The 230686-nt window shown below is 30.2% G+C and carries 208 protein-coding genes and 3 tRNA genes (2 of these 211 cut by a window edge); 132 read left to right on the top strand and 79 right to left on the bottom strand.

Going from position 1 to position 230686, the window contains the following annotated elements:
- The 3 genes in view from ACFQ5N_RS02735 to ACFQ5N_RS02725 are tightly spaced (at most 19 nt apart) and all read right to left on the bottom strand, a layout consistent with a single transcriptional unit that may run on beyond the window.
- Positions 1–57: the beginning of a Ni/Fe hydrogenase subunit alpha gene (locus tag ACFQ5N_RS02735; RefSeq protein WP_386807529.1), read on the bottom strand. Its footprint begins 1395 nt before the window's first position; 57 of the gene's 1452 nt are visible here — the first part of the coding sequence; its start codon is at positions 55–57; its stop codon lies off the left edge, out of view.
- Positions 58–74: 17 nt separating this feature from the next.
- Positions 75–1337 carry an NADH-quinone oxidoreductase subunit B family protein gene (locus ACFQ5N_RS02730; RefSeq protein ID WP_386807528.1) on the bottom strand — a complete coding sequence of 421 codons (1263 nt, stop codon included), beginning with the start codon at positions 1335–1337 and terminating at the stop codon, positions 75–77.
- A 19-nt stretch (positions 1338–1356) separates the two neighbouring features.
- Positions 1357–3078 (bottom strand): NAD(P)H-dependent oxidoreductase subunit E, encoded by a 1722-nt coding sequence (locus tag ACFQ5N_RS02725; protein ID WP_386807527.1) that lies wholly within the window; start codon positions 3076–3078, stop codon positions 1357–1359.
- Positions 3079–3228: 150 nt separating this feature from the next.
- Between ACFQ5N_RS02725 and ACFQ5N_RS02720 the strand changes: the two genes are divergently transcribed.
- The 5 genes from ACFQ5N_RS02720 to ACFQ5N_RS02700 all read left to right on the top strand — a co-directional run bounded on the left by ACFQ5N_RS02720 (position 3229) and on the right by ACFQ5N_RS02700 (position 9247).
- Complete coding sequence (locus ACFQ5N_RS02720; protein ID WP_386807526.1) at positions 3229–3423, top strand: hypothetical protein; 195 nt, start codon at positions 3229–3231, stop codon at positions 3421–3423.
- 12 nt (positions 3424–3435) lie between these two features.
- On the top strand, positions 3436–4731 hold the full coding sequence (locus ACFQ5N_RS02715) for an NCS2 family permease (protein WP_386807525.1): 1296 nt from the start codon (positions 3436–3438) through the stop codon (positions 4729–4731).
- An 852-nt stretch (positions 4732–5583) separates the two neighbouring features.
- A complete protein-coding gene (locus tag ACFQ5N_RS02710; RefSeq protein WP_386807524.1) occupies positions 5584–7140 on the top strand; it encodes an acyl-CoA carboxylase subunit beta in 1557 nt (518 codons plus the stop codon).
- 10 nt (positions 7141–7150) lie between these two features.
- The gene (locus tag ACFQ5N_RS02705) at positions 7151–7336 is read left to right on the top strand and encodes a hypothetical protein (RefSeq protein WP_386807523.1); all 186 of its coding nucleotides are present in this window, start codon (positions 7151–7153) and stop codon (positions 7334–7336) included.
- Positions 7337–7354: 18 nt separating this feature from the next.
- Positions 7355–9247 carry a pyruvate carboxylase subunit B gene (locus ACFQ5N_RS02700; protein ID WP_386807522.1) on the top strand — a complete coding sequence of 631 codons (1893 nt, stop codon included), beginning with the start codon at positions 7355–7357 and terminating at the stop codon, positions 9245–9247.
- A 78-nt stretch (positions 9248–9325) separates the two neighbouring features.
- On the opposite strand, the gene ACFQ5N_RS02695 is transcribed toward ACFQ5N_RS02700, so the two are convergent.
- From ACFQ5N_RS02695 to ACFQ5N_RS02645, 11 genes are all read right to left on the bottom strand, one after another.
- The gene (locus ACFQ5N_RS02695; RefSeq protein WP_386807520.1) at positions 9326–11590 is read right to left on the bottom strand and encodes a TonB-dependent receptor; all 2265 of its coding nucleotides are present in this window, start codon (positions 11588–11590) and stop codon (positions 9326–9328) included.
- Positions 11591–11990: 400 nt separating this feature from the next.
- Entirely contained in the window at positions 11991–12176 is a 186-nt protein-coding gene (locus tag ACFQ5N_RS02690; protein ID WP_386807519.1) for a YgaP family membrane protein, read from the bottom strand.
- A gap of 11 nt (positions 12177–12187) precedes the next feature.
- On the bottom strand, positions 12188–12496 hold the full coding sequence (locus ACFQ5N_RS02685) for a hypothetical protein (protein ID WP_386807518.1): 309 nt from the start codon (positions 12494–12496) through the stop codon (positions 12188–12190).
- A gap of 95 nt (positions 12497–12591) precedes the next feature.
- Positions 12592–15789, bottom strand: coding sequence for an efflux RND transporter permease subunit (locus ACFQ5N_RS02680; protein WP_386807516.1), 3198 nt, complete (start codon positions 15787–15789; stop codon positions 12592–12594).
- Between the two features lie 2 nt (positions 15790–15791).
- Positions 15792–16862: an efflux RND transporter periplasmic adaptor subunit gene (locus tag ACFQ5N_RS02675; RefSeq protein WP_386807515.1), complete on the bottom strand. Its 1071-nt coding sequence runs from the start codon at positions 16860–16862 to the stop codon at positions 15792–15794.
- A 22-nt stretch (positions 16863–16884) separates the two neighbouring features.
- On the bottom strand, positions 16885–18207 hold the full coding sequence (locus ACFQ5N_RS02670) for a TolC family protein (RefSeq protein ID WP_386807514.1): 1323 nt from the start codon (positions 18205–18207) through the stop codon (positions 16885–16887).
- A gap of 137 nt (positions 18208–18344) precedes the next feature.
- Positions 18345–19388 (bottom strand): AI-2E family transporter, encoded by a 1044-nt coding sequence (locus tag ACFQ5N_RS02665; RefSeq protein ID WP_386807513.1) that lies wholly within the window; start codon positions 19386–19388, stop codon positions 18345–18347.
- A gap of 35 nt (positions 19389–19423) precedes the next feature.
- Entirely contained in the window at positions 19424–20278 is an 855-nt protein-coding gene (locus tag ACFQ5N_RS02660; RefSeq protein ID WP_386807512.1) for a TerC family protein, read from the bottom strand.
- 2 nt (positions 20279–20280) lie between these two features.
- On the bottom strand, positions 20281–20652 hold the full coding sequence (locus ACFQ5N_RS02655; protein ID WP_386807510.1) for a hypothetical protein: 372 nt from the start codon (positions 20650–20652) through the stop codon (positions 20281–20283).
- 10 nt (positions 20653–20662) lie between these two features.
- Positions 20663–22006: an adenylosuccinate lyase gene (purB, locus tag ACFQ5N_RS02650; RefSeq protein WP_386807508.1), complete on the bottom strand. Its 1344-nt coding sequence runs from the start codon at positions 22004–22006 to the stop codon at positions 20663–20665.
- A 50-nt stretch (positions 22007–22056) separates the two neighbouring features.
- Positions 22057–22635: an adenylosuccinate lyase gene (locus ACFQ5N_RS02645; protein ID WP_386807506.1), complete on the bottom strand. Its 579-nt coding sequence runs from the start codon at positions 22633–22635 to the stop codon at positions 22057–22059.
- Between the two features lie 180 nt (positions 22636–22815).
- Between ACFQ5N_RS02645 and ACFQ5N_RS02640 the strand changes: the two genes are divergently transcribed.
- The 7 genes from ACFQ5N_RS02640 (at position 22816) to ACFQ5N_RS02610 (ending at position 29721) form a co-directional block, all read left to right on the top strand.
- Positions 22816–23802 carry a DUF1028 domain-containing protein gene (locus ACFQ5N_RS02640; protein ID WP_386807504.1) on the top strand — a complete coding sequence of 329 codons (987 nt, stop codon included), beginning with the start codon at positions 22816–22818 and terminating at the stop codon, positions 23800–23802.
- A gap of 4 nt (positions 23803–23806) precedes the next feature.
- Positions 23807–24241: a heme-binding domain-containing protein gene (locus ACFQ5N_RS02635; RefSeq protein WP_386807502.1), complete on the top strand. Its 435-nt coding sequence runs from the start codon at positions 23807–23809 to the stop codon at positions 24239–24241.
- Between the two features lie 6 nt (positions 24242–24247).
- Positions 24248–24919, top strand: coding sequence for a toxin-antitoxin system YwqK family antitoxin (locus ACFQ5N_RS02630; protein ID WP_386807500.1), 672 nt, complete (start codon positions 24248–24250; stop codon positions 24917–24919).
- An 11-nt stretch (positions 24920–24930) separates the two neighbouring features.
- On the top strand, positions 24931–25767 hold the full coding sequence (locus ACFQ5N_RS02625; protein WP_386807498.1) for a sulfurtransferase: 837 nt from the start codon (positions 24931–24933) through the stop codon (positions 25765–25767).
- A 121-nt stretch (positions 25768–25888) separates the two neighbouring features.
- Positions 25889–27076, top strand: coding sequence for a tRNA 2-thiouridine(34) synthase MnmA (mnmA, locus tag ACFQ5N_RS02620; RefSeq protein ID WP_386807496.1), 1188 nt, complete (start codon positions 25889–25891; stop codon positions 27074–27076).
- Positions 27077–27149: 73 nt separating this feature from the next.
- The gene (locus ACFQ5N_RS02615; RefSeq protein ID WP_386807494.1) at positions 27150–28784 is read left to right on the top strand and encodes a S8 family serine peptidase; all 1635 of its coding nucleotides are present in this window, start codon (positions 27150–27152) and stop codon (positions 28782–28784) included.
- A gap of 1 nt (position 28785) precedes the next feature.
- Positions 28786–29721: an NAD(P)H-dependent flavin oxidoreductase gene (locus tag ACFQ5N_RS02610; protein ID WP_386807491.1), complete on the top strand. Its 936-nt coding sequence runs from the start codon at positions 28786–28788 to the stop codon at positions 29719–29721.
- 6 nt (positions 29722–29727) lie between these two features.
- On the opposite strand, the gene ACFQ5N_RS02605 is transcribed toward ACFQ5N_RS02610, so the two are convergent.
- From ACFQ5N_RS02605 to mtaB, 6 genes are all read right to left on the bottom strand, one after another.
- On the bottom strand, positions 29728–29973 hold the full coding sequence (locus tag ACFQ5N_RS02605) for a DUF1456 family protein (protein WP_386807489.1): 246 nt from the start codon (positions 29971–29973) through the stop codon (positions 29728–29730).
- 43 nt (positions 29974–30016) lie between these two features.
- Positions 30017–30400 (bottom strand): TSUP family transporter, encoded by a 384-nt coding sequence (locus ACFQ5N_RS02600; RefSeq protein WP_386807487.1) that lies wholly within the window; start codon positions 30398–30400, stop codon positions 30017–30019.
- Between the two features lie 5 nt (positions 30401–30405).
- Positions 30406–31326, bottom strand: a complete 921-nt coding sequence (locus tag ACFQ5N_RS02595) for a lytic transglycosylase domain-containing protein (RefSeq protein ID WP_386807485.1) — start codon at positions 31324–31326, stop codon at positions 30406–30408.
- 78 nt (positions 31327–31404) lie between these two features.
- Positions 31405–32064, bottom strand: a complete 660-nt coding sequence (locus ACFQ5N_RS02590) for an alpha/beta hydrolase (RefSeq protein WP_386807483.1) — start codon at positions 32062–32064, stop codon at positions 31405–31407.
- Complete coding sequence (locus ACFQ5N_RS02585; protein ID WP_386807481.1) at positions 32064–32705, bottom strand: MarC family protein; 642 nt, start codon at positions 32703–32705, stop codon at positions 32064–32066. The genes ACFQ5N_RS02590 and ACFQ5N_RS02585 overlap by 1 nt, the downstream gene beginning before the upstream one ends.
- Positions 32706–32717: 12 nt before the next feature.
- Positions 32718–34052, bottom strand: coding sequence for a tRNA (N(6)-L-threonylcarbamoyladenosine(37)-C(2))-methylthiotransferase MtaB (mtaB, locus tag ACFQ5N_RS02580; protein WP_386807479.1), 1335 nt, complete (start codon positions 34050–34052; stop codon positions 32718–32720).
- Positions 34053–34091: 39 nt separating this feature from the next.
- Here mtaB and ACFQ5N_RS02575 point away from each other — a divergent pair, with 39 nt between their 5' ends.
- Genes ACFQ5N_RS02575 through ACFQ5N_RS02565 form a run of 3 tightly spaced genes read left to right on the top strand, consistent with a single transcriptional unit; the run spans position 34092 to position 36551 of the window.
- Positions 34092–34577 carry a GNAT family N-acetyltransferase gene (locus tag ACFQ5N_RS02575; protein ID WP_386807477.1) on the top strand — a complete coding sequence of 162 codons (486 nt, stop codon included), beginning with the start codon at positions 34092–34094 and terminating at the stop codon, positions 34575–34577.
- The gene (locus ACFQ5N_RS02570; RefSeq protein ID WP_386807475.1) at positions 34574–34891 is read left to right on the top strand and encodes an antibiotic biosynthesis monooxygenase family protein; all 318 of its coding nucleotides are present in this window, start codon (positions 34574–34576) and stop codon (positions 34889–34891) included. Before ACFQ5N_RS02575 ends, ACFQ5N_RS02570 begins: the two co-directional genes overlap by 4 nt.
- Positions 34892–34928: 37 nt before the next feature.
- The gene (locus tag ACFQ5N_RS02565; RefSeq protein WP_386807473.1) at positions 34929–36551 is read left to right on the top strand and encodes an ABC transporter substrate-binding protein; all 1623 of its coding nucleotides are present in this window, start codon (positions 34929–34931) and stop codon (positions 36549–36551) included.
- Positions 36552–36741: 190 nt separating this feature from the next.
- Here ACFQ5N_RS02565 and ACFQ5N_RS02560 read toward each other — a convergent pair whose 3' ends face one another.
- The 12 genes from ACFQ5N_RS02560 to ACFQ5N_RS02505 all read right to left on the bottom strand — a co-directional run bounded on the left by ACFQ5N_RS02560 (position 36742) and on the right by ACFQ5N_RS02505 (position 51122).
- Entirely contained in the window at positions 36742–37716 is a 975-nt protein-coding gene (locus ACFQ5N_RS02560) for a glycosyltransferase family 2 protein (protein WP_386807471.1), read from the bottom strand.
- Between the two features lie 20 nt (positions 37717–37736).
- Positions 37737–39236 (bottom strand): hypothetical protein, encoded by a 1500-nt coding sequence (locus ACFQ5N_RS02555; RefSeq protein ID WP_386807469.1) that lies wholly within the window; start codon positions 39234–39236, stop codon positions 37737–37739.
- Positions 39229–41640, bottom strand: coding sequence for a tetratricopeptide repeat protein (locus tag ACFQ5N_RS02550; protein ID WP_386807467.1), 2412 nt, complete (start codon positions 41638–41640; stop codon positions 39229–39231). Before ACFQ5N_RS02550 ends, ACFQ5N_RS02555 begins: the two co-directional genes overlap by 8 nt.
- 443 nt (positions 41641–42083) lie before the next feature.
- Positions 42084–42881, bottom strand: a complete 798-nt coding sequence (locus ACFQ5N_RS02545; protein ID WP_386807465.1) for an aldose epimerase family protein — start codon at positions 42879–42881, stop codon at positions 42084–42086.
- Between the two features lie 7 nt (positions 42882–42888).
- The gene (locus tag ACFQ5N_RS02540; protein WP_386807462.1) at positions 42889–45015 is read right to left on the bottom strand and encodes a S9 family peptidase; all 2127 of its coding nucleotides are present in this window, start codon (positions 45013–45015) and stop codon (positions 42889–42891) included.
- Positions 45016–45068: 53 nt separating this feature from the next.
- A complete protein-coding gene (locus tag ACFQ5N_RS02535; protein ID WP_386807460.1) occupies positions 45069–46079 on the bottom strand; it encodes an endonuclease/exonuclease/phosphatase family protein in 1011 nt (336 codons plus the stop codon).
- A gap of 3 nt (positions 46080–46082) precedes the next feature.
- A complete protein-coding gene (locus ACFQ5N_RS02530) occupies positions 46083–46916 on the bottom strand; it encodes a rhomboid family intramembrane serine protease (protein WP_386807458.1) in 834 nt (277 codons plus the stop codon).
- Between the two features lie 3 nt (positions 46917–46919).
- Positions 46920–47666, bottom strand: a complete 747-nt coding sequence (locus ACFQ5N_RS02525; RefSeq protein ID WP_386807563.1) for a rhomboid family intramembrane serine protease — start codon at positions 47664–47666, stop codon at positions 46920–46922.
- 18 nt (positions 47667–47684) lie between these two features.
- The gene (mutL, locus tag ACFQ5N_RS02520) at positions 47685–49502 is read right to left on the bottom strand and encodes a DNA mismatch repair endonuclease MutL (protein WP_386807455.1); all 1818 of its coding nucleotides are present in this window, start codon (positions 49500–49502) and stop codon (positions 47685–47687) included.
- On the bottom strand, positions 49502–49792 hold the full coding sequence (locus ACFQ5N_RS02515; protein WP_386807453.1) for a hypothetical protein: 291 nt from the start codon (positions 49790–49792) through the stop codon (positions 49502–49504). The genes mutL and ACFQ5N_RS02515 overlap by 1 nt, the downstream gene beginning before the upstream one ends.
- A 76-nt stretch (positions 49793–49868) precedes the next feature.
- Complete coding sequence (gene ribH, locus ACFQ5N_RS02510; protein ID WP_386807451.1) at positions 49869–50348, bottom strand: 6,7-dimethyl-8-ribityllumazine synthase; 480 nt, start codon at positions 50346–50348, stop codon at positions 49869–49871.
- A 9-nt stretch (positions 50349–50357) separates the two neighbouring features.
- Positions 50358–51122 carry a tetratricopeptide repeat protein gene (locus ACFQ5N_RS02505; RefSeq protein ID WP_386807449.1) on the bottom strand — a complete coding sequence of 255 codons (765 nt, stop codon included), beginning with the start codon at positions 51120–51122 and terminating at the stop codon, positions 50358–50360.
- 112 nt (positions 51123–51234) lie between these two features.
- On the opposite strand from ACFQ5N_RS02505, the gene recF reads away from it, so the two are divergent.
- Positions 51235–52314 (top strand): DNA replication/repair protein RecF, encoded by a 1080-nt coding sequence (gene recF, locus ACFQ5N_RS02500; RefSeq protein WP_386807447.1) that lies wholly within the window; start codon positions 51235–51237, stop codon positions 52312–52314.
- Positions 52314–52610 carry a DUF721 domain-containing protein gene (locus ACFQ5N_RS02495; RefSeq protein ID WP_386807445.1) on the top strand — a complete coding sequence of 99 codons (297 nt, stop codon included), beginning with the start codon at positions 52314–52316 and terminating at the stop codon, positions 52608–52610. Before recF ends, ACFQ5N_RS02495 begins: the two co-directional genes overlap by 1 nt.
- Positions 52611–52661: 51 nt before the next feature.
- Here the strand turns inward: ACFQ5N_RS02495 and ACFQ5N_RS02490 are convergent, their stop codons facing one another.
- Positions 52662–53093 carry a nucleoside-diphosphate kinase gene (locus ACFQ5N_RS02490; protein WP_386807443.1) on the bottom strand — a complete coding sequence of 144 codons (432 nt, stop codon included), beginning with the start codon at positions 53091–53093 and terminating at the stop codon, positions 52662–52664.
- A gap of 64 nt (positions 53094–53157) precedes the next feature.
- On the bottom strand, positions 53158–54171 hold the full coding sequence (locus ACFQ5N_RS02485) for an alkaline phosphatase D family protein (RefSeq protein WP_386807441.1): 1014 nt from the start codon (positions 54169–54171) through the stop codon (positions 53158–53160).
- A gap of 84 nt (positions 54172–54255) precedes the next feature.
- Here ACFQ5N_RS02485 and ACFQ5N_RS02480 point away from each other — a divergent pair, with 84 nt between their 5' ends.
- Genes ACFQ5N_RS02480 through ACFQ5N_RS02460 form a run of 5 tightly spaced genes read left to right on the top strand, consistent with a single transcriptional unit; the run spans position 54256 to position 58245 of the window.
- On the top strand, positions 54256–55287 hold the full coding sequence (locus tag ACFQ5N_RS02480) for a DHH family phosphoesterase (protein WP_386807439.1): 1032 nt from the start codon (positions 54256–54258) through the stop codon (positions 55285–55287).
- On the top strand, positions 55277–55822 hold the full coding sequence (gene gldI, locus ACFQ5N_RS02475) for a gliding motility-associated peptidyl-prolyl isomerase GldI (protein ID WP_386807437.1): 546 nt from the start codon (positions 55277–55279) through the stop codon (positions 55820–55822). Before ACFQ5N_RS02480 ends, gldI begins: the two co-directional genes overlap by 11 nt.
- Positions 55809–56540, top strand: coding sequence for an FKBP-type peptidyl-prolyl cis-trans isomerase (locus ACFQ5N_RS02470; protein WP_386807435.1), 732 nt, complete (start codon positions 55809–55811; stop codon positions 56538–56540). The genes gldI and ACFQ5N_RS02470 overlap by 14 nt, the downstream gene beginning before the upstream one ends.
- 6 nt (positions 56541–56546) lie before the next feature.
- Positions 56547–57653, top strand: a complete 1107-nt coding sequence (locus ACFQ5N_RS02465) for a peptidylprolyl isomerase (RefSeq protein WP_386807433.1) — start codon at positions 56547–56549, stop codon at positions 57651–57653.
- Positions 57654–57672: 19 nt separating this feature from the next.
- Positions 57673–58245 carry a phosphatase PAP2 family protein gene (locus ACFQ5N_RS02460; protein ID WP_386807431.1) on the top strand — a complete coding sequence of 191 codons (573 nt, stop codon included), beginning with the start codon at positions 57673–57675 and terminating at the stop codon, positions 58243–58245.
- Here the strand turns inward: ACFQ5N_RS02460 and ACFQ5N_RS02455 are convergent.
- The 5 genes from ACFQ5N_RS02455 to ACFQ5N_RS02435 form a co-directional block, all read right to left on the bottom strand.
- Positions 58235–58906: a hypothetical protein gene (locus tag ACFQ5N_RS02455; RefSeq protein ID WP_386807429.1), complete on the bottom strand. Its 672-nt coding sequence runs from the start codon at positions 58904–58906 to the stop codon at positions 58235–58237. The two genes, ACFQ5N_RS02460 and ACFQ5N_RS02455, sit on opposite strands and share 11 nt — an antisense overlap.
- 12 nt (positions 58907–58918) lie before the next feature.
- The gene (locus tag ACFQ5N_RS02450; RefSeq protein ID WP_386807427.1) at positions 58919–60487 is read right to left on the bottom strand and encodes an ArnT family glycosyltransferase; all 1569 of its coding nucleotides are present in this window, start codon (positions 60485–60487) and stop codon (positions 58919–58921) included.
- Between the two features lie 63 nt (positions 60488–60550).
- The gene (locus tag ACFQ5N_RS02445) at positions 60551–62128 is read right to left on the bottom strand and encodes an ArnT family glycosyltransferase (RefSeq protein WP_386807426.1); all 1578 of its coding nucleotides are present in this window, start codon (positions 62126–62128) and stop codon (positions 60551–60553) included.
- A gap of 63 nt (positions 62129–62191) precedes the next feature.
- Positions 62192–62815, bottom strand: coding sequence for a lipid-A-disaccharide synthase N-terminal domain-containing protein (locus ACFQ5N_RS02440; RefSeq protein ID WP_386807425.1), 624 nt, complete (start codon positions 62813–62815; stop codon positions 62192–62194).
- Entirely contained in the window at positions 62815–63528 is a 714-nt protein-coding gene (locus ACFQ5N_RS02435) for a glycosyltransferase family 2 protein (protein WP_386807424.1), read from the bottom strand. Before ACFQ5N_RS02435 ends, ACFQ5N_RS02440 begins: the two co-directional genes overlap by 1 nt.
- Before the next feature lie 317 nt (positions 63529–63845).
- Here ACFQ5N_RS02435 and cysS point away from each other — a divergent pair, with 317 nt between their 5' ends.
- From cysS to lgt, 3 genes are read left to right on the top strand one after another with little or no spacing between them, the layout of a single operon-like run.
- Positions 63846–65318: a cysteine--tRNA ligase gene (gene cysS / locus ACFQ5N_RS02430; protein WP_386807423.1), complete on the top strand. Its 1473-nt coding sequence runs from the start codon at positions 63846–63848 to the stop codon at positions 65316–65318.
- Between the two features lie 9 nt (positions 65319–65327).
- Positions 65328–65570 (top strand): membrane protein insertion efficiency factor YidD, encoded by a 243-nt coding sequence (gene yidD, locus ACFQ5N_RS02425; RefSeq protein ID WP_386807560.1) that lies wholly within the window; start codon positions 65328–65330, stop codon positions 65568–65570.
- 56 nt (positions 65571–65626) lie between these two features.
- Positions 65627–66436: a prolipoprotein diacylglyceryl transferase gene (gene lgt / locus ACFQ5N_RS02420; RefSeq protein ID WP_386807422.1), complete on the top strand. Its 810-nt coding sequence runs from the start codon at positions 65627–65629 to the stop codon at positions 66434–66436.
- Between the two features lie 52 nt (positions 66437–66488).
- Here lgt and ACFQ5N_RS02415 read toward each other — a convergent pair whose 3' ends face one another.
- Together ACFQ5N_RS02415 and ACFQ5N_RS02410 are read right to left on the bottom strand one after the other, a co-directional pair.
- On the bottom strand, positions 66489–67259 hold the full coding sequence (locus ACFQ5N_RS02415; protein ID WP_386807420.1) for a C40 family peptidase: 771 nt from the start codon (positions 67257–67259) through the stop codon (positions 66489–66491).
- Positions 67260–67268: 9 nt separating this feature from the next.
- Positions 67269–68444, bottom strand: coding sequence for an acetyl-CoA C-acyltransferase (locus ACFQ5N_RS02410; RefSeq protein WP_386807418.1), 1176 nt, complete (start codon positions 68442–68444; stop codon positions 67269–67271).
- Positions 68445–68646: 202 nt separating this feature from the next.
- On the opposite strand from ACFQ5N_RS02410, the gene ACFQ5N_RS02405 reads away from it, so the two are divergent.
- From ACFQ5N_RS02405 to ACFQ5N_RS02380, 6 genes are all read left to right on the top strand, one after another.
- Positions 68647–70698 carry an HD family phosphohydrolase gene (locus ACFQ5N_RS02405; protein WP_386807416.1) on the top strand — a complete coding sequence of 684 codons (2052 nt, stop codon included), beginning with the start codon at positions 68647–68649 and terminating at the stop codon, positions 70696–70698.
- A 102-nt stretch (positions 70699–70800) separates the two neighbouring features.
- Positions 70801–70884, top strand: a tRNA-Ser gene (locus ACFQ5N_RS02400).
- Positions 70885–70905: 21 nt separating this feature from the next.
- Positions 70906–70980: transfer RNA gene (locus tag ACFQ5N_RS02395), tRNA-Pro, on the top strand.
- Positions 70981–71009: 29 nt separating this feature from the next.
- Positions 71010–71083, top strand: a tRNA-Arg gene (locus ACFQ5N_RS02390).
- 141 nt (positions 71084–71224) lie between these two features.
- Positions 71225–72412 (top strand): phage integrase SAM-like domain-containing protein, encoded by a 1188-nt coding sequence (locus ACFQ5N_RS02385; RefSeq protein ID WP_386807414.1) that lies wholly within the window; start codon positions 71225–71227, stop codon positions 72410–72412.
- A gap of 139 nt (positions 72413–72551) precedes the next feature.
- Positions 72552–72875, top strand: coding sequence for a hypothetical protein (locus ACFQ5N_RS02380; protein ID WP_386807412.1), 324 nt, complete (start codon positions 72552–72554; stop codon positions 72873–72875).
- On the opposite strand, the gene ACFQ5N_RS02375 is transcribed toward ACFQ5N_RS02380, so the two are convergent.
- Positions 72858–73268, bottom strand: a complete 411-nt coding sequence (locus tag ACFQ5N_RS02375) for a helix-turn-helix domain-containing protein (RefSeq protein ID WP_386807410.1) — start codon at positions 73266–73268, stop codon at positions 72858–72860. The two genes, ACFQ5N_RS02380 and ACFQ5N_RS02375, sit on opposite strands and share 18 nt — an antisense overlap.
- 184 nt (positions 73269–73452) lie before the next feature.
- Between ACFQ5N_RS02375 and ACFQ5N_RS02370 the strand changes: the two genes are divergently transcribed.
- From ACFQ5N_RS02370 to ACFQ5N_RS02045, 66 genes are all read left to right on the top strand, one after another.
- Complete coding sequence (locus tag ACFQ5N_RS02370; RefSeq protein WP_386807408.1) at positions 73453–73692, top strand: helix-turn-helix transcriptional regulator; 240 nt, start codon at positions 73453–73455, stop codon at positions 73690–73692.
- Entirely contained in the window at positions 73682–73993 is a 312-nt protein-coding gene (locus tag ACFQ5N_RS02365; protein ID WP_386807406.1) for a hypothetical protein, read from the top strand. The genes ACFQ5N_RS02370 and ACFQ5N_RS02365 overlap by 11 nt, the downstream gene beginning before the upstream one ends.
- A gap of 194 nt (positions 73994–74187) precedes the next feature.
- Complete coding sequence (locus ACFQ5N_RS02360) at positions 74188–74322, top strand: hypothetical protein (RefSeq protein WP_386807405.1); 135 nt, start codon at positions 74188–74190, stop codon at positions 74320–74322.
- 9 nt (positions 74323–74331) lie between these two features.
- On the top strand, positions 74332–74520 hold the full coding sequence (locus ACFQ5N_RS02355; protein ID WP_386807403.1) for a hypothetical protein: 189 nt from the start codon (positions 74332–74334) through the stop codon (positions 74518–74520).
- Between the two features lie 11 nt (positions 74521–74531).
- On the top strand, positions 74532–74873 hold the full coding sequence (locus tag ACFQ5N_RS02350) for a hypothetical protein (RefSeq protein ID WP_386807401.1): 342 nt from the start codon (positions 74532–74534) through the stop codon (positions 74871–74873).
- Between the two features lie 13 nt (positions 74874–74886).
- On the top strand, positions 74887–75090 hold the full coding sequence (locus ACFQ5N_RS02345) for a hypothetical protein (protein ID WP_386807399.1): 204 nt from the start codon (positions 74887–74889) through the stop codon (positions 75088–75090).
- 12 nt (positions 75091–75102) lie between these two features.
- Entirely contained in the window at positions 75103–75435 is a 333-nt protein-coding gene (locus tag ACFQ5N_RS02340; RefSeq protein ID WP_386807397.1) for a hypothetical protein, read from the top strand.
- 274 nt (positions 75436–75709) lie between these two features.
- A complete protein-coding gene (locus tag ACFQ5N_RS02335; RefSeq protein ID WP_386807395.1) occupies positions 75710–76075 on the top strand; it encodes a DUF3127 domain-containing protein in 366 nt (121 codons plus the stop codon).
- Positions 76076–76085: 10 nt separating this feature from the next.
- On the top strand, positions 76086–76940 hold the full coding sequence (locus tag ACFQ5N_RS02330; protein WP_386807393.1) for a helix-turn-helix domain-containing protein: 855 nt from the start codon (positions 76086–76088) through the stop codon (positions 76938–76940).
- Entirely contained in the window at positions 76941–77459 is a 519-nt protein-coding gene (locus ACFQ5N_RS02325) for a hypothetical protein (RefSeq protein WP_386807391.1), read from the top strand.
- Positions 77450–78265 (top strand): AAA family ATPase, encoded by an 816-nt coding sequence (locus ACFQ5N_RS02320; RefSeq protein ID WP_386807389.1) that lies wholly within the window; start codon positions 77450–77452, stop codon positions 78263–78265. Before ACFQ5N_RS02325 ends, ACFQ5N_RS02320 begins: the two co-directional genes overlap by 10 nt.
- Positions 78266–78517, top strand: a complete 252-nt coding sequence (locus tag ACFQ5N_RS02315; protein ID WP_386807387.1) for a hypothetical protein — start codon at positions 78266–78268, stop codon at positions 78515–78517.
- Positions 78492–78821, top strand: a complete 330-nt coding sequence (locus ACFQ5N_RS02310; RefSeq protein ID WP_386807385.1) for an HNH endonuclease signature motif containing protein — start codon at positions 78492–78494, stop codon at positions 78819–78821. The genes ACFQ5N_RS02315 and ACFQ5N_RS02310 overlap by 26 nt, the downstream gene beginning before the upstream one ends.
- Positions 78822–78951: 130 nt before the next feature.
- Complete coding sequence (locus ACFQ5N_RS02305; RefSeq protein ID WP_386807383.1) at positions 78952–79449, top strand: hypothetical protein; 498 nt, start codon at positions 78952–78954, stop codon at positions 79447–79449.
- A 3-nt stretch (positions 79450–79452) separates the two neighbouring features.
- Positions 79453–81189 (top strand): terminase large subunit, encoded by a 1737-nt coding sequence (locus tag ACFQ5N_RS02300; protein ID WP_386807381.1) that lies wholly within the window; start codon positions 79453–79455, stop codon positions 81187–81189.
- 178 nt (positions 81190–81367) lie between these two features.
- A complete protein-coding gene (locus tag ACFQ5N_RS02295; protein ID WP_386807379.1) occupies positions 81368–81673 on the top strand; it encodes a DUF1145 domain-containing protein in 306 nt (101 codons plus the stop codon).
- A 177-nt stretch (positions 81674–81850) separates the two neighbouring features.
- Positions 81851–82729: a hypothetical protein gene (locus ACFQ5N_RS02290; protein WP_386807377.1), complete on the top strand. Its 879-nt coding sequence runs from the start codon at positions 81851–81853 to the stop codon at positions 82727–82729.
- A gap of 255 nt (positions 82730–82984) precedes the next feature.
- A complete protein-coding gene (locus ACFQ5N_RS02285) occupies positions 82985–83299 on the top strand; it encodes a hypothetical protein (protein WP_386807375.1) in 315 nt (104 codons plus the stop codon).
- A 10-nt stretch (positions 83300–83309) separates the two neighbouring features.
- Positions 83310–83552, top strand: coding sequence for a hypothetical protein (locus tag ACFQ5N_RS02280; RefSeq protein WP_386807373.1), 243 nt, complete (start codon positions 83310–83312; stop codon positions 83550–83552).
- Positions 83553–83747: 195 nt separating this feature from the next.
- Positions 83748–84353 carry a hypothetical protein gene (locus ACFQ5N_RS02275; RefSeq protein WP_386807371.1) on the top strand — a complete coding sequence of 202 codons (606 nt, stop codon included), beginning with the start codon at positions 83748–83750 and terminating at the stop codon, positions 84351–84353.
- Positions 84354–84366: 13 nt separating this feature from the next.
- A complete protein-coding gene (locus tag ACFQ5N_RS02270; RefSeq protein WP_386807369.1) occupies positions 84367–84633 on the top strand; it encodes a hypothetical protein in 267 nt (88 codons plus the stop codon).
- A gap of 336 nt (positions 84634–84969) precedes the next feature.
- On the top strand, positions 84970–85146 hold the full coding sequence (locus ACFQ5N_RS02265; protein WP_386807367.1) for a hypothetical protein: 177 nt from the start codon (positions 84970–84972) through the stop codon (positions 85144–85146).
- Between the two features lie 32 nt (positions 85147–85178).
- On the top strand, positions 85179–85337 hold the full coding sequence (locus tag ACFQ5N_RS02260) for a hypothetical protein (protein ID WP_386807366.1): 159 nt from the start codon (positions 85179–85181) through the stop codon (positions 85335–85337).
- Between the two features lie 35 nt (positions 85338–85372).
- Complete coding sequence (locus ACFQ5N_RS02255) at positions 85373–85528, top strand: hypothetical protein (protein ID WP_386807365.1); 156 nt, start codon at positions 85373–85375, stop codon at positions 85526–85528.
- A gap of 238 nt (positions 85529–85766) precedes the next feature.
- Complete coding sequence (locus tag ACFQ5N_RS02250; RefSeq protein ID WP_386807364.1) at positions 85767–85982, top strand: hypothetical protein; 216 nt, start codon at positions 85767–85769, stop codon at positions 85980–85982.
- A 134-nt stretch (positions 85983–86116) separates the two neighbouring features.
- A complete protein-coding gene (locus ACFQ5N_RS02245) occupies positions 86117–86419 on the top strand; it encodes a hypothetical protein (protein WP_386807363.1) in 303 nt (100 codons plus the stop codon).
- 61 nt (positions 86420–86480) lie between these two features.
- Positions 86481–86771: a hypothetical protein gene (locus ACFQ5N_RS02240; protein WP_386807361.1), complete on the top strand. Its 291-nt coding sequence runs from the start codon at positions 86481–86483 to the stop codon at positions 86769–86771.
- A gap of 304 nt (positions 86772–87075) precedes the next feature.
- Complete coding sequence (locus ACFQ5N_RS02235; RefSeq protein WP_386807360.1) at positions 87076–87375, top strand: hypothetical protein; 300 nt, start codon at positions 87076–87078, stop codon at positions 87373–87375.
- Positions 87376–87391: 16 nt separating this feature from the next.
- Positions 87392–87661: a hypothetical protein gene (locus ACFQ5N_RS02230; RefSeq protein WP_386807358.1), complete on the top strand. Its 270-nt coding sequence runs from the start codon at positions 87392–87394 to the stop codon at positions 87659–87661.
- Positions 87662–88064: 403 nt separating this feature from the next.
- On the top strand, positions 88065–89306 hold the full coding sequence (locus ACFQ5N_RS02225; RefSeq protein WP_386807356.1) for a phage portal protein: 1242 nt from the start codon (positions 88065–88067) through the stop codon (positions 89304–89306).
- A complete protein-coding gene (locus ACFQ5N_RS02220; protein WP_386807354.1) occupies positions 89299–89937 on the top strand; it encodes an HK97 family phage prohead protease in 639 nt (212 codons plus the stop codon). The genes ACFQ5N_RS02225 and ACFQ5N_RS02220 overlap by 8 nt, the downstream gene beginning before the upstream one ends.
- Positions 89938–89943: 6 nt before the next feature.
- On the top strand, positions 89944–91191 hold the full coding sequence (locus ACFQ5N_RS02215) for a phage major capsid protein (RefSeq protein ID WP_386807352.1): 1248 nt from the start codon (positions 89944–89946) through the stop codon (positions 91189–91191).
- 89 nt (positions 91192–91280) lie between these two features.
- Positions 91281–91442, top strand: coding sequence for a hypothetical protein (locus ACFQ5N_RS02210; protein WP_386807350.1), 162 nt, complete (start codon positions 91281–91283; stop codon positions 91440–91442).
- Between the two features lie 7 nt (positions 91443–91449).
- Positions 91450–92019: a head-tail connector protein gene (locus ACFQ5N_RS02205; RefSeq protein WP_386807348.1), complete on the top strand. Its 570-nt coding sequence runs from the start codon at positions 91450–91452 to the stop codon at positions 92017–92019.
- A complete protein-coding gene (locus ACFQ5N_RS02200) occupies positions 92019–92354 on the top strand; it encodes a phage head completion protein (RefSeq protein ID WP_386807346.1) in 336 nt (111 codons plus the stop codon). Before ACFQ5N_RS02205 ends, ACFQ5N_RS02200 begins: the two co-directional genes overlap by 1 nt.
- Positions 92355–92412: 58 nt before the next feature.
- Entirely contained in the window at positions 92413–92892 is a 480-nt protein-coding gene (locus ACFQ5N_RS02195) for an HK97-gp10 family putative phage morphogenesis protein (RefSeq protein ID WP_386807344.1), read from the top strand.
- The gene (locus tag ACFQ5N_RS02190; RefSeq protein WP_386807342.1) at positions 92893–93243 is read left to right on the top strand and encodes a hypothetical protein; all 351 of its coding nucleotides are present in this window, start codon (positions 92893–92895) and stop codon (positions 93241–93243) included.
- A 5-nt stretch (positions 93244–93248) separates the two neighbouring features.
- A complete protein-coding gene (locus ACFQ5N_RS02185; protein ID WP_386807340.1) occupies positions 93249–93656 on the top strand; it encodes a phage tail tube protein in 408 nt (135 codons plus the stop codon).
- A 17-nt stretch (positions 93657–93673) separates the two neighbouring features.
- Entirely contained in the window at positions 93674–94039 is a 366-nt protein-coding gene (locus ACFQ5N_RS02180; RefSeq protein ID WP_386807338.1) for a hypothetical protein, read from the top strand.
- A gap of 333 nt (positions 94040–94372) precedes the next feature.
- On the top strand, positions 94373–96328 hold the full coding sequence (locus ACFQ5N_RS02175; RefSeq protein WP_386807337.1) for a phage tail length tape measure family protein: 1956 nt from the start codon (positions 94373–94375) through the stop codon (positions 96326–96328).
- Positions 96328–98574 carry a hypothetical protein gene (locus tag ACFQ5N_RS02170; RefSeq protein ID WP_386807336.1) on the top strand — a complete coding sequence of 749 codons (2247 nt, stop codon included), beginning with the start codon at positions 96328–96330 and terminating at the stop codon, positions 98572–98574. The genes ACFQ5N_RS02175 and ACFQ5N_RS02170 overlap by 1 nt, the downstream gene beginning before the upstream one ends.
- 132 nt (positions 98575–98706) lie before the next feature.
- Positions 98707–100242 carry an SGNH/GDSL hydrolase family protein gene (locus tag ACFQ5N_RS02165; RefSeq protein WP_386807334.1) on the top strand — a complete coding sequence of 512 codons (1536 nt, stop codon included), beginning with the start codon at positions 98707–98709 and terminating at the stop codon, positions 100240–100242.
- Between the two features lie 65 nt (positions 100243–100307).
- On the top strand, positions 100308–100640 hold the full coding sequence (locus tag ACFQ5N_RS02160) for a hypothetical protein (RefSeq protein ID WP_386807333.1): 333 nt from the start codon (positions 100308–100310) through the stop codon (positions 100638–100640).
- Positions 100637–100993 (top strand): M15 family metallopeptidase, encoded by a 357-nt coding sequence (locus tag ACFQ5N_RS02155; protein WP_386807331.1) that lies wholly within the window; start codon positions 100637–100639, stop codon positions 100991–100993. Before ACFQ5N_RS02160 ends, ACFQ5N_RS02155 begins: the two co-directional genes overlap by 4 nt.
- Before the next feature lie 11 nt (positions 100994–101004).
- Positions 101005–101331: a hypothetical protein gene (locus ACFQ5N_RS02150; RefSeq protein WP_386807329.1), complete on the top strand. Its 327-nt coding sequence runs from the start codon at positions 101005–101007 to the stop codon at positions 101329–101331.
- A 2-nt stretch (positions 101332–101333) separates the two neighbouring features.
- Positions 101334–102104, top strand: coding sequence for a hypothetical protein (locus tag ACFQ5N_RS02145; RefSeq protein ID WP_386807327.1), 771 nt, complete (start codon positions 101334–101336; stop codon positions 102102–102104).
- A 2-nt stretch (positions 102105–102106) separates the two neighbouring features.
- Positions 102107–102325 (top strand): hypothetical protein, encoded by a 219-nt coding sequence (locus tag ACFQ5N_RS02140; RefSeq protein ID WP_386807325.1) that lies wholly within the window; start codon positions 102107–102109, stop codon positions 102323–102325.
- Positions 102326–102329: 4 nt separating this feature from the next.
- Positions 102330–102782 (top strand): hypothetical protein, encoded by a 453-nt coding sequence (locus tag ACFQ5N_RS02135; RefSeq protein WP_386807323.1) that lies wholly within the window; start codon positions 102330–102332, stop codon positions 102780–102782.
- Between the two features lie 9 nt (positions 102783–102791).
- Positions 102792–104126 carry a hypothetical protein gene (locus tag ACFQ5N_RS02130; protein ID WP_386807322.1) on the top strand — a complete coding sequence of 445 codons (1335 nt, stop codon included), beginning with the start codon at positions 102792–102794 and terminating at the stop codon, positions 104124–104126.
- Positions 104127–104786: 660 nt separating this feature from the next.
- Positions 104787–106058 (top strand): hypothetical protein, encoded by a 1272-nt coding sequence (locus ACFQ5N_RS02125; protein WP_386807321.1) that lies wholly within the window; start codon positions 104787–104789, stop codon positions 106056–106058.
- A 151-nt stretch (positions 106059–106209) separates the two neighbouring features.
- Complete coding sequence (locus ACFQ5N_RS02120) at positions 106210–107004, top strand: hypothetical protein (protein ID WP_386807320.1); 795 nt, start codon at positions 106210–106212, stop codon at positions 107002–107004.
- Positions 107005–107168: 164 nt separating this feature from the next.
- The gene (locus ACFQ5N_RS02115; protein ID WP_386807319.1) at positions 107169–108398 is read left to right on the top strand and encodes a PDDEXK-like family protein; all 1230 of its coding nucleotides are present in this window, start codon (positions 107169–107171) and stop codon (positions 108396–108398) included.
- Between the two features lie 268 nt (positions 108399–108666).
- Positions 108667–109341 (top strand): vWA domain-containing protein, encoded by a 675-nt coding sequence (locus ACFQ5N_RS02110; protein WP_386807318.1) that lies wholly within the window; start codon positions 108667–108669, stop codon positions 109339–109341.
- Positions 109342–109344: 3 nt separating this feature from the next.
- Positions 109345–110040: a protein phosphatase 2C domain-containing protein gene (locus ACFQ5N_RS02105; RefSeq protein ID WP_386807317.1), complete on the top strand. Its 696-nt coding sequence runs from the start codon at positions 109345–109347 to the stop codon at positions 110038–110040.
- A complete protein-coding gene (locus ACFQ5N_RS02100; protein WP_386807316.1) occupies positions 110022–111419 on the top strand; it encodes a protein kinase domain-containing protein in 1398 nt (465 codons plus the stop codon). Before ACFQ5N_RS02105 ends, ACFQ5N_RS02100 begins: the two co-directional genes overlap by 19 nt.
- Entirely contained in the window at positions 111416–114634 is a 3219-nt protein-coding gene (locus ACFQ5N_RS02095) for a DEAD/DEAH box helicase (RefSeq protein WP_386807315.1), read from the top strand. The genes ACFQ5N_RS02100 and ACFQ5N_RS02095 overlap by 4 nt, the downstream gene beginning before the upstream one ends.
- Positions 114618–116147 carry a hypothetical protein gene (locus ACFQ5N_RS02090; protein WP_386807314.1) on the top strand — a complete coding sequence of 510 codons (1530 nt, stop codon included), beginning with the start codon at positions 114618–114620 and terminating at the stop codon, positions 116145–116147. The genes ACFQ5N_RS02095 and ACFQ5N_RS02090 overlap by 17 nt, the downstream gene beginning before the upstream one ends.
- 65 nt (positions 116148–116212) lie before the next feature.
- Positions 116213–118582 carry an AAA family ATPase gene (locus ACFQ5N_RS02085; RefSeq protein WP_386807313.1) on the top strand — a complete coding sequence of 790 codons (2370 nt, stop codon included), beginning with the start codon at positions 116213–116215 and terminating at the stop codon, positions 118580–118582.
- Between the two features lies 1 nt (position 118583).
- The gene (locus ACFQ5N_RS02080; protein ID WP_386807312.1) at positions 118584–120548 is read left to right on the top strand and encodes a hypothetical protein; all 1965 of its coding nucleotides are present in this window, start codon (positions 118584–118586) and stop codon (positions 120546–120548) included.
- A 1-nt stretch (position 120549) separates the two neighbouring features.
- Positions 120550–121542, top strand: coding sequence for a helix-turn-helix transcriptional regulator (locus tag ACFQ5N_RS02075; RefSeq protein ID WP_386807311.1), 993 nt, complete (start codon positions 120550–120552; stop codon positions 121540–121542).
- A 280-nt stretch (positions 121543–121822) separates the two neighbouring features.
- A complete protein-coding gene (locus ACFQ5N_RS02070; protein WP_386807310.1) occupies positions 121823–122038 on the top strand; it encodes a helix-turn-helix domain-containing protein in 216 nt (71 codons plus the stop codon).
- Positions 122039–122063: 25 nt separating this feature from the next.
- Complete coding sequence (dptF, locus tag ACFQ5N_RS02065; RefSeq protein ID WP_386807309.1) at positions 122064–123827, top strand: DNA phosphorothioation-dependent restriction protein DptF; 1764 nt, start codon at positions 122064–122066, stop codon at positions 123825–123827.
- Positions 123824–125305 carry a DNA phosphorothioation-dependent restriction protein DptG gene (gene dptG / locus ACFQ5N_RS02060; protein WP_386807308.1) on the top strand — a complete coding sequence of 494 codons (1482 nt, stop codon included), beginning with the start codon at positions 123824–123826 and terminating at the stop codon, positions 125303–125305. The genes dptF and dptG overlap by 4 nt, the downstream gene beginning before the upstream one ends.
- The gene (gene dptH / locus ACFQ5N_RS02055) at positions 125286–130454 is read left to right on the top strand and encodes a DNA phosphorothioation-dependent restriction protein DptH (RefSeq protein ID WP_386807306.1); all 5169 of its coding nucleotides are present in this window, start codon (positions 125286–125288) and stop codon (positions 130452–130454) included. The genes dptG and dptH overlap by 20 nt, the downstream gene beginning before the upstream one ends.
- Before the next feature lie 24 nt (positions 130455–130478).
- Positions 130479–130799, top strand: a complete 321-nt coding sequence (locus tag ACFQ5N_RS02050; protein WP_386807305.1) for a hypothetical protein — start codon at positions 130479–130481, stop codon at positions 130797–130799.
- Between the two features lie 16 nt (positions 130800–130815).
- Positions 130816–131535, top strand: coding sequence for an HNH endonuclease domain-containing protein (locus ACFQ5N_RS02045; RefSeq protein WP_386807304.1), 720 nt, complete (start codon positions 130816–130818; stop codon positions 131533–131535).
- Here ACFQ5N_RS02045 and ACFQ5N_RS02040 read toward each other — a convergent pair.
- From ACFQ5N_RS02040 to ACFQ5N_RS02010, 7 genes are all read right to left on the bottom strand, one after another.
- Positions 131527–131922 (bottom strand): DndE family protein, encoded by a 396-nt coding sequence (locus tag ACFQ5N_RS02040; RefSeq protein ID WP_386807302.1) that lies wholly within the window; start codon positions 131920–131922, stop codon positions 131527–131529. The genes ACFQ5N_RS02045 and ACFQ5N_RS02040 overlap by 9 nt on opposite strands.
- On the bottom strand, positions 131906–133999 hold the full coding sequence (gene dndD, locus ACFQ5N_RS02035; protein ID WP_386807301.1) for a DNA sulfur modification protein DndD: 2094 nt from the start codon (positions 133997–133999) through the stop codon (positions 131906–131908). The genes ACFQ5N_RS02040 and dndD overlap by 17 nt, the downstream gene beginning before the upstream one ends.
- Entirely contained in the window at positions 133996–135360 is a 1365-nt protein-coding gene (gene dndC / locus ACFQ5N_RS02030; RefSeq protein ID WP_386807299.1) for a DNA phosphorothioation system sulfurtransferase DndC, read from the bottom strand. Before dndC ends, dndD begins: the two co-directional genes overlap by 4 nt.
- Positions 135361–135632: 272 nt before the next feature.
- The gene (locus ACFQ5N_RS02025; protein ID WP_386807297.1) at positions 135633–136130 is read right to left on the bottom strand and encodes a hypothetical protein; all 498 of its coding nucleotides are present in this window, start codon (positions 136128–136130) and stop codon (positions 135633–135635) included.
- A 51-nt stretch (positions 136131–136181) separates the two neighbouring features.
- Positions 136182–136988 carry a helix-turn-helix domain-containing protein gene (locus tag ACFQ5N_RS02020; RefSeq protein ID WP_386807295.1) on the bottom strand — a complete coding sequence of 269 codons (807 nt, stop codon included), beginning with the start codon at positions 136986–136988 and terminating at the stop codon, positions 136182–136184.
- Positions 136989–137129: 141 nt separating this feature from the next.
- Positions 137130–138428, bottom strand: a complete 1299-nt coding sequence (locus tag ACFQ5N_RS02015; RefSeq protein WP_386807293.1) for a tyrosine-type recombinase/integrase — start codon at positions 138426–138428, stop codon at positions 137130–137132.
- Positions 138429–139065: 637 nt separating this feature from the next.
- Positions 139066–139422: a winged helix-turn-helix transcriptional regulator gene (locus ACFQ5N_RS02010; RefSeq protein ID WP_386807291.1), complete on the bottom strand. Its 357-nt coding sequence runs from the start codon at positions 139420–139422 to the stop codon at positions 139066–139068.
- Between the two features lie 97 nt (positions 139423–139519).
- Here ACFQ5N_RS02010 and ACFQ5N_RS02005 point away from each other — a divergent pair, with 97 nt between their 5' ends.
- The 8 genes from ACFQ5N_RS02005 (at position 139520) to ACFQ5N_RS01970 (ending at position 145869) form a co-directional block, all read left to right on the top strand.
- Positions 139520–140506: a zinc-dependent alcohol dehydrogenase family protein gene (locus ACFQ5N_RS02005; RefSeq protein ID WP_386807289.1), complete on the top strand. Its 987-nt coding sequence runs from the start codon at positions 139520–139522 to the stop codon at positions 140504–140506.
- 14 nt (positions 140507–140520) lie between these two features.
- Positions 140521–141327: an SDR family NAD(P)-dependent oxidoreductase gene (locus ACFQ5N_RS02000; RefSeq protein WP_386807287.1), complete on the top strand. Its 807-nt coding sequence runs from the start codon at positions 140521–140523 to the stop codon at positions 141325–141327.
- The gene (locus ACFQ5N_RS01995) at positions 141311–142234 is read left to right on the top strand and encodes an LLM class oxidoreductase (RefSeq protein ID WP_386807285.1); all 924 of its coding nucleotides are present in this window, start codon (positions 141311–141313) and stop codon (positions 142232–142234) included. Before ACFQ5N_RS02000 ends, ACFQ5N_RS01995 begins: the two co-directional genes overlap by 17 nt.
- A 333-nt stretch (positions 142235–142567) precedes the next feature.
- The gene (locus ACFQ5N_RS01990; RefSeq protein ID WP_386807284.1) at positions 142568–143374 is read left to right on the top strand and encodes a tetratricopeptide repeat protein; all 807 of its coding nucleotides are present in this window, start codon (positions 142568–142570) and stop codon (positions 143372–143374) included.
- 255 nt (positions 143375–143629) lie between these two features.
- Positions 143630–144160 carry a GNAT family N-acetyltransferase gene (locus ACFQ5N_RS01985; protein WP_386807283.1) on the top strand — a complete coding sequence of 177 codons (531 nt, stop codon included), beginning with the start codon at positions 143630–143632 and terminating at the stop codon, positions 144158–144160.
- 14 nt (positions 144161–144174) lie between these two features.
- Positions 144175–144714 carry a dihydrofolate reductase family protein gene (locus ACFQ5N_RS01980; RefSeq protein WP_386807281.1) on the top strand — a complete coding sequence of 180 codons (540 nt, stop codon included), beginning with the start codon at positions 144175–144177 and terminating at the stop codon, positions 144712–144714.
- 86 nt (positions 144715–144800) lie between these two features.
- The gene (locus tag ACFQ5N_RS01975) at positions 144801–145163 is read left to right on the top strand and encodes a hypothetical protein (protein ID WP_386807279.1); all 363 of its coding nucleotides are present in this window, start codon (positions 144801–144803) and stop codon (positions 145161–145163) included.
- Positions 145164–145236: 73 nt separating this feature from the next.
- Positions 145237–145869 (top strand): cyclase family protein, encoded by a 633-nt coding sequence (locus ACFQ5N_RS01970; protein ID WP_386807277.1) that lies wholly within the window; start codon positions 145237–145239, stop codon positions 145867–145869.
- A 44-nt stretch (positions 145870–145913) separates the two neighbouring features.
- Here ACFQ5N_RS01970 and ACFQ5N_RS01965 read toward each other — a convergent pair whose 3' ends face one another.
- Together ACFQ5N_RS01965 and ACFQ5N_RS01960 are read right to left on the bottom strand one after the other, a co-directional pair.
- A complete protein-coding gene (locus ACFQ5N_RS01965) occupies positions 145914–146909 on the bottom strand; it encodes a PorP/SprF family type IX secretion system membrane protein (RefSeq protein WP_386807275.1) in 996 nt (331 codons plus the stop codon).
- A gap of 8 nt (positions 146910–146917) precedes the next feature.
- A complete protein-coding gene (locus ACFQ5N_RS01960) occupies positions 146918–155611 on the bottom strand; it encodes a PKD domain-containing protein (protein WP_386807273.1) in 8694 nt (2897 codons plus the stop codon).
- Between the two features lie 281 nt (positions 155612–155892).
- On the opposite strand from ACFQ5N_RS01960, the gene ACFQ5N_RS01955 reads away from it, so the two are divergent.
- From ACFQ5N_RS01955 to ACFQ5N_RS01930, 6 genes are all read left to right on the top strand, one after another.
- Entirely contained in the window at positions 155893–156840 is a 948-nt protein-coding gene (locus ACFQ5N_RS01955) for an oxidoreductase family protein (protein WP_386807271.1), read from the top strand.
- A 2-nt stretch (positions 156841–156842) separates the two neighbouring features.
- A complete protein-coding gene (locus ACFQ5N_RS01950; protein ID WP_386807269.1) occupies positions 156843–157667 on the top strand; it encodes a 3'(2'),5'-bisphosphate nucleotidase CysQ family protein in 825 nt (274 codons plus the stop codon).
- 352 nt (positions 157668–158019) lie between these two features.
- Positions 158020–159897, top strand: a complete 1878-nt coding sequence (locus tag ACFQ5N_RS01945; RefSeq protein WP_386807267.1) for a tetratricopeptide repeat protein — start codon at positions 158020–158022, stop codon at positions 159895–159897.
- A 4-nt stretch (positions 159898–159901) separates the two neighbouring features.
- Complete coding sequence (locus tag ACFQ5N_RS01940) at positions 159902–160483, top strand: hypothetical protein (RefSeq protein WP_386807265.1); 582 nt, start codon at positions 159902–159904, stop codon at positions 160481–160483.
- A gap of 402 nt (positions 160484–160885) precedes the next feature.
- Entirely contained in the window at positions 160886–161320 is a 435-nt protein-coding gene (locus tag ACFQ5N_RS01935; protein ID WP_386807263.1) for a hypothetical protein, read from the top strand.
- A 211-nt stretch (positions 161321–161531) separates the two neighbouring features.
- Positions 161532–162155: a class I SAM-dependent DNA methyltransferase gene (locus ACFQ5N_RS01930; RefSeq protein WP_386807261.1), complete on the top strand. Its 624-nt coding sequence runs from the start codon at positions 161532–161534 to the stop codon at positions 162153–162155.
- A gap of 48 nt (positions 162156–162203) precedes the next feature.
- Here the strand turns inward: ACFQ5N_RS01930 and ACFQ5N_RS01925 are convergent, their stop codons facing one another.
- A complete protein-coding gene (locus ACFQ5N_RS01925) occupies positions 162204–162590 on the bottom strand; it encodes a hypothetical protein (protein ID WP_386807259.1) in 387 nt (128 codons plus the stop codon).
- Positions 162591–162712: 122 nt separating this feature from the next.
- On the opposite strand from ACFQ5N_RS01925, the gene ACFQ5N_RS01920 reads away from it, so the two are divergent.
- The 3 genes from ACFQ5N_RS01920 (at position 162713) to ACFQ5N_RS01910 (ending at position 166467) form a co-directional block, all read left to right on the top strand.
- Positions 162713–163753 carry a serine hydrolase domain-containing protein gene (locus tag ACFQ5N_RS01920; protein ID WP_386807258.1) on the top strand — a complete coding sequence of 347 codons (1041 nt, stop codon included), beginning with the start codon at positions 162713–162715 and terminating at the stop codon, positions 163751–163753.
- Between the two features lie 200 nt (positions 163754–163953).
- Positions 163954–165132, top strand: coding sequence for a serine hydrolase domain-containing protein (locus ACFQ5N_RS01915; protein ID WP_386807256.1), 1179 nt, complete (start codon positions 163954–163956; stop codon positions 165130–165132).
- 456 nt (positions 165133–165588) lie between these two features.
- Entirely contained in the window at positions 165589–166467 is an 879-nt protein-coding gene (locus ACFQ5N_RS01910; RefSeq protein WP_386807255.1) for a zinc-dependent peptidase, read from the top strand.
- Positions 166468–166562: 95 nt separating this feature from the next.
- On the opposite strand, the gene ACFQ5N_RS01905 is transcribed toward ACFQ5N_RS01910, so the two are convergent.
- From ACFQ5N_RS01905 to ACFQ5N_RS01895, 3 genes are all read right to left on the bottom strand, one after another.
- Positions 166563–170756 (bottom strand): phosphodiester glycosidase family protein, encoded by a 4194-nt coding sequence (locus ACFQ5N_RS01905; RefSeq protein WP_386807254.1) that lies wholly within the window; start codon positions 170754–170756, stop codon positions 166563–166565.
- Positions 170757–170764: 8 nt separating this feature from the next.
- Positions 170765–172009 carry a glycosyltransferase gene (locus tag ACFQ5N_RS01900; protein WP_386807252.1) on the bottom strand — a complete coding sequence of 415 codons (1245 nt, stop codon included), beginning with the start codon at positions 172007–172009 and terminating at the stop codon, positions 170765–170767.
- A gap of 298 nt (positions 172010–172307) precedes the next feature.
- On the bottom strand, positions 172308–172745 hold the full coding sequence (locus tag ACFQ5N_RS01895) for a hypothetical protein (protein WP_386807250.1): 438 nt from the start codon (positions 172743–172745) through the stop codon (positions 172308–172310).
- A gap of 213 nt (positions 172746–172958) precedes the next feature.
- Between ACFQ5N_RS01895 and ACFQ5N_RS01890 the strand changes: the two genes are divergently transcribed.
- Complete coding sequence (locus tag ACFQ5N_RS01890; RefSeq protein WP_386807248.1) at positions 172959–173561, top strand: WG repeat-containing protein; 603 nt, start codon at positions 172959–172961, stop codon at positions 173559–173561.
- 12 nt (positions 173562–173573) lie between these two features.
- Positions 173574–174017 carry a DUF2267 domain-containing protein gene (locus tag ACFQ5N_RS01885; RefSeq protein ID WP_386807246.1) on the top strand — a complete coding sequence of 148 codons (444 nt, stop codon included), beginning with the start codon at positions 173574–173576 and terminating at the stop codon, positions 174015–174017.
- Between the two features lie 72 nt (positions 174018–174089).
- Here ACFQ5N_RS01885 and ACFQ5N_RS01880 read toward each other — a convergent pair whose 3' ends face one another.
- From ACFQ5N_RS01880 to ACFQ5N_RS01835, 10 genes are all read right to left on the bottom strand, one after another.
- The gene (locus ACFQ5N_RS01880; RefSeq protein ID WP_386807244.1) at positions 174090–174479 is read right to left on the bottom strand and encodes a hypothetical protein; all 390 of its coding nucleotides are present in this window, start codon (positions 174477–174479) and stop codon (positions 174090–174092) included.
- A gap of 17 nt (positions 174480–174496) precedes the next feature.
- A complete protein-coding gene (locus ACFQ5N_RS01875; protein WP_386807242.1) occupies positions 174497–175339 on the bottom strand; it encodes a universal stress protein in 843 nt (280 codons plus the stop codon).
- Positions 175340–175404: 65 nt separating this feature from the next.
- Positions 175405–176451: a response regulator gene (locus tag ACFQ5N_RS01870; protein WP_386807240.1), complete on the bottom strand. Its 1047-nt coding sequence runs from the start codon at positions 176449–176451 to the stop codon at positions 175405–175407.
- Positions 176448–177692 carry a PAS domain-containing sensor histidine kinase gene (locus tag ACFQ5N_RS01865; protein WP_386807238.1) on the bottom strand — a complete coding sequence of 415 codons (1245 nt, stop codon included), beginning with the start codon at positions 177690–177692 and terminating at the stop codon, positions 176448–176450. The genes ACFQ5N_RS01870 and ACFQ5N_RS01865 overlap by 4 nt, the downstream gene beginning before the upstream one ends.
- Positions 177693–177830: 138 nt before the next feature.
- On the bottom strand, positions 177831–178325 hold the full coding sequence (locus ACFQ5N_RS01860) for a hypothetical protein (RefSeq protein ID WP_386807236.1): 495 nt from the start codon (positions 178323–178325) through the stop codon (positions 177831–177833).
- Between the two features lie 23 nt (positions 178326–178348).
- Entirely contained in the window at positions 178349–179329 is a 981-nt protein-coding gene (locus ACFQ5N_RS01855; RefSeq protein ID WP_386807235.1) for an MlaD family protein, read from the bottom strand.
- A gap of 8 nt (positions 179330–179337) precedes the next feature.
- The gene (locus ACFQ5N_RS01850; RefSeq protein WP_386807233.1) at positions 179338–180078 is read right to left on the bottom strand and encodes an ABC transporter ATP-binding protein; all 741 of its coding nucleotides are present in this window, start codon (positions 180076–180078) and stop codon (positions 179338–179340) included.
- A gap of 2 nt (positions 180079–180080) precedes the next feature.
- The gene (locus tag ACFQ5N_RS01845; protein WP_386807232.1) at positions 180081–180863 is read right to left on the bottom strand and encodes an MlaE family ABC transporter permease; all 783 of its coding nucleotides are present in this window, start codon (positions 180861–180863) and stop codon (positions 180081–180083) included.
- A gap of 212 nt (positions 180864–181075) precedes the next feature.
- A complete protein-coding gene (locus tag ACFQ5N_RS01840; protein ID WP_386807231.1) occupies positions 181076–181582 on the bottom strand; it encodes a nicotinate-nucleotide adenylyltransferase in 507 nt (168 codons plus the stop codon).
- A gap of 113 nt (positions 181583–181695) precedes the next feature.
- Positions 181696–182640 carry a tRNA dihydrouridine synthase gene (locus tag ACFQ5N_RS01835; protein WP_386807229.1) on the bottom strand — a complete coding sequence of 315 codons (945 nt, stop codon included), beginning with the start codon at positions 182638–182640 and terminating at the stop codon, positions 181696–181698.
- A 129-nt stretch (positions 182641–182769) separates the two neighbouring features.
- On the opposite strand from ACFQ5N_RS01835, the gene ACFQ5N_RS01830 reads away from it, so the two are divergent.
- Positions 182770–184209, top strand: a complete 1440-nt coding sequence (locus ACFQ5N_RS01830) for a M20/M25/M40 family metallo-hydrolase (protein WP_386807228.1) — start codon at positions 182770–182772, stop codon at positions 184207–184209.
- Here the strand turns inward: ACFQ5N_RS01830 and uvrB are convergent.
- Positions 184204–186192 carry an excinuclease ABC subunit UvrB gene (gene uvrB / locus ACFQ5N_RS01825; protein WP_386807226.1) on the bottom strand — a complete coding sequence of 663 codons (1989 nt, stop codon included), beginning with the start codon at positions 186190–186192 and terminating at the stop codon, positions 184204–184206. The genes ACFQ5N_RS01830 and uvrB overlap by 6 nt on opposite strands.
- 156 nt (positions 186193–186348) lie before the next feature.
- Between uvrB and ACFQ5N_RS01820 the strand changes: the two genes are divergently transcribed.
- Together ACFQ5N_RS01820 and ACFQ5N_RS01815 are read left to right on the top strand one after the other, a co-directional pair.
- Positions 186349–189093: a TonB-dependent receptor gene (locus tag ACFQ5N_RS01820; protein WP_386807224.1), complete on the top strand. Its 2745-nt coding sequence runs from the start codon at positions 186349–186351 to the stop codon at positions 189091–189093.
- Between the two features lie 57 nt (positions 189094–189150).
- Positions 189151–190218 carry a phytase gene (locus ACFQ5N_RS01815; RefSeq protein ID WP_386807222.1) on the top strand — a complete coding sequence of 356 codons (1068 nt, stop codon included), beginning with the start codon at positions 189151–189153 and terminating at the stop codon, positions 190216–190218.
- A 79-nt stretch (positions 190219–190297) separates the two neighbouring features.
- On the opposite strand, the gene ACFQ5N_RS01810 is transcribed toward ACFQ5N_RS01815, so the two are convergent.
- From ACFQ5N_RS01810 to ACFQ5N_RS01785, 6 genes are all read right to left on the bottom strand, one after another.
- Positions 190298–194650: a T9SS type B sorting domain-containing protein gene (locus ACFQ5N_RS01810; protein WP_386807220.1), complete on the bottom strand. Its 4353-nt coding sequence runs from the start codon at positions 194648–194650 to the stop codon at positions 190298–190300.
- 92 nt (positions 194651–194742) lie between these two features.
- Positions 194743–197469, bottom strand: a complete 2727-nt coding sequence (locus ACFQ5N_RS01805) for a T9SS type B sorting domain-containing protein (protein WP_386807218.1) — start codon at positions 197467–197469, stop codon at positions 194743–194745.
- Positions 197470–197581: 112 nt separating this feature from the next.
- Complete coding sequence (locus ACFQ5N_RS01800) at positions 197582–200953, bottom strand: T9SS type B sorting domain-containing protein (RefSeq protein ID WP_386807217.1); 3372 nt, start codon at positions 200951–200953, stop codon at positions 197582–197584.
- Positions 200954–201033: 80 nt separating this feature from the next.
- Positions 201034–207090 carry a T9SS type B sorting domain-containing protein gene (locus ACFQ5N_RS01795; RefSeq protein ID WP_386807215.1) on the bottom strand — a complete coding sequence of 2019 codons (6057 nt, stop codon included), beginning with the start codon at positions 207088–207090 and terminating at the stop codon, positions 201034–201036.
- A gap of 86 nt (positions 207091–207176) precedes the next feature.
- Positions 207177–208004, bottom strand: a complete 828-nt coding sequence (locus ACFQ5N_RS01790) for an ABC transporter permease (protein ID WP_386807213.1) — start codon at positions 208002–208004, stop codon at positions 207177–207179.
- Between the two features lies 1 nt (position 208005).
- Positions 208006–208908, bottom strand: coding sequence for an ABC transporter ATP-binding protein (locus ACFQ5N_RS01785; protein ID WP_386807211.1), 903 nt, complete (start codon positions 208906–208908; stop codon positions 208006–208008).
- A gap of 90 nt (positions 208909–208998) precedes the next feature.
- Here ACFQ5N_RS01785 and ACFQ5N_RS01780 point away from each other — a divergent pair, with 90 nt between their 5' ends.
- A complete protein-coding gene (locus ACFQ5N_RS01780; protein WP_386807558.1) occupies positions 208999–210063 on the top strand; it encodes a hypothetical protein in 1065 nt (354 codons plus the stop codon).
- 70 nt (positions 210064–210133) lie between these two features.
- Here ACFQ5N_RS01780 and ACFQ5N_RS01775 read toward each other — a convergent pair whose 3' ends face one another.
- Positions 210134–210643 carry an IS1096 element passenger TnpR family protein gene (locus tag ACFQ5N_RS01775; RefSeq protein ID WP_386807210.1) on the bottom strand — a complete coding sequence of 170 codons (510 nt, stop codon included), beginning with the start codon at positions 210641–210643 and terminating at the stop codon, positions 210134–210136.
- A gap of 70 nt (positions 210644–210713) precedes the next feature.
- Between ACFQ5N_RS01775 and ACFQ5N_RS01770 the strand changes: the two genes are divergently transcribed.
- The 4 genes from ACFQ5N_RS01770 to ACFQ5N_RS01755 all read left to right on the top strand — a co-directional run bounded on the left by ACFQ5N_RS01770 (position 210714) and on the right by ACFQ5N_RS01755 (position 214579).
- Positions 210714–211133, top strand: coding sequence for a PaaI family thioesterase (locus tag ACFQ5N_RS01770; RefSeq protein WP_386807209.1), 420 nt, complete (start codon positions 210714–210716; stop codon positions 211131–211133).
- A gap of 27 nt (positions 211134–211160) precedes the next feature.
- Entirely contained in the window at positions 211161–212234 is a 1074-nt protein-coding gene (locus ACFQ5N_RS01765; RefSeq protein ID WP_386807208.1) for an isochorismate synthase, read from the top strand.
- Positions 212235–212493: 259 nt separating this feature from the next.
- Positions 212494–214158 carry a 2-succinyl-5-enolpyruvyl-6-hydroxy-3-cyclohexene-1-carboxylic-acid synthase gene (gene menD / locus ACFQ5N_RS01760; protein ID WP_386807206.1) on the top strand — a complete coding sequence of 555 codons (1665 nt, stop codon included), beginning with the start codon at positions 212494–212496 and terminating at the stop codon, positions 214156–214158.
- A gap of 4 nt (positions 214159–214162) precedes the next feature.
- Entirely contained in the window at positions 214163–214579 is a 417-nt protein-coding gene (locus ACFQ5N_RS01755) for a DNA-binding protein (RefSeq protein ID WP_386807205.1), read from the top strand.
- Between the two features lie 69 nt (positions 214580–214648).
- On the opposite strand, the gene ACFQ5N_RS01750 is transcribed toward ACFQ5N_RS01755, so the two are convergent.
- Genes ACFQ5N_RS01750 through ACFQ5N_RS01740 form a run of 3 tightly spaced genes read right to left on the bottom strand, consistent with a single transcriptional unit; the run spans position 214649 to position 220711 of the window.
- The gene (locus tag ACFQ5N_RS01750) at positions 214649–215794 is read right to left on the bottom strand and encodes a C1 family peptidase (RefSeq protein WP_386807204.1); all 1146 of its coding nucleotides are present in this window, start codon (positions 215792–215794) and stop codon (positions 214649–214651) included.
- 9 nt (positions 215795–215803) lie between these two features.
- A complete protein-coding gene (locus ACFQ5N_RS01745; protein WP_386807202.1) occupies positions 215804–216988 on the bottom strand; it encodes an alpha/beta hydrolase in 1185 nt (394 codons plus the stop codon).
- Between the two features lie 21 nt (positions 216989–217009).
- Entirely contained in the window at positions 217010–220711 is a 3702-nt protein-coding gene (locus ACFQ5N_RS01740) for a metallophosphoesterase (RefSeq protein WP_386807201.1), read from the bottom strand.
- Positions 220712–220785: 74 nt separating this feature from the next.
- Between ACFQ5N_RS01740 and ACFQ5N_RS01735 the strand changes: the two genes are divergently transcribed.
- Positions 220786–221985 (top strand): Pycsar system effector family protein, encoded by a 1200-nt coding sequence (locus ACFQ5N_RS01735; RefSeq protein ID WP_386807200.1) that lies wholly within the window; start codon positions 220786–220788, stop codon positions 221983–221985.
- 1 nt (position 221986) lies between these two features.
- Here the strand turns inward: ACFQ5N_RS01735 and ACFQ5N_RS01730 are convergent, their stop codons facing one another.
- Positions 221987–224359: a GAF domain-containing protein gene (locus ACFQ5N_RS01730; protein WP_386807199.1), complete on the bottom strand. Its 2373-nt coding sequence runs from the start codon at positions 224357–224359 to the stop codon at positions 221987–221989.
- Positions 224360–224539: 180 nt separating this feature from the next.
- On the opposite strand from ACFQ5N_RS01730, the gene ACFQ5N_RS01725 reads away from it, so the two are divergent.
- A complete protein-coding gene (locus ACFQ5N_RS01725; RefSeq protein ID WP_386807198.1) occupies positions 224540–225379 on the top strand; it encodes a 1,4-dihydroxy-2-naphthoyl-CoA synthase in 840 nt (279 codons plus the stop codon).
- Between the two features lie 65 nt (positions 225380–225444).
- Positions 225445–226056, top strand: coding sequence for a fumarylacetoacetate hydrolase family protein (locus ACFQ5N_RS01720; RefSeq protein ID WP_386807197.1), 612 nt, complete (start codon positions 225445–225447; stop codon positions 226054–226056).
- 17 nt (positions 226057–226073) lie between these two features.
- Here ACFQ5N_RS01720 and ACFQ5N_RS01715 read toward each other — a convergent pair whose 3' ends face one another.
- The gene (locus ACFQ5N_RS01715) at positions 226074–226490 is read right to left on the bottom strand and encodes a hypothetical protein (RefSeq protein WP_386807195.1); all 417 of its coding nucleotides are present in this window, start codon (positions 226488–226490) and stop codon (positions 226074–226076) included.
- Between the two features lie 99 nt (positions 226491–226589).
- Between ACFQ5N_RS01715 and ACFQ5N_RS01710 the strand changes: the two genes are divergently transcribed.
- The 5 genes from ACFQ5N_RS01710 (at position 226590) to ftsY (ending at position 229555) form a co-directional block, all read left to right on the top strand.
- Entirely contained in the window at positions 226590–227834 is a 1245-nt protein-coding gene (locus ACFQ5N_RS01710) for a competence/damage-inducible protein A (protein ID WP_386807193.1), read from the top strand.
- Positions 227835–227914: 80 nt separating this feature from the next.
- On the top strand, positions 227915–228154 hold the full coding sequence (gene rpmB, locus ACFQ5N_RS01705) for a 50S ribosomal protein L28 (RefSeq protein ID WP_386807192.1): 240 nt from the start codon (positions 227915–227917) through the stop codon (positions 228152–228154).
- A gap of 12 nt (positions 228155–228166) precedes the next feature.
- Positions 228167–228352, top strand: a complete 186-nt coding sequence (gene rpmG / locus ACFQ5N_RS01700) for a 50S ribosomal protein L33 (RefSeq protein WP_089381855.1) — start codon at positions 228167–228169, stop codon at positions 228350–228352.
- Between the two features lie 9 nt (positions 228353–228361).
- A complete protein-coding gene (locus ACFQ5N_RS01695; RefSeq protein ID WP_386807190.1) occupies positions 228362–228514 on the top strand; it encodes a DUF4295 domain-containing protein in 153 nt (50 codons plus the stop codon).
- Positions 228515–228601: 87 nt separating this feature from the next.
- On the top strand, positions 228602–229555 hold the full coding sequence (gene ftsY, locus ACFQ5N_RS01690; protein ID WP_386807189.1) for a signal recognition particle-docking protein FtsY: 954 nt from the start codon (positions 228602–228604) through the stop codon (positions 229553–229555).
- A gap of 85 nt (positions 229556–229640) precedes the next feature.
- On the opposite strand, the gene ACFQ5N_RS01685 is transcribed toward ftsY, so the two are convergent.
- Positions 229641–230686, bottom strand: partial view of a serine hydrolase domain-containing protein gene (locus ACFQ5N_RS01685; RefSeq protein WP_386807188.1) — the 3' portion only. Its footprint extends 16 nt past the window's final position; only the last 1046 of its 1062 coding nucleotides appear in the window; its start codon lies off the right edge, out of view; it ends in the stop codon at positions 229641–229643.

Genomic DNA, 230686 nt, shown 5'->3' with positions numbered 1-230686 from the left:
TTTACCGTGACCTTCAACTCGTGTAACAGGTTCTATAATTATTTTTTTCGTATTCATGACGGCTAGTTTATTAGTTAGTCATATTTAAAATCTGCAAAAGCAATGGAATATTCTTCTTCAAATAACACGTGTTTTAATACGCTCCAAATATGGTTGGCGCTAGGCGGACAACCTGGAATATGGTAATCAATTTTAACCACATCGTGGTTTGCGTATACTTTGTTTAAAATTTTTGGAATGTCTTGGTGATTTGGAATTGTTGTTGCGCCTTCTTCACTTGTCATGGAATTTAAATAGGCTTCATTTAAACAAGCTTCAAGCGGAATCGTATTTCTCATTGCAGGTAAACCTCCCCAAACAGCACATTCACCAACTGATATTAAAATATCACAATTTTTTCTAAACTCGCGTAAAACTTCAATATTTTCGGTATTGCAGCAACCACCTTCAATTAAGCCAATATCACAACGCTTGTTAAATTTTTTAATATCAGTTAAAGGAGATTTATGAATTTCAACCAATTCAACCATATCTAAAATATCTAAATCTATATCTAATAAAGACATATGACAACCAAAGCAACCAGCTAATGATGTTGTTGCAATACGTTTTTTAGTACCATTTGTAGGTTGTTTTTTAAGTTTGTTTGCCGAGATATTTTTAAGTCCTAATTTGTTATCATAAGCTCTATCTCCAAAAGGCTTGCTAAATGTTTTTCCTTTTACCAAAATGGCACCTGTTGGGCAAATTTCCATGGCGTGGTTAGCTTGTGCTGCTGAAAGTTTTGCTTCTTGCTCATAATCTATTGCTACGCGTGTTTTATTTCCTCTGTTTATTAATTGAAATACTTTGTAACCATCCTTTGTTTTAACTTCTTCAATACAACGTTGGCATTTAATGCATCTATTTTGATTTACAACTATACGTTCTGGACGGGCATCAACAATTTTATCTTCAAATAAATGAGGAAAACGAGCGTAGCGTATACCTGTTTCATAGGCTAAATTTTGCATATCACAATCGCCACTTTTTTCACAAGAAGGGCAAAAGTGGTTTCCTTCAACAAACATCATTTCTAAAATAGCTTTTCTAGCATCTATTAATTCAGGCGTTTGAACTTCAATATCCATTCCTTCAGCAACTTTAACTATGCAACCAGCAACAGATTTACCGTTGTTTTTTACCGTGCAAACTCTGCAGCTTCCCAAAGGATTTAGGTGCTTAAAATGGCATAAAGTTGGAATAATTATTCCGTTTTGTTTGGCTGCTTCAATAAGGTTTTGGCCGTTTTTAGCAGTACAATTTCTTCCGTCTATTTTAAATGTTATTGTTTCCATAGTTCATAAGCTTAAACTATTACTGTGTGTTTTTGATTAATTCATCATAATCAGAAACAGCTTGCTCCATATCAAATGCTACCTTACAATCATTATTGCAGGTTGTTACTTTTAAGTTGAAATAATCATCAAACTTATCAATGGCCATACTAAATGTTTTTCCTGAAAACTGACCCAATCCACAACGGCTTGTTAACTTCATGATTTGTGCCCATTGTTGTACATCTTTTAAATCGTTGGAAGTGCAAATGCCTTGTTTTATTTTCTTTATTTTTTCAAATAAAATTTGATTTCCAGCTCTACAAGGTGTACAATTTCCGCAGGATTCATTTTTAAAGAATTGAATGAAATTTTCTATTATTTGTAATATGCTTCGGGATCTATTAAATATCATGACAGAACCACCACAAGCCAAATCTTCTTGAGAGAATTTACGGTTGAATTCTGTTTCATTAATACATTCACCTGAAGGTCCACTAATTTGAACGTAATAAGGAGCGGTTGCTTGGCAAAGTTCTAAAAGTTCTTGTACGCTAGTTCCCCATTCAATTTCGTAAATGCCAGGTTTTGCAACATCTCCAGATACACTTAATAATTTAGTTCCCTTACTTTGCAAAGTGCCAATTTTAGAAATAAAATCACTTTCTAATTCAATAATTCTTGCTGCCATTGCAAAAGTTTCAACATTGTTTACAATGGTAGATTTGTTGTTGTATCCAATATCGGTTGGAAAACTATTTCTAATTCTTGGCTCGCCACGCTTACCTTCTAAAGATTCTATTAAAGCGGTTTCAGCACCACAAACATATGCACCAGCACCCAATTGAATCTCAATGTCAAAATTAAAATTTGGTATGTTTAAAATAGTTTCTCCAAGGAGATGCTGTTCTCTAAATTCAGCTAATGTGTCTTTTAATTTGTTTAGTAAATATTGATATTCGGCTCTTAAATAAATAAATCCTTTTTGAGCGCCGCTAGCATATGCTGAAATAATCATACCTTCAATAATTAATCCGGGTAAATTATTTATTAGCGCCTTGTCTTTAAAAGTTCCAGGTTCACCTTCATCGGCATTGCAAATAATGTATTTTAATTTACTTGTATTGTTTTTGCAATACGTCCATTTTTCAGCAACAGGAAAAAACGCACCACCACGTCCATTGAGCTGAGCTTTTGAAATAATTTCTAACACTTCGCTATTGTGAAGATATTTTAGGTTGTTTATTGCTTTTCCTGTTTCATAATCTCTAAAAAAAATGGTTTTTTCTTCAGTAGGAGTGTATTGAATTTTACTTTTAGAATTGTTGGCTAATGTTGCCACTGCAATTCCATTTTTTAAATCTTTTATAATTGAGACAACCTTTTTTGGTGTTAAATTGGTAAAAGGATAAAAGTTAATGAGTGCTGCCGGTTCTTGATCACTTAAACCAATACAAGAAGTTTCAAAAAGAGAAAACAAAGAATTTTTACTATACTCATTAAAAGTACATCCTGTTTCTTTTTCAAATGCAGCTTTCACTTCATGAAAACCTTTAAATTCTGAAATAATACTATTGTTGAGGTAAATAATGTATTTTCCAGTTGCTTGTCTGTGAAAGAAGTGGTAAAAAGAGACAACTCCTTCAATTTCAATTTTGGAAACCCTTAGCTTTTGGGCAATTTCTGAAATGGCAACGTCAGGGATATAACCATACTTATTTTGAAACTCCCAAAGGCGGGTTAAGAGCCTTGACTGTTTCATAAGATATTAGTATTTATAGTATAAAAATACGGTATAAAATATTGAAATTCAACTATTTTATGATTTAAATTGAACTTTTTTGTGCAAATAAAATATTTTATATTTAGTTGTATTTATGAATTTTTAGCGGCTTGTTTAAAGGTGTTTTCAATGATTTTCATTATAAAACTTATCAACAATTTAAAAAATAGAAGACATGAATCGCTTAATCATGTTACTTTAACTTTTGAAATGTTTAAACCTGATAAGTACGAAAATACATTTACTTTTACAGATTTTGATTTTAACGCGAATGAAGGTACAAGTAAAGGAAATTACCAAGTGACTATTAAATGGACCATATAATTAAAAATAAAGATGTTAGATAAATATTTTAAAATCACCGAAAACAAATCAACCCTAAGAACCGAGATAATTGCCGGCATCACTACGTTTATGACTATGGTGTATATTTTAGCTGTAAATCCAAGTGTTTTAAGTGCTGCAGGAATGGACAAGGATGCAGTTTTTACAGCAACAGCCTTATCTGCAGTTATTGCAACATTAGTTATGGCTTTAGTAGCTAAATTACCATTTGCATTGGCGCCAGGAATGGGTTTAAATGCCTTTTTTGCATTTACAGTAGTTTTAGGAATGGGCTATTCTTGGGAATTTGCATTAACAGCAGTGTTTTTAGAAGGAATAGTGTTTTTATTACTAACAGCGTTTAATGTACGTGAGTTAATTGTAAACTCAATTCCACTAAATTTAAAACATGCGGTTTCAGTTGGTATTGGTTTGTTTATTGCTTTTATAGGGTTGAAAGGAACAGGATTAATAGTTGATAACCCAGCAACATTAGTTAGTTTAGGTGATATGAAAAATCCAGCAGTATGGGTTGGTTTAGCAGGAGTTGTTATTATTGGTGTTTTATTAGTGAAACAGGTAAAAGGTGCCATTTTAATAGGGATTTTAGCTTCTACAATTATTGGGTTAATTGTTGGCGTAACCGTAATTCCTGAAGGATTTACACTTGTTAGTTTACCACCATCTATTGAGCCTATATTTTTCAAATTCGATTTTTCTCAAGTATTTACTATAGATATGCTAATTGTATTATTTACGTTTTTGTTTGTAGATATGTTTGATACTGTAGGAACTTTAGTTGGAGTGTCTTCAAAATCAGGAATGTTAGATAAACAAGGAAGAGTACCAAGAGTAAAACAAGCTTTATTTGCAGATTCTATAGGTACTTTTGTTGGAGCGTTTTTAGGAACATCAACCGTAACTACTTATGTTGAAAGTGCTGCCGGTGTTGCTGAAGGAGGAAAAACTGGTATGACAGCTTTAACAGTTGCTGTTTTGTTTGCGTTGTCATTATTTTTTGCACCGTTGTTTATGATTATTCCAGCAGCTGCAACAGCACCTGCATTAATTATAGTTGGATTAATGATGATTACGCCAATTACAAAAGTAGATTTGAATGATTTTACTGAAGCTATTCCTGCATTTTTTACTATTATTATGATGCCTTTAACTTATAGTATTGCTGAAGGAATTGTATTTGGTATGCTATCTTATGTATTGTTAAAATTATTGACAGGAAGGTTTAAAGAAATAAAACCAATTATGTATGTGATTGCAGTACTATTTATTATAAAGTTTATGATGTAAATTATAAGATTTGTTAAAAATAAAAGCCTTTTTGAAATATTCAAAAAGGCTTTTTAAGTTAGAGTAGTGTCATTTGTAATTTTCTTTTATTAGACTTGTTTGGAAATATCCAGTTCAATAAAATAACTACTATTGAAGTTAAACAAATTTAGGTGAATGAAAAATCACCATATTTTTTAATTTTTTAAAAGTTATCTTAAAAAGAAAAAAACCTAGATTAGATCTTTAAAAAGACTTTTAATCTCCATTTTTCAGAAGAATTATTGCTAAAAAAGAACATTTTTGCATAAAAAAGAGGTGAATTTATGTTAATTTAAGTTTTTTTTCAAAAAAAAATATTTTTTTTTTGAAGAGGTTTTATCTCTAAAATTTATACTCAAATTTGTGAAAATACCCCAAAAAAGACGTGTAATTTTTACATGCTTCGAAAACGTTTTAAATGGCAGTTTTTAATTTTTTGTTTGCTTCGAAAACGTTTTATTAAAAAGCACTTTTTTTTAAAAAATCAATGATTTTTGAGTCAAATTTTACCTCATTTTTCACCCAATTTTTGATGAATTTTATCGTTTTGAGGAAAAAACACGGATAAAAATAATATTTAGTATATTTCCAGTAAATTGAAGTTTTTGTTAAGGATTATTTAATAAAAACTTTAAAAACCTTGTTTTTGTTATTAAAAATTGATTATTTTTTGATCTAATAAAAACGGTTGAAATATTGTTCTCGTAAAAAGTATGATACTTATCAGTTTTCTAACAGTTAGTGATTGTTATATTTGTTACAGTCAAGTAGATAAAAAAAAAGTTAGTCAATATCTAGCTAAAAAATAAAATTAAAACAATAGAAATAAATATGAAAGTTGTTGAAAAAATAGATCTGTTAAAAGCCAAAAGAGAGCAAGTTGTTCAAATGGGTGGAGAAGCAAGAATTGAAAAGCAACACGCAAAGAATAAATTATCGGCGCGTGAGCGTTTAGATCTTTTATTTGATGAAAATACTTTTCATGAAATAGATGCTTTTGCAAAACATAGGTCTACCAATTTTGGAATGGAAAAAGTTGATGTAGTATCTGATGGAGTTATTGTTGGATATGGTTTGGTGAATGGAAGATCTGTATTTGCTTTTTCACAAGATTTCACTTCAAGAGGTGGTTCTTTAGGGCAAATTCATGCAGCAAAAATTTGTAAAGTAATGGATTTGGCTATGAAAGCTGGAGCGCCTATTGTTGGATTAAATGATTCTGGTGGTGCAAGAGTTGAAGAAGGAGTTGACGCTTTAAAAGGTTATGGAGATATTTTCTTTAAAAATTCAAGAGCTTCAGGTGTAATTCCTCAAATTTCTGCAATTATGGGACCTTGTGCTGGTGGAGCTGTATATTCTCCTGCAATAACTGATTTTGTTTTTATGGTTAAAAAAACAAGTCACATGTTTATTACAAGTCCTTATGTTATTAAAACGGTTACTGGAGAAGAAACTACGTTTGAAGAATTAGGAGGAGCAATGGTTCACAATTCAAAAAGTGGAAACTCTCATTTTGCTTGTGAAAGTGATGAAGATTGTATTGAACAAATAAGAGATTTAATAGATTATTTACCAAATAATAATATGGAGACTGCTCCAGCATTAGAAATGGGTGATGATCCAAGAAGATCTTGTGATATGTTAGATACTTTTATACCAGACGATTCTAAAATGTCTTATGATATGAAAGAAATCATTGAGGAAGTTTTAGATGGTGGCGATTTTTATGAAGTTCACGAACATTTTGCAGAAAATGCAATTGTTGGTTTTGGAAGATTAAATAATAGATCTGTTGGTATAGTTGCAAATCAACCAATGATTTTAGCAGGTTGTTTAAATATAGATGCTTCAGATAAAATTAGTAGATTTATTAGAACCTGTGATGCTTTTAATATTCCACTAATAACATTTGTTGATGTACCAGGTTATTTACCAGGAGTTGAACAAGAATTAAGTGGTATTATTAGACACGGAGCAAAATTATTATATGCCTATTCTGAAGCTACAGTTCCTAAATTTACAGTAGTATGTAGAAAAGATTATGGTGGTGCTTATGTTGCCATGAGTTCAAGCCACTTAGGTGCAGATATGGTATTTGCTTGGCCAACTTCAGAAATTGCAGTAATGGGAGCAAAGGGAGCAGTTGAGGTTATTTCAACTTATAGAAAAGAAATTAGTACTGCTGAAGATAAATTAGCTAAAACTCAAGAGAAAATTGATGAGTACGAAAAAGCTTTTAGTGTGCCTTATTTAGCCGCTGAAAGAGGATATATTGATGAGGTAATTTTACCAAGTGAAACAAGAGAAAGATTGATTATGGCATTAGAAACAATGTCATCTAAGTCTGAAATGTTACCTCCAAAAAAACACGGAAACATTCCACTTTAATTTTTATATTATGACACAGACAGAAAAAAAGAGAAGAGCAGCAGTAGTCGCGGTTAGCGCTTACACTCAAATGGAAACTAAACCGGATAAAGCGCCACACGATACTTGGCAAAAAAGAGGAATAAGTAGAATTATTAGAGATAGACAAATGGTACAAAGCAGGGTAAAAACACCTGGAGTGAACCCTTTTCTTTAAAAATATTAAAATATTAAAATGATGAATTACGATAAACACGGGGTATTAGAAATGTCCAAACTTGAGTTTGGAGCAGATCGTATAAAAGCAGATAATCCAATTAAAATTAATGATGTAAGTTTACGTGACGGTCACCAATCTTTATTTGCCACTCGTGGTAGAACTGAAGATATGTTACCAGTTGCTGAAATGATAGACAATGCAGGTTACAACGCCGTTGAAACTTGGGGTGGTGCAACTTTTGATTCTATGCATCGTTTTTTAGCTGAAGATCCTTGGGAAAGATTAAGAACTTTAAAGAAGGTGATGCCAAAAACACCTTTTTCAATGTTATTACGTGGGCAAAATGTTGTAGGTTACCGTAACTATGCTGATGATGTTGTAAAAGCCTTTGTTCAACGTTCTATAGATAATGGAATGGATATTTTCCGTTGTTTTGATGCGTTAAACGACTACCGTAATTTTGAAACTGCAGCACAAGTAATTAAAGATAATGGTAAACATTTTCAAGGTGTAGTTTGTTATACATTAAACCAACCTCGTTTAGGTGGTGAAGTTTATAATATGGAGTATTACTTAAATAAAGTAAAAGAATTGGTTGCCTTTGGTGTAGATTCTATCTGTATTAAAGATATGGCCGGTTTAATTGCTCCGTATGATATTTACAATATGATTCGTGAAATTAAGAAATTCACAGATATTCCTTTAAACTTGCATACACACTTTACTTCAGGTATGGGTGATTTAGCTATTTTTAAAGCAATTGAAGCAGGAGTTGATATTGTAGATACTTGTATTGGGCCTTATGCTTACCGTACTTCTCATCCAGCAGTTGAACCTATTATTATGTCTTTATTAGGTACAAACCGTGATTCTGGTATGGATATTAAAAAGATTACAGCTATTGGTGAAGAAATGGAAAAATACATTCCAAAATACAAGCACTTAGATAACAATCCTAAATATGCAACTACTGATATTAATGTAATTCTTCACCAAACTCCAGGTGGAATGCTTTCTAACTTAGTAAACCAGTTAAAAGCAATGGATGCTTTAGATAAGCTTCCTGAAGTTTTCCGTTTATTACCAAAAGTACGTAAGGATTTAGGAAATATTCCATTAGTAACTCCAACATCTCAAATTGTTGGTGTACAAACTGTGAACAATGTTTTATTTGATTCTTATGAAGGTGAATATGCTCAAATTACAAAAGAGGTAAAAGATCTTTGTTTTGGATTGTACGGTAAAACTACAGAGCCAATTAATCCTGAAGTTCAAAAGAAAGCTTTACAAGATTACCCACGTGGTGAAGAGCCTATTACAGAACGTCCAGGGTCAATATTAGAGCCTGAAATGAGTGAAGTTAAGGATAAATTTAAAGATCTTGCTAAAGATGTTGATGATGAAGTTTTATGTGCTTTATACCCAATTACAGGTAAAAGATTCTTAAAATGGAAATATGGTTTAGAAGAGGTACCTGCTGATGTGAAAGCTAAAACTATGGCTGAAGTAGAAAAGGAAGAAGAGTTAATTGCCAAAGCTTTATCAGGAGAACTTACAGCTGCAAATAAAGGAAATTCTGCAATGACTGAAATGGAAGTTATTGTTGATGGTGAAAAGTTTAATGTTGCAATTCCAACAGGAAAAGCGGCGGCTAGACCAAAACGTAAGAAAAAAGCAGCAGTTGAGCAAAGCGATCAAAATGCGTTAACAGCTCCTATTCCAGGGATGATTGTTGAATTTAAAAAGCAAAATGGTGATACTGTAAAAGCTGGTGAAATGGTTGTTGTACTTGAAGCAATGAAAATGATGAACAACTTTGAAGCTCATAAAGATGGAGTTATCTCAGGTATTAAACATGAACCTGGAGATTCTGTTTCTAAAGGAGATGTATTGTTTGTTATTGAATAACAAATAGATTTCATATTAAATAAAAAAGGTAGCCTGAATTTTTTCAGGCTACCTTTTTTTATAGCTATTAATAGTAGTTTAAATTTTAAATTTAAGACTCGCTATAAAGTTTCTACCAATATTTGGAATTCCGTCAGATTTTAAACGTGATAAATGTGAAACATATGTTTTATCTAAAGCATTATTTAAATTTAAGCTTAAATTTAAATCTACTTTTGAAACTACAAATGTAGCGCCCGCTCCAATATTTAATAGGTTGTATCCTTTTGAAGCTGTTTCAAAACCGCTTACATTGTTTTGATCAAAATTGCTTTCTAATGTAACAGTAGCAAAACCGTTGTTTAACCAATTTTTTATATTGAATTCAGTTCTAACCGTATTCACTAATTTATTAGCAGGAATTAAAGGTAAATAATCACCATTACGTTGTTTTCCAACTACAGTTTCAAAACTACTTTGAAGGTGTAACCAATCTAAAGGGTGCGGATGTAAGTGAAATCCAAATTCTCCACCATACAATTCTGCATTTTCTTGTGTATATTGGTAAACGTCATATCCGTCTTCAATTTCTCCTGTTGGATTGATAAAAATATAATCATCAATATAATTGTAAAAACCATTTGCATATAATTCAAAGTGTTTAGAATCATATTCTAATGCAACATCAAATTGAATGTTTCGCTCACTATTTAAGTCTGGATTTCCAATTTCAAAACGATTTGAACCGTGGTGTACACCGTTTGATGTTAGTTCAGCTAAATTAGGCGCTTTAAATCCTGTTGCCGCATTAAATCTACTCGTAATATTTTTAAACAATAATGTTTTATATCCAAGAGATGCAGAAAAATTTTGATAATCATTATTTAAAGCTTCAAAAGTGTGAATTTCATCATCGTGTTGCACTAAATGTTCTTCAGTATTTAAATCTCTTATGTCAAAACGAATTCCACCTTGTAAACTACTGTTATTTTTAAAATCGTAGGTACTTGTAACTAAAAATCCAATATCATTAATTGTTGCATTTGGAATTAAAATTTCTTCTCCATAATTGGTGTTTGTTTGATGCATTCCTTGAACACCTACTATAGATTGAAAATTACCAATTTTTGGCAAGTGCCATTTTGCATCATAGCTAAAGGTATTTAATTCAAGGTTAAGAGAAGGATCTGCAAATTCATCTTCGTGTTCATCCTCATCCTCGTGTTCATCTTCTTCATGTTCGTGCTCTTCAAATTCCTTTCTGTCGTTTGTTGTATAACCAAAAACAGTTGAAATTTTAGAGTTGTTTAAGTAAAAAATAGTATTTAAACTCACCATTTTTGTAGTTAAATCTTGGTACGGAAGTAACGGTGTTGTATTGCTGTTTTGTGCTCCAATTTCTTCAGGAATACCTACATTTGAATGGTTAAAAGAAAAACGTGCAGTACTTGATATTAACTTATTATTGAAGCCAATTGCTGCATTAAAAATTTGTTCGTTATAGCGAGAGTTGGTCACATTACCATCGCTTGGCGTTTTATAATCGCTATGTTGATTAAAAGCACCATTTGCTAAAAATTTCCAAGAATTATATGATTGTTTTACTCCAATTGAGGTGCCAATTCCTTGAGTATTGCTAAAGTAAGATTGATTTGCGTATAGGTTAAATGTATTGTCATCTGCAAATTTTACAGGATTCAAATACAAAACACCACCTAAAGCATCAGAACCGTATAGTAAAGATGCAGGTCCTTTAATTACTTCTACACTTTCAATGCTTGAATCATCTACACCTAAACCGTGTTCATCTCCAAATTGTTGATTTTCAAGGCGTATTCCTTGTGAATACACCAGAACTCTGTTTCCTCGAAGTCCTCTAATAACAGGTTTTCCAATTCCTGTACCTGTAGAAACTTGAGATACACCAGGAATTAAATTTACACCATCAATTAATGTGGCAGCACCTTTATTTTTTAATTGTTGAACCGTAACTTTATCAACTTTCATAACATTTTCAGATTGTAATCTGTTAAATGGTGTTGAAATTATTACTTCATCCATATGAAAAACAGCTTCTTGTAAAACTATATTTAATTCAATAGGTGCTTCTTTTAGTGTAATTGTTTTAATTTGAGTTTCGTAACCTAAATAATTAAAGGCTATGTGAAATGTATTATTTGGTAAATTAGTTAATTCGTAATTTCCATTTTCATTTGTTGAAGTTCCTTTTTGAAGTTCTTCAATAAAAACTTCAACCCCATTTAAAGGTTTATTTTGTGCATTGGTAATTGTTCCAGTTATTTTTTGTTGTGCAACTGAAATATATGATACGGCTATAAATAATAGCGACATGTATATTCTCATGTGAGTATATTTTTATTGTTAATTATGTATTTAAAAACGAAATTAAAGCAATAAAAATGGTGGCGCTCGTGAAGATTTATAATAAAGTTGTACAGAATAAGTATGTTCCTTAAAAGCAGGAATATATTTGTTTGAAGTTTCTTTTTGAAAAGAAATATCTTCAGAAATAAAATCAATGGAGTTTTGATTTATTTTAAAATGAAATACGTCACAATTTAATTTATGTGAATCTATATGAATATCACTTTCAAGACAAATGTGTTCGTGATGTTCAAAAGAGTGTATAAACTGTACTGCAAATGGTAGCAGTACAGTTATAATTAATACACTTGAAATTATATTTTTAAAAAATTGTTTAATGCCATTCTAAATTTAGAATGCAAATGTAGATAAAAAAACATTAATCTTTTACCCCTAATTTACTTAAAATAATTTCAAGTAAACACCATTTTGTAAAACCGCGTTGAAATAAATTGGCACCAACAAAAGCCGTAAACCATAGCCAATTAGGGTTTACATAATGTGCTAAAGCCAAGCTTATTAAGATAAAGGTTCCTGGTATAATGTTCATTAATCGTGATTTCATTTTTATAGTTTTTAGTTAATAAATTTTTCAATATCTAATACAACTGCTTTTATTGAATTTTCAGTCTTTTTTTGTGAGTTAAAAACTTCAATATTTTTAAAGATTGTTTCAATTTTATCTTCAGAAGTGAAGGAGAAGTACAATTTAGAATCAAAAGAATCTCTATGTGCTGAAAACCAATTGTCTTGTATGTTATTTCCATTAAAGAATTTATGCCCTTGAATATCTGAAGAGCTGTACACTACAATTTCTGAAGTTTTAAAAAGATTGCAAACGTCTTTTTCAAATTCAGCTATGCTTGTTATTAATAATAATTTCATTTTTTTTAGGTTTAGTTACCTATTAAAATATAAGTAACATTTATATTAAGTTTTAGGTAGTAATTCAACCGTGTTCAATTACTACCTAAATTGGTTTATTTTTTATCTTCGTGCTTATGTTTTTCAGTCATATAATAAACTAAAGGCACTACAATTAAAGTTAATACGGTTGCTGTAATTGTTCCTCCCATTAATGAAATGGCAAGCCCTTGAAAAATTGGGTCAAATAAAATTACAAATGCACCAATTACCACAGTTCCTGCAGTTAATAGAATAGGTGTTGTTCTAACAGCACCAGCTTCAATTGCAGCTTCTTTTAAAGGAATTCCGTCTTCTAAACGCAATTCAATAAAGTCAATTAAAAGTACTGAATTACGTACCATAATTCCTGCAAGTGCAATCATACCAATCATAGATGTTGCGGTGAAAAATGCGCCCATAAGCCAATGACCTAAAATAATACCAACTAATGAAAGTGGAATTGCAACTAACATTACAAGCGGAGCTTTAAAGTTTTGGAACCAACCAACAATTAACAAGTAAATTACAAATATTGCAATTGCAAAGGCAGCACCTAAATCTCTAAATACTTCATAGGTAATTTGCCATTCACCATCCCATTTTACAGTATAATCATCTTCGTAAACTGGTTGTTGATTGAATTCTTCATTTAACGTAAACCCTTCTGGTACTGTAATTTCATCCAATCTATCGCTCATATTTAAAATTCCATACACAGGACTTTCCAAAGCTCCGGCCATATCAGCAACTACATACACCACTCGTTTTTGGTTTTTTCTATAGATAGATTTTTCTCTAATTTTTTCTTCAACCTTAATTAAATCTCCAATTGGAATTGCCATTCCCATTTGAGAAATTACTTTCAATTGTTTGATATCATTTATTGAAGATTTTTCTTTTTCATCCAAAGCTAGAACCACCCCAATTTGATTGTTTGCAGCTGTATTGTACAGTGTGGAAATTGGCTGTTCAGAAAGTGCCATTTTTAAGGTAGCAACTATTTGTTGAGGTGCAATTCCATTTAACATTGCCTTTTCTTTGTCTACAACAAAATTATACTCAACTTGGTCAGCTTCTACTAAATTATCAACATCTACAATATCATCTGTAGTAGCAACAATATTTTCTAATTGCTTGGCAATTTTAATTTGTTCTTGATAATCTGGTCCGTAAACTTCAGCTACAATTGTTGACATTACTGGAGGTCCTGGCGGAACTTCAACTAATTTTACATTTGCATTAAATTTCTTTCCAATTAATTGAATATCAGCTCTTAATTTTTTAGCTACATCATGACTTTGTTCAGAACGTTGAGATTTATCAATCAAATTCACCTGTATATCTGCCATATTTGAGCCTCCACGTAAATCGTAATGACGAACTAATCCGTTAAAAGTAATAGGAGCAGAGGTACCTACAAAACTTTGGTAATTGTCAACTTCTGGTCTTTGAGACAAATAATTAGCAATTTCTCTAGTAACAGCTGAAGTTTTCTCTAACGGACTACCTTCAGGCATATCTATTACTATTTGAAATTCATTTTTATTGTCAAAAGGTAACATTTTTACTGCTACACCTTTAGTGAAAAATAGTGTTGTTGAAGCCAATAAAAGCAAGGTTGTAAAACCTAAAAACAGCCAACGTTTTTTAGGATTGTTTAATAAAGGTCTTTCAATTTTATTATACAATTTGTATATAAATGAAGTCTCTAATCCTTGTTCTTTTTTCTCTTCTTGAGTTTCTTTTTCTCTTAAAATATAGTAACCTAAATAAGGTGTAATTGTTAAAGCAACAAACAATGAAATAATCATAGCGATTGATGCACCAATTGGCATTGGACTCATATAAGGGCCCATTAAACCAGATACAAAAGCCATTGGTAATACAGATGCAATTACTGTAAAAGTGGCTAATATTGTTGGGTTTCCAACTTCATTAATTGCATAAATAGCAGCTTGTTTAAAAGGTAATCGCTTCATTTTAAAGTGCCTGTGCATATTCTCAGCAATAATAATTGAATCATCAACTACAATACCGGTTACAAATACCAAGGCAAATAAAGTAATTCTGTTTAACGTATAATCTAGCATATAATAGCTAAACAATGTCATTGCAAATGTGATTGGAACCGAAAGGAATACCACCAATCCACCGCGCCAGCCCATAGCTAACATCACCACAATTGTAACCGCAATAATAGAACCCATTAAGTGCATTAATAATTCAGAAACTTTATGTGAAGCTGTTTCACCATAATTTCTGGTTACTGTCATATGCACATCATCAGGCAATAAATTTTGTCTTAAATAGTCAACTTTTGCTAATATTTTTTCAGAAATTTTCATAGCATCAGCACCTTTTCTTTTTCCTACAGAAATGGTTACCGCTGGATATTCAGAAGAATACGTATTTGAAAGTTCATTGGCTTTACCGTACCCAAAAGAAACATATTCTTTTGAAATTTCTGGTCCGTCAGTAATAGTTGCAATTTGCTTTAAATAAATTGGCATATTTTGTTGTACACCAACCACTAAATTTTCTACATCTTCTTTTGTTTTTAAAAAGTTACCAGTATTTACAAGATACTCTGTATTATTTTTGTCAAAACTTCCTGAATTTAATTGTTGATTATTGGCTTGAATTTTTTGTGTTATACTTAGCATGTCTAAGCCAGTTTCAGCCATTTTATCTTTATCTAAAACTACACGAAGTTGACGATTTCTTCCTCCAATTTGTTTTGTAATTGCAACATCCGTAATTTTTTCAATCTCGCTAGTTAGCTCACTTGAAATTTGTTTTAATTGAAAATCGTCATAATTTTCACTCCATAATGTTAAAGCCAACATAGGCACATCATCAATAGCTCTTGTTTTTACCAGCGGCATTGAAACTCCTTGTGGCATTTGATCCATATGCTTCATAATTTCATTATAAAGCTTTACAAACGAGCGTTCAATATCTTCACCTACATAAAACTGAACAATTAACATCGCTTGTTCATTCATTGAGGTAGAATATACATATTCTATACCTTTAATATTCGAAACAATTTTTTCTAAAGGTTTTATAACTCTAGATTCCACTTCTTGTGGACTTGCACCAGGATAACTCACAAAAATATCAGCAATTGGCACATCAATTTGTGGTTCTTCTTCTCTTGGAATTAAATACGAACTATACACACCAATAACCATAAACATGACCATTAGTAAAATAGTAAGTTTTGAATTCATAAAAACTTTGGCAATACTACCAGCTAATCCGTCCTTCATAATTATTGAATGTTTAATTTAGATCCGTTCACTAATTTGCTTTCAGAAGAAAGAATATATGTTTCATCTGCAGATAAACCTGATAATACTTCTACATTTTCTCCAGAAGTTTTTCCAAGGCGTAACCAACGTAGTAACGCAGTATTGTTTTGACTTACTACATAAACACCTTTTAATTCACCTTTTTTTATAATTACAGCACTAGGAATAAATATTGATGAACTTTCAATACTTTTTTCTGAAGGAAATTGTACTGATGCAAACATACCAGACAATAGTTTAGCATCACTTTTATCTAATAATACTTTTACTAAATATTGACCACCTGTATTTTTTGCTGAAGAACTTACTTCTGTAACTTTTCCTTTAATAATATTGTTGGTAGATTTTACAAGTACATTTACCGTTGCACCATTTTTAATAGCAGTAATTTCATGTTCAGGAACCATTGCCATTACTTGAAATTTACCAGGTGTTTCAACACTTAATAAAGGCATTCCAGGGTTTGCCATATCACCTTTGTTAATGTATTTTCCTGTTACAATTCCGCTAAATGGAGCTGTAATGTTTGAATATGAAAGTTGTGCTTGTACTTGGTTTTTCATTTGATTTGCAGCTTCTAAACGCGCTTTTGCCATTTCGTAATTAGCAGTCATATCGTCCATTTCTTTTTGAGATGCACTGTTCTCTGAAAATAAAGTTTTGTAACGGTTGTAATCTTTTTCAGCATTTTTAAATGCTGCAGTAGCTTCAATAATAGAAGCATTTACTTGACCTTGTTGCGCAGAAATATCTGCACTGTTAATACTAATTAGTAATTGTCCTTTAGAAACTTTATCACCCACATTTACGGCTATATTATTTACATATCCCATATTTCGTGTACTTATGGTTGCATTTTGTACAGCTTCAATTTTACCACTTGCGCTTATAAATTTTCCGTTTCCAGCTAAAGGAGTAGCGGTTTTTACATTTACAGTTGGTCTATTGTCAACAGTTTCTTTTTTATCTTCTCCACAACTTACTATTAAGATTAAAGTTGCAATTGCTATTATTTTTGTAATATTTTTCATGTTGTATAAGATTGTGTCGTGTTTATTTAGTCAGAAATTCTACGTATGATTTTGTGAAATTATAGTTGAAAACGGTTTGTAAATATTCTAGTTGTTTTTGTAAGTATTGAGTTTCAGAAATTAATAAATCTGAAGATTTTTCTAGTCCTTCTTCAAATCTATTTGTTCTAATTCTTAAAGCTTCTTTAGCTTGTTCAACAGCTAAGTTGGTTAAGTTTAAGGTGTTTTCAGCATCTTTTAATTGACGTTTAGCTTTATTGAATTCTAGTTCGCTTTTACTCTTATATTCATTTAAGTTTAAAGATGCTTTGTTGAATTCAGCTTTTGTTTTTTGGGTTTCACCAATTCTTTTATATCCTTCAAAAATGTTCCAAGATAATTGAGCTCCTACTAAATAACCTCCAGAATTAGTTTTAAAAATATCTTTATCATACATTTCATAGCTTCCAAAGGCATTTAAACTTGGAACAAAACCTAATTTTGATGCTTTGTACATATGGTTGTAAGCATTCGTACTTTCTTCCATAGCTGCTATGTCTGTTCTGTTTGTGGTAAATGCTACATTGTAAATATTTAAATCAAGTTCAGCGTTTAATACATTTGATGGTTTTAAAACAGCTTCATTTGTATCGCCAATTAAATGTTTTACATAGTCTGATGCATTTATAATATTGCTTTTTGCCGTTTGTAATTGGTTTTCAACTTCGGTTACATGAATTTCAACTAATAAAACATCGGCTTTTTGCATATAACCTTGCTTAAAATTATTGTCGGCTAATTTTTTATTGGCTAAAGCAGCTTTTTTTGCATTTTCTAAAACATCTACGGCTTTGTACGCTAATTGCAATTGCATATAAGCTTTGGTAACTTCTAAAGTCATATAATCTTTTGTTCTAAGAGATTGCAATTCAATAGCATTCATTTTAGAACGTGCAGCTTTTCGCATTTGAAATCCATCCATATTAAAAATAGGTTGTTCAATTTCAAATTTTGTAGCAAAATTGGTAGTGCTTTCAGGATCGTTTAATAAATCTGGATTGAAATCTTCAGCAGTTAAAATTCCTTGGTTTAATTTTGAACCAAAAGCCATTAAAGGATTGGTAGTTGCGATTCCAGAATATGAAACATTAATGTTTGGAAGAAAAACTGATTTTGTTTGATTGTATGCTGCTTTTGCTGCATTTAAATCTTCTTCAGAAATTTTAATTGTGTAGTTATTTTCTACTGCTTTTGATAATACTTCTTCTAAAGAAATTGAAGTTTCTTGTTGCGCATTTATACTTAAAAAGCTACTTAAGAAAAATGTCAATAAGATAATGTGTGTACCTCGCATAGTTTTTTGCATTTTTTAGTTCAATGCAAAAATAGAGGAGGTAAGCTACACGAATCGTCATAAACATTACAGTGTTATGTAACAATTATAACATCGTATTTAATTTAAGGAATTAAATAGTGCTAAAAAAGGGGATTTTTGTTTTATAATTATTGCTGTTTGCCCGACAAAAAGTTAGCTGCAAATTTTGTTTTTGGGTTTTGTTCTAATATTATTTTGATAAAAACTGTTAAAGGAATTGCCATAATTAAACCAGGAATTCCCCAAATATAACCCCAAAGCATAAGCATTACTAAAATAGTAATAATGTTTATTGAGAATGATTTCCCCATAAAAATAGGTTCTAAAATTCCACCAAATAATACTTGAACGCCTGTTATTGTTAGCACAAAGAAGAATAGTGTACTGTTAGGGTCAATTTGCACAAAGGCAAAAATGGCCAATAAAATTACTGAAATAAAAGACCCAATCATTTGAACAAAGTTAATGGCAAATGTAAATAAGCCCCAAAAAATTGGGAAATTAATATCAAAAAATACACACGCCAAACCAACTCCTATTCCTGTTCCTAAGCTCACAAGAATTTTAACTTTTATGAATTTAATTAAATCATTTTCAATTTTCATAAAAGTTTTTACCGAAGCATATTTTTGTTTTAAAATGGTATTATTCATTAATTTTTCAAAATTAATAGATTCGGCAAGCCATAAAACCACAAAAAATGCGGTCATTAATGTCATTGTTAAGGTTTTTCTAATAAAATCTATGGTAGTTCCAAAGTTTTCAGAAATATTATCAGCTTGTATAAAATTTGAAAATATAGAACCTCCGTCAGCAATATATTCTATTCCAAAAAATTCATGCGCAGCAATGACTAAATTGGTAATTTTAAATTTAGCACTTTCTAAAAATGCATCATCAACAGCTAAAATTTCTTTACTTGACAATTTTATAAGTTCTCCGGTAATTTTAAATAGCACTCCAAAAATTAGAAGAATCACAAATATACTTATAAATTTAGGTACGTTTCGTTTATTAAACCATCGCATTAATGGTAAAAAAATTAATGCAATAAACATAGATGCAATTAGCGGAATAAAAATAAATGACAATAATTTTAGAATATAAAAAACAAGAGGAATTACTATGATTAATAGTAAGGTATTTGTTGTTTTTGTGTCTTTTAAGCTCATTGTTGTTGCTTCTATTTTAAAAATAGAGAAAAGTGTTATTTATCTAATATTTTAGTATCCTTTAGCTTTTCATCAACTATTGTTGAGTTGTGAAGCTGGACAGGATTTTTTCTTTTCTTCATTTTTAAATTGATAAATTCAACAAATAAAGAGAAGAAAATTGCAAAGTATAAATATCCTTTTGGTATGCTATGAACTGGGTTTCCAAAAAACTCAAAATGAGCTAAATGAGACCCTTCTGCTAATAACATTACACCAATTAGTAGTAAAAATGATAATCCAAGAATTTGAATAGTAGGATGTTCATTTACAAACTTACTTACCGGCCCTGCGAATATGAGCATAATGATAATGGATACAATAATGGCGATAATAATAATTGCCATTCCGCCAAAATAACCAAAACCTACAGGAACTGCATCAAAACTCACCAAGCCAATTGCTGTTAAAATACTATCAAAAGAAAACACTAAATCTAGCATAACAATTTGAATAATAGCACTTGAAATGGTTTTACTGGCTTTTGCTTTTGTGCCTTCTTCTTGGCCTTCTAATTTATGGTGAATTTCAGCAACACTTTTGTAAAGTAAAAATACACCACCGGCTATAATTATTAAACTTTGACCAGTAATTCCTGCATCAATCCAGTTGGTTTCTATTTTAAAAATAACAGTTTGCAGTTTTAGCACCCATGAAATACCAAACAGCAACGCTATTCTAAAAACCATAGCTAATAACAAGCCAATGTTACGCGCTTTTGGTCTGTCTTTTTCTTCAAGTTTATTAGAAACTATTGATATAAATACAATGTTGTCTATACCTAATACAATTTCTAAAAAAATTAGTGTTAACAGTGCAATCCAAGTAGATGCTTGTAAAAATATTTCCATAATTAATTAGCAGTTTTTATGATTTCTCCTTTTTGCACAAAATTTGAATGGCCAATAACGGCTTCAAATTCATAAGAGTCTTTTTCAATACTTGTTATTTTAACATGAATAGGATCTTCATCAATTGCAGTTTTTGGATGCAACATTTGTAATGTATAGTTAAAATTGTTTTTCCAAACAATTGATAAAGTATCTATTCTATCTACATATTTTTCTATTTGAAGGGAATCTTGCCTAATAATAACAGTTTTTTCGTAACCTTTTCCTGCCGGAATTTCAAATGTTCCTGTTTTAAAACGGTCTGGGTTTAAAGGTTCATTTTTACAACTTACTGTAAGCGTAAGTATTGCTATTATAAAGGCAATTTTTTTCATAGTTGTAAATTTATATTCCTGTATAGTTACTAGGAGTAATAGCTTTTAATTCTGTTTTAATTTCGTTTGATACGTCTAAACTATCAATAAAATCAGCCATAGATTTTTGCGTGATCTTTTCATTAGTTCGTGTCAATCCTTTTAATGCTTCATATGGATTTGGAAACGCCTCTCTTCGTAAAATTGTTTGAATTGCTTCAGCAACAACTGCCCAGTTGTTTTCTAAATCTTCTTCAAAAGCTTCTTTGTTTAATAGTAATTTGTTCAATCCTTTTAATGTAGAAGCAAAAGCAATTAATGTATGTCCAAAAGGCACACCTACATTTCTTAATACTGTTGAATCTGTTAAATCACGTTGTAAACGAGATAAAGGTAATTTAGCCGCTAAGTGCTCAAATAACGCATTTGCAATTCCTATATTTCCTTCTGAATTTTCAAAATCAATAGGATTTACTTTATGTGGCATAGCCGATGAACCAACTTCTCCTTTTTTAATTTTTTGTTTGAAATAGTTGCTAGAAACGTATGTCCAAATATCTCTATCTAAATCCATAATAATATTGTTAATACGTTTCATCGCATCAAAAATACCAGCCATATGGTCGTAGTGTTCAATTTGAGTTGTAGGGAAAGAGTGGTGTAATCCTAAAATATCTTCCACAAAATGAGTACCAAATGTTTTCCAGTCAATGTTTGGGTATGCTACTTTGTGAGCGTTAAAATTTCCTGTTGCTCCACCAAATTTTGCTGCGTGTGGTGTGTGTTGTAAGTGCAGTACTTGTTGGTTTACTCTCTCAACAAAAACAAACATTTCTTTTCCTAAACGAGTAGGAGAAGCAGGTTGCCCATGTGTACGTGCAAGCATAGAAACTTCATCCCATTCTTCTGATAAATCAGCTAATTTTGAAGTTAATTTATCTAAAGAAGGATAGTAAACTTCTTCTAAAGAATCTTTAATAGACAATGGAATTGCAGTATTATTAATATCTTGAGATGTTAATCCAAAGTGAATAAATTCTTTAAATGCTTGTAAATTTAAAGCATCAAATTTTTCTTTAATAAAATATTCAACAGCTTTTACATCGTGGTTGGTAATGCTTTCAATATCTTTAATTTTTTGCGCATCTTCAGAAGTGAAATCAACGTAAATTGCTCTTAATTGAGGAAAAAGTGTGTGGTCAAAATTTGCCAATTGTGGTAAAGGAATTTCGCACAAGGCAATAAAATATTCAATTTCTACTTTTACTCTATATTTAATAAGGGCTTCTTCTGAAAAATAAGAACCTAAACTTTCTACTTTACTTCTGTATCTACCATCAATTGGAGATATTGCGTTTAAACTTGTTAATGCCATTTGTTAGTTTTGTGTTGAAAAATGCAAAATTAATGAAATTAAGCCAAAAATTACAGATTTATTTTTTTGTTTATAAGTAGTAACGTCATCTTTCCCCGAGCCTTATATGCTGCGCTTTCGTGAATTATATTTTGTTGAATAATAAGTTTTAATTCTTCGTGTACCCAATCGTAGTTTTTTCCAAATAAAGCCAAAGCATTCATAGTATATGCTTTTACAGCAACTTTATGGTTGCTAATCATCCAATCAAACCCAGTTTCAATTATGGCGTCAATATGTTTTTTTTGAAGAAATTCTTGCAATATGCTTTTATTTTTTGAAGTATATGCAATGGCTATAAAATTACAAATTTTTGAAAAAGAACGTACAGCACTACCAAAAACAACGGTTGAAATTTGGGTTGTAAAGTAATCTAAATAAGGTGTTATCCAATCTAACTGTTGTTCTAAGACCAACTCTAAACTCCAAGCAGCTTTTATAGATAGTTTGTTGTCTGTTTCAAACGAAACTTCTATTAAAAAAGGTAATAAATCAGGATTGTTTAATACTAAATTTGCAACTCGTAAACGGTTCACGCGTTTTGCGTTTTGCATTGCTTCAAGTTGACCTATTAAATATTGTTTATTCATTTTTTTTAATCTTCTTTTTTTTGGGCGAAAGCTTATACATTAAATATCCAAAAGCTATAATAACGTGTAAAATTACCACTGCAACTAGGGTGTAATACCAAAAGTTTGAAAGTCCCATTTTAAATTTTAATTTAAATGTAAAAAAAGAATAATTATCTTTAAACCTTAAATATACAAATTATGAAATTTTACACTGTACTTTTATGTACTTTAATTTTTTGTTTTGAAGGTTTTTCACAACAAGTTTATTCAAAAAAAGAACCATTTGCACATACTTATTCTATTGTTGCTAGAGACACTATCACAGGTGAAATGGGAGTTGCTGTACAATCTCATTGGTTTTCTGTAGGCTCATTGGTAACTTGGGGAAAAGCTGGTGTTGGTGTGGTTGCAACTCAATCATTTATCAATCCATCATTTGGTCCTAGAGGTTTAAGTTTGTTGGAAAATGGGCTTACTCCAAAATTAGCAGTAGAAACCTTATTGGAGTTAGATGAAGGTAGAGATGTGCGACAATTGGCAATTTTAGATGTTCACGGAAATGTTGAAGCTTACACAGGTAAAAACTGTATTGAAGCTGCTGGGCATATTGTTGGTGATAATTTTTCTGTGCAAGCCAATTTAATGGATAAAAATACAGTTTGGCCAGCAATGGCAAAAGCTTTTGAGCAAACCAAAGGAAGTTTAGCAGAGCGTATGTTAGCAGCTATGGAAGTAGCTCAAAAAGAAGGCGGAGATATAAGAGGAAAACAATCGGCTGCTATTTTGGTTGTTAAAGCAAAAAGTACAGGAAATAGTTGGCAAGATAAAGTAGTTGATTTACGAATTGAAGACCATGCAAATCCTATTCAAGAAATGAGACGCTTATTAACAATACATACGGCGTATGAATTTATGAATAAAGGTGACGCTGCTGTTGAAACTGGAAACAATAAACTTGCGAAAGAGCATTATATGCATGCGCAAGAATTAAATCCAACAAATTTAGAAATGCAATTTTGGTATGCCATAACTTTGGCAAATAATGGTGAATTAACACAAGCAAAAGCTATTTTAAAAAAAATATTTGAGCAAGATTCTAATTGGAGAACCTTAACTCCAAGATTGGTAAAACCTAAATTACTTCTAGTTTCAGAGGATGATTTACAAGAAATTTTAAAATTGTAATTCCATGAAAAAAGTGCTTCTAGGAGTTTTAGTAGGTATTATTTTAATACAGTTAATAAGGCCTAATAAAAACGACTCTCAAAACAATACCAATCATATTTCAACAATTGCACCAATACCTTCAGAAGTTGAAGCAATATTAAAAACTTCGTGTTATGATTGTCATTCAAATTCAACAATTTATCCATGGTATAGTGAAATTGCACCCGTTTCTTGGTATTTAGCAAGTCATGTAAATGATGGAAAGGAACACCTAAACTTGTCTGAATGGACAACTTATAACAGCTATCAAAAAGAACATATTCTAAATAATTTTGAAGAAGTTTTAGTGCGTCATCAAATGCCTTTAAAAAGTTATTTGTTAGTACATAAAGAAGCTGAAATGTCAAAAGAGCAATATAATACGTTAATTGCTTGGGTAAAAACGCTGGAGAAATAATAATTTATGAAAGTACAATTTTTAATGTTTTTATGTTGTTTTAATATGTTGTTATTAACAGCACAAGAAAGCATCAATCAAGTTAATGAGAGTGGAGCACGTGAAGGTATTTGGAAAAAAGAGTACCCAAATGGAAGAATTCGATATCAAGGTCAGTTTAAAAATGGAAAAGAAATAGGTGTTTTTAAATATTACAGCATTCGTTCATCAAAACATCCTATTTTAATCAAAACATTTTCTAAAGAAAATAATTTGGCTGAAGTGGTTTTTTATACCGAAAATGGCGTGATAGAAAGCAAAGGTGTTATGGATGGTAAAAACCGTGTAGGACAATGGCTTTATTATCATAAAGATGGTGTAACAATTTTGTCTGAAGAAAATTATGAAAACGGAGTTTTAAATGGTGTTTCTAAAACATTTTATAAAACAGGAAAACCTACAGAGATTTTATATTATAAAAATGGAAAACTTCATGGAAATATGCAACGTTTTGCTGACAATGGCGTTTTAATTGATGATGTGAATTATGTAGATGGTAAATTAAATGGGCTTGCAAAGTTTTATAATTTAAAAGGTGAATTAATTTATACAGGAATGTATAAAAATGATGAAAAAATAGGGAAGTGGGAATATTTTAATGAAGAGGAAACCAAAGATAAATCTATTTTAAAACAATAATTAAAACCATTATGACATTAAATCCTTTAGTTTCAGTGAAATGGCTTGCTAAAAATTTAGATATTCCAAACTTAGTTATATTAGATGCAAGTACTCAAAAAAATGCATCAAAATTAGTACCTAAATATTTGGGTGTGCAAATTAAAGGAGCACGTATTTTTGATATGGAATCAACTTTTTTTGATGAAGAAAATCCAATTCCTAATATGATGCCTAATCCTAAAGTGTTTGAAACAGAATGTCAAAAATTGGGAATTCATTCTAATAGCATAATTGTAATTTATGATAATTTAGGAGTTTATACCAGCCCAAGAGCCAGATGGATGTTTAAAGCTATGGGACATCAATATGTAACGGTTTTAAACGGAGGCTTAACTGCTTGGAAAGAGGCTGGCTATGCGTGTGAAGAAAAAAAAGAAAAAACGTATAAGTTAGGAGATTTTAAAGCATTGCATCAACCTAATTTGGTGAGAGATTCTAAATTTATATTAAACAATCTTCAAAATAAAGAAGTGCTGGTTGTTGATGCTCGTAGTAATGATCGTTTTTTAGGTGAAAGTCCAGAGCCTAGAGCAGGAATGGCAAGTGGCCATATTCCAAACGCAATTAGTTTTCCATACAAGCAAGTGTTAGAAGAAGGGAAAATGAAATCGAAAAACGATTTACTTCAATTAATAGAAGATTTAAAGGTTGACAATAAAGAACTTGTTTTTACTTGTGGCTCAGGCGTTACAGCGTGTATTATTTTATTGGCTTTTGAATTGGTAAACGACAATCAAAAATCGTTGTACGATGGTTCTTGGTCTGAATGGGGACAACTAGGAAAGTTTCCTGTTGAGGTTGGATAAATTCATACTTTTTACAATTTTAAGTAGGTTGTTTTAGCCCTAAAATGATTAAGGATTTACTTTTAAAATTAACTTTTCTTTATAAAAGTAATGCGTAACTTTGCAAACTAAATTTTATAAAATGAAACGTGTAATTGTTGGACTTTCTGGAGGTGTAGATAGTAGTGTTGCTGCTTATTTATTAAAAGAGCAAGGTTATGAAGTTATTGGCTTATTTATGAAAAATTGGCACGATGATTCTGTGACTATTTCTAACGAATGTCCGTGGTTAGAAGATAGTAATGACGCTATGATTGTGGCTGAAAAGTTAGGAATTCCGTTTCAAGTAGTAGATTTAAGCGAAGATTATAAAGAGCGTATTGTAGATTATATGTTCAATGAATACGAAAAAGGACGTACACCAAACCCAGATGTATTGTGTAATCGTGAAATTAAATTCGATGTGTTTTTAAAAATAGCATTGGAATTAGGCGCAGATTATGTTGCAACCGGACATTATTGTAGAAAAGGAGAAGAAGAAATTGAAGGTGAACCAGTTTATAAATTATTGGCTGGTAAAGATGACAATAAAGATCAATCGTATTTTTTATGTCAATTATCTCAAGATCAATTAGCAAAAGCGTTATTTCCTATTGGAGAATTAACAAAACCTGAAGTACGTAAAATAGCTGCTGAGCAAGATTTAATTACTGCCGATAAAAAAGATTCTCAAGGATTATGTTTTATTGGTAAAGTGCGTTTGCCAGAATTTTTACAGCAAAAGTTAATGCCTAAAGAAGGTGTAATTGTTCAAATTCCTGCAGATTCTGAAATATACAATCGCAAAATCCCTTCATTTGGTTCAGAAGAAGAAAAGTTACAGTTTTTCAGTGAAAAATATAAGTATAATGTAGCTGATGGAAAGGTTGTTGGAAAACACCAAGGAGCACATTATTTTACAAAAGGGCAGCGTAAAGGATTGGCTGTTGGGGGTACTAAAGAACCTTTGTTTGTAATTGATACTGATGTAAATGAAAATGTAATTTATACCGGAGAAGGTAAAAATCATAAAGGATTATACCGTAAAGTGTTATTTGTTTCTAATGAAGAATTGCATTGGATTCGTACCGATTTGGCTTTAAAAAATGGTGAAACAATGGAGGTGTTATCAAGAATTAGATACCGTCAAAAATTAGAAGAAGCCACTTTACATAAAGTTGAAACAGGAATGTTTGTATCGTTTAAAAACGCACAATCTGCCATTACTGAAGGTCAATTTGTGGCTTGGTACTTAAATGATGAGTTGTTGGGCTCTGGAGTAATTTCATAAATTTTTACAGATTTTTGAGTTTTTAACTCAATAAAAAGTAGTAAATTTAGTTCATAATTAAGCCCCGCAATAATTGAAAAAAACACTACTTATACTTACACTCTTCTTTTCTGTTTTTAGTTTGAAGGCTCAAACTGAAGATGCTTGGGTGTATTTTACAGACAAGCCAAGCGAAAAAGAGTTTTTAAGTTCTCCTTTAAAAATGTTGACACAACGGTCTTTAGATAGAAGAATACGTTACAATATTAGCTTAGATTTTAAAGATATTCCGGTTGAAGAATCCTATGTGCTACAACTTAAAACTACTGAAGGCATTAAAATTTTAGCGCGTTCTAAATGGTTAAATGCCTTACACGTGCAAGGTTCACAAGAAGCAATTACTAGTTTATTGGATAATAATTTTGTAGCTAGCATTCAATTTGCAAATAAATCATTGAGTTCTATTGAAAAAGGTTCAACTTCAAAAAAAACTGTAAGTAAAAAAAATAAATTCGAGGTCTTAACAGATTTTGATTACGGAAAAGGTGCCACTCAAATAAATATTATGAAGGGTGAAGTTTTGCACGAAAATAATTTTACAGGTGAAGGTGTACAAATTGCTGTGATTGATGGTGGTTTTCCAAATGTTGATACTTTTTTGAGCTTTGAACGAATTAGAAATAACAATCAAATATTGGGAGGATACGATTTTGTGAATAGAGATTCCAATTTTTATACAGGAGATTCGCACGGAGCAACAGTTTTATCTACAATAGCTGGCTATGTTGAAGATGAGTTTGTAGGTACGGCACCTGATGCTCATTTTTATTTATTTATTTCAGAAGATGTTGATATTGAGTCTCCTTTAGAAGAAAGTTTATGGGTAGAAGCCGCCGAAAAAGCAGATAGTTTAGGTGTAGATATTATAAATACATCATTAGGTTATAGCACTTTTGATAATCCTGATTACGACTATACATACGAAGATATGGATGGGAATACAGCATTTATTAGTCGTGGTGCTGAAATTGCTTTTTCTCGAGGGATGATACTTGTAAATTCAGCAGGAAATGAAGGTACTGATGCTTGGCATTATGTGACTGCTCCCGCTGATTCCAAATCGGTATTGAGTGTTGGAGCGGTATATTCTTTTGGAGTAATTGCGGTTGCACCTTTTAGTTCGTTTGGGCCAACAGCTGATGGTCGTTTAAAACCAGATGTTAGTGCAATTGGTGCTTTTGGTACTGGAATTGATGCCTCAGGGAACGTAACAAGATCTTTGTTTGGAACTTCATTTGCATCGCCAATTTTGGCTGGTTCTATTGCATGTTTATGGCAAGCGTTTCCCCAAAAAACAAATGCAGAGATAACTCAATTGGTAAAAGAGTCTGCACATTTATATTTGAATCCTACCGATCAACAAGGATATGGTGTTCCAAATTTTGAAACAATTTTTAATATTTTAATTGAAGAAATTCCTGAAATTGAGTTAGAAAACGTACAACCTTTTCCAAATCCAGTAGAAAATGAATTAAACTTTAAGTTTTCTACATCAACTGTTAGTGAAGTTGAAGTGGTAATTTATAATTTATTGGGACAAATGGTTTCTAAAGAAATGGTTTCAAAGTTGTACCCAGTAAAAGATATTTCTTATTTAGCTAAAGGCGTGTACTTGTTGCAATTGTCTTATAATAATCAAAAACAAACAATAAAACTCATAAAAAAATAACATGAATCACCGTATTACACAATTATTTAATATAAAGTACCCAATAATTCAAGGAGGAATGGTTTGGAATAGTGGTTGGAAATTAGCTTCAGCAGTTAGTAATGCAGGTGGTTTGGGCTTAATTGGTGCCGGTTCAATGTATCCGAATGTATTACGCGAACACATTCAAAAGTGTGCAAAAGCAACCAATAAACCTTTTGGCGTAAATGTGCCTATGTTGTACCCAAATATTGAAGAAATTATGCAAATAATTGTGGAAGAAGGAGTTAAAATAGTATTTACTTCCGCAGGGAATCCTAAAATTTGGACTTCTTTTTTACAAGAAAAAGGAATAAAAGTGGTGCACGTAGTAAGCAGTGTAAAATTTGCTGTAAAGTCTGAATTAGCTGGTGTTGATGCCGTAGTTGCTGAAGGTTTTGAAGCGGGCGGACATAATGGAAGAGAGGAAACTACAACGCTAACATTGATACCAATGGTAAAAGAAAAAGTAAAAATTCCTGTAATTGCTGCTGGTGGAATTGCAACAGGAAGAGGTATGTTAGCAGCAATGGTGTTAGGTGCAAACGGTGTGCAAATTGGAAGTAGATTTGTGGCGAGTGTTGAGGCATCATCACATATTAATTTTAAAGAAGAAGTGGTAAAAACACAAGATGGTGATACTTATTTAACCTTAAAAGAATTGGCACCAGCACGATTGATTAAAAATCAATTTTTTAATGAGTTACAAGAGCTTTACAAACAAAAACCAACAGTTGAGCAAGTAAGAGAGAAATTAGGAAAAGGTAGAGCTAAAAAGGGAATGTTTGAAGGCGATTTAGAAAATGGAGAATTAGAAATAGGGCAAATTGCTGGATTAATTCATGAAATTAAACCAGCGGCTGAAATTGTTGAAGAAATTATTGAAGAATTTAATGAGGTAAAAGCTTCATTTTGCTAATAAAAGCTATTTTGATTCTTTTTTTGAAGGCATTGGTCCACGTAAATGTATAATCAAACCATTTAAAAAGTTACGTAATAGTTGATCACCACATTCCATATATTTTGGATGGTCTTCTTTTCTAAAAATTGCACCAAGTTCACTTTTAGAAATGTTAAAGTCTACAAGTTTGCAAATGGCTACAATATCTGTATCACGTAATTTGTGAGCTACACGTAGTTTTTTAAAAATATCATTATTTGTTAATCCCATTTGGCAAAGTTACTACTTTTTTAATTCTAATTGAATTTGTTTTCTACTTGGTGAAAATTAATTTTATAGCTACAATAAGCATAAAAAAACCAAATATTTTTTTCAAGGTACGTTGGTCTATTTGTAGTGCTAATTTAGAACCTAAAAAACCTCCAATTATAAATAATAAGGAAACAGTTAAAGCAACTCTCCAATCAATATTTCCGCCAGTTCCGGAGGTATGATAATTATAAACCGCTAAAAAGGTTACCGGAGGTAACATAACCGCTAAACTTAAACCTTGTGCATTGTGTTGTGTAAGTCCAAGAAATAAAACAAAAAGAGGTACCATAATAATACCGCCACCAACGCCTACTAAACCACTTAAAACACCTGCTAAAAGTCCAATAATGATAAGAGTGATAATTGTTGATAGAGTCATTTTCATATTGCTTAAAGTGGAATTTTTATTTCATATAATCTTCTTGAAGCATTGTTTAATTTATTTTCACGTAACCAAGGGTTGTGTAGTTTCAAGGTTTTATAGTTGATACCCATTTCTTTTGAAAAACGAGCAATATTTGTAATAACAGTGTCTACTTTTACAGTACGTGTGGCTTCTAAATTATACAAATCATTGTCTTCTAAAATGAAACCATATTTTGTTGGATTCGATAAAATTTCTTTAACGGCAACCATTCTTGGGATATAACGTTGCGTTTCTTCAGGTAATAATAAATCATAATAACTGTCAACTAATTGAGTATTCATTCTTTTTGAAATTCCTGCATTACCAGCGTTATAAGCTGCAGCAGCTAAAGTCCAACTTCCAAAACGTTCTTTTGCCTTTAGTAAATAATTACAAGCAACTTGGGTAGCTTTTTCAAGATTATAGCGTTCGTCTACATTGGTGTTTATTTCTAATCCATTTTCTCTTCCTGTAGCTTTCATAATTTGCCAAAAACCACGTGCTCCGGCAGGTGAAGTTACATTTTGTAAGCCACTTTCTATTACGGCTAAATATTTAAAATCATTTGGAACACCATTTTTCTCTAAAATAGGCTCAATAATTGGAAAGTATTTATGTGCTCTTTTAAAAAGGAGTAAACCATTTGATTGCCAGTAGGTGTTTACCAATAATTCTCTATCAATACGCTCTTTAATATCTTCTTTTTCAAGAGGAACAAGTTCACCCGCAAAATTCAAGTTTGAAGGAATTTTTAAGGCCTTAATTTGATAAGATTCACTTGTGTTTTTTTCATTATCGGTAAGAATAATTTCTTTTGAAATAGCTTCTTTTTTTGTCGAAAAAATAAATAACGAACTTATTAATACAATAGCAACTAAGCCTAAAATTTTTCCTGAATTTTTCATGATTTCCCCAAATTTAATGATTTGCTCAAAGTACAAATTTATTCGCATTTGATGAAAGAGTACTTCTAATTTTAACAATTAAATAGCTTCTGAAATTAATTTGCTAATTGTTTTTGCTTTGAAAATGATCATTTCGTGTGTTCCGTTTTTAACAAGAATACAATTTTTTATATGTTTAATTGGAAAAATATGATCATCTGTTCCGTGGATATGAACACAATTTTTTAAAGGTTCTTTCTGGTTCCATTTTAAAACATTTTCTATAGACCAATTCAAGTACAACTCATCTCTAACAGATAAATATTCCTTATACAATTTTACTCTTTTTTTGGCAAAATCTCCGAAAGCATATTTTGCGTACTCTTCAAATTTAGAAACAGATTTTGAAGGAAATAGTTTATATAATTGCGTTTTTTGAATTATTTTTAATCGGTTTGGAAGCTCGTTGCTCGATTTTATGGTAGAAATTAAAATGATTTTTTTAACGTTTAAAAAATGACTCATTTCTTGAACCAAAATCCCTCCAAATGAAACACCAACTAACACCGGGTTTTCTTCAGTAACAAATGCAGCCATTCTTTGTGCGTAGTCTTGTAACGTTTCTTGTACTGAGGTTGGTAGAATCCACTCTAAATAATGTATTTCAAATTTAGCTGTAGGAAGTTTTAAATACTCAAATATTTTTGGGCTTGCTGCCAAACCAGGCATTAAATAAATATGAGTTTTTTGTGTTTCCATTAGCTATTCATAATATCTAAAATAATTGGTTTTAATCCGCTAAAGAAAAATTCAACAGCAATTACCATAACAATTAATCCCATTAAACGCATCATAACTTTATTACCTGTTTCTCCTAACTTGTCGCTAATTGTGCTTGCGCCAATAAGTATTAAATAGGTGAGTAGCAATACAAATGCTATTACAGCTATTAAAACAGTTTTATGTTGAATGTCATGAGAGTCTTCCATTAAAATAATGGCATTTGTAATTGCTCCAGGTCCACAAATCATTGGGATTGCCAAAGGTGTTATTGAAATATCGTCTACATATGCATTTATTTTTTCTTCATCTTTTGTATGTTTAAAAGAACCCAAACGTGCTTGTAGCATGTCCCAGCCCATCATAAAAAAAATAACACCACCTACAATTCTAAAACTATTGACAGAGATTCCAAAAAAAATAAATAATATTTGACCTGAAAATGCAAATGCCAAAATGGTTAAAAAAGCTACAATTGTGGCTTTTTTTGCTGTTTGTTTTCTACGTTTTTTACTTAATGTAGACGTCATTGTCATAAAAATAGGCATGGTGCCTAATGGATTTATGATAGTAAAAAATGCGGTAAAAACTAAAATCGCAAATGTATATAAATCAGTCATTTGTAAAAAAAATTAAATAAACACAGGGGTTTTAATCCAGTTAAAACGTACTACACCATCTTCATCAATTTCTGTTAAAGTAATTTCTTGTAAGGTATTCACCAACTCCGGGTTCCAAGGGGTTTTTACTTTTACATAGTTTTGGGTAAAGCCGTGTATAAAACCATCTTTGTTTTCACTTTCAAACAATACCGTTAAATCATTTCCTAATTGACTTTCATAAAAGGCTCTACGTTTTTTTACAGACAGTCCTCGTAACATTTTACTGCGTTTTGCACGCACTTTTTTAGGTACAACACCTTTCATATCAAAAGCTTCTGTATTTGGACGTTCAGAGTAAGTGAATACGTGTAAATATGAAATATCTAATTCGTTTAAATAATTGTAGGTTTCTAAAAATAATTCATCGGTTTCACCAGGAAATCCAACAATAACATCAACTCCAATACAAGCATTAGGCATTACTTTTTTAATAGCTTCTACACGATTGTCGTAGGTTTCACGTAAATAACGACGTTTCATTAACTTCAATAATGTATCACTTCCACTTTGTAATGGAATGTGAAAATGCGGCACAAAACTATTGGAGTTTGCAACAAAATCAATGGTTTCATTGGTTAATAAATTAGGTTCAATAGATGAAATTCGTAAGCGATGAATTCCATCAACAGTATCTAAGGCTTGTACCAACTCATTAAAGGTATGCTCGTGTTTTTTGTTACCAAATTCGCCTTTTCCATAATCACCAATATTTACACCAGTAAGCACAATTTCTTTAATTCCTTTTTCTGAAATTTCTTTGGCGTTTTTTAAAACGTTTGCCAATTCATCACTTCTAGAAATACCACGTGCTAAAGGAATGGTACAGTAAGTACATTTATAGTCGCAACCATCTTGTACTTTTAAAAAGGCACGTGTTCTATCACCAATAGAATAAGACCCAACATAAAAATCTGCATCTTCAATTTCACAAGAGTGCACTTCGCCCATTTCATTTTTAGAAAGGTCGTTTATATAATCAGTTACTTTAAATTTTTCAGTAGCACCCAATACCATATCAACACCGTCAACAGCTGCTAATTCTTCGGGTTTTAATTGTGCATAACAACCAATTGCAATTAAAAAAGCATTTTGGTTTTGTTTTAATGCCGATTTTACAATGGATTTAAAACGTTTATCAGCATTATCTGTTACCGTACAGGTATTAATAACATAAATATCAGCTTTCTCATTAAATTCAACACGTTCAAAGCCTTCGTTTTGAAAACTACGTGCAATTGTAGAGGTTTCTGAAAAATTTAGTTTACATCCTAGCGTGTAAAATGCGACTTTTTTTTGTGCGCTCATTCTTGTACATTTATCGGATGCAAATTTACAATATTATTGATGATATTTGAAACCAATCGGCTTAGAGTTCGAAAATTAACAATTTCTGATATTAACGACTTTCATAAAATGCAAAGTGATACCGCTGTGATGCGCTATATTACAGGAAAAGTAGCTACTTTTGAAGAAAGCTCTGTTAAATTGAATGAGTGGATTTTTGGATATGAAAATAATAATGTGAAATGGCCGTATGCTGTTGAATTAAAGGAAGATGGAAGTTTTATAGGGATTTGTGGAATTATTGAAAAAAATGAAATTGGGTATCGGTTTTTAAGGGAATATTGGCATCGTGGGTTCGGAACAGAGTTAGTTGAAAGTTTACTTGTTTTTTCAAAACAAATAGGTTTAAAAAAATTAAAAGCCAATGTAATTATTGAGAATGTAGGTTCATATAAAATTTTAAAGCGCGCCGGATTTGTTGTTGTTAAAGAAGATATTTGTAAATACACTAAATTACCTGAATATTTAATGCACTTAGATTTATGATTACAAATACCCCAAAACCACCATATTATGCCGTTATTTTTTCTAGCGTTAGAACCGATGTTGATGAAGGGTATAACGAAACTGCTGAAAGAATGGAAGAATTAGCGAAACAGCAAGAAGGATTTTTAGGCGTAGAATCTGCAAGAAATGAAGTTGGTGTTACTGTTTCTTATTGGGAAAGTTTAGAAGCTATTTTAAATTGGCGAAATAACGCAGAACATACATTGGCAAGAACAAAAGGAAAAGAAATGTGGTATAAAACATATCAATTACGAATTTGTAAAGTTGAAAGAGCATATGATTTTGAGAAATAGTTTTAAGAGGTTGAGCAGTAATGAAACCTTTTTTTTAATGAAAGGAATTTTTATTAAAGCTTTTGGAGTACGCTCAGTCACTGTACTTATGCTATGTTTAATATTGATTTCTTGTAGTTCAAAAACTTCAAATTTTAAAGATTCACAAGTGTTTAGATACAACGAACACGCAAATATAACAACGTTAGATCCTGCTTTTGCTAAAGATTTACGAACCATTTGGGTAACGGGGCAATTGTTCAATGGTTTGGTAAAATTAGATGATAAGTTGGAAGTGCTACCTGATTTAGCTGAGTCTTGGTCAATTTCAGAAGATGGGAAAACCTACCGTTTTAAGTTGCGAAATGATGTGAAATTTCATAAACATAAATTGTTTGGAAAAGATTCTACTAGAAATGTGATTGCCAAAGATTTTGAATACAGTTTTAGTAGGTTGTTAGACCCTAAAGTTGCGTCTCCAGGGAAATGGGTGTTAGAGTTTGTTGAAAAGTATGAAGCCGAAAATGATAGCACGTTTATAATTCAATTAAAACAACCGTTTCCTCCGTTTTTAAGTATTTTAAGTATGCAATATTGTGCTGTGCTTCCAAAAGAAGCAGTAGATTATTTTGGTGATAATTTTAGAGCAAACCCAATAGGAACAGGCCCATTTCAATTTAAATTATGGGTAGAAAACACCAAGTTGGTTTTTAGAAAAAATCATCAGTATTTTGAAAAAGATGAAAGCGGAACAAGTTTACCTTATTTGGAAGCAGTTGCCATTACATTTTTGCCAGACAAGCAAAGTGAATTTTTGCAATTTATTCAAGGTAATATTGATTTTATGAGTAGTATAGATGCTTCTTACAAAGATGATTTATTGACTTCAGAAGGAAAGTTGAAAGCACAACATGTTGAAAAAATTGATATGATTACGGGACCTTATTTAAATACAGAATATTTAGGGGTTTATTTAGATGCAGATGAAAAGGAAGTAAATGCTTTAAAAATTAGAAAAGCCATTAATTACGGTTTCAATCGTGAGAAAATGATTAAATATTTAAGAAATGGTATAGGTACACCTGCGATTAATGGGTTTATTCCAAAAGGTTTACCTTCTTTTAATGAAATGGAAGGTTATACATACCAGCCTCAAAAAGCTAAAGAATTGGTGCAATCTTATATGGAAGAAACAGGAAATATGAATCCGTCCATAACCATTAGTACCAACAGTCAATATTTAGATTTGTGCGAATACATTCAGCGTGAAGTTCAAAAAACGGGCTTGGAAGTGAAAATAGATGTGATGCCACCATCAACGTTAAGGCAAACAAAAGTAAATGGAAAGTTGAGTATTTTTAGAGGTAGCTGGGTAGCCGATTATCCGGATGCGGAGAATTATTTATTTATATTTCATAGTAAGAATTTTTCACCAAACGGACCAAATTACACGCACTATAGCTCAAAAGAATTTGATGCTTTATATGAAAGTTCTATTCAAATTGTTGATACTAAACAAAGACGCGCTATGTACCAAAAAATGGATAGTATGGTCATGGCTTCAGCAGCCGTAATTCCTTTATATTACGATGAGGTAGTGCGTTTTACACAGAAAAATATTTCTGGTTTAGGAATTAACCCAATTAATCATTTAGATTTATCTAGAGTAAAAAAGAACTAGCGAAAAATTCTATGAGTAGTAGGAGTTTTTAAAAGAAATTAATAATCACTGTTATGAAATGATATTGATATCTTTATTTGAAAACTAAACTTTAATCACGAAATGGTTTAATTTTGAGTTGTTTGTAAAGTGTAAAGCTAACTCTAAAATTAAGTTTTACATTGTTAATTTCAAATTAATATATGACCATTTAATTTTCTAACTTATTTCCTTTTGGAGCATTAAATATATCATATTGAATGGCTTGAAGTAATAACTGAAATCCTAAAATAATTGAAAGTGTAATTATCATAATGGTTCCTGTAGGAGTAAACTGATTAATTGAGGCATATTGAATCCATTTAAAGGTTCCAAAAATAATTCCAAATAAAAATAGTGGAAACCCAAAAAGTAAATAAATGGAACCAATATTAAAATCATATATAAAATACTCTTTCAGAATTCTTTTAACAAAAGTTTTGGACAACCTTCCTAAAAAAACAAAAACCATTTTAAAGACATTCATATTTGATTTTTCATCTGCATAAATAGCAGGCATTGATATATCTTTTATTCGTATTTTTTGAAAATAAAATTCTGCTAAAAGTGATGTTTCAAAATAATATCTATTTGATAGTTTAGAAAAGTCTATCTTTTTTAACATTTCCACTTTTACCGCTATAAAACCATTTGTTGGATCAAAATTATGCCAATATCCAGTTGCCATTTTTACTAAAAAGGAGAGTATTAGGTTGCCCATAGTTCTTATAATAGGCATTTTCTGTAGTGCTTTTCTATTTTTAAAACGATTTCCTTTGGTTACATTCAGTTTATTATGAACAATAGGGTTTAATAAATCTGGCAGGTAATTTAAATCCATTTGGTCATCAGCATCAACTTTAACAACAATATCAATTTCTATTTCCTTAGCAAATTGAAAGCCATTTTTTGTTGCCCCTCCAACGCCTAAATTTATTTCATTTTCTAGGAAATAACATTTTACATTTTTATTTAAAGTTTCTAAAATTTCTTTTTTAGGTAGTGGTTCTAAACTTTTATCATTAACAATTATAACTGCATGTATATACTCAGGAATTTTTGAAATTACTGATATAATTTGATTAGATGCGTTATAGTAAGGAATTACAATTGCAACTTTAGAATTTTTCAAATCATTTTTTACCATGTTTCTATTTTTTATAATAGTTAATTATACTTTTGTGATATAGCATATTTTAAATTTCCATTGGCTAACCTATGCGCTGGTTCTAATTTAATTGCTTTATTACAAGCTTCAACGGCATTGTCGAATTCTTTTAATTGGTTATATGCTGCACATATATTATTGTAGGCATCAGCACTTGGATTTATTTGAATTGATTTTTTTGCCTCTTTAATACACAATTTATATTCTCCTAGTTGATAATGTTTTAAACTGTTTTCTAAAAACTTATTAGAAAGTTCTTTAGAAGAAAGTATTTTTTGTTTTGAGTTTATTTTACTTAATTCTTTGTTTGGTATTATTTGAGCTGCGTATAATAAATTATATCCTATCGGGTCGTAAATGTTATACTTTACAAAATAATTATTAAAAGATTTATAACCATTGTAAATTAAAAACATTAACCCAGAGTATAATATAATGTCTTTCCAATAGATTAAACCTTTATAATTATTATAAACATTCATAATAAATAGACCAGAAAAAATACATAATAAGAACTCATTCATTAGAAGAAATCGAACATTTTTTGGTATAAACGAATACAAAATTATCAAGTATAAAAACAATGCTATAATTACCATATTTTCTAATTTTTTTTCACGGTTGATAATACAGTAACCAATAAAAAATATTCCCATTGTTGAAACAAAAGGTGACAGTAATAAAAAGTCTATTAAATATTGAAACCAAGGTCCATTGCCAAATTTATTCATGTAATGATTACTTGAGTTAAATAGTATTTTTAAAATTTCAATTAAAATATCTAAGCCTTGAAATAAAATAAGATCAACTATTCCAACAACTAAAAAAGGAGTAATGCAGCAAATGAATATTTTGGATAAGGAAATTTTTTCATTTTTTAATTTTAAAAATAAAAGGATAATAAAATAAAATGGAATCAGAAAAAATGCAGTTTCTTTAAAAAAGCAAGAAATGCTTAGAAAAGCTGTAAATAAATAAAAATTTTTATTGCTGGAGTTATTTATGTAATATAAGAATTGAAATAAGGCTAATATTGTATAAAATAGACTTTCTATATCAATTAAAGCTCTTTTTGACATTCCAGTAATTAAAGGGCTAATAGAGAGTAGTATAACAATGTAAAAAACACTGTTTGTTCCCCATATTTTTTTTATATACCAATTTGAACATAATAATATTAATATAAAATATATCCAAGATTTTAAAGAAAGCATAAAAATAGAGTCCTTTATTTTTAATAGAATTGCAGTACTTATAGTATGGCCAATTCTTAAAGGGTGAGGTTCAAGTTGTTTAGAAGAGTCTTGAACATAATTTTTGGCTAATATTTGGAAGCCGGAAAATCCGTTTGTTAAAATAGTTTTACCCTGTCTGTAGTATGTACCTTCATCTGCACCTAATTTGTATTCATTTAATTTTGGAAAAACGCTATAAATGTAAACAGAAGAAGCTATTATTAAACAAGTTAATAAAATTTTATGTATCAATTCTTTATTCATTTAATGTTTTAATATTATTTAAAGCATATTTTAAATTTCCATTGGCTAACCTATGCTCTGGTTCTAATTTAATTGCTTTATTCCCAGCTTCAATGGCATTTTCGAATTCTTTTAATTGGTTATATGCCGCACATATATTATTGTAGGCATCAGCACTTGGATTTATTTGAATTGATTTTTTTGCTGCATTTATGCAAGCTAAATAATTTCTATCATTATAAAAGGTTAAGCTTAAATTTAAGAAATAATTAGATGTCCTATTTTTAGCTGATGGGTTTAGCAAACTATCCATGTTTTTTTTAGCCTTAGTAGCATTTGCTAAATTATTTTGGGCAAGTTTATAATCTGGTTTAAGGCTAATAGAATTATTATAAGCTTTAATTGCTAGGTCATATTCTTTTAACATATAATGGGCAATTCCAATATTATTATAAGCATCAGGATAATTACTTTTAAGTTGTAAAGCTGAGTTTGCAGCACTTATGGTCCCTCTAAAATTATTATTTTGAAAATATTTAAAACTTAGGTTGAGGTATTTTTCAGGACTTGGGTTGTTTTTAGTCTCTTCTTCCAAAATCATAAGAATTGATTCTTTATTGATTGAGATGTCTAAATATTTTAATGCCTTGTCGTTATTTGGTAGTTTTTTAAGAATTTTTTCCGCTAATTTATTAAGCTTCTCCCAATCATTTTTTTTATGATATAATTCCAATAATAAAAAATTTGCTTTGGTATAGGTTGGAGAAATGTTTAACGATTTTAGTAAAAATTCTTCACCTTCTTCTAGTCTGCCTTCATCGATTAAAAATTTCCCATAAAAAAACAATGTTTTATGTGATGTAGGAGTAAGTTGAATTGCTTTTTTATAGTAATTTTCTGCGGCTATATTATTCCCTATAGCTTTTGTTGCAATTCCTAAATTAATGTATAAACTAGCATAATTAGGATTTAGCTCTAAGCCCTTGTTGAAATATGTTATAGCTCCATTATAATCACCTTTTCCCATTAAAGCTAAGCCATAATTCATTAATCCTCTACCGTTATTAGGGCTTTTTATAGTTACATCTTTCCATAAACTTAATTCGCTTTTCCACACCTTGTTTCGTTCTCTAATACCATAAGTATGTAAACCCAAAAACAATGTTATTGCTAAAATTATTACACTTTGAATAGTTTTTCTTTCTATATTTTTAGATAAATATTTTTGCGCCAAATAATTTGTTCCAAAAACAAATGCTATTGTTAAGCCAATATATGGAATGAAGGTTCTATGATCGTTTAAAACTTCAGCAAATGGAATAAATGATGATGTTGGTAATAACGAAATAAAGAACCATAATATTCCAAAAGAAAACAATTTAGTTTCTTTCTTTTTAGAAGTTTTTAAAGCAATGTAAAATAATAGGGTAATTAAAATTATACCTGAAATTGCTCGATAATCAAATAATGATTTATAAGCAACCCAATCGGTATCAGCTGACAAATTATAAGGAATAAAATAAGTGACTATATAATGGACCATTACCATTGGTTGAGTAATCAAATAATTAAATTGACTATTTCCACCTGGAGAAAAAGTTGAAGGCATCATATATGAATAAAAAATATAATATATGACAGTTAAGATAAAAGCAGGTAATATTTTAATAAATGATTTTATGCACTTTTTAAATTCATTTTTTCTGTAAAAATGTAGCAAGTCAACATTTTCTTCAAATATTAAAAAATAGAGGAGTAGAAGTGGAGCAAAAACAAAAGCCATTTCTTTTGAGAAAAAACCAATAAATGGAAATATTAAATAAGCTAATTTTTTTCGCCAAAAGCCATTACTTAAATACGCTATTAATCCAGCTAGAACAAAAAGAGCAGATACAATTTCGGCACGTTGAATTATGTAATTTACAGTTTCAGTATTAACACATAATAGACCAAAAAAGGCTGTTACTAATAAAGCCCAAAATTGATTTACCTTAGAAAAATTAATTTTATCTAATAATTTTTTCGTAAATATTAGGAGTAAGGCACAAACTATTAAATATGTTAAAAAAATATGTATGTGAAAAACTTTTGGATTTAAACCGTTTCCTAATTTATAGTCTATGGTATTTTCTAAAGTTGTTAAGGGTCTATAACTTTGATTTGTAGGTAAGGAACTAAAGGTAGTAGCATCTTTAAAAAAGTTAATAATATTTAATTCTTGAATAGCACTATTATTTTCAATAGTATGATTATCATCAAAATGAAAAGAATTTAAGAAGTGGTTTGAGTAAGCAAATAATATAGTAACTAAAGTAAGTGATGCTAAAATTATAAATACAGGATTTTTATATGAATTTTTTTTACTTCTGTTTTTGCCTGTTATTTTATATATATAATCATTTAATTTTTGAAATAATTGAATCATTGAATTTAAAATTATAAATTTTGGATATTCATTTAATTCTAATAATCAAAATGAACTTTATGTGTTAATTAATTTTTTTACTCACTAAAATAGTAAAAATAATATATTTTAAAGTTTTATTCTAACCATCTTTAATAATTAATTAGGCTATAGTAATAAAGCGAACTTTTTTAATATATAAATTCTATTTTATTGTAATTGGTTATAAAATGATTGCCTTTAAAAAAGGAAAACTGAATTAAATGTTTATCGTATTTATAAATTAGTGATACAGTAGGTATAGGCTTTAGAGTTTTTTGTATTTAAAATTATTCAAGCCCTGTAAATATTATTTTTGTGATATATTATTCTAGGAGTATTGTGGATGATTTTGGTTTAGTTTAAACAGAAGAAAAAGTTTTTCTTAGTGTATACTTTAAAAGTAATATTCAATTTTTATAAACTTAATAAGGCGTAATTTCTACTTCAAAAACATCAACTCCGTTTGAGATGTTAAAAAGTTCTTTTGAAAGCATTTTACCACCTGTATAAGGATACGCAGTAATAGGTTCTATACACAGCATATTGGTAGCCGGAGTCCACAACATAAAATTATGAAACCCCTTTGTTTGAATTTTTAAATTCAGCCCATTTTTTTTAACTAGTGAAATTTCTGAAGTATTTAAAACCGGAAAAGCAGTATCTCCACCTTTTTGAATTTCAGGAATGCTAATTTCTTGGCTGTTTGAGGTTACAACTTCGTTTGAATTGCCATTTAACATAAAAGCAGGATGATAACCTAACATAAAAGGCATTCCTTTTTCGGTACTAATTTCAAAGGTAATTTTTAATGAGGAATTGGTTAATGCAATACTTTTTTTGAAGGTGAAATTATAAGGCCATGACACCAATTTAATTGGCGATTTTTCAGGAAACTTTGAATTTTCAATAGCCGTGTAAGCAGCGTATTTTTTTTTGAAAACACAAGTGTTTTTTGTTTGATTTTCTATAGAATAATCGAGTTCTCTTAAAAGCCCGTGCTGGTCTTGATTGTAATTTCCTTTAGGTGTTGTAACTATAAATTTGTTTTCTTTTGAAGGGCCAATAATAGGAAACATTTCCGTATCAGAATTTCTCCAACCAGGATTTCCCTTTTGATGAATTAATTCTTCATTGTTTTTTAGGTAACTCACTAATTCACCTTTTTCAAGAGTTACTGAAGCGGTATTATCAAGACTATGTAGTACAACCAAGTTATTCATTGTTTACTTATTTATTATTTACAAGAATATAATCTAACATTTTTTCAACTAAATGAGCTCTATCTATGCCACGTACATTGTGTTCGTGCATTGGGTATGTAAAAAAGTCAATTTGAACTTTTTGTTTTACAGCTTCTTGTAGCAAAGTCATACTATGTTGTGGTACTACAACAGGATCAACACTTCCGTGAATAATCAACATTTTACCATCTAAATTTTTAATATAGTTGGCTACTTTTGTTTTTTCGTATCCTTCAGGGTTTTCTTGAGGTGTGTCCATATAGCGTTCGCCATACATAACTTCATAATATTTCCAATCTATTACTGGACCACCGGCAACTGCCGTTGTAAATACACCTGGATTGCGTAGCATTAAACTAGTTGTCATAAAGCCACCATAGCTCCAACCGTTTACAGCAATTCTATTTGCATCTACATACTTTAAAGATTTTAAATAGTCAACACCAACCAATTGGTCTTCAATTTCTAAATCGCCTAAATTTCTATGAATAGCACTTTCAAAAGCAAAACCTCTATTTGCAGATCCTCTGTTGTCTAATGTAAATACAATATAATTTTCTTTGGAAGCAAAAGCAGGCATCCACAAACTTGAACCTCCTAACCAAGAATTGGTAACTAACTGCGCGTGTGGACCACCATAAACGTAGACTAAAACCGGATATTTTTTTGAAGCATCAAAGTTTTCAGGTTTTGTGATTTTTGCATATAAATCTGTTCCATCAGCTGCTTTTAAAGTTAAAAACTCTGTAGTTCCTAAAGCATACTTTTTTAAAGGATTTTTAGCTTCATAAATAACTGTTGACTTCATTTTTTTAGTGTCAATAATCTCAATATTTTTAGGAATACTTAAACTACTATAGCTATCAATTAAATAATTTCCTTCAGAACTTAATAAAGTAGTATGTGTACCTTTAGTAGTTGTTAGCTGTGTATATTTTCCAGATTTTAAGTTAATTTTAAAGGTATGTGATTCACGTGGATCAGCTCCTGTACCTGTAATAAAAACCTCTTTCCCATTTGCTGAAAAACCTAAAATACCAGTAACAACCCATTTAAAGTTCGTTAATTGTTTAACCAAAGTTCCTTCAGTAGTGTATTCATAAATATTCATAAATCCATCACGTTCACTTAACCATAAAAAGTTATTGTTGCTTTTTGGTAAAAACACGGCATCAAATTCAGGTTCGGTCCATTTATCGTTGGTTTCTTCAAACAAAGTATGTATCAATTCACCAGATTTTACACTGTATTTGTTGTACCAAAAGTGGTTTTGGCCTCGGTTAATTTCAGCTACTAACACATATTTTTCATCTGGAGACCAAGATAAGTTGGTTAAGTAGTGCTCATCTGAAGTATCAATGTTTAAATAAACAGTTTTGTTTTTTTGTAAACTATAAATACCAATTTTGGCTTTTTCACTTCCTTGTCCGGCCATTGGATATTTAATATTTTTTAGTGAGGCAGGGTAGGTGTTAATGTCAACTAAAGGATAGTTAGAAACATTACTCTCATCTTTTTGGTAAAAGGCTAAATAGTTGCCTTTTGGACTCCAAAAAGTACCTTTTACAATTCCAAATTCACTTCTGTGAATTGCCTGACCAGAAACAATGTTTTTATCTTCAATATTGGTAACCGCAATTCTTGGGTTGGTTGCAGTTCCAATATATAAATTATTGTCAAGCGTGTATGCCATTGCTTTTGCTTGGTTGTTGTATTCGGTATTTTCCGCGTGTTGATCAAATGTAACTAAACGTACTTTTTCATTGGTTTTGTAATTGTATGTTTCAATTTGATTGCCTGTTCTAAATGTTATTTCTTCTGAAGAAATTGTAGCAATACGAGGAAACCTTTTTAGTGAGGTATACGTTTTTTGTAATTGTTCTAAGGTTAATTTAGAGGTTACAGTTGACGTTTTAGCGTCAGTAAAAATTAGTTCATTCTCTATTTGGTGTACATAGGTATTTGTGTTTTCAACCCAATGTAAATTATTTAGAGATGAAGGATATAAACCTTTGTAATAACCTAAAACAGCATCTTCAATGCTTAATTCTTTTTGTTGTGAAAATCCTAGAAAGAAGGTATAAATACATAAAAGTGTTACTATTTTTTTCATAAGTTAAATGTTGTTTTTTATCAAATTTTGTTATTTGTGAAGCAAATTATTTATTAAAACTGAAGTCGTGCCATAATTGGAAAATGATCAGAGTATTTTACTTCATAGGTTTTAAAATTGTTTACTTCAATTGTTTCATCAGGTAAAATAAAATCAATTCTAAATGGAAAAGGAAAATCAAAGGTGTTTCCAAAACCTTCACCTGCTTCTTCAAAAGCATCATTTTTTCCGTTTTTTAATTTTTTATAAGCCCAAGAAAAAGCGGTATTGTTAAAGTCCCCGCAAATAATAGATTTATGTTGCAGCCCTTCTAAACTTTTGGTGATTAGTTCAATTTGTTGTTCTTGTGTTGTAAAAGCCTTTTCAATGCGTTGTTTTAATTTTTCTGTATTTTCTTGAGATAATTTTTCTTCTTTTGGAATTATTCTTAACGTTTCTAAATGTACATTGTATACTCTTAAAGTGTCTTTGCCTTTTAGAATATCAACAAAAATTGCATTGTTGTTAGAGTTTTTAAAATTTAAGGAACCCTTATTTATAATTTTGTATTTTGAAAAAATAGCTTGCCCGAAATGATTGTTGTTCTCGACAGTTTTTACATATTTATATGGAAATTTAAAGCCTAGTTTTTTTGCAGAATGAAACTCTTGAAGGCATAAAACATCTGGATCTTTAGCATTTATAAAATTAAATATTTTTTTATCAATATCTTTTTCAGCTATCCAATTGTATAAATTAAACATACGAACATTGTAGCTCATTAATTTTAAATCGTTAGCTAATAAAATTTTCTTTTCATTTAAACTGTAAAAGCTAGAAACGTATTGAAAACCTATAAGTAATGTGAAAATTGAGATAAATATTGCTTTTTTAAGGCGAAGTATCCAGTAAATAATGAACAGCGTATTAAGAACTATAAAAATAGGAATTAGTAAACTTGTAAATGAAATAACGGGAACGGTGTTGGGCGGAATATAATAGCTTAAAAATGAAATTAGGGTAATTCCTGCCAATAAAGAATTGACAAAAAATACCAATTTATCAAAAAGAGATAAGTTTTTCATAGTTTATTTTTTTCCGGCCCTAAATAAAAAATCTTTTTCTTCTTGAGATAAACTCTCGTAACCAGATTTACTTATTTTATCTAAAATATCATCAATTTTACGTTGTTTTGATTTTTCTACAGTGGTTTTAGATGTTCTACTTTTAGATTTGTAAACGGTTTTTAAAGGAGATTTTTTTTTAGGTTTAAATAAGGTTGCAAAATAGTCTATTATTGCTTCAAACCATTTTCCAAGATCGTTTCCTTTTTCTAATTGTTTGGCATAAATATACCCAAAAAGAGCTCCACCTAAATGTGCAATTGCTCCGCCTTTATCTGGAGTTGCTAATTGCAATATACTCATAACTACCCAAATTGCCGCTAATACCCACAATTCAACACTTCCAATAAAACGCAGTTGTAACGCATAGCGTGGAATTTTAGTTGCAATGGCTACAAAAACTGTTGTAACAGCTGCAGAGGCACCAATTAAAGGTGCTCCGTAAGAATTTGTAAGGTAGTAGTAAGTTAAAAAAGAGATTCCTCCAAAAAGACCACCTAATAAATAAAAGTTTAAAAACTGTTTATTTGTGTGGAAATTCAGAAATAAATTCCCAATATAATACAAAACCAGTAAGTTAGATAAGGCGTGAAATAGGCGTTGATGTAAAAAATAGTAGCTGAAAATGGTCCAAGGTTTTTGAATAAAATCAGACAAGTTAGCAGGTAGCGCAAACCAGTTTAAAATAAAACTGTGAAATAGTACGGTAATTAAAAATAAAAATACATTAATGTAAATTATTTTTTCAACTACGTTTGCTTTGTAGTACGCTTGCTTTATGTCGTTTAAAATGTTCAAAATTTAGTTCCAGCGTTTATTGTTAAATTGATTTTTTTTCCAGTACCAAGCTATCAAAAATCCAATTAAGGCTCCTCCAATATGCGCAAAATGTGCTACACCACCACCAAATAAAGAAAATCCTGTAAGTCCTGAAAATAAATCCATAGCAATTAAAGCAGGAATAAAATATTTGGCTGCTATAGGAACAGGGAAAAATATTAAGGCTAATTTAGCATTTGGAAATAACATACCAAAGGCAACTAAAATACCGTAAATTGCACCTGAAGCACCAACAGCAGGTGTATGGTAAATTGCAAAAAAGTCGTTTAAGTCTGCTTCGGTAAGTGTGGCTAATATTCCTGAATTATAACTTCCTGTATCTAATATTTGTTGAATTTCTCCTCCTGAAAGTCCTAAAGAAATCAATTGATCATATACCGAGTTGAACTGATAATAGTTTACCAAGGTGTAAATAGCACCAGCACCCAAACCAGCTGAGAAATAGAAAAATAAAAACTTATCACGTCCCCAAATTTGTTCTAACGGAGTACCAAAAGCATAAAGTCCGTACATATTAAAAAGAATGTGCATAAACCCGCCGTGCATAAACATATGGGTTAAAAATTGCCAAAACCCAAAGTTTGGGTTTTTAGGAAAATACAGTGAAAACATTGTTTGTAATTCTGCATTTTGCATAAAATAAGTGGCAGCAAAAAATATTACATTTAAAATTATTAAGTGCTTTACGGCGTCAGGTATTCTTCCAATCATAGTGTGTTATTCAAACTAATAATTATTAAATTTTTTATCAATTTCGTCAATAGCAACTGTAATAAATGTTGTTTTTCCAAACGGTGATAAATCGGGTTGTTTGCAAATAAATAACTTGTTTACAATTTCTTCTTGTTCTTTTAAATCTAATTTTGTTCCGGTTTTTATAGCTAAACTTTTAGCCAAACTTTTAGCCATTACATCTAATTGACTAAAACTAGCGTTTGGAATGTCATTTTTTATGTCTTCTAAAAGTTGTTCAATAATAATAGCTATTTGGCTTTCGGCGATAGTTATTGGTATTCCTTTAATAACTATGGTGTCATCAGAAATTTTATCAAATAAAAAACCAACACTTTCTAAATCTTCTTTAATTTCTTTAATTAAGTGAATATCAGAAGTGTTAAAACTTATTTCTAAAGGAAACAATAATTGTTGACTCATTGCTTCTTTAACGGTAATGTTTTCTAAAAATTCTTCATATAAAATTCGTTGATGCGCTAAATGTTGATTGATGTAAACAATCCCAGATTTTATGCTACTAACAATGTATTTATTATGAACTTGATAAGTTTTGTTGGTTGAGGTTTCTTCAGTAAATAATGAAGCATTCATTGTTTTAGATTCAACTTCAACAGAATCTGCATCAATTCCTGTATATAAACTTTCCCATTGTTGTGTTGGTTCAGGTTTATACGTAGGTTTAAAGCTTTTTTGTTTTTCTTCTTTAAATGGGTTGAAATCGTGATTTACTGTAACTTTTGGTGTTTGTGCAGGTTTTGCTTTGAAATTGTATGGTGTATCAAAAGATGAACTTCTATCAAAATCTAAAACAGGAGCCACATTGTATTGTCCTAAGCTGTGTTTTACGGTAGAACGTAAAATTGCATACAACGTTTTTTCATCATCAAACTTTATTTCTGTTTTTGTTGGATGAATATTAATATCAATACTTTTTGGAGGTACGCTTAAATACAAAAAGTAAGTAGGGAAGTAGCCACTTGAAAGTAAACTTTCAAATGCACTTGTTACCGCATGGTTTAAATAAGCATTTTTTATAAACCTATCATTTATAAAAAAGAATTGCTCGCCTCTTTTTTTCTTAGCAAATTCTGGTTTTGCTACAAAACCGTTAATAGTTACAATGTCTGTTTCTTCATGAATAGGCACCAATTTTTCATTGGTTTTTTTTCCGAAGATTGCCACAATACGTTGACGTAAATTACCCGAAAGTAAATTGTAAATTTCACTTTCATTGTGATAAAATGAAAAAGCAATAGTTGGGTGTGCTAAAGCTACACGCTGAAACTCGTTGATTACGTGACGTGTTTCAATACTATTAGATTTTAAAAAATTTCTTCGGGCAGGAATATTGTAAAATAAGTTTTTTACAGCAACAGATGTTCCTTTTGAAGTTGAAATATTTTCTTGAGAAATTAAGTTACTTCCTTCAATTTTAATGAAAGTTCCTAATTCATCGTTTTCTTGTTTCGTTTTTAAATCTACATGTGCAATGGCAGCAATAGAAGCCAATGCTTCTCCTCTAAAACCTTTGGTATTTAAATTAAATAAGTCTTCAGCTTTTTTAATTTTTGAAGTTGCATGACGCTCAAAACTAAGTCTTGCGTCAGTTTGGCTCATTCCAATTCCGTTATCAATTACCTGAACCAATGATTTACCTGCATCTTTAATAATTAATTTAATTGAAGTTGCATTTGAATCAATAGCATTTTCAAGCAATTCTTTAACCACAGATGCTGGTCGCTGAACAACTTCACCTGCTGCAATTTGGTTTGCAACATGGTCAGGAAGTAACTGAATGATGTCAGACATTAAAATAAAGTATGAATTTCTAAAATGTAAGCGGCTAAACCAACTAAAGCTGCAATTATAAGCGCTAGTCTTAATGTTGTAGATCGGTCTGTTGCACTTTTTTTGTTTTTAACCCAATCGTTTTTTAAATTATTTTTGGTAAGTCTAATTCTTGTAGCCTCTGTATCTAAACCTCCTTCGCCGTGATGTTCTTGCTCTAATTTTTGCAAACGTTCTTTGCGCTCGTCGTAATAACGAGGTTTGTAATCAAAAACATAGTGCGCACGAGGCTTAAATAATTTACCAAACATAAATTTAAAGTATACTGTAAAACCCAAAAATACAGAATAATTGAGTTGTGGTCAAGTTTAAAAGTAAAGAAGGGTGTTAAAACTCTCTTAAAGCAGCCATTTTTATGGCAGCCACGGCAGATTCAATACCTTTATTTCCGTGTTTTCCTCCAGAGCGATCTAATGATTGTTGCTTATTATTGTCTGTTAACACGCAAAAAATTATAGGTACATCATATTGAATATTTAAATCTTTAATACCTTGGGTAACTCCTTCGCAAACAAAATCAAAATGTTTTGTTTCGCCTTGAATAACATTACCAATAGCAATAATAGCATCTAGTTTTTGAGTTTCAATCATTTTTTTACAACCGTAAATCAATTCAAAACTTCCAGGGACATTCCAACGAATAATATTTTCTTTTAATGTTCCGTGTTCTAATAATGCTTCTTCAGCACCTAAAAATAAGTTTTCAGTAATTTCAGGATTCCATTCTGAAACAACAATCCCAAACCGAAATTTTTTCGCGTTTGGGATTGATGCTTTATCGTAATAAGATAAATTTGTTGTAGCCATTATAGCTTTTTATTTAGAAGCAAATGCTGCTTTGTTGATGTAAATATCAATATTTTTAGCTTCGTTAGAAGTTGGGTAATCGTTTTTAATTTGTGTAAAAACGTCTAGAGCTGTAGAATATTTTTCTAATTTCATTGCAATATTTCCGGCTTTGAACAAAAATAAAGGGCTTGAAAAGTTATTGTCTTTTAAGCTAGCAGCTTTTAAATAATAATCTAAAGCGTCATCTAATTGGTTAATGTCAGCAAATGCATCACCAATAGCTCCTTTAGCAATAGGACCTAATAATTCATCTTCTGAAGAAAAGCTTTCTAAATACTCAATAGCTTCTTTATAATTTTTTATGTTTAAATAAGAAATACCAGCATAGTAATTAGCTAAATTTCCAGCTTTAGTTCCGCTGTATTTTGAAGCAATATCAACAAAACCGTATTTTCCATCAGTACCTTTTAAAGCCAATGTGTATAATGAGTCTGCTGCAACAGAGTTTGTAGCTGCATCTTCAAAATAAGCTTTTGGAAACGCTAATTCATCAGCAGCTTCTTTTTCGTTTGGTGCTTGTACATATTTTTGATATGCTAAATATCCTAATATTACTACAACAATTGTTGCTAGTATTCCAAAAATTGGTTTTTGGTTTTTAATAATCCATTGTTCCGATTTTGAAGCTGTTTCATCTAAAGTGTTAAAAACTTCAGCAGTTGTTGATTCATCTTCAATCTTTGAATTGTGACTTTTTTTAGGTTTACTTCCAGTCTTTTTATATGTTGCCATTTATTGTAAAATTTGTAGCCGCAAAAGTAGAATTTTTAATTGGAAAGTAAAAATGCATTTGTATCAAAATTATCATTTATTTTGAATAATTTTGGTGTTTGAAAATAATTAAATGCATTTAAAGAAAATAACATTAGTAAATTTTAAGAATTTTGAGTCGCAAACATTTGATTTTGAAGGAAAAATTAATTGTTTTGTTGGGAATAATGGCGTTGGAAAAACAAATGTTTTAGATGCTATTTATTATCTTTCGTTTGCAAAAAGTTATTTTAACCCTGTTGCATCACAAAATATTCGGCATACTGAAGACTTTTTTATGATAGAAGGTGAGTACCAAATGACCGACAGAGTAGATTCAGTATTATGTAGCTTAAAAAGAGGAAGTAAAAAAGTGGTGAAACGAAATGGGAAAGCTTATGAAAAATTTTCAGATCATATTGGACATTTGCCATTGGTAATAATTTCTCCTGCAGATCGAGATTTAATAACAGAAGGAAGTGATACGCGTAGAAAATTTATTGATAGTGTTATTTCACAATCAGATAAGCAATATTTGTTAACACTTGTAAGTTATAATAAAGTGTTGGCACAGCGAAACTCGTTATTAAAATTTTTTGCTGCTAATAGAACTTTTGATGCTTTAAATTTAAAAGTATATAACGAGCAATTGAACAATTACAGTGCAATAATTTTTGAAAAAAGAAATGCCTTTTTAGAAGCGTTTATCCCTATTTTTAAAATGCGTTATAAAGCTATTTCTAATAGTAAAGAGTCTGTTAATTTAGTATATAAAACACAACTAAAAGATGCTAGTTTATTAGATTTGTTTGAAGCAAATTTAGAAAAAGACCGTGTGTTGCAATATACAAGTGTTGGTATTCATAAAGATGATTTATCTTTTGAAATTGAAGGTTATCCTGTAAAAAAGTTTGGGTCGCAAGGGCAACAAAAATCGTATTTGGTTGCGTTAAAATTGGCTCAGTTCGATTTTATAAAAGGGCAATCAAAAGTGAAACCAATTTTGTTGTTAGATGATATTTTTGATAAATTAGATGATTCTAGAGTAGCACAAATTATAGATTTGGTTAATAGCAATGAATTTGGTCAGCTATTTATAAGTGATACACATAAGGAGCGAACAGAAGAAGTAGTACGTAAAACAAAACAACCTTTTAAAATATTTGAATTATAATGGCAAAACGTCAAAATGAATTTCATTCTATACAAGAGTTAATGAGTGATGTTATAGAGGAAAATAAATTGTCTAAAGGCATGAATTTAATTTCTGTGAAAGATGCTTGGGCAAAACTAATGGGGAATGGAGTTGTGTCTTACACACAAAATATTGAGTTGAATGGTAAAACGTTGATTGTAAATTTAAAGTCTTCTGTTTTGCGTGAAGAACTTAGTTATGGAAAAGCAAAAATATTGAAGATGATGAATGAAGAATTAGGCGCTAATTTGATATCTAAAATTATTTTAAGCTAAAAAAAATCCGTTGAAAAACGGATTTTTTTTAAATATGTAAAGTGTGTTTTATTAGATGTCTTCTGAGAAAACTTCTCTTCCTGAAAAATGGAAAGCACTTTCAATAGCTGCATTTTCATCACTATCTGAACCGTGAATAGCGTTGTTTTCAATTGAACCAGCATACAGTTTTCTAATAGTACCTTCAGCAGCATCAGCAGGGTTTGTAGCTCCAATTAAAACTCTAAAATCTTCAACAGCATTTTCTTTTTCTAAAATAGCTGAAACAATTGGTCCAGAAGTCATAAAGTCAACAAGATCATTAAAAAATGGGCGTTCTTCATGAATTTTATAAAATTCTTGAGCACCGTTTTTTGTTAATCTCGTCATTTTCATTGCTACAATTTTAAATCCTGCAGCATTAATTTTTTCTAAAATTGCTCCAATATACCCTTTGTTAACCGCATCAGGCTTAAGCATTGTAAATGTTCTGTTTGTTGCCATTTTATTCTTAATTAAGTTTTATAATTGCCGCAAATATAGTGTTTTATACCAAATATCAAATTTACTAAAAATATTTTTGAGTGTAGCTTCTAAATAGTGCATTTTCTGCACCTCTAATTTCCATCACAACTTCATTTTTTGAGAAGTCAATTTTTAAAATTCCAAAACTTTTATCAGAAACAACGTCAACAATTCTATAGGTGTTTGGCTCACTTGTGAAATTGGTGTAAGAGTGTGTTAATCCACTTGATGTAAAGTCAATTAACGGATAGTTGATGCCTTCAATTTCTTTTTTAGAAATTTCAGAAATATGCCTATCACCTGATAAAATAATTACATTATTTGCTTGGGTTTTCTTTAATAAACCTTCAAACTTTGTAACCTCATTTGGCATATTTCCCCAGCTTTCAAAACCGTGTTCAGCTGATAAAAATTGAATGCTACTCATAATAATATTGTATGAAGCTTTGGATGTTTTTAGTTCGTTTTCAAGCCATTTCCATTGCGTTTCACCTAACATACTTGCAGCTGAATTTATGGTTGGTTGGTATCTTTTTTTTGTAATAGTGTCAGGTGTTAAGGCGGTTCTAAAATAACGTGTGTCTAATAAAATAATTTTTACAGATTGATTGTTGATAGTGTATTTTTTTGAATGATAAATACCTTTTTGAGTTCTTCTAGCATCATTTTTTGGGACATCTAAAAAGTCTAAAAATAATTGTTGTGAAGCCTCTTTTTGTTCGTATTCCATTCCGCCATCATTCATTCCGTAATCGTGATCATCCCAAGTAGCTAAAACATCTACTTTTTTTGCAAAATTAGCGTAGCTAGTATCTTTTTTTTGACGTTCATAGTTTTTTGCTAAATACTCCATATCATTAGTGTCAGAATAAATAATGTCTCCACCCCAAATCCAAACATTTGGTTTGTTTTTTTCTATTGAAGACCAAAGTGTATTTTCTAAAACTTGATTGTTGCACGAGCCAAATGCAATTGTGAAATTTGGAGGTGATTGCTTTTTTGTTGTGCACGATATGCATAAAACAATTAGCAATAATAGGCTTTTAAAATAATTCATATCTTGAAGATTGGGATGTTTTTATAACAAATATACCATAGTTTATGGAATAAAATAGGCTTTAAAATTGTATATTTGTCACTTATGAAATTAAGTGATATTAAAGAAATTAAAGAGTTGCTTTCAACTCCTAAAAATATTGTGATTGTTCCACATAGAAATCCTGATGGAGACGCCATAGGTTCTAGCTTAGCAATGTATTATTATTTAAAAAATAAAGGTCATCATGCAACCATTGTTGCTCCAAATGATTATCCTGATTTTTTAAAGTGGTTGCCAGGTTCAAAGAGTACCTATAAGTTTGATATGCAAAACCGCCAATCAAAAGTGGCTATAGATGAGGCTTCAATTATATTTTTATTAGATTTTAACGCTTTGCATAGAGTTGGTAGCGATATGCAAAATACATTAGAAGCATTTGAAGGTGATTTTATTATGATAGACCATCATCAACAACCAGATGATATTGCAAAGTATTTATTTTCAGATACGTCAATTTGTTCAACTTGTCAAATGGTGTATCATTTTTTAGAAAAATTAGATGATGTAGATGCTATTGATGCTGCTATTGCAACTAGTTTGTATACAGGAATAATGACAGATACAGGTTCGTTTCGTTTTCCTTCAACAACAAGTACAACCCATAGAATTATTGCTGATTTGATAGATAAAGGAGCTAATAATGCAAAAATTCACAACAATGTTTACGATACAAATTCTTACGGAAGGTTACAATTATTAGGGCGTTCTTTAAGTAATATGGTGGTTGTTGAAAAATTAAAAACTGCTTATATTTATTTGTCGCAGCAAGATTTAGATGAATTTAATTATGTGAAAGGAGATACTGAAGGTGTTGTTAATTATGCGTTGTCTTTAGAAGGAGTTATTTTTGCAGCCATTTTTATTGAAGATGTAGATCAAAAAATTGTTAAAATTTCTTTCAGATCAAAAGGGAAATTTTCAGTAAATAAATTTGCACGTTTACATTTTGATGGTGGTGGACACGACAATGCTGCTGGTGGAAAATCTGAAATTTCACTTGATGCTACGGTTTCTAAGTTTTTAAAAATTCTTCCAACTTATAAAAACGAATTATTACACTCTTATGAAGATTAAATTTCTTAGTGTATTTCTTTTAGTTGTTTTGGTTTCTTGTATGCAGCCAGTTCCTAGAAAACCTGTTACAAAAAAAACAAGTTCTTTTATGGAAACTTCTATTTCGTTAAATAAAAAATTAAATGAAAAAGAAGAAGCACTTTTTAAAGCAATAATTCAAAAAGATTCTTTGGTTACCTATATTACTTCTTCAAGCGGGTTTTGGTATACGTATAATGTAAAAAGTAAAAATACATATACACCTCAACTTGGAGATCATTTGCTGTATTCTTGTGAAATTTACACCGTTGAAAATGAAATTATTTACAGTGCCCAAGAGTTAGGTTTACAATCGTACCTTGTTGATAAGCAAGAAGTAGTTGAAGGTTTAAGAAATGGCCTCAAATTAATGCATGAAGGAGATGTTGTAACTTTTTTGTTTCCATCTCATAAAGTTTTTGGATATTTGGGCGACGAAAAAAAAATAGGAATTAATCAACCATTAATTTATAAAGTTCAATTAAATAAAATAAATAAAAAAAATGAAAGTAATTAAATTTGTTTTAGCAGTAGCTGTAATTACAACAATGATCTCTTGTAATAATACAGGAATTACAAAAAAATCACTAGAAACAGAAATAGATTCTGCAAGTTATGCACTAGGATTAGATATTGCAGTAAAATTAAAAGGTAATTTTGATGAAGTAGATCAAGATTTATTTATTCAAGGTGTTCAAAGTGGCTTAGATTCTACCAATATTTTAATTGATTTTAAAGATGTTGATGGACTTTTAAGAACATTTTTTCAAAAAAGACAAGTAGCTCAACAAGAAAAGAAAAAGGCTGATGCTTTGAAAAAAGCTGAAGAAGATTATGCTGATGTTAAATTAGAAGGTGAAAAATTCTTAGAGTTGAATAAAGATAATGATGGTGTACAAACAACAGAAAGTGGTTTACAATACATTGTTTTAAAAGAAGGAAAGGGAGAAAAACCTGGAGCTACTTCAAAAGTAGAAGTACACTACCACGGAACGTTAATTGACGGAACTGTTTTTGATAGTTCAGTAGATAAAGGACAAACAGCAAAGTTTGGTGTTAACCAAGTGATAAAAGGTTGGACAGAAGGTTTACAACTAATGCCAGTTGGCTCAAAATATAAGTTCTTTATTCCTCAAGAATTAGGGTACGGTGCTTTTCCTCGTCAAGGTGGAAAAATTCGTCCGTTTGATGCCTTAGTTTTTGAAGTTGAATTAATTGCTATTACAAAAAAATAAATTTAAATGAAGTTATTTAAGTTAAGTTTCTTAATTCTATCAGTACTTGTAATATCTTGTAAACCTGCAAAATATGCAGATTTAGAAGATGGTTTATATGCTGATGTTGTTACAAATAAAGGTGATATTTTATTGAAATTAGAATTTGATAAAACACCAGTTACTGTTGCAAATTTTGTTTCTTTAGCTGAAGGAAGTAATGATTTTGTAACAGACTCTTTAAAAGGGAAACATTATTACAACGGAACTGTATTTCACAGAGTAATTCCTGATTTTATGATTCAAGGAGGAGATCCTTTAAGCACAGGTTCAGGTGGTCCGGGTTATAAGTTTATAGATGAGTTTCCTAAAGATTCTTTAGGGAATTTAGTTTTAACACACGCTTCATCTGGAGTTTTGTCAATGGCAAATTCTGGTCCTGAAACTAATGGATCTCAATTTTTTATTACTCATAAAGATACGCCTTGGCTTGATGGAAAGCATACAGTTTTTGGAAATGTTGAAATAGGACAAGAAGTAGTTGACTCTATTGTTAAAAATGATACTATTAAAAGTATAGATATTATTAAAGTAGGTAAGGCAGCTAAATCTTTTAAAGCAGCTGAAGTATTTTCAAATCATTATACAGAGTATTTAGCAAAAAAGAGCAAGCAAGAAGAAGTTCAAAAATTAGCTGTAAAAACTGCTTTGTGGAAATTTAATGAGGCTTTACCTGGGGCTATTGAGCTTCCTTCTGGATTGAAATACGCAATTACTGATACTAAAAATGGCGTAAAACCTACTTCAGGAGATATGGTTAGAGTTCATTATGCAGGGTATTTTTCTGATGGTCGCTTGTTTGATACTAGTTATGAAAAAGTAGCAAAGGATTATGGAAAATTTGACAAAGAAAGAGCGCGTAAAAATGGTTATGCACCTTTTAAAACTGTTTATGGTCCTGAAGCTCGTTTAATTCCTGGCTTTAAAGAAGGGTTACAACAAATGAGTGTGGGTGATAAGGCAATTTTCTTTATTCCTTCTCATTTAGGATATGGTGCGCAAGGTGCTGGTGGTGTAATTCCTCCAAATACCGATTTGGTTTTTGAACTTGAATTGGTTGAAATAGTTAAATAATAAAATAAGTTAGTATTCAATGATCGATTCTTTAATAAATTATGATGTTGAATTGCTAATTTTCCTAAATAATTTAGGAACAACAAAATGGGATGGCTTCTGGTTATTTATGACAAATAAATACAGCGCCATCCCTTTATATATTTTATTACTTTTTTTTACTTATAAGTATTACGGTTTTAAAAAAACTATAGTGGTGCTAGTTTTTATAGCTTTACTAATTGCAGTATCAGACCAAACTAGTAATTTATTTAAATACGGTTTTAAAAGGTTAAGACCTTGCCATAATGAAACAATACAGCCTTTAATTCGTTTGGTAAAAGCAAGTTGTGGTGGTAAATATTCTTATTTTTCTGCGCACGCAGCCAATTCTATGGCAATTGCCATATTTTTTGGAATGTTGTTTAAAAAACAACAAAGATTTTTACTCTCAGTTTTAGTTTTATGGGCTTTAATTGTTGCTTATAGCCGTGTTTATATTGGTGTACATTTTCCGTTAGATATACTTACAGGAGTGTTTTTTGGAAGTGTGTATGGATTCCTTTTTTATACAATTGCCAATTTATTTCTAAAAAAATATATTAAGAATTAACTGAATAAATACTTTTATTTAGCGGATTTAAAAATATTAAAAAGAAAATAACTCCAAAAGCAAGCTCGTACAGTTCCCATTTTCTTTCGGCAGGCATAAGCATAATTAACGCTGTACACGATAAAAAAGCAATGGTATGTTGCCATTTTACAATAGGAACAGCAAACATATTTGCTAAATTTTTAATTCCTTCAAATTTACGATACAATAACGGAGCTATAATTAAATAGATTATTAAAATCACTGTTAAAAGCTGACTAAAAATAATTTTATTTACTTTTTTTCCATCTACCACCATATTATGTAGGTTGGTTTCCCCTTGGGCGTTGTTTTCTAAAAAGTATTCTGAAGATTCTACATTAAATATACGTTGTCCCCAAGAAATTTCTTCTCCTGTTCCAAATAAAAAAATGAGCGCTAACATTAATATGCCAAATTTCCATAATGGTTTTTTAAACTTTTGTAATTTAAAAAAACGATAAAGAAGTAGTAACGACGAAAAGAATAAAAATACAGCTGTACCGTATTCTACATAACCATCTTCCTTTGCATAAACGGTATCAAAATAAATTGTATCGGTGTTTGAAAAGTAAATTCCAAATCCGAATACGATTACTAAAAATGTAAATGCTATTTTCTCTATTTGCGTGAGTGTTTTCATATGTCAAAAGTATTATTTTTTTGTAACTAAATAAAATTGGCTGATAAGTCTATCTTTTTGTTTAGCTCCAACATTTAAATTGTATGTTTTAATAAATTCTAAATTGTAATTGGTGTTTAATTCGATACTAATTTTATTGAAGTTTTCACTAGATAAAAGCAAGCCAAATTTGTTTTCAGTTGGGGTTTTTATGTCGTTATTTTTATAAATGTTTTTAATTTTGCCATTGTAGTCCCAAATAAATTCAGGTGTTAAATTCCCAATAGCATATGTGTTTATTGAATGTTTTTCTTCATATTTATGAAGAGAATTGATTGGTGTAAAAGCCTCATTTTTGTTAAATACTTTTGAAATAGGAAGCCCAAATACAAATACTGAAACTAAAAAACACACACTTAAATAAAATGTATTTTTCATGTTTTTTTGAACTAAACTTCTAAATAGTAATATTCCAATAATTAATAATACAACTGCTGTTAGTATATAATTGGTAATAAATAGCTTTAAAGAATCATTTAAAATAACATATAAAATTATTGGAACACTAACGCCAATAGTTGCAATTAAGCCAAAATTAAAATATACTGGAAGTGTATCTTTTTTCTTCGATAAATTTGAAAACTCTTTGATTAAGAATTGGATGTAAAACCCTGTGTTTAAAGCTAACGGTATTAATACAGGCATTAAATAACGCGCTTTTTTTTCAGGAATTGTAGAAAGTAATACCACTGCAATTATTGTCCATAAAAACGTGAATTTGTAGATTTTTTTATGAAGTACTCGGTGAATCATATATGGATATAACAAACCTATAAATGCTGGAATTGTCCATAAACCAGATTGAATAAAGAAACTCCAGTAATAATAAAATGGTTTTACATTATAGCTACTCCAATTATCTGTTTCTCTACTGGCAATTGCTAAAAAAGCTTCAGGATCTGCATAGCGAACGTATATAAACCACCAGCTTCCAATTATTAAAAATAGTAGTATAAAACTTATAAATGGAACTATTTTTTGTTTAAAAGTCTTAAACTTAAAAACAATTCCGTATGAAATTAAAAAAGGTAAAAATAGCGCGAATAAAGAAACCGGACCTTTACTTAACATTGATAATCCAAAAAAAACAGCAGCTAAAAAAGCGTTTTTCCAAATAGCTTTATTTTCTTCAAAAAAATTGAATAAAAAATAGAGGCCAGCAAACATAAATCCGTGTGCAAAAATATCCCAAGGAGCTTCATTTATAATTCCAATTACATAAAATGAAGTCACTAAAATTAAGCTATTTCTAAAACTATGATTTTTTGATAGGGATAATTTCAATGAAAAATAATAGGAAAAGATTCCTAAAAACAACACCATGAACGCTGCAGGAAGTCGTAAAGCAAATAAACTATTTGCTCCAAATAACATTGCAGATATGGCTGTTAACCAAGTTGGTAAAGGAGGTTTTTGATATCTTGGTTCTCCGTTCATAGTTGTTAATAACCAATTATTGTCCTGAATCATTTCTCTGCTTGTAATAAAATTACGAGCTTCCATAATGGTAATATTTGGTACATCTAAATGTATTAAAAGCATTAGTAAAACAATTATTGTTAAACTAAGTATCGGAAACTTTTCTATAGTTTTAATCATTTTCATTTAATAATATACAAGATGTTTTCCTAAAACTTTCTTGTGTTTAAATTTATTTATAAATAACTGAACTGAAGTTGGAATTGTATCTCTTTTACGCACAACCAAATAAGTTGGTTCGTCTAAATTCATATTTGAAACTCTTTCTTTTCCTTCATCTGTAAAGTAATCAATTAAGTGTTCTTTATACGCATTACTTGTTTCAAATTGAGTTTCTCGTTGCGTAGTTGGTGTGTGGTGTTTAATTGTTATAATTTTTTGATTTAAGTAAAAAGGTAAAGCAGGAATAATTGAGCTGTAAACAATTACTTTAGGCTTAGTTTGAGAATTTTCCTGAATAAATTTAGCTAATGGTTTTACAGAGTTTATTTTAAGTTCATTATCCTTAAATAAATAATTGGCAGATAAAATTACAGAAATTATAAAAACGACTCCTAAATATGTTGGTTTTAAGTAATTTGTGTTCGCAATTTTTTTTGAAATAGTTATGCTAAAACTTATAGAAATAACTAAAATAATAAGCGCATAAATTTTATGGATTTCAAACCCAAGATTCAAATTTAAAAAAGCCAATACAACAATAGAGCAGGTGATTAAGCCAATTAAAAACAGATAAATTTTAGAAAATAGTTGAATATTTTTTGCTGAACAGTGGCTTAAGTTTTTTGCTGAAAATATTGCTATAATAAAATATGTTGGAAATATATATAAGATTAATTTTGATGTTGATAATGATAAAATTAACAAGAACACCAAAAAGGTAACTATTAAAATAAAATCTGTTTTCTTTTCTTGAATAATGGTTTTAATGTTCTTTTTAAAATATAAAAACAAATAAAACACCCAAGGTAATCCAAGTACAGGAATTAATAATAGGTAATAATAAAAAGGTTTTGCACGATTAAATTTGTTTTTTGTAACACGTTCAACAAGTTGATTGTTAAAGAAATAATCTAATAATCCTTCGTTGTTTTTAATTGCTAAAACATACCAACTAGCCGCAACAATTAAAAAAAGTATAAAACCTAAAAATTGATGTATAGTAGTTTCAATTTTATCTTTATAAATAATTTTATATGTTATTATAAATGTAAGTGGAACAATAAAACCAACCGGACCTTTTGTCTCAAAAATGAGCCCTAAAAACAAATAAAACAAGTACAATAAATATGTTTTTTGCTGTTGTTTGTACTGAAGCCAAAAGTAAATTGAGGCTAAAATAAATGTGGTTAAATAAGCATCGGTTGTAAGTGTTCTAACAGCTATAATAGCAATTGGCAATGAGAAATAAATAAGTGTTGCGGTAAAAGCTAATTTTTCGTTTTTATAAAGTAGTAACGTAATTTTAAAAACAAAAAACAATTGAAATATTAGTGCTACTTGCATAAAAAAACGAGCAGCAAATTCATTTACTCCAAATAGTTGATATCCTAAAGCTGTTAAATAATAGGTTACAGGTGGTTTATGTAAGTGTTTTATGCCCAGTAATGTAGGGTTTATGTAATCCTTGCTCATATACATTTCTTTTCCAATTTCAGCATAACGAGCCTCGCTACTGTCGGTTAAACCCCAACTTCCCAGCATAAATATTAATACCAAAAAGGCTGTAAATAAGAATATGTATAATTTACTTTTCACTATAAACTGTTAAGTGTGTTGTTTTTTTAAAAGAAGTATATTTCTGAAATAAATTACAGAACCCATAATATGTCCAGCCAACAAAACAGGGTCTTTTCTATAAACGGCATAAATTAAAATCATAATTGATCCAGTTAAGCTTAACATCCAAAACCCAAATGGCAACGTTGATTCTTTATTTTTTTCAGAATAAATCCATTGATATATAAAGCGAAGTGTAAAAATTAGTTGTGCCACACTTCCCCAAATTAACAACTCTAATGGTATAGCATCGTTTCTAAATAATTTATCTAGATCGTATGAATTGTTGTTGTAGGAGTAAATTACAAGTAATATGGGAAAAATCCATAAAAATAATCGTAGTAATTTAGGTGCTTTTTGCCATTCTCCCTGCAATTGTAGGTTTCTAATGTAAATGAAATAAGTAAGTGCTTGCCCCATCATAATAGCAAAATCTTCACGTAAATATCCGTAAACAAAAAGTAAAAATGAAGCAATTAAACTTAATTTCCAAAATAGGGAAGGTGTTAATACTTTTTTGTTTTTTTCAGAAATTATCCATTGTAAGATAAGGCGACCTGAAAATAAAAGTTGCGCAAAAAAACCAACACTGTATATTAGCCAACTACTCATTAACCTTTTGTGTCAACCGTATAATTTATATATTTTTTCTTCATCCATAAATAAGCAAAGCAGTCAATTAGCGGACCTATTAAACGATTCCAAAGACCATATTTAGCTTCACCAGCAATACGCGGAAAATGTTGTACAGGAATTTGTTTGATGCTTCCGTGTTGCAATAAAATCATAGCAGGTAAAAAACGATGTAAACCTTTAAACATTGGGATTTTTTTTGCAAAATCAGTTTTTATAACCTTTAAAGGGCAACCAGTATCGTCCATTCCATCGTGTGTAAAAGAACGTCTTATTCCGTTAGCAATTGTTGAAGACATGTTTTTTACAAAAGAATCTTTTCTATTTGCTCTTACACCAGTAACTAAATCATACTCTTCAATATGCTCTAAAAGTAAATTAAAATCTTCAGGAGCAGTTTGTAAATCAGAATCTATATAGCCAACAAGTTCTGTATCACAATTGTTAAATCCGGCCGAAATAGCGGCGCTTAAACCACAGTTTTCTTTAAAATTAATGAATGTAAAATCATTATTATTCTCACAAATTTGTTCAATTAATTGTTGACTTTTATCTATGCTACCGTCATTTACAAAAAGAATTTTTGTTTTTTTAGTTGCAATTTTAATGTATTTTGAAAGTTCCTTTTCAACTCGTTCAAGATTTTCTTCTTCGTTATAAACAGGAACAATTATAGTAAATTGATATTGCATAAATTAGATTTAAGGTTTTAATAAACTTTAACTACTATTTATAGTAAAAAAAGCAGCGACAAAACTATTCTAAATTAATTCGTTTAGCTATTAATTTGTTGTTAATAATTTCAAAATATGGTGAAATAAATATTTTCAAATTTTGAAAACGTTCAAAGATATGTTTTTTCTTTAAAACTAAATTAATTTAATAGCCGTGATTTCTTCTAGTTTTAAATAAAAACAACTGTAAAATCAAGCTAAAAACCTATGTAGTATAAATTTTCACATTACATATTTGTTTTTATCTTTACCAATTCAAAAACAAGCATTCATAGATGGAGTTATATAAAACAAATCAGTTAAAAATTTACAATTCTTTAAGTAAAACAAAAGAAGTTTTCACACCTGTTTTAGAGGGGAATGTTGGAATGTATGTTTGTGGCCCAACAGTTTATAGCAACGTACATTTAGGAAACGTTAGAACTTTTATGTCTTTTGATATGATTTTTCGCTACCTAAAACATTTGGGTTATCAAGTAAGATATGTTAGAAATATTACTGATGCAGGACACTTGACTGATGATGATGCTGAAGATAAAATTTCTACCAAAGCAAGATTAGAACGTATAGAACCAATGGAAGTGGTGCAGCGTTATACGGTAGATTTTCATGAAACTTTAAAAACTATTAATAATTTACCGCCTAGTATTGAGCCAACAGCAACTGGGCATATTGTTGAGCAAATTGAAATTATTAAAGATATTTTAGAGAAAGGATTGGCTTATGAAGTAAATGGATCTGTTTATTTTGATGTATTGAAATACAATGAAAAGGAACATTATGGAATTCTTTCAGGAAGAAATATTGAAGATACAGTTGAAAATACAAGAAGCCTTGATGGACAATCTGAAAAGAAAAACCCGCAAGACTTTGCACTTTGGAAAAAAGCCGATGAACAGCATATTATGCGTTGGCCTTCGCCTTGGAGCGATGGTTTTCCTGGTTGGCATTTAGAATGTTCAGCAATGAGTACAAAATATTTAGGTGAAACATTTGATATTCACGGTGGAGGAATGGATTTAAAATTTCCACATCATGAGTGTGAAATTGCACAGTCTAAAGTTAATAATGGTGTTAATCCTGTAAATTATTGGATGCACGCTAATATGTTGATTTTAAACGGACAAAAAATGTCAAAATCAACAGGGAATTTTATTTTACCAAATCAAATATTCTCAGGAGAAAATGATATTTTAAGCAAAGCATTTTCACCAAGTGCAACTAGATTTTTTATGTTGCAAGCCAATTACCGTAGTATTTTAGATTTTACAAATGCAGGTTTAGAAGCTTCAGAAAAAGGTTATGTAAAATTAATGGAAGCAATTACTAGCTTAAATAAAGTTGAAGCAAGTAAAACATCGTCTATTGACTTTCAAGCATGGAAACAAAAGTGTTATGAAGTTATGAATGATGATTTTAACACGCCTATGTTAATTGCAAACTTATTTGAGGCTGTAAAGTATATTAATTTACTTATTACTAAAAAAGCTACTATTTCAGAAGCAGACTTAGATGATTTTAAAGAAACAATAAATGCGTTTGTATTTGATATTTTAGGCTTAAAAAATGAATTACAAGAAGATAGTTCAGATAAATTATCGGGTGTTGTAGAAATGTTGATTGCAATGCGTAAAGAAGCGCGAGACAATAAAGATTGGGCACTTTCTGATAAAATTAGAGACAAATTAGCAGCTTTAGGAATTCAGTTAAAAGATGGGAAAGAGGGCACTACTTTTTCTGTAAATTAATTGAAAAGTATTACAAAAATATTGGCAATTCCATTTATTTGGTTGGTGCGCTTTTATCAAGCGGCAATTTCTCCTTATACACCATCAAGTTGTAGGTATTCTCCAACGTGTTCAAATTACACTTTAGAAGCCTTGCAAAAACACGGTGTTTTTAAAGGCGGATGGTTGGCTTTAAAGAGAATTGGAAGTTGTCATCCTTGGGGAGGAAGTGGTTACGATCCTGTTCCAGAAAAAGAAGAATTAAAAAAGTAAATCATTCATTAATTCTTCTTCAAATAAATTATATTTACAACTCTAAAATAGTATTCATGACTTTACTTCAAATAGATTGGAATCCAGCTCCAGAAATTTTTAAAATTGGCCCATTTGCCGTTCGTTATTACAGCTTAATGTTTGTAATAGCATTTATGTTGGGACTGCATTTAATGAAAAAAATATTTATTGAAGACAAAATTTCTTTAGAGAAGTTAGATTCATTATTTATTTATGTGGTAGTTGGTACGTTATTAGGTGCCAGATTAGGGCATTTTATTTTTTATGATCCACAATTTTTGTTTGAAAAACCATTAGAAGTTATTTTACCTGTTAGATTCTCTCCTAAATTTGAGTTTACTGGGTTTGCAGGTTTAGCAAGTCACGGAGCGGCTATTGGAATAATAATTTCATTGTATATTTTTAGTAGAAAAACACTTAAAAAACCATTGTTGTATATTTTAGATAGAGTAGTGGTGGTGTCATCAATTGGTGGTGCTTTTGTGCGTATTGGGAATTTAATGAATTCTGAAATTATTGGTAAACCTACAAATTCAAATTATGGGTTTGTATTTAGAAGATTGGGAGAAGATTTTCCTCGTCATCCGGCACAATTGTATGAAGCATTTAGTTATGTTATAATTTTTGCGGTATTGTGGTATGTGTATTGGAAAACGGATAAAAAAGAAAAGTACGGTTATTTATTTGGTTTGTATTTTGTGTTAATGTGGTCTGCACGATTTGTGGTTGAATTTTTTAAAGAAGCACAAGTTGATGAACGCGCTAGTTGGGCTTTAAATACAGGACAATGGTTAAGTATACCACTAATACTTTTAGGTTTTTACTTAATGTTTAGAAAGAAATAATAAATAGTATATATTTAAAAAAAATCCCCTTTTTTATAAAAGGGGATTTTTTTTAAATAATTTTTTTAATTACACGTAGTTTGTGTGTGTGCCTTTGCGTATCTACATTAAAAATACCGCTGTGGTCAATTCTATCAATTCTAACTTTTCCGTGCGCATGGATAATATAATTATCATTCATAATAATTCCAACATGTGTAATAGCGCCTTCATTATTATCAAAAAAAGCTAAATCTCCAGGTTCACTTTCTTCAATAAAACTTAACACTTCACCTTGAGTAGCTTGTTGTGAGGCATCACGAAGTAATTTGTAACCGCATAATTTATATACTATTTGAGTAAAACCAGAACAATCAATTCCAAAAGGTGTTTTTCCACCCCACAAATAAGGCGTGTTTAAAAATTTATAAGCAATTTCAATTAGTGCTTCTTTTGGTTTTTTTCCAACATAAACTTCACCTTCGTAATTAAAAGAAGCTTTATTTACACTTAATTTTTGATTGTTGTAAAAAGGTAAATTACTACCAATAGGAATGGTTAAAAAGTTTTGACGTTCATCTGCAGTGAAATCAATTATTTCTGCACTTAAATAACTTTTAGCGTTTTTAATTTCAAAGTAAGTTTCTTCAGTAATTTCTTCAAATTGTTTATTGTCAATCCAACCTTCGTAGTTGTCAAATGCCAAACGAATTTTACTCCATTTTTTACGCATTTCTAAAACTTTAAAATGTTCGCCAAAAAGTATTTGTGATACCATTTCACTGGTATCATTAGGTTCAATTCTTAAAGGAATAATACTTAAATTACAAATTCCGTAATTCATATAATTTTTTTAAAGACGTTCAATTACAATTGCACTTGCGCCACCACCGCCGTTACAAATTCCTGCAGCGCCGTATTTAGCATTTTGTTGTTCTAATATGGAAGTTAGTGCAATTACAATTCTAGCTCCCGACATTCCTAACGGATGCCCTAAAGAAACAGCACCTCCATTTATATTTACTTTATTAGGATCTAATCCTAGTATTTTTATATTGGCCAAGCCAACTACAGAAAACGCCTCATTCAATTCAAAATAATCAACTTCACTTTGTTTAATTCCTGCGTTTGCTAATGCTTTTGGTAATGCTTTTGCAGGAGCTGTTGTAAACCATTTTGGTTCATGAGCAGCATCAGCATATCCTTTAATTTTTGCTATAGGTTCTAATTTTAACTCTGCAGCTTTTTCAGCACTCATTAAAACTAATGCAGCGGCTCCATCATTTAAGGTAGAAGCATTTGCCGCCGTTACAGTTCCTTCTTTATTAAAAACAGGTGGTAAGGTTGGAATTTTCTCCATTTTCACCTGTTTGTATTCTTCATCTTCTAAAAAATAGATTGGTTCTCCTTTTCGTTGTGGAATTTTAACAGGAACGACTTCATTTACAAATTTTCCGTCTTCCCAAGCCTTTGCAGATCGTTTATAGGAAGTGATAGCAAAATCATCTTGGTCTTTTCTAGAAAAACCATATGTTGTTGCGCATAAATCACCACAAGTTCCCATATGTTCCCCATCGTAAACGTCAGTTAAACCATCAACTAAAAGACCGTCTTCAATTTTAATGTTTCCTAGTTTTGTTCCTTTTCTTCCAGCTACATAATGAGGAATGCTACTCATATTTTCCATACCGCCAGCAACAATAATGTTTGCATCGCCACATTTAATAGCTTGGGCAGCCAACATAATTGATTTCATTCCTGAAGAACATACTTTATTAATAGTTGTACACGGAACCGTATTTGGAATTCCAGCAAAAATAGCTGCTTGTTTTGCCGGCGCTTGACCTAAGCCTGCAGCAACAACATTTCCCATAAATACTTCATCAACCAAATTTGGATCTATATTTATTTTGTTTAAAGCACCTTTAATAGCAGCAGCACCTAATTTAGGAGCAGAAACGCTCGCTAAACTACCTAGAAACCTACCAATAGGAGTTCTAGCAACTGAAACTATTACCACTTCTTTCATATAAATAACATCAAAATTCAATTGCGAATTTAGGCATTTTTAGTCAATTTTTTAGGTTTTAAAATGCAGTTTGTTTTATATACTGAAAATGAGAGAGGTTAATGGTGTTTGTGAAATTGTAAAATATGTATAAAAAATAAAAATGTATTTGGAAATGAACATACCATAATAATTGTTATTTTTGAAATGCAAACTATACTTCGTGAAAAAAATAATAAACAAATTCCTTGTCAATCACTCGCTCATTTATAAATTGTTTTTATATGTAGCAACCATTTTTTTGGTGGTTTATTTATTTCCAAAAGGAGGGCAATTTAAGTACGAATTTCAAAAAGGGAAACCTTGGCAATATGAAAATTATTATGCGCCATTTGATTTTGCTATTCAAAAAACGCCTGAAGAAATTGATGAAGAAATTTTAAAAATTGAAAAGAACTCCGAACGTTTTTTTAAATATGATGAAGACATTGTAAGAAATGTTAAAAAAAATATTTTTGAGAAAGTTGCTGTTATTTTAGAAAATTCACAGTTGCCAAACGAAGTTAAGGTTGAACTAAACAGTGAAGTAACAACTATTTTAAACACTATTTATGAATATGGTTTTATTCAGGCTGATAGTGAATCAAAAATTAAACAAGCGGTTATTACCTTGCGTAGCGGTAAAACAATTCAACAAATTTCACCCAATAAACTTTTTAAATCTACACAATTATTGGCGTATATCAATTCTGAAATTGGCGTGCAACCAATGACGCAAGAAGAAAATACAATTTTAAATATTATTTATGAAGAGGTAAAACCCAATGTAAGTTTTGATGAAAGTTTTACAGATAAAGTGCTTAAAGAGAACCTGAGTGAAATTTCATATACCAAAGGTTTAATTTCTGAAAAAGAGCGTATTATTTTAAAAGGAGATATTGTTGAAGGGGAAAATTTAGCAATTTTAAATTCAATAAAAAGTGAGTTTGAATCACAAGTTTGGAGTAAATCAAATTATAATTGGATAGTTTCAGGTTATACTATTTTAGTGGCTTTGGCATTTTCTATGTTGTTTTTGTTTTTAAGAAAATACCGAGAAGAAATTTTTGAAAATAACACGAAAGTAACATTTATATTTTTTAATATTATTTTGGTAGTATTACTACTAACCATTATTGTAAAGTACGATGCAAAGTACATTTATATTGCCCCAATTGTTATTTTGCCATTAGTACTTAAAGCCTTTTTTGACGCGCGTTTGGGTTTATTTACACACGTGTTAACAGTGTTGCTTTTAGGATTTATTGTTCCTAATAGTTTTGAATTTATTTTTCTTCAAATTATTGCCGGAATTGTTACCATATTAACGATTTCAGAAATGTATAAAAGAGCCAATTTATTTATTTCAGTATTGCAAATTACGCTAGTATATTTTATTGCATATTTTGCATTCTCTATAATACAAGAAGGAAACGCCCAAAATTTAAATTATGAGAAATTTTTATATTTTGTGCTAAATGGAGCGGCAACTTTATTTGTGTTACCGCTTATTTATATTTTTGAAAAATTATTTGGTTTGGTTTCAGATGAATCTTTGAAAGAGCTTTCAAACACCAATTCAAAGCTTTTAAGAGAATTAGCTGAAAATGCACCAGGAACGTTTCAACATTCATTACAAGTAGCTAATTTGGCTGAAGCAGCGGCAAATGAGATCAATGCAAATTCTATGTTAGTGCGCACCGGAGCGTTGTATCATGATATTGGGAAAATGTTAAACCCAATGTATTTTACAGAAAATCAATCTACAAATGTAAATCCTCATAATGAGCTAACACCATCTGATAGTGCTCAAATTATTATTGATCATATTATAAAAGGTGTTGAATTAGCCAAAAAGAATAGATTACCAGATAGAATTATTGATTTTATAAGAACACACCACGGAACAAGTTTGGTGTATTATTTTTATAAATCTGAAGAAAAATTAAGTGGAAGTGCCAATCCTAAAGACTTTCAATATCCAGGGCCAATACCTTTTTCAAAAGAAACGGCCATTTTAATGATGTGTGATTCTGTAGAAGCAGCTTCAAAAAGTATTAAGGAGCCAACAGCTCAAGCTTTTGATACGTTAGTTGAAAAGATTGTAAATAAGCAAATGGACGATGGTCAATTTATGAATGCCGATATTACTTTTAAGGAGCTACAAATCATTAAAAAGGTGTTAAAGAAGAAGTTAAAGAACATTTACCATGTTAGAATTGAATACCCAGAATAATTTTTTTAATTTTTATTAAAAAAAAAGTAAAAAAAGGTTGTGTAAATGTAATTCTAACCTTACATTTGCACTCGCAAAAATAAGTTCATTTAACATATTTTAGGAGAGGTGCCAGAGTGGTAATGGAGCAGATTGCTAATCTGTCGACGGGAAACTGTCGCCAGGGTTCGAGTCCCTGTCTCTCCGCAAATTAAAAAGATAACCATTCGGGGTGTAGCGTAGCCCGGTTATCGCGCCACGTTTGGGACGTGGAGGCCGCAGGTTCGAATCCTGCCACCCCGACAATATCTTGGATTATTTATAATCCGAATGGTGGCATAGCTCAGCTGGATAGAGCACCTGCCTTCTAAGCAGGCGGTCGAAGGTTCGAATCCTTCTGCCATCACAACTAAAAAAAGCCTTGTAAGCACTATGTTTACAAGGCTTTTTTACTTTTACAACCTTTTTTAAAAATCTTAAATTTTGTTAAAATTATGTAAAAATGTGTACATTTACTGTATATTTGGTACACAAATAGTACGCAAAAATGAAGGCTGAAATAAAATTATATTGTAATAAGGAAACAAAACGCGGTTATCCGGTAATTTTATACGTTAGAAATGAAAAAATAAGAAAGCGTGTAAACATTGGATGGTTTTTTAAAAAACAAGATTGGAATTTTGAAACAGAAACACCAATTCCTTCCGCAGAAAATTTTGATTTAGTTTATCCGCTGTTATTAAACTACCGTAAGCAATTAAGTATGTTGCAATTTCACCAGGAAACAAATTTTCAAAAGTATGTTGAAGTGGTAAAAGGTAAAAAAGTTGAAACCGCAGATTTTTACACTTTTGCTGAAGGTTTAATTGCTGATTTAAAGCTGCGCGGAAAATTTTCAAATGCTCAAATTTATGGTTGGGTGTTAGATCAATTAAAAATTATAAAACCTGAATTGCCGTTTTCACAGTTTAATTATACGTTATTACGCGATTTTAAAAATCACAAGCAGCAGGAAGGTGTAAAAAATAGCACTATACACAATTATCTACGTACTTTGCGCGCCATTTACAATGAAGCGGTACTAATGAACGCAACAGAAGATTTGCAGCCGTTTAAAATGATATTTAAAGATTTAACGGTTCGTAAAAATAGAACCAAAAAAAAATACTTATCAATTAAAGGAATTAAAAAATTAGAAAAATTAGAAAACTTGCCGCCTGGTCAGCAATTTACATTGCAATTGTTTTTGTTACAGTTTTACTTTGGTGGTCAAGATTTAATTGATGTGTACTATTTGCGTACAAATCAAATAAAAAATAACCGTGTATATTTTGAACGAAAAAAAATAGGTGAGCGTGGTTATGAATTTGATTTGTTAATTATAAAAAAAGCGCAAAAAATTTTAAATAACTATGTTCCTGAAGGTGAATATGTGTTTCCAGGTAGAAAAGATTTTAAAGGTTACCAAAGTTTTAGAAGGCGATACCAAACCAATTTACATATTTTACAAAAAAAAGCTGCATTAAATGTAAAACCCAAAGGTGAAAATTTAGGAATTAAAGTTGCACGTTACACTTTTGCAAATCGCGCAAAAAAATTACATATTATTGAGGATGTTATACGTGAGTTAATGGGTCACGAAAGAAACGATATTGATACAATTTATAAAGATAAATATCCGCAAAAAACACGTGATAAAGCGTTGTTAAAAATTACTTCAACAAAAAATAAATAATTATTACTGAAAACCGTATAAAATTATGAATTATTTTAATATATACGGTTTTTATTAAATAAAATAAATGATTTTTGTCATATTTATGCAAAGGTTTTTAATGTAACTTTGATAGGCTATAAAAGAGATTTTATAAAATATGACTGTACAAAATTACGCTGTAAATGTTGTAAATAAATTAGGCGGTGCAACAATTGTTGTTGCTAAATTAGATGCATACAAAAAAATAGTAGCTTCAAATGATCGTTTTCACATTGATGTTACTATTTTTTATATTCACCAATTATATATTGGTCCGGTAGATTTTAGTTATGATTTTCAACAAAACAAAAAAGGCATTCAATATCGTTTAAAATTGTACACGCGTTTAGCTCAAAAATATAATTGTGCTTATTTACGTGGTGTAGTTGATTTTTATGAATTTGGTTTAAAACACGTAAGTAATTTACGTTTTATTGCTTAATTGCTTTGTGGTTTCTTCAGTTGATTGAATACGTTCCTGTAAATCCATTACAACCCTAAACATACGTAATAAATCACTTTGCACAATATTTTGTGTTTCTTCCAGTTTAGCCAATCTATTTAAAATATCAGTTTTATTTTTAGTAAATGGATGTGATAATTCCGGAAAAGTTTCAGTTGAAAGCATTTCTCCTTCACCAGTTTCCAACCATTCCGGATTTAAACTTGGTAGAACTTTAGTTATATTAAATACTATTTTATCGCTTATTTTCTTCTTTCCGCTGATCATCATTGACACATAATTTGGTGTAATATCCATCATTTCAGCAAATACTATGTTATTTACTCCTATTTTTTCAATGACTTGTTTTAGTCTAATTCCTTGATTTTCCATTAGTTACAGTTTTTAGTTTTAAATAAATTAAACTTTTGTTATATTTTATTTGTTTTAAATATAACTTTTGTTATATATTTGTAGTAGTTATTTAGTTATTTACACGCAAATATAACTTTTGTAAGCGTAATACTAAAATAATAGAGTATAAATACTACATAAATAGTATAAAATCAAAAGAAAAATGAAAACTACACTATCAAAAACAGAACTAAAAGTTGCTTCCTATATAAGTGAAGGAATGATTTCAAAAGAAATTGCAGACAAAATGTGTGTTAGTGTAAACACAGTGCGCACACATACACGCAGCATACGCCGTAAATGGGCTGCAAAAAACATAGCAGATATTACACGCATATTTATTTTATCACTTCCAAATATTGTGTGTTTGTTAAACAATAAACAGTTAGAAAATGAATATTAATGTATCAGAATTTATGGATCACTTAAAAGAAAACAATTTACTTATTGTTTCGCGTAGTGATTACGAAAACGGCGAAAATGTTGCCAATGCTAAATTGTTAAAAAAACAAAAAAGCTTATTAAACAAGCCTGCTGTTACACCATATGAAATGGTGAAATACAAATTAACACATTACAATTCTATTACCGGAATAAAAGCAAGCCAATTGTTTAAACCTGGTGAAATGTACCACAACTCAAAAGGTAAATTAATGGTTGTAACCAGTGCTGTAAAAAGAATAAGAACAAATAAACATTTATAATCTATGGTTTTATCAAGATTCCTTCCGCAATCGCTTTTACTGTTATTTTTTACACATATGTTGGTAACACAGCTTAAAGCGTATCACTTAAAAAACTCTTTTAAAAATCAAAATCAACTTGTAAGCTTAATAATTGGATTGGCATTTATACTACTAATGTTAGTTTGGGGTGGGTTTTTTACACCTATAAGTCAATGGTAAAAAAAGTAATGGCAAAAGTAAAAAGAACCTACAAAAAGCCGCAGGAATGTAACAATAAAGAATTGTGTTATCCTGAAGATTGGTTTGAAAATATTGAAAAATGTAAAAAGTGTAACAAATTAAAATAAGTAAAAAAAATGATTTATTCAGAAGATCAAAAACCGCCAACAAGTGAATTAAAAAAATTACAACTACGTAAATTTTGGTTTTATAATATCAATCCAATCACTGGATTTAGAGATTCAAAACAGCATCCGCAACCTGCTTATGATGGAACTGCTGAAGTAATTGAAACTAAAAAACCTGCCTTTAGATTGGCAATTTAAAAGCTTCAATTATGCAAATAACTAACAACACTACCACAGCAACGTTAAACCAGGATAAGTTATTGAATTTAATAATTGATCAGCGTATTGTAAAACTGGAAGGCATTTTTGAAAAGAAACATCAACAGCAGTTTTTAAATCTGCCGGAAAACGCATTTCACGCGCATTTGTATATGTGTTTGGTGGAATTAGGATTAAAAGCTTCTGAAATTACTGATGTGTATGATGTTAGTTTTTCTGAATTAACACGCATTTTAAAAGCCTGCCATACTAAAATGTTGGTAAATAAAATGTTTGAAAATTATTTATACCAAATACACTTACAGTGTAAACGCTTAAAAATAGCAGCTTAAACTTAAAAAAGATATGGAAACAAAAAAAGATGAACCGTTTAGTTTATACGCAAAATTTCACTTTGCATTAGAAGGGTTTGATATTTGGAGCAACGGCCAAAAATTTAACCGTTGGGAAGTATTTGCTTCAGGAATTACAAATGCTGAATTATTATTTAATAATAAAACTATTTACGAATTACTACCAAAAGAAGATGTGTTTGGTGAAGTAGCTTAAAACAAAATTACAATGCAAAAAGATAATTTAAAATTCAACTGGAACAAATGGCGCAACCGTTGGGTATGGTTTAACGGTAAAAAAATGAAACTACGCCATTACATTGCTGTTAATTCAAAATTAATGGTGCAATGCAACAAAAAAGGATGGGCCGGAGTAGATCATTATTTAAACTATAAAATATGCCTTAGCCGTTACGGTTTAGCAGGATTAAAACACTATGAAAACAGATTTTACAAAGGTGTGCCAATGCCATACAACCAAACAATGTTTCAAAAAATTGGGTTATGGTTTCAAAACAAAATTATAGTACTTAAAAACTATATAAAAACATTTAAAGCGTAATAGCAATGCCGGATATTAACTCTTTGCTTGTCGGCAAGGTTGCTATCTGTAATGCGTGAGTCAAAAGGTTGCCGGCGGATGCTAAAAAGTTATCATACAACCAAAATTACAGTAAGACTGACTGCGGTGAAAGTGCCGCAAAAATTTAAAAATTATGGAAATAAATTTCACAACAGTAGTAGCAGCAGGGTTATTAATAACCTTTGCAATTGGTTGGTATTTAATACTGACAGACGATCCAAAACAAATTGATTAATTAATAATAGATAAACAAATGGAAGTAGTAGGTAAAATTAAAAAGATTGATGAAACCAAAACATACGGTGCAAGCGGTTTCAGAAAAAGAGAAATGGTTGTTACAACAAATGAACAATATCCGCAGCCAATTATGATGGAATTTGTGCAGGATAAATGCGATTTGTTAAACAAATTTAAAATTGGTGATGATGTAAAGGTATCAATCAATTTGCGTGGTCGTGAATGGATTAATCCGGAAGGTGAAGCGGTGTATTTCAATCAAATACAAGGTTGGCGCATTGAAGCTATTGAAGAAGGTTCTGCAATACCACCTGCTGCGGCTCCTGTTGCTCCAGTTGCAAAACCTTCAGATGATAATAATCCGGATGATTTACCATTTTAATTAAAGAAGTATGAAAGTAAAACGCGAATTTAAAGGGGTTTGGATTAATCGCAATGTGTGGTTAAATACAGAACTAACAATACACGAAAAGTTTTTGTTGGTGGAGATTGATAGTTTAGACAATGAAAGTTCGTGTTTTGCTTCCAACGATTACTTTGCGGAGTTTATGGGTGTTGATCCACGCAGTATTCAACGTAATATAAAATCATTAATTGACAAAGGTTATTTAGAACGTAAATTAGTGTATAAACCCAATTCAAAAGAAGTTGAAAAACGTTTATTAACAGTTACTCAAAACATTAACGGCAAGGTGGTGACAAAAGTGTCACCAGGGGTGGTGTCAGAAGTGTCACCAGGTGGTGACAAAAGTGTCGCAGATAGTAATACAACTTATAACTATACTACTACTACTAAACAAATAAGCGAAAATTTTGAGTTAATTGAAAATATAGCAAGAAAATTAAAACGTACTGGTCCGGAAGTAATTGCAATGGTTCCTGTATTTGTGAATTACTGTATTTCAATAGAAAAAAAACATAATAACAATACTGATTTGTTTAGTCATTTTGGGTATTGGATTGAAAAACAAACTTTCAGTTCAGATGATGCAAAAATTGAGTGGTTTATAAAAATGTTTAACAAAGTTTCAAAACAAACTTTTATTGCAACTGATGAAGTAAAAAAAGCTTTTGAAAAACAATTAGCAAATGGATTTACTGGAGAACAAATGAAAACTGCGTGTAAAAATATGTATTCAAGCGATCCAAAAAACAAATTTCATTTACAAAGTGGTTTTGTACACGCAACACCAACACACTTATTAAAAGATGATAATGTAAACAAATATTTAAACCAACGATTTTAAATGAGTGTTTTTAAACATATAAAAGAAGCTACTTATCAAATTGAGTTACTTAAAAAACGGTTGCCAAATGTTAAAAATCCGCAGCAGCAACAAAATTTATTGAAGTTAACAAACAGCTTTATAATGTTGTTGAATGATTGCGAAGCGTTATTGGCTCAAAATATGAAAACAGATGTTATTGATCGTTTATTATTAGCACGTATGTACAGCCAATTGTTTGGTGCTGATGGTAACATTAACATTCACGGAATTGTAAACAATATTGAAAATAATTTAATTGAAAGTAAACAACTACAAAAACACCGCATTATTAACTTCCTGCAACAAAAAGAAATTGAAAACACAATAAACCAATTACCAAGTAAAAAAAGCCAAAGCGGTTATTATAAGGTAAATGCTTCAGCTGATCAACAAAACAAAGTGGCTAAACAATTAAAAGAAATTACTTCAACTGCTGAATATGATGCTATGATTGAAGAACTATTAAACAGCTTAAAACAAACTATTGAATGGAATTAGTTAAACTAAATACAACACCAACAAAAACGGTTGATGCGCTTAAATTAGCTGATTATAGAATTAAAGCTTCTGATCCTATTCCTGGCAATGTGTATGTTGCTGAAATAAAAAACACAAAGAAATTCAGCCGCAAAAATATAAGTGCCTGGAAAGGAAAAGCTAAAGCTAAAAAAACCTTTGCAATGACAATGTGGGGTTCTTCAATAATTGCAGGTTTAGATTTATACACCACATTTAGAAGTTATAAAAAAAATCAACTATTGTGGATTGATACAGAAATGTCACCGGTTGATGCGCAACGTGTAGCAATTAGAATGGAAAAGTTAACAGGTAACACAGATAATTTGTTTTTGTATGGCTTTAGACCGTTATCACCTGCACAGCGTATTGAAAAGATTGAAGAAGCATTAAAACTTCATAAACCGGATGTATTAGTAATTGATGGTGTACGTGATTTAGTTTGGAATATTAATGATCCGGTTGAAAGTACAACAGTTGTAACATTAATAATGAAATGGTCCTTTGATTATGATATGCACATTGCAGTTGTTATACACCAAAACAATGAAGGTGGTGCGCGTGGTCACATTGGAACTGAATTGGAAAACAAAGCTGAAACAGTTATTGGTGTGGTGCGAGATGAAACAGATATTAACATTAGTGAAATATCAGAATCATTTGGACGTGGAAAAGGATTTGATCCGTTTGAGTTCTTTATTGATGATGATGGTGTGCCGGTTGTTGGCGGTGTAGATTTAGATAATAGTTTTCCTGTAATTGATCCTGAAGAAGATGCACCGTTTTAAATGAAAACAAAGGAATTACATATTGATGTTAGCAAAGCAATGGCTATTTGCATTAAGCACGGACTAAAAGTATATCCGGTTGCTTCAGGTCGTAAGTTTAAAATTGAAGTTGATAACAACGGAACTTTGAAACGATACAATAAAGAAGTTGTTTCAAAAGAATTAAACAAAGCTATGAGCGTAACATATAAACATTTTGCAGTACAATTTTTAAAACAAGATACAAATGCCAACAGCACCAAAAAGAATTAAACGACACTGGCAAAAGCCACGTGTAAAACAACAACGCGTTGTTGATATGAGTTGGTTTTACAACAGTTGGAAGTGGCGTAAGTTTAGCAAAGCATACAAACAACGTAATCCAATTTGCTGCAAGTGTGAAGCTGAAGGAGTAATTGAGCCGGCAACAGTAACAGATCACATTGTGCGTTACGTTAACGGTGGTCCTGGATTTGATTTAAATAATTTAAAAGATGAATACTATCAACCGTTATGTGACTTTCATCACAACCAAAAGAGTGGTAAAGAAGCGCACGGTTTTAAACAGAAAAAATAAGGGGTATGGGGTAAAATCCATAGCGCGATGCAACCACCTACATCGACTGCTAGTTGCAATTTTACTCATAGTAAATATTGAGTTAGGGGGGGTAAGTAATTGAAATTAAAAGAATTGAAAAAAATAGAGTATGAAAGTAGTACATAATTCAAACGGTATAAAACAACATGAAGAACCGCCAACTTCAGAAGAAAAAGCGTTGTATGAAATTTTAGAAAAATTGCCGCAACCACGCAAATATTTTAATTTAAACCAGGATCAAAAAAAATTGTGGTATTGGTTTGGTTCTCAATTTTTATCTACCAAACAATTTGTTGAAGGTGATTTGGTTCATTTACAAAATGCAGCCATTAGTTTAGATGCGCGTAATAAAATGATTGCAGTAATTAATAAATTAAATGCCGCCGATAAAATAAACGGAACAGCAGGTTGGGTGCAAGTATTTGCAAATAAAACAACCAATGTTTCAGGCTACCAAACAATGTATGAAAAAGCCACAAAGCAATTAAATGAAGTATCTGCACATTTTGGTTTAAGTTTTAGAGATCGTAAAAAATTAGCAATGGAATCTGCTGAAACCGGACAATTAGATTTATTTGAAACCTTTTTACAAAAACAAGCTTTATAAATTTTGGAAATAACTACTGCACAACTAAATTCAGTACCGTTTAAATATGCTGCAGCTGTACGTACTGGCGAAATTATTGCCGGAAAACGTATAAAACAAGCTGTTGAAAGGTTTTACACCTGGATTGAAACCGCTGATGATGATGGTTATTATTTAGACCATCAAAAAGGGCTGCAAGTTATTAATTTCTTTCATGTATTTTTAATTCATACAAAAGGTAAAATGGCCGGTAAACCATTTATTTTGTCACCATTTCAACAATTTACATTGTACAACCTATTTGGTTGGCTTGAAAATACTTCACAAGGGCAAATCCGCAGAATAAATAATGTTTATGAAAAAATAGGGAAGAAAAACGGAAAAACCGCAGTAATGGCCGGCGTTGGTTTGTATTGTATGAGTTTTGATTTAGAATATGGTGCAGAAATATATGTTGGAGCCACAAAGGAAGATCAGGCAAAATTATGCTTTAATCAAGCCGCAGACTTTATAAATCGTTCTTCAGCATTAAAAACAATGGGTTTTTCAACCTATCAGCGTGAATTAAAGTTTAAAAAATACGGTTCATCATTTAAACCGTTAGGTGGTGACAGTAAAACGCAGGATGGAATTAATGCGCATTTAGCAATTATTGATGAATACCATTCACACCGTGACGATTCTGTAAAAGAAAATTTAGAAAGTAGTATGGCGGCGCGTATTCAGCCAATAGTGTACACTATTACAACTGCCGGTGTAAATATTGCCGGAGTTTGTAAAAAGTTTGAAGAAAGTTGTGAAAATATTTTAGATGGTACAGCCAAAGATGATCACTTTTTTATTATGATGCACGATTTAGATGCTGATGATGATTGGCAGTTAATTGAAAACTGGACCAAAGCCAATCCAAATATGGGTGTTAGTGTTGAAAAATCATTTTTAATTAAAGAGTATAACAAAGCAAAAAATCAACCTTCAAAAATTCCAAATTTTAAAACCAAGCATTTAAATATGTGGGTTGATGCGCCTGAAATTTGGATTCCTTCAGAAATATGGAAAAGAAACAACGTTGAAGTTGAAGATTATGAAGCTTTATTTAGAAAAAAAGCAATGAAATTTGGTTGTTATGCTGCCACCGATTTAAGTACACGAATTGATTTAACCGCATTGGTGTATTTAACAAACCCTGATGAAGATGGAAACCGCTTTGTAAAACTGTTTGCATTTTGCCCTTCAGATAATATTGATCAGCGAAGTAAAGAAGATGCAGTTCCATATCGTTATTGGGCAGATGCAGGATATTTAACAGCAACACCAGGAAACGTAATTGATTATGAAGAAATTAAAAAAACAACATTACACCACCATTTTAAATATCATACCGTGCGCAATGAGTTTGATCAATGGAACGCAGAGCAGTTGCGTAATGATTTAGCGCAATTAGGTGTTGAAACTTCATTTTTCAGCCAATCCATTGGTGTAATTAGTGAACCAACAAAGGAGTTGGAAAAATTAGTGTATGAAGGTAAAATTAAACACGATGGAAACCCAATTTTAGAATGGGCGTTAAGTGGTTGTGTAATTTATAAAGATGCCAACGAAAATATAAAAGTTCATAAGGGCCGCAGTCACGCAGGTGTAAAACGTGTAGATCCAATTATTGCATTAATAATGGCGTTAGGTGGCGCAATTTCGGTGGAAGAAACCAACAATAAAAGTAAATACAATGATCCGGAAGCTGAAATTTCATTTGGGGTTTAATTGTGAAAAATACAAAGGTTGTTGCAAGTAAAACTGGCGAATGAAAAAACGAAATGAGAATACAAACAGTTTTATTTGTTCCAACTGTACCAGTACAACATTAGAAATTTTAAAAAGCGGTGGCTTACTGCGTTAGCAGAATAACGCGAAATAATATTAATATTTAAAATAAAAAACAATGACACAAGAATTATTTATTGCAGGGATTACAATTATGCTTTTAGCATTTATTCAAAACATTTCATTTTCTTTAGTTTCAAGAAGTAGAAATAGAGATAATATGAAGTATCATATCATAGCTTCTGGGTTCTCAAATACTATTTGGTTTTTAACTTTTAAAGAGTTGATTTTGCACGATATGACACTTTGGGTTTTGCCTTTTTATATGGTTGGCACTATTACAGGTTCAGTTTTTGGAGTTAAAATATCAATGCGAATTGAAAAATGGTTAGGTGCTTCATCTGATTCACATTTAAAAAAATAAGCGGTGTAGATGGCTTAAAATTTTTACTGTTGTGCGGAGTTGTTGTTAGTTTTGGCATTTAGATAGCTGATATACGTAAGAGTGGAATCTGCCAATATTAACTACAACTGTAGCAGTATATGAGTAGAAAAAGTTTAAAGAAAGGGAAATTAAATTGAAAATTTAAAATAACACGTAATGAAATTAAAAGATAATAATAACATATTTTGCACTATTTCTGCTGGTTACAGTAGTGTTTTAATGGGTGTAAAATTAAAAGAATGGTTTCCGAACCATAATATTATTTACGCAATGGCAAATACAAGCAAAGAACGTGAAGAAAGTTTACATTTTATGAATGAATGTGATAAGTATTTTGGTTTAAATATGGTTTGGATTGAAGCTAAAATAAACCAAGAGAAAAGAAAAGGTACAGATTTCAACATAGTTACTTACGAGAACTTAAAACGTAATGGTGAATTATTTGAAGATGGAATTAAAAAATACGGTATACCTTGTAAGTTTAATAAATGGTGTAATCGTGAATTGAAATTAGTACCATTGAAAAAATATGCTGATAGTGTTTTTGGTAAAAATACTTATTCTATTGCTGTTGGTTTACGTGCTGATGAGATGGATAGGGTTCTATTAAGTTATAAAGATAACAATGTTTTTTATCCTTTATTAGATAAAGGGGTAAATACAAGAGATAGAAATAAATTTTGGAAACACCAACCGATAAAATTAAACTTACCCGCTTACAAAGGTAATTGTGATTTTTGTTTTGAAAAAAGTATCCGTAAATTAATGACAATTGCAAATGAGGATAAGCATTTGATAAAATGGTGGGGTGAAATGGAGTGTAAATATTCCACAACTTCTTTAGATGGTAAGGATACTTATAATAAATATATTGATAAGTTTAATCGCATTTCTTTTTTTAGAGATAATAGGACGGTAAAAGATATTGAAGTATTGGCAACAAAACCATTTAGTAAAGCAACTGATGAATATATTTATGAGAATGATTTATTTGATTTAGAAGGTGATTGCGGTGCAGGTTGTAAAGTATTTTAACACGTAATGAGAATAAAACAAAAGCGCAAAGGCAAACTTTTTTTACTTATATGCGCTGTTAGCAAATCGTTTTAATGTTTGCTAACTGAATGTGTGCAATGCAAGTATTTTTTAAAAAGCGGTGGCGAATTGCGTAGCAAAATAACACGTTATTAAAAAGTTTCGTAAAAGTTTCGTAATTTTCTGAAATTATTTCAGATTTATAGTTGTTTATCCGAAAATATTTCCGATATTTGTATAACAAAACAAAGAGATATGGAAACTAAACAATTTTTATCAGATAACAGAGAATTAGTAATTAGATTTTACAACGGTAACATTAAAAATGATACTGATTTATCTTTAAAAGATTTTATGATTATGTTAATGAATGATTTTAAACACATTGTTAAAGTTGTTGATATGTATTCTGAAAAAAATCTTTTTGCTAATATGTTTGAAATTGAATCTTCAATTAGTGACAATTACGAAATTGGAACAACTTTTTCAACTCCTTATTCTGAAAGCAATCACGCAAAAAGTGTTAACTATTACGGAAAAAATAAAACAAACCAATTTAATAACTTATAAAATTTTAATTATGAAAACTACAACAATTTACACTAACGGAAAAAGCTTATTTACATTAGAAGATTTTGGAAAAACAGCAGGTATTTCACACCCTTTAAATATTACATTTCATAGTGAAATAGATTCTTTGACTAAAAAAGCAATGCACGAAAAAGGACAGTTGCATTATGTTTTTGGAACTGGAGATAGAAAAGAGTTAGCAAATGTTAATTTAAAAAGAGGAATGAAGTTAAAAAACTTTGAGATTTTTTAATTATGAAAGATTTAATTAATAGCCAAATAAAGGAGCTTTACAAAAGTAAAGCTTCTTTTTGTGAACAAAATAATCATAAGTACAAAGATTTTGCAAGTAAATTACGAACTGTTGAAACAAAAATTAACTGGTTAAATACTTTTTTGAAACCTTTAAAATTAACCGTAACAATAACGTTTTTAAAATAATATAATTATGGCTTGGTACGATTTAAAACCTGAACCTCCAAAAACTAAAAAAGAAGAAAAGAACATTGTGCTTTTTAAAAAGTTTATGGAAATGAATTATTTTAGAGTTAGAAAAATAAATGAAATAATTTCAGAACCACAAGAGAACGAACAGTATAGAATTATTACACAACAATCATTTAATGGATTCTCAATTTTGTTGTGGCTTTTAGAAAAAGATGAATATGAAGAAATATATTTATCAACATTTTCTTTAGATGAAAAAACAGCATTGGCAATAGTTGATCTTATAAAAGCAACACCAAATATTAAATATACTTTAATTATAACTTCTCTTTTAAAATACGATAGAAAAGGCCGTTTTAACAAATTAATTGATTGCGCAAAATATAGTCCAAATTTTACTTTTATTGAAGCTTTTAACCATACTAAAATAATAATGGCTAAAAGTAAAACAAATTACTATGTTATTGAAGGAAGTGGAAATTTAAGTGCAAATGCAAGAATAGAACAGTATTTGTTTGAAAACTCAAAAGCTACTTTTAATTTTCACAAATCCTGGATGGATGACATTTCACAATTTTCAGCTAAAAAAGATACAATTATACATTAAAAAATATTTACAAATGCAAATAGAAAAAGAGCAAGAAGAACAGATTGTTAATTTTGGAGCGTTCCAATATAATAATTTAAAAATGGCTAACATTTTAAATGTAACTGAAAAAGAAGTTGAAATTGAAATGGAAAATAAAAATTCACTTTTATACAACTTATATTTAAAAGGTAAAGATCGCGCAGATTATGTGATTGATTTAAAACTTTTTGAAATGGCTAAGTCCGGCGATATTAAAGCATTGAACAAATTTGAAAACCGTATATTTTTACGTAAATAATTGCGTTATGTAGCACGTGTAGATGGCTAAAAAATATTTGCTTTGCGCATAGTTGTTGCAAGTACGGCTTATCCGTTATGATGTACGTTTGAGTGGTTTCTGCCGTATTTGTTACAACTGAATAGTATAATAAATGGGTGGTGGAATAGCAGCAAGCCTTAATAAAAGTAGCAGGTGTACAACTGAAAAAAATACTGATTAAATCTACTTTAGCCACCTATTTTTTATGCATAGTTATATAAAGTACGGCTACGTAGCCCTTGCGCAATGAGAGTTAATTCAGCCGTATTTTTTATAACTGTAATAGAGTAACCAATTTAATTAAAAAATATAGATATGTATAAAAGTTTAAAAATAGGAATAGAAAAAGAAATAAATTTTAGTTTTAGTTTTAGTAGAAATGCAATATTAGATTTAAAAATACGCTTTTGTAATGAAAAAGTTTATAATGGATTTATAAATTTATTTTGGTTAAAAGTATCGTATTATGATTATGATAATATGCCTTTTTAATTATTTTGGTTACGCATAGTTATACGGCGTTTATGGATAAAAAGAAAACAAATATCGGATTAAAAGACAAAAGTGCAAAAAATGCACATTGGTACACTTGCCATTATAAACTAGCTGTTAAAAATTGTGGTATCACAAATTATAGTAAGCCAGAAACCTACGTTATAAATCAAACCATAAATGACTTATAACTTAACACGGATAAAAACTTTTAATATAAAACATTATGAAAACAAAAACACAAATAGAAAACAAATTAGTTGATTTATATTTTAAATTAGAACAATTAATTGAAGATGAAACACACGGTTGGTCAAATAATACACCTGATAAAGAAGCATTAAAAAATGAAATAAAAGGATTAGAATGGGTTTTAGATTAATTGTTTTTATGCGGAGTTGGCAGAAGTAAGCGATTAAGCAAGAAAAACATTTCGAAGTTAACACCAGAGCAATTTAAATTATTATTTGGTATTACAGAACATAGCAAACCAAAACTAAACAATGAAGAATTTAATAGTTTTAAAAGTAGTAAAACAAGTATAAAATACTAGCTTATTACTGCCAACTGAATAGTATAACAGAATTTTAAGAAATATTAACAAATTAAATAAATAAAAAATGAAAAAAATAAACTTTGCAATTAAATTAGGTGGAATATTAATAGTTTACTGGATTGTTTACAATACGTATTTTGGATGGAATATGTATCCTGAAACTGAAATGGAATTAAACTTTGACAATGTTTTTAAGTATGGAATGTACTTTTGTGTTTGGGTTTATTTTTTACCACTTTGGGATGCTTACCAAAAATTTATAAAAGATTACGTAGGTTAAAGTACTGTTATACATAGTTGGTAGAAGTAAAACCTTACCGTTACAGATATACGTTTGAGTGGTTTCGGTTTTATTACTACCAACTGAATGTGTGCATAATTAGTGGCGTAAGATTAACAATAAACTTAATAAAAATGAAAATAGAAGATTTAAACTACATTAAAAACACCTTGAATTGGTTATTAGAAAACAACCAAGAAGAAAATCCAGAACACGCTTTTAATACAATCTATAATTCAATAAATAAGATTGATGAAGCCATTGATTATGCGCATAGTTCTTCACAGTTAAAGGAAAAGGAAAAAATATCCTTTGGATTGTGGAGAATAAAATGTGAAGATGTACAAGCGTTTGGAAAACTTTGGAAGTACAAAAATAATATAATGAGTGATGATAGGTTACTACAAGAATACAATAAGATAAAAGACAGCCTTTAATTGTTTAGAACTGTATTTTGGCATAACAAGTGCCGTATTAATTAACTTAAACTATTGAATTATGAAAATAGAATTAACAAAAGAGCAAATAAGTTTGGTAAACAATATGATAAATGTAGAATTACATTACTCACAAGAAACTGTTTATGATAAAGGAGAACTTAAAAGACTGAAAAAGGCATTTGATATGCCAGTAGTTAGCCGAAGTAAGCGTAAAAGTACACTTGAATTATTTATGCAATTGATGGAAGAATTTAAAGAAGCGTGTAGTGAAGAGGACAATGGCATATATGATCCAATTGAAGAGTTTGCTAATTATATCGTTGATAAGTACGAAATAATAGAAAAATAGCTTATTACGGCTCAACTTTAATTAGATATAAAACGGCTTGACCGATACATTAGATTTAGCTGTTTTATATGCCTTAGTTCTCTAACGTTTTAATTTTAATATCATAAAAATGAAAAAAGTAATAGAAAATATAGTAATATTTACAATAATTTTAATAGGTGTATTAGCCTTACAAAATAAAGAAATAGCGATTGGTATAATTTTATTAATTATTAGCTTAGTTTTAAGGTTGCTCCAAAAAAATTAATATGTTTTAGAACTACTAATAACCCAACCCCAAAAACACACAACTAACTGTAAATCAATGAGAAATAGAACCAAACCAAAAATGAATGATTACCAGTTTATTCACATACCGAAGTGGAAAATACAAGGGTTTGATGATTACTATTTTACAGATGATAAAAAGTTATTTAACAAACGCACAAACCGATTCAGCAAAAAAAGAGTAAAAACCTATTCTGTTGGGTACACATTAAACGGAGTCTTTTACACTTTAAATAAAATGAAAGCATTAACCACTTTAATTGGTCCGGTAAGCTTCCAGGTAACAAATTTAAATTCAGTACAAAAATTATATAAGTATTTACAAAAAGCAGCATAACCAAACAAAACCGCAAATGGAAAAATCACAATTAGAACAGCAACACAAGGCGCAACTTCAAGAATTAAAACAACTGCGTAAAAAATATGCCATTGCACGTAAAATTGTAACCGCCGAAGGTTTTTACCAAACCTGGTTCAATAGTTTACGTAAATTTGAAAGCGGCGCAGCAGCGTTTGAAGCGTTAAACCAATTGCATTATAATACCGTTTTGCCACCGCGTTACAAGTACAGCAGTTATGTAACTTTTTTAAATGTAATTAAAAGAAGAAATTCAAAAAAATGAAATGTGAAAAACACAATTGTCCGTTAAAATATAACTGCAAATGTTATTACAGTAAATCAAAATATAAACTAATAATTGAAAATCCAAATTTAAGCCAATGCGTACAATACAATCCAATTCAACCATCAAAAAAAATAGTGTAATTATTACATTAATTATCACATTAATCCTGGTGCCATTTTGCACAACCTTTTTATTAGAGGTGCCAATTATTCAAAAATTAGTGATCCGCCAGGTGTTGGTATATCTGTTAATTATTATTGAATTTGTCGTAAATTTATTACTACTTAAAAATGAAATTCAGCCACAAAACGCGGCTTAATTCATAACAATCACATACTCAACAAAGTATATAAACTACGTTTAACAATCCACGTAATTTTACATTGTAAACCAATACGATGTGAATTTACAAAGAGCCTTACAACCGTTACTAAATTTAAGATCCGCCGTTACAATTCCAGTTGATAACGGTGGATTTATGGGTTTAATGGGTACCCAAACAAAAAACGGTGTAAACGTTTCACCGCGCAGCGCGTTAACACTTTCAGCATTTTTTAATGGTATTGAAATTATTACCAACGATTTTGCAAAGCTGCCAAAACAAGTATTTCAAAAAACCCAAGATGGCCGCGTAAAAATTGACAATCATCCAGTTCAATATTTATTATCAAAACGGCCAAACCAATATATGGGTGCGTTTATGTTCAACAAAATAATGTTGCAATATGCTATTTTAAAAGGAAACGCATTTGCTTTAATTGAACGTAACAATTATACTTCAGCACCAACCGCAATTCAGTTAGTAGATCAAGACCAGACACCTGTACAAGTCTTAAAAAACAACAATAAACTTTACTATCTTATAGATGGTGTAACTTACAACGCGGAAGATGTCATTCACGTGCCTGGTTTTTCTTTTAATGGTATTACCGGTATTTCAGTAATTCAACACGCTGCCAATAGTTTAGGTGTTTCATTGTCTTCTGCTGAATTTAGTGCAGAGTGGTACAACTCAAAAGGTATTGGAACCGGTATTGTAACCACTACCAAAGAAATGACACCGGATGCTAAAACACGTTATGCAGCCGCATTAAGTGATGCATTAACCGTTGCTTCCAATAGTTATAAAACAGCCGTTATTGATGAAGGTGCAAGTTTTCAAAATATTAAAATAACACCGCAGGAAGCGCAATTTTTAGCAACCAATAAATTTGGAATTGAAGAAGTGGCGCGTTTTTTAAATGTACCAACGCACAAATTAAAAAGCCTGGATAATACTAATAATTCAATTACTGAACAATTAGAAATCAGCCACGTATCAGATTCAATATTGCCTTGGGCTATAAAATTTGATGGTGAGTATGAATACAAGTTGTTTACCAACGCCGAAAAAAAGAAAGGAACATATTTACGAAGCAATGAAGCAGCGTTGTTACGTGCTGATAAAAAAACCCAGGCCGAATATTTTAGCAAGTTAGTAAATGCTATGATTATGAAACCTGCGGAAGCACGAAAACTGTTAGAGTTACCATTTGAAGAAGATGCAGATGTATTGTTGCAGCCGGTAAACACCCAAACAAAAAAACAATTTGATGCTAAATTAGAAATTAGTGCCAAATCAAAAAACATAAGTAATGATTAAATCAACCGTAATAAGAAGCAATGCATACGTGCGCAATAGTTCATTGGAAATGGCTGATGATGATAGCAATTCAGTTGAATTTGTTATTTCTTCAGAAGCTGTTGATACGTATGGCACGGTGTTTAGAATGGATGGTTGGGATTTAAGCCGTTATAAAAATAACCCAATTGTATGTTATCAGCACCGCAGTAATTCTGATGATCCTGATGATATTATTGGAACTTCAGAAGTGTTTGTGCAAAACGATCAATTAATTGCACGTGTAACTTTTGATGAAGATCCTGAAAACCAAAAAGCGCAAAAAGTAAAACGCAAAGTATTAAACGGCATTTTAAAAATGGCAAGTGTTGGAGCACACGTGAAAGATGGAAGAATGGGCGATAAAAAACGCGGTGAAGATCCTGAAGTAATTTATTTCACCAACCAAGAGTTAATTGAATGGTCCATTGTTTCAGCCGGCGCAAATCCGGATGCTTTAAAACGCAACGAACAAACTATTGAAGAAATACGCAATGAAGCAATAAAAAATATTGAAGTAATTGAGGAATCACACACAAAGCCGTTAGGTCAATCAAATAAAAAGAAAAGAAGTGTTATTGAAGCACAACTAAATATTAATCAAAATTTGTAAAAACAAATGAAATCAAGTAAGCAATTAAAAGAAGAACGTGCTTCAAAAATCACGGAGCAGCAAACACTTGTAAGAGGTGTTGAAGGAGATTTGGAAGGTGAAAATCTAACAAGATTTGACAACCTACAATCTGAAATTGATGCCTTTGCAGGATCAATTAAAAGAGCAGAACAATTTGAAGCTAATGAAAGAGCAGCAGCTTCAGTAAAAGGTTTAGTAATTAATGAACCAGTTGAAGAACCAAAAGAACAACGTTTTTCATTATTACGTTCATTAAGTGCATTGGCAAATGGTAAACCATTACACGCAGATGATGCAGCAATTCACGAAAGAGCAGTTGAAGAAATGCGTGCTGAAGGTTTAAACATTCCTGAAGGAAATGCAATTTCAATTCCAGGTTCAGTAATGCGTGCGCAATCTGTTGGTGATGATGCAGGTGCAAAAGGTGGTGCATTAGTAGGAAGCACACCAAAAATGGTTAGACCATTACAACCAGTATTGCCAATTGAGCAATTAGGTGTTAATGTAATGAGTGGTTTAGTAGGTGATGTGCCGCTGCCAACTTCAGGTGCGTTTTCATTTAGTTACACTGGTGAAACAGATGCAGTAAGCGGATCAGATGTTGATTTTGCCGGACCAACTTTAAAACCAAAACGTTGTAGTGGTGTTGTTGATATTTCTAAAAAATTATTGTTACAATCATCATTTAATGTTGAAGAATACATTATTGAGCAAATTAACATTGCGTATGGTAATGCAGTTACATTGGCCGCTTTAAACGGTGCCGGTGGTGATGCTCCTTCAGGATTATACAGCTTAATTACTTCAAATATTGATACAACTGCCGGTGCATTGTCACACGATACTATTGTAGCATTAGAAGGTTTAGTTGATGCGGCTGATGGTACAAATGTAAACCGTGGTTATTTAGCTGATACTAAAATTAGAGCTAAAGCAAAAGCAACTAAAATTGATGCAGGAAGCGGTATTTTCTTAACAGATGGAAAAGAGTTAAACGGTTATAATTTTATGGCAAGTACATTAGTGCCAACGTTAGATGATGGTGCAAGTCACCCAGTTATTTTTGGTGATTGGAACCAATTAACAGTTGGTTATTGGGGTGCAGTTTCAATAATTGTTGATCCGTACACACAAGCAGCTTCAGGTAAAGTTAGATTAATTATTGAAGGTTACAGTGATGTAGCTTTAACAAACGAAAAAGCCTTTGCAATTAACAAAGTTGCAACAGTTTAAAAATACAGTTAGTTAGTTTTTCATAGTAGTAGTTTTGGATTCGCTGCGGAATTGAGCAGCCGTGGCGAATCTTTTTTTAAACAAACAAAATGGCAACACGTAAACCAAAAATTAAAAATAAAAAGGTAAAAATTTTATTACCAGTAGCCGGCAAATTTAACCTTTCATTTGATGTTGGAAAAACATATACAATGGAAGTAAAACAAGCCAACGAATTAATTAAAGCGCAATACGCTGAAGAAGTAAAATAAAACTATAATGGCAACATATATCAATTCATTAATTCATCAATTTGAGCCGCTTATTACATTGGCTGAAGCAAAACAACAATTAAAGTTAGAAGCTTCCTGGACCAGTGAAGATGATTTATTACAACAATACATTGATGCTGCCATAATTACTGCTGAAAATTATACACAAATAAGTATAAACGAAGCAAAATTTGAAATTAAAACAACTGAATTTACTAACAATTTAAAAATAAAATTATCACCAATTACAGCAATAGACAGTATTGTTTATGTTGATGAAAATGGAGATGATCAAACATTAGATGCTGTTGAATATGAGTTGCGAAATTTTGACAATTATCAGCAGGAAGTGTTTTATAAAAATGAAGCTGATTTACCAAAATTAAGCAAAACAGAAGCAACGCCAGTAACTATAAATATTACAACTGGTTACGCTGCGCCGGCAGAAATGCCGCGACCAATTAAACAAGCGTGTTTGTTAATGATTACTTCATTTTACGAAAAGCGCGAAGATTCAGTTGAAAATTTACCAAAGGCAAGCACCAATTTGTTACGTGCTTATAGATATTATTATTAATGAATAAAAAGCCACAAATAGGAACATTAAACCAACCGGTAATTTTAAATAAAATTACAACGGTAGTTTCAGAAACCGGACAAAAATCAAAATCAGAAGTTCAGTTTATAAATCCGTTGTGGGCGTATTTAGATGATGTAAGCGGAAATGAAAGTGTTGACGGTAAAGTAATAGCCTTAAATGTACGTAAATACACCGTGCGTTACAATGAAGAAATTTTAACCGAAGGTGATAAAATGGTAATTGTGGATGCTGATGGAAGTTACAATATTCATTCCATAGAACAATTAGGCCGCAAAACCTATTTGGTATTAAAGTGTAGTAAACGTGAGTAAATTAAAAGATATAGTAACCTGGAAAGATGTGATTTTAGGATGATTTAAAATGTAAAACGTGCCAAAAAGTTTAGTTGAAATAAAAGGCTTTGCAGAATTACAGCAAAAAATTAAGCAATTACCTGATAAGGTAACAAAACGCGAAATGCTGAAAATATTGGGGCAAGTGGCAACGCCAACAGTTAATGCAGCAAAAGCAAGTGTAAAAGATAGTAAAAGGCCACATATTCAAAAAAGAAAAGGCCAAGCATTTGGAACATATATAACACCAGGAAACCTTAAAAAGTCTATTGGTAAAATTAGAGGAAAACGCGGATTAGGAAAACAAAACGCAGTGATTTATGTAGGAGCGCGTGCAGGGAAACGCCAAAAGAATGATGGTTGGTATGGAAAATTTGTTGGAAGTGGAACCATAAAACAAACGGCCAATCCATTTACTGAAATAGCATACAATCAAACCAAAGGAATGGTAACAGCAGATGCAGAAACAAAAGTTGAAAAATACATTCAAAAACAAATAAATAAATTAAGTAGTTAAATGTTTGAAATTTCAAAAATAATATATCAACTGTTAAATAGCGTTCAGTTATTGAGCGATAAAAATATTGATCCGCAGCCAATAATTTCAGCGCAGTCTGATGATTATCCGTTGGTAAATTATGCTATTTCTGAAGGAACTACTTACAGTAAAGAAAATCAATTGCAGTACACGGCAAGCGTTCGTATTTATACAGATGATGATTACGATGAAGCCTTACAAATAGCTGATGCAATTTTAGAAGCTTTTAAAGATTCTGCAATTAGATTTAAATACAACGGAACACAAGAACCGCAGGTGGATGCTTACGGTCAATATTATACAGAAAGTAATTATTCATTTAAAAAATAAAACAAATGGCATTTCAAGATGGTAGTTTAATGCGTTTAAGCGTTGACGGTGAAAACATATTTCACGAAACAAAAGTATCAATTTCAGGTGATACAGATTTTAATGATGTAGCAACAAAAGATACAGACGGAACAGTAAGTACACCAGGGCAAAAGAGTTGGAGTTTAAGTGTTGAAGGTGTTATGAGTAATGATGATCCTGGAACAAAACACGATGTTGCAAGCATTGTTGGTTTATGGAATACACAAGCGTTAGTTGAAATTATGGTAACTGATGCTGTTACAGGTCACATTGAATATAGCGGAAGCGCATACATTCAAAACTGGAGTAAAGACGCCGAAAACGATGAAAGTGTAACTTTTAGTTATTCATTAAAAGGAACCGGATCATTAACAGTTGGTGCAGTAGCTTAATTTAAAACAAATATCCAATGAACACACAAATTATTACTATAAATAAAGTGCAGTACAAAGTAAAATTTGGTATTAAATCAAATATTATTTTGGGTAAAATGTGGAATATTACCAAGCTTTCAAAAATTGGTGAAAAGTTATCAAAATTAAATTTTAAAGATAACCAAGAACCAACAATGCAACAAATGTTGGCAATGAGCCAGTTAGTGTTAAGTGGTATTTTATCTAAACAAAAAAATGCTGAAGTTGATGAAGATGATGTGTTTGAATTTATTACACAAAACCCTGCTGACACTTCAAAATTAATGGAACTGTACACAAGTTCATTGGCGCGAGATAATAGCAACACATCAAAAAACGTGAACCCGGATCAGAGGAAATAACCTTTGATCCGGATTTTGATGACTTAGAACAATTAGCTTGTGGTGAACTTGGTTTATCAATTAAAGAATACCACAATTTAACGCAACGGCAGTTTTTCAATATTTTAAAAGGCTACCGAAAAAAACAAGAGTTTGAATACAAGCAAAGTTGGGAGCAGGCGCGATTAATAGCATACTATTCCGTTCAATGGGCAAAAAAAGGACCAAAATTAAATGCATTTATGCCGTTTGATTGGGATGCCAAAGCGCAAAACCGCAAACCATTAAAGCCAACTATGACACGTAAACAAATGGAGGAAGTTTTTAAAAAACACAACAAATAAACAAACAAAAATGGCCGGTAGTTTAGCAAGTATAAATATTAAATTTTTTGCAGATCTAAAAGATTTTAGCACAAAAATGCAAACCGCCAACCGTACTTTAAAAAAGCACGGTAAAGCAATGACTAAGTTGGGTTCAACATTATCTGTTGGTTTAACTGCTCCAATGGCAGCTTTTGCAGCTGTTAGTTTAAAAAATTGGAACGATCAAGAAAAAGCCATTGCACAAGTAAACGCAGGTTTAAAATCAACTGGAAATGCTGTTGGTTATACTTCTGAAGAATTACAAAAAATGGCTGCTGATTTGCAAAACAATACGTTGTTTGGTGATGAAGAAATTTTAAAAGGTGCAACTTCGCAGTTACTTACATTTACAAATATTACAAAACAACAATTTGCACGTACACAAGTGGCTGCATTAGATTTGGCTACACGTTTAGATGGTGATTTAAAAAGTGCTTCTATACAATTAGGAAAAGCGTTAAATGATCCAATTGCCAATTTAAGTGCGTTAAGTCGTAGTGGTATTCAATTTTCAACAGAACAAACGGCTACCATTAAAACTTTGGCAGAAACCAACCGATTAGCAGAAGCGCAAACCATAATTTTAAATGAATTAGAAAAACAATATGGTGGAAGTGCAGCCGCCGCAGCCGAAGCAGGAACCGGACCATTGAAACAATTATCTAATATTTTAGGTGATTTATCTGAAGATTTTGGTGCCATTATAGCTGAAGCAATAACGCCATTTATTGCAAAGTTGAAAGATTGGGCCATTGCTTTTAAAAACCTTTCACCTGCAACAAAACAAGTAATTGTTGTTGTTGGTTTATTGGTTGCTGCAATTGGTCCGTTGTTGGTTGCATTAGGTTTTATGATGACCACGGTAATTCCTGGTTTAATCACGGCATTTACATTTTTAAGTACAACTGTGCTACCGGCAGTTGTATCAGGTTTTAATTCTTTGAATACTGCAATTTTAGCAAATCCAATTGGAGTATTAGCAGCAGCAGTTGGAGCAATTGTGTATGGTTTTACGGTGTTAATTCAAAAAATAACACCGGCAGTTAGTAAGTTAAAAACCTTTTTTAATTTAGTTAAAAGTGGTGGAAATCACGCGGCTTTTTTAAATTATCAAATGGCTGATCAAAATGAAGCTATGGATGCAGAAGCGCGTGCTGCTGAAGCTGCTGCAAAAGCGCAGGAAAAATTTAATAAAGAACAACAAAACGCAGCAATAGTTGCGGCAAATTTAACGGCTGTTTTAAAAAAACAACCGGATGCAACCACACCAATAACTTCTTCAACTTCAACCCAAAAAAGAGAAGTAAACACACCAATAACAGGCGAAGCAACACCGTTGTTTGCAATTCCAACAGTTAGTGGTGATTTAAAATTAGCATCTGATCAAGTTGCTACATTTCAAGATGAGTTAACAGCGTTTCAAGCTTCAGCACAAGAAGTTGGTTGGGCTGTTGGTGATGCTTTTATGCAGTTAGGAAGCAATATTGTTGCAGGTTTAGGTTTAGCAGAAACCGGATTTGGCGGTTTTGTTGGTGGAATGGTTGAAACTATTACGCAATTAATTGCAATGATGTTATCAGCTTCAATTTCGCAAAGTATTGCCGGTGCAACTGCTTCAGGTACTGCAACCGGTCCGGCGGCCGTTTTTACAACTCCTGCATTTATTGCAACCGCCGTTGGTGGTGTATTAAGCGCCTTTGCAGCAATTCCAAAATTTGCAACTGGTGGTATTGTTGGCGGTGATAGTTATTACGGTGATAAATTATTGGCGTTGGTAAATAGTGGTGAAGCTATTTTTAACCGCGATCAACAAAAAACATTATACAACGCTGTTGGTTCTTCAAATGTAATGCAGGTGCCTTACATAGCTGAATCACGTATTAGTGGTAGCGATATTAAATTGTCGTTAAAAAGAACAAATAAAAAAGATGCACGCATTAGCTAATGGCACAAATTTTAAAAATATCAATAATAGATACAGAAACTAATGAATTGTTAGATACTGAAGAAACCACTTCAATTAGCGCGCCGGTGTTAAATTATAGTGGTCAAGATGATAAGTATCAAACAATTATGGCTTCGCAATTAGAGTTTGATTTATTAGTGCAAAACGCTTCAAATGGTAAGTATTTACATTTATTTACCGGTAATGAAACGCGTTACAAAACCATTTTACAAGATATTACAGATAGTGAAAATCCGGTAACATTATGGCAGGGTTTTTTATTAGCTGAAAACTATTCAGAACCGTATCAAAATAGTGCGTTTTTTGTGAGTTTTAGTGCGGTTGATGGTTTAGGATTGTTAAAAAATAAATATTTAGATGATGATTTTTACAGCGACAAAAAAAACGTTGTTGAAATTGTAACAGCGTGTTTAAATTTAACGGGTTTAAGTTTACCAGTAAGCATTGCGCCGGCAATTGAAAATGCTGTAATTAGTTTAAATGTAAACGAAATTGCAATTGACACCAGTTGCTATGTTGATGATGATGAAAAATTAACAGCCTATGAAATACTTGAAAATTTAACAGTTGGCCACAAATTATTTCAGCAAAATAATCAGTGGTATATGGTTGGTTTTAATCGTATGTCAACAATTTGGTTAAACTTACAAAACTATACTTCCGTAGGTGTATACATTAATACTGAAGAATACCAACGTAAAAATAACATTGCAACATTTGAAGCAACACCAACAATTACAATGGTGCCGCCACAAAAAACCGTTGTTGTTGAATGGGAAAAAAACGAGCGTTCAAATATTTTAGTTGAAGATATTGTGTATCAAAAACCGGAAGGTGGTGAAGATAGTATTTACACGTATGCGTTAAAGTATTGGCAAAAAGTAAGCACTACCGTTTGGACTGCTGAAATTACAACCGAAAATATGTACGGCACTTCAGATTATGATGTTGATAATGGTGATTTAATTGGTTTGTATGATGGTGCTTCTGTATTGCCAACACCAAATAAAAAGAAATTTGCAGAGCCTTTTTATGTTGATATTGCTGAATATATTACTGCTGCAAACCTGGAAACAAATTATATTGAATTAATTGATCCGGTTTTTTTAGAAGGTGTGTACGGCGAAGGTTTAGGTTTTGAATTAAACATTGAATTTAAAAGTTGGATTGATGCCACCGCAGATATTGATAATGTTGAAGCTGCGTTTGATAATGGTGATTATGATCAGGTTTATTTTTACAGTATTGAATTAGATGGTGTTGAAATTTGTTCAAACAAAACTTCATTTTCAAACAATAGTTTTTATGATTACGATTTAAGTATTGTAACCGAAACCGCAGGAACGTATATAAAAGGAAGTTTATCAATTGACAATGTACCGGTTATTAATGATGGATTTTTAAATGTAAAATTACATCCGCCAGTTGGTGATGATGCAACACTACATTTACACAAAACCGTTTTTACTGAATTAGAATTAAATTTTACTTCAGAAGATACTGAAACTATTACTAAAGAGCGCGCAATTAATTACACAACTTTAGTTGAAGAAACTATTTTTCACGGTGATGCAAAAACCGGATTAACAACGCGTAAATTCCTGGTTGATGATAGCGTAGCATTTAGCGGTGTAACTATTAATGTTGATGCGCAGGAAACACAAATTTCTGCAACAAATTACACACATACAACTTCTGTTGATTTACCTGATTATAACCGTTGGGTGTATAATATTACAGATGATGAACATTATTTATTAAAACAAAACTACAATAATTTATACAGTAAATTAAGTGATGTATATGTGGCAATTCCAATTTTTAACTTGGAAGAAGATACAGCAACACAAAAGAAAATCACCATTTATTCAAGTGACAGCACATTTTTAACAACTTCACATACTATTTGGATAACAAGCGAAGCAACTACAAAAACATATGATGATATTACCTATGTGTACGATAAATGGAACCGTTACGGCGAAACCGAGCAAATAAAGTTTATTGAAGCGTACGCACGTATATTAAATGATATTGCACCAACGCCATTGCTAAAAATTGAAGGTGTGTTATTTGGTTTGCATTGGCCGTTAGATTTGTTGGAGTTTAATTATGTAAATCCGGCAAATTATCAGTTTGCAAACTTAGCATTGAATTTATCAACCGGCAATACAGATGCCGTAATAATTGCAGCAACCACAACAAATATAACAGATTATGAGTAGCAACAACACAATACATCATATTGCATTTGCAGTGCAACCAACAAATTTAATATATGAAGAAAGTTACGGACCAAGCTATTACGCTGAAGATTGGTTTGAATAAAATTAAAAATTAATATAAAAAGATAATAAATGTCATTTACGTATAGAGAAGAAAAAGGATCACCATTAACATCAAGTGAAATTGATGCGAATTTTAAAGAAGTTGAAAATTTAAGTTTGGCAACCCAAAAGCCAACCGAATATGAAACTTTGGCGTTTGCAATGGCTGTTGATCCGCTGCCGGTAGATTACACACCTTTTACAATTCGTGCCGGTGGTGCTGAAGATGGGTATTATATTTATTTAGCTTCTGAAACTAATGGGTATAAATCAACCGGTGATTTTGAAACACCAGGGTTAAACACAAGTACTTTAAACCCAACAGGCACAACATTAGCTGAAACTGGTAAAACCGTTGCGGATTATGTGGCATCAAAAAGAGGTGGTGCAATTGCAGCAGGTGATGAAAGAGATGTTAGCGGTGATAAAATTAATACTGAATTTGATATTGTTAATGCGGATTTAGATAAATTAAAAACATTAACACCAGATAATAATATTGACCATACATTAAATAATATAAATAACGTAATAAGTGGGTCTACAATAGTTTCAAATAAAGTATATACGCAAGAGGTTACTATATCTTCAATTTACGCTAAAACAGGCACATTAACATCTACTGATATTAGTTGTTATATATATGTAGTGGATGCGAGTAATGTAATTACACAAGATTTAGGAATTGTAAATATATCAAGTGCAGTTTCAGATACTCAATATGAAATTTATAGCGGTAGTATTACGCTGCCTATTGGTCATAAAGTTGGCTTGGTTTTAGGTGACAATTTCTCTATGAGGTATAACGCAACTACTGATTCAGGTGGGTTTATCTTCCAATATACAAACGACCCAAACAAGGATAAAAATAAAGGAGAGTCTATTTTTTCATCTACAACACAAGATTTTACTTTAGCAATTTCATTAGGTTGGGATGCTACTTCTTTAGATATAAATAAAGACGCTATTGGCAATAATTTATATGGTTCAGTTTTGTGTGGTATTGGTGATTCAATGATGGCAGGTCACACGTTAAATGCTGATGAAGTTTACGCTTATAAAATCGCTGAAAGAAACGGAATGACTTTTACAAATGCAGGTATAAATGGAAACTTTTTAACTGATAATGGTGGTAGTGGCACACCTTTAGTTAACAGGGTTACGGATATTCCTTTAGATACTGAAATTTTAATTGTCGATATTGGAACAAATGATGCTAATTCATTGGTTACAATAGGAAGCGAAAACAGTACAGATATCACAGAATTTTACGGTGCTTTAAATTCGTTTTTAGAAGATGCTGTAAATAGGATTCCAAGCGCAAGAATTATTTTTATTTCGCCATATTTAAGAAATGTAAATTATCAAAATTATGTTGATGCTTTAAAAATTGGGTGTGGTAAATATGGTATTCCTGTTTTTGATAATATAACAGAGGGGTTAATTAAATGGGATAATACGGCACAGTATGAGTTATTTACACTTCAAGATGGTTATCATTTTAATGCGGTAGGTCATTTAAGAAGTAGTTATAAGTATGAAAGTTTTATGAAGTCAAAATTCTAATGATAAAGCCAATATTTGATAGAATATTAAACATAGCAATCATCCAAAAATAAAACCACAAACCAATGCCACAAAAAGCAATTACATTAATAGCGTTTATCACCAATAGTTTGTGGTTTAAAACCGCATACGGAATAACATTTACCACGCAAACTGCGCTAATGGTGCAGGAATCGTTTGCGACAAACGACAACTTTTTAAATATATTTTTAAACAACACACCTGCAAAGGTGTTATATATTTTCTCAATTGTTTGGGTGTTGTTTAAAATTGTTGATGCCGGTTGTAACACGTGGAAAAAATGGAAAATAAATCAGCTTGAAATTAAAATGAAGCAGGAAGATTTAGAGAGTAAAGAAATTGAAAATGATATTCACCGCAAAGATTTAAACAAATGAAACTAAGCGAACACCAACGTATTTTCACTTTTAACATTAGTAAGTTAATTAATTATGCCTATATGAATGATATGGAACTCACGTTTGGAGAAGCGCGCAGAACCAATGAACAGCAATTAATTTACTTTCAAACTGGTAAAAGTAAAACAATGCGCAGCAATCATTTGCGTGCATTGGCCGTTGATTTTAATTTGTTTATAAAGGGCGAATTAACATATAAATGGGAAGATGTAAAACTGTTGGGTGATTATTGGGAAACATTGCATCCTGCCAACCGTTGGGGTGGCGATTGGAACAAAAACGATATAAAAGATGGTTTTATAGACGCGCCGCATTTTGAAATGAATATATAAAAAACAAAAAAATGAGTGATATAATTAATTTAGACAGAGCGTATAGTGCGCCAATTCAATATCCTATTGGAGTGACTGAAACCATTGAATGGTGTTGGGAAGATGTAACCGAATTAACCGACACTTACAAAATTATAATTGCAACAGCTTCAGGAACTATTATTGAAACAATTACTGAAGATGATACCATTTTAAAACGAGTGGATAACACATTAATTTGGAAAGTAAATTATGAAAAAGGTGTTATTGCCGTAAACCGTTACGATTACGAAGTGTGGAATGTAACCCAAGATTACATAAAATTTAAAGGAAAATTTGAAGTAACTAAAACAATTTAACAATGGAAAATTGGACTATAAAAACTTCAATAACAGAAGCAAATGTTGAAGTAGAACAACAAAAAATAAGTATTAGTGTTTTAGGTGGAAATCCTGGAGCAGCTGGAAAAGATGGTGCCGATGGTTACACACCAATTAAAGGTGTTGATTATTTTGATGGTATTGATGGAACAAATGGAGAAGATGGCGCAGATGGTTACACACCAATTAAAGGTGTTGATTATTTTGATGGTATTGATGGAACAAATGGGGAAGATGGCGCAGTAACCGAAGAAGAACAAACAGAAATTAACCAACGTTTAGATAATTTAGAATTAACTGTTGATGGTGGTGAAGTTGAAGTTTTAGGTGATGAATTAGTTTTAAATGGTGCTTTTGATAGTACTGATAATTGGGTAACGTCTGGTGATTCAATTGTTGAAAGTGGTGTTGGTCGAATATACTCTCCTGATGGAACTATTAGTTCAATTAATCAATACGATGTTTTAGAAGTTGGTAAGACTTATCTCATCACGTTTGAAGTAGTTTCTACAAATGGAACATACCTAAATAATGCTTCAAATTCAATCAAATATGATACTACTAATACGGGCTTTGTTTCTAAAATTATAACAGCAGACCATACCAGCTTAACTTTTAAAAGAGCGTCTGGAATCACTGATATATCAATAGACAACGTTTCAGTAAAAGAAGTAATACAAGTTACAACAACATCAATTACTGATAGATTAGACGCAATTGAAGCACGTTTAGATGCTTTAGAAAATTTATAATTATGGTGGTGTTACAAAAAGATAAATTACTTCATTTCTTCTGTGGCTTTTTTATTTACGCAATTGCAAATATATTTTTAGCTGAAATATACGCTTTGTTAATTGTTTTAATAGTTGCTGTTTGTAAAGAATTATACGATAAATATATTAAAAAAACATTTATAGATTATTTAGATATTGGTTTCACCATTTTTAGCGGTGTAATATTAACTATATTTTAAAATTATGAAAAAATTAATCTACATTATTTTAATTATAAGCTGTTTTGTTGCGTGTAAACCTTCAAAAAATATTGTAGAAACACATTCAACAGATACTATTTACAAAAGCAAGGTTATAACAGTTGATAATCCGCAGTTAACCAATTTGGTTATAGAAAATGTATGTGATTCCGTAGGTAATTTACGACCGTTTGTGTTTAATGCTTCTTCAGGAAAAATTAAAACCGAAATAAAAACAACTGGTAATAAAATTCATATTCATCAAAATATTGATAGTATAAAACAAGTTGCTGTTAACGAATATAAGAGCAGTATAAAAACGCAAACAATTGAAACAATTAAATATAAAAATAAAAAAGTTATGTGGTACAGTATTTTACTAAACATTGCATTGTTGGTGTATATTTTTAGAAAACCAATTTTAGCAGTAATAAAAAAATTTATTTTTCCAATTTAAACCAATGTTATGAAAGTGGATTACAGTATTTATTTAAACGAAGCGCTTCAAATTTATGGTTCGCAAAAAAAGAAAAGCATTACAAAAGTAGCTGAAATATTACATAAAAAACACGCTGTAAAAACTTCCTTTCAAACATTTAGGCGTGGTTTAAGTGATAATTTTAAACGTATAAATGCTGTTGAAACTGCACCGCGAAAAATTTCAAAACGTAAAAAATCAACATCAAAAAAAACAGATGCAAATCCGTTTGTGTTAAGCGCCTGGAATTTTAAAACCGGTGAAATGATGGATATTGATGAATATTGCGAGTTTTACAAATTACCGCGCAACGATGTAAAAAGTTATAAATTAGTAAGCCACACAGGAACACCTTTTTTTAACATTTTATTTAAAGAAAATATTGAAATTTCAAAAGATTTAACTGAAGATTATATTGCCAACGCCGTAAAAAAATACATTCAACCAATTAAATTGCCACAACCAAAAAAAATGGAATCGCCGTTGGTTGATCGTTTAATTTATACTGATGCACATATTGGAATGACACCAAACAAAGATGGTTTTGCTTTGTACGGCGGTAAATGGGATGAAGAAGAATTGTTACAGCATTTAAATGAAACAGTTGCGTTTATTGTTAGTGAGCAACAAGGCAACAAACTAATTATTGATGAATTAGGTGATTTTGTTGATGGTTGGGATGGTGAAACGGTTCGCAAAGGTCATAAATTACCACAAAATATGGACAATCAACAAATGTTTGATGTTGGTTTAAAATTTAAAGTGTTGTTAATTGATGCTTTGGTGCATTATTATAGTGAAATTGAAGTGCATAATATTTGTGAAGATAATCACGCCGGCGCGTTTGGTTATGTAATTAATGCAGCGTTTAAAAATATTGTTGAATTAAAATATAAAAATGTTACCGTTGTAAATCACCGTAAATTTATAAATCATTACTTTTGTGGCGATCATTGTTTTGTAATTTCGCACGGAAAAGATTCACACGCATTAAAATTTGGTTTTAAACCACACCTGGATCCAAAGCAAATTGAAAAAATTGATCAGTATTTAAAACAAAATGGTATTTACAAAAAAGCAGATTACATTGAATTTAGTAAAGGCGATAGCCACCAAATGTTATTTGATTATTGTACTTCAGATGATTTTGATTATATGAATTACCCTGCTTATTCGCCTTCAAGTGAATGGGTGCAAACAAACTTTAAAAAAGGAAGGTCTGGTTTTGTGCTTCAGCACGTAAATCCACACCAAAATTATAAGATAGTAAAGCCGTATTTTTTCACAAGTCAGTACGCAAACAGTACGCAAAAAGCAAGTTAAAACAGTTAATACACTAATAATCAACTTAATACAAAAATTAAAAACTTGCCTTCTAAGCAGGCGGTCGAAGGTTCGAATCCTTCTGCCATCACACAATAACTCACTGATTTTCAGTGAGTTATTTTTGTTTTTAGACATTTTTATTTTTCTTAAAAAAGTTACTTGCACAAAAAAAGCACAAAAATTTTTACTTTTTTCACAAAAAAACCACAAATAAACTCATTAATATTTAAAGAAATATTGATTGTTTTGTGAATTTTAAAATGCCTTTTTGGGTTTATATTTAGACTTCAATTTGCTACTTATTTTGAATAGAAAAGGTATTACCTTACTTTTTTAGGGTTATTCCGTAAATTATGTTGATTTTGTAAAATGAAATTATGTTCTGACAATTATCACCTTTTATTTTAGGAGATAATTTTATTTTTATGCTGTTGAAAAATTGCTAAATGATCAACATTTATTTTTAGAGATACATTAAATATATACTTTTTGGTTTATCATGTTTTATTTGTGTGATAAACGTAATTGTAAAATTTGTGTTTCGTTTGTTTGAAGGTTTTAATAAGTGGTAGTATAACTTGTTTTATCCTAGAATGAATTCCTGTAAATGTTAGTATATATTTAGATATAACGAGTTAGCTGTAATAAAGATAAAAAATGACATTTAGATTCCCAATTCAATGTAAAATATGTAACTTTAAATCATTAGTAAAAGTACAAGCTGGTTATCTTGAAAAAGTACAAGTCCGAATTGGTTGTCCAGGATGTGGTAGTTTATTTAAAGGTGAACTAACACAGGTAGCACCAAACGTTAATTTAAGTTTTGATAATGCAGAACACACTGATGAAGAAAGCCTACCTAGAGATGTACCTGTGATTCCTCTTTCTACTGAATTACCAATTCCGAAACAATCGACAGAATCAATTGGAGGTTCTACTGGAATTACTCTAAATCCATTTATGGCACTAGGAAGTATTCTTCCTTATAAAAAAATTGCTTTATTTCAAGGTAAATATCTTGCTTTTGCAGATTTTAGAGATGCCAATATTGATCATTTAGAAAATATTATAATGCTTTTTCAAAATAAAAAATGGAATTTAGTTATATCAGAGTCTAAAAATCATTTTGGAAATCATATTCCAGAATTAAAGAAAAACTTTAGTGAAGATATTAATAGTTGCTATTTTATCATAAGTGAGATTTTCAAATATTTCATATTAAATACAATTCCTAAAAACTATGAGGATAGTTACACGATAAGATTATTATTTCGAAATACAATTAATCGTTGTCAAAACGATAAAGAAAATTTAGTAAGATTAAAAAATACTTTAAATCAATTTTTTGATGTGGGACGAGAATTTGTAAACGCTTGTAAATTACTTGTGCAATTTATAAAAAACACTCCATCATATGTTCCTGTAATTGGATTAAGCTATATTGGGTTTGCAGAGGAATTTGAAGATAAATTTGGAATTACGACATTTTCATTCGACGACTTAAAAGACAATTATAAAGATTCTTTTGAATTATTAGCTAGATCTTCCATCCTTTACATTGGATTTTCTAATTACTCTAGCAATCGAGATGAAAACAATTTTTCAGGTATTTCGAACTGTAACACCCTGAATCAATTTTACAACCTTAATAATGGACTTAAAAAACAAGTAATTGAACAATACCCTTATTTAAAAAATTATTATAGATTTTTATTAAATAGTCAAATAAGAAATGCTATAGGTCACGCGAAAACTGAATTTTTCACATATGAACAATTGATTAAATATTACCCATACACTGATTTAAGAAAAATAAATAGATTTAAACAAATGTCTTTGACTGATTTTGCATATCATACATATTTAATGAAACTATCTGTTTTGGATTTAATTAGTTTCATAGGAAAATGGCACAAAAGAATGATATAAACTACAGCTAACAACTGGTATAAAAAATTGCTAAATTGAATTAAATAGAATGTTTCCAAAATATAAATAACGAAATTTATACAACGGAAAATTACGTTTCCAAAAACGCAACTTTCCATACCAAAAGTCGTTGGCAACTAGTTTAAACAAAATGAAAAAGAAAAAAATGAAAATTAGAAGAACAATAGAAATTTTAGAAGCTCTAGCGTCTGGCTGTTCTCCACAAACTGGAGAATTGATAGAAAATGACAGCGTCTTAAATGAAAGAGATGTCATTCGAGCATTGGAAAAAGCAATTTCTGAATTAGAAAGAATTAATATTTCAACTGAAAGTAAATCAGAAAACAAAACTCAAACTATTGAATTAAATATTACCACAGAAGAAATTAAAAAGACAATTAAATTATTTCAAAGCATTGAATATAATCCAACATACAGTCGATTGACTCATTTCTTTTTAAAATCTAAACAATTTGACTTTCCTATTTTGAACTCAAACGATCTTTATGGAAAATATTTTGGTTATTATACTAAACAAGACTTACATAAATTTTTCAAACACTATTTGATAGAAAATGGATTTTCTCTTCACGGAAAAGTAAAAAAGGAGAAAAAACCGCAACCTTGGCAAGATATTGAATTTTTCAAACAAGAAAAATTCAATAATTTGACAGATAAAGCAGTTGAACAATTAAAGAGTAAAATAAACGAAATTGGAATTCTTAAAACAGAGGATTTATCTCAGCATACGATAAATTCAAGAGTTAGGTATTTTAGAGCATATGAAAATTGGAATGACTATGAGAAAGAATTATTAGAAAAAGCTATGGAATACACGAATGACCTTGAATTATTGTCCGAATGTTTCCAAAGAGGAAAAGGTTCAATCGAATCTTATGGAAAAAGGCTGATTTATGAAAAAAAACCAGTTGCCAACAACTCATAAAATTCTTGCTCACATTTAAACTAAATATAAAACGACAAACATCCAACTAACGATTTGCTACGTCCGAAAAGTCTCCGATTTTCCAGTCGCACAAATCATTTAAAAACTCGTTAGGTGCTATGATAGTGAGGCAAGAAAGTTGAGAGTCACGAGAAATGAATATTATGAATGATAATTTAAATAAAAAAGTAAAAGATTTCCTTCTCGAAGAATCTTCAAACCTTGATAGAATTGATTTTGAACTTCGCGCATTTAATCCATTTGAAGTTCTCAATGTCGAAGAGTATGAACTTAGACACTCAAATTTTATTTCATGGCTATTGAATCCTTTAGGTTCTCATGCTTCAGATGATTACGTGTTGAAAAGATTTATAATGGAATTAGACCAGATTCCAGATAATAAAAAGATAAAGCTACAAATAAAGGATTTAAGTAAAACCCGAGTTTATAGAGAACGTGATAATGTTGATATTTTATTAGTTAATCATGAAGAGCAATTTGTAATATGTATTGAGAATAAAATTAATGCAGGACGCTCAGGTAATAATCAGCTAATTAGGTACGCAGAAATTGTAGGTTTAGAATGGTCTGAAAAAGGCTATGATACGTTTTTTGTTTTTCTGACAAAACATCAACAATTACTTTCTGATGAAGAAATAAATCTTGGGTATGAAAATATAACATATGACTCATTAGTTGGTATTATTTCAAACTTGCTTTTAGATATACCTTCTCTTGATAGTAAAGTAAAAGATTTTATTGGTTTTTATATTGAAAATTATAAACGAAATTTTATGAATGATGAAAATGAATTATCACAACTAGCTCTTGAGATATATAAAAAACATAAAGAAGCAATAGATTTTATTGTAAGTAAGAAACCAGTAATTCATAGTTCAAAGAATTTTAAATACGTAAAAGACAAAATTGAGAATCACGAGAAATACTCATTGTTATCTCCTAAGGAAAAAGGACTTGTCCGATTCTTACCAAAAGATATTGAAAATGTCTTCACAAATCCAGAATTTAACTCTTGGAGAGATAATAATGTATTCTTTGCGATAGAATTCTTTCTGTTTGAAGAAAGTTTAGATGTGAAGTTTTGCTTTGGTGCAGTCAATAATGAAGAAAAATTTGATGAGTTGCAATCAATTAAAGAGGATTACTTTAATAAAATGTTGAATTTTAAATGTTTCAAACGTAAGCCTAATAACCGAGCGAAGTCAACAAGTAAGTATCCTGGAATTGTTTGGATTACTTTATTAAAAATCACAAGTTCTGATTTCGTAACTTCTGAGAATTTTGAGGAAGCCTTTGACAAGACCTTTGATATATTTGAACAAAACATACTAAATGATTGGATACAAGAAGTAAAAAAAGTAATAGCAGTTTGATAGCGAATAGCTTTGAAACCCCGCACTACGCATATTCGATCCGTCAATACTCAAAACCTGAAACCGAGTAATAATATTAAAAGAGAAACGAAATTTAAAAGTCCGCGTACAAATAGCTCATTTGTTTTTTTCGATAAAATCAAGCCTATCCTAAAAAAAACAAAAGAGCTATTTTTTCCACCCTTTTATGCCTTAATCAATTTAATGCAGATAGAGTGCACCAGTAGACATTTAATTTGTAATGTTTTTATTAAAAAAAATTAATTATATGGAAAATTTAAATGATTTAATTATTCAAAAAGCAAGACCATTACCAGTTATAATTCTAGCTGATGTTAGTGGAAGTATGGCAAGTGACAATAAGATAGGTATTTTAAATAATGCGATGAGGGAAATGATAGACTCTCTGAAAGAAGAGAACTCATTGAGAGCTGAAATACACTTTTCTGTAATAACATTTGGTGGAGATGTTATGCCACACATCAACTTTGCAAAAGCAAATGAGATAAATTGGGTTGACTTATCTGCAAATGGAACAACTCCAATGGGAAAAGCATTTGAGGTAACAAAAACTCTTTTAGAAGATAAAATAATAATTCCAAGTAGGTCATATGCTCCTACTCTTGTTTTGCTATCTGACGGAATACCAACTGATAATTGGGAAGATTCATTAAATGAATTATTATCATCACCTAGAGCTTCTAAGGCATTTAGAATTGCAATGTCAATTGGGGCAGGACAAGATGGGAAAATTGTATTAAAACAATTTTTAGGAGATTCTGAATTAGATGTTTTTGAAGCTGTACAAGCCAGAGATATAAAGAAATTCTTTCGTTTTGTAACCATGAGTGTTTCGCAAAGAGCAAAAAGCGTCAATCCTAACCAACCTGTAAGTGTAAGTTTTGATGATTCAGATGAAAACCTTGATGATTTTGAATTTTAATCTATGAATATTCACTCTGCAATAATTAAAGGTCCCAAAAAAGAGAAACTTCAAGATGCTCTGGGTATAATAAATAAAAAATATTTTAATCTTTTTGTTGTAGCTGATGGTTTAGGTTCTTCAAAGAATAGTGATTACGGAGCAAGAAAAGCTGTTGTTTCAGTAGAAAAAGCAGTAAACCAATGGAGAAAATTAATAAAAAAAGATCACAAGGTTCTTTTACAATTAATTCACTTTTATTGGAATCTTTTAATTGGTGATTCTGATTTCGAAAAGAAAGATTGTTTAACTACTTGCTTATTTGCTTACATCGACAAACCTGAAAAAAAAATTTTATTAGGACAGCTTGGAGATGGTTTATTATTACTAAAATCAAAAGGGGAAACAGTATTAGTTAAGTCTTCCGATGAGTATAATTTCACAAAATCGCTTGGAAGTTCCAAATCATACAGCGATTGGAATATTAAGAGTATTAATTATGATACTAACGATTTCGTTCTTTTAGTCACATCGGATGGGATTTCTGAAGATTTAGTAGAAAATAAAGAAGATGATTTTGCAGATTCATTAATACTAGAAATGCTAAAACTTAAGAGAAATAAAAGAAAGAATTATTTGAATCAACTTTTGGAAAATTGGCCAACAAAGTTCCATACTGATGATAAAACAATTTGTATAGCATGGGAAAAGAAAAGATAATTACAGGAACAAGTTCTGGAGCAAATTATACTATTGAAAAAGAAATTGGCAGAGGAGGCCAAGGCAGGGTTTTTTCAATTAAAGGTGGAAAATATGCATTTAAATTAATTGGAAAAAAAACAAGCTCTAAGTCTCAATTACTTAAACGGAAAATTTCATATATCAAAACCAGACCAATAGATGACTTACCTATTTCTATTCCTTTAGAACAAGTTGAAGGAGATGCGTTAGGGTATATTATGGAAATGGCTACTGATATGATTTCGGTTGAAAGTTTAATTAAACCAGATAATGAAAAAGAGTTTACATTATGGTGGCTTGAAACAGGAGGTCTTGAAAAGCGTATTTTAATATTAAAACGAATTGCAGATACTTTATCCAAATTACATTCAAGAGGATTAGTTTATGGAGATTTTTCGCTAAGTAATATTTTTGTGTCGAACGATAAAGAGTATTCTGAAATATTTTTTATTGATTCAGACAATATTACACATGATTCTAAAGTTGGAACAGCGGTCTATACACCAGGTTATGCTGCACCTGAAATTATTCAAACAGATTACCATTCCGCAATTAGCGGTTATGATACTTATACAGATGATTTCTCTTTCGCTATAATCGCATATCAGCTACTTACTTTAAATCATCCATTTATTGGTGATTATGTAAATGAAGGTGAACCTGAATTAGAAGAGAAAGCCTATTTTGGAGAGATTCCTTGGGTAAGTCACAGCTCAAATAACCTAAATATTGCAAGTAGTGGAATTCCTACATCATTAACTATTTCAAAGAGAATGATGAAAGCCTTTCAACAAACATTTGAAAAAGGAATTTCTCAAAAATTAAAAAGAACAAGTTCTTTCAAGTGGAGTGAAGTATTATCAGGTGCTTTAGATGCAGTCATTGAATGTCATAATAAATCTTGTAATCAAAATTTCTTCTTTTCGAAAAATTTAATATGTCCATTTTGTAAAGAACAAAAGGAATTTGTCGGTATGGCTCGTATTCATCCTTTGATTAAGAAAATGAAAGATGAATTAAAAGATGAATTCTCAATAAGTCTTGAGTACGTTCAAAATATAGGAGGAGTTTTAAGTACAAAAATACTAACTCCCAATAAATATTTGGTTTTTAATGAAAATGACTTCTTACTAAATTCTTCATTTAGACAATTGTTTAAAATTAAACTTGAATGCGATTCAGTGTATTTAAAAGGAATTGATCTGAAATGTGTTTCAATTATTTCAAATAAGAAATACAGAAAGGATGTTGATATTTCAAACGAGATAAAAGTAAATCTAACTGGTGATTTTGTCTTGTTCTTTGATGATCTAAATAAATATCAAAGAATCTTAAAGCTTAAAAAATACTCAATATGAAAATACATAACATATTTAAAGGTAAAAAGGATGAGATTAATTTGAATATTAAACCCTTAATTACTGGAGAATCATTTAAATATAATAAAAATACACCTGTAGAAATTAATTATTCACAAGATGCGTATTGGTTGGTAGTTGATAAAGATAGAATTGAGGTTGAAGGGATAACAGCAGAAGATAATAAAGAACTGGAACGAATTGCTCATAGTAATAAAATTACATTACTAGTTACATCCAAAAGCAATAAAGCTGAAATAAAGGCCAAACTTTTAACTAATATAATTTCGCTAGATGAAGGTTTGGAAATATGTTTAACAGATATTATCATTGATGACATTGAAAATAGATTTAAACAAGTAAGACAGTTCAAAAAGAAAATTAATTGGGCTACTATTAATACTGATTGGCTTTCCTATGAGTTAATTATTGAAGATGGAGGGAGAACGCAAATACTTCTTGATAACTCTCCAGGAGTAAATGGATTTAGAATATTTGGCAAGTCGATAGCAATTGATGTAAAGAAAAATGATAATGAGAAGTTTGAGATTACAAGAATATTAAAATGGAATAATCGCTTTAACCCTACCTTTCTGCTTAAAGGAGATATTCAAATAAAAGACATCTCAAATACAGCAACACTAAGACAAACCACAGAATTAAAATTAAATAGAATTGACTCAACTGAACGATATATAAAAACTTGGGAAAGTTATCAGGAAAAAGAAAAGGAAAATAGCATTAAAGAAGTAAAGAAAAGAGGGTTTCTTACGATAACTAAAACAAAAAGAATAACAAAAAATAAATACAAATTAGTTTTTGATAGAAATGATAATACAAGTAATTGGTTGAATATCCAATCTGGTTCTTATATCGTATTAAATAAAACGCAAGTGTTTCCAGATTTCTATTCAAATGAAAATAGATCCAAAAATAGAATCATATTAAAACTATTAGAGAAACATAATAATCACCTTATTACTGAAAGTGAAAAAGGAATTGATACTACAGAAGTCAATTTATGTTATGCAAGTTTATCACCATTAGGTGATGTAATAGCGAATAAAAGAAGAACAGATGCATTGAATGTAATTCGAAATAATTCTGCTCCAATGCCGGTCCTATCTGCAGTTCTTGAAGGAGTTGATTATGATTCTGTATCTAGAAGAAGGATTAAACCATTAACATCAAAGGTAAAAGATGAATTTGGTAAGTTTGGACCAAATGAGATGCAAGAACTTGCCTTAGATGTTGCTTTAAACTCACCAGACATTACAATTATACAGGGTCCTCCAGGAACTGGAAAAACTAAAGTTATTAGTGCATTAGCTAAAAGATTAACTGAAATATACAAAGACAATGGTGATGCTCCAGAAATGAATATATTACTAACTGCATTTCAACATGATGCTGTCGAAAATATGGCAGCACGTACAGAGGTTCTTGGATTACCTGCCATAAAATTTAGTAATACACAACATCAATCAATTGATGTAATAGATAAGTGGATAATAAAACAAACGGAAAAAGTAGAAGCAATTCAAAACGGAATTGAGCCCAATAAATCCGAGTTAATTTATAATGATATTATCGCTTCTTACCTATCATATATTAAAACATTGAATCAAGAAAAAGCGAAAAATGATTTACTAAGAATTCGCAAAGAAAATATTTCAACCTTACCAGATGACATTATTGAAGATATTAGTAACCTATCAAGAGAAGAATTAAAAACGGATAGTACAATACTCAACAAAGTAATCGAGAATTTAAGAAACATTAGAACTGATAATGTCAGTTACAGTGATGATGGAGAAATGAATTTGAATCGGTTTTTAAGAAGTTATAAAAGATACCAAAATGAATTACCAAAAATTGACACAAATATAATTGAAGAAATAGAAGAATATTTAATACCTGAAAAACTTATGGCAGATGACTTTGCAAAGTTAAGTGATCTCAAATTAGGATTGATAGACTCTCTTAAATCTGTTAATATCAATGAAACCATTAAACTTTCAAACGCTAAAATTGAAAGCGCTTTTAAAAAATCAATTGACTTTTTTGCTCAGAAAATTCAATCTAATGGCTCTGTATATTCTGTGCTTTCTGAATTCCAAAATGATTTACATAGTAACAAAGATAGAGTTAAAGAAACCATTCAGAATTATGTTGCACTAGCAGCTTCTACTGTTCAAGGTAGTAAAGGTAAAAAAATGACAGCTATTAAGCCTGACCCATTTGATACTGTAATAGTAGATGAAGCGGCAAGGGCAAATCCACTAGATTTACTAATTCCATTAACTTCTGCAAAAAGAAGAATAGTATTAGTTGGTGACCATAGACAACTTCCCCACATTGTTGATAATGCCATCCAAAAAGAATTAGAAGAAGATGAGTTAGCAGCTAAAGATGTTTCTAAATTCCTTAAAGACAGCTTGTTTGAGCGCTTTTATAATATTTTAAAAAAGCTAAACGAAAAAGATGGGATTCAAAGGGTGGTTACACTTAATACTCAGTATAGAATGCATCCTGTAATTGGAGACTTCATTAGTAAGACTTTCTATGAAAAATATGGTGACCCAAAGATTAATTCAGGTACTCCAGCAGAAAAATTAACTCATAATATCCATCAATATCAAGAAAAAGTAGCAGTCAGTATAAACATCCCAAACATTAAAGGAGAAGAAAAAAAACAAAGCGGAAGCACATTTCGTCCAATCGAGGCAAAAGAGGCCATTCGTAGAGCAAAAGAGATTCTAGACAGTGACCCATCTATGTCTTTAGGAATTATAACGTTTTACAGTAGACAGGTTGAAGAATTATTCAGTGAATCTGAAAAATTAGGAATGACAGAGAAAAATGAAAGTGGAGAATATGTTATAACAAAACCCTATCAAAAAACAATGAAAGCTGAAGAGCGCTTTAGGATTGGTTCAGTAGACGCATTTCAGGGTAAAGAATTTGATGTGGTAATACTTTCTCTAGTTAGGTCAAACACGATTCATATTAAAAGTCATTTAGATATCAGGAAGAAATATGGTTTTTTAACATCATTTAATCGATTAAATGTTGCCATGAGTAGAGCTAAAAAGCTACTAATAACAGTTGGTGATGAAGAGATGTTTAAAATACAACAGGCAGAAGAACACATTTTTGGACTTTATGCTTTTTATAAAGAACTAATAAATACAGATTATGGCCTTAGTATTTGATAATAGAAATATACAGATAAAGTTTTTCTCAAATAAAACTTTGAACAGCAATCTCAAAAAAGAATTAGTTGTTTATCCGGTATTGGCTCATAAGATTTATGCACCAGTAATTGACGATTTAAAGCTAAATATATTTCAAAAATATATCCTTTCAATTCTAAATAAAGGGAATTTTTCATTTGATAAAATTTCTGAATGGTTAAGTCTTGACATTGTTTTAGTTAAAACAATAGCCGCTGAATTAGCTAACAAAGGACTAATTGATATAAACACAATGGACATTTCCAATAAGGGGAAAGAACTTATTGAAGGAACCTTTTCTTGGTTTAATAACGCAGAAGATTTAAAAAAAGACATTCGATATGTTTTTCAAGATGTTTTTACACAAGAATTGTATCCAATTGTTTTACCTTTTGATAATTTTCAAGAAAATGTTTGGTTAGAAAAAGGGCAATTAATTAGTGGCACAAAAGGTAAGAAGGATAGTTTTCATTATGAATTGATTAAGCCAGGTAATATCGATTTAAAAAAGATTAGAAAACCAGATTCGGAAAAAATTTTAGATACGCTAAATGAAGTAATTAAAAAATATACACCAGATTCTAAAAATGACATAAAGGAAGTGCCCAATGCAGTCAGTTACATTGGTGAACAGCCTGATTTACTATATTGTGCTATGTGGATTTCTTCTGAGCAAAACAATAGACAAGAAGATAATATTGAAGTCTCAGATCCTTTTAATATTTATGATGACGCATATTGGTTGAGAAATATTGTTTTACAAGCAAAGAAGGAAAATGACACTTTAAAAGTAGTAATTCACAATTTGGTTTATAATATTGAGGAGGAAGAGAAGAATAAATTTTCTGAATTTATGCGTCTGTTTGACAAAGAACTAGAAAAAGAAATAGATCAAAAATTTGATTTTACTCTTAAAACAGAATACTCAAATCTATATTTAGCTATTAAGGAATATTTTTTTGATATCAAGTTCTATGAGCTGCACAAGGATGCTACACATTTAAAGAATTCGTTTAGGAAAAGTCAGATTATTTTAGAAACTTTTTTCAAAATAATCTTTGAAAAATTTAAGGGTGACTATGACGATGTAATTAGTAGTCAAACATATAATGGAGCTCGTTTTCATGCATACAAAGATGAAATAATAGCAAAAATTAAACAGATTAATACAAATGCTGAGATTCCTAATTGGTATCATCATGAATTTAAGGATGTTTACAATGCATTGCGAAACCCTGATCGTGCTTCGTTACGGGCTTTATTTATAGCTTCGGTTATGGCTTCTTTTTATAATAATGAAATTCCAATTTATCAAATATTGAAAGCTAAAAGCAACTCTGCGATATGCATTGAAAATATTGCTGAAAGCAGAAATAAGGTAGGTCATAAATATATCGAAATACCAGATAAAGAAATTGACAAATATTTTGAAGATGTAAAAACGATGCGAAAAGACATTGAGGAGATTATACAAATTTTCGTAAATAATTAATAATGCAGACCGACTGCATATATTGGGAATACATTTGCTATTGCAAAAGTAAAAGATAAATTATCATGGCAAGAAGAAATAAAAAGAATAGGAATAAGCAACAGAGCAATCAGAAAAAAAATCAACCCAAGACTCAGCAAAAAAAAGCCGATGAGCCAAAAGAAGTAGCAGAGAATTTAGAAAGTAACTTGGATAAAGTTATTGTTGACAATTCTATCTCGGAAGTTGAAATAAAGGAAGTTAAAAAAGAAGAGGTCAAAACGACAACTGAAGCTTCATATAAGTCTGCTCAGGAATTGTACCATAAAGCACTTGCAATTGAAAAAGTTCTTGAAAGAAGAAAAAGTGACTACGAAAAGTTGAAAGAGAAATTAGATAGTGAAAAGAAAGTTTTAGAAAATGAAAAGTCTGAAAATGAAAAATTAAAGACTGAACTAAATAAAACACTGGACAAATACAATGAAGAATTAACGGAAATAAATCAACTAAGAGTTGAAGGAGTTTGGTCAAGTGTTATAGATAAAAAACTTTTAGACCATTATCAAGAAAAGCTAAAGGAACAAGAAAAAACATTACTTAATAAAATTGCTGAATTAAATAGTAAACATTCTGAATACATTTCTGCCTTAGCAGAGATTGAAACAAAAAAACTCGATGTTGAAAAAGAATATCATCTAAAATTTACTGAAAAAAGCAAGAGATTAGAGAAGATTTATCAAGAAAAATTCACTTCAAAAGAAAATGAACTTCATCTTCTTTCAAAAGATATTGATGAACAAAAAAGACTTTTGGCACGAAAAGAAAAGCAACTTAGTTACGAAGTTGAAGATTTTGAAGATGATAAAAAATTTCTGACTGATAAGGCAAGAAATAAAGTAGAACAAGAAATTGAAGGTGTAAATCAACAATTACAGAATTTAAAGGATAAGAATAAGGCTTTAGGTAATGAACTTAAATCATTAAATGATGAATTGAAATATTTGGGTGATTATAAAGCTAAGGATGTTATTTCAGAATTAAGGAGTAAAGAGAAAGAAATATTTGAGCTACAAGAAAGATTGGCTACAAGCCCAGATATCCTAAAAATTGATGATCTTAAAAAATTGCAAAAAGAGAAAAATGATTGGCAGAATAGACTAAGAGATATTAATTCTCAATTAAATGAATATAAATCTAGATACGAAAATCAAAAATTACAAATAGGAGAAAAAGAAAGGCTTGAGTTCCAAAAAGAGGAACTGGAACAAAGAATAAAATTACAGCAATCTGCCCTAGAAGAACTCAAAGAAGAAGTTAGTGAATTGACACGGCAAACAGAAGATAAAATAACCTTTGTTTCTTGTTCAGAAATGGACGATAAATACAAATTGCAACCTGAAAACCTGATTCAAAATAATATAAATAAAGGTTGGATAAAAGAAATTCAACAAGCAATTGCACAAGTTACCGAAAATAGATTATTCTATGACGAGAATACAATTCGTTCATTTATTGCAGGGCTATCAATGAGTAGGTTTTCTATATTACAAGGAATAAGTGGTACTGGAAAAACTAGTTTGCCAAAAGCATTTGCAAAAGCAGTAGGTGGCAATTTTGGTATTGTAGAAGTTCAATCAGGCTGGAAAGATAGACAAGATTTAATCGGCTATTACAACACTTTTGAAAAAAAATATTACGAAGGAAAATTCCTGAAATTACTATATATGGCAGGTACGCCAAAATATAAAGACAAACCTTTTTTTATCATTCTTGATGAGATGAATCTTTCCCATCCTGAACATTATTTTGCAGATATGCTGTCTATAATGGAAGAAACAAATCTTGAAAAACAAGTTTTGACTATTAGTGATAAAGTAAAAGATAAACCGAGATTAATGTTTGATCTTGAAGAGGGTGGTATCGGTCTTAAAGTACCACAAAATGTATGGTTTATTGGTACTGCAAATCATGACGAAACCACTTTACAGTTTGCACCAAAAACCTATGACAGAGCAAATATTTTGGAAATGCCAATAAATATCGAAGAGTTTGAGATCAAAAATGTTGATTTATCAAAAGTTACAATTCCAAATAAGGAGTTTATCAATTTTACAAGTTCACAAAAGTGGAATAAAAACCATAGAGCTTTAAATTATCTTGAAGGAAACTTCAAAAATATATGTGGCAAATTTGGAATTGGTTGGGGTAATAGATTACAAAAGCAAGTAAAAACATTTATACCAGTATTTAAAGCGTTAGAGGGTGATGATGCAAATGCATTAGATCATATAATTTCTTCTAAAATACTAAGATCAATTAAGGGTAGATATGATTTACAAGAGACAACTTTAAATGAAATGAAAGATGAACTTGAGAAAAATTTCAATAAAGAATTTAAAGGTGAAGCTAAGAAGTCATTAAAAATTGTAAATAATGAATTAAGTAGATTGGAGTAATATGATTGTTTTTGATAGAATATTAAACAAGGATATACGTATATCTGAAATTGAAATCCCCGCTATACTGGGAAGATATATTTTCAAATCAGACCAGTCAACTATTCGATTAAATGATTGCCAAATAAAAAAGCAAGACTTTTTAGTACCTTGTAAATATAATGAAGGAACATTAAAAATAAAATCTGATAAGTCTAAACTACTTTTCCACGAAAACGAGTTACTTAATGAAGATGTTAGTACGTTAATAAAACATACTTTATTTGATGTTTCAGATGAATTAGAAATTACTGATGACATTTTAGGCTTGAAGGATATCAATACATTATTGAGAAATTTTGATGAACGGTTAGAAGTTTCTGAATTTGAATTGTTTTTGCAAAAAAAACTTTTTCACATAGAGGAAGTGTGCCGTGAACCATCATATTATTTAAAGAGAGAAATCACAAAACTAAATGTAGCTAGAGCAAAAAGGATACCTGTAAAAGCCATTAATTATTTAGCTGCACATACGGAAGATTGGTCAAGAAGAAGGATACGTTCAGTTGAACCCCGTAAAATATTAACTGAAATAGTTGATTATGATTTAGAAATTTACGAAAATCAGATTACTGCCTCTTTCATAGATAAACTTTTAGTTTATTTCTCACATAGAATGGTAAATGAAATTGATGTTATTGACAGTTTTATTGTGAATATTGAGCGCATTATTGAATCTAGAAAAAGAATTAATTCCACCGAGAAAATATACTGGTATAAGAAACTTGATAGAGATTATAGTAAACTTGCTAAGGCTGTTGAATCTGTTGAAAAAAGCAGGATGAAAATCGAAAAGATAAAAGATTTTATCTCATCTATTCAGATGCGATTATTCGGATTATTAAAAAGTGATATGTATTTGGCTAACTCTAACAATAAAAGTATAATCAGTCAAAAGCTTAAAAGAACTAACCTTTTTGACAATCATCAACATTATAGGTTTATTAAGATCATATGGGATAAATATTATCAGAAAGAGTTATTAAACTGTTCAGAGAAATCAGAAGAAAACCAAGAAGTAGTAAAGTCTTTTATTGATTATTCCTGGGTTCTAATTTTTAGAGCATTATTTCAAATTGGCTATAGTAAAATAAAGAAATTAAATAATTTCTCCTATGTGCTAACTAATGAAACAATACCACACATTTTAATTAAAATAGCAAAGAATGCTCAACAAATAATCGAAGTTGTTATTAATGGTAATGAAAAGTTAACTTTCGTTCCTATACCTTCGACAAAAGATAGTTTAAAAGTTTACCCAGGTAGAATTAAAAACAAATATTATTTTTCAATTGTCGGTTCAAAAAGTAGAGAAGATATTTTAAGAATTTCTCCCACAGATATTAATAGTGAAGAACAAATCTCAAATCTTCTTTTCAAATATATCCTTAGGTCTTATGCTAATGCATATTTATTTAAGTTGAACTCACAATCAATATCAAATTTTGAAATACTCAATTCCTGGTTAAAAAATAACAGATCCTTGATTCTTGACAAAGGTAAAAATGGAAAGATTGATTTTTGGTTAAATCGAAAATTGAACAAATTCGAGATTAAAGAATTGGATACTATTATTACTGAACAAAATCAAAATTTATCAGCTCGGACAGAAATTCGTAGCAAACAATTATTAAATCTAAAAGAAATAGAAGAAGAGCTAAAAATTAAAAGCAAAGAGCATTTTGAAACTTACGAAGTCTGTATTAGCTGTTCCATAAATAATCAATCCAATATTACCCCAAATTATGAAGGAGGATTTAGATATAAATGCAATAATAGAGGTTGTGAAGTTGGTTATGGATTTACAGAAAAGAATATTTTTTATAATGTGCCTGATTATGATAAAATAAAAAATAATTTATCCAAAACTAGAAATGAAATTAATGAAGGTATTTTGTTGAATGCTTTTGGGTTTGAATATATTTAATATGGGAGTTAATAAAAACGCATACATTAGATATCAAACATTAGATAAATGTTTTAGTAATCCGTACAAACTTTTTTTTATTGAAGATTTACTTGAAGAGGTCAATAAAGCTTTAGAGTATGTTAACGGCTTTGATTCTATTATAAAAAAAAGGCAACTTTTTGATGATATTAAATTCATGGAAAGTGAATCAGGTTGGGCCATCCCTTTAGAAAGGTTTAAAGAAGGAAGGCGAACATTTTATCGCTATTCAGATATTAATTACAGTATCAAAAACCAAAAAATTACAGATAATGAGATTGATGTAATTAATTCTGCTCTTATTGTATTAACACGTTTTAGGGGTTTACCTCAATTTGACTGGATTAATGAATTAAGTACAAAATTAAAATCACATTTTGAACTTGATGATGCCCCAGAAATAATATCTTTTGACCATAATGAATTTTTAACAGGGTTAGATTTATTACCATCACTTTATCAGAGTATTCTGAATAAAGCAGTCCTTTCAATTGAATACCAAGCATTCCATATGGAAGCATCTATTGAGTATGTGATCCACCCTTATTATTTAAAACAATATAATAAACGTTGGTTTTTATTAGGTTTAAACAGAAATGATAATCGTATATATACAATCCCTTTTGATAGAATTAAGAAAATCAATATTAAGAAAGAAGAATATATAGAAAATAAAATAATAAATTTTTCTGAGTATTTTGAAGACATCATTGGAGTCAGTAGAAAACCAGAAGACAAGCCTATTAAAATCAAACTATTTTTTAATGCAAAAACAGCACCCTATATTTTAACAAAACCTCTGCATGGTTCACAGAAAAAATTAAACTACGATGAAAATGGATTGATAGTACAGATTGAAGTAATACCTAATTTTGAGTTAAAGCAACTTATTTTATCATACGGAGATTCTATTGAAATTTTGACTCCAGAATCCTTTAAAAAGAAATTTATGAAATTAAATAACTACTATTAGTGACTGATAAAATTTATATTTGAACTAAATAATGAATTGATAAACATTTAATAATCAATTTTAAAAATCAAAAATAATCTTTAATTCTTCAAACTTATAATTTTTATTGATCTCATTATAAGTGATTTAATAAGGTGGTAGTATCTTTTAATGTATTAAAAAAAAATAAAGCTACCTAATTTTTTTTAGAAAAATAAGGTATTCTATTTTATAAATGCTAACTATAGTATGTTGAATGAAGGAGGATAACATCCTACATTTATGCATACCAAAATTAGCAATGAAGCTTAATACAGATATTTTAATTTTATTCGGTAATAAGGTTAAGACCCTTAGAAAAGAAAAGGGTATTTCTCAAGAAGAATTGGCTTTTCGTTCAGATCTTCATAGGACATATATTGGTATGATAGAGAGAGCTGAGAAAAATATTACACTTAAAAATATCGAAAAAATTGCTAATGCTTTGGAAATTTCTATTCTAGATTTATTCAAATAATATTTTTAGTTAGATTAAAAACAAATTGCAAAAAAAAGAAAAAAACATGTTTAAAAACGAGTTCTTTATTGAACTTCAAAAGTTAAGAGAGTCTTCTAAAAATGCGGTTGCGCAAGGAAATTCAACAAACTTAGATTATTTTCAAGAATACCTTCATGTTGAACGGGAAGTTGAAAAACATTTATCTGAATGTATAAAGGAGTGTTCTAAATCCTCAAAAGCTGAACTTATTTTAGTTTGTGGGAATGTTGGTGATGGTAAATCACATATATTATCACGTTTAAATAATAGATTAAAGGAAGAAATCCGTAATTTTAAAATCCATAATGATGCAACAGAATCGCACAATCCTAATGAAACTTCGAACGATACATTAAATAGAGTATTAGAAGATTTTAAAGACGTTAATATCAAAGCCTCTAATAAGAAATTGATTCTTGCTATCAATTTAGGTACATTAAGTAAATTTCAAGAGGAGTATGAGTCTGATTACACTCAATTGTTTGATTATGTGAAGACTCAAAAAATTTTAGATGCAGATGTAATTTATCATTCAAAAAACGATAGTGAAAGTAGTTTTCATCATGTGAATTTTACTGATTATCATATGTATTCTTTATCATCTGAAGGACCGAAATCTATAATAATATCTACTTTATTAGAAAGGATTGTTGCTAACTCAAGAGAGAATCCAATTTTTGCGGCGTATGAAAACTATATAGAATATTTTGAGTGTGCAGAAATGTGCCCAATTAAATATAATTACGAGTTTTTAATGAATGTTGAGAATCGTAACATAATCATAAACTTGATCATTCAAACCATTGTAAAAAATAAACTTATCGTTTCAGTTCGCTCTTTATTGAATTTTTTCTTTGAGCTTATAGTCCCAATAAATTTATCATGGGATAATTTAGAAATCTATTCTTCTGATATAAAAAAACTTAAAGAATCTGATTATCTCTCCCGTATCATCCCTAATTATCTTTTTGAACATCCTGAATTATCTTATTTATTTAGTGCTATTTCTAGATTAGATCCTTGCAGGCATCGATATGAAGATTTAGATTCTACTTTAATATTGTTAATCAATTCAGATACTCCTAAAGAAATTTTTTTAAAAAATATAAATAAAAATACTTTAGAGGTTTTAAGTAACAAAATATCAAAAGAAAAGCTTACTCGTGAGGAAATCACAAAACTTTTTATTAGACTAAAATATTTTCAAAGTTCAGAAGAGAACCTTAGACTAAGTAATACATATTATTATCAATTCATGTCATTACTTTATGATTTTAATAATAATAAGAAAACGGCTATTAAAGAAATTTATAAATTAGTTGAAGAATCTGCAAGAAGGTGGAAAGGTGATCCGAAAAAAAATAATCGTGTAGTTATTAACCTGGGGAAAAATCAGTTAAAATATAGGGTTTTAAAAGAATTTTCAACCGAACCAACTTTCTATAAAATAAAAGAAAGCAATGACCTACATATAACTAAATTCCTTCAAGAGTTTACTTTATCTTTTAAATTAAAGAAAACGGAAATACCATATAAAATACATATTGACTATAGACTTTACGAAATACTAATTCGAATATTAAAAGGCTACAGACCAAATAAAAAAGACAATAATAATAATATTTCTTTTGTTAGTTTAATCAATAATTTTATAAGTGATGGAGATTCTAATTCCATGCTTGAAATAGATAAAATTAACATCGGTAAACCTGCTGATTACGTGTTATCAATTGATAGTTTCGGGGAGTATAAATTTCAATTATTATGATGAATATTGAATTAAAAGAAGATGGCAAAGATGGTCTTAATAAATTATATTTCAAAGGAGGGAAATTTAGTCATGTTACAGGGAGTAAATTAAAATTCCTGCCATTTAGTACAAAATATAATAAAGGTTGTAAGTCAGATTTCAGCGTGTTTCAAGGTGTTGTGGGCGAATGCTTTCGAATATCAAATGATAAACAATTTAATAAAGAACTAATAAAAGATAAAGAAAACTCATTTAAAACAAAACTTAAAAAACATATTCTTGAAGAAGTTCTTAAAAAAGTTGATACTGAGCAACCAGAGGATTTTAAAGAAGTTATTATTAATTTGTTTTTTGAAGAAGATGGTGATCTCATAAAATTTAATAAAAAAATGCTATCCTATATGCATTTTATAAAAGAGCATGCCATCTTAAAAGAAACTAGTAAGTTTTTTTATGATATATTTTTAAATACTAAAATATTAAATAATAAAGATCTCGTAAAATCTGAAAATGATAATCTTTTTTACAAATTAATAATTGAAAGCTTACCTGAACTAGAAGACAAGCCTAAAGTGAAGACAAGCCTAAAATACACGAATGTTTTTGATGAAATAACTGAGCTTTTCTTAAGTGATTTCAATACTTTATCAAATAGAGAGGATTTGTTTTTAGAGCATATTGAAGATTTGTTTAAATATTATTATTTTTTCTATTTAAGTCAAACGGCAATTTGCTTAAATAATTTTGGTGAATCGAAAGTGATAAAACCAATCTGTTATTCAATGGATTGGGAAACTTTGTCTGAGACTAGACGATCTTATAATTTCGGATGGAAGCACACCTTGTTGGATTTAGAAAATTTATTTTCACATGCTAATACTTTAGAGCTCCTAAATTATATTTCCATAAACGATGAAAAAATTGGTGATTATGCAAATATCGTAGAGAGATATAAAAAACTATCAGAGAGTGAAGCAAAAGATTTTATTTTAAAAATAAATGAATTGTCAGAATTCTATAAACCACAAATTGAATCTTTAAAAAGCCCTTTCAAAATGGGGAAAAATTGGTTAGATTGTGAAAAATCTCTTTCAAATAGATTAGCTGCGAAGAAATTTAATAATGATATACAAGTAGAAATCTATTCTCTTTTTTACAGAATTGATTACCAGTTTAAAAACTCTCAACGAGACAAACCATACAAGGATTATTCAAATTGGTTAATAGATTTTTTTAAATCAAATTATACAAAGTTTAGAGGAAGGTTAGGTTATACTACTTCAATTAACCAAGAAACATTACTATTCCTCACTAAAATATGTATTAATAATAAAGATAAAATTAGGCTAAAGTCTTTGTGGCGTAAACTGGAGCAAAGAGGGATTTCATTTGATGAAACATCAAAAGTTGAAATTGTTAAATTATTTGAACGAATCAATTTACTTGAGAAAAAAAGCGATAGCGGAGATGCACAATATGTCAAATCAATTATATAGATATATAACGACACTTATAGTCGATTATTTCGAATTACAGAATATTATACCAGGAGAAAGGTTTAATCTTTACCTAGAGAATGATAGTCATGTAAAGGGTATTTACAAATCATTTTCTACAATAACATCTTTACCTGTAAAAGATTTTAATTATACACATCCAGATGGGAATGGGGTATATGAAACTTTCTATATTGAAATAGATAAAACTAAAGTAATAATTTCATCTAGCGAAAATGCCTCAGAAGATTACTTTACAATGCTTCGGAATCAAGTAGCTGAACAAAAAGGCACTTTTAAAGACACTGCTATTTTAATTCTATTTAGCGGAAAATTAGATAGTTTGATTGGAGGTTCTGGTAGTTTAATTAAAGAAGGAATGCCTCTTTATTATAAGAATTTCAAGCTTAAGATACTTAAGGATATAGAAAGTAATACACACCTGAAGAAGCATGAAAAAATAACATTAAAGGAAGTTCTTGAACGAAAAACTAAAAGTGTTGTTGAAGATAATAATACGATTTTTGATTACTCAGGAGTAATATCGTCATTATCTAAAGAGAAAATTCACAATGAAGATTTTTCCAACTTAGGCTTATTCAAGAATTCGGAATTAGAAACAATTTCTGATACAAAAAAAATACAAACAATTTTAAGTTCTAATTTTGAACTATATGAAAAATTAGAAAATATATTTTTACAAGGCCATCCTGAAATTGAACTGGAGCGCTTGGTTTCAGAAACTGGTAAGCAGAAAATACTTAAAGCGGATAAATGGAGTGATTTTGAATATCCAGAAATTGAAAGATGGATTGATGCTAAAAAGAAAAGAGTAGCACCTAAATTTGATGATAATATAAGTGATGACGCTTTTGTTAAAATTTGGTGCAGACCTGAGGGTGATACTGTTTCAAAAAAAAGAACGAAAAATATTATCATTTTTAATCCCTCAGAAGAGTTCCCTGTAAACTTTGAATTGAAATGTGACCAACCTACTAAGACAGTAGGAATATCAATTCAAAATAATACAGATTTAACTTCTGTTTCTAGTAGTGGCAATAGTTTGAAAGTAAAAATTGATGGGTTCAATCCAGAAGTATTATTTACTGAAATTATATACAAAGATAAGGAGACAAAGAAAACATATAAGTTTAAAATTCTTTGTTTACCATACTCTGAATTACTGTTAAATAAATTTGAAAACAATTATTTAATATCTAAAGAGGGAGCGTTAATTATTACGGAAGATAATGATGAGTTTCTGTCATTCAATACAGGAGGTGATTCAAAATTTGAAACAACTCTTTTAACAGATAGTGAGCATACTGTAAATGATAATACAGAATTAAAATTAAAAATTGATTATGATAATCTTCCCGAAGATAACATTATCAGTTTTTGTTTAAATTTAGAAAAGTTTAGCTTACCAGTTAATATAAAGCCAGAATCAGATCCTCCTAAGCCAATAATGGGGATTGATGTTTGGAAAAATAAAAGACAACTTCAAAGCAACTACAAATTTAGTCTTAATGATGACAGCCTTAAACTGTCATTTAAAAATAATGAATATCATGTTAAGGGTGCTTTTAGAAAAAAATTACTGTTAGAAAAACAAATTATTGAAAGTAATGGGTTTTCATGGGAAGAACTCTCAGACAATCAATTACACAACAACCCTATAGAAATAAGTGATAAATTAAAAGAGTCTTTTAATAAATTAAGAGATTACTATCTTAATGAAAAGTCATTACCTAGTCTATTGTTTTTAAAAGATGAGTTAAAGGTTCTTGCAGAAGAATATGTTAATGTTTATTATAAAGAATTAAGTGACATTGAAGAGGATAGACCACTTCAGAAAAGCGAAAAAGATTTAGTATTACTTGGTGTAATTCAGGAAAAGTACAGTGAAGGTTTAATTAAATATACGCCTTTACATCCTATTAATATTGCTTACCAATTAAATCTTAATGGACAGCTACAACAAGAGGAAATATACAACGCTATATTAAAAAGACTTAATCCATCAAATCTAGTCCCATATATAGAATTAGAAAAAAATAAAGTTTTTACTCAAATAGATTCCATTGATACTCCTGAGTGGATTAATTACTCAAAAATGCAAGATTCAGAACAAGCTGTTCCGAAGCATTTTGTAAGTAAATTGGTGACTACGAAAATAGAAAACTTCACTTATAACTTTGATTTTTTATTTTCTCAATCTAAATATTCTCCAATCAAATTAAACGTTGTAAACTTAGGAGATTGTAAAGAGGTGGTTCAAGGTCTTTTTGAGTATTATAAAAGATATTTAAATAAACATTTGTCTTGTAGGCCTTCTGACCTATTGACAATCGATATTAATATTTATGGTTCAGATCAGTTAGTTTCAAAATTTGAAGAATTATCTTATTTTAATAATGTTGAGGATATTGAAAATCGCCTCGGTATTAATTTAAAAACAAGTAATTTTGAAAAAGAAGACTTATTAAATATCTTCTTGGAAAAAGTTAATTTTTACAGTAAACCAATTCCTAAACCAAGTGAGAAATACGAGTACTCACATATTACTTTTTATCAGTTTAACCGTGTAAAATCGGGAAGTTCATCAAATAAGCCTTCTCAAGTAAAATCAGGTTTATCCTTAAATGGATTAATGGCTGATATTCCTTCAACTCCTATTGCTGAAATTTATAAGTCAGGCTTTGGTTCTAAGGATTTACCAGCTGATAAATCAACTTTAATTAAGCTTGTTTGCCTTTATAATTCAGCAATGAATGTTGTTGCAAACGAAGATAATTTTGAAATAGACAAAGCTATTTGTACTACAATCAATTTTGAAGTAAAAGAAAAGCTCGAAAATTTATACGTGAACTCGCAATGGGTCACATTTATTGATCCAAAAGTAGATTTAGATTTCTTTCAAGAAGAAGATGATTTGGTAATTATTCATTACAGCGATCAATTTAATAATTCAAGTGGTTATGACTCTATTACAGTATCAAGAAAGACAAGCCAATATGCTAATATTGTAGCTGATTTTTTAACAAAGAATAAAGTTGAATATAATACCAATACAGATACCATTAAGGTCATTAACTTCTTTAATGCCATAAATGGTGATTGGTTATTAAAACTAATAAGACAAGACAGTCAATTTCCTCGTGAAAAAATCAGTTTACTATCGGGTATTAAATTGGCTTTAACTTTTCTTTATACCCCAAACATTATATGGGTTCCTGTTTCTTTAGAGGAAATTCTACGAGTTTCTGGTAGTGCCGGTCTTAATATGCAAGATGGCCTTTTTTCAACTAAAAACTTAAGAACAAAAGAAAGTTCATTTAGTGATGACTTGTTGATGATAGGTCTCGAAAGGAGAGAAAACGGGGTTTTACAGATGCACTTATATCCCATAGAATTAAAAATAGGAGGGAGCAACCTTATTTCTAAAGGAATTGAACAAGGTAGACGTACAGCTAAACTTATACGGGAACATGTTTTAAAGTCAGGGTTCCTCGGTGAGTTTTATCGTAATTTTTTCGCAAAAATAGCATTAACCAATGCTGAAAAAATGAAGTTGTATAACATTTGGGAAGAACAAAATTGGAATGATGTCATAGATGATTTTAGATATGATTTAATGAATAATAATTTTATTATATCTAATGAGTTAGACTTATATTATGGCTCTTTTGGTGTAATTCATTTTGGTAAGGAATCTTTACAAAGAAGAATAGAAATAAATGAAGACTATGTGCTGTCTAGGCTATTTGAAGAAGACGGTTATAACTTTTTAGTTAAATCTATAGATGATTTAATAGAGTTGTTTCATAAGAAAGAAACAGGTGTAGATAAAAAGAATCTTCTTGTCAATACATTTCCTAAAGAAATAAAAGAAAGTGAATCTTTCGAAGAGATTCAAGATCAACCAGAACAAGAAAATAATAAGGAAGGAAATGAAATAAATTCTAAAAGTTTAGAAGATCTTCCAATAAAAACAAAAGAAGGTATTAAAGTTTTATTTGGTTTAGAGTTAAAGGATGATTCTAAGCAAGTTATTTGGGAGCCTAATAATACCGATAAAGTAATGCATACCAATACAGGTATTATTGGTACTATGGGTACTGGTAAAACACAATTTACAAAGTCACTAATAGCTCAATTAGTTACCAATCAAGATGAAAATATTGGTACAGATAAACTAGGGGTTTTAATATTTGATTATAAAGGAGATTATATTAAAGATGATTTTGTGAATGCAACTTCAGCTAAAGTCTATGATCCTTTCCATTTACCGTATAACCCACTTGCATTAGATGCTACAGAGCAATCTAAACCAATGCTGCCTCTACATACAGCTAATGATATCAAGGAAACAATTTCTAATGCATTTAATTTAGGAAACGTACAAAAACAAAAATTAAGAGATGCTATTATAGAAGCTTATGAAGCTAAAGGAATCCATAAGGCTAGGAGGAATTCTTGGAAACTACCACCGCCTACTATTGGTGATGTGTGTGATATTTATATGCAAGACGAAAAAGTAGCACAGGATAGCTTGTATGCAGCAATCTCGAACCTACAAGATTTTGAAATATTTGAACCAGATGTATCAAAAACGAAATCGTTGTATGATTTAGTAGAAGGCGTTACTGTAATTAACCTATCTGGTTATGATGAGTCGATACAGAATTTAATTGTAGCCATTACCTTAGATGCTTTTTACACGCAAATGCAAACGCATGGGCATAGTATCATAGAAGATGGTAAAAGGCAAATTAAAAAGATGATTTTAGTAGATGAAGCGGATAACTTTTTAAGTAAAAACTTTAATTCTATAAAGAAGATCTTAAAAGAAGGTAGAGAGTTTGGAGTTGGAACCGTATTGTCTACACAGTTTTTAAATCACTTCTCTACAAGTGAAAACGATTATTCCAATTATATTTTAACTTGGGTAATACATAGAGTAAGTGAAATTAAAACAAAAGAAGTAGAATCTCTTTTTTCTATAGAATCTAGAGAGCAAAGAGATAATTTAATTAAAACAATTAAAGGATTAGAAAAGCACCAGAGTATTGTGAACCTAGCTGGTTCAGAACCTATATTAATAAAGGATAAAGCTTTTTGGGAGTTGATTAAAAAGATAAAATAATTTTAGTAAAACGTTTTCTAGTTTATGAAATTAGGTCATTTTAATAAAGTTTTTAGTAATACTACAAATAGCTATAAATATTATTGGTGGCTTTCAATAGTTGAAATTTGTTTAGAAAAAGATAAAAAAAGCATTTCTTTTTATGAAATAACTCTAAAAGTCATTAGCAAACTTTGGTACCCTGTAAATTACTTTAAGCTTTCGTTTGGAAGTCAAGATAAATGTTCTGTATACATTAGAAAAATTAAGAAAGAATATAATCTAGCTGATAACATAAAAGAATCAGATTTATACTTTGTTCTACTTAATAATAAAGACTCAGAACTTATTAAAAATAATATCTAAAGAACTAACAAGGTATGTGCCATTTAGATTTATTAGGCCTTGGTATAGTGAGTTTCTAAGAGGGGTAAAAGATGGTGAAGTAAATTCTAAAATCCTAAATTTACAAAATGAGTCAGCACCATATACAATTGATTTAAATTTAAAGAGTATTGAAATTAATCAAGATTGGTTTTATTGGATAAAAACAAATTTTAAGTTAATAGAATCTTTCACATATTTCGAGCTTCTTAAATATTTAGAAAAACAGAACCCTAATGTTACAAGTCTTAGTTTAAAATTGGTAAAACCAGTTGTTAGGAGTCTTTCACAACCTACTAAATTGTGGAAGAAATTTATAGAGAAGAATCCAATGGAAGTTGATGTATTTGAGAAAAGACCGTTGTTAGATATTGAAAGTTTAAGTATAGATCATTTCTTGCCATGGAGTTTTGTTTCTAATGACTTAATATGGAATCTTCACCCAATAGATAAAAATATAAACAGCTCGAAGAACAATTTCTTACCAAGTTTGAATTACTTGAATTCTTTTTCTTTGTTACAATATAGCTTTTGCAAGTTTCTATTAAATGAAAACAATAAACTAATTGAAAGTTATTACGCCTTATTTAATTGTTCTAAAGAAGAATTAGATAATATTCAGAAGAAATTATTTATAAAAAAAATGAATGAAACGTTTTTACCTAAATTTGAAATAGCTACAAATATGGGGTTTAATAATAATTGGGTCTTAGACTAATTCTAGTAATCCATTTTCAATCTTCTCAACCAAAAAATCAAAACCATCTATATTGGAACGTTGGTTAATTTCTTCATTTAATAATTGAAGTCCATCATCAATATGCATTTTAATATATTTAGAAAGGTCTTTATCAGTTTTGTATAAATCGTAGTGAATACAGATCAAACCCATATAATAATCAGAATACTCGCCAAATAATACAGATTTTGAATACTCCTTCCCACTTGAATTACCAATATTCTTCAAATCAAGTTTATGGTCTTTAGATAAAGAATAAGTTAAAGCAATTCTTGCAATTACATTTTCAGCTCCTAAGCCTAAAGTTCTTGTTAACTGCGTAACAATTTCTTTATTTTCTTTACTGGTTCTAATTTGAGTAAACATCTACTTCTTGTTTTAAATGATGAAATAATTTATTTACAGGAAAGGATTTAAAACTGGAACCATCGTTTCTGTTTTCTATAACAAAAGCTTTATTGACGTTGGGTTTTAAATACTCATATTCCAATTCAGATAATTCTTTTTCCAGCAATGGAAATAATACGACCTGATCTGAAATTGCAGGATAAAATTCTTTAATAATGTTTTTTGAATGGTACTTGTCAAACTTTTGCAATGGGCTATCAATAAACACAGGGAATTTAATCCCAGATTCATCAACCAAGGCTTTTAACAAGGCTGTTGCATATAACTGTTGCTCTCCTTTAGATAATGAATTTTTATCCATAACATCACCATTTTTATCTAACAAATCAATATCCATGACATCATCCAATACATTTACACGTACATCATAAATAAAATCTTCTTTATGCATGATTTTATTCAAGCCTAGTAAAATTGATTTTTGTAAGGAATATTTTTTATCCTCTTTTATCTTTTGAATGATAGCGCTAATTTTCTCTAATAATTTAAGAGTTACTCTATATTTTTTCTGGTCGGTTTTGATCAGCTTGAAATTTTTCTCATATTCTGATAAAACTTTATTGTTAGATGCTAAGTTTGTTTTAAGGCCACCTAGCTCTTCTATCAATTTACTTTTACCTTCAATTAAAGTAGCTATTTTATCATCTATTGCTGTTTTCTCCTCTCGTATTTTTGATGCTAAATGATTGTCTTTTCTCGCTTCTGCTTGTCTGATGCTTTGTTGAACACGAGATAATAAAATACGATTATTTTTTACTTCTTGAATTACCACATTAAACTGACTTGAAAAGGCTCCTTTTATATTACTATAAACAGCTTCAAAACCTCTAAATTGTTCATTGGTAAAATCAAGTAATATTTTACCTTCACTTATGCTTTCAACCAAGCTTTCTTTTTCGGCTAAAGTGTTATTTAAAACCTCTTCAACTATAGATTTAGTATCTGAATCAAATTTTAGCAGCTCTAATTTAGATAAGATTGATGTTGAAAAAATTGCCAATTCCTCAATTAATAAATCACGGTCAATTGAGTTTGAATGCAATTTATGTTCATAAATCAATTGTTTATTTAAAGTCGCTAATTTATTGCCTGAAATCACTAATGGAGCTATATCCAATAACTTTTTAAGATTACTTTTAATTTCAATGGCATTTTCCTTCAAATCATCACGTTCCTTCTTCATTTCCTGAAGTTCCTCTAACGTAATAGCATTTCCTTCTCGAATTAATTTTTCCTGAAGATTGTCACTGTTTATTTTATGGTTTAATATTTCCTTATCAATATTTAATTGTTTGCCCTCATTGATCTCTATAAAACCATTTAATTCTTTCTCATTATCAACTAAAGAAATTAATTTTGTTTGCTGTAAAGGAGAGGCTCCACTTCGTCTAAGTTTTGTTAAAAGTATTTCAAGATTCTTTTTTAAATCTTCATATTTTTTGATTCCTAAAACTTCAGAATATGCTTTACTTAAATTTCTTAACTCTGCTTTTGATTTTGCTTCTGCTAGCGAAACTATTTTTTCAGCATCAAAAAAGAAAAATTTTGCAATCTCTCGGGGTAAAATAAAATCATTGATAAAGACCTCATAACCAACATCCTTGGTTAATTCATTTTCAAGACCATCAATAAATATTTTTAACTCTTCTGTTTCAGTTTTTAAATCATACGATCTTTTCAATAAAACTGACTTACAAGGTATTGAAGGTATTAGAATGTCTGTTAATTCAACTTCCACTGAAAACTTAGAAGAAACATTGGTGTCGTGATTGGATTTTACATCACGGTTTAATAATGTTTTAAGAAACTTATCATACCCACCAGCATTTTTAATGTCCTTTTTATATTTATCCTCCACCTCACTCATCATCTTTCCATAAAAAACCCAAATTAATGAAGTTAAAAAAGTAGTTTTCCCAAAACCATTTTTACCAGCGATGATGCTAATATTCTTATTGGGCTTAGGCGAGAAAATTATTTCATTGACACCTTTATAGATCCTGAAATTTTGAAATTTTATTCTATCTATTTTCATATTTCATTTTCATTTACAAAATCTTCAATTCTTTTTTCCACATCATTGTGCAATCCATATTTTGAGATCATTAAGGTTTTTGTTTCCTGCAGCGAAATTAAGTTGTCAATTAAATTGTAATACTCCTTATCCTCTTTACACACGTCTCTTAATATCCTTCTTTCGGTATCATCAAGAGATTTTATATTATTCGTATTGATATCTTTATCGAATATTTCTTTATAAAGTTTTCCTACTGTGAAGTCAAAAATACCATCACGGTTCCAAATGACTTGAATAGCAATTAATTCTTGATTATTAATTAAAGTAACATAGGGTCTTTCTTTTTGAATCTCTTTCTGAACAGTTAACAAATCTTTTAAGATTTGATACCTGTATTGGGCATTGTAATTCCCATTAAAAGTTCCATCCTCTCTAATAGCATCTTGACCATTTCTACGAGTATTAGATCTGTTTTCGGTTAAATTTCGATGTTCTATCAATCTATTACGAAATCCTAATAATGGTTGCATCCAATCTTGACCTTTTTCTACAAGCGCAGTCATTGATTTATCTACTTTCACAACGGTACAAGTCCAGCAACCAAAACGACTTTGGCCACAAGAGCTATGCTCTTTATTTACAACAACAGTTGGGCATTCATAATCATCGGCACTGGCATCAGAGTAAATTTTGAATAAAATGGAATTATCAAATCCCCAAGGAGACTTTACAGTATTAATAATATACCAAACTTCTTCTAAAAATAAATCTTTTATTGGAGAATAAACATATGTATTAGCAGTGCTTTGATGCCTAGATAATCGACTTCCTGTTACCTCATGTTTTTTCATAGAGCGTTCTCTTGTAGCACTCTCTTCATATCTGGTTCCTAGCAATACGATAGCTTCACCTTTTTCATCAATTTGTTCTAATAAAAAACTAGAAGTAGGTCTTATTTTTAATTTATCGGTACACCATCTAAAAGCATTATTTGGAACTGGGTAACCTTTACCAATTACATTCACCCAAAAACTTTCTTCAAGTTTCGGTGTTGTTTTTTGAACAAGGATTGGTAAATCTTGATTTCTGGCAGATTCACTTATAATTGAAAGTACATCTTCAACATAATTTGCAATAATTGGATTTTCAACCATGGTATCATTACAAACAACATATACTTTCCTTTTTAATTGAAAAGGAAAAGGCATTTCTTCTCTAATTCTCTGAAGTGCAATCCAAACCAAAGTAAGCAATACAGTTGAATCTTTCCCACCACTAAAACCTATAATCCACGGTCTATCAGACTTATCGGCATATGCATACTGGTCAATAATTTCAGAGATAATCCCTTCAACTTTTTTACTTTTAATTTTAATCATAAAATACTAGTGAAATTTCCCGAAATTTAAGGTAAAATGATAAAATAGGCAAAGGAATGTTCTTAATACTGTACAATAAATATTAACATTGTAAGAGGAATATTTTATTGAAGTAATTATTTTAGTTATAAATGACTTATCGCCAAAAAAATAAGAAGTCAATAGAGAAAGTTGTGAGAAAGTATATAATCAATTCCTACTTTGAAACGGTGTTTTATGTTTTGTTATTAACAATGATCTAATTGATTATAACTATTAACTTCTTTAAAATATCAAACAACATTATTAGCAGTATTAATTTGATTTATAACAGTGTTATTTTCCTTCCTTTTTGGGATATATACAATTTGATTTGTTTCTAAATCAAAATAATATTGTTCTCCATTAGGACCTAGTTTATAATTTTTAATTGGTCTATAACGACTTCCAGTGTAACTTTTAAGTTCTTGAATATTTTCAACTGTCACAGGTTGTTTTTTTGGATTTGAAAATGCTTTAGTAATTCCTTTCACCCCATCTGCTAATAATACACCTGCAGTAACTTGAAGTACACCAGGTAAAGTTACTTCTTCAATTTTCCCATTTTCCTTTTTTTCTTCAGGTGTTTTGGAAAATCCTTTATAGGTCTTTTTACTTAGTTCTTTAATACTTTTATTTTTATGGTAGTTATGTTTTTTGCCACATTTTCTGCTACAGAATCGTTGTATTCCTCTTTTAGTAGGTTCATATTCCTTTCCACAAAGTTCACAGATGTAATTTCCAGCTTTCATTCAATTTTTGGGGTTTGGTGTCCGATTAGCGTCTAATAGGACATGAAATTCTTATTTTTTATTGTATTTAAGTTTAGAAGTAAAGAAATTTTCAATTTTCTCGTCTCCAGTATCTTTTATTTTTCTGCCTGATTTTACCCATTCTACAATTTCCTCTTTTATAAAATATAATTTCTGACCTCTCTTTTCATATGGAATTTTGTCTTGGTTCACCAGTCCATAAATTGTTTGTTCTTTCAATTGTAGAAATTCGGATAATTGTTTCGTACTTAAAAAACCATCATCAGTAGTATGAGGCAAGGATTGTTCAATATTTTGAAGAACACTTTCTGTTAATGTTTCAATTAATTCTTCAATATTTAGGGACGTGTAATCTACCGGATCCTCTTGTTTAATTTTACCTCTTGATTGAATCTCAAGTTTTTTATTCTTTATGATATCAAATGTATTTATAGGTTTACAAGGATCCGTTTTTAAGGAACTCTCCTTTAACTTTTCAGAGTATTGGTTATATAGTTTTAATAGTCTGGTATCATTTGTATAGGGAACCAGTTTAAAGCCTTTAAACTGGTTTAATTTGAACATCATCTCTATTAAATCACTATTTTCTTTAAAAGTATCAGTAACATAAAGTAAGGTTTCCCAAATTGTGATGCCTTTTATAAATTGTTCATAGGAATATTCTTTTCTTAATTTTGGAGTCACTTCTTTATTGAATTGATCTTTTACTTCGTTTGATAAAATAAGCAACTCACTATTTTTCGCATAATTGTCCGCTCTGGATCTAAATAAATGCCAACTTAAAGGGAAATTATCATACAGAGGTGTGTTGATTTTGGTTATCTCTTGATCTAACATAGTTTGGATAGATTTAAAACTATAATTAAAAGATCTATCATTGGATTGATGAGATTGTAATGTATTTTTTAGGATGTCTTCGTAATTACGAATAGTTTCAGTTCGGTTATGCTTGTATATGTTGAGGTATTCCTTCATTTTTTAAAAATTCATTAAGTTTTTAGAGAATTGTTTTTTTGTTTTATCATCAAATCCAGAGAAATAACCTTTTGTAACATTCATATTACTATGGTTTAGGGCTTCACTTATGAACTCCATGGTTGCTCCATTTTGAATAGAAACAGATGCAAAGGAATGTCTAGCCCAATAGGTAGAAATTTTAAAATTAACACCATTTTTTTTAGCTATTTTGTTAATATGAAGGTTGATGAAACTAATAAAGTTTTTGATTTTCCTTTTTTGTTCAAATGCATTATCTTTTTTATCAACTACTGTAAATACATAGTCCGTTTTCTTTTTTGAAGGATTAGAATATTTTTCAATAATTTGTTTCGCATAATCGTTTAAAGGAATACTAATTTCCTTGAGGTTTGATTTTTTAGTAGTGACAGTTTTTTCTCTAAAATATTTAATAGAATCTTCATTTAAGTCTGAATAGGTGAGGAGGCAAATATCTTTGAAGTTGATTCCGTACAGAGCATAACTTAAAAACCAAAAATCTTTTGCTTTTTCTTGTTTTAATGTTTCAGGTGTTGCTTGAAATAAAATAGTCAGCTGAGAAGACTTTAATGCCTTTTTAGTTTTTTGAGAAGATGGAATTTGGTATTTTGTTTTTCCTCTTCCAAACGGATAAATATCTTCTTTGATATCATTTTCTGAAATAGCGTCGTTAAATATTGTTCTTAAACATCTTACATACATGGAAACTGTAGTAAAAGATTTCAATTCTTTTTTAACCATCCAATATTCATATTTTTCCAACCAATCAGCCGTAACATCATAAAATGTGAAATTTTTAATTGCTTTTGAAATTTCAATTTCTTTTTCTTCTAAAGAATTGAATTTTGTTTTTTTAAGAATGAACATTCCAAAAGACTTTAAACTTAACTCGTAATTATTGGCAGTTGCAATTTGGTCATTATTTAATAAGGCATTAATTTTTTCCAAGTAGTGATGAGCAACATTGATAGCAGCATTTTTATTTCTAAAAAATTTCCGCTCAAATTTCTCAAATGTAAATGGATCTAGTTCTTTACAAACATCAATAGCTTCTTGTTCAAATTTTAATAGGTATGATTTTGTTTCGCTAAGTTTCTTTTTAACTTTTATAGTAGAATTAAAAATTTTCTCAAAATCTTCTATAGACAGATCTATTTTGGTTGAATATAGCTTTGCCTTTTTAGTAATATTTGAATAAACTCTCAGCTTAACACGGTATAAATTTTTTGAGTGTTTTATGAGGGTTCTTTTATCTAAATAAATCGAAATATTAAAATCCATTTTTACAGTAATTTTATACAAAAATAGTACGATTTTACGTAAAAAACGTCAAAAAAACGAAAAAAAGCACAAAACAGTCTGCCTTTTTTTTTAATGTAAATATATGTTTACCTTTTAAATAAAGGCTTGCAGGTCTAAAGTACTTAAATTAGTTCAAAATACTTGCACAAAAAAGGTGTGTTACTTGCACACAAAATGCACAAAAATCACAAAAAAAGCATTAAATTAGCCCAAAAAATAAATATATGTTGATAAATATAATTTTTAAAAAAGCTTTGAAAGCCTTATAAACAAAGGCTTTACATAACAATTCGTAAGTTTTGATAAATTACCCCGTCTGCTTTCTAAGCAGACGGGAAAATTTGAGTGTTTTTCATTACTTTTGAGGTCTTAAAAACACTTCAAAACTTTGTAATATTCAATTTAAAATATGGCTTAAGATCAGCAAGTGAATTGGTTGAAAATAAAGGAGTGAAGTAAGGGGAAATTTGAGTAAAATTACATAGAACAACTAAGGTGTTTTAGCTGATTATAAACAAGAAGAATAAAACTTAGTGAATTAAATTAAATTCATTTTGTTTTGAAAAATAATAGTTTTAGAGTTTAGTTCTTTTCATTTTAACCGAAGTATAAATGTTTATTTTGAAAATTTTTCTACTACCGAATCTCCCCAATCAGCAATAGCTTGAATTAATGGTATTAAAGTTTTACCAAATTCAGTTAATGAATACTCAACTTTTAATGGTGGTTTTGAGGTGTAAACTTTCCTTTTAATTAAACCATCTTCTTCTAATGCTTTCAGTTGTAAACTCAACGTTCTTTCTGTAACAGTAGGCATAGATTTTCTCAATTCATTATATCTTAATTTATTTGTCATCAAATGGTACAGAATAACAGTTTTCCATTTTCCACCAATAATTCCCATAGTTAAGCTCGCACAGCAAGGGTACTCGTTTTCTCTAAACTTGAGCGTTTTTTGTTTTGTTGATTCCATAAAATTGATACTATCATTTTTGACCGTTATTGCAAAGGTAGAATACTATACTTACTTTTGCAACTATAATTTTTATAGTAACAAAAAACAATACATAATGAAAGCAATGACAATTAATAAATACGGTGAAAACGCAAAGTTTGAACCTATGGAAATTGAAAATCCAGTTTTAAAAAGCGGTCAAGTACTAATTAAAGTTCATGCATCAAGTGTTAATACGGTAGATACTATGATTCGCAGTATGGGAAAAGACTTGCCATTTTCTCCTGAAAATCCTGCCATATTAGGAATGGATGTTGCTGGAACAATAGAAGAAGTTGGCAATAATGTTACTGAATTTTGTGTAGGAGATGAAATTTATGGTTGTGTTGGTGGTTTGGCAGATTTACAGGGAACTCTTGCAGAATATGTTGCAGCAGACAGCAAACTAATTGCACATAAACCTAAAAATTTAACAATGAAAGAAGCAGCTGCGCTTCCATTAGTTGGAATAACAGCTTATGAAGGGTTAAAGCGTGCAAATATTAAAAGTGGACAAAAAGTTTTAGTACACGGTGGAACTGGTGGAGTAGGTCATGTTGCAGTACAATTGGCAAAACATTTTGGAGCGAATGTTTATGCAACTTGTGGTGGAGAGAATCAGATGGATATTATTAAAAATTATGGTGCTGAACCAATAAATTACAAAACAGAACAAGTTGTAGATTATGTAAATAAACATACAAATGGAGTTGGTTTTGATATTGTGTTTGATTCTGTAGGAGGAGAAAATATGCTTAAATCTTTTGAAGCTGCTACTTTAAATGGGCAAGTTGCATCTACAGTTTCTTTATGCGAACTGGATTTAAGCACAGTGCATTTTAAAGGTTTATCTTTACACGTTGTGTTTATGCTTATACCAATGCTACATAATTTTAAGAGAGAACAACACGGTGAAATTTTGAGTAACATTACCAAAATTGTTGAAGCAGGAAATTTAAAACCGTTACTTGATGCACATCAATTTACATTAAATAATGTTGGAGAAGCTTACACAAGATTAGAAAGTAAAAACGCAATTGGTAAAGTTGTTGTAGAAAACTAATAGAACCAAAAAGAATGAAAACAATTTTAATAACAGGAAGTACAGATGGAGTTGGTAAGTTAACAGCAATAAAACTGGCTGAAAGTGGACATCAAATTCTTTTACACGGAAGAAATTTCGAGAAGTTACAAAATACGATATCAGAAATTAAAGAGAAAACCAACAATGATAAAGTTTATGGTTTTGTATCAGATTTATCAGATTTTAATAGTATAAAACAAATGATTGTTGACATCTCAAATAAATTTTCTTCGATAGATGTTTTGATAAATAATGCAGGAGTTTTTAAAAGTCCTGTAACTCAAAATAGTGATAATTTAGATATGAGATTTACTGTAAATTATTTTGCACCATACATACTTACAAACGGATTGTTGAAAATTCTAAAAAATAGTAATTCGTCAAGAATACTAAATTTAAGTACGGCAGCGCAATCAACGGTTTCAATAGAAGCATTAAAAGGAAATGAAATTATTTCAAGTAATATAGCATATGCTCAAAGCAAATTAGCTTTAACAATGTGGAGTTTTGTTTTTGCAAAAGTCAATCCTAGTATTACAACCATTGCCGTAAATCCTGGTTCTTTATTAAACACAAATATGGTTAAAGAAGCTTATGGCCAATATTGGTCATCGGCAGATAAAGGAGTAGCTATTCTATATGAATTAGCACTTTCAGGAATGTATAAAGAAAGTACAGGGAAATATTTTGATAATGATAATGGAATATTTTCTAAAGCTCATAATGACGCTTACAATGAAGAAAAAATAAATCAATTAATTACTGAAACAGATAAAATTTTAAATGAATATTTATTCTAAAATAGCATCCAGGGGTAAATTAACATTGGGGCTAGTGTTTCCGTTAGAAGCTTATAATGGTTCTGTTCCAAAAATGGAAAATCAAGAAAAGCTTGCCAAAAGAGCCGAAGAATTGGGTTTCAAAGCGCTTTGGTTTAGAGATGTTCCTTTTAATGATCCAAATTTTGGAGATGCAGGACAGTTGTATGATCCTTGGATTTATATGACTCACATAATGAACCAAACGTCAAAAATTGCGTTAGGTTCTGCAAGCATCATTTTACCTTTGCGTCATCCAGTGCATATTGCAAAATCAATTAATAGTCTACAAATTCTTTCTAACGAACGATTGGTTTTGGGTGTGGCATCTGGAGACCGACCTATTGAATACCCTGCATTCAATAAGCAGTTAGAGAGCAAATCTGAATTGTTTAGAGATAGCTTCTTTTATATCAAAGCCTTGTTGAAAGATTTTCCAAATTATAACTCAAAATTTTATGGGAGCACAAATGGTACAATAGATTTATTGCCAAAATACAAGCAAAAAACACCAATGATAGTTACTGGGCATTCAGGACAATCTTTGGACTGGATTGCAGAAAATTCAGATGGTTGGTTATATTACCCAAGAGATTTTGAAACATTACAAATAGTAATGCATCAATGGAAAGAAGCCTTGTTGAAAGCCGAAAAAGATTGGAAACCTTTTATGCAATCCTTGTATGTAGATATAACTAAAAATGCTGAAGTACATCCAACTCCAATTCATTTAGGGTTTAAGTCGGGAACAGAATATTTAAATACGCATTTAAAATTGTTAGAATCGCATGGTGTAAATCATGTAATATTGAATTTAAAATATGGCTCAAGATCAGCAAGTGAATTGATTGAAGAAATAGGAGAAAAAGTTATACCTAATTTTTCTTGATAGGGAAATATTAAAATTTATAAACTGATTTTTTTCTTCAGTTTTTAATGAAGTTTAGCATAATCAAAATACAATTGTGGTTTACAAGTTTTATAAAACTCAAATGCCTAGCCAAAAACAGCTAGGTATTTTTGTGCTGATTAATGCGCATACCTTTCCAAAGTGATATTAATCATATTTTCAAAAGTGAATTTGATTTAAATTAGTAATTCAAAAAATTGCAGCTCTTACAAATAATTTTATTCATTTGAATTAGTTTAAATTTTCTTTCCATTAGAAATAACAAGCTACAATTTAAGCCAAGTTTTAACTAATTTATTAAATAGTAATGTCATGAAAACAATAAAATTTTTATTTATAGCCTTTACAATAGTATCGCTTTATAATTGTAAAGAAACAGTACAAAAACCTTCATTGGAAAGTGTTGAAAGCATTAATAAACCAAACGATAGTACTATTATTGGTGCATGGAAACATATGAGTTCCAATGGGCCTGTAAAAATTAATTTTAGAGAAGATGGGTTTGTGGAAACTGATTTAGGAGACAACAACTCAATTGACATAGTCTCTAGTTATGTGGTTAAATTTGATACCATAACATTTTTTGATAAAGAAGGAAAATCTTGTCCTAATCAAGGAGTTTATAAAGTTTACAATAGAGGATATACAGTTGCTTTTGATGTAATAGATGACCTTTGTAATGGAAGAATTAAATCTACAATAGGTTTTTGGGTGAGACCAAATCATATGGAGCAAATAAGTGAGTTGAATGCCATAATTGAAAAATCAAATGACATTGACCTTATTTTAAATAGAGGAAGAATGTATTTAGCTTTAGCAAAAACTAAATTGGCTAAAAATGACTTTGACGCTTACATAAAAAAAGATTCCTTAGATGCTAAAGTGTTTATAAATAGAGCGGCAACAAGATTTCCAAACGGCTTAAAAGGAATTGTATATGATTGTACTAAAGCTATTGAATTAGATTCAACTGAAAAACACGCATATTTTTTAAGAGGTCTTGCTTATTATGGATTAAATGAAAAGCAAAAAGGATGTGATGACTTTCAAAAATCTATTGATTTAGGGTTTGAAATATTAAAAGAGGCTGAGTATAATAAGTGTAAAGAGTATTGGTAGCAAGTACATTTTAGCTTTAATTAATAAAATATAGCACTGAAAAACCAGCACAATTTATTAGGTTAGCTGATAAATTGATTTGTAAATATTTCAGCTATTATACAGAAAAAAAAGCTTATTTCTGAACAAATAGAAAAGGTATTCCAAATAAAAATACTAATTTGAACATTTGAAAATTACGTTTCATAAACGCAAATTTCAATGCATTAAAAACATATGGTTTTGTTTAATTATGTGCAATGTGAATAGTTAAAAATGGAAATAACAATACGAAAAGAGACAGAAATAGATTTTGAAAATGTATTCAATTTAATAAAAAAGGCTTTTGAATCTGAAAAACTGAGTGATCACAAAGAACAGTTTTTAGTAGAAAGATTAAGAAAATCAAATGCATTTATTTCTGAATTATCAATAGTTGCAGAAATTAATGAAGAAATTATTGGGCATATTTTACTAACAAAACTAAAAATTAAAAATAAAGTGAGTGTATTTGAATCCTTAGCACTCGCACCCGTTTCTGTTTTACCAAAATTTCAAAGAAAAGGTATTGGTGAAAAACTAATAGTTGCGGCACATAAAAAAGCTTCAGAGTTAGGGTACAAGTCAATTGTTCTTCTTGGTCATACAGATTATTACCCAAAATTTGGTTATAAGCAAGCAGATAAATTTGGAATTGTATTTCCGTTTGAAGCTCCTAAAGAAAACTGTATGGTAAAAGAACTAGTTGAAAATGGATTAAATGGAGTTAGCGGATGTGTTGCTTATCCAAAAGAGTTTAATGAATAAATAGCACGAAATATATGAGTAAAAAGAATAGCGTTTTTATAGCAACAAGTTTAGACGGTTATATTGCCGACAAAAATGGAGGAATTGAGTGGCTTCATTCTATACCTAATCCTACTAATGATGATATGGGATACGCTGAATTTACTAACAATATTGATGCCTTAATAATGGGAAGAAACACCTTTGAAACTGTACTTGGATTTGATGTTGATTGGCCTTATAATAAACCCGTTTTTGTGTTGAGTAACAAATTAAAAGAAATCCCTGCATCTTATAAAAACAAAGCTTTTTTGGTAAACGGATCATTAACAGAAGTTTTAAGTGAAATTCACAAAAAAGGATTTGAAAAATTATATATTGATGGTGGAACAACTATTAGAAGTTTTTTAAAAGAAGATTTAATTGATGAACTTGTGTTAACTACTATTCCTATTTTATTAGGTGGTGGTTCTCCATTATTTTCTCAACTTCCTACTGAATTATCTTTTGAATTGGTGACATCAAAATCCTATCTCAATCAAATAACTCAAAATTATTACAAGCGAAAAAAATAGTAACTTTAAAAATTGAATTATAATAAACTGAAAGTAATTTTAGGGAAGTTAGTATGCAAAATGAAAGAATAGAATTCATTAAAAATTTGACCAATAACATTAAAAAAATGGTAAGTGGTTTGCAAAAAGAGAACCCTACAAAAGAATTCAGCATTCGTATTTATGAAGAAAATATGTATTGGTGTGTGAACTGGAAAAGTAGTAAACATTGGAAAACGGATAAATTATTAAAAGAATATTTTCAAATTCAAGTATACAATGACAACGGAAAGTATTCTTTATTAGGAGAGCATAGAATTGAGGATATTTTTGAACAATTAAGTGAAGAGTATTTTTTGTATAAAGAAAAAACAATGAAAACATTAACATTGTTAACAAATGAAATTATTCAAAAAACAAAATTGGCTGTTTTAGAAGCTGTAGATAAAGAATTTGATGCTGATTTTTAAAAAAATACAAACTTGTAATGTTGTATTCTTAAAAATTTTTACCGTAAACTAATTTAGAAGAAAATTAATTGAGATGATAATAGATTTAACACATAAACTTAAAAATAAAATAACAGTTTATCCGGGTTCAATTGCGCCAAATTTTGAGAAGGGAAGCACAATTGAAAAAGATGGCTTTGCAGAAATTAACATCACAATGAGCACGCATACAGGAACACATATTGATGCACCTGCACATTTAATTCCTAATGCAAAATCTCTTGACCAATTTTCTGTTGAAAAATTTATTGGACCAGCTATTGTAATTGATTGTTCTAAACAAAAAGAAATTAGTTTAGACCTTCTTAAAGTTAAAGAAGACGAACTAAAACTGGTTGATTTTGTGCTTTTTTATTCGGGATGGCAAAACAAATGGAATTCAGAAAAATACTTTGATGAATTTCCTACGTTAACAATTGACGCTGTTAAATGGTTGGCAAAATTGAATTTAAAGGCTGTTGGTTTTGATGCAATTTCTGTTGATAAAATGACAGATGAATTACTGCCTAATCACCACGTACTTCTAAAAAAAGAAATTTTAATAATTGAAAATATGACGAATTTAGATAAGTTAATTGCTAAAAAGTTTGAATTAAATTGTATTCCTTTAAAAATTGAAAATTCAGATGGTTCACCTATTAGAGCCTTTGCAAGAATCATTAATTAAATCAAAGTAACCGCCTTTGACTAAAATTACAGAAACTGCATTTTTTAGAAGTAACTCACACATTTATAACGGTTTAAAAATCGAATATTGTAGCTAAAATCATATGAAATAGAAAATTCATGTGTACCTCCAGTAACTCCAATTCTACTTGTATTAAAATCGTATGAATATCCAAACTTAAATCCTTCCCATTTTATACCTCCAAAAACATCAAACGAACTTAAAAAATCATTGCTTAAGCCTGTTTTTAAAGGGTTTGTAGCAAATAAAAAACCTACTGAAAATTTATTGTCAAATACATATTGTGTTCCTAAGTCAAGTCTGCTAAATTTAGACTGCATCATAAAGTTTGTTAAAAAGTACAGGCTATTTTTATCTGAGAATCGATTGTTAGAAAAACGATATAAAGGAAACTCTAAATTGGCGTGTGCAGAAATAAAAATATCTAAAGGTGTTTCGCCATCTTCTGTCATAGAAATATTAGGCTGATTTAGGTGTCTTACAGTTAAACCTACCCAAGAATTTTCATTATTGAATAAAATAGAAGAACTAAAATCAAAAAATGTTCTTGTTTCATTTAATAAAACAGGATCATTGGTAATTGGATTTATAACTCCTGAATTTATATTAATTTGATCGCCTAATAAAATATTTTGAAACCCAAAATCTTTTAACCCAAATCCTACAGAAATACTGGGCCTAACAAACCATTCATCATTCAATTGAATGGCCAATGCATAGTTTAAATTAATTTGGTTAAAACTATATTTAGATTCACTTTCGGTATGGTTTAAAAAGGTAACACCTAAACCACTTTTAAATCCTTCAAACCAAGTATCAGCATACATAAAATTAGTGTTAATTTCAACACCTAAATGAGTCCATTGCGAACGATGAAGTACTCCTAATTTCGTACTTCTAATGGCACCTGTAAATGAAGTGTTAATGGTTTCAGGTACCAAAAAGGTTTGTGTGAAAATTGGGTCTTGTGAATAAATTTTTCCACAGATAAAAAGAGCTAGTATTAATATAAACCTCATAAATAACCTTATTTAATCAATGTAATTGGTGTTGTTTCTTTAATTTCTTTCCCGTAAAATGATGTTGCTTGAACAACCATTATGTAATTTCCGTTTTCGGCATCTGTACCTTTAAGCAGTCCATCCCAGCCGGTTAATTTTAAACCTTCTTCTGAATATATTAAAGATCCCCAAGTATCATAAATACTCATTTTAATTGCTGTTAACCCTTTGTATTTTGGTTTAATTACATCATTTATTCCATCATTATTTGGTGTAAAACCTGTTGGGTTAATTAATTCATAACCTTTTGAAATTGCTAATGTTCTACTATATGTAAAGAAACAGCCAGCCTCATATTCTACAGTTTGGGTTACAACAAAAGTGTCTTCATACGTATAAGTATGGGTTGGGTTTTCTTCATATACAATTAATGAACCATCTCCAAAATCCCAACTAATTGAAATGTAATCTCCTGTAGAATTGTTTGTAAATTCAATAGGATCTTCAATGGATAACGTATGGTAGTTTTCAATACCAAAAGAATTATATTCAAAAGATTGATCGCCAATATAAGGTACTTCAATAGTAAAGTTTTCTTTATAACTACAGCCTTGGGAATCAACTATTTCAACACTATAGGTTCCGCTTTGGTTTGTTGTCATTATTTCATTGTTTATACCTGAAGTAACGCCACCTGACCAGTTGTATGTATACGGAGGAAAACCTCCAGTAGCATTTGTGGTAATTTCTTTTTGAATTTCTTTAATGTCACAAGCGGCAATAACTTTTTCTGTAAGTGAAATTGCCAATGGATCTTGTCGTGTAACTTGAAATTCCATACTTTCTGAGCAATTGTGGGCATCTGTTACTGTAACAAAATAATTACCAGGAGGAATTGCCGTTAAATCTTCAGTTGTAGCTCCATGACTCCAATTATACGTATAAGGTAAAGTTCCTCCAACAACTTGCAAGTCTATACTTCCACTTGTTATAATTGTACAATCTGTGGCATCTTCTACAATTCCGTTTAATGAAATTTGTAGCGGTTCAATAATTGTAAAGGTAGATTTTATTGGACATTGATATGTATCACTATCAGTTATTAAAACTGTATAAGTTCCTGCGGAAAGATTATTTCTTTGTGTACCTGCACTGCTGTCATCATCCCATTGAACCATTAATGGAGCAACACCTCCAACAATGTTTAAATCAATAGATCCATCATTTTTACCAAAACAAGAAATTTGAGTAATTACCGGATTTATGTAAAAAATAGGCTGTGTAATTTCAATGTTTTCAATTTTTTGACAACCGTTTTGATCTTCAACTGTAACAGTGTACGTTCCTGCTGAAAGATTATTTTGAACTAAGCCATTTCCTAAATTACTCCAACTAATTGCATACGGTGCATTACCTCCTTGAACTCCTATTTGAATACTACCATCATTTGCGCCGTAACAAGTAACATCAGTTTTAGTAACATCAATAAGTATTTCAGCTGGTTGTGTTAATGTAACGCTGGTTTCTTGAGTACAATTTAAACTGTCAGTAACGGTAACTACATAAGTTCCTGCAATTAAAGTTGAAATATTTTGTGAACTACTTGTAAACCCATTTGGACCCGTCCAATTGTATTGATATGTATAAATCCCTGGTGAGTTTTCAAACGGTGTACCGCCAGAAGCTTCTATGGAAATTGATCCGGTATTTTCTCCAAAACAAAGTATTGATGTTGATGAAACAACAGTTGTTGCTAACGGATTTGGTTCTGTTAGTGTAAATGTTTCTGAAGTTTGGCATCCATTAGCATCTGTAATGGCAACATTATAAGTTCCAGCTCCTAAAGTAATTTGGTCTTCATTCCCTTGAACAATTCCCGTTCCATTTATGGTAGTCCAATTATAATTAAAAGGTGACGTTCCACCTTGAATACTAATATCAATAATTCCATCCAAGTTTCCAAAACAATTAATATTTTTTATGTCATCTGAAATAATACTTAATTCCTCTGGCTCTGAAATTATATAATCTTGAGAAAAAGGACACCCTCCAGCATCTTCGACCATTAAATTATATGTTCCAGGTTCTAAATTATAAATATTTAAGTTTGATGAAGAAAAATTATTTGGTCCTGTCCAAGTAGTTTGATATGGTGCTCCTGAACTAAAAGGAATACCACCACTTATTGTTGCTTCAAGTGAAGCGTTATCAGTTCCAAAGCAAGAATTATTTTCAACCACTACATTTGCAATAGTTGCAGGATTAACAGTTACAATTATATCAAAGTTTGCTCCTAAACAATTTCCTGAATTTGGTGTTACTGTATAGGTAACATTTACAGGTGTTTCGGTGTTATTTAAAAGAGTTTGACTTATAGTATTTTGTGGAGTTGTTTCTTCACTAGCTCCTGAAATAGCACCTGGTGTTGAAATTACAGGTGTTGACCAAATATATGTTGTACCTGAAGGAACTTGATTTCCAGTAACTAAAGAAGGATCGTAGGTAAAGGAATTACCACTACAAATGGTTTCACTTCCTGAAGAAATAATTGGTATTGGACTAACTTCAAAGCGTGCACTTGATGAAACTAAATTAGAACACCCACCAGAAGGAAATTCAATAACCACATAATAATACATAGTTCCAACAGTATTTGTTGGTGGATCAAAATTGGCTGAATTGGCACTTGCAATAATTGAACCACCAGAAGTTGAGTCAACAGAATTTTGATACCATTGATAAGTTGGTGTACCCNTAACCACATAATAGTACATAGTTCCCACAGTATTTGTAGGTGGATCAAAACTAGCTGAATTAGCACTTGCAATAATTGAACCACTAGAAGTTGAGTCAACAGTATTTTGATACCATTGATAAGTTGGTGTACCCACACCGTAATCATAACTTACAGACAAAGTTGTTGCAGTTCCACCTTCGCAAATAGTACTTGAAATTGGTTGCGAAGTAATAATTGGTGCTGCATTTACAATCACTTCAGCAGTAGTACTTAGTGTGCTACATCCTGAAGCGGTTTGAGTTACTTCAACATAATAAAAAGTGGTTCCAACTGTAGTTGTTTCAGGTGTATAAGTTGCATTTGTTGCACCAGAAATTGCAGTTCCGCCAGTATTAGAATTTGTAGTATTTGAATACCATTGATATTGAAAAGAAATCCCTGCACCTCTAGAAGCAGTAACTTCTAAAATAGTAGGCGCAACGTTTTGACATAATTCTTGAGAAACTAAAGGCTGCGTGTCAATAGTTGGATCAGCTACCACAGTAACTTGGTAAACAGCACTGTTAACAGCACCACATCCGTTTCCAGATAACTGCACCTCAGCATAGTAAAAGTAATCTCCTGTAGCAGTATATGATGGAGGCGTATAGCTCGCATTTGTTGCTCCAGAAATAGCTGTTCCACCAGTATTAGAATTTGTGTTATTTGAATACCACTGATAAGAAGCAGTACCTGTTCCACCAGTATAAGTAACTTCCAATGGAGTTGCTGTTCCTCCGTTACAAATAGTTTCTGCAGCGCTTGGAGGATCAACAGTAATGCCTGTTTCAACAATAACTTCAGCAGTATTTGAAATTATTTGAGAACACCCACCAGATGGAAATTCAATAACCACATAATAGTACATAGTTCCCACAGTATTTGTAGGTGGATCAAAACTAGCTGAATTAGCACTTGCAATAATTGAACCACCAGAAGTTGAGTCAACAGTATTTTGATACCATTGATAAGTTGGTGTACCAACACCGTAATCATAACTTACAGATAATGTTGTTGCAGTTCCACCTTCGCAAATAGTACTTGAAATTGGTTGCGAAGTAATAATTGGTGCTGCATTTACAATCACTTCAGCAGTAGTACTAAGTGTGCTACATCCTGAAGCAGTTTGAGTTACTTCAACATAATAATAAGTGGTTCCAACTGTAGTTGTTTCAGGTGTATAAGTTGCATTTGTTGCACCAGAAATTGCAATTCCGCCAATATTAGAATTTGTAGTGTTTGAATACCATTGATATTGAAAAGAAATCCCTGCACCTCCAGAAGCAGTAACTTCTAAAACAGTAGGTGCAACGTTTTGACATAATTCTTGAGAAACTAAAGGCTGCGTGTCAATAGTTGGATCAGCTACCACAGTAACTTGGTAAACAGCACTGTTAACAGCACCACATCCGTTTCCAGATAATTGCACTTCAGCATAGTAAAAGTAATCGCCTGTAGCAGTATATGATGGAGGCGTATAGCTCGCATTTGTTGCTCCAGAAATAGCTGTTCCACCAGTATTAGAATTTGTGTTATTCGAATACCACTGATAAGAAGCAGCACCTGTTCCACCAGTATAAGTAACTTCCAATGGAGTTGCTGTTCCTCCGTTACAAATAGTTTCTGCAGCGCTTGGAGGATCAACAGTAATACCTGTTTCAACAATAACTTCAGCAGTATTTGAAATTATTTGAGAACACCCACCAGAAGGAAATTCAATAACCACATAATAGTACGTAGTTCCCACAGTATTTGTAGGTGGATCAAAACTAGCTGAATTAGCACTTGCAATAATTGAACCACCAGAAGTTGAGTCAACAGTATTTTGATACCATTGATAAGTTGGTGTACCAACCCCATAATCATAACTTACAGTTAATGTTGTTGCAGTTCCACCTTCGCAAATAGTACTTGAAATTGGTTGCGAAGTAATAATTGGTGCTGCATTTACAATTACTTCAGCGGTAGTACTAAGTGTGCTACATCCTGAAGCAGTTTGAGTTACTTCAACATAATAAAAAGTGGTTCCAACTGTTGTTGTTTCAGGTGTATAAGTTGCATTTGTTGCACCAGAAATTGCAGTTCCGCCAGTATTAGAATTTGTAGTGTTTGAATACCATTGATATTGAAAAGAAATCCCTGCACCTCCAGAAGCAGTAACTTCTAAAACAGTAGGTGCAACGTTTTGACATAATTCTTGAGAAACTAAAGGCTGCGTGTCAATAGTTGGATCAGCTACCACAGTAACTTGGTAAACAGCACTGTTAACAGCACCACATCCGTTTCCAGATAATTGTACTTCAGCATAGTAAAAGTAATCTCCTGTAGCAGTAAATGTTGGAGGCGTATAGCTCGCATTTGTTGCACCAGAAATTGCAGTTCCACCTGTATTAGAATTTGTGTTATTTGAATACCACTGATAAGAAGCAGTACCTGTTCCACCAGTATAAGTAACTTCCAATGGAGTTGCTGTTCCTCCGTTACAAATAGTTTCTGCAGCGCTTGGAGGATCAACAGTAATGCCTGTTTCAACAATAACTTCAGCAGTATTTGAAATTATTTGAGAACACCCACCAGATGGAAATTCAATAACCACATAATAGTACATAGTTCCCACAGTATTTGTAGGTGGATCAAAACTAGCTGAATTAGCACTTGCAATAATTGAACCACCAGAAGTTGAGTCAACAGTATTTTGATACCATTGATAAGTTGGTGTACCAACACCGTAATCATAACTTACAGATAATGTTGTTGCAGTTCCACCTTCGCAAATAGTACTTGAAATTGGTTGCGAAGTAATAATTGGTGCTGCATTTACAATTACTTCAGCAGTAGTGCTAAGTGTGCTACAACCTGAAGCAGTTTGAGTTACTTCAACATAATAAAAAGTGGTTCCAACTGTTGTTGTTTCAGGTGTATAAGTTGCATTTGTTGCACCAGAAATTGCAGTTCCGCCAGTATTAGAATTTGTAGTGTTTGAATACCATTGATATTGAAAAGAAATCCCTGCACCTCCAGAAGCAGTAACTTCTAAAACAGTAGGTGCAACGTTTTGACATAATTCTTGAGAAACTAAAGGCTGCGTGTCAATAGTTGGATCAGCTACCACAGTAACTTGGTAAACAGCACTGTTAACAGCACCACATCCGTTTCCAGATAATTGCACTTCAGCATAGTAAAAGTAATCTCCTGTAGCAGTAAATGTTGGAGGCGTATAGCTTGCATTTGTTGCTCCAGAAATTGCAGTTCCGCCTGTATTAGAATTTGTGTTATTTGAATACCACTGATAAGAAGCAGTACCTGTTCCACCAGTATAAGTAACTTCCAATGGAGTTGCTGTTCCTCCGTTACAAATAGTTTCTGCAGCGCTTGGAGGATCAACTGTAATGCCTGTTTCAACAATAACTTCAGCAGTATTTGAAATTATTTGAGAACATCCACCAGATGGAAATTCAATAACTACATAATAGTACGTAGTTCCCACAGTATTTGTAGGTGGATCAAAATTGGCTGAATTAGCACTTGCAATAATTGAACCACCAGAAGTTGAGTCAACAGTATTTTGATACCATTGATAAGTTGGTGTACCCAATCCGGTATAAGTGACCTGTAATTGATTTGCAATACCACCAACACAAACGATACTAGAATCTGGTTGACTTGTTATAGTTGGTGCAGGATCTACGGTTATTACATAATCTACAACTGCTCCAACACAAGAGCCAATTGTAGGTGTAATTGTGTAGGTTACAATTCCTGAGTTAGTAGTATTATTAAAAATTGTTTGAACCGGAATAGTATTTGTTCCTGTTGTATTGAAACCTGTAATTCCTGCAGACGCAGTTGCTGTCCAAGAATAGGTTGTATTTGGGTAGTCTGAAGTAAGTATGACTTCAGAAGTAGGTATACCTGAACAAACCGTTTGATCTAATTCAGTATTTGTAATTGTTGGTACAGGAAATATTTCAAAACTTTCTGTAGCTATGTTAGAAACGCCACATTCATTTGTAACTTCTAGACTAATAGAATAATTACCGGGAGTTGTATAATCAATAACTCCTGGGTTTTCTTGATTTGATGTTTGTGGAGTTCCTCCAGTAAAAGTCCAATTATAAGTTAAATTACTATTGTCAGTTGTACAATTTTCAATTATGGCAACAGGAGAAATAGAGGTTGGTCCACAAATATCATCTATACTTTCTATAGTTGCTGTTGGCGGTTTTTTTACTTCAACATTTTGTGCTGCAGTAGTAATTGCACCACAGCCATTGATAGCAGTTAAAGTAATACTGTAAATTCCAGCATTGTTAAATTGAAATTGAGGGTTTTCAGAGGTTTCACTTGTACCGTTTATAAATTCCCAATCTTCAGTGGTATCACAATTTTCAGCGGTATAATTTACTTGCCATAAATATGTAACAGATGTACATATAGTTGTTACAATTGTTGTATTAGTAGCAGTGCTAGTCAATGGTATGCAACCTTCATTTGTATTTAAGCTAAAAACAGGAGTTGGAGGTTCTTCAATACAAATTTGCCTTGTAATTGGTTCTGTTGGATCACAAAAATCATTGTCACTATAAAGAGTAACTGTAAATGAACCTGTTTTAGTATAGGTATGATTTACATTTTCGGGTAATCCGAAAGGAGTTTTTAAAATAGGTGTGCCATCTCCAAAATCCCAAAAATATACAGCTCCTCGGCCACAATCAGAATCATATCCAGCAATGGAATTATTTTCAAAAGTAATTGATTCATTAAGACAGCCAACACTTGGATTATTAAAATTCAAAGTTGGGTTTACAATTACAGAAATATCATTAAGGTTTATTGTAGAACTATCACATTGGTTTTCTGCAATTAAAGAAGGTCTAAAAACTGTATCATTTGGACAACTTGAAGTTGAATAAACATGAGGAACAGGAAAATCTTTTGTTCCAGATGGATCAAAAGCTAGAAGATCAGATTGGGTATATACTACTGGGGTACTTCCATCTCCGTAATCAACGGTATAACTTGTATCATTTGAGTTTCCTCCCCAATTTGTAATTAAAAATTCTATTGGGTCCATTGGAATACAAAGATTTGTTGTACTACCGGGATTCACAAATCCGGCAGATGGATTTGTATAATTTTTAACAGCGTAGGTAATTTCATTTGTACATCCCTGATCTGAATAAGCAACAATTGTCATATCAAAAACATCTATACCATTGTATTCATGCGGAATACTTGATCCTATAGGAAATGAAGTAATTACTTCTTCAGCAGAACCATCACCCCAATCAATTCTATATTCAGTAATACAATCATTAGATAAAGATTGATTTTCTAATTCAATAGCATAAATTGCATCTGTAGAACCACAGTTGTTAAATGCATTATTTTGATCTGAAACAGCCGGGTCATGAAAATTGATTTCAGGTATTGGAAAAACGGTAACTATATCAGTTTTAATTTCTTCTCCATTATCATCTGTTACTTTTAAAGTAACTTGGAAATCTCTACTAGAACATCCATTAACATTATATACATGTATTGGGTTTGTGTCATATGAAAGACTAGATGAGTCACCAAAATCCCATTCATAAGTTAAATTTCCATCACCACCAGTAACTTCAGCAGTAAAATGTATTAAAGTACCTGAACACGTATTGTTATTTGTAAAGGTAAAATCTACAGTTGGAGGATCAGCTTTTGTAATTGATGAAGTTTCATTTAAAGCAGTTGTTCCAAGTAATTTGTATTCAATTTCTTCTTCATTAGTAGATATATCTGTTAATTCTTCTAAGGAAATAGATAAGTCCTCAAAATAAGTTTTTAACGGACTAGAGGTTACTAAAAATTGAGAATTTGAAACGAATGTTGCTAGAAATAAAAATGCAATAAAGAAGCGACTATTTTTTTTAGGTTTTATATTAAAAGAATTTTTCTTATTCATAAAATCTTTTCTTTAAAAGTTGTTCATCTAATAAGTAGCAATTCTTATTAGAAAAAGGGGTTATTTGGGGTTTATAATTTAGATGATAAATTAACAAAAAATTATAAACAAATTCAGGTTATTTAACCATTTATTGATTTTTTTATGCAATTATGCACGTTTTTTAATCTTATGAAACTAATTATTTAAAAAAATGATGATTTACGGTTTTCTAGAATGTACAATTTGTCAAAAAATTAAAATCATTCAACCTGTAAATACTTTGTTATATTTGAGGTCTTATGAATGAATTTTTTAAATCGATTATTTTAAAAAGTACAGGAGCTTCTTCACTATTTGAAAAAGAGGTGATTCAAGAACTTTGGAGTGGATACGGTAAAATAATAAGAGTTGAATTAGAGGGCGCTTCTGTAAAAAGTGTTATTGTAAAACATGTTCAGTTGCCAATAACTAAAAACCATCCACGTGGGTGGAACACAGATTTAGGGCATCAACGAAAGGTAAAATCATACACTGTAGAGACAACTTGGTACAATACATATAGTAAAAATAGTATTGCACGCTTGCCAAAATGTTTGGCGCTTGTTGAGCAAAATGAAGAAGTTTTAATAGTGTTAGAAGATTTAGATGAAGCAGGATATCCTTTGCGTAAGAGCAGTGTTACATGGAAAGATATTGTTGAGTGTTTAGCGTGGTTGGCTAAATTTCACGCAAGTTATCTTGGGGAAGAACCAAAAGGGCTTTGGAAATCAGGAACTTATTGGCATTTAGAAACCAGACCTCAGGAATTAGAAGTATTAGAAGATCAAAGATTAAAAAAGGCTGCTACTGCAATTAATGAAAAACTGAATAGTTGTGAATATAAAACCTTTGTACACGGAGATGCTAAACTTGCAAATTTTTGCTTTGCAAAAGACGGAAAAGTAGCTGGTGTAGATTTTCAATATGTTGGTGGTGGTTGTGGTATGAAAGATGTGGCGTATTTTATAGGTAGTTGTTTAAATGAAAAGGAATGTGAACGTTTGGAAGAACAAATTTTAGATACTTATTTTGAGCATTTACAAAGTGAATTGAAAGAAAAAAATGAAGCGTTGGAAATGGAATGGAGATCATTATACAGAGTTGCTTGGGCAGATTTTCATAGGTTTTTAAAAGGTTGGAGTCCTGGACATTGGAAAATTAATAGTTATAGTGAACGTATTACGGCTGAAGTAATTAAGAATCTTTAAAAATGGATTTAGTATATCTAAGTAATATTGCAATAAAGGCAGCACTTTCAGCAGGAAAGGTTATTCAGGAATATATGAATAATGACGTTTTAGTAGAGAATAAAAAAGGCGGATCTAGTTATGCTTCACAAGTTGTAACTGCTGTAGATTTAGCATGTGAAAAAGTAATTTTATCTCATTTAATTCCTACTTGTAAGCAGTTTGATTTAGCGCTCTTATCAGAAGAAACTGAAGATGATGGAAGTAGATTTGAAAAAGATTTTTTTTGGTGTGTTGACCCTATGGATGGTACATTAGCTTTCATAAATAAACAACCAGGATTTTCAGTTGCAATTGCTTTAGTATCCAAAAATGGAACTCCACAAATTGGTGTTGTGTTTGACCCCAGCACAAATATCTTGTATTATGCTATAAAAGGATACGGCGTGTTTAAAAATGGTAAACCGTGGCAAGTTAAGTGTACAAATAATTATTTAACTTACGTAACAGATAAAAAGCTAAAGGATACTCTAGGTTATGCGGCAATTGAAAAACTTCTATATGAAAGAATTGAAGATCTAAATTTAAACGGTTTTAAGGAAATTGCTGGTGCAGGATCTGTATTAAATGCAATTCAAGTATTAGAAAATGGTCCGGCTTGTATGCTAAAGTTTCCAAAAAAGGAAAATGGTGGAGGAAGTATTTGGGACTTTGCTGCTACAGCTTGTATCTTTAATGAATTAGGACTTCCAGCTACTAATTTTGAAGGAGCGCATTTAGATTTAAATAGAAAAGATGGAACCTTTATGAATCACGAAGGTATTTTTTTTACAAATTTCACCAAATAAATTTATATAGTTATTCTCCCTTTTAATTTTAAAAACCTTTGTTTAAAGCGTTTTGTTTTAGGTGTTAAATAAAATACGTGATAAATGTTACATAATATTTGTGCTGTTTTAAAAATAATGATATTTTTAACCAAACAGTTTATTATTCATTCTTTTTCATAAAAAAACTTTCACTTTTAGAACAATTATTAAAAATACTGTAAAAGGTTTTAGCATTTATTTTATTGTTGAAAAAGAAATTAGGTAAGTATTACTATAAAGTGCAAAAGAAAATATTGTTTTTTTAGTAACTTTTAAACTAATGAAAATAGCTGTTTAAAGCATATTTGAAAATCTAACTAAATAAAATAATATGAATTATAGAATTAAACTTGCCCTATTTTTTTTTAGTGCTATTACATTTTACGTTAATGCACAAGATTGTGAAAGTATTCGTGAAAAAGCAATGCAATTAGAATCTGCAATTAGCCCTGATAATCCAAAAACATATTATGACTATGCTGCATTTATTGGTTCACAAGTAGCAAAAGGTAATACTTGTATGAATAAAGATATTAGAAATTCTTTATTTAATTTATTTGTAAAAGGAGCAAATAATGGAAGTATTAGGTGTGCTGCAAGATTAGTGATGACATCATATTACGGACTTTACGATTACCCAACAGATAGATATTTATCTTTTGAAAATTCATTATTTAATATAAAATTAGCATACGATACTTTTCTTTCTGATTTAAGTTTATATAACGAATTCGGATATGTTATTCCTACTATATATTTGCACAATTATTTAAGAAATGAAAAATGGAGAAAAGACTTTGGATCTAGTCCTGAATTGGCCAAAGCAGCATTAGGTTTATTACAATTAGCAGTAGTTCCTGAAGTAAAAGATGATGATAAAAACTCATTTAAATATATAAAAAATGACTATAACAAAATTTGGTGTTTTTTGTATTTGGAAGGTCAATTAGAAACACCTATAGATTATTCTAAAGGATTAAGTTTTGCAAAAAAAGTAGATAGAACATATTTAAATTCTTGGGTTAGAAAAATTTTAAAAGAGAATGAGTATAATAGTGATTTTTTAAATCCGGCTGGCCTTGCTTTTATTGGTGCTGTTCAAGCTAAAGGTTGGTATAATGTAAGTTCAATTGATCCTTATTCAAATACTATATACCAAGCTAATATTAGCAAAGTTGCTACAAAAGTATCGTTTCAAGAATCATATAAAATGATGAGTCCTTCTTTGAAAGAAATTATTGATACAGCGTATCCTTCTTATAGTACTATTGACGAAAAATGGGAAGTTATTAATAACTCAAAATTAAAAGAACCAGAAAGTTATCCTCAATGGAAATATTTACCCGATAGTGAACGAGAAAATTTATATTTAGAGGCGTTAGAAGGAGAAGATTCTTCGTTAAGTGAAAAACAGCAGTTTCAAGTTTATAAAGCAATGGTTTCATTTAATGATAATAGAGGACTACTTCCTTTAGCGTATTGCTACAAATTAGGAAAAGGTGTATTTCCATCTGGAAATAAAGCAATTCATACTTTTGAAAAAGCGTTAAGTTTTCCTTCTTTAAAAGAAGAAGCAGCATATAGTATTGCACAAATTTATGATGGAAGTTTAAAAGATATTGATGTAGATTGGGTAAAAGCAGCCAAATATTATAAAATGTCTACAAATTATAATCCTAAAGCTTATACAATGCTTGGAGAAATGGCTTATTTTGGAGTTGGAGGTTTTACTAAAAATACATCATTAGCTACAGATTATTTTGAAAAAGGGAAAATTAATGGTGATAATGAAGCCTTTGTAAGGTTAGAAACAGTAAATTATATTCCTGAATTTGAAACAGAATTGGAAGCGGAATACGAAAATTTTACGTTATCAATAACTAATTTTGACGATTTTAATTCACGAAAATTATATAACTCAAATAGTTTAACAATTGAGGTAGATTATAATGTGCCTCAGGGGTTTGGAAAAAATACACTTAGAATTTTTCCCACAAAAGATAAAGCTTATGCAATACCATATAGTACATGGTCACCATCAAATCTTTTAGAAGGTACAGGGCAAGAAAAGGTAATTATTTACAATAATAATTTTAAAAAAGGAAGCAGACAGTTTGGTGTATTTTATATATTAAGCAGAAATCATAACGGAAATGTTTATACCGTTTATCACATACCTATTGCAGTTTGTTTTATGCCACAAAAATAAAATTATGTTATTTATTAAATTCAATATAAACAGTACTTTAAAGTATGCACATTTTGAAAAGTTATATCAGCATATGGTTACCGTTAGGCAACCAAATTTTATGTTTGAAAACCAGGTGCCTCCAGAAATTGATTGGGGAAATTTAAAAGAAGATGAATTTGATGCTGTTTTTAAAGAATTAGACAATTATGATAATCCAGATAAATTTACTTTTAAAAGATACTTAGAGTTTATACCAAGTTATGCAAATAGTTTTATTGAAAGTCATTTACAATATGTAAATAAAACAACAACACCTATTAAAGAGTCTGAAGCTGTTTCAATAATGAATTATTTGGAATATGATTTTGAGGTTGAAATGGATCAACTTGAAAAATCAGATGAAAATTTAGGCGTAGTGAAATTTTCTACGGGTAATTTTCCTTTTGGAGGTTTAGATAGATTTTTAATGGTTTTAAAAGCTTTTAATTTAACACCAACAGCGTGTTTCAATGGGTTTTCAATTATTGGATTTAACTGGATTTCTAATTTTGAATTTGAGACTATTGAATTTCCAGAAAAAACAAAAAAGTATTTAAGTAAATAATTGATTGTTAATGGTTTGGGTTGTAGTTTATTGGTGTCGCATAGAATTTATTCAATCTTTTAATACCTTTTTAAAAGTGAAATAAATTTATACCTTCAGTAAAACAAATACCTAAAATTAGCTGTACATTTTTATAATCTTCTTTTTAAAAGTTACCTAAGTGACATAAATCATATTATAAATATTAAAATTCATTTACATTCGTTTGCCAAAAAATCAGCAAATAAGTTTTTAAGTTATAACACTGCGTTCTACATTTTGAATTTAAATGCTGTATTTTTTTAAAAAGGGAATAGTTGGTTTTAAACTAAATTTCAAAAAAGTAAATTAGAGTAATTAACATTCCTATAATTTATAATAACTAGTATGAAAAAATTAAATCAAACAATTAATTTAAAAATTATGAGAAAGAGTATTTTGTTTATTGCCGTAGCAGTTTTATTTTCTACAACTTTAACAAGTTGTGGAGTCATGTTTGGTGGTAGTAAGTACCAAGGAACGATTGTAGCTAAAGATCATCCAAATGCAGAAATTTATGTTGATGGGCAAAAAATAGGAACAGGTACTACCACAAAATTATTTCCTAGAAATAAACCGTTAGTAGTTACTTTAGAAGAAGAAGGTTGCGAATCGCAAACTTTAACGTACAATAATTCTTTTAGAACAGGAAATTTTGTTTTAAGTGTTTTGTCTTGGGGAATAATTGGTCTTGGAATTGATTTAGGAACTGGAGCAGCTTATAAACCAGATCATAAAGGAAATTCTAGTATACAAAAGGTGAGTACTAAAAAATTCAATATTGATGCAGATTATTCTAAATGTAGAAAAGCAGAATAATAAAATATGTAGTTCAAATTCTTAAAAGCCTAGCTAATTTTAGCTAGGCTTTTTCATTAAGTAAAAAAAATGAATGCTACATTTATATTGTTATTTTAATTGAATTATTGCATAAAATTTATGCTTAAATTTGAACTTATAGTAGTCTATTTATTTAACAAGTGAATTGAATTTTAATAGGGCTTTAGTTATTAATTTTGAAAAAAAGAAAATGAGCATTGCAGCAGCGTACAATATTTGGGCAAATCAATACGATACAAATAAAAATAGAACAAGAGATTTAGATAAAATATCAACAATTGAAACATTAACTAAATATGATTTTACAAGAGTTTTGGAGCTTGGCTGTGGAACAGGAAAAAACACTAGTTGGTTACTTGAAAAAGCTGATGAAATAATTGGTTTAGATTTTTCTGAAGAAATGTTACTTAAAGCAAAAGCAAAAATAAATGATAAAAGAGTTATTTTTAAAAGAGCTGATTTAACTGAAAATTGGGATGTTAAAAATAATTATGTTGATTTAATTACGGCAAGTTTAACGCTTGAACATATTAAAGATTTACACCATATTTTTAATCAAGCTCATTTAAAATTAAAGAAAAATGGACTGTTTTTTATTAGTGAGTTACATTCATTTAAACAATATGCAGGATCCAAAGCAAGATATGAAACCGAGAACGGAACGCAAGAATTAGAAGTGTACGTTCACCATATTTCGGAATATTTAGATGCCGCAAAAAGTAACGGATTTAAGTTAATTGAAATTGAAGAATGGTTTGATGATGCTGTAAAAAAAGAACTACCAAGATTAATTTCTTTTGTGTTTAAAAAGTAAAACTGTCATTTCAAACAGTCAAAAAAAATGAATTGGTAATGGGCAAACTTAATCTATTTTTGCTTGTGTAATATCATGAAACGTTGGTGGATGCTCTGTAATTCTACCGGCTCCTTTTTTATTAATTTTAAAGGTAACATCTTTTGTAGTGGTAAATAATAGCACAGATGAAAAAGAAGTTTTTAGGTGAGAATTTATTACATCAAACGCTTCATGAATTGTAAGTTCATTTTCCTCATCTTCTGTTTCTTTAGACCTGTATCGTAACTTTAATAAAACCTTAAAGCCATCATCAGCATAAATAGGCCTCACAAAAATATTTCGTAAATTAGGCTTACCAATTGTTTTGGCCATTGTTAATTTGGCAAAGTTTCCTTCTTGAATACTTTCTTCTACTTGATTCCAAAAAAGAACAAACACTTCTTGATATGTCATAAACTAAAAATTAATGCTTCAAAAGTACTATTATTAATTTATAAATAGATGTATTTAAAGTTGTAAATTGCCTTTGAATTTTAAAACAAATACAAACCAATTTGAGAAAATAGAAAATGTCAATGAAAAAAAAACAGCTAAAAAACATATTTCGAATCGTATTTATTTTGGCAAGTATTTCTTCTCTATATTTTGTGCCTTGGATATTGGTAAAAGCGTGGATTTTACCGCTACCATCTTCTGTACAAGAACAATTAGATGAAGGAGTTGGTCTTGGTTTTGATGGAATGATTGTGTATGTAGAACAGGCAGGTAAACCAGCTGAGTTTTATGCTTCAGGCTGGCATGATAGAAAAAATAAAATACCTGCAAATCCAAAAGCCTTGTTTAAAATTGCAAGTATTACCAAACTATATGTTGCTGTTGCTACCACCAAATTAGTAAAAGAAGGTCGTTTATCTTTAGATAAAACACTTGCTGAATATTTTCCTGAACTTGCCGGTAGAATTGAAAATTCTGATAAAATTACCTTGAAATTAATGTTACAGCATAGAAGCGGTATTCCAAATTTTGTTGATCACCCAGATTATTGGATTAAACCACCACAAAGTAAACTTGAAACCCTTGAGTATGCACTAGATTTACCAGCTGATTTTGAACCAAATGAAGATTATGGTTATTCAAATACAAATTATATGTTGATTTCAGATTTAATTGATGAAGTTTTAGGCTATAGTCATTTGCAATATATTAAAGAAGAAATTTTGGAACCTTTAAAACTTGAAAACACCTTTGGAACACTTCATGAAGTGAATATTGATGATGTAATGAGTGGTTATTATGTAGGTATTGAAAAGGATTTTAAAACTGATTTTTCGGGCTTAATGATTGCTACAGCTGAGGATGTAGGCATTTTTTTAAGAGCATTAAATGACGGTTCTGTTTTTAAAGAGGGTGAACAAGAAATTTATTCTTCTGTTTATGAATATGAACACACAGGATTACTTGTAGGTTATCAAAGTATTGCTAAATATCATAAAGATATAGATGCAGTTATTATTCAATTTAACAATACAACAAATTTTACTGGAGTAGAGTGGAACCTCGCAGAAATTATATATAGTAGAGTTGTAAAAATAGTGCGTAAAAGAGAAAAAGAGTAGGTGTGATAAAAGTGAATTTTGTTAAGTAGCAATATAATTTGTTGTTGAAAATTCTAAATTGAAACCTATATTCTTTTGGGATTATAAATAAAAAGAATCCTCAAAAATCAATAAAATCTTAAAATTTGCGTTAAAAAAAAATAATCGTTTTGTAAATAAAAGATTCATTGTTATTTTGCAGTTTTAAACCCTATTATTCCTTGAAAAAATACATTAAATTTATTGCCCTAGCTCTATGTATTCCGTTGTTAAGTTATTTGTTGAGCTCTAGAACAGAAAATGAACCTGAAACAATTTCAGAAACAATAATAAAAGAAGAACGTTCGCCAATTTTAGTAGAACATTTTCCCGAAAATCAAACTCAAAAGGTAAGTCATAAGTTAGATTCTTTATTAAAAAGAATTAATAAAAGACATGATTTTCATGGAGCTTTGTTAGTAGCTAAAAATGGAAAAATTTTGTACAACAACCAAGTTGGTTATGCCGATTTTAGAAAAAAAGAACCATTAAAAGAAACTTCATTATTTCAATTAGCTTCTGTTAGTAAGCAGTTTACAGCAGCAGCAATAATGCTATTGGTTGAAAGAAATCAAATTCAACTTACAGATACGGTAAATAATTATTTTCCAGACTTTCCTTATGAAAATGTAACTATAAAAAACTTGTTAAATCATACAGCAGGTTTACCAAAGTATTTTTGGCTTGCTGAACATAAATGGAATCAGGATAAAGCACCTACAAATAGTGAAATGATGGATTTGTTAGCTGTAAGCAATGTGCAAAGATTTTTTAAGCCAGGTCGTAATTTTGATTATTCTAACACAGGTTATTTTGTGTTAGCTTCTATTGTTGAAAAAGTATCAGGTATAAGTTTTAGCGATTTTGTTAAAGAAAATATTTTTGATCCTTTAGAAATGAAAGATTCATTTGTTTACAGCTATGAAAATGATACTATTAAAAGTAATCAATTAGTTGGCTATAGATTGTATAGAGGTTGGAGGCATCAAAAAATTAACAGTACTGTAAATGATGCTATTGTTGGCGATAAAAATGTGTACACCACAAGTGAAGATTTGTTTAAATGGATAGTTGGTTTAAATAATGGAAATTTACTTTCAAAAGAGTCTTTAAATTTAATGTACTCTAAAGGAGAAACAATTTCAGGTAAAAAAATTCCGTATGGTTTTGGTTTTCGAATTAAAACAAAAGGTGAAAATACAATTTATCATCATGGAAAATGGAATGGATTTAGTACAGGACTTACGCAATACCCAGTTGATGATTTAGTGGTGATTATTTTAGAACATACAAGTTATAATGCAATTACAACATTAAATAAAAAAGTTAAGAAAATTGTATCTGAAAACTTCAATGTGTAAAATTTTTATTGAAAGGAATACACACTTAAAATAAAAGCCACCTCCAAATAGGAAGTGGCTAAATTCACTATAAATACAGAGTTTTAATGCCAAAGGAGGATTAAGAAAATAATGCCTTTGGAGGATTAAAATACTGTATTGATACCAAATAACATTGCTAATTTATGAATTAAGAAACTGTATGTAAATGATTTATATCATATTAAACTTTTTTTTAATGTTTTTTAAAAGAGTAGTGCCAATGAAATTTTAAGCATTACATAGTTAAAAATAAGGCTTTCTTTGATTGTAACATTAAGAGTATTAAAACAATAGAAATTCACGTTTTTTAGCAGCTATCCATTTATATTAAATACATTTGCTTTACATTAGTAGTTGTATAAATTAACCTTAATTGGTTTTAATAAACGCTAATTTTTACTGCTAATATTCAAAAAAACTGAATTTAATTTTTTAATGAATTTTATACTATTTGTACTTATAATTGCTCCTGTAGGTGTTATTTTATTTGGTTGGTTTCGTAAAAATAATTCAAAATGGGTTGTTCCAAAAGAGCCTTTTCCAAAAGAATGGAAACTTATTTTAATAAAAGAAGTAACTTTTTATAATTCATTGTCAAATGAAGAAAAGAAAAGGTTTGAGTATAAAGTTCAAGAATTTTTGTTGAATTGTAGAATTACTCCAATTAAAACTAATATTGATGCAACCGATAAAATTTTAGTGGCTGCAAGTGCTGTAATTCCAATATTTGGATTTAATGATTGGAAATATATAAGTCTTTATGAGGTATTAATTTATCCATCAATGTTTAATGAGAATTTTGAATTGGAAGGATCTGATAGACGTATTTTAGGAATGGTTGGCAACGGTCCTATGGAAGGGATTATGATATTGTCTAAGCAAGCATTAAAACATGGTTTTCAAAATGAATCGGATAAAAAAAATACAGCCATTCATGAATTTGTACATTTAATTGATAAAACAGGTGGACCAATTGACGGAATACCATCTGTATTAATGGAAAAGCAATATGCCATTCCTTGGATTGATCTTATTAATAAAAAGGTTGAAGAAATTTATAATAAAGAATCTGACATAAATCCGTATGGAGGAACTAACAGCGCCGAGTTTTTTTCTGTTGCGAGTGAGTATTTTTTTGAAAGACCTAAGTTACTAGAACGTAAACATCCAGAATTGTATAAACATTTAGAAAGTGTTTTTAAGCAAGATATGTCTTCAAGAAACTTAACTAAAAACAAAGCAACAATTGGCAGAAATAGTCCTTGCCCTTGCAATAGTGGTCTTAAATTTAAAAAGTGCTGTGGCTTAAAATAGTAATTTAATAAATGCTATTCTAAATTAGAATATTTAGGATAACAACATAAAAAAGCTCCTATAAAGGAGCTTTTTTATAGTTTTAAATTTAAAACTTAATCTTCAGTCCAAGCCATTATTGTATTTGCTACAAATCTAGGTTCTGGAGGTAAAGAATAAATATCTTTTTCATAATTTTTATTATAAGGTGAAATATTCATTATTTTATCGTCAACAACCAATGTGCTGCTTCCGCCAGGATCAAATCCCATCGCTTTGTACATACCGTATTTTTGTAAAATATCGGCCATATCAAAATGTGTTGCACCAACAGATTCTCTAATTCTACCGTTAACCATTAACACCATAAGTTTACCTTCTTTTGTAATTCCTACAGCAATTTTTGGTCCACGCATATCTGTAAAGTCTAATCGTGCCGCTTGTGTTTTTATAGAATTGGTTGTTTTCCAACCTTCTTCTTCCATATTTAGTACTTGCTTTCCTTCGTCTAATAATAAGGGTCCGGCTTCAATAGCATATAAAATTTCGCTCCAATTATAAGGGTTTGTAGTTGGCTCTAATAATTGAATATCTATTGTTTTACCAACTTCAAAAAGGGTTTCTGAGAATATTTCTGAAGGGATTGATAACGTAATTCCAACAGGAATTATAGATGAAGTTTCTTTAGCCTTTGTTTTAAGAATTTGTTTAACGGTATTTCCTGCAACTGTTACAATTACATTGCCATTACCTTCAATTGTTTCGTTACTGTATGATAAATCGTAAAAGCAAGGTGCTGTAGAACTATGTTTGTTGTAATTACTAGCTTCAAAAACAATACTTTTTTGTTTGCCTTTTACCACAAACCCAGCTTTGGTGTTTACTTTTCTAATATCTACTGTTCCATTTTTATAAATAATAAAGGCAGGTTTATTAAATAATGGCGGACAAAATACTTTGTTATTCATAATTAATAAACCTAACGGCGAACCAATATAGGTTTCTGGTAACCCTAATTTTCCTACCAATTCAGGGTTTAAAATATAACCACCATTCCAGGCTAATTCAATTTTATCTGACTTTTTATTTTTCTTTTGGTATTCTTTTATAAGCGCTGGAACATTTTTAGGCTCTTTATTGGCAATATGCGCTGCAAATTTCCAATTATGTTTTTTGGTGTCAATTTCAGCTAAAACACCACTCCAAGGTAAACCGTCTTCATAAACGCCACCCGCAAAAGATGATTTTACTTTTTCAATAGCATTGTTTTCACTTAAACTGTCTTTAATCTCCTCTAAAAGTTTTGCAATTGGCGTTCCATTTTCAATTGCATCTTTAGAAATAAGTTGCAATAAGGTTTCTTCACCAATTGTATTTTTAAGTTCATTAAAAAGCTCGCTTTTTAGAACAAGTTCAAAGTCTTTTGCTGTTTGAATAGGAGTAGGGTATGCTAAAGTAGTACGAACTCCCGCAGGAACAAACTGTATAAAACCGCTGTCTTTTGGTATTCCCATAATTTTGGCAGTCATTTCATACAATACTTTACCAATGTGGAAATGATCTATTTCAACAATATCAGTCATCATAGCAGCATGTTCTCCATTGGTAATAATGAAGCCGTTTGCTTCTTTTATTTTACGCAAAATTTGAATTGCTTTTGCACCCATTTGAGGAAAATGTACACCTTCACACCATTGTTTGGTTTCAATAATTTGAACAATACCAGCGTTGTACAATAAAGTTAGTTCAGGTTCTTTACCACTTTCTAAATATTCTTTAATATTGGCGCTTGAAAACCATTTTGTTATTCTTGGCTCGTGTATAAAAATGTATACTTTTTCTAAAGTTGTGCCTTTAGCGTTAAGTACTTCTTGTGTAAGTTCTTGTTGAATGGTTAATTTTAGTTGAGCTCTTATAGGTTGTAACACAAAATATTCTAATTCGTGCTTTATATATCGTCCTGGGAAATATCCTTTTGGAACGTTATTTTTTAACTTTTTAGTTAATATTTTTCTGTCGTCAATGCCAAGAAATTTACTATTTGTTAGTTGAAATAACGCTAATTCCCAATCTGCAAAAAACTGAGGTGCTAATGTTAAGTCGGCTAAATTTTGAGGTTTAAAAACATCATTGTAAATCATATTTACCAAACCTGTAATTTCTTGATAGGTAAAAGCTTGGTATGCATATGACTTTTTATTTCTATGTCTATAAGCCAATGCGTGATCGTGACGAATGGCAAATTCACCATCTACATAACTAAAAATATCATCAATGGCATTGTAATATTCGTGAATAAGTTCTAAATCTGTATTTACTAAATCTGGAATATCATTTTCCATCATTCTAGCATAACTCATTACTTTTCCTTTAACAAGCTGCTGTTCCACTCTAAAAAAACTAGGGTCAATTAAAGATTTTAAATAGAGCATAAATGACAAGCGACCATAACCAGGTAAATAGTGTCTTGTTTTTTTGTTTAAAATGGTTTGCAAATCTTCATTTTCAAAATTTACAGATTTTTTGTACTGCTCTAATAAATGAATGACTTGTGGATTTACTTCAGAAGAAATAGCGTTTAATTGATAATACATTCGTTTCAGAATATATTTCATACTTTTTTCTAATGATTCTAAGCTATAGCGTTTGTTAATTACATTTCTGTTGTGTGTAACATCTACCATTCTGTTTTGCGGATAAAATACGTGGTCGCATATTTTTTCTGCCAACTGTTTTGGTACTTTAGAGCCTTTAAATTCAAGAACTTTTAAACGTAATGATTCATCTAAATGATAGCCAATTACCTCGTCGTACACTTCTCTTGGTTCGTATTGTCTACAAAAAATTGGAGTACCACAAGCTGCAGCTTCAATAATTGGCAATCCTCTTCCTTCAGTTTGACTTGGTAATAAAATTAAAGATGCAACGTCATATAATTGCTCAATGTCTAATGGTTTTTTATATTTTTTCTTGAAATCATTTTTGTCGAATTCACTAAATAAAAAACCTAAAAGTACTCTAGATTTAAATTCGGTTGGTAGCTTGTTTAAAAATTTATTAAAGTCTTTTTTTAAATCTTCATAATAATGTTGCTGACCGTGTGGAATTGGTCCTGAAACAATTAATGAAAGTTTTAAATGTGGATTGGTTATAAATTTTTCTGTAAAGTTTTCGTGTGAAAATAAACGATGAATGAGTTTAAAATTTAACTCAATAGATTTTCTACTAATTACTCGTGTTGGCTGTAAAAAAACAATATTATTGTTAACAAAATCAAATTCTTTAATAGTTTTATATCCTAATAAAATAGGTTTTAAAGAGCGTTCACTTTTTGTATGGTTGGCAGCTTTGTGTACGGTAATGGTATCTTTTTTATTGGCAAAAATTGTTGATACTTGCATAAACGCTTTTATAATATCACGTTTACTCATTTGATGCATTTTAGTGTCAACTGCGGTTCCTAATAATGCAACATTTGCAGGGTTGTGGCCATTAATATCAATTAAATGATTTTGTTGAATTTTATTGATGTTTACATTCATCCAAGAACGACTTTCCCACGGATATAGCATTTCAATAACAGAAAAAAGTTCACCAACGTGTGCATTGTGAAAAAAGAAATCTCGTGGTCCTTTTTTAAGACCTTTATTTTTAATGTCAACTTCTTTATTTCCGCCTTCCCAATAAAAATCGTGATTATTGTTAATTACCGGAAGTCCTAAATATTCTGAAAGTAAAACGGTTGCAAAGGCCAACGAAACATTTCCTGGGTTTGAACAAACGTTGATTAAATAGAGCAGCGAAATATTATTCTCTTCAATATAAGTACCTAATTTTTCTACCAATACCAACACTTCTTTCCAAAATTTGCCTATTAGTTTGTTATAGGCTTCGCTACCACGTTCCATTTTAATATGAAAGAAATCATTGTACAACGGCCAAGCGTCAAATGCTTCCATTTCAGGAATTACTTTTTTATAAGCGTGTTTTGGAATTAGTTCATCAGCTTCAGGTTTAATATCTCCGGCTACAAAGTGAATGGGAATATTGGGGTAAATATTTTTAAAGGTTTTTGCATACTTTTCAGTTTCAACAGTAATACCATCAATGGTATAATAAAATGTGAGGAAAGCAATACCTCCTTTTTCAAGGGCGGCATTAAAGGATTGTGCGGAGCCTTTAAAGGCTGATTTTGAATTTTGATCTTTGAATTTATCTATAAATAAACCTAAATCAAACCAAGTGTTAATCTTTTCTTTTTTTAATTCTTTTAATATGTTACTAATTTTCGCTGTCTTTTTTTTAATCATTCTTTATTTTAAAATTTAAATAGATTACTTAATTTTTCTTCAAGGACCTGAAATGAGAAGTATTTTTTACCAAGGTTGAAGTTGTATTCGCCAATTTCTATACATCGTTTTGGGTTGTAAATAATATCAGACATTTGTTGTACACTTTCTGGTGTTAAATTGCTATCTTCAATCATTACTGTTTCAAACCCTTTGTTGCCAATATCTTGCATGTAAACAGGTTTGTAATTATTTACAAAAATTGGTTTTTTTGCAAGCACTGTTTCTACAAAGGCATTTCCAAAACCTTCATAAGTGCTAAAATAAGTTGCAGCTCTTCCGTGTGCATAAACATCAGATAAATCTTTGTGATCTAGCACTTTATGTGCTGCAAAAATAATTTGATTTGAAAGGTTTAATTCGTGAATTTGATCAATCAACTCATTGTAATATTCTTTATTTTCATCATCGTTATTATTTCCTGTAATTACCAATTTTAGCTTCTTGTCATCTAGCTTGTCAATTAGTGAAATAGCGGTTTCAATACCTTTACGCCTTACAATTCTTGTAACTTGTAATAATGCTATTTCATCTTCAGTAACGCCAACATCTCTAAGGAAAAATTGATTTTCTGGCGTTGGAACGCCATAAATTCTGTCAAAATCCATAACATTGGGAACTAAAGTTGCGTCAATGTTAAATCTGTTTTTGAAGGTTTCTACACCAAAAGTATTGATTACTGCATGCTTTACATTTGGAAGCAATAGTGGAAAGTTATCGTCAACATATTTGTTAATTTCAGGATGAACAGATACGTAACGTTCACCACGTTCCCAATGAAAATCGTGATCGTGTGTTACAATTGGTAAACCAGTGTTTTTTATTAGTTTTTTAATGGCAATTCCCATTGATAGCTGACAAGGTAGTGCCGATGCGTTTTCAGAAAGAAGTACTTCAATTTTTTTATCTTGTACCCATTGACGCATATCTTTTTCAATAGTATCAGACCAGCTTTCTACATGGTTTAATAAAGGTTCAGGATTTTCGTCTGGTTCAAAAAAGGCTTTGCGTTGTTCCCATTCAGCTTCCGGAGAAAAAAACGACAATGCAGGGTATAAATAGTCGTGTTCGTAATCTATTGTCCAAGATTCAAACTCTCCAGACATGATATAAACTTCGTGGCCTATTTTTTTTAAAACTTCAATCCATTTTTCTGTTTCTAGCGCAACACCATCAACTCCTCCAATTCTTCCAATTATAATACCTATTCGCATATTTTTAAAATAAAATTAGTATCTACTAAAGATACATTTTTATAAAAAATTTGAAAGTGTTTTGTGGTTTATGTTGTGTTAATTATTACTTCAAAAATATATGTAATACTAAAATATGAGTTTAAAAATTTAGTGTGCTTTTTTTGATAAATTGATAATTTTAAAATTAGTTTTTCATTAAAATTAATTGTTTTTAGAAAATAAATTTACCTTAAAAATGTGCTATATTAACTATTGGTTGCATGTTTTGCTTATGTTTTTAAATTTTTGAATAGTTTTTTCCGTTTTATTAAAAAATTTAAACTAGTTTTTTTTGATCTTTTTTCTTTAAAATGGTTTCAATAATTGTAAAAATTTCTTTTTTAATATTTTTATATTTATGAATATAAAAACGAATTTCGGCTTCAAGTTTTTGGTGTGTGTCAAAATAGTTTTCGTTTTGGGAAGCTGCGTTTGTTTTAATTAAATTTGATAATATTCTTTCTTGCTCTTGAATCACTTCTTTAGCTGTAATTCCAACCTTTTTTTCAGCAGTAATTTTTTTAATTACCTTTTGTATTTCTTCTAATAAACCAGCTTCTTTACAATTTATATAGTTATAGCTTAATAAACGTTCTAAAAAACGAATTTCATCGGTTATAAAATCTATTTCAGAAATCCAGTTTCGTGCATCATCATGTAATTCTTCAATGCTTTTTTCTCGACCGTACCAGTCTTTTTTTTGTTTGGCTCTCATTTTGTTCAAGTTTTAAAGGTTCAACTTAACTGTTACTCTAAATAAAGCCTTTATTACATTTTATGAAATGATATCAATCAACTACTTTCTTATTGTTTTCTGAAATAAAGCATATGATTACAATTTTAGACCAAACCATTTTTTAAAATTGAGGAATATCATTTTACATTTTTAATGTTATACATAAATTTAAGTAATTAAAGAATGTGTATTATGAAAAATAGCGTGTGTTTAATAGTGTGTATGTGTGTTAGTTATTTTGGTTTTTGTCAACTAGCAACAGATTTTGACGAGATTTTACCTTTTAACGATGATTTAGCAGCAGTGAAAAAGGACCATCAATGGGGATTTATTTCTAAAAAAGGAGATTTAGTTATAGATTTTAGAAATGATTTTGTTTTAACAAAAGGCGAAAAAGGGTTTTCTCCTGAATTTAATGATAAAAGATGCCTAATTAAACGATTAAAGAATGGTGTTTATTTTTATGGTTTTATAAACGAACAGGGAAATGAAATAATTCCTGCAACCTATTTAAATGCCTCAAATTTTGAGAATGGATATGCATTAGTTGTAGTGCACTTACAAGATTCAATTGGGTATAATAAAGTATTAAAAAAAGCTTTGAGAAATTCTAAAATTGAAGAATATATTATTGATACATCTGGCGAAATAATTAAATACTTAGAGAACCCAATAAATTACACATTGCCGAAAAATAGTCACGAAAATCCACCTAAGCTTCGTTCTAAATTTATAGCTCCTCACAGGGTTGCAGTTTTAAAAAAAGATATGAAATGGGATATTTACGAATTTTAAATACATAAAATCATGGCACTAAATTTTAATCAATACGCAGTAGAAGCAAATACTTTTATGAAAGAGTATGCAGAAAAAATAAAGGTTGATGACGTTAATAAAGCAGGGCGTATTTTATCTGCTGTATTGCACGGATTGAGAGAAGTTATTTCAACCGAAGAATCATTACAACTAATGGCTCAGCTACCAATGTTTTTAAAAGCTGTATATGTAAACGGATGGTCTGGTCATAAAAAAGAAAGAATTAGAAGTTTGGTTGAATTTATAGATTTAGTAAATAGGTTTGACGGTGTTACATCTGTCCATGATTTTGGATCTGATGATGAAACTACCAAATATATTAAAACAACGTTTTTAGCATTGCGTAAATACATTTCTTTTGGCGAGTTAGAAGACATAAGAACAGAGCTTCCAAAAGAATTGAAACCTTTAATATTTGAAGAGTTTTTACTTTAAGGTGTCTCTATAAAATATTTTAAATGCTCAGTTAAATGATTTGAATCAATCTAGTGAATGATTGTTGTCAAACTATGAAATTATAATTCCGTACCCTTTATTCAATAAATAAAGTCCAATAAAAAACAATAGAACATACAAAACTTGTACAAATTTTACATTTACAAAATCTATAAATACAGCCGTTTTTTTAGGTATAATAAAAAGTGAAAGTCCAATAAATAATGCTGTCCAGCCAATAATTGTGATTAATATTCTCCAATCATTTTCCCATAAATTATGTGACAAAATATTTAATAGTCCAATTATAATAGCAATAAAAGATATTAAAATTACAAATTTTTGATCTTGTAAATCTTTAATAGTTTGAACAATTCTTTTAGGATTAAAACTTAAAATAGTAAAGAAAATAATTAAGTACCAACCCCAAAATTTGGCTAAAAAAAATGAAATATTTTCCATAATAATTAAGTTTAAAACTATTCATGTAATACTAAAAATGGGATTTCAATATGGTAACTAATTTCTTCTATAGTTGGTTTAAATAAAATTCGTTGAAATAGATTAATGTTTTTTGCTACCATTACAATTAAATTTGTATTTCTACTTTCTATAAAACATTGTACTCCGGCTTCAATTTTATTATTTGTTATTCTATGAAAACCGTGTTGTTCTCCTGTAAAGAATGCTTGTAAGTACCCTTTGTTTTCTAATTGAAAGTTTGTTAATTCTTTATTTTTTGGAGCAATATGAAGCACTCGTATTGAAGAGTTGTACATAGTTGAAAATTCTTCAATAGTATTTAAAATTTTAGCTTGGTAAGAAATATTATAATCTGTAGGAAATGCAATTTCTTTTGGGATAGTAAACTTTGCATTTTCAGGAACAATTAATACAGGATATTTTACTTGTGTAATTAAATCTCCGGTATTACTACCAACAATTACTTCATTTAAACCTGAAGCGCCTTTTGTACCCATTACAATAAGATCAATGTTTTTATCTTTTATTTGGCTTTTTATGGCATTTACAAAAAAGTCGTAATTGCTAATTGGAAAAAAGGTATGTTTTGGATTTGGGTGTAACTCTTCAATTTTTTTTAATTGAGTTTGTAAGGACTCTTTGGCTTGTTCTAAAATAGGTTTAATAAAACTTTCGTTTGATTGATATACTGGCGGATCACCGGCAGCTATATAATTTGAAATTAATGTTACGTGTAATAAGTAAAAATTACAAGAAGTGTTTTTAAAGTAATTTAGAGCGTATGAAATAGCGTTCCAAGAGTTTTCAGAAAAATCGGTAGGTATTAGTATATTTTTCATGATGCAAGGTTTTATAAATTAATATCTAAGTTAAAGTCTAATAAGTTGATTTAAAATGATATATATCAATTCACTTTTTTTAATTTGTCTAAATCTAAAATTTTAATATTTCGGGCTTCAATTTCAATAATGCCTTCTTTTTTAAAATCAGAAAGTGTTCTAATAAATGTTTCTGTTGCAATACCAGCAATACTTGCTAAATCACTTCTAGAAATTTTAATACTTTCATTAGAATGTTTTGCCATTTTTTGGTTGAATTGTAAAATGGTGCTTGCTGTTTTTTTGCGTACCGAACTATACGCCATTTCTAACAAATGTTCTTTAATTTCTGCTACATTTCCGGTTAAATAATCTATCAATTCCAAAGTTACGTGGTGATTGTTTTTTAAAACCTCTTGTAGTTCTGGCTTTGTAAATCGGCAAATAGTACTATTTTCAATTGCAGTGGCAGATTCTTGATAAGGTATGTTGTTATTAAAAGATGTAAAGCCAAAAAAATCATCTTCTTTATGAAGTACAGTAATTAATTCTTTTCCTTGTTCATCAATTTTATACGTTTTTATAATCCCTTGAACTATTAAATACACAAAGTTTGAATTGCCTCCTTCATGATAAATAATTTCGCCTGCATTGAATTTTTGTTGAGTTCCATTTTTTATAAAAAAATGTTTTAAATGTTCTAATGATTTTAGTTGAATTTCGGTGTTTTTAGTGCGTTTTACAGCTAAGTTTTCTTGGTGTATAACAACTTTCGCCAATCTGCTTTCTATGGCACTAAATAGTTCAGACTCGTCATAGGGTTTTGTTAAATAATCATCAGCACCTAAATTCATACCTTTTCTAATATCTGAATATTCTGTTTTTGCTGAAAGAAAAATAAAAGGAATATGTTTAGTAGCATTGTCTTTAGATAAAATTTGAAGAACTCCATAACCGTTTAATTCAGGCATCATAATGTCACAAATAATAATATCAGGAAGATTTTTTTTGGCTTCATAAATTCCTGTTTTACCATTTTCGGCAGTAAAAACTTGGTAACCGGCTAAAGCTATAAGTTCGGCAGTATTTTCTCTTACTGTTACATCATCTTCTATAAATAAAACCTTTTTCATAATTTACTTGTTATTGGTATTTTAAAAGTAAATACAGATCCTTGGTGTTCTTTACTTTTAAAAGTAATGGATCCTCCTATGTTTTCTAAATGGGATTTTACAATATTTAAACCAATTCCGGTGCCTTGTTCATTTAATACGTTTTCAGCTCTAAAATAGCGGTTAAATATAAATTTTTGATCATTTTCAGGAATGCCAATTCCTTCATCACTAATTTCAAATACAATGTTTTTGTGCTGCTTAAAAACATTTAAATTTATGGTTGTATTATTGGGTGAATATTTAATAGCATTGTAAATAATATTTGATAAAGAAAGTTGTAAAATTTTCTCATCTTGGTGCAATGTAAACTCATCAATATTTTGTGGAGTACTAATTTTTTGGCCATTTTTCAACATTAAATTAGCGTTGTAAACAACTTCATTCACAATTTTACTTAAATTAAATGTTGTAAATGTGTAGGTTATTTTATTGGTTTCTAACCGTTCAATAGATAAAAAATCATTTAAAATATTATTTAGGTAGTTTACCTTGTTTGCAATGGTTGTAATATGCTTGTCTCTTTTTGGTTGCTGCTCGGTAAGTTGGTATTTATTTAAAAGCATTGTTGATGTTAAAATACCACTAAGCGGTGTTTTAAATTCATGTGATACCAAAGAGAGAAATTTTGTTTTTAGTTCATTTAACTCTTTTTCTTTTTGAAGTGCTGCTTTAATTTTATTTTCAGCTTCTATTCGCTTATTTATTTCTTCTTTATAATTAAAATTAAGCTCTTTTAATTGTTTAATTGTATTGTTTAATTGTGCCGTACGTTGCTTAATTTTCTTTTCTAAATTTAAATTCAGACTTTCAATTTTCTTTTCGTTTTCTTTTCTAATAGAAATATCAATAATTAACGCAATTACAAAGGTTTCATTATTTAAATTAAAAGGACTTAATCCTATTTCAACGGGAAATTGTTTTTTTTCTTTAGTAACTCCGTGTAAGTTTGAGCCGTGCTTAATTTTACGTGTAATTTTTTTTTCGAGAAAAGAATTGAAATAACGCGAATGGTGATTTTTATATTTTTTAGGAAGTAAAATGGTTAAAGATTGTTGCATTAACTCATCTTTTGAATAGCCAAACATTTTTTCGGCAGAAGTGTTAGCCGCAATTATAGTTTGTTTATCATTTACAATAATTACACCTTCAGGAATAGCTTCGAAAAGGATATTGAAAATATTTGGATTTTGATGAAACATAGTAAAATAAGTTAATATTCATACTTACTATAAATTTCGGAAAAATAAAGTTAAAATCTTAATTTTTAAGTGTTTAATTTTGTTTAAAGTGTTGTTTTTTTTGAATTAGTTTGTTTGTGGGATTTTGTAGTTTGATGTTTATTGAAGATATCCTACTTTGTTTTTTATTGTTGGTACTTCCCAAGCAATCATTTTTTTTAAAAACTCATCAATTTTTTCAAGAATAATTTTCTCTGTTAATTTATGTGGAGGATATGTAGCCAAATCAGCATCACTTTCATGTTCATTTATGATATCTGGTAGCGGAAGCAAAATAAAAACGTTAACATCTCCGCTATATGTTTGTGAAAATACCAAAGCACCACCTTGTATAAATTGGTAAGTTGGTAATTGATTGGTTTTCGTAATTAAATCTGGCGGAAATGAGTCGAATGTAATATTTACAGCTTCGTTAGTGTTGATCCAACTTAGCTCCTGTACGCGCCAACCAATTTTATATTGTTGCACTACATTATTTAAAGTTTTAAGCAATAATTTTTTGGTAGTTGTTTCCCAATATATTTTTTTTTCAACTACAGTTTGAATAGATACTTTGTAGTCGTTAATTCGTTCTTCTAAATGTTCTATTTTCATTTTTTTAACTTTTATAGTTTACACTATTTTTTTTCTTCTTTTTGAAGTTTCTTTTCTTGTTTTTTAAAATAACCTTTTAATAAAAAACTATGTTTTAAGGCTTCTAAATTATCATTAAGTAATACACTACTTTCTTTAATATTTAACATAGTAGTGTCTATGTTTTTAACTAATAAAGTGTCATTTAACAGGAGGCTTAAGGTGCCGTTTCCATTATTTATTTTAAACATAACGGTATTTAAATTTGAGACTACTTCATTAATTTCAGTGCTTGATTTTTCTAAATTTAAAATAGTAGTTTTTAATTGCTTAGCCGCAATAGTATCACTTAATAGTACAGCAGCAACACTTTCATTATAATTTATGGCTGAAATTATTGTATTTATTTGGGAAATTGTAGTGGAGGTTTGTTCACTTGCTACTCTTAAATTTTCACTTGTTTTTTTTAGGTTTAAAGCCATTTCTGTATCATTTAATAGTAAACCAACTGTTCCTTTTCCTTCATTTATAGAATTGGTGATTTTTAATAAATCTGATGTAAGAATAGCAGCATTTTTATTGGTTGTATTTAGCGTGTTTAACATACTAGCAGTTGAAATATTGGTGTAAGATTTAATAGTGTCACCTGGTTTTAAATGAAGAGCAGTAGCAGTATTTGGAATAATATTAATTACCATACTTCCAACCAAACCATCTGAGCCAATGTTGGCAAGTGCATTCTTTTTTATATGTTTTAAAATGTTATTTTCAAGCACCATATCTACACAAATAGTAGTGTCATTTATCATTACAATATTTTTTACAGTTCCAACATTTATACCTGCATAACGTACATTGTTTCCTAATTGTAAACCGTTTACATTGTTGAAAATGGCACTAATTTTAAAATTTTTACCAAAAAGATTTTGACGATCTCCAACAAAATACAGCAGTGTAATTAGTAGGAGTGTAGCTGTAATTACAAATAAGCCTAATTTTATTTTTTGTGTATTTGATTTTTCCATGGCGTTGCTTATTTAAAGAAAGCTTGAATTTTTTTGTCTTTTGAATTTAGTAATTCTTGAAATGTGCCTTCTGCATAATTCATTCCGTCAATTAATAAAATCATTCTATTTGAAATAACTCTAGCGCAATCAATATCGTGTGTGATAATGAGTGATGAAGTTTTATAGTGTTGCTGAATTTCTCTCATTAATTGTATTATTTCTTTAGCTGTAATAGGATCAAGTCCTGTAGTAGGTTCATCATAAATAATAATTTTTGGTTTTAAAATTAAAGCTCTTGCCAGTGCTACACGTCTTTTCATTCCGCCAGAAAGTTCTTCAGGCATTAAATTAATAGCATTTAAAAGCCCAACACTATCTAGTGTTTCTTCGACAAGAAATTGAATGTCTTTTTGATTTCGTTTATGCTTTCTTAGTGGAAACTCTAAATTTTCGCGTACGGTCATAGAATCGTATAAAGCACTTCCTTGAAAAAGAAAACCTATTTCAGTTCTTAAATGATTTAGTTCTTGATTTGAAAGGGTTGAAATTTGTTTCCCCATAATTTCAATAATTCCACTGTCGGGTTGTATTAATCCTACCAAGCATTTAATCATTACCGATTTACCTGAACCTGATTTTCCCATAATTACCAAGTTTTCACCTTGGTACATTTCCATAGAGAAACCTTTTAAAACGTGGTTATTTTCAAAGCTTTTTGTGAGAGCTTCAATTTTTAAAACGGGCGCTATGTTATTTTTTGTTTTCATACTTAAAAATGAAAGAAAATATCTGTAATAAATACGGCAATAAAATCAATAATAAACAATAGCATAGATGCATATACAACAGCCGAATTTGAGGCTTCACCAACACCCATAGTTCCTTTTTTGCAATTATAACCTTTAAAACAGCCTACCAAGCCAATGGCAAATCCAAAGAAAAATGATTTGGATGTAGCAGGTATAATATCTGAGAATTTTAAAGCATTACTTACTTTATTAAAATAGAGTAAAAAGGAAACATCGCCTTTTAAATATTCAATAATTGCAGATCCAACTAGTGCAATAGCGTCTCCAAAAATTATGAGTAACGGAAGCATAAGCATTGCAGCTGTAATCCGTGTAACAACAAGGTATTTAAAGGGATTTGTTCCAGATACTTCCATGGCATCAATTTGTTCAGTAACTTTCATGGAACCTAATTCGGCACCAATTCCTGAACTTATACGTCCGGCACAAATTAGCGCAATAATTACAGGTCCAATTTCTCTAACAATTGAAATACTTACCATTGATGGCATCCAAGATTCTGCGCCAAATTCCATTAAAGTTGGTCTAGATTGTAAGGTAAATACCAAGCCTAAAATAAATCCTGTAACGCCAACTAGCAGCAAGGATCTGTTTCCCATATTATAGCATTGCCTTACTAATTCTTTAAATTCAAAAGGTTTTGAAAAAGCTTCTTTAAAGTATCTACCTGCGAAATATGAAAGTTCTCCAATTTCGATTAAAAATGATTTAAAATTTTGTGCTATTTTAATTGAAATTGCCATGAAATATCATTTTTGTCAAGTTTCGCTTATTAAAGTTAAAGCTGAAAGACTTCAAAAAAAATGATATATATCAATTTAAAATATAGGAATTGAAAATAACGAGTAGTAAAAAGTGTCTTATAAAACTTTTTTATTAAGTGAAGTTTATAAGTTTATTTTTTTAAAGAAGCTGTTTTAATTTAATGAGACAATTAAAACAGCTTCTTGTTTATTTATAGAAAATTTCCTTCAGGATCACACTTAACTTTAATGCGTTTATCTCCATTTTCTAAGGTTAGTTTATATTTTTTATGAATTCCACCTTGATCGTGATAGTTCACTAAATAAACATCTTTTACAATAATCCAATTTGGATATTGTTCTAAAATTTTTGAATATACTGCTTTAGGAAGCTTTATATTTTCAAATTTTTCAACTGTTCTTATAATATTACCATCTTTATTATAAGCAGCTAATATTTTTCCTTCAGGAATATAAAATGAAACCACATAAGAATCATATTCATCGTTATAAACATCAGAATCTTTTAAATCATAACTGGCAACTTTTTGTTCTAATAATGCAATTGGAATTGAAGCATTTTCTAGTCCGGTAGCACTTAAATACTTATAATTTGTTGCGGCAATTACAACCTCTGAGAGTTCTTCAGTTTTAATCTTTTGAGAATACCCTTGAAACATTAATCCAAGAATAAATAAACTTAAAATTACTTTTTTCATGACTTTTAATTTAAATTAATATATAGGCAGGGAGACCTCTATTTAAATGTAATACCAAAAGTAAATGTGAACTATGACAGTAATCAGTTTAAAGAATGATAGTGCTTAGTATTTTACAGATTTTTTAAATTTTCTGAAACAGCTAAATTATAATTTTTGATGCTTTTAGCTTTTTTAATTCTTTTAAATGTTTTGCGAGGATCTGAAAATTGAGTTGCAAAATATTCCCAAAAGCTAGTCATTTTTAGCAGTAAATGATGTTGTCCTGAAAGTGCTTCACCATAAGCATTGTAAATAGTATCGTGAAAATTTCTAAAAAGTTCAATGTTGTTTGAAGGGTGTATTTCTGTATTATTTTTAATCATACTTGGTAAAAAAGGATCTGCAATTAGTCCTCTTCCAATCATCCAATGATCTATAGTTGGAAAGCGTTCTTGCATTTTTTTAAATCCGGCAATAGAAGTAATATCACCGTTGTAATACAATTTGTGCTTTGTATAAGCTATACATTTTTCAAACGCATTTAAATCAACACCACCTTTGTACAATTGTTTCCCTATGCGTGCGTGAATGGCAATGTTTTTTAAAGGAAATTGATCTAGCACCGGAAGCGTTTCTAAAATTTCCTGACTGTTTTCATAACCCATTCGCATTTTCATAGAAACCGTTATGTCTGATTTTTCATAAACTTCTTTCAGAATATTTTCAATTTTTACAAAATCACAAATTAATCCTGAACCCATTCCTCGTTTTGTAACCATTGGGTAAGGACAGCCTAAATTCCAATTTAATTCATTGTATCCTAGTTGTTTTACATAGTTGGCTACAAATAAAAATTCTTCAGCACTATTGGTCATAACCTGCGGAATTACCGTAATATTTGTATTATTTTCAGGAAGAATGTCACGTTCATAAGCTGGTTTTATATGAAGTTTTCCGTTTAGTTTTATATATGGAGCGTAAAAAGTGTCAATGCCTCCAAAATGCTCATTAAATGCATTTCTAAATCTAAAATCAGTAAAACCCTGTAAAGGCGAAGAAAGTAGTGTAAAACTCATAATTTATCTAAAACGCAAATATACTTATTAAAGATTTGCTTGCAGTGTTTATTTTTCCAAAGGATTTTTCTTCAGAATCTTGAAATTAACAATAAATAAGTATATTTTTGAGTGTTATCTATATTTTTTATGAAAAAGGCATATTCTCTTTTCTTTTGTTTTCTGGTTCTTTTTGTAGGAACAAAAGTTTTTTCACAAAACCAAGTTGCGCATACTCAAAACAACATTGATACTCCTACGTTAAAAATTGAGGAAACATTAAGTCGTTACCTTCAATTTAATTCTACTAGCGGGCAAGAAAAAGAAGCAGGTGAATGGCTAAAAGCACTTTGTAAAGAAAAAGGCTTGTTTGTTACAGAAATGGGACAAGAAAATGGGAATTATAATTTTTCAGCTTCATTATATCCATTGTCTAAAAAATTACCCAATATTATTTTATTAAATCATATTGATGTGGTTCCTGAAGGAGATTTAGAAAAGTGGGAATTTCCACCATATTCAGGAACTATTACAGATACAGAAGTGTGGGGAAGAGGCGCTTTTGATAATAAAGGAAATGGCATTATGCAGCTATTTTCAATATTAGATTTAAAGGCGAAGTATAAAGATACACAATTGCCATATAATATTACTTTTTTAGCAGTTTCTGTTGAAGAAACGCAAGGTGATGGTGGCGCAAAATTTGTAGTGAAAAATTATTTGGAAGAACTAAATCCTGCAATGGTTATTGGTGAAGGAGCACCTGGATTAATAGGAATTTTAGATCCGGAAAGTACCACGCCTTTGTTTGGAATTTCGGTAGCTCATAAACGTGCTTTGTGGATTGAACTAGAGCTTTCTATAAAAACATTTGGTCACGGTTCTGTTAGTCCTAAAAGTTATGTGACTAAAGATATGAATGAAGCTTTGCATCGTGTTTTAAAGAAAAAATCGAAAGTTGTATTTAACGATTTAAATGTTGAGTTTTTAAAACAATTAGGTGCTATTGAAAAAGGATTTACCGGTTGGGTACTAAAACATCCAAAATTGTTTAAATGGGCATTAACATCTAAATTAAGAGAAAAAGAAGAATTATTTGCCTTATTCTCAAATACCATAACTTGTACAGGTGTGCATAGTGAAGGTGATGCAATTAATGTTATTCCAAGTAAAGTAACCGCAACTTTAGATTGTAGATTATTGCCTTATGAATCAAGTGAACAATTTTTAAGTGATTTACGAAAAAAATTAAAAAATGATGCCATACAAATTTCAATTAAAGAAAATATGCCTGGTGTTACACCTTCAGATACTGAAAGTATTTATTATAAAAGTATAGAAAAAGCCTTGTTAACTATGTATCCTAAAAGTGATATTATTTCAACCTTGTTACCTAATTTTAATGATGTTGGTGCTTTTAGATTGTTTAATGTACCAGGTTATGCAATTACACCTGTTATTTTAAGTAGAGCATATTTAGAGAAAATTCATAATGAAAATGAACGCGTTCCTATTGAAATACTTGAAAAAGGAAAAGATTCTTACGCAGCAATGATTGTTGAAATATTAAACAGCAGTGCGGTTTTATAATTTCTCTTTCAATACTTTAATTTCATCTCTTAATTTTGCTGCAACCAAAAAGTCTAATGCTTTTGCAGCAGTTTCCATCATTTTTCTTTTGTCTCTAATTTTTTGCTCAATTTCAGATTTAGATAAATAACCTAATTCTTCTTCAGCAGCCATATTTGCAGTGGCATCATATTGGTAACTAGCACCTGTATTATTTGCCAAAGTACTTTCAATGCTCTTTTTAATTTGGGTAGGTGTAATGTTATTAGCAGTGTTATATGCTATTTGCTTTTGTCTTCTGCGTTCTGTTTCATCAATAGTTTGTTGCATACTACTGGTTATTTTATCAGCATACATAATTGCTTTTCCTTCAACATTTCTTGCTGCTCTACCAATTGTTTGAGTTAAAGAGCGGTGTGAGCGTAAAAAACCTTCTTTATCGGCATCTAAAATAGCTACTAATGAAACTTCTGGTAAATCTAATCCTTCACGTAATAAGTTAACTCCAATAAGTACATCAAATAATCCTTTACGTAAGTCTTCTAAAATTTCAACACGTTCTAAAGTATCAACATCAGAGTGGATATAGCGACAGCGAATTTGAATTCTAGTTAAATATTTTGTCAATTCTTCTGCCATTCTTTTAGTTAAAGTAGTTACTAAAGTACGTTCGTCTTTTTCTACTCTAACTTGAATTTCTTCAATTAAATCATCAATTTGGTTTAAGCTTGGACGTACTTCAATAATTGGATCTAACAAACCGGTTGGTCTGATTACTTGTTCAACTACCACACCTTCTGTTTTTTCCAATTCATAATCTGCAGGTGTAGCACTAACATAAACCACTTGATTTTGAATCATTTCAAATTCATCAAATTTTAATGGTCTGTTATCCATCGCTGCGGTTAATCTAAATCCGTAATCAACCAAATTTATTTTTCTAGATCTATCTCCACCATACATTGCGTGTACTTGTGAAACGGTAACGTGACTTTCATCAATAATCATTAAATAATCATCAGGGAAATAATCTAATAAGCAGAAAGGTCTTGAGCCAGGTTCTCTTCCGTCTAAATATCTTGAATAGTTTTCAATACCGCTACAGTATCCTAATTCACGAATCATTTCTAAATCAAATTCTGTACGCTCTTTTAGTCGTTTTGCTTCTAAATGCTTTCCAATTTCTTTGAAATATTCATACTGTTTCATTAAATCTTCCTGAATGGCGTGAATGGCATTTTGTAAAACATCTGGTGAGGTTACAAATAAATTTGCAGGATAAATATTGAGTTGCTCAAATTTTTCAACAACCATATTATTGGTTACATCAAAACTTTCAATTTCTTCAATTTCATCTCCAAAGAAATGAACTCTATAAGCGTGTTCTCCGTACGAAGGGTAAATTGTAATGGTGTCGCCTTTTACTTTAAACGTTCCGCTGCTTACTTCAGTTTCAGTTCTAGAATATAAACTAGTAACCAATTGCTGCAAAAATTGTGTTCTTGCAATTGTTTGGTCTACTTCAATTGAAATGATATTTTTTTTGAATTCAACCGGATTTCCAATACCATAAATACACGAAACCGAAGCAATAATAATTATGTCTCTTCTTCCTGAAAGTAAGGCAGAAGAAGCACTAATTCTTAGTTTTTCAATCTCTTCGTTAATAGATAAATCTTTTTCAATATAGGTTCCTGTAGTTGGTAAAAAGGCTTCAGGTTGGTAATAATCATAGTACGAAACAAAATATTCTACCGCATTGTTAGGGAAAAATTGTTTGAACTCTGAATATAATTGTGCTGCTAGGGTTTTGTTATGCGCTAAAACCAATGTTGGTTTTTCAACTTCTTGAATCAAATTTGCTACCGTAAATGTTTTTCCAGATCCTGTAACACCCAACAACGTTTGATATTTTTCACCTGAATTAACACCTTCAACTAATTGTTTAATTGCTTCAGGTTGATCTCCAGTAGGTTTAAATTTTGATTCTAATTTGAACTGCATTTTGCAAAACTAAACTTTTTAAGCATATAGCATTGTTAACGTTTATTTAAATAGTTAGCAAATGGATAACATTGCCTTAGCGGTTTCATTAATTACAGTTAAGATTATAGTAACAATGCGCAGTTACATTTACATAATTAATTTAACTTATAAAAAATGAAAAAAATTACATTATTATGTTGTTTCGTATTTACGTTAACAGCATTCTCACAATCAAAAGGTATTATTAGTGGAACGGTATCTGATGAAAATGGCCTTCCATTACCAGGAGCATCTGTAATGATTGCTGATTTAAAAACAGGGAATATCTCAGATTTTAACGGAAAGTATACAATTTTAAATATTCCAGAAGGAGCTCACAGGGTTGCAGTTACATATTTAGGATATACTACTTTAATTAAAGATATTACTGTAAATAATGATTCTAAAATTATTAATTTTAAATTATTATTAGCTACCAATGCATTAAATGAAGTGTTGTTGAAAGGTAGTACATCTCAAGGTCAAGCAAGAGATTTAAATCAGCAAAAATCAAATTTAAATATTACAAATATTGTTTCGGCAAATCAATTTGGAAAATTTCCAGATTCAAATATTGGTGAATCATTAAAACGTATTCCTGGTATTTCAATGCAAAATGACCAAGGTGAAGCACGTAATATTGTATTACGTGGTATTGCACCACAATTAAATTCTGTTACTTTAAATGGAGACAGAATTCCTTCTGCCGAAGGAGATAACCGTAATATTCAGTTAGATTTAATTCCTGCTGATATGATTCAGGTTATAGAAGTAAATAAATCACTTACTTCTGATATGGAAGCAGATGCTATTGGAGGTTCTGTAAATTTAGTAACCCGTTCAGCATCTTCAGATTTTAGAGCATCGGTAACGGCTTCATTCGGTCAAAATCCTATTAGAAACAAACCGTTGTATAATATTTCTGGGTTGGTTTCAGGAAGAACTTCTAATGATAAATTAGGTGCTGTAATTAGTATTTCTAACAACTCTAACGAATATGGATCAGATAATATAGAATTTGAATGGGATGGAGATTTTGAAAATCCAGTGCTTTCAGATCAACAAATTAGAAAATACAATGTAAAGAGAAACAGACAAAGTGTTTCTTTGAATTTAGATTATAAGTTTAATACAAAAAACACCATATATTTTAAATCACTATTCAATGTTCGCAAAGATTGGGAAAACAGATATAGATTGCGTTTTAAAGATATTGAAGAAGTTTCGGATGGTATTTATGAAACTGAAGTTAGAAGACAAACAAAGGGAGGTACAGAGAATGATGCGAGATTAGAAGAACAAAAAATTAAAAAATTATCTTTTAGAGGAGATCATATTTTATTTAGTTCAGCCGTATTAGACTGGAAAGTAAACTACTCTGAAGCTAGTGAAGACCGACCAAATGAACGCTATATTAATTATAAAAATAAAGGTGTGGTTGTAACACAAAATTTAACTGATTTAAATTTCCCTGAAATTGTTCCTATAAGTTCAAGTTACAATGACCCTTCAGATTTTGAGCTTAAAGAAATTTCTGAAGAAAATAAAACAACCAAAGAAATTAATAAAGGTGCAAACGTAAATTTAGAAATACCTTTAGTAAAAACAGGTGATAACCAAAACTTATTAAAAGTTGGTTATAAATATAAATCGAAGAAAAAGAATAGAGACAATTATTTTGTTGAATACGAACCAACTTCAGGTTTTGAATTTATGAGTGATGTACCTTATTCTGATCAATCAAGTGCTGATTATTCTGCCGGAAGCCAATACCAATCAGGGAATTTTGTTGATGCCAAGTTTTTAGGGAGTTTAAACTTTAATAATACAAATGAGTTTGAAGGCGAAGCAATTTTAGAAGAATTTGTACCTAAAAATTATGATGCTAAAGAAGAAGTAAATGCTGTGTACGCAATGTTTACACAAAAAATAGGAGCTAAGTTTGAAGCAATTGCTGGGGTGCGTTTTGAAGGAACAAAAATTGATTATACAGGGTACAGAATTGATATTGAAACAGATGAAGATATTGATGATATTGTAGCTTTAAGTGCTTCAAAAGACTATTCAAATGTGTTGCCAAGTATGCAAGTAAAGTATAGTATTAACGATAACAACATTCTTCGTTTTGCGTATTCTAATTCTATTGCACGTCCAAATTATTATGATTTGGTTCCTTACCAAAATTTTAATTCAGAAGATTTAGAATTTGAAGAAGGAAACCCAGATTTAGAAGCAACTGAATCTATGAATTTAGATTTAATGTTCGAAAAATATTTTACAAGTGTTGGTGTTTTCTCTGCAGGTGTTTTCTACAAAGGTATTGACAAGTGGATTTATACGTATAGAACTGATGATTATGTAGACCCTTCTTTTCCAGACGATGTTTTTGAATATTCTCAGCCTAGAAATGGTAAAACAGCTAGTATTTATGGTTTTGAGGCTTCTTTACAGCGTAATTTAAATTTCTTACCAGGTTTTTTAAGCAACTTAAATTTATATTTAAATTATACGTATACTGGTTCTGAAACTGATGGAATTGAAGGTAGAAAAGATGTAAAATTGGCAGGAGCTATTAAAAATATGTTTAATATATCATTAGGGTATGAGGCAAACAAGTTTCAAGCTAGAGCTTCATTAAACTATGCAGGTGATTATATAGATGAATATGGTGATGAAGATTTTGAAGATAGATATTACGATTCACAATTATTTTTAGATGTAAACGCATCCTATACTATTTTTGAAGGATTAAATGTTTTTACAGAATTTAAGAATTTAACAAATCAAGAATTAAGATATTATCAAGGTACAAAGGCACAAACAATGCAAGCAGAGTGGTATGGTCTTAACTGGAATGTTGGATTTAGTTATAATTTTTAAAAGTTAATTTATTTAATAAAGTGTCTTGTAAATCAAGATGCTTTAAATTTTATATTTATGAAAAAATATTTTTATATCGCATTAATTTCATTAACTGTAATTAATTGTAAAGAAGAAAAAGTACAGAAAAATAATATGGAAACGAAGCCTGTTGTTAGTATAATAGCAGATTTTGAAACCGACCCTGTAAGTAAAACTGATGACGCGGCTGATGATGCTTGTATTTGGGTTAATAAAGATGACGTTACCAAATCAACAATTATAGGAACTAACAAACAAGAAGGTTTAATTGTTTATAATTTGCAAGGAAAAGAGCTATTTAATTACCCTGTTGGTCGTGTTAATAATGTTGATTTACGAGATGGTTTTTTATTTAAAGGAAACAAGATTACTGTAGTTTCAGCTTCTAATAGAACAAATAATACCATTACACTACATATGGTAAATTCAAGTACAGGAGAACTAATAGATATTGCTAAAAGACCTATAAAATCTTCAGTAAATGAAGTGTACGGATTAGGAATGTATAAAAGTAATAAAACCAATAAGTTTTATGTTATTGTAAATAGTAAAGATGGTGAAGTAGAACAATGGGAATTATTTGAAGATGACGGATATGTAGACGCTAAAATGGTTAGAGAATTTAATGTTGGTGGTCAAACAGAAGGTGTGGTTTGTGATGATTATTATGGAAGACTTTATATTGGAGAAGAAGAAAATGCACTTTGGAGGTACAATGCAGAACCTAATAACGGTAATAGTAGAATCAAAATTATTTCAACTACAGATTTAAATATGAAAGAAGATTTTGAAGGAGTAACAATTTATGATGCAGGAAGAGGAAAAGGATATGTTATTTTATCTTCTCAAGGAAATAATTCTTACGCCGTTTTTGATAGAAAATCTAACAGTTACAAAGGTAGTTTTTCATTAATTAATGGAGATTCTATTGATGGAACTTATGATACTGACGGAATAGATGTTTCAAGTGTGAATTTTGGAGGGAATTATTCAAAAGGCTTTTTTGTTGCTCAAGACGGAGCAAATACTAAAGGGAAAGATACTTTAAATCAAAACTTTAAGATTGTAAATTGGAAAAAAATTGAAGAAAAACTAAATCTTTAAGAGCAATAAATCCCGAGGCAAAGCCTCGGGATTTATTAATAATGTGAACAAAAGTAGTTTGATTAAATTTTCTATAATTTTATTGGCGAACCAAGCTAAAATGACCTTTTAAAACACGTCCGTCTTCTAATTCTACTCTGTACCAATAATCTGTTGAAGGTAATGGGTTTCCTTTATAAACACCGTTCCAACCAGGACCTAAAGGATCTAAAATAACAATTAACTTACCAAATCGATCAAAAATATAAACGTTTGAAGTTGGTTGAAATTCAATTCCGGTTACGTGCCAAGTATCGTTATAACCATCATTATTTGGCGTAAAGAAATTAGGAATACTAATTACTGAAATTTCAACTGCTGCTTCTAAGCAATTTTCTAAATCTCTAATTTTAACAACATGTTTTCCTGATGCTACATTTTCAAAAACATTATTTGTTTGAAAATCGCCATCATCTAAAGCATATTGGTAATTGCTTACTGGTAAATTTAGTGTTGAAACCGTTATGGTATTGTTTGTTGAATTATCGTTTATCTGAATATTATCCTCATTAAAATCGGGTAAAATTGTATAAGGCTGTGCAGTAACTTGTATAGATTTTGTTTGGGTGCAAATAGCGTTATTAATTGCTGTGGCTGTTACAAAATAGTTTCCTTCTTCTGAAACATTAATTTCAGGAGTATCACCTAAAAATGTTCCTAATTCATTTATCCAGTTATATGAATAGTTTCCTTGTGGATTTTCAATACTTATTGTTGTATTGCTAGAAGAAAAGCAAAGTGCTACGTTTGTTGCTAAATCAAATTGAGGAAGCGTTTCAACGTTTAAAGTTACGTGATATCCTAAACCAAAACAGCCATTGTTAATATCGTCTGCACGCACAACTATTTGCTGAATATTTGGTGTAGTGTTCGTGTAGTTTGTTGGGTTTATAGCGTTTTGTTCAGCCAAAGCATCGGTAATGTTTTCGTAATAAGTGATTACAAATCCTGTTTGAGGTAACAGTGCATTTAACACTTGATTGGTTGCAGTACTAAAATCAAAAGTAGCAGTTCCGTTTAAGGTGTCACATTCATAGAAGTTAAGCATTAAATCGTCTGGAATATCAGTTGTAGCTACTTCTAAATTTACTTCTGCAATTGATTTACACAAAGTTGTATTTTCAACACTTGCCCAAACAGTTGAAGCTGTTGCGTTTGAAAATGCTGTAGGATTTGTTATTAAAAAAGCAGTATCTGAGTTTACTGCAGCCAAAGAATCGGTATAATAATTTATGGTTTCCGTTAAATAGTTTGCTGAAATTAAACTATTGGCTTCTTCTAAATTAAACGTTACAAAGCCATCGGTATCATCATCACATTGCACTAAATTTATTGGGGAATTAACCGCAGGAGCAGGATTAAATAGTACTTGAATTGTTTTACTAATTGCACAAGAGTTTCCACTTGAATTAGTTACTGTAACGGTGTATAATCCTTCTGTATTTATGTTGATGCTTTGTGTTGTTCCTACAGAATTTCCCATTGCATTTTGCCACACATATGTATACGTTTCTAAAGGATTTTCAACTGAAATAGTTTTTATTGTTTCGTTTTCGCAAAAACTAATTGTTGCAGCTAAATCAAATTGAGGAAGCGTATCAACGTTTAAAGTTACGTGATATCCTAAACCAAAACAACCATTGTTAATATCGTCTGCACGCACAACTATTTGCTGTGCGTTTGGTGTGGTGTTCGTATAGTTTGTTGGGTTTATAGCGTTTTGTTCGGCCAAAGCATCGGTAATGTTTTCGTAATAAGTGATTACAAATCCTGTTTGAGGTAACAGTGCAATTAACACTTGATTGGTTGCAGTACTAAAATCAAAAGTAGCAGTTCCATTTAAGGTGTCACATTCATAGAAATTAAGCATTAAGTCGTCTGGAATATCAGTTGTAGCGACTTCTAAATTTACTTCTGCAATTGATTTACAGAAAGTTGTGTTTTCAACACTTACCCAAACAGTTGAAGCAGTTGCGTTTGAAAATGCTGTAGGATTTGTTATTAAAAAAGCAGTATCTGAGTTTACCGCAGCCAAAGAATCGGTATAATAATTTATGGTTTCCGTTAAATAGTTTGCTGAAATTAAACTATTGGCTTCTTCTAAATTAAACGTTACAAAGCCATCGGTATCATCATCACATTGCACTAAATTTATTGGGGAATTAACCGCAGGAGCAGGATTAAATAGTAGTTGAATTGTTTTACTAGTTGCACAAGAGTTTCCGCTTGAACTAGTTGCGGTAACGGTGTATAATCCTTCTGTATTTATATTGATGCTTTGTGTTGTTCCTACAGAATTTCCCATTGCATCTTGCCACAAATATGTATACGTTTCTAAAGGATTTTCAACTGAAATAGTTTTTATTGTTTCATTTTCGCAAAAACTAATTGTTGCAGCTAAATCAAATTGAGGAAGCGTTTCAATGTTTAAAGTTACGTGATATCCTAAACCAAAACAGCCATTGTTAATATCGTCTGCACGCACAACTATTTGCTGTGTGTTTGGTGTGGTGTTCGTATAGTTTGTTGGGTTTATAGCGTTTTGTTCTGCCAAAGCATCGGTAATGTTTTCGTAATAAGTGATTACAAATCCTGTTTGAGGAAGGAGTGCATTTAACACTTGATTGGTTGCAGTACTAAAATCAAAAGTAGCAGTTCCGTTTAAGGTGTCACATTCATAGAAATTAAGCATTAAATCGTCTGGAATATTAGTTGTAGCTACTTCTAAATTTACTTCTGCAATTGATTTACAGAGTGTTGTGTTTTCAACACTAGCCCAAACAGTTGAAGCTGTTGCGTTTGAAAATGCTGTAGGGTTCGTTATTAAAAAAGCAGTATCTGAGTTTACCGCAGCCAAAGAATCGGTATAATAATTTATGGTTTCCGTTAAATAGTTTGCTGAAATTAAACTATTGGCTTCTTCTAAATTAAACGCTACAAAGCCATCTATATCATCATCACATTGCACTAAACTTACTGGGGAATTAACAACAGGAGCATCATAAATAGTTACATCAATAGATAAGTTAGTGGTATTACTTCCAATAGTAACTGCAGCGGTTATGGTAAAGATACCTGCAGTAGAAAATAGATGTGTTGGATTTAAATCTGTTGAGGTATTATTTACACCTGAAGCAGGATCTCCAAAATTCCAAGAGATGCTTGAAGGTGTAATGGAAGAATTTAACATAAATGCTGTAGATGTTCCAAAACAAACCTCGTTAGCTGTTATGGTTGGTTCAACAAAAAAAGAAGATATAAAAGGAGGTAAGCCTTCCACAACATTTCTAAAAGAATCTCCATTGCTAACATCTATAGCATCGTGTACATAATTACAAGCTGTACCATTTGCTTCAGGATCATTAATAACGCCTAAGTAAGGTGTTCCTATTTGATCTCTTCCAATTGATACAGAGCGTGCTCTGTATATTTTACCATCTATGGCTAATTGTAATGCTCCTCTGGTGTTTTGGGTTGATGTATGTATAAGAACTCTAGAATTTGAAATATTGGCGCTCAATAAATCGTATTGAATAATTTTGCTAGGAGGTATTCTTCCTAATGCATTGTTTTGATCTGTTTCTACGTATAATTTTGTGCTTTTTGGTGAGAATTCTATTCCGTAAGGAATGTCATCAGAATCGTCTAGTGTCAATTGTAATTCATTAGATACAATTCCTGTAGCTGTATTAAAATCATATAAGCGTAAACTTTTTGAAATACCATAATTTGCACAGGCAATTTTAGAACCATCAGGTGTTGTTTTTATATAACCAATTGAACTACTAGAATTGGATGCATTTGATATTACAGGAGTTAAATTTACACCTGATGCATCTACTAACCAAGAGTAAAACCGATCTTTAATAAAGGTTGTTACCCAATACGAATTTCCGTTTGCGTGTTTGGTAGCTGTAATTTTTTCAAAAGCAGGAGCTATCACAGGTATATTTTTTTCGGAAGCAATAACATCTCCTAAGCCTCCATTTAAAGTTAAATCTATGGTAGAATAATTAATTCCGTTAGATGATAAACCGGTTGGATTATCATCAACAGTAAAAATATAATATATATTTGGGTTGTTAGGTCGTGGAATAATAATAGCCGATTGTGTGCTAGAAGTATTTCCTAATAAGCGAGTTCCGTTTGGCATAATGGAATGATTTTTTGCCCATACCGTTACACCATCAGTATAAAACAATAAATTTCCTGTAAAGTCACAAATGGTAGCGCAACCTTCATATGTGTCAATTTGCCCATCAGTTAAAACAACGGGTACACCAGAGTTAAAATCTAACCCCGCATATTGCCCAAAATACCATATCGCAGCTTCTTTTTGTGAAAATGATAATGTTGGCAATAAAAACAGCAACAAAATCAATAATTTGTTCATTACAAAAAACTATTATGTATTAAAGTTACTATAAAAGTCTGGTTTTTAATAATTTGAGGGTTGAAAAATTTTAAAAATATGCGTTTGGTAATTTACCTGATTAAGCTGAAATGACCTTTTTTAGTGGTAGTTTTTCCAGTATTATCAACTAATTCAGCTTTAAACCAATAGTCTGATGCAGGTAACATTTCTCCGTTAAAATTACCATTCCATCCTTTTTCATTTAAGCTAATTTGGGTAATAAATTTACCAAATCTATCAAAAATGGTAGTAATTCCACTTTGGTAAAAGTTACTATTTACACCTAATATATTCCAAGTATCGTTAAAACCATCGTTGTTTGGTGTAAAGAATTTTGGAAATCCTAACACATAAAATTCGTGACTACTAATTCCGCAATTAAACATGTTTCTCGCAAAAACAGTATGAATTCCTGGTGTTAAGCTGTTGAAAATTGGTTCGGGTTGAAACAAACCTTCGTTATCCAATGAATATTCATTTTCAAAATTATTTCTTGTGCGAATAGTTGCGCTAACATCATCATTTAAAATTTCTACCGACTCAATATTTGGAGGTGTTACTTTTACAATTTTATATTGTTTCGTTTTTTCACAATGTGATATTTTATCGGTAATTGTTACTGAAATATTTTGTTCATTTACTATGCTAATTGAAGGTGTTGTTTCTCCGTTGCTCCATACATATGAATACTTACTTTGAAGGTTTAAAGGAATTGTAGCTGAAATTTCTACAGGGAAATGGTTTTCACAAATTAATAGTTCTTCATTTAATTCTAAAGGAGGAAAATAATTGATGTTTAAATTAAAATTTCCTGAACCATAACAAACACCATTGTTAACAGCTCTAAAGTAAATTGTTTTTTCTTCAGAAATATATGTGTTTGGAAGTTTATTATCTGTAAATACATCTTCTTCTGAAGCATAAAAAAAGATGTCAATTGTTGTAGGTAAATTTAAATTGCTGATGATGTCATCTTTTTTTGTTGTAAAATTAAATTCAGCAAAACCTTCACCTATATCGCAGCCAATTAAATTGTTAGCAGGAAGTAATAAACTAGGATTGGCAATTAATTCAACTTTAGCTAAGCTATAACAACTGGCATTTTTATAACTAATTTTAGCTGTTATTAGTTGGTTTGGAGTGGTGTTTGTGTAAACAATTGGTAATGGGTTTTCATTATAAATATCAGCTTCAGCAGCTGTATCATTTTCATAGAAAAAAACATTAAAATCATTGGGCTTGTTTAATGTTAATGCATTTATTGAGGTTTCAAGGTTAAAGGTTCCTAATTCATCATTTGGATTACTGTCATAAGAATCGCATTGCATTATTTGATAAGTTGAAGCTAAAACAGTTGGTTTGTTAGATATAATTATTTCTTTTGTTATAGGTTCTTTTACTTCACCATTTACGGTTTTTGTAAGGGTAACCGTGTGTGTGCCAATATTTTTATAGGTGTGGTAAGTATCAATTTCTGTTGAAGTTGTACCATCTCCAAAATCCCAAAGAACACTATCAATAGTTTCAAAAGAACTTATATAAAAATGCGTTGCATCACCAAGGCACGTAAACTCATATTTAAAACTAAATAAAAACAATGATTGAATAAATGGAGGTAATCCTTTTACTGCTTTTTTACCTGCTAAATCAAAAACATTTTCTTTAAAATTACACGCTGTACCTAGTTTTTCGGGTGAATTGATTACAGATAAAGATTCACTTTCGCCACCTCCAAAAACTGCAGGATAACCAGCTCTATAAATTTTTTCATCAATAGCAAGTTGTAATGCACCAGCAATATAATTATTTTGTTTAATTAACGTTTTTGATTTGGCAATTGAACTACTTTCTAAATCAAATTGATATAAATTACTACCTTCAATAATATCGTTGCTATTGTAAATGTTTGAAGAAACGTACATTCTTTTTGATCTTGCAGAAAAAGCTAATCCGTAAGGGTTTGCACCACTAAGTACGCTTGTTGGATTTGAAATTGCGCCAGTTGCACTATTAAAATCATACAATAGTACTTTTCCTGTATTTAATATTGGACGGTTTTCTTTAGGATCTTCATTAATTTTTCGCGTTGCGTTATGAACTATTGCAATTTTCTTTCCGTTAGGTGACGATTTTAAATAACCTAAAGCATTTAGTTTATAACCTCCAAGAGGAGCTTCGGTTGCAGTATTTGAAATTTGAGGTGTTTCTTCAACTCCGGCACCTGTTACTTTAAAGGCATAAAAATTATTAATAAAATGTGTAATTACCCAAAATGAGTTACCGTCGGCGTGTTGTATTGCGGTAATTTTTTCTGAACATTTATAAAAAGATGCTTCGCTATTGTTTTTATTGTAAGTTACTAAGTGAATGTTTTTTTTGGTAGCGTTTATAGCTCCCAAGCCGCCATTTAGGCTCATATTAACTTCGGTGTAATTTAGTCCGTCATTTGTACCATCTTCAGCAAAAACTTTAGGATTTGAATTGGGTTCATCAACCGTAAAAATATAATAGATGTTTGGGTTTATAGGATTGGGAACAATAATTGCACTTTGTGTACTTGAAAAATGGCCTTTTAAACCAGTTCCACCATCCATTATTTGGTGTTTAGCGTTCCAAACTGTTTTGCCATCAGTATAAAATAGTAAATTTCCTTCTCTATCTGAAATTGAAGCGCAACCTTCATCAGTTTTCATTTTTCCATTGGTAAGTGCCACAGGGCTGCCGCTATTAAAATCTAATCCAGCTTCGTGTCCAAAATACCAAATACCAGCTTCTCTTTGTCCATAACTTACAGACAAATTAAGAAAAATAAAGAGGATGAATAAAAATTTTAATTTCACAAATGTATAATTGAATTCAAAAAAATCAAATAGCGAGTTTAATTGGTGAAATTAACTAAAAACAAATAGCTTACTGTCTTATTAAGCTAAAATGTCCTTTTCTATTTTTAACAACTCCTTCAAAATCTACTAATTCAGCACTAAACCAATAATCTGAAGAAGGTAAAGATTGCCCGTTGTATAAACCGTCCCAGCCGTTAGATCCTAAATCTATTTCAGCAATATATTTACCAAATCTATCAAAAATCTTAATAGTTGCACTTTTATAAAAACTACTGTTTACTCCAATAATATTCCAAGTATCATTGTAACCATCATTATTTGGGGTAAAGAATTTTGGATAGCCTATTATGGAAACATTTATTGAGGCAATTCCACAGTTGTTTTTGTCTTGTATAAAAACGGTATGAACTCCGGCAGAAACATTCTCAAAATATGGTTCGTCTTGAAAAAGATTGAAGTTAGAATCTAATGCAAACTCATAATCTCCTATACCTAAATTTTCAGTTGAAATAGTGATTGAATTGTTTACCGAATCATCAACAACAGTAATATCATTTTGTGTAACAGTAGCAATTATTGAAGGTTCTATAGTAATTTGTTGCGGAAATGATTCGCAACCTGCACTTGAAGTTGCAATTACTGTATACACTCCTTCAGAATCTATAGTTGCATATGGTTGATCACTTATTTCATCTCCATTTTCGTTTGTCCAGCTATACGTGTAATTTCCATAAGAGCCATCTAATGAGACAGTTATAGGCGGTAAATTTTGACAATAGATAGCTGTTGCCTCTAAATCAAATTCAGGTCTAGCTTGTACATTAAGTTCTAAATAAGGTCCTAAACCAAAACATTCGCCATTATCTTCACTTTCAACTCTGACATAAAGTATTTGACTAAAAGGTGTTTCGCTAAAATACGGCGTTGATTTGTCTATTTCATTCTCTTCTAATTGGGCGTTTTCTAAAGTTTTGTAATAATTTACTTGTAAGTTTTGACCACTAGGAAAAAGAGCCATTATTTCAGCATCATTTAATGCTAAATCAAACAAATGTAATCCATCAGTGGTATTGTCATCATCACAGGTACTGTTCGTTTTCAAATAATTTAAAGGAAATGATGTTGAAGAAACCAATAAATCTATTTGGGCAATACTGTAGCAGCCGTTAGAGTTTTCAATTCTAGCATAAACTACTGTTGCTGTACTATTTGAAAATGGTGAAGGATTTATAGGGTTTAAATTATTTTCGGCATCACTTGTACTTAAATAATATGTTACTGTTAAGGCGGTATCTCCTAAAGTTAAATAATCATTAGCTTCGGTTAAATTAAAATCTGTAAAACCATCAGGATTGCCATCTTCATCACATTGTTTAAACGTGAAATTTGTGTGAATTTCAGGATTAGAAAATACTTCTATTATAAATGAACCAGTGGCAATACAAGTTACATTCGTATTGTTTACTTCTTGAAAATATATTTGTTGTGTGTTTTTTTGATTGTTTTGGTAATTAGTAATAGAAGTAATTGGTAATGTATACAACGCATCTTCAAAATATGTGATTGTAAAATCAGTTGCAGATTGTCCATTTAATATCTCACTTTCTTTACTGGTTAAATCAAAAACTTCAAAACCATCGCTATCTGTACCAGTGTTACTTGAATCGCACTGAGATAGATTTGTTATGGTTGCGGGTGGCGTAGGAGTTTCTGAAATTTGAATTGTAAAGCTTTCTGTTTCATAACAAATAGGGTTATGAATATTATGAATTCTTACAAATAAAGTTTCAGTAGTGAAACTACCTTTATTGGTATATGGAATTGTTAAGGCATTTTCATTATTGTCTGCATCTATTTGATTTTCAAAATAAAGAATCTCAAATAATGTGGCATCTTGGCCATTTAATACTTCTACATTTGTAGTAGAAAAATCAAAAGAACTAAACCCATCATTATCATCATCACAAGCAATAATGTTGTTTGGTTTTGTAATTGTTGGAGGTTGGTACACTTCTATTTCAACATGACCTTTGTACGTAACTTTAAAACCACAATCATCAATAGTTTCTGCCTCAAAATAATAAATTCCTTCATCAGCACTACTTAAATTAGGTAAGTTAAGTGTTGCAGTTGTTTCTATAACTGTGTTGTTAAAAGTCCAAGTATACGTAGGATTTCCTTCCAAATTTTGAGCTGTAAGTTGGTAATTTTCACCAATACATCTTTTTGCTATTGAATTGTTTAAGTTTTGAGTTGTTGATCCATCGGTAATTTCAATAGGCAATAATAATGAAGCTATAAAAGGTGGTAAACCTTGTGTTGCCATAGTAAAACCTAAATACAAGGCTTGTGGTTCAAATTCACAATTATCAGGATCTTCATCAGGTAAATTAATAGCATTTAAATAGCGATTACCTTGATCCCAATCAGCAGGTACAGTAGCGTATATTTTACCGTTTGGTGCTAATTGCAAAGCACCTCTATAACCTATTTGTGAATTAAGAAGTGTTTTAGAAGCTTCTATATTTGTTGCCTCTAAATCAAATTGAAAAAGATAATTAATTCCATTTGATGTATTAGGATCTGAATCAGGTAATAATGTTGAAGTGTACAACTTTGAAGAATTAGGTGAGAATTCTATTCCATATGCATAACCATCAACAGTTGCATTGCTAATTAATGAAATTCCATCATTTGAAACTTTCCCTGTTGTGTCATTAAAACTATACAAATGCAATAATCCATAACCATAAGTTGCACTAGCTAATTTTTCACCACTTGGAGATACTTTTAAATATCCTCTTTCATCTTGAGAAGTATAACTAACTACCGATGAAACTGGAACAGTATGTAAGCCAGTATTGTCAATTTTGTAAGAGACAAATGTATTGTTGTATAAAGAAATTACCCAGTACGTGTTGCATTCAGAACCTTTTACAGATGTTATCTTTTCAGTCCAGTTAGCACTGTTTATTCCAGATAAATTAATGGGAGTTCCAATAATATCACCTAATCCACCTCTTTCAGTCATATCAACAGTATAGCAGTTTAAACCTTCTGTGGCTTCTGTTAATGTACCATTAAAATGTTTATTTGCACCTACAGTAAAAATATAAAACTGATCACTGTTTCCTGGGTGAGGTACAATTATAGCAGACTGTGTACTAGACGGGTCTCCTAAAAGGTTTGTACCATTAGTCATTACATCATGGTTTTTATCATATACTGTAATTCCGTCCGTATAAAAAAGTAATGCACCATCACTATCAGAGAATGAAGCACAACCTTCTAAAGTATTTAAATTTCCTGCTATTGAGGTTGGAGTTTCAGTATTAAAATCTATTCCGGCACCTTGTCCAAAAAACCAATTGTTAGCTTCTCCTTGCCCAAAAACAATCATGGAATTTAGTAAGAATAGCGCAATTAAAACCTGCTTCATTTAAGTGGTGTTTTTTAAAGAAATTCAAATATATAAATAACTGAAAGATTAATGTTTAAAATAGTCAACATTCCTTCAAATTATTGTCTTCTTATTAAGCTAAAATGTCCTTTTCTTACTTGGGTTTCTCCATGTATGTTTGTTAATTCTATTGAAAACCAATAATCTGTAGAAGGAACTATTTCTCCGTTGTAATAACCATCCCAACCATTTCCATTTGGTTTTATAGTTTGAATTAATTTTCCAAACCTATCAAAAATATAGATAATTGAAGATGGGTAATAATTTGGATCTAAGCCTAAAACATTCCAGGTGTCATTATAACCATCATTGTTGGGTGTAAAGAATTTAGGGAAACCAATAATTGAAACTTCTATTTGAGTTGTTCCACAATTGTTTTTGTCTCTTACAAATACAGTATGAATTCCGGCTTCCACATAATCAAAATAAGGCTCATCTTGATATCCATAATCATCATCTAGCGCAAATTCGTAATCACCAATTCCTAAATTATCAGTTAGAATAGTAATTGTATTATTGTCAGAATCATCTTCAATAATAATATCGTTTTGTGTTATGGTAGCTATACTTGAAGCGTTAACATCTATAGATTTTGTGCGTGTACATAAAGTTCCATCAGTTTTAGTTAAGGAAGCAGTGTAGTTTCCTGGGTTTGAAACATTGGCTGTACTTTGTGTTGATATTATATTGTTGCTGCTATCTTTCCATTCGTATGTAAAAACTTCAGAAGTGTCATCGGGAAAAACAGCTAAAGTTATTGTTGATTCAGGTTCTGTTATACAAATAATTTGTGGTGTAACTACTTCAAAATCTGGAAGTGGATTTACTATGAAATCAATTGTTGTACTTGCTGTACAAATGCTATTTAAAGGATTGATAACTTCTACGGTTATGGTTTGAGTTTGGGTTGTAAAAGGATTTGGTAATGGACTTGATAATTCATTTCCATTGGCATTGTAATAATGAACCTCCATTCCGGTTTGAGCACCTAAAATAGTTGATTGTATAGTTGAGGTATCAAAATCATACACACCATCATTTGATTCATCATCACAAACAGGAGCCATTGTTACTGGATAGGCTACGGGAGATTTATCTACAATAAATTCTAAAGTGGTTTCATCAAAACAAGGACCATCAGGAGCTAAAGTATTGCTATTAGCCACTTGAATGGTAATTATTTGTGATGTTGATAAAAACGGATTTGGTAAAGGACTTGGAAGTACGTTTCCATTTTGGTCAAAGTAACTAACCGTAACATTTGATTGTCCGTTGATTACTGTAGTTTCAATAAGCGATGTGTCAAATGGAAACATTCCGTCATCGTCATCATCACACTGTCTATCAATAGTTACAGGGTTTGCAACTGGTAATTCTTCAACAGTTAAAGTTATATGAGCACCAAATCCTAAACAATCGTTATTGATTTCACTATCTACTCTTACATAAATTTCTTGTGAGTTTGGATATCCAATATTTCTATAGTTTGAAATGTCAGCAATTGCATTTTCTTCTGCTAATGCATCAGCTTCATTTTTGTAATAAGTAATAAATATTTGTTGTCCAGCAGGAAAAATGGCTCTAATTTCGGCATCTACTTCGCTAAAATCAAAAGTTGTAATGCCATCTCTATTATCATTATTAGCGTTGTCGTTTCCATTTTCATCTAAGAAATCATCACATTGGTAAAACTCTCTTTGATAGGTGGCAGGAATTCCGGTTGTAGAAACAAACAGCTTAATTTCGGCTTCTCTTCTACATCCAAATTTAGATTCTACGCTTGCCCAAACAATATCTGAATTTACTGTTCTGTTTTCAAATGCAGTTGGGTTTGTAATTGCATTTGATTGCGAAATAGCATCAGCTTGGGTTTCATAATATGTAAACGTTTCGTTTGCCGCATTTGTTGAAATTTTCTCGTTAACTTCAGTTAAATTAAAAAGGCTAAAACCATCAGTATCATTATCACATTGTTTTAATTCTTCGGAAGATGAAGTTGTTGGTAACGGATGCACAATTACATCAAAAGTTATATGTGTATTGATACAGTTTGTGTTTTTATTTAAAACACGAGTGTAAATTGTTTGTGGTGTTGAAGTATTTGTAAATGGTGAGTTTTGTGGATTATTTCCTGAAACAGCATCGGCTTCAGTTAAGTGATAGGTAACTGCATATTCTGTTGGTGATTGTGTTCCTAAAATTATGCTAGTTTGGCTTTCTAAATCAAATGTTTGCACCTTTCCATTGGTGTCGTCTCCGTCATCATTTGTATCACATAACTCCATATTTTGAAGTGTTTCAGCGGTTGGTAAAGGGTTCACAATTAAGTTAAATGACTGTTGTGTGTTTATACATCCGGTGATATTATTTTCAACTCTAACAAAAATTGGTTGAATATATGGGTTTAATCTGTTTTCGTGCGGACTTGTAAGCGCATTCATACCTGCAATGGCTTCATTTTGACTTAAGTGATAGGTTACCGTAAATTCTGAAGCTAGTTGTGAGCCTAAAATTGTGGTAGTTTGACTTTCCAAATCAAAGTTTTGTACAATTCCATTTGTGTCAATCCCGTCGTCTAAATTATCACATTCAATTAAATTGGTTACAGGATTTGCAATTGGAGGTGAGTTAACTATTAACTGGAAGTTTGAATTAGATATGGAGCAACCAGCTTGAATGTTTTCAACTCTTACAAAAATAGTTTGTGGGTTTGAAGAGTTTTCAAACGGACTTGTTAAAGCACTTGTACCAGTATCAGCATCAGCTTGTGAAAGGTGATAAGTTACCAAATAGTTAGAAGGAAGTTGTGCGCCTAAAATAGTACTTGTTTGACTTTCTAAATCAAAGTTTTGAACTATTTCGTTAGTATCGTCTCCATCTGTTAAGTCGTCACAATTTTCAAGGTTTGAAACTGTGTTTGCAATAGGCAACGCATTTACACTTAAAACAATTTCATTTGAAATTAAATCGCAACTATTGCCTGATTTTTTTAGATACACTCTGTAAATATTGTTGTTGTAAGAAAGAGGAGTGTTGGTAATAGTTAATTCATTTGTTGTTGCATTGCTGTAAATAAGGTCATTAACAACAGTGTTCCAATTAATTCCATTTGTACTAACTTCCCATTGGTAACTATCAACTGTGTTGGTTTCAATAGTTAACTTGGTAGTATCTAATTCGCAAATAATAGTGTCAACAGGTTGTGTGTTTATGGTAATTATTCCTGCTATTAAATAATCAGAATTTGGCGTAGAATACCCGTCATTTGCGTTTGTAATTACACCAAAAGAGTTTACAATTGGTGTAGAATCTCCAAGCATATTATTGTTATTTCCATCAGAAAAACCAGCTTCAATAACATCGCTACAGGCATCACCATCACTATCTAAATCAATATAACTATACAAGCCATCATTGTCTTCATCGTTAAGAATGTAGCTCATTACTCCACTGTTTGGACTTGTTTCTGCATTGTCATCCCAACCATTTGTATCGCTTGGATCAAGCCAATCTATAACACCGTTGAAATCTGTGTCAGATAATAATCCTAATTGACCAGTTTCAAATAAATCGTAAATTCCATCATTGTCACTATCTAAATCTAAATAATCAAAAACGGTATCATTATCGGTGTCAATAGGAGTGATACCTATTCCAAAAATGTCATCTAAACCATCATTATTACTATCATTTGCAGATAGAACGTTTAAAATACCACTTCCTTCAACAATATCAGGAATACCATCATTTTCGCTATCGTTGTCAAATTCATTGGTAACTCCGTCTAAATCTGAATCCAGAGGTACGCAAGTTGCTTTTATTTTAAAAACAGCCGTATTGGTTGAAGTTTCAGAAAGATTGATATGCGTAAAACTAAAATGGTTTACCATACTTGCCGCAAATTCAAATGTACTATCACCAGGTGAGAGCGCAGTGCCTTTTATTTTAAATCTAATTTCAAAAGAAGAAAATTGTGTAACACCAGATTCGTAATCGCCATCATAATTAGTGTCAATCAATAATTGGTCATCAGGATCTAACAGTGTAATTGTTTTGTCATTGCTAACTTTAATTATAAATTCTTGATCGGAATTTAATGTTGTTGTACCGAGTGAACCTCCTGAAGGTAATTTGAATAGTAAATTTAAATTATTATTAAAATCTAATGAATAAGTAACATTAGATGCAGCCAATCCATTTTTAGAAATAACTTCACTTTGAAAATTTCCATCTGCGTCTCCAAAAATTGAATTTGATGTGCTTCCAACAGGAGTAATAGCACCATTAAAAGAATAAGATCCTTTAGATAGGGTTCCACTTAAAGGATTTTCTAAAGGAATAGGAGCATCTCCATAAGATTCTGTACAATTTAAAATACCATCGTTATCATTGTCAATGTCAAAATTGTCTATAATTCCATCATTATCAGTATCATCAGGGCAAATACTTACAGGAACTTCAATAGATTCAATAGATTCACCTGTACAAGTTACACCTATAATTTTATAGGTTCCTGTAGAAAATGGGCTTTCCCCAGGAAAGGTTGGTGTGAGTGTTTTTGAAGTATTACCTGTTGCTATAAATCCGTTACCTGAACCATCATCATAATACCATTCAATACTATCAAAACTGTTTATGTTGGCTACTTCAAGAATAATATTATCAATACAATTTCCAAGTGTTGTAAATTCTGCATCAAAACTAATTTCAGGAGGAGTAGGGAACCCCGAATAAAAACTACCTGATGTTGCTGAACCATTGTAGTTAAAATAAGCACAATACAATTCGTCGTCACTTTTAACAGTAATAGAACCAGATAATCCTAAGACTTTATAAGTAATATGGTTTGGACTTCCTAATACATCAAATGGTCCTGTTGTTGAATAAGAACTTAATGGTAAATCATTAATGGTTATAGTTGCGCCTTTTTTTGTTACAATTGAAACCCCTCCAGAATAAGCTTTATCACCAATGTTATCAATATTTGCAATATTATCTACATTTCCTTTTGTTTCACAGCTAATTGGAGGTACAAAAAACATACCTTGATTGGCTTCATTTGGGCTGCCGTTATTACCTAAGCCACCAACTCCTTGATACGCAAAAACAGGTTTTGAAGTTTGTACATAGATGTTTCCTGTTGCACTGTATTCATTCCCTTCAACAATAGAATATTCACCTGCATTTATAGTTGCATAGGGCGTAGTTGTGTTTCCTCTTATATAAATACTAGTATTATCTTCATGTGCTACTATTAAAATATCTTCCCAATCATCAGAGCCAAAACCTCTTACAAAAATATATTCGTCACCAATTTTATCAGCTCCCACAATTTGATCTATACCATAATCTCGTCCATTTCCATTATGAAAGCTCCCATTTGTAGATCCGCAATTAACAACAACAGGTTTATCTGAAGTTACTAAAGCTCCTATCAAACCGTCTTTGTTGTTTGTTGGGTGAACAGTTGAATAACTATTCATGGCAATAGTATACGATTCTCCTCTATCAAAAGTTTCAGAATATGGAAATGTTTTTGAACTATTTAGAATTTCTGTATTATTTGAAATATCTGAAAATGTAACTGTAGTATTATCTTCTGTTGCCATTACAGATAAAAAACTTAAATAGTTTTCAGTAGGGTTTTGATTTGTAAAAGCTCCAATTCTAAACTCGGTTCCTAAAGCAGATTGTCCTTTACTAACTAGTGCTCCAGCCTGTGCTCCACCACCAGCATTCATTCTTACTGATACGTAAATTTGATCGGTAGCTTCAATAATATATCCTCTTTGATTTACAATTTGACTAGTTGAAATAGATGGAATAAATAACGCTCCATAACCAGTGCCCAATTCAATTACTTTAGGAGATGTGTTTGAAACAACACCTTCAATATAAAAATTTGATGAGAGCCCTACGGGTTTAATTGTATAAGCTACATCTGAAATACTTGGTGTTGAAATATAAAAATATTGGTCTTCAGGGTTCGCATTTCCATTTTCAGCCGCTGTTAAAGGTGGTATGTAATGTACTTTACTTAATTGACCAAAGCTTGATTGAATAATAATCAATACAAAAACTAAAAAAAGAAAATTCTGTAAGCGGAATGTATTCACAAATTAATCATTTTGATTTTGACCAAATTTAAGCGTAAAAGTTTAATATTTAGTAAAAAAAATGGTCAAAATAAATGATTAAATACTTATAAGTCTCTCTTTTTTAATAAAGCATATGAAAAATATATAAAAATAAATGTCCAAACAAGTACAATTAGTACATCTAAAGGCTGTACTGTAAAGTCTTTTGAAAGATCTTCACCAACTTGTTTGGCAACTGTTTTTACAGCGCTTAACCTTGTAAAAGGTTCTTTTATTAAATTGCTCATAGCTTCAAGCGGTAAAAACCGCATAAGCATATCAACGTGTTCTTCCATTTTCCAATATGCCATTCCTTTTAAAAAACCTTCAGCCATTGCCCAAACTAGCATTGCTCCAACAGCAAATGCTGATCTTTTTACTAAAATTCCTAAGAATAACCCAAAAGAAAAGAATGCAACTAATTTTACAAAAAATGCTACTAAGTATTCCAAATCAGATGTTATAATTGAGAATTCTGTAAAATCAGAATATGCAAAACCTAAAACCAACGAAGTTATAAATACAAATATTGTTGAGATAGTAGCTAATAATATAACCGTATAAAATTTAGATAAGATAAATTCTTTTTTACTTAAACCGTCAATTAAATTTTGCTTTAATGTTTTGTTGCTATATTCATTAGCCATCATAGAGACAATAACTAACAATAAAAAAAACTTAAAAATAGACGCCATAAAGGTGTTAAAGTGCCAAATGTATGGGAAATTAAAAATTCCTTGTTCTGCAAGATGAAATTTTACAGGTCCAATATCAAATTTAATAGCAGCAATTAATGCTATTGAAGTTAATAGCGCAAAATAAATAACAATTAAAATTTTGCTAGCTCTGTTGTATTTTAATTTATGAATTTCAATATTTAATAAACGTAGCATGTTATTTCTTTTTGTTGGTTAATGAAAGGAATTGTTGTTCAAGGCTTGGTTTTCTTTTTACCAAATGCGATAATATCACACCATTTTTAAAAAGATAACTATTCATTTCAGCAGCAGTTACCGGTTTACTTAATGTTGAAATTACAATACCCTTTTCAATAGTGCTAGATGAAATTCCTTCAAAATTAGAAAGTATTTCAATTAATTTTTCTGAATTTTCTTCTACTTTTAACTCAAACAAACCGTGTGAAGCAGTTAACTCATCAACTCTTCCAGCATACAATTTTACACCTTCTCTTATTACAACCACGTGCGAACAAACTTTTTCAACTTCATCCAGTAAATGTGAAGCTAATAAAATAGTAGTTCCCGTTGCAGCAATATCTTTAATTATTTTTCTAATTTCGTGAATTCCCTGAGGATCTAAACCATTTGTTGGTTCGTCTAAAATTAAAATTTCAGGATTATTTAAAAGTGCCGAAGCAATAGCTAAACGCTGTTTCATTCCCAAAGAAAATGTTTTAAACTTGCTATTTTTTCGATCGTATAAATTAACAATTTTTAATTTTTCATCTATATTTGATGTGTCAACCTCTTTTATTTTACAAACCAATTCAAGGTTTTGACTGGCAGTCATATACGGATAAAAGTTTGGGCGCTCAATTATAGCTCCTACTTTTTTAAGTGCTTGGTGTGTAGACAAAGTGCCATCAAACCAGCTAAAACTTCCCGAAGTTTTATTCACTACGTTTAAAATAATTCCTAGGGTAGTTGATTTACCACTACCATTTGGACCTAAAATTCCATAAACATTTCCTTTTTCAATGTCAAATGACAAATTATTTACGGCGTGAATGGCTCCAAATTTTTTGTTGAGCTTGTGAAGAGATAATATTGTTTCCAAAATTTTTATGTTTAGTATAAAATTAAGACGCAGAAAGGTAAGAATTGTTACAACAATATAGTAAATTTGACAATTATAATTTTAAGAAGTATGGAAGAAGAGAATTTAATTTCAAAAAAAAAACCAGCATTTCCCATAAATGATGAGTTACATTCATATTTAAAAAAATACAGCAGGAGTATTAAAATTCCTATTTTTTATGATGATTTATTACGTTTCTCTGGAGCTATTCCTGTGTATGATAAAAATGATGTAGATACATTATGGGTAAGAGTTTATTATCCTGAGCATGAACGTCAAGAAATTGAGTTAAGCTTAAAAAGAATGTATATGATTTTGCATGGTGATGGTGGTGAAGATTCGTTATCTTTTTTAGGAATTGATGGTATTGACTATTGTACGTTTGGTAATTCAAAACCATTTAGAATAAAAATTAGAAATGTTTTAAATGACAATCATACCTATATTTATGTGAAAAAAGCCGATGCTTCTCGTGTATACGGATTAGAGTTAGAGCATATTTTATCACCTAATAATATCAATTTTTTGGTTTATAAAGACACGTTAATTGAAGAGCATGTATTGGGTATTCCTGGAGATCAATTCTTAGTTGAAAATATGGATAATGTTTCACCAAGCGGATTGAAACGTTTGTCTAAAGAATTTGTAAAGTTTAATGAACGTTGTATGATTCGTTTATTAGGAGATATGCGTTCTTATAATTATGTAATTGTGGCTTCGTATGATTTTGATCAGGTTGAATATAGAATTAGAGCGATGGATTTTGATCAGCAAAGTTACGAAGGGAATTTAAAAGTTTATTTTCCACAGTTTTTTAAAGAAAACTTTCCATTTGTAAAAATGGTAGAAGATAATTTAGGACCAGAATCTGTTGAACAATATAGAAAAGAGGAACGCTCTGCTATTGCAAGACGTTTAAAAGGTTCTCATATTCGTATTCACAGGTTGGTAGATTGTATGAGCACAGACCATATTTCTACTCCTGAAAAAGTAGAAAAACTTAAAATGGAATTGAAACGTTATACTGGTGATTTAAATTTTAAAGAACCTAAAACAATGGGAGAAATTCTTAAAGTAGCTTTTAAATTTGTAATTAGGAACTACGAAAATGTAAATACTTATATTATACGATAAGTCATAAAAAAAGCTTCATACTTAGTATGAAGCTTTTTTTATTATGAATTGTAAAAATTAGATGTAACAATTAATAATTGTCTAAATCAATATCGTCAATACTGTCAAAATTATTTTTATCATTAAAAATATCATGTTCGTCTTCATCATCTAAAACAATTTCACCTGTAAATTCTTTTTCAGGAGCCTCATCAGGAATATCTCCAAAAGAAAGTGCAATTAAAGGTAAATTTTCATTAGCAGCATCTTTTAAATCGGTAACTTCAACAAAAAATGTCCACATAGACATAAAATCATACACGTAAATTAACTTGTCATTTTTACGTTTAAAAGCTTCAGAAATACTGTGTTTTTCCATTGTTAAAGCAGTGCCATCATCAGACATGTCAAACAGCGGAATTTCATCACCTTGTTCCCAATTAGCATCAGTTTTGTAAAAAGAAGCCATCTCTTGACCTTTAAATCCAAAAGCTTTAGCAATAGTAAAATGTAGTTCTTCTAAGTTAATAGTATCTGCTACAATTATATCTCTAAACACATCTTCTTCAACATCTAATATTACACGAAATTTATAGGCCATAATAGTTTTTTAAATTCTTGCAAAGTTACTATTTTAAATTCTTATTTTTACCATCCAAGTTTTAAATTATATGGATAAAAATGCAACCTTAAATATGTTGAATAAAATGTGTGAAAACACGTTAAATGAAACATTAAATATAAAATATACAGATTTAGGTGAAGATTTTTTAGTAGCAACTATGCCTGTAGATTCACGTGTTCATCAACCTGATGGAATTTTAAACGGCGGAGCTACAATGGCATTGGCTGAAAGTGTTGGTAGTCCTGCATCAATTTTAGCAATTGATAGGGAAAAATATTCAGTGCGTGGAATTGAATTTTCAGCAAATCATTTACGAAGTGTAAAAAGTGGTATGGTAACAGCTACCGCAACAATAATTCATAAAGGAAAAACTATTCATTTGGTAGAAATTAAAATTGTTGATGATAGAAACAGAGTAATTTCTTTATGCAAAATCACAAATTATATTTTAGCAAATAAAAAATAAGTACTTCAAAAATTAAATTCATAACAATTGAAAGAAGAAACCGCTATTTTTTTTAAAAAGTTAGCCCAAACAATTGCAGCAAATGTGCCTTTTGTTGTTTACAGAAAACCAAATGAAAATTTGGTAACTGTGGTTGTTCAAAATACTACTAAATTATACCATTTAAATACGTTTTTAGAAAAAGGTTTTGTGTTTTCTCCTTATTCTAAAACTGCACATAAAATTATATTTCCAGCATCTAAATCAAAAATGTTTGAAGCTGAATTAAGTGATTTTGAAGATTTAGGTGTTGGTGTTCAAGGTGTTGATGCTGAGTTGAATATGTGTGATAATGAGGTTAAAAACAACCATATTTTATTAACTAAAAAGGCTATTGATTTTATACAGCATAAAAATGCCGAGAAAATTGTAATTTCTAGAAAAGAAGTTTTAGAACGCAATAATTTTGAGGTGTTAAATAGTTATAAAAAAATGCTGAAAAACTATAAAAATGCAATGGTATATTTATGGTTTCACCCTAAAGTTGGTTGTTGGATGGGTGCCTCGCCAGAGCGATTAATTCATATGCATAAAAATGAATTTAAAACAATGGCGTTGGCAGGAACGCAATCTTTTGAAAATACAACAGAAGTGGTGTGGAAAACAAAAGAAAAAGAAGAGCAGCAGTTTGTAACCGACTATATTTTAGATACTGTAAAAGATGCCATTAAGAATATTAAAATTTCTAAGCCTTATACGGTGAAAGCTGGTAGCTTATTGCATTTGCGTACAGATATTTCGGGTGAATTAAAATGCGAAGATGGATTAGGAAATTTGATTGACTCTTTGCATCCAACGCCTGCGGTTTGTGGTTTGCCTAAACATATTGCAACTAATTTTATTCTTGAAAATGAAATGTATGACAGAAGTTTTTATACAGGTTATTTGGGAGAATTAAATGTGAAAAATGAAACAAATTTGTATGTAAACTTGCGTTGTATGGAGATTGAAAAAAATCAAATTTCTTTATTTGTTGGTGGTGGAATTACAAAAGATAGCTTGGCTGAAAATGAATGGCGCGAAACCGTTTTTAAAGCCGAAATTATGAAAGAAATTTTATAAAAAAGAAACACTAAGTTTAAATACTTCGGTTTATTATTTTCGTAAGCAATTTAAAACTTTAGCAATTCATCCCAACATTTTTGATTAAGATAAACCTAGTAATTTCTCTTTTGTATTCTCAAATATACTGATTTTTAATGGTTTATATTTAAAAATAAGAGAAAAGTTACTATTTAAATGCACAAATTGATATTCATTTTTTGAATGACATAGTTAGGATAAGTTTATGTAATTTTGCATTTCAATAATTGAATAAATAATGCAGTTTCCAAAAAATGAATTAGCGCAACTAGTAATCGCTTCTTGTGTTGCAAATGGTATAGAAAATGTTGTCATTTCTCCAGGTTCAAGAAATGCACCTTTAACCATTGGTTTTTCTAACCACGCAGCCATTAAAACGTATAGCGTTGTTGATGAGCGTTGTGCAGCTTTTTTTGCTTTAGGTATGGCGCAGCAATTGCAAAAACCTGTTGCAATTGTTTGTACATCAGGTTCAGCATTGTTAAATTATTATCCTGCAATTGCTGAGGCTTTTTATAGCAATATTCCGCTAGTTATTATTTCTGCAGATAGACCAGCACATTTAATTGATATTGGAGATGGGCAAACAATAAGACAACCAAATGTGTTTGAAAATCATATTTTAAATGCTATTAGTTTGGTTGAGGATTTGAATGTAAATAATGTGGTTTTGGAAATGTTACAAGAAACATTAGAAATTGCAATTGTAGATAAAGGACCTGTTCATATAAATGTGCCTTTTGATGAGCCTTTGTATGAAACTACACCAAATTTAATTAGCTTAAACAAGGTTGATACAACTTTTGAAGAAGTGCCGTTAGATGTTGAAGAGCTTCAAAAGTATGCAAATGTTTGGAATGCATCAACTAAAAAAATTGTATTGGTTGGAGAACATTTTCCTGATGAGTTGTTGCAAATTCAATTAACACATTTAACCAAAGATCCTTCCGTATTGGTTTTAATAGAAAATACTGCAAATGTTACACATTCAAAGTTTATAAATAGTATAGATAAACTTATTTTTCCGTTAAATGACAATGAATTAGAAGCGTTTCAGCCAGATATTTTATTGAGTTTAGGAGGTTTAATTGTTTCAAAAAAAATAAAACAACATTTGCGTAAATTTCAACCAAAATTGCATTGGCATGTTGATGGTAAAAGGGCTTTTGATACATTTCATTGCTTAAAACATCACTTTAAACTTTCGCCTCAATTATTTTTTAGTCAGTTTTTCTTTTTAACAAAGCCAATTAAAAGTAGTTTTCAAGATTTTTGGTTGCGTAAAAAAGCAATACGTTTACAAAAACACACTCAATTTATTGAAAATTGTGAGTTTTCAGATTTAAAAACGTTTGCTATGGTTTTAAAAACGTTGCCTAATAATGTGCAATTGCAGTTAAGTAATAGTGCAGTAATTCGTTATTCGCAATTATTTGATTTAGATTCTAGTATTCAGGTATTTTGTAATAGAGGTACAAGTGGTATTGATGGAAGTACTAGTACTGCTATTGGTGCGGCAGTAACTTCTTCAAAAAACACCGTTTTTATTACAGGTGATATTAGTTTCTTTTACGATAGTAATGCACTTTGGAATAACTATATTCCGTCAACTTTTAGAATTATTTTAGTGAATAATGGAGGAGGAGGTATTTTTAGATTTATTCCGGGGCCACAAAACTCCAATGCATTAGATTATTTTGAAACTCCGCATGAATTAACTGCAAAGCATTTGTGTAAAATGCATAAATTTGCCTACATTAATGTTGCAACTATTCAAGATTTAGAAAATGAACTTTCTAATTTTTATGCGGAATCAGATGTACCAAAATTATTAGAAGTAACTACACCAAGAGAAATAAACGATATTGTGTTGAAAGCATATTTCAATAACTTAAAAGAATAAAAGAATGGATTTAAAGATAGGAGATAAGGTTGATTTAATTGTTATTAGAAAAACAAAAATTGGTTTCACAGTTTTAGTAGATGAAGAATATGAAGGTATGCTTTATAAAAATGAATTGTACCAAAAAATTGCCGAGGGAGAAAAATTAGTAGGTTATATTAAAAAAATTAGAGAAGATGAAAAGTTAGATGTTAGCCTAACACCTATTGGATTTAAAAGAACCATTGTGTCTAATGAAATTAAAATTTTAAACGCATTAAAGAGCAATGACGGATTTTTAGCATTGAATGATAAAAGTAATCCTGATGATATAAAATATCAATTAGGAATGAGTAAAAAGTCTTTTAAAAACGCTGTTGGAGGTTTGTTTCGCCAGAAATTAATAACAATTTCAGATGAAGGAATAACAAAGATTATTTAAAAAATAATTAAACATAAAAAAAGGCTGAACTTAATATTAAGTTCAGCCTTTTTTTATACTTCTTTAATTTTACAGTTTAATGGCATCGCTTACAGCATCTTTATGAACCATAACCGAAATGGTTTTAAGTCTAAAATACGCTTTGCTCATATACACGTAACCGTTGTTTCCAATTCTGTCACTACTTGCTCCCCAAGAATTTTTTACTTTGTAGTATTCTGTTCCATTTTGGTCTTTTACCAAACCAACAATATGCATTAAATGATCATCTGTTGTGTTAAAGTTTTCAAATTCTTCTTGTCTAAACTCAGGTGTTATATTTTTTTCTTTTACAATATAGGTTAAAGATTTTTCAGACTCATTTGGGCTATTTGGTAGTGTTGCAACACCATATTTTGAAGAAAAGGTTTTTTCTGAAACATCGCAATCTAAAGCTAATGTGTAACCTTTTTCTAAAGCATAATCAACTTCATTAACTAATGCATCAAGTGTAATATTGTAAAAACTTCCGTTTGAAAAATTATCAGGAATATTTAATACAAATTTAGTTTGAAATGGCTGATGTAAAAATGAAGTTAACGTAATATAATTGTTAGGTTTTATATTGGTCATTTTTAAAAAGCTCATTGCATCGTATTCAATTCCTTCATAATTAAATGTAGCTGCAGGAGATCCTAAATGTACTGTTAAAATTGAATCAACTGCTTTTTTCCAATCGCTGTGTTTAGAATTTTTGTCGTTTTTAATATACGCATCTAAAACTTTTTTAAGGTCAGGTACAATTTTAGAGTGGTCATGAGTTTTAGCTTTTCCTATTAATCCTGAATAGGCAGTTTCTGGTTGTAAACCATTTTTTTGAGCAGAATTCATAACATCGTGTGCTAGTCCACCTTCGCTAAATTGAATTTTACCTTGTCTCATTACATAATTCCATGATTTGTCTAGGTACACATTTCTTACATTGTACATTTCTGAAATGTCAATCATTTTTCCTGAATTTCTAAAAATTTCAGATTCTAAAAATGATGAAGTAGAAAAACTCCAACAAGTTCCTGTATTTCCTTGGCTTTTTACTGCTGATGCTTCAATATCAATAACAGTTGTAAATTCATATTTTTGTTCAGTTGGAATATGAACTTTAACAACAGTGTCTTCTTGCGCATAGAAGATTGTTGAAATACATAAAAAAGCAATTGTAAATAGGGTTTGTCTCATAATATAATTTTAATTTTTAGGTTCCGTATAAATTCCGTCTCTTTTGGCAAGAACACGTTCTACATTTTCATAATAAGCATCAGCGTTTGGATCGCCTTCAGGTAATTTCATATAGCCGCTTTTATAATAGTTTAGTGCTTTTTTATATTTTTGGCCGGTTTCATAATAACGTCCAATATAATAATCTCCAATAGGAGATTCATTGTAAAGTTTGTTAATCATTTCTCCAAAATTCTTTAAATAATCACCATTCTCTTTATCCATAATAATTGATTCTATGGCAAAAATATCTTTTTCACGAATTTTAATATTGCTTCCAAATAAGTATTCAATTTCAACATATTTGTTTTCTAAATATTCAATGGCATCTGAAGGAGATAAATCTTTAATATTATTATCAAATTCTTCTTTTGAAATAGCTGAATAAATATTAAAAATAAATGATAAGGCGCTAGAAATAGATTGACCTATGGCAGCTGTTTTAGAGCTGCTTTCAAATGAGTCAAATTTGTATTTAAACTTTTCATTATCTATAGCAGTTAATAAACTATTTGTGCTGGTAATTGGTCCTTGTCTTTTTAGAGAGTTTTGTTTGTTTGTAGAAAGGTAATAATAAATGTTTTCATTTTCTATTTGTTTTACTTTGTCTTGAATCATCATTGGAATATCCATGGCGTAATACGGACTTATATTTATATAGGCGTTGAAGCCTGGATAATTTTCAATTAAAAAATAATTGGTAAAGTTTGCTGTTAAAGTGTTTCCAACAATTGTTTTAAAAGGTGAAACACGGTAATTTCCTTCAAAATAATCAAAAAGTTCAGCTCTAATAAACCTATAAAACTGTTCGCCGTCTTGGGTTGGGAAACTATTTTCTTTTAAATATGAACAATCTTGGTACCGTTCGTCGTATTTATTTTGATTAATTCCAACAATTATTTGCTCTGGCGCTTCATCTTTATTGGCAAATAAAATAGCATTTCCAACATATACATCAAATAAATATTCAGCATCTAATACAATAGTAAGCGGATAGAATTTTGTAGAATCTGTGTAGTAGCTTGGTGGAATATAAATTTTTAAAGTACGCTCTATTCCTAATTCTTCTGAATCAAAATTTTTAAGTTTTATGTTTTGAGAGTTAGCTTGTTGCACTAAAAAACAACATACAAGTAATAAAATTATTTTTTTCATATTTTTCATATTTTTCAATTTTTAAAATTCAAAACCAATTCCAAATCTTACGTTTGCACCTTCTTTAGCTCCAAAAACAGCTAAGTTAAAGTTAATTAATTGGGCTGTATCTCCCCAAATTCCACCTCCGTAAGAGGTTTTCCAATCTGATGAATCTTCGCCTTTGTACCAAACTCTACCATAATCAAACCCACCAAATAAACCTATTTGAAAAGGAACAATTTTAGTTTTTATTTTTGTTAATTTATATCGAATATCGGTGTTGTTGTAGTAAGATATATTTCCTGTGAACCTATTGTTATTGTAACCTCTTAATCCGTCAACGCCACCAATACTTGCTGCATTGTAAAATTTAAATTCATCACCAATTATAATATTTCCTTTAAACTTTGTAGCTAATACTAGTTTTTCGTTTGAAGTAATATTGTAATTAAACCCAATTGCAGGAGTAATGTACGCATTGTTTTCAGCAGTATTTGTATTCATATTTCTTTTCCAACCAATTTCAAGACCAACTGCCATACCTAACGTTGGAAACGTAGTTTTATTGAAATTTTCGTAAAAATAAGAGGCTCTAATTCCTAAATAGTTGTGTCTTTTTTCATTAAAAACAGGTAAAGTATTTATAAATCGATTGTTTGTTTTTTCAATTTCAATACTTTCAAAAGTAGCTCCTAATTTAAATTGGCTTCCCATTCTTCCAACCCATTTTAAAGACGGAGCAACAGAGTAATTACTAATTCTAACACGATGGTAATCTTTTCCAAAAAACTCATCGAAATTTACAGATTCATTTCCATAACCATAAAAATTTCGAGTAAAATTAGGACTTGTAATAAGTGCTTCAACTAAAACGTTCCATTTATTAAAAATATGTGCAAACTCTCCGCTATAACTTAAATTGTAACCATTGGTAGCAAAGTAATATCCTAAACCTATAATATGCTGTTGTGAAAAAGGGTTTCTCTCAAAACCATATACGGTTAATTCATTAATAACACCAAGTTTTAAGCCGTCATCAGGGTTTACGCCTAAGTTTGGTTTTACTTTGTTTAAATGATGCTTGTATTTTTTGTAACTGTACAAGTTCATACTGTAATCATCAAAAAGTCGTTTTTTACCTTCTTCGGTTTTAAATGTGTTCTTTTTTGATTTGAAATCGTAAATGGTTACTTTTTTTCCACTTTGAATATTATAAATGTCATTATTTTGACCTCCAACAATTTTTAAAGGAATGCTATTTCTATTTTCACCTGTTACAACAAATGTGTCACTTTCATCCAATCCGTAAATCCATATTTCTTTTGTTTCTTTGTTTGAGTAGGTTTTTTTAAAAAAAAGAGTACCTTTCTTTTTCTTTTTTATGTTGTAAATGCTAATTTCTGTTTCGCCATTTTTTAAGCGAGTAATTTCAAAGTAATTGTCTTTATCATTTCCTCTTATAATTGGATATTTTGCCAAATGCTTATAATACTCTTTCGCAATTTTATTTAGATTGCTTAAGCGGCCTTTTAATTTTCTTTTAATTTCTTCAACTGTTTCATCTTGCACTTCTGATGGCATTTGAGCCAAAGCTTCTTCAATTATTTCGTTGGTAATATTATTTTGAAGAAAGGTAACTTGTTTTTTCCAGTCATCATAGCTCGCATTTTGTATTAAAGATAAATCTATAGGGAAAGGTTCGTGGTTAAACCATTTTACATTTCGAATATCATCATCATAAATTTGAAGTAATTTTAACCCAGGAATTAACCGTGTAATTGCGCCCAATGCAAAGCCGTCATATATTGAAAAAGCTTGATCTCTATCTCTAGGAACAGGTTTGTACATTTTTTTGTGACCAGTTTTAAACTCTGCCCAACGCCATTGATCTTGATGTCTATCCCAATCTCCAATTAGCATATCAAATAACCGTGCTCTAATATAAGTAGCTTCATCTAAATAATAATCGTCAGATTTTCGTAAATTTTCATAAAATTCATCGGTACTAATTATAGTATTTGCATATTCAAAATTTTCTTTATCACCGTGTCCAGAGGCAGCACGTTCTTCAATGTAATATAATTCATTTCCAAAATTTAAATTAAATTGTTCTAGTGAAGGCTGTTTTGGAATGTAAAATAATTGTGAATTGGTATAAAGTATATTTGCGGCTTTTGCTAATTTGGCTATTGTGAGTGGAGCGTACGGGTGCGCGGTTGTATAAATATCTAACAATAAACTTTCAGTAAATGTGTTGTTATATTCTCCTTTAATATAATGGTCTTTAAAAGCGACTGCTTGCAAGTATTGTGTAGCGCTTTTATGAAGCGCTCTCATAACATATTCTTGCCCTGTTGATGTTTCAAGACGTAACGATCTTGATTGATTTCCACCACCTTTTCTAACAGGATATAAACCTCCAAATAAGGTGTCTAAACTTGCTGTAGCTGCATTTATATTTGTACTGTAATATTTTCTATAATGATCGCCCCAAAAATTAACAAAGGCTTTACTTTTATTTGTGTGTTTAGTTGAATATACTGATGCAGAAATACTGTTTGGGAAGTTTGAATTATAGTTTTCAGCTATTAGTGTTTCTTTTTTGGTTTGAATTTCGGTTTTAAAAAGAAGTTCTTTTTTGCCGTTATTTTCGGTATAATAATATACCCACGATGCGCCATTTTTATAAGTTACAAATTTGGCATATCCTAAACCTCCATAAGAAAATTGACTATCTTCTATAACTCTTGCAGGAGCTGTTTTTGAGCCTGAACCACTAATTATTTGTGGAATTTGATCTTGTAAAATATATTGTAAATTATGTTCGTGACCCGAAACAAAAATAATATTTTCTTGTTTTTGAGAAATGGTTAATAATCGTTTTCTAAGATGTTGATAATACGGGTTTATCATATCTTGTGTTGAAATTCCACTCGTTTTTCGCAACACATTTAAAAAACTTCCAATAATAGGTAATGGAAAAGTACCACCTGTTGGGTATAATTGTGCCTTTAAAGAAAATTGACCGCCGTGAGATCCATAACTAAACATAGGATGATGTATGGCTACAAGTGTTGTTTTTAAAGTATTTTTTTTAATTAAACGTTCGTATTCGTAAAAAAACTGATCTCTAGTTTTTATGTCACAATCATTATTCATTGTTGGGTTTTTATCCCAATTTTCAAGATACCATTGTGAATCTATTACAATTAATACTACATTTTCAGAAACATCAACTTTTGTAATTGGACATCCATTTTTAGGAAGAAAAGAATTTTTTCCTAAATGTTTTTCAATATAGTTTTCTTCTCGTTTTAGACCAGTAATTCCATTTGTATAATAATCATGATTTCCAGGGATAAAAATAGGTTGTCCCTTAAAATCTTTTACCAATTCAATTTGTACGTTTAATCTATGCTCAGCCAACGCTCTTTCAGGATGCGACTTTTTAGGCATGCCTTTTTCATATAAGTTATCTCCTAAAAATAAAACAGTAGCATTTGAAGCTGCATTTGAAAGCTCTTTTTTTAGAAGATTGAAATGCTGCAAAGGTTCGCCCATTTTAGCATTTCCAGCATCACCAATTAAATAAAAAGTATGGTCAATTTCTTCGTTGTATTCATGATTCTCTGTATTTTTTAAGCTAACAACATCACTATATTGTTTTTTGTAATTGGCACAGCTAACTAAAAGAAAACTAAGAATAAAAAATAAAAGTTTATAAATACGATTGCGACTCATTAATAGACATTAAATTGAAGGTTTAAAAATACATAAAATTATGTACTTTTATCATCTGTTTTTAAATTGAAGAAATGGTAGATAATGATTTTTTTAAGGAGGTACGAGATTATGTGTTTAACTTGTTTAAAAATAAACTTCCAAATGAGGTAGTTTATCATAATTTTGATCATACAGTTGAAGTAGTGAATGCAGCGTTTGAAATTGGTTCTGCTGAAAATATTTCAAATGAAGAAATGAAACCATTATTAATTGCTGCTTGGTTTCATGACACCGGAAATATAAATGGTTATTTAAACCATGAAGAAGAAAGTAAAAAAATAGTTTTAGATTTTTTAAAAGATAAAAATTTAAAAAATGAAGAAGTTTCTTTAGTTTTAGAATTGATTGATGCAACTAAAATGCCTCAAAAACCACAAAATATACTTGAAGAAATTATTTGTGATTCTGATTTAGTGCATTTAGGAAAAAAGGATTTTAAAGAAAAATCTGAATTGCTAAAATTAGAGTGGGAACTTTTAGGGCATAAAAATATATCAGATTTTGATTGGTGTTGCGAAAATGAAAGCTTTTTAAACAAGCATTCGTTTTTTACAAATTATGCTTATGAAAACTTTAATAAACAAAAAATAAAAAACATTTTGAAGCTTAAAAAAGAAGCTGATAAAATGACAGATAAAAGTAAACCAAAAACAAAAAAGAAGCCTGCTAAAAAAGAACCAAATCCTGAAAAAGGAATTGAAACAATGTTTAGGGTTACGCTTAGAAATCATATAAATTTAAGTGCAATTGCAGATACTAAATCAAATATTTTACTTTCAGTAAGTGCTATTATGATGTCTATTGTACTAACAACGTTAGTACCTAAGTTAGACAAACCAGATAATTATTACTTAATTTACCCAACAGCAATATTTTTATTTATTACCGTTTTAACCATTATTTTTTCAATTTTAGCAACCAGGCCAAAAGTAACTTCAGGAAACTTTACAAAAGAAGATGTTGCCAACAGAAAAGTGAATTTGTTGTTTTTTGGTAATTTTTATAAAATGACTTTAGAAGAGTTTCAAGATGGAATGTTTGATGTGATGGGAGATTACAAATACTTGTATAAATCTTTGATGAAAGATTTATATTTTTTAGGAATTGTACTTCAAAGAAAATATAAACTATTAAGAATTGCTTATACCGTTTTTATGATTGGTATTGTAATTTCAGTAATTGCTTTTGTAATTTCTTTTAGATTAATGCGAGCAGAAACAGGAGTTCTTTAAATTAATTTTCTTGATTTATAATTTTAAAAACTTCATTTAACGGATTTGAATTTTCATAATTAACGGCAACTCTTAAAGCTTTTAAGCCTGAAATTCCTTGAAGATTTTCCAAGTCTAATTCTTCAATAGTTTCTAATAAATAATTATTAGATTGTAAATATTTTATATGCTTCATGTATTCGCGCACATCTGTTGCTTGGCTATACACAATTGCAATTTTACCAACTTGAGTCAAGCGCTCATTGGTGTTTTTAATGTGAATTTTATCAATTCGTTTTTTAATAATTTCAAATCTAATGTTGTAGGCACCATCAACATCAAATTTTTTCTCATCCATTCTAAATTTAATAGCTAACGGACTGCTATGTACCAATATTAAAGATGCTATTTCTAGCTTGTGAGATAATTTATTTTTTAAACTATGTGCAATTTTTTCTACTTCGCACATCATTTGTAACTGCCATAAACGTAAGTTATTTAAGTAAATAGGAGCGTAGGTTCTATTTTTAACTAACGATTGACCAATATACATATTATGGTCTATACCATCTGTTTTATACCGTTCAAAATAATGAGGAAACATTTGTTGGGCTTCTTCTTGTTTTGAGTCTATATAACTTGCCAATGTTTCATTTAATGTATTTACACTGTCATCGTACATTTTTCTTTTGTAATAAATAACATGTAAATTATCATCAATTAAGCTCATATAATTAGAAATGTCACTTTCTAATGTTTTGTCTAAACTTTTTAAGTGATTAAATACTGGGTAAATATCTTTTTTTAAAAAGTCAGTTAAACTGTTTTCGTCTCCAGAATTCAATCCATTTTTAATATTAATTAAACACTCTTCAATTCTATAAATTAGGTCGCTATAAATAGGTAATTTATACTTATTGAATGCTTTATCTATAATATTTGAAGCAAGTTTTAATTGTTTAATTAAATCTTCTTGAATAGCTTTATTTCTAGCTGTTGAAGAACCTTTAATATCGCTTTGCCCATAAAGAGGAGTAACTTGTTTAAAAACAATACTATTTAAATTGTATGTTTTTTCATGGTGCTCTAAACTAAATAAATGCTTTTGCGCTTCTTCATAAAATTTCCATTTTACTGACGGATGTATAGAAGTGTAATTTTCTTGAATGATAGATTCTAATTTATTATCAAATTCTTCCATAAATCGTTTTATGGCAATTTTAAAAACAGGAATCACATCTTTTAGTTTGTAGGCGTTTATAGAATTTAATTCATATTTTTTAGATGAAACTAATTCTAAAACACTCAATAAATTGTTGTTTAATTGTAACGGAACTAAAATTATACTTTGAATATTATTGGCTTTTAACGCTTTGTAAAAAGCATTAAAATTTGTTTGTTCTCCGTACTTTTCAACATTAGAAATAGCCAACAATTCTTTGTTTTCAAAAACCTTTGAAGTTATTCCTTTACAAAAGAAGTTTTTAAGTTTGTTTTTTTGGCTTTTAACTTGGTCGTTAATAAAGCTATTTTTTTCTATAATTTTGTTGAATTCAAAATTGTCTCCAACTAATTCAAAGGTTGAAACTCCAAATTCTATGGTTGATGAATGGTATAGTTTGGCAATACTTTCGCTAATACGGTTAGATGTGTCTTGATCTTTTTTAAGTAAATTTTCTTTTAAATTAGTCAAAGATTGATCTGTAGTAGCATCTACCAAATTCATCATTCCAAAACCTCTAAACTGATAACTATTTGGAGGAAATTTCTCTTTCCAAATATCAATATTATCAAAATTATCCAGTAATAAATGAATGTCTTCCTCTGTAAGTTTAGGTGCGTTTTCTAAAGGTGTAACTTTAAAAAAGTCGCCATTAAAAAGTGTTTTGTAATTTTTTATAAACCCAGTACTTGTTGGAATATCGTAATAAAAAGGTCTTCTAAAATCTAAGTTTACATTGTACCAAAATCCTAAAATAAAAGTACAAGATAAAATGTACATATTATCTTCATCAAAATTTCGAAGTTTTAATTGGTAATCTTCACCGGCATCTTGTAATAACTTTTCAAATCGTTTTGATAGTTTAAAAGTAGTAAATTCAAAAGGTATACTTGCTGCTTTTATTTCATTAGACTGTAACATCTCAGGAAATAAAATATCAAGTAATTTGTCAATTTGGTGGTTGTATTTTTCTAGTTTTGTTGGGTCTTCAAATCCAGTTCTTAATTCAGGGTATGCTTTGTATTCTTCAAGAATTTTTAATGCCGTTTCATATAATAAGTGATTTTTATTTTCAACTATTTGTTCTAAATATTCAAAAATAGCTTCAAAACTAATTTGTAATTTTAAAGGTAAATCGCCTGCGTTGTTATATTTTGAAGGAATAATTTTCATTGAAGTAGTTTTTCTCAATAGATACTTGTTTTAATTACTTTGTCGATTTGAATATTGCAAAATTACGAATTAGAATTGGAAATTAGTTTTATTAGTTACTAAAGTAACAATTAGAACTTTTCAGTATTAATTTTTTATACCATAAAAAACAATTATTTTAGCGTTAAATAACAATAGAATATGGAAAAAATTAATTGGAAAACTGTAAAAGAGTTTGAAGATATTACCTATAAAAAATGTAATGGAGTTGCCAGAATTGCTTTTAACAGGCCAAATGTAAGAAATGCATTTAGACCTAAAACAACAAAAGAGTTGTATGAAGCTTTTTATGATGCTGGTGAAGATACTTCAATTGGTGTAGTGTTATTATCTGCAGAAGGACCGTCAACTAAAGATGGTGTTTATTCATTTTGTAGTGGCGGCGATCAAAAAGCACGTGGACATCAAGGTTATGTGGGTGAAGACGGTTATCACCGTTTAAATATTTTAGAGGTTCAACGTTTAATTCGTTTTATGCCAAAAGCGGTTATTGCAGTAGTTCCGGGTTGGGCTGTTGGTGGAGGTCACAGTTTACATGTAGTTTGTGATTTAACATTGGCAAGTAAAGAGCACGCTATTTTTAAGCAAACTGATGCTGATGTTACAAGTTTTGATGGAGGATATGGTTCTGCTTATTTAGCTAAAATGGTTGGACAAAAAAAAGCCAGAGAAATATTTTTCTTAGGAAGAAATTATTCAGCACAAGAGGCTTATGAAATGGGAATGGTGAATGCGGTAATTCCTCACGAAGAACTTGAAGATACTGCTTTTGAATGGGCGCAAGAAATTTTAGCAAAATCACCAACATCTATAAAAATGTTGAAATTTGCTATGAATTTAACAGATGATGGAATGGTTGGTCAACAGGTTTTTGCGGGTGAAGCAACAAGATTAGCTTATATGACAGATGAAGCTGTTGAAGGTAGAAATGCCTTTTTAGAAAAAAGAAAGCCAAACTTTGAGAAAAAATGGATCCCTTAATCAATTGTTTCATAATAGTATTGAGTTAGATTAATTTTTCAAATAAGGAAACTAAAAATAAGCACATGAAAATTATTTGCATTGGCCGTAATTATGCCAAACATATTGAAGAATTAGAGAATGAAAAGCCTGAAGATCCTGTAATTTTTTTAAAACCAGATTCTGCGGTATTGGCAAAAAAGCAACCTTTTTTTATACCATCTTTTTCTAATGATATTCATTATGAAGTTGAAGTTTTAGTAAAAATTAATAAAGTAGGGAAATTCATTCAAGAAAAATTTGCGCATAAATATTATGATGAAATTGGATTAGGAGTTGATTTTACTGCGCGTGATTTACAAGCTAAATTAAAAGCAAAAGGGTTGCCTTGGGAAAAATCTAAAGGTTTTGATGGTAGTGCTTTAATTGGACGTTTTTTACCAAAAGAAGATTTAGGCGATTTGAAGAATTTAGAATTCACATTGCACAAAAATGATACTTTAGTTCAACATGGAAATACCAAAGCAATGCTTTGGGGAATTGACGCATTAATTGCTTACGTGTCTCAATTTTTCACCTTAAAAAAAGGAGATGTAATTTTTACAGGAACTCCTGCAGGTGTAGGAAAAATATCTGAAAACGATGTTCTAATAGGTGCAATTCAAGGAGAAGAATTGTTTTCAGTGAAAATAAAATAGAAAAATTAAAGAGGTACTTAAAAGGTAAATAAAATAGGTTTCCCATTTATTTTAGGTTCCTCTTTTCTATGTTCTTTTAAAATATTGTAACCGTAATGAGTTTTTACTAGATTTTTAAAATTATACTTTAATCTAGGAAATTCGCGTAATAGTTTTTCAAAATCATTTGTTGAAGAACGCTCCATAAAATGATGTAAAATTTCAGTATACGCTTTTGTTAACGTAATATTAAACTTATCACTACTTAATGCTGTTTTGTAATAATTTTGTTTGATTTCAGTATTTTTTAAAATGGCTTCGTTTAATCCGTACTTGTTAATTAATATCCAAGTTAATCGTAGTAAAGTTTCATGCGTGAAATCTGATGGATCTAACGTACATTCTTCAATTCTTTCAAGAAGTTGGTTGTCTGTTAACTGGGTTTTAGTTGTCATAGCTTTTCGTAGTTAATTTAGTAGGTATGTATATAAGATGTGAATAAGTTGAAAAGGTTGCGTTGAAGTTGTACATTTAGCACAAATTATTAAAGATAAATGCAAGCAGAAATAATTACAATTGGAGATGAAATTTTAATTGGTCAAATATTAGATTCAAATTCTAAATGGATAGCTGAACAATTAAACACTATTGGAATTTCAGTATACCAAATTACATCTATTCAAGATGAGAAAGAACATATTTTAAAAGCTTTAAAAGAAGCGCAATCTAATTGTGAAATAGTTATTGTTACGGGTGGCTTAGGGCCAACTAAAGACGATATTACCAAAGTATCGTTAGCAGAATATTTTAATGATGAATTTATTTTTAATGAAGACATTGCAGCCCATATTGAAGCAATGTTTAAAAAAATGAATTATCCATTTACAGAAATGAATAAAAATCAAGCGCTAGTACCTTCAAAATGTATTGCTCTTAAAAATGAGTTAGGTACTGCTCCTGGTATGTGGTTTCACACCAATAATAAAGTTTTAGTTTCTTTAGCTGGTGTGCCTCATGAAATGAAAGGTTTAATGTTGAATAGTGTATTACCTAAATTATCTACAACATTTGAATTACCTTATATAGTACATCAAAATATTTTAACCTATGGAATGGGAGAAAGTATGCTAGCTGAGAAAATTGAAAATTGGGAAATAAACCTGCCTAAATGCATAAGTTTAGCTTATTTACCTTCATTTGGGAAAGTTAAATTACGTTTAACAGCAAAAGGATCAAATAAAGAAGTTTTGGAGAACGCAATTTCTAAAGAAGTAGATGCTTTAGTTAAAATTATTGGTGATATTATTGTTGGTTTTGAAGAAAGTGAGAATTTAGAAACTGTAATTGGGAAATTACTTACTGAAAAAAAGAAGACTTTAGCGACGGCAGAAAGTTGTACAGGAGGAAATATTGCCAAAATGATTACCTCAATTCCGGGATCTTCAAAGTATTTTGTAGGTTCTGTGGTTGCATATCACGCTTCTATTAAAATTAATGAATTACAAGTTAATGAAAATTTAATAGCAAAGCATACGGTAGTAAGTGCAGAAGTGGCTGAAGCTATGGCGAAAGGAATTCAGCAAAAATTTAAAACAGACTATGCGATTGCAACTACTGGTAATGCTGGGCCTACAACAGATTTAACCGATAAAACAGTAGGTGTAGTTTATATTGCGATAGCTACGCCAAATGGCATTTTTTCGCAAGAATTTAACTTTGGAAAACCAAGAGAAAAGGTAATTGAACGGACTTCAAATAAGGCGTTGGAAATCCTTCGAAAAGAAATTTTAAAAAACTAGTGAAATAAGTTTGTGTATTACGTTTTAAAAATTTAATTTTGCATCTCGTTTTGAGAATACATTAAATAAGGTAAAGAATTATGTCAAGAGTTTGTGAACTTACTGGAAAAAAAGCAATGGTTGGAAACAATGTTTCTCACGCATTGAATAGAACAAAAAGAAAATTTGACGCTAACTTAGTAAAGAAGCGTTTTTATATTCCTGAAGAAGATAAGTGGGTAACTTTAAGAGTTGCTACATCAGCTTTAAAGAATATCAACAAGAAAGGAATTTCTGCTGTTATTAAAGAGGCAAGAGAAAAAGGTTTTTTAAAAAAATAATTATATTAGGAAATGGCAAAGGCTAAAGGAAATAGAATCCAAGTAATTTTAGAGTGTACAGAGCACAAAGCTTCTGGTAAAGCAGGAACTTCTAGATATATTACTACGAAGAATAAAAAGAATACACCTGATAGAATGGAAATTAAAAAATTCAATCCTATCTTGAAGAAAATGACTGTTCATAAAGAAATTAAATAATATAGGACCATGGCAAAGAAATCAGTAGCATCGTTACAAACAGGATCTAAAAGATTAAGTAAAGCTATCAAAATGGTAAAGTCTCCAAAAACAGGAGCTTATACTTTTGTTGAAGCTATTATGGATCCAGCAAATGTAAAAGACTTTTTAAACAAAAAATAAATTTTTGTTCATAAAAACATATTCAAGCTACTTTCTTTATAGAGAGTAGCTTTTCTTTTTTATATTTACCATATTAATACTAAAGAAATGAGTTTATTTAAAAGAATATTTTCAAAGGAAAAAAAAGAAACTTTAGATAAAGGTTTAGAAAAATCTAAAACATCTTTTTTTTCAAAATTATCTAAAGCTGTCGCAGGTAAAACAAAGGTTGATGATGACGTATTAGATAATTTAGAAGAAGTTTTGGTATCATCAGATGTTGGTGTTGAAACTACGTTAAAAGTTATTGAAAGAATTGAAGAACGCGTTGCCAAAGATAAATATTTAGGTACAGACGAGTTAAATTCAATACTTAGAGAAGAAATAGCAGGCTTATTAGCAGAAACCAATATTGGTAACGAAACTGAGTTTAAAATTCCTTCAGGTAAAAAACCTCACGTAATTATGGTGGTTGGTGTAAATGGTGTAGGAAAAACTACAACTATTGGTAAACTGGCATCACAATTTAAAAAAGGTGGTTACAAAGTTGTTTTAGGTGCTGCTGATACGTTTAGAGCTGCAGCAATTGACCAATTACAAGTTTGGGCAGATAGAGTAGGTGTTCCTATTGTTAGGCAAGAAATGGGAAGTGATCCGGCTTCAGTTGCGTATGATACTATCAAATCAGGTGTTTCTCAAGATGCAGATGTTATTATTATTGACACAGCTGGTAGGTTACACAACAAAGTTAACTTAATGAATGAGTTGACAAAGATTAAACGTGTTATGCAGAAAGTAGTTGATGATGCTCCGCATGATGTTTTGTTAGTGTTAGATGGTTCTACTGGTCAAAATGCATTTGAGCAAGCTAAACAATTTACTAAAGCTACAGAAGTAACTTCATTAGCCGTTACTAAATTAGATGGTACTGCAAAAGGTGGTGTTGTTATTGGAATTTCTGATCAATTTCAAATTCCAGTAAAATATATTGGTGTTGGTGAAGGAATTGATGATTTACAAGTTTTTAATAAAATTGAGTTTGTAGATTCATTCTTCAAATAACAATAAATAAATATTGCAAAAAAAAAAGGCTGTTTTAAATTTTTAAAACAGCCTTTTTTTATTCAGAATCTTTAAGATATTTAGCTTAATTTATGACTAAATTAATTTTCTCCCATAAATCATAATCAAATGTTGAAACTGCAAAATTGCTGTTAGCAGCACTTTCTCCCATTCGTATAATTACTAATTTTTTACTTGGAACAACATATATTTTTTGATCATTTTTACCCAAAGCTGCGTACATATCTGTAGGTGTATTTGGAATTAAACTACCTTGAAATTCATATTGTGATTGCGGCAAGTGGTAATTTTCTTTTCCGTTTAACCACCATAGGTAACCGTAAGCATTATTAATAGTTTGAGATGTTTGTATTGATCGGTTAAAGTAATTAGAATTAATGATACGTGTTGAATCCCAAACACCATTATTCAGCGCAAGTAATCCAAATTTAGCCATACTTCTTGTATTGCTCCAATACACGCTTAAATCATTTAATTGAATCCATGTTCCTGTCATTCCAATTTTATTTTTCAATTGTTCGGAAAAATAATTAGAAAATGTTTGAGAAGTGGTTACTTCAATTATCTGTTGAAGTTTTACATACACATTGTGATAGGCCCACCGAAAACCAGCATCTGCAGCATATTTTAAATTTTCAGGAGCTACATTATCACCCAAACTATCATCTAAACCTGAAGTCATTGTAAGTAAATGTTTTGGAGTAATAAGTATTTCTTTATCTAAATTAATACTTGTCCAGCTAGTACCTAAATAGGTAGAAACAGGTTTATTGATGTCTAAAAAGCCTTGCTCTTCAGCAATTCCGGTCATTATAGATGTTAATGTTTTACCTGCACTTGCCCAATACCAAGTTGAATTTTCAGAGTGATTGTTGAAGTAGTTTTCTAGTACTATGCGTCCGTTATATAAAACAATAAATCCTTTGGTATTTTTTTCTTCTAAAAAGCTTAATAACGGGTCAATTTCAGTGGTATTCCAACCAAGTGATTCTGCAGAAACAGTTTCCCAAGTATTGCTTGTTGTTGATGGAAAATACAATTCAGTATCAATTTTCTGCGGTTCTTCACTTTTTGAACAAGAAATTATGAGTAATAACAGTAATATTATTG

It is taken from the genome of Lutibacter holmesii, from assembly GCF_042679665.1.
Lineage (GTDB): Bacteria > Bacteroidota > Bacteroidia > Flavobacteriales > Flavobacteriaceae > Lutibacter > Lutibacter holmesii.
Note: the sequence above shows the minus strand (reverse complement) of the source record. Positions and strands in the feature narration are given on the sequence as shown.

Excerpts from the sequence above, each read along its gene's own strand:
- ACFQ5N_RS02730 (WP_386807528.1), bottom strand. The coding sequence starts at position 1,337 with ATGGAAACAATAACATTTAAAATAGACGGAAGAAATTGTACTGCTAAA.
- ACFQ5N_RS02725 (WP_386807527.1), bottom strand. The coding sequence starts at position 3,078 with ATGAAACAGTCAAGGCTCTTAACCCGCCTTTGGGAGTTTCAAAATAAG.
- ACFQ5N_RS02720 (WP_386807526.1), top strand. The coding sequence starts at position 3,229 with ATGATTTTCATTATAAAACTTATCAACAATTTAAAAAATAGAAGACAT.
- ACFQ5N_RS02715 (WP_386807525.1), top strand. The coding sequence starts at position 3,436 with ATGTTAGATAAATATTTTAAAATCACCGAAAACAAATCAACCCTAAGA.
- ACFQ5N_RS02710 (WP_386807524.1), top strand. The coding sequence starts at position 5,584 with ATGAAAGTTGTTGAAAAAATAGATCTGTTAAAAGCCAAAAGAGAGCAA.
- ACFQ5N_RS02705 (WP_386807523.1), top strand. The coding sequence starts at position 7,151 with ATGACACAGACAGAAAAAAAGAGAAGAGCAGCAGTAGTCGCGGTTAGC.
- ACFQ5N_RS02700 (WP_386807522.1), top strand. The coding sequence starts at position 7,355 with ATGATGAATTACGATAAACACGGGGTATTAGAAATGTCCAAACTTGAG.
- ACFQ5N_RS02695 (WP_386807520.1), bottom strand. The coding sequence starts at position 11,590 with ATGAGAATATACATGTCGCTATTATTTATAGCCGTATCATATATTTCA.
- ACFQ5N_RS02690 (WP_386807519.1), bottom strand. The coding sequence starts at position 12,176 with ATGAAATCACGATTAATGAACATTATACCAGGAACCTTTATCTTAATA.
- ACFQ5N_RS02685 (WP_386807518.1), bottom strand. The coding sequence starts at position 12,496 with ATGAAATTATTATTAATAACAAGCATAGCTGAATTTGAAAAAGACGTT.
- ACFQ5N_RS02680 (WP_386807516.1), bottom strand. The coding sequence starts at position 15,789 with ATGAAGGACGGATTAGCTGGTAGTATTGCCAAAGTTTTTATGAATTCA.
- ACFQ5N_RS02675 (WP_386807515.1), bottom strand. The coding sequence starts at position 16,862 with ATGAAAAATATTACAAAAATAATAGCAATTGCAACTTTAATCTTAATA.
- ACFQ5N_RS02670 (WP_386807514.1), bottom strand. The coding sequence starts at position 18,207 with ATGCAAAAAACTATGCGAGGTACACACATTATCTTATTGACATTTTTC.
- ACFQ5N_RS02665 (WP_386807513.1), bottom strand. The coding sequence starts at position 19,388 with ATGAGCTTAAAAGACACAAAAACAACAAATACCTTACTATTAATCATA.
- ACFQ5N_RS02660 (WP_386807512.1), bottom strand. The coding sequence starts at position 20,278 with ATGGAAATATTTTTACAAGCATCTACTTGGATTGCACTGTTAACACTA.
- ACFQ5N_RS02655 (WP_386807510.1), bottom strand. The coding sequence starts at position 20,652 with ATGAAAAAAATTGCCTTTATAATAGCAATACTTACGCTTACAGTAAGT.
- purB (WP_386807508.1), bottom strand. The coding sequence starts at position 22,006 with ATGGCATTAACAAGTTTAAACGCAATATCTCCAATTGATGGTAGATAC.
- ACFQ5N_RS02645 (WP_386807506.1), bottom strand. The coding sequence starts at position 22,635 with ATGAATAAACAATATTTAATAGGTCAACTTGAAGCAATGCAAAACGCA.
- ACFQ5N_RS02640 (WP_386807504.1), top strand. The coding sequence starts at position 22,816 with ATGAAATTTTACACTGTACTTTTATGTACTTTAATTTTTTGTTTTGAA.
- ACFQ5N_RS02635 (WP_386807502.1), top strand. The coding sequence starts at position 23,807 with ATGAAAAAAGTGCTTCTAGGAGTTTTAGTAGGTATTATTTTAATACAG.
- ACFQ5N_RS02630 (WP_386807500.1), top strand. The coding sequence starts at position 24,248 with ATGAAAGTACAATTTTTAATGTTTTTATGTTGTTTTAATATGTTGTTA.
- ACFQ5N_RS02625 (WP_386807498.1), top strand. The coding sequence starts at position 24,931 with ATGACATTAAATCCTTTAGTTTCAGTGAAATGGCTTGCTAAAAATTTA.
- mnmA (WP_386807496.1), top strand. The coding sequence starts at position 25,889 with ATGAAACGTGTAATTGTTGGACTTTCTGGAGGTGTAGATAGTAGTGTT.
- ACFQ5N_RS02610 (WP_386807491.1), top strand. The coding sequence starts at position 28,786 with ATGAATCACCGTATTACACAATTATTTAATATAAAGTACCCAATAATT.
- ACFQ5N_RS02605 (WP_386807489.1), bottom strand. The coding sequence starts at position 29,973 with ATGGGATTAACAAATAATGATATTTTTAAAAAACTACGTGTAGCTCAC.
- ACFQ5N_RS02600 (WP_386807487.1), bottom strand. The coding sequence starts at position 30,400 with ATGAAAATGACTCTATCAACAATTATCACTCTTATCATTATTGGACTT.
- ACFQ5N_RS02595 (WP_386807485.1), bottom strand. The coding sequence starts at position 31,326 with ATGAAAAATTCAGGAAAAATTTTAGGCTTAGTTGCTATTGTATTAATA.
- ACFQ5N_RS02590 (WP_386807483.1), bottom strand. The coding sequence starts at position 32,064 with ATGGAAACACAAAAAACTCATATTTATTTAATGCCTGGTTTGGCAGCA.
- ACFQ5N_RS02585 (WP_386807481.1), bottom strand. The coding sequence starts at position 32,705 with ATGACTGATTTATATACATTTGCGATTTTAGTTTTTACCGCATTTTTT.
- mtaB (WP_386807479.1), bottom strand. The coding sequence starts at position 34,052 with ATGAGCGCACAAAAAAAAGTCGCATTTTACACGCTAGGATGTAAACTA.
- ACFQ5N_RS02575 (WP_386807477.1), top strand. The coding sequence starts at position 34,092 with ATGATATTTGAAACCAATCGGCTTAGAGTTCGAAAATTAACAATTTCT.
- ACFQ5N_RS02570 (WP_386807475.1), top strand. The coding sequence starts at position 34,574 with ATGATTACAAATACCCCAAAACCACCATATTATGCCGTTATTTTTTCT.
- ACFQ5N_RS02565 (WP_386807473.1), top strand. The coding sequence starts at position 34,929 with ATGAAAGGAATTTTTATTAAAGCTTTTGGAGTACGCTCAGTCACTGTA.
- ACFQ5N_RS02560 (WP_386807471.1), bottom strand. The coding sequence starts at position 37,716 with ATGGTAAAAAATGATTTGAAAAATTCTAAAGTTGCAATTGTAATTCCT.
- ACFQ5N_RS02555 (WP_386807469.1), bottom strand. The coding sequence starts at position 39,236 with ATGAATAAAGAATTGATACATAAAATTTTATTAACTTGTTTAATAATA.
- ACFQ5N_RS02550 (WP_386807467.1), bottom strand. The coding sequence starts at position 41,640 with ATGATTCAATTATTTCAAAAATTAAATGATTATATATATAAAATAACA.
- ACFQ5N_RS02545 (WP_386807465.1), bottom strand. The coding sequence starts at position 42,881 with ATGAATAACTTGGTTGTACTACATAGTCTTGATAATACCGCTTCAGTA.
- ACFQ5N_RS02540 (WP_386807462.1), bottom strand. The coding sequence starts at position 45,015 with ATGAAAAAAATAGTAACACTTTTATGTATTTATACCTTCTTTCTAGGA.
- ACFQ5N_RS02535 (WP_386807460.1), bottom strand. The coding sequence starts at position 46,079 with ATGAAAAACTTATCTCTTTTTGATAAATTGGTATTTTTTGTCAATTCT.
- mutL (WP_386807455.1), bottom strand. The coding sequence starts at position 49,502 with ATGTCTGACATCATTCAGTTACTTCCTGACCATGTTGCAAACCAAATT.
- ACFQ5N_RS02515 (WP_386807453.1), bottom strand. The coding sequence starts at position 49,792 with ATGTTTGGTAAATTATTTAAGCCTCGTGCGCACTATGTTTTTGATTAC.
- ribH (WP_386807451.1), bottom strand. The coding sequence starts at position 50,348 with ATGGCTACAACAAATTTATCTTATTACGATAAAGCATCAATCCCAAAC.
- ACFQ5N_RS02505 (WP_386807449.1), bottom strand. The coding sequence starts at position 51,122 with ATGGCAACATATAAAAAGACTGGAAGTAAACCTAAAAAAAGTCACAAT.
- recF (WP_386807447.1), top strand. The coding sequence starts at position 51,235 with ATGCATTTAAAGAAAATAACATTAGTAAATTTTAAGAATTTTGAGTCG.
- ACFQ5N_RS02495 (WP_386807445.1), top strand. The coding sequence starts at position 52,314 with ATGGCAAAACGTCAAAATGAATTTCATTCTATACAAGAGTTAATGAGT.
- ACFQ5N_RS02490 (WP_386807443.1), bottom strand. The coding sequence starts at position 53,093 with ATGGCAACAAACAGAACATTTACAATGCTTAAGCCTGATGCGGTTAAC.
- ACFQ5N_RS02485 (WP_386807441.1), bottom strand. The coding sequence starts at position 54,171 with ATGAATTATTTTAAAAGCCTATTATTGCTAATTGTTTTATGCATATCG.
- ACFQ5N_RS02480 (WP_386807439.1), top strand. The coding sequence starts at position 54,256 with ATGAAATTAAGTGATATTAAAGAAATTAAAGAGTTGCTTTCAACTCCT.
- gldI (WP_386807437.1), top strand. The coding sequence starts at position 55,277 with ATGAAGATTAAATTTCTTAGTGTATTTCTTTTAGTTGTTTTGGTTTCT.
- ACFQ5N_RS02470 (WP_386807435.1), top strand. The coding sequence starts at position 55,809 with ATGAAAGTAATTAAATTTGTTTTAGCAGTAGCTGTAATTACAACAATG.
- ACFQ5N_RS02465 (WP_386807433.1), top strand. The coding sequence starts at position 56,547 with ATGAAGTTATTTAAGTTAAGTTTCTTAATTCTATCAGTACTTGTAATA.
- ACFQ5N_RS02460 (WP_386807431.1), top strand. The coding sequence starts at position 57,673 with ATGATCGATTCTTTAATAAATTATGATGTTGAATTGCTAATTTTCCTA.
- ACFQ5N_RS02455 (WP_386807429.1), bottom strand. The coding sequence starts at position 58,906 with ATGAAAACACTCACGCAAATAGAGAAAATAGCATTTACATTTTTAGTA.
- ACFQ5N_RS02450 (WP_386807427.1), bottom strand. The coding sequence starts at position 60,487 with ATGCTTTTAATACATTTAGATGTACCAAATATTACCATTATGGAAGCT.
- ACFQ5N_RS02445 (WP_386807426.1), bottom strand. The coding sequence starts at position 62,128 with ATGCTGGGAAGTTGGGGTTTAACCGACAGTAGCGAGGCTCGTTATGCT.
- ACFQ5N_RS02440 (WP_386807425.1), bottom strand. The coding sequence starts at position 62,815 with ATGAGTAGTTGGCTAATATACAGTGTTGGTTTTTTTGCGCAACTTTTA.
- ACFQ5N_RS02435 (WP_386807424.1), bottom strand. The coding sequence starts at position 63,528 with ATGCAATATCAATTTACTATAATTGTTCCTGTTTATAACGAAGAAGAA.
- cysS (WP_386807423.1), top strand. The coding sequence starts at position 63,846 with ATGGAGTTATATAAAACAAATCAGTTAAAAATTTACAATTCTTTAAGT.
- lgt (WP_386807422.1), top strand. The coding sequence starts at position 65,627 with ATGACTTTACTTCAAATAGATTGGAATCCAGCTCCAGAAATTTTTAAA.
- ACFQ5N_RS02415 (WP_386807420.1), bottom strand. The coding sequence starts at position 67,259 with ATGAATTACGGAATTTGTAATTTAAGTATTATTCCTTTAAGAATTGAA.
- ACFQ5N_RS02410 (WP_386807418.1), bottom strand. The coding sequence starts at position 68,444 with ATGAAAGAAGTGGTAATAGTTTCAGTTGCTAGAACTCCTATTGGTAGG.
- ACFQ5N_RS02385 (WP_386807414.1), top strand. The coding sequence starts at position 71,225 with ATGAAGGCTGAAATAAAATTATATTGTAATAAGGAAACAAAACGCGGT.
- ACFQ5N_RS02380 (WP_386807412.1), top strand. The coding sequence starts at position 72,552 with ATGACTGTACAAAATTACGCTGTAAATGTTGTAAATAAATTAGGCGGT.
- ACFQ5N_RS02375 (WP_386807410.1), bottom strand. The coding sequence starts at position 73,268 with ATGGAAAATCAAGGAATTAGACTAAAACAAGTCATTGAAAAAATAGGA.
- ACFQ5N_RS02370 (WP_386807408.1), top strand. The coding sequence starts at position 73,453 with ATGAAAACTACACTATCAAAAACAGAACTAAAAGTTGCTTCCTATATA.
- ACFQ5N_RS02365 (WP_386807406.1), top strand. The coding sequence starts at position 73,682 with ATGAATATTAATGTATCAGAATTTATGGATCACTTAAAAGAAAACAAT.
- ACFQ5N_RS02360 (WP_386807405.1), top strand. The coding sequence starts at position 74,188 with ATGGTAAAAAAAGTAATGGCAAAAGTAAAAAGAACCTACAAAAAGCCG.
- ACFQ5N_RS02355 (WP_386807403.1), top strand. The coding sequence starts at position 74,332 with ATGATTTATTCAGAAGATCAAAAACCGCCAACAAGTGAATTAAAAAAA.
- ACFQ5N_RS02350 (WP_386807401.1), top strand. The coding sequence starts at position 74,532 with ATGCAAATAACTAACAACACTACCACAGCAACGTTAAACCAGGATAAG.
- ACFQ5N_RS02345 (WP_386807399.1), top strand. The coding sequence starts at position 74,887 with ATGGAAACAAAAAAAGATGAACCGTTTAGTTTATACGCAAAATTTCAC.
- ACFQ5N_RS02340 (WP_386807397.1), top strand. The coding sequence starts at position 75,103 with ATGCAAAAAGATAATTTAAAATTCAACTGGAACAAATGGCGCAACCGT.
- ACFQ5N_RS02335 (WP_386807395.1), top strand. The coding sequence starts at position 75,710 with ATGGAAGTAGTAGGTAAAATTAAAAAGATTGATGAAACCAAAACATAC.
- ACFQ5N_RS02330 (WP_386807393.1), top strand. The coding sequence starts at position 76,086 with ATGAAAGTAAAACGCGAATTTAAAGGGGTTTGGATTAATCGCAATGTG.
- ACFQ5N_RS02325 (WP_386807391.1), top strand. The coding sequence starts at position 76,941 with ATGAGTGTTTTTAAACATATAAAAGAAGCTACTTATCAAATTGAGTTA.
- ACFQ5N_RS02320 (WP_386807389.1), top strand. The coding sequence starts at position 77,450 with ATGGAATTAGTTAAACTAAATACAACACCAACAAAAACGGTTGATGCG.
- ACFQ5N_RS02315 (WP_386807387.1), top strand. The coding sequence starts at position 78,266 with ATGAAAACAAAGGAATTACATATTGATGTTAGCAAAGCAATGGCTATT.
- ACFQ5N_RS02310 (WP_386807385.1), top strand. The coding sequence starts at position 78,492 with ATGCCAACAGCACCAAAAAGAATTAAACGACACTGGCAAAAGCCACGT.
- ACFQ5N_RS02305 (WP_386807383.1), top strand. The coding sequence starts at position 78,952 with ATGAAAGTAGTACATAATTCAAACGGTATAAAACAACATGAAGAACCG.
- ACFQ5N_RS02295 (WP_386807379.1), top strand. The coding sequence starts at position 81,368 with ATGACACAAGAATTATTTATTGCAGGGATTACAATTATGCTTTTAGCA.
- ACFQ5N_RS02290 (WP_386807377.1), top strand. The coding sequence starts at position 81,851 with ATGAAATTAAAAGATAATAATAACATATTTTGCACTATTTCTGCTGGT.
- ACFQ5N_RS02285 (WP_386807375.1), top strand. The coding sequence starts at position 82,985 with ATGGAAACTAAACAATTTTTATCAGATAACAGAGAATTAGTAATTAGA.
- ACFQ5N_RS02280 (WP_386807373.1), top strand. The coding sequence starts at position 83,310 with ATGAAAACTACAACAATTTACACTAACGGAAAAAGCTTATTTACATTA.
- ACFQ5N_RS02275 (WP_386807371.1), top strand. The coding sequence starts at position 83,748 with ATGGCTTGGTACGATTTAAAACCTGAACCTCCAAAAACTAAAAAAGAA.
- ACFQ5N_RS02270 (WP_386807369.1), top strand. The coding sequence starts at position 84,367 with ATGCAAATAGAAAAAGAGCAAGAAGAACAGATTGTTAATTTTGGAGCG.
- ACFQ5N_RS02265 (WP_386807367.1), top strand. The coding sequence starts at position 84,970 with ATGTATAAAAGTTTAAAAATAGGAATAGAAAAAGAAATAAATTTTAGT.
- ACFQ5N_RS02260 (WP_386807366.1), top strand. The coding sequence starts at position 85,179 with ATGGATAAAAAGAAAACAAATATCGGATTAAAAGACAAAAGTGCAAAA.
- ACFQ5N_RS02255 (WP_386807365.1), top strand. The coding sequence starts at position 85,373 with ATGAAAACAAAAACACAAATAGAAAACAAATTAGTTGATTTATATTTT.
- ACFQ5N_RS02250 (WP_386807364.1), top strand. The coding sequence starts at position 85,767 with ATGAAAAAAATAAACTTTGCAATTAAATTAGGTGGAATATTAATAGTT.
- ACFQ5N_RS02245 (WP_386807363.1), top strand. The coding sequence starts at position 86,117 with ATGAAAATAGAAGATTTAAACTACATTAAAAACACCTTGAATTGGTTA.
- ACFQ5N_RS02240 (WP_386807361.1), top strand. The coding sequence starts at position 86,481 with ATGAAAATAGAATTAACAAAAGAGCAAATAAGTTTGGTAAACAATATG.
- ACFQ5N_RS02235 (WP_386807360.1), top strand. The coding sequence starts at position 87,076 with ATGAGAAATAGAACCAAACCAAAAATGAATGATTACCAGTTTATTCAC.
- ACFQ5N_RS02230 (WP_386807358.1), top strand. The coding sequence starts at position 87,392 with ATGGAAAAATCACAATTAGAACAGCAACACAAGGCGCAACTTCAAGAA.
- ACFQ5N_RS02220 (WP_386807354.1), top strand. The coding sequence starts at position 89,299 with ATGATTAAATCAACCGTAATAAGAAGCAATGCATACGTGCGCAATAGT.
- ACFQ5N_RS02215 (WP_386807352.1), top strand. The coding sequence starts at position 89,944 with ATGAAATCAAGTAAGCAATTAAAAGAAGAACGTGCTTCAAAAATCACG.
- ACFQ5N_RS02210 (WP_386807350.1), top strand. The coding sequence starts at position 91,281 with ATGGCAACACGTAAACCAAAAATTAAAAATAAAAAGGTAAAAATTTTA.
- ACFQ5N_RS02205 (WP_386807348.1), top strand. The coding sequence starts at position 91,450 with ATGGCAACATATATCAATTCATTAATTCATCAATTTGAGCCGCTTATT.
- ACFQ5N_RS02200 (WP_386807346.1), top strand. The coding sequence starts at position 92,019 with ATGAATAAAAAGCCACAAATAGGAACATTAAACCAACCGGTAATTTTA.
- ACFQ5N_RS02190 (WP_386807342.1), top strand. The coding sequence starts at position 92,893 with ATGTTTGAAATTTCAAAAATAATATATCAACTGTTAAATAGCGTTCAG.
- ACFQ5N_RS02185 (WP_386807340.1), top strand. The coding sequence starts at position 93,249 with ATGGCATTTCAAGATGGTAGTTTAATGCGTTTAAGCGTTGACGGTGAA.
- ACFQ5N_RS02180 (WP_386807338.1), top strand. The coding sequence starts at position 93,674 with ATGAACACACAAATTATTACTATAAATAAAGTGCAGTACAAAGTAAAA.
- ACFQ5N_RS02175 (WP_386807337.1), top strand. The coding sequence starts at position 94,373 with ATGGCCGGTAGTTTAGCAAGTATAAATATTAAATTTTTTGCAGATCTA.
- ACFQ5N_RS02170 (WP_386807336.1), top strand. The coding sequence starts at position 96,328 with ATGGCACAAATTTTAAAAATATCAATAATAGATACAGAAACTAATGAA.
- ACFQ5N_RS02165 (WP_386807334.1), top strand. The coding sequence starts at position 98,707 with ATGTCATTTACGTATAGAGAAGAAAAAGGATCACCATTAACATCAAGT.
- ACFQ5N_RS02160 (WP_386807333.1), top strand. The coding sequence starts at position 100,308 with ATGCCACAAAAAGCAATTACATTAATAGCGTTTATCACCAATAGTTTG.
- ACFQ5N_RS02155 (WP_386807331.1), top strand. The coding sequence starts at position 100,637 with ATGAAACTAAGCGAACACCAACGTATTTTCACTTTTAACATTAGTAAG.
- ACFQ5N_RS02150 (WP_386807329.1), top strand. The coding sequence starts at position 101,005 with ATGAGTGATATAATTAATTTAGACAGAGCGTATAGTGCGCCAATTCAA.
- ACFQ5N_RS02145 (WP_386807327.1), top strand. The coding sequence starts at position 101,334 with ATGGAAAATTGGACTATAAAAACTTCAATAACAGAAGCAAATGTTGAA.
- ACFQ5N_RS02140 (WP_386807325.1), top strand. The coding sequence starts at position 102,107 with ATGGTGGTGTTACAAAAAGATAAATTACTTCATTTCTTCTGTGGCTTT.
- ACFQ5N_RS02135 (WP_386807323.1), top strand. The coding sequence starts at position 102,330 with ATGAAAAAATTAATCTACATTATTTTAATTATAAGCTGTTTTGTTGCG.
- ACFQ5N_RS02130 (WP_386807322.1), top strand. The coding sequence starts at position 102,792 with ATGAAAGTGGATTACAGTATTTATTTAAACGAAGCGCTTCAAATTTAT.
- ACFQ5N_RS02125 (WP_386807321.1), top strand. The coding sequence starts at position 104,787 with ATGACATTTAGATTCCCAATTCAATGTAAAATATGTAACTTTAAATCA.
- ACFQ5N_RS02120 (WP_386807320.1), top strand. The coding sequence starts at position 106,210 with ATGAAAAAGAAAAAAATGAAAATTAGAAGAACAATAGAAATTTTAGAA.
- ACFQ5N_RS02115 (WP_386807319.1), top strand. The coding sequence starts at position 107,169 with ATGAATGATAATTTAAATAAAAAAGTAAAAGATTTCCTTCTCGAAGAA.
- ACFQ5N_RS02110 (WP_386807318.1), top strand. The coding sequence starts at position 108,667 with ATGGAAAATTTAAATGATTTAATTATTCAAAAAGCAAGACCATTACCA.
- ACFQ5N_RS02105 (WP_386807317.1), top strand. The coding sequence starts at position 109,345 with ATGAATATTCACTCTGCAATAATTAAAGGTCCCAAAAAAGAGAAACTT.
- ACFQ5N_RS02100 (WP_386807316.1), top strand. The coding sequence starts at position 110,022 with ATGGGAAAAGAAAAGATAATTACAGGAACAAGTTCTGGAGCAAATTAT.
- ACFQ5N_RS02095 (WP_386807315.1), top strand. The coding sequence starts at position 111,416 with ATGAAAATACATAACATATTTAAAGGTAAAAAGGATGAGATTAATTTG.
- ACFQ5N_RS02090 (WP_386807314.1), top strand. The coding sequence starts at position 114,618 with ATGGCCTTAGTATTTGATAATAGAAATATACAGATAAAGTTTTTCTCA.
- ACFQ5N_RS02085 (WP_386807313.1), top strand. The coding sequence starts at position 116,213 with ATGGCAAGAAGAAATAAAAAGAATAGGAATAAGCAACAGAGCAATCAG.
- ACFQ5N_RS02080 (WP_386807312.1), top strand. The coding sequence starts at position 118,584 with ATGATTGTTTTTGATAGAATATTAAACAAGGATATACGTATATCTGAA.
- ACFQ5N_RS02075 (WP_386807311.1), top strand. The coding sequence starts at position 120,550 with ATGGGAGTTAATAAAAACGCATACATTAGATATCAAACATTAGATAAA.
- ACFQ5N_RS02070 (WP_386807310.1), top strand. The coding sequence starts at position 121,823 with ATGAAGCTTAATACAGATATTTTAATTTTATTCGGTAATAAGGTTAAG.
- dptG (WP_386807308.1), top strand. The coding sequence starts at position 123,824 with ATGATGAATATTGAATTAAAAGAAGATGGCAAAGATGGTCTTAATAAA.
- dptH (WP_386807306.1), top strand. The coding sequence starts at position 125,286 with ATGTCAAATCAATTATATAGATATATAACGACACTTATAGTCGATTAT.
- ACFQ5N_RS02050 (WP_386807305.1), top strand. The coding sequence starts at position 130,479 with ATGAAATTAGGTCATTTTAATAAAGTTTTTAGTAATACTACAAATAGC.
- ACFQ5N_RS02040 (WP_386807302.1), bottom strand. The coding sequence starts at position 131,922 with ATGTTTACTCAAATTAGAACCAGTAAAGAAAATAAAGAAATTGTTACG.
- dndD (WP_386807301.1), bottom strand. The coding sequence starts at position 133,999 with ATGAAAATAGATAGAATAAAATTTCAAAATTTCAGGATCTATAAAGGT.
- dndC (WP_386807299.1), bottom strand. The coding sequence starts at position 135,360 with ATGATTAAAATTAAAAGTAAAAAAGTTGAAGGGATTATCTCTGAAATT.
- ACFQ5N_RS02025 (WP_386807297.1), bottom strand. The coding sequence starts at position 136,130 with ATGAAAGCTGGAAATTACATCTGTGAACTTTGTGGAAAGGAATATGAA.
- ACFQ5N_RS02020 (WP_386807295.1), bottom strand. The coding sequence starts at position 136,988 with ATGTTAGATCAAGAGATAACCAAAATCAACACACCTCTGTATGATAAT.
- ACFQ5N_RS02015 (WP_386807293.1), bottom strand. The coding sequence starts at position 138,428 with ATGGATTTTAATATTTCGATTTATTTAGATAAAAGAACCCTCATAAAA.
- ACFQ5N_RS02010 (WP_386807291.1), bottom strand. The coding sequence starts at position 139,422 with ATGGAATCAACAAAACAAAAAACGCTCAAGTTTAGAGAAAACGAGTAC.
- ACFQ5N_RS02005 (WP_386807289.1), top strand. The coding sequence starts at position 139,520 with ATGAAAGCAATGACAATTAATAAATACGGTGAAAACGCAAAGTTTGAA.
- ACFQ5N_RS02000 (WP_386807287.1), top strand. The coding sequence starts at position 140,521 with ATGAAAACAATTTTAATAACAGGAAGTACAGATGGAGTTGGTAAGTTA.
- ACFQ5N_RS01995 (WP_386807285.1), top strand. The coding sequence starts at position 141,311 with ATGAATATTTATTCTAAAATAGCATCCAGGGGTAAATTAACATTGGGG.
- ACFQ5N_RS01990 (WP_386807284.1), top strand. The coding sequence starts at position 142,568 with ATGAAAACAATAAAATTTTTATTTATAGCCTTTACAATAGTATCGCTT.
- ACFQ5N_RS01985 (WP_386807283.1), top strand. The coding sequence starts at position 143,630 with ATGGAAATAACAATACGAAAAGAGACAGAAATAGATTTTGAAAATGTA.
- ACFQ5N_RS01980 (WP_386807281.1), top strand. The coding sequence starts at position 144,175 with ATGAGTAAAAAGAATAGCGTTTTTATAGCAACAAGTTTAGACGGTTAT.
- ACFQ5N_RS01970 (WP_386807277.1), top strand. The coding sequence starts at position 145,237 with ATGATAATAGATTTAACACATAAACTTAAAAATAAAATAACAGTTTAT.
- ACFQ5N_RS01965 (WP_386807275.1), bottom strand. The coding sequence starts at position 146,909 with ATGAGGTTTATATTAATACTAGCTCTTTTTATCTGTGGAAAAATTTAT.
- ACFQ5N_RS01955 (WP_386807271.1), top strand. The coding sequence starts at position 155,893 with ATGAATGAATTTTTTAAATCGATTATTTTAAAAAGTACAGGAGCTTCT.
- ACFQ5N_RS01950 (WP_386807269.1), top strand. The coding sequence starts at position 156,843 with ATGGATTTAGTATATCTAAGTAATATTGCAATAAAGGCAGCACTTTCA.
- ACFQ5N_RS01945 (WP_386807267.1), top strand. The coding sequence starts at position 158,020 with ATGAATTATAGAATTAAACTTGCCCTATTTTTTTTTAGTGCTATTACA.
- ACFQ5N_RS01940 (WP_386807265.1), top strand. The coding sequence starts at position 159,902 with ATGTTATTTATTAAATTCAATATAAACAGTACTTTAAAGTATGCACAT.
- ACFQ5N_RS01935 (WP_386807263.1), top strand. The coding sequence starts at position 160,886 with ATGAGAAAGAGTATTTTGTTTATTGCCGTAGCAGTTTTATTTTCTACA.
- ACFQ5N_RS01930 (WP_386807261.1), top strand. The coding sequence starts at position 161,532 with ATGAGCATTGCAGCAGCGTACAATATTTGGGCAAATCAATACGATACA.
- ACFQ5N_RS01925 (WP_386807259.1), bottom strand. The coding sequence starts at position 162,590 with ATGACATATCAAGAAGTGTTTGTTCTTTTTTGGAATCAAGTAGAAGAA.
- ACFQ5N_RS01920 (WP_386807258.1), top strand. The coding sequence starts at position 162,713 with ATGAAAAAAAAACAGCTAAAAAACATATTTCGAATCGTATTTATTTTG.
- ACFQ5N_RS01910 (WP_386807255.1), top strand. The coding sequence starts at position 165,589 with ATGAATTTTATACTATTTGTACTTATAATTGCTCCTGTAGGTGTTATT.
- ACFQ5N_RS01905 (WP_386807254.1), bottom strand. The coding sequence starts at position 170,756 with ATGATTAAAAAAAAGACAGCGAAAATTAGTAACATATTAAAAGAATTA.
- ACFQ5N_RS01900 (WP_386807252.1), bottom strand. The coding sequence starts at position 172,009 with ATGCGAATAGGTATTATAATTGGAAGAATTGGAGGAGTTGATGGTGTT.
- ACFQ5N_RS01895 (WP_386807250.1), bottom strand. The coding sequence starts at position 172,745 with ATGAGAGCCAAACAAAAAAAAGACTGGTACGGTCGAGAAAAAAGCATT.
- ACFQ5N_RS01890 (WP_386807248.1), top strand. The coding sequence starts at position 172,959 with ATGAAAAATAGCGTGTGTTTAATAGTGTGTATGTGTGTTAGTTATTTT.
- ACFQ5N_RS01885 (WP_386807246.1), top strand. The coding sequence starts at position 173,574 with ATGGCACTAAATTTTAATCAATACGCAGTAGAAGCAAATACTTTTATG.
- ACFQ5N_RS01880 (WP_386807244.1), bottom strand. The coding sequence starts at position 174,479 with ATGGAAAATATTTCATTTTTTTTAGCCAAATTTTGGGGTTGGTACTTA.
- ACFQ5N_RS01875 (WP_386807242.1), bottom strand. The coding sequence starts at position 175,339 with ATGAAAAATATACTAATACCTACCGATTTTTCTGAAAACTCTTGGAAC.
- ACFQ5N_RS01870 (WP_386807240.1), bottom strand. The coding sequence starts at position 176,451 with ATGAAAAAGGTTTTATTTATAGAAGATGATGTAACAGTAAGAGAAAAT.
- ACFQ5N_RS01865 (WP_386807238.1), bottom strand. The coding sequence starts at position 177,692 with ATGTTTCATCAAAATCCAAATATTTTCAATATCCTTTTCGAAGCTATT.
- ACFQ5N_RS01860 (WP_386807236.1), bottom strand. The coding sequence starts at position 178,325 with ATGAAAATAGAACATTTAGAAGAACGAATTAACGACTACAAAGTATCT.
- ACFQ5N_RS01855 (WP_386807235.1), bottom strand. The coding sequence starts at position 179,329 with ATGGAAAAATCAAATACACAAAAAATAAAATTAGGCTTATTTGTAATT.
- ACFQ5N_RS01850 (WP_386807233.1), bottom strand. The coding sequence starts at position 180,078 with ATGAAAACAAAAAATAACATAGCGCCCGTTTTAAAAATTGAAGCTCTC.
- ACFQ5N_RS01845 (WP_386807232.1), bottom strand. The coding sequence starts at position 180,863 with ATGGCAATTTCAATTAAAATAGCACAAAATTTTAAATCATTTTTAATC.
- ACFQ5N_RS01840 (WP_386807231.1), bottom strand. The coding sequence starts at position 181,582 with ATGAAAAAAGTAATTTTAAGTTTATTTATTCTTGGATTAATGTTTCAA.
- ACFQ5N_RS01835 (WP_386807229.1), bottom strand. The coding sequence starts at position 182,640 with ATGAGTTTTACACTACTTTCTTCGCCTTTACAGGGTTTTACTGATTTT.
- ACFQ5N_RS01830 (WP_386807228.1), top strand. The coding sequence starts at position 182,770 with ATGAAAAAGGCATATTCTCTTTTCTTTTGTTTTCTGGTTCTTTTTGTA.
- uvrB (WP_386807226.1), bottom strand. The coding sequence starts at position 186,192 with ATGCAGTTCAAATTAGAATCAAAATTTAAACCTACTGGAGATCAACCT.
- ACFQ5N_RS01820 (WP_386807224.1), top strand. The coding sequence starts at position 186,349 with ATGAAAAAAATTACATTATTATGTTGTTTCGTATTTACGTTAACAGCA.
- ACFQ5N_RS01815 (WP_386807222.1), top strand. The coding sequence starts at position 189,151 with ATGAAAAAATATTTTTATATCGCATTAATTTCATTAACTGTAATTAAT.
- ACFQ5N_RS01810 (WP_386807220.1), bottom strand. The coding sequence starts at position 194,650 with ATGAACAAATTATTGATTTTGTTGCTGTTTTTATTGCCAACATTATCA.
- ACFQ5N_RS01800 (WP_386807217.1), bottom strand. The coding sequence starts at position 200,953 with ATGAAGCAGGTTTTAATTGCGCTATTCTTACTAAATTCCATGATTGTT.
- ACFQ5N_RS01790 (WP_386807213.1), bottom strand. The coding sequence starts at position 208,004 with ATGCTACGTTTATTAAATATTGAAATTCATAAATTAAAATACAACAGA.
- ACFQ5N_RS01780 (WP_386807558.1), top strand. The coding sequence starts at position 208,999 with ATGGAAGAAGAGAATTTAATTTCAAAAAAAAAACCAGCATTTCCCATA.
- ACFQ5N_RS01775 (WP_386807210.1), bottom strand. The coding sequence starts at position 210,643 with ATGGCCTATAAATTTCGTGTAATATTAGATGTTGAAGAAGATGTGTTT.
- ACFQ5N_RS01770 (WP_386807209.1), top strand. The coding sequence starts at position 210,714 with ATGGATAAAAATGCAACCTTAAATATGTTGAATAAAATGTGTGAAAAC.
- menD (WP_386807206.1), top strand. The coding sequence starts at position 212,494 with ATGCAGTTTCCAAAAAATGAATTAGCGCAACTAGTAATCGCTTCTTGT.
- ACFQ5N_RS01755 (WP_386807205.1), top strand. The coding sequence starts at position 214,163 with ATGGATTTAAAGATAGGAGATAAGGTTGATTTAATTGTTATTAGAAAA.
- ACFQ5N_RS01750 (WP_386807204.1), bottom strand. The coding sequence starts at position 215,794 with ATGAGACAAACCCTATTTACAATTGCTTTTTTATGTATTTCAACAATC.
- ACFQ5N_RS01745 (WP_386807202.1), bottom strand. The coding sequence starts at position 216,988 with ATGAAAAAAATAATTTTATTACTTGTATGTTGTTTTTTAGTGCAACAA.
- ACFQ5N_RS01740 (WP_386807201.1), bottom strand. The coding sequence starts at position 220,711 with ATGAGTCGCAATCGTATTTATAAACTTTTATTTTTTATTCTTAGTTTT.
- ACFQ5N_RS01735 (WP_386807200.1), top strand. The coding sequence starts at position 220,786 with ATGGTAGATAATGATTTTTTTAAGGAGGTACGAGATTATGTGTTTAAC.
- ACFQ5N_RS01730 (WP_386807199.1), bottom strand. The coding sequence starts at position 224,359 with ATGAAAATTATTCCTTCAAAATATAACAACGCAGGCGATTTACCTTTA.
- ACFQ5N_RS01725 (WP_386807198.1), top strand. The coding sequence starts at position 224,540 with ATGGAAAAAATTAATTGGAAAACTGTAAAAGAGTTTGAAGATATTACC.
- ACFQ5N_RS01720 (WP_386807197.1), top strand. The coding sequence starts at position 225,445 with ATGAAAATTATTTGCATTGGCCGTAATTATGCCAAACATATTGAAGAA.
- ACFQ5N_RS01715 (WP_386807195.1), bottom strand. The coding sequence starts at position 226,490 with ATGACAACTAAAACCCAGTTAACAGACAACCAACTTCTTGAAAGAATT.
- ACFQ5N_RS01710 (WP_386807193.1), top strand. The coding sequence starts at position 226,590 with ATGCAAGCAGAAATAATTACAATTGGAGATGAAATTTTAATTGGTCAA.
- rpmB (WP_386807192.1), top strand. The coding sequence starts at position 227,915 with ATGTCAAGAGTTTGTGAACTTACTGGAAAAAAAGCAATGGTTGGAAAC.
- rpmG (WP_089381855.1), top strand. The coding sequence starts at position 228,167 with ATGGCAAAGGCTAAAGGAAATAGAATCCAAGTAATTTTAGAGTGTACA.
- ACFQ5N_RS01695 (WP_386807190.1), top strand. The coding sequence starts at position 228,362 with ATGGCAAAGAAATCAGTAGCATCGTTACAAACAGGATCTAAAAGATTA.
- ftsY (WP_386807189.1), top strand. The coding sequence starts at position 228,602 with ATGAGTTTATTTAAAAGAATATTTTCAAAGGAAAAAAAAGAAACTTTA.